167 protein-coding genes, 6 tRNA genes and 3 pseudogenes (1 of these 176 cut by a window edge) are annotated in these 230,686 nt (G+C 38.3%); 100 read left to right on the top strand and 76 right to left on the bottom strand.

Going from position 1 to position 230,686, the window contains the following annotated elements:
* Positions 1-1,092, top strand: the 3' portion of a protein-coding gene (locus H4J65_RS12055) for a ferric reductase-like transmembrane domain-containing protein (protein WP_182198348.1). Its footprint begins 249 nt before the window's first position; the window shows 1,092 of its 1,341 coding nt (coding positions 250-1,341); the start codon falls outside the window, past its left edge; it ends in the stop codon at positions 1,090-1,092.
* A gap of 552 nt (positions 1,093-1,644) precedes the next feature.
* Positions 1,645-2,058, top strand: a complete 414-nt coding sequence (locus H4J65_RS12050; RefSeq protein ID WP_182198347.1) for a cupin domain-containing protein — start codon at positions 1,645-1,647, stop codon at positions 2,056-2,058.
* Between the two features lie 216 nt (positions 2,059-2,274).
* Here H4J65_RS12050 and H4J65_RS12045 read toward each other — a convergent pair whose 3' ends face one another.
* The gene (locus H4J65_RS12045) at positions 2,275-3,150 is read right to left on the bottom strand and encodes a sulfite exporter TauE/SafE family protein (protein ID WP_182198346.1); all 876 of its coding nucleotides are present in this window, start codon (positions 3,148-3,150) and stop codon (positions 2,275-2,277) included.
* Between the two features lie 501 nt (positions 3,151-3,651).
* Positions 3,652-5,346: a gamma-glutamyltransferase gene (gene ggt, locus H4J65_RS12040; protein ID WP_259367603.1), complete on the bottom strand. Its 1,695-nt coding sequence runs from the start codon at positions 5,344-5,346 to the stop codon at positions 3,652-3,654.
* Positions 5,347-5,593: 247 nt separating this feature from the next.
* Here ggt and H4J65_RS12035 point away from each other — a divergent pair, with 247 nt between their 5' ends.
* The 7 genes from H4J65_RS12035 to H4J65_RS12005 all read left to right on the top strand — a co-directional run bounded on the left by H4J65_RS12035 (position 5,594) and on the right by H4J65_RS12005 (position 17,890).
* Positions 5,594-6,457: a S9 family peptidase gene (locus H4J65_RS12035; protein ID WP_182198345.1), complete on the top strand. Its 864-nt coding sequence runs from the start codon at positions 5,594-5,596 to the stop codon at positions 6,455-6,457.
* Positions 6,458-7,294: 837 nt separating this feature from the next.
* Entirely contained in the window at positions 7,295-7,774 is a 480-nt protein-coding gene (locus tag H4J65_RS12030) for a hypothetical protein (RefSeq protein WP_182185111.1), read from the top strand.
* Positions 7,775-7,894: 120 nt separating this feature from the next.
* Positions 7,895-12,265 carry a M36 family metallopeptidase gene (locus H4J65_RS12025; RefSeq protein ID WP_182198344.1) on the top strand — a complete coding sequence of 1,457 codons (4,371 nt, stop codon included), beginning with the start codon at positions 7,895-7,897 and terminating at the stop codon, positions 12,263-12,265.
* A gap of 127 nt (positions 12,266-12,392) precedes the next feature.
* Positions 12,393-12,527 (top strand): transposase, encoded by a 135-nt coding sequence (locus H4J65_RS12020; protein ID WP_310649935.1) that lies wholly within the window; start codon positions 12,393-12,395, stop codon positions 12,525-12,527.
* Positions 12,528-13,107: 580 nt separating this feature from the next.
* Positions 13,108-15,672, top strand: a complete 2,565-nt coding sequence (locus H4J65_RS12015) for a TonB-dependent siderophore receptor (protein ID WP_182198342.1) — start codon at positions 13,108-13,110, stop codon at positions 15,670-15,672.
* Between the two features lie 303 nt (positions 15,673-15,975).
* Positions 15,976-17,202, top strand: coding sequence for an FAD-dependent monooxygenase (locus tag H4J65_RS12010; RefSeq protein ID WP_182198341.1), 1,227 nt, complete (start codon positions 15,976-15,978; stop codon positions 17,200-17,202).
* A 217-nt stretch (positions 17,203-17,419) separates the two neighbouring features.
* Positions 17,420-17,890, top strand: coding sequence for a DUF1499 domain-containing protein (locus H4J65_RS12005; protein WP_182198340.1), 471 nt, complete (start codon positions 17,420-17,422; stop codon positions 17,888-17,890).
* 112 nt (positions 17,891-18,002) lie between these two features.
* On the opposite strand, the gene H4J65_RS12000 is transcribed toward H4J65_RS12005, so the two are convergent.
* The gene (locus H4J65_RS12000) at positions 18,003-18,545 is read right to left on the bottom strand and encodes a TrmH family RNA methyltransferase (protein ID WP_182198339.1); all 543 of its coding nucleotides are present in this window, start codon (positions 18,543-18,545) and stop codon (positions 18,003-18,005) included.
* 344 nt (positions 18,546-18,889) lie between these two features.
* Between H4J65_RS12000 and H4J65_RS11995 the strand changes: the two genes are divergently transcribed.
* The 11 genes from H4J65_RS11995 to H4J65_RS11945 all read left to right on the top strand — a co-directional run bounded on the left by H4J65_RS11995 (position 18,890) and on the right by H4J65_RS11945 (position 33,720).
* Positions 18,890-19,426, top strand: coding sequence for a hypothetical protein (locus H4J65_RS11995; protein WP_182198338.1), 537 nt, complete (start codon positions 18,890-18,892; stop codon positions 19,424-19,426).
* Positions 19,427-20,020: 594 nt separating this feature from the next.
* A complete protein-coding gene (locus H4J65_RS11990; RefSeq protein WP_182198337.1) occupies positions 20,021-21,148 on the top strand; it encodes an aminotransferase class V-fold PLP-dependent enzyme in 1,128 nt (375 codons plus the stop codon).
* A 971-nt stretch (positions 21,149-22,119) separates the two neighbouring features.
* Positions 22,120-22,833 (top strand): hypothetical protein, encoded by a 714-nt coding sequence (locus tag H4J65_RS11985; protein ID WP_182198336.1) that lies wholly within the window; start codon positions 22,120-22,122, stop codon positions 22,831-22,833.
* Positions 22,834-22,906: 73 nt separating this feature from the next.
* On the top strand, positions 22,907-26,074 hold the full coding sequence (locus tag H4J65_RS11980; RefSeq protein WP_182198335.1) for a PAS domain S-box protein: 3,168 nt from the start codon (positions 22,907-22,909) through the stop codon (positions 26,072-26,074).
* An 18-nt stretch (positions 26,075-26,092) separates the two neighbouring features.
* Entirely contained in the window at positions 26,093-26,464 is a 372-nt protein-coding gene (locus H4J65_RS11975; RefSeq protein WP_182198334.1) for a response regulator transcription factor, read from the top strand.
* Positions 26,465-26,501: 37 nt separating this feature from the next.
* Positions 26,502-27,395 carry an HD-GYP domain-containing protein gene (locus H4J65_RS11970; protein WP_182198333.1) on the top strand — a complete coding sequence of 298 codons (894 nt, stop codon included), beginning with the start codon at positions 26,502-26,504 and terminating at the stop codon, positions 27,393-27,395.
* Between the two features lie 273 nt (positions 27,396-27,668).
* The gene (locus tag H4J65_RS11965; protein ID WP_182138096.1) at positions 27,669-28,268 is read left to right on the top strand and encodes a response regulator; all 600 of its coding nucleotides are present in this window, start codon (positions 27,669-27,671) and stop codon (positions 28,266-28,268) included.
* Positions 28,269-28,273: 5 nt separating this feature from the next.
* A complete protein-coding gene (locus tag H4J65_RS11960) occupies positions 28,274-29,395 on the top strand; it encodes a sensor histidine kinase KdpD (protein WP_182198332.1) in 1,122 nt (373 codons plus the stop codon).
* Positions 29,396-29,458: 63 nt separating this feature from the next.
* A complete protein-coding gene (locus tag H4J65_RS11955; protein WP_182185122.1) occupies positions 29,459-30,268 on the top strand; it encodes a phosphate/phosphite/phosphonate ABC transporter substrate-binding protein in 810 nt (269 codons plus the stop codon).
* A gap of 15 nt (positions 30,269-30,283) precedes the next feature.
* A complete protein-coding gene (locus H4J65_RS11950; protein ID WP_182198331.1) occupies positions 30,284-32,383 on the top strand; it encodes an ATP-binding protein in 2,100 nt (699 codons plus the stop codon).
* Positions 32,383-33,720, top strand: a complete 1,338-nt coding sequence (locus H4J65_RS11945; protein ID WP_220465137.1) for an OprO/OprP family phosphate-selective porin — start codon at positions 32,383-32,385, stop codon at positions 33,718-33,720. Before H4J65_RS11950 ends, H4J65_RS11945 begins: the two co-directional genes overlap by 1 nt.
* 106 nt (positions 33,721-33,826) lie before the next feature.
* Here H4J65_RS11945 and H4J65_RS11940 read toward each other — a convergent pair whose 3' ends face one another.
* Positions 33,827-35,110: a lytic murein transglycosylase gene (locus H4J65_RS11940; RefSeq protein ID WP_182198329.1), complete on the bottom strand. Its 1,284-nt coding sequence runs from the start codon at positions 35,108-35,110 to the stop codon at positions 33,827-33,829.
* 431 nt (positions 35,111-35,541) lie between these two features.
* Between H4J65_RS11940 and H4J65_RS11935 the strand changes: the two genes are divergently transcribed.
* A complete protein-coding gene (locus H4J65_RS11935; RefSeq protein ID WP_182198328.1) occupies positions 35,542-36,324 on the top strand; it encodes a phytanoyl-CoA dioxygenase family protein in 783 nt (260 codons plus the stop codon).
* A 246-nt stretch (positions 36,325-36,570) separates the two neighbouring features.
* Complete coding sequence (locus H4J65_RS11930) at positions 36,571-37,440, top strand: MYG1 family protein (RefSeq protein WP_182198327.1); 870 nt, start codon at positions 36,571-36,573, stop codon at positions 37,438-37,440.
* 89 nt (positions 37,441-37,529) lie between these two features.
* Here the strand turns inward: H4J65_RS11930 and H4J65_RS11925 are convergent, their stop codons facing one another.
* From H4J65_RS11925 to dnaK, 8 genes are all read right to left on the bottom strand, one after another.
* Positions 37,530-38,855 (bottom strand): aspartate aminotransferase family protein, encoded by a 1,326-nt coding sequence (locus tag H4J65_RS11925; protein WP_182198326.1) that lies wholly within the window; start codon positions 38,853-38,855, stop codon positions 37,530-37,532.
* 400 nt (positions 38,856-39,255) lie between these two features.
* Positions 39,256-39,960: a TorF family putative porin gene (locus H4J65_RS11920; RefSeq protein ID WP_182198390.1), complete on the bottom strand. Its 705-nt coding sequence runs from the start codon at positions 39,958-39,960 to the stop codon at positions 39,256-39,258.
* A gap of 19 nt (positions 39,961-39,979) precedes the next feature.
* The gene (locus H4J65_RS11915; RefSeq protein ID WP_182198325.1) at positions 39,980-41,197 is read right to left on the bottom strand and encodes a BCCT family transporter; all 1,218 of its coding nucleotides are present in this window, start codon (positions 41,195-41,197) and stop codon (positions 39,980-39,982) included.
* A gap of 185 nt (positions 41,198-41,382) precedes the next feature.
* Positions 41,383-43,068 (bottom strand): choline dehydrogenase, encoded by a 1,686-nt coding sequence (gene betA / locus H4J65_RS11910; RefSeq protein WP_182138106.1) that lies wholly within the window; start codon positions 43,066-43,068, stop codon positions 41,383-41,385.
* Positions 43,069-43,148: 80 nt separating this feature from the next.
* A complete protein-coding gene (gene betB, locus H4J65_RS11905; RefSeq protein ID WP_182138107.1) occupies positions 43,149-44,612 on the bottom strand; it encodes a betaine-aldehyde dehydrogenase in 1,464 nt (487 codons plus the stop codon).
* Positions 44,603-45,208, bottom strand: a complete 606-nt coding sequence (gene betI, locus H4J65_RS11900; RefSeq protein WP_182138108.1) for a transcriptional regulator BetI — start codon at positions 45,206-45,208, stop codon at positions 44,603-44,605. The genes betB and betI overlap by 10 nt, the downstream gene beginning before the upstream one ends.
* Before the next feature lie 640 nt (positions 45,209-45,848).
* Positions 45,849-47,237, bottom strand: a complete 1,389-nt coding sequence (locus H4J65_RS11895; RefSeq protein ID WP_259367602.1) for an ATP-binding cassette domain-containing protein — start codon at positions 47,235-47,237, stop codon at positions 45,849-45,851.
* A 475-nt stretch (positions 47,238-47,712) separates the two neighbouring features.
* The gene (gene dnaK, locus H4J65_RS11890; protein WP_182198324.1) at positions 47,713-49,605 is read right to left on the bottom strand and encodes a molecular chaperone DnaK; all 1,893 of its coding nucleotides are present in this window, start codon (positions 49,603-49,605) and stop codon (positions 47,713-47,715) included.
* Between the two features lie 367 nt (positions 49,606-49,972).
* On the opposite strand from dnaK, the gene H4J65_RS11885 reads away from it, so the two are divergent.
* The 4 genes from H4J65_RS11885 to H4J65_RS11870 all read left to right on the top strand — a co-directional run bounded on the left by H4J65_RS11885 (position 49,973) and on the right by H4J65_RS11870 (position 56,286).
* Positions 49,973-50,737 carry a Crp/Fnr family transcriptional regulator gene (locus H4J65_RS11885; RefSeq protein WP_182138110.1) on the top strand — a complete coding sequence of 255 codons (765 nt, stop codon included), beginning with the start codon at positions 49,973-49,975 and terminating at the stop codon, positions 50,735-50,737.
* A gap of 452 nt (positions 50,738-51,189) precedes the next feature.
* Positions 51,190-53,904, top strand: a complete 2,715-nt coding sequence (locus H4J65_RS11880) for a bifunctional diguanylate cyclase/phosphodiesterase (protein ID WP_259367601.1) — start codon at positions 51,190-51,192, stop codon at positions 53,902-53,904.
* Positions 53,905-54,701: 797 nt separating this feature from the next.
* A complete protein-coding gene (locus tag H4J65_RS11875; RefSeq protein WP_182198323.1) occupies positions 54,702-55,811 on the top strand; it encodes a M23 family metallopeptidase in 1,110 nt (369 codons plus the stop codon).
* Positions 55,801-56,286 carry a polymer-forming cytoskeletal protein gene (locus H4J65_RS11870; RefSeq protein WP_182198322.1) on the top strand — a complete coding sequence of 162 codons (486 nt, stop codon included), beginning with the start codon at positions 55,801-55,803 and terminating at the stop codon, positions 56,284-56,286. Before H4J65_RS11875 ends, H4J65_RS11870 begins: the two co-directional genes overlap by 11 nt.
* Before the next feature lie 562 nt (positions 56,287-56,848).
* Here the strand turns inward: H4J65_RS11870 and H4J65_RS11865 are convergent.
* From H4J65_RS11865 to H4J65_RS11855, 3 genes are all read right to left on the bottom strand, one after another.
* Positions 56,849-57,799, bottom strand: coding sequence for a DnaJ C-terminal domain-containing protein (locus H4J65_RS11865; protein ID WP_182198321.1), 951 nt, complete (start codon positions 57,797-57,799; stop codon positions 56,849-56,851).
* 400 nt (positions 57,800-58,199) lie between these two features.
* Positions 58,200-58,670, bottom strand: a complete 471-nt coding sequence (locus H4J65_RS11860; RefSeq protein WP_182198320.1) for a hypothetical protein — start codon at positions 58,668-58,670, stop codon at positions 58,200-58,202.
* A complete protein-coding gene (locus H4J65_RS11855) occupies positions 58,670-59,872 on the bottom strand; it encodes a PepSY domain-containing protein (protein WP_182198319.1) in 1,203 nt (400 codons plus the stop codon). The genes H4J65_RS11860 and H4J65_RS11855 overlap by 1 nt, the downstream gene beginning before the upstream one ends.
* 209 nt (positions 59,873-60,081) lie before the next feature.
* Here H4J65_RS11855 and H4J65_RS11850 point away from each other — a divergent pair, with 209 nt between their 5' ends.
* The 4 genes from H4J65_RS11850 (at position 60,082) to H4J65_RS11835 (ending at position 65,988) form a co-directional block, all read left to right on the top strand.
* Complete coding sequence (locus H4J65_RS11850) at positions 60,082-62,181, top strand: TonB-dependent siderophore receptor (protein ID WP_182198318.1); 2,100 nt, start codon at positions 60,082-60,084, stop codon at positions 62,179-62,181.
* 609 nt (positions 62,182-62,790) lie between these two features.
* On the top strand, positions 62,791-64,395 hold the full coding sequence (locus H4J65_RS11845) for an ABC-F family ATPase (protein WP_182136248.1): 1,605 nt from the start codon (positions 62,791-62,793) through the stop codon (positions 64,393-64,395).
* A gap of 390 nt (positions 64,396-64,785) precedes the next feature.
* Positions 64,786-65,469: a 2OG-Fe(II) oxygenase gene (locus H4J65_RS11840; protein WP_182198387.1), complete on the top strand. Its 684-nt coding sequence runs from the start codon at positions 64,786-64,788 to the stop codon at positions 65,467-65,469.
* Positions 65,470-65,514: 45 nt separating this feature from the next.
* Positions 65,515-65,988 (top strand): hypothetical protein, encoded by a 474-nt coding sequence (locus H4J65_RS11835; protein WP_182198317.1) that lies wholly within the window; start codon positions 65,515-65,517, stop codon positions 65,986-65,988.
* 235 nt (positions 65,989-66,223) lie between these two features.
* On the opposite strand, the gene H4J65_RS11830 is transcribed toward H4J65_RS11835, so the two are convergent.
* Together H4J65_RS11830 and H4J65_RS11825 are read right to left on the bottom strand one after the other, a co-directional pair.
* Positions 66,224-67,210, bottom strand: coding sequence for an MDR family oxidoreductase (locus tag H4J65_RS11830; protein ID WP_182136251.1), 987 nt, complete (start codon positions 67,208-67,210; stop codon positions 66,224-66,226).
* Positions 67,211-67,253: 43 nt separating this feature from the next.
* Positions 67,254-67,886, bottom strand: coding sequence for a TetR family transcriptional regulator C-terminal domain-containing protein (locus H4J65_RS11825; RefSeq protein ID WP_182185139.1), 633 nt, complete (start codon positions 67,884-67,886; stop codon positions 67,254-67,256).
* Positions 67,887-68,320: 434 nt separating this feature from the next.
* On the opposite strand from H4J65_RS11825, the gene H4J65_RS11820 reads away from it, so the two are divergent.
* Entirely contained in the window at positions 68,321-70,507 is a 2,187-nt protein-coding gene (locus H4J65_RS11820; protein WP_182198316.1) for an OsmC domain/YcaO domain-containing protein, read from the top strand.
* Positions 70,508-70,828: 321 nt separating this feature from the next.
* On the opposite strand, the gene H4J65_RS11815 is transcribed toward H4J65_RS11820, so the two are convergent.
* Together H4J65_RS11815 and H4J65_RS11810 are read right to left on the bottom strand one after the other, a co-directional pair.
* Positions 70,829-73,705, bottom strand: a complete 2,877-nt coding sequence (locus H4J65_RS11815) for an EAL domain-containing protein (RefSeq protein WP_182198315.1) — start codon at positions 73,703-73,705, stop codon at positions 70,829-70,831.
* 802 nt (positions 73,706-74,507) lie between these two features.
* Complete coding sequence (locus tag H4J65_RS11810; protein ID WP_182198314.1) at positions 74,508-75,788, bottom strand: diguanylate cyclase; 1,281 nt, start codon at positions 75,786-75,788, stop codon at positions 74,508-74,510.
* 566 nt (positions 75,789-76,354) lie between these two features.
* On the opposite strand from H4J65_RS11810, the gene H4J65_RS11805 reads away from it, so the two are divergent.
* On the top strand, positions 76,355-77,176 hold the full coding sequence (locus tag H4J65_RS11805) for a zinc-dependent peptidase (protein WP_182198313.1): 822 nt from the start codon (positions 76,355-76,357) through the stop codon (positions 77,174-77,176).
* Between the two features lie 100 nt (positions 77,177-77,276).
* On the opposite strand, the gene katG is transcribed toward H4J65_RS11805, so the two are convergent.
* The gene (gene katG / locus H4J65_RS11800; RefSeq protein WP_182198312.1) at positions 77,277-79,499 is read right to left on the bottom strand and encodes a catalase/peroxidase HPI; all 2,223 of its coding nucleotides are present in this window, start codon (positions 79,497-79,499) and stop codon (positions 77,277-77,279) included.
* Between the two features lie 299 nt (positions 79,500-79,798).
* Here katG and H4J65_RS11795 point away from each other — a divergent pair, with 299 nt between their 5' ends.
* Complete coding sequence (locus H4J65_RS11795; protein ID WP_182198311.1) at positions 79,799-80,698, top strand: hydrogen peroxide-inducible genes activator; 900 nt, start codon at positions 79,799-79,801, stop codon at positions 80,696-80,698.
* Positions 80,699-80,891: 193 nt separating this feature from the next.
* The gene (locus tag H4J65_RS11790) at positions 80,892-81,041 is read left to right on the top strand and encodes a hypothetical protein (RefSeq protein ID WP_182198310.1); all 150 of its coding nucleotides are present in this window, start codon (positions 80,892-80,894) and stop codon (positions 81,039-81,041) included.
* A gap of 209 nt (positions 81,042-81,250) precedes the next feature.
* Here the strand turns inward: H4J65_RS11790 and H4J65_RS11785 are convergent, their stop codons facing one another.
* A complete protein-coding gene (locus tag H4J65_RS11785) occupies positions 81,251-81,583 on the bottom strand; it encodes a GIY-YIG nuclease family protein (RefSeq protein WP_182198309.1) in 333 nt (110 codons plus the stop codon).
* 304 nt (positions 81,584-81,887) lie between these two features.
* Between H4J65_RS11785 and H4J65_RS11780 the strand changes: the two genes are divergently transcribed.
* Both H4J65_RS11780 and H4J65_RS11775 read left to right on the top strand, forming a co-directional pair.
* Entirely contained in the window at positions 81,888-83,087 is a 1,200-nt protein-coding gene (locus tag H4J65_RS11780) for a DEAD/DEAH box helicase (protein WP_182136262.1), read from the top strand.
* A 215-nt stretch (positions 83,088-83,302) separates the two neighbouring features.
* On the top strand, positions 83,303-83,560 hold the full coding sequence (locus H4J65_RS11775) for a DUF2999 family protein (RefSeq protein ID WP_182136263.1): 258 nt from the start codon (positions 83,303-83,305) through the stop codon (positions 83,558-83,560).
* A gap of 208 nt (positions 83,561-83,768) precedes the next feature.
* Here the strand turns inward: H4J65_RS11775 and H4J65_RS11770 are convergent, their stop codons facing one another.
* Together H4J65_RS11770 and H4J65_RS11765 are read right to left on the bottom strand one after the other, a co-directional pair.
* Positions 83,769-84,431 (bottom strand): peptidylprolyl isomerase, encoded by a 663-nt coding sequence (locus H4J65_RS11770; RefSeq protein ID WP_182198308.1) that lies wholly within the window; start codon positions 84,429-84,431, stop codon positions 83,769-83,771.
* Between the two features lie 119 nt (positions 84,432-84,550).
* The gene (locus tag H4J65_RS11765; RefSeq protein ID WP_182198307.1) at positions 84,551-85,564 is read right to left on the bottom strand and encodes a hypothetical protein; all 1,014 of its coding nucleotides are present in this window, start codon (positions 85,562-85,564) and stop codon (positions 84,551-84,553) included.
* 389 nt (positions 85,565-85,953) lie between these two features.
* Here H4J65_RS11765 and H4J65_RS11760 point away from each other — a divergent pair, with 389 nt between their 5' ends.
* The 3 genes from H4J65_RS11760 to H4J65_RS11750 all read left to right on the top strand — a co-directional run bounded on the left by H4J65_RS11760 (position 85,954) and on the right by H4J65_RS11750 (position 88,430).
* Complete coding sequence (locus H4J65_RS11760) at positions 85,954-86,778, top strand: hypothetical protein (protein ID WP_182198306.1); 825 nt, start codon at positions 85,954-85,956, stop codon at positions 86,776-86,778.
* Positions 86,779-87,056: 278 nt separating this feature from the next.
* The gene (locus H4J65_RS11755) at positions 87,057-87,539 is read left to right on the top strand and encodes an RDD family protein (protein WP_182198305.1); all 483 of its coding nucleotides are present in this window, start codon (positions 87,057-87,059) and stop codon (positions 87,537-87,539) included.
* A gap of 63 nt (positions 87,540-87,602) precedes the next feature.
* Positions 87,603-88,430 (top strand): SDR family oxidoreductase, encoded by an 828-nt coding sequence (locus H4J65_RS11750; RefSeq protein ID WP_182198304.1) that lies wholly within the window; start codon positions 87,603-87,605, stop codon positions 88,428-88,430.
* Positions 88,431-88,671: 241 nt separating this feature from the next.
* On the opposite strand, the gene H4J65_RS11745 is transcribed toward H4J65_RS11750, so the two are convergent.
* The 3 genes from H4J65_RS11745 to H4J65_RS11735 form a co-directional block, all read right to left on the bottom strand.
* Positions 88,672-90,951 (bottom strand): FdhF/YdeP family oxidoreductase, encoded by a 2,280-nt coding sequence (locus tag H4J65_RS11745; protein WP_182198303.1) that lies wholly within the window; start codon positions 90,949-90,951, stop codon positions 88,672-88,674.
* Between the two features lie 290 nt (positions 90,952-91,241).
* Positions 91,242-92,081, bottom strand: coding sequence for a substrate-binding periplasmic protein (locus H4J65_RS11740; RefSeq protein ID WP_404851951.1), 840 nt, complete (start codon positions 92,079-92,081; stop codon positions 91,242-91,244).
* 46 nt (positions 92,082-92,127) lie between these two features.
* Positions 92,128-93,408, bottom strand: coding sequence for a GGDEF domain-containing protein (locus H4J65_RS11735; protein ID WP_182198301.1), 1,281 nt, complete (start codon positions 93,406-93,408; stop codon positions 92,128-92,130).
* Positions 93,409-94,032: 624 nt separating this feature from the next.
* Between H4J65_RS11735 and H4J65_RS11730 the strand changes: the two genes are divergently transcribed.
* Complete coding sequence (locus H4J65_RS11730) at positions 94,033-95,553, top strand: MFS transporter (RefSeq protein WP_182198300.1); 1,521 nt, start codon at positions 94,033-94,035, stop codon at positions 95,551-95,553.
* An 842-nt stretch (positions 95,554-96,395) separates the two neighbouring features.
* On the opposite strand, the gene H4J65_RS11725 is transcribed toward H4J65_RS11730, so the two are convergent.
* A complete protein-coding gene (locus tag H4J65_RS11725; RefSeq protein ID WP_182198299.1) occupies positions 96,396-97,037 on the bottom strand; it encodes a hypothetical protein in 642 nt (213 codons plus the stop codon).
* A 31-nt stretch (positions 97,038-97,068) separates the two neighbouring features.
* Positions 97,069-97,662, bottom strand: coding sequence for a hypothetical protein (locus H4J65_RS11720; protein WP_182198298.1), 594 nt, complete (start codon positions 97,660-97,662; stop codon positions 97,069-97,071).
* A 1,487-nt stretch (positions 97,663-99,149) separates the two neighbouring features.
* Here H4J65_RS11720 and H4J65_RS11715 point away from each other — a divergent pair.
* Positions 99,150-101,144: a methyl-accepting chemotaxis protein gene (locus H4J65_RS11715; RefSeq protein WP_259367600.1), complete on the top strand. Its 1,995-nt coding sequence runs from the start codon at positions 99,150-99,152 to the stop codon at positions 101,142-101,144.
* Positions 101,145-101,286: 142 nt separating this feature from the next.
* Here the strand turns inward: H4J65_RS11715 and H4J65_RS18305 are convergent, their stop codons facing one another.
* On the bottom strand, positions 101,287-101,820 hold the full coding sequence (locus H4J65_RS18305) for a VF530 family protein (protein ID WP_182198296.1): 534 nt from the start codon (positions 101,818-101,820) through the stop codon (positions 101,287-101,289).
* Positions 101,821-102,108: 288 nt separating this feature from the next.
* Here H4J65_RS18305 and H4J65_RS11705 point away from each other — a divergent pair, with 288 nt between their 5' ends.
* Entirely contained in the window at positions 102,109-102,672 is a 564-nt protein-coding gene (locus H4J65_RS11705) for a DUF2780 domain-containing protein (protein ID WP_182198295.1), read from the top strand.
* Positions 102,673-102,846: 174 nt separating this feature from the next.
* Here the strand turns inward: H4J65_RS11705 and H4J65_RS11700 are convergent, their stop codons facing one another.
* Positions 102,847-103,041 (bottom strand): helix-turn-helix transcriptional regulator, encoded by a 195-nt coding sequence (locus H4J65_RS11700; RefSeq protein ID WP_182136275.1) that lies wholly within the window; start codon positions 103,039-103,041, stop codon positions 102,847-102,849.
* Complete coding sequence (locus H4J65_RS11695; protein ID WP_182198294.1) at positions 103,038-103,472, bottom strand: hypothetical protein; 435 nt, start codon at positions 103,470-103,472, stop codon at positions 103,038-103,040. The genes H4J65_RS11700 and H4J65_RS11695 overlap by 4 nt, the downstream gene beginning before the upstream one ends.
* Before the next feature lie 392 nt (positions 103,473-103,864).
* On the opposite strand from H4J65_RS11695, the gene H4J65_RS11690 reads away from it, so the two are divergent.
* Complete coding sequence (locus H4J65_RS11690) at positions 103,865-105,463, top strand: FGGY-family carbohydrate kinase (protein ID WP_182198293.1); 1,599 nt, start codon at positions 103,865-103,867, stop codon at positions 105,461-105,463.
* Between the two features lie 109 nt (positions 105,464-105,572).
* Here H4J65_RS11690 and H4J65_RS11685 read toward each other — a convergent pair whose 3' ends face one another.
* Entirely contained in the window at positions 105,573-105,941 is a 369-nt protein-coding gene (locus tag H4J65_RS11685) for a VOC family protein (RefSeq protein WP_182198292.1), read from the bottom strand.
* Between the two features lie 442 nt (positions 105,942-106,383).
* Between H4J65_RS11685 and sbcD the strand changes: the two genes are divergently transcribed.
* The 5 genes from sbcD (at position 106,384) to H4J65_RS11660 (ending at position 115,140) form a co-directional block, all read left to right on the top strand.
* Entirely contained in the window at positions 106,384-107,784 is a 1,401-nt protein-coding gene (gene sbcD, locus H4J65_RS11680) for an exonuclease subunit SbcD (protein ID WP_182198291.1), read from the top strand.
* The gene (locus H4J65_RS11675; RefSeq protein WP_182198290.1) at positions 107,784-111,758 is read left to right on the top strand and encodes an AAA family ATPase; all 3,975 of its coding nucleotides are present in this window, start codon (positions 107,784-107,786) and stop codon (positions 111,756-111,758) included. The genes sbcD and H4J65_RS11675 overlap by 1 nt, the downstream gene beginning before the upstream one ends.
* An 87-nt stretch (positions 111,759-111,845) precedes the next feature.
* A complete protein-coding gene (locus tag H4J65_RS11670; RefSeq protein WP_182198289.1) occupies positions 111,846-113,312 on the top strand; it encodes an NAD(P)/FAD-dependent oxidoreductase in 1,467 nt (488 codons plus the stop codon).
* A 174-nt stretch (positions 113,313-113,486) separates the two neighbouring features.
* Positions 113,487-114,497: an alpha/beta hydrolase gene (locus H4J65_RS11665; RefSeq protein ID WP_182198288.1), complete on the top strand. Its 1,011-nt coding sequence runs from the start codon at positions 113,487-113,489 to the stop codon at positions 114,495-114,497.
* A gap of 475 nt (positions 114,498-114,972) precedes the next feature.
* Entirely contained in the window at positions 114,973-115,140 is a 168-nt protein-coding gene (locus H4J65_RS11660) for a hypothetical protein (RefSeq protein WP_182136282.1), read from the top strand.
* A gap of 13 nt (positions 115,141-115,153) precedes the next feature.
* Here H4J65_RS11660 and H4J65_RS11655 read toward each other — a convergent pair whose 3' ends face one another.
* Together H4J65_RS11655 and H4J65_RS11650 are read right to left on the bottom strand one after the other, a co-directional pair.
* Positions 115,154-115,918, bottom strand: a complete 765-nt coding sequence (locus H4J65_RS11655; protein ID WP_182198287.1) for an MBL fold metallo-hydrolase — start codon at positions 115,916-115,918, stop codon at positions 115,154-115,156.
* A gap of 417 nt (positions 115,919-116,335) precedes the next feature.
* The gene (locus tag H4J65_RS11650) at positions 116,336-117,298 is read right to left on the bottom strand and encodes a sensor domain-containing diguanylate cyclase (RefSeq protein ID WP_182198286.1); all 963 of its coding nucleotides are present in this window, start codon (positions 117,296-117,298) and stop codon (positions 116,336-116,338) included.
* A gap of 762 nt (positions 117,299-118,060) precedes the next feature.
* Between H4J65_RS11650 and H4J65_RS11645 the strand changes: the two genes are divergently transcribed.
* Together H4J65_RS11645 and H4J65_RS11640 are read left to right on the top strand one after the other, a co-directional pair.
* Positions 118,061-118,555, top strand: coding sequence for a peptidylprolyl isomerase (locus H4J65_RS11645; protein WP_182136285.1), 495 nt, complete (start codon positions 118,061-118,063; stop codon positions 118,553-118,555).
* A 518-nt stretch (positions 118,556-119,073) separates the two neighbouring features.
* A complete protein-coding gene (locus tag H4J65_RS11640; RefSeq protein ID WP_182198285.1) occupies positions 119,074-120,378 on the top strand; it encodes an amidohydrolase family protein in 1,305 nt (434 codons plus the stop codon).
* Positions 120,379-120,442: 64 nt separating this feature from the next.
* Here H4J65_RS11640 and H4J65_RS11635 read toward each other — a convergent pair whose 3' ends face one another.
* The 5 genes from H4J65_RS11635 to metG all read right to left on the bottom strand — a co-directional run bounded on the left by H4J65_RS11635 (position 120,443) and on the right by metG (position 127,200).
* Positions 120,443-121,351 (bottom strand): DMT family transporter, encoded by a 909-nt coding sequence (locus H4J65_RS11635; protein WP_259367599.1) that lies wholly within the window; start codon positions 121,349-121,351, stop codon positions 120,443-120,445.
* A gap of 133 nt (positions 121,352-121,484) precedes the next feature.
* The gene (gene tsaA / locus H4J65_RS11630; RefSeq protein ID WP_182198284.1) at positions 121,485-122,237 is read right to left on the bottom strand and encodes a tRNA (N6-threonylcarbamoyladenosine(37)-N6)-methyltransferase TrmO; all 753 of its coding nucleotides are present in this window, start codon (positions 122,235-122,237) and stop codon (positions 121,485-121,487) included.
* On the bottom strand, positions 122,234-122,662 hold the full coding sequence (gene rcsF / locus H4J65_RS11625; protein WP_182198283.1) for an Rcs stress response system protein RcsF: 429 nt from the start codon (positions 122,660-122,662) through the stop codon (positions 122,234-122,236). The genes tsaA and rcsF overlap by 4 nt, the downstream gene beginning before the upstream one ends.
* A gap of 58 nt (positions 122,663-122,720) precedes the next feature.
* A complete protein-coding gene (locus H4J65_RS11620; protein ID WP_182198282.1) occupies positions 122,721-124,844 on the bottom strand; it encodes a cation:dicarboxylate symporter family transporter in 2,124 nt (707 codons plus the stop codon).
* 235 nt (positions 124,845-125,079) lie between these two features.
* The gene (gene metG / locus H4J65_RS11615; RefSeq protein ID WP_182136290.1) at positions 125,080-127,200 is read right to left on the bottom strand and encodes a methionine--tRNA ligase; all 2,121 of its coding nucleotides are present in this window, start codon (positions 127,198-127,200) and stop codon (positions 125,080-125,082) included.
* A 120-nt stretch (positions 127,201-127,320) separates the two neighbouring features.
* Here metG and apbC point away from each other — a divergent pair, with 120 nt between their 5' ends.
* Positions 127,321-128,412, top strand: a complete 1,092-nt coding sequence (gene apbC, locus H4J65_RS11610; RefSeq protein ID WP_182198281.1) for an iron-sulfur cluster carrier protein ApbC — start codon at positions 127,321-127,323, stop codon at positions 128,410-128,412.
* A 139-nt stretch (positions 128,413-128,551) separates the two neighbouring features.
* Positions 128,552-129,145, top strand: a complete 594-nt coding sequence (gene dcd / locus H4J65_RS11605; protein ID WP_182136292.1) for a dCTP deaminase — start codon at positions 128,552-128,554, stop codon at positions 129,143-129,145.
* Positions 129,146-129,289: 144 nt separating this feature from the next.
* Here the strand turns inward: dcd and yvcK are convergent, their stop codons facing one another.
* Entirely contained in the window at positions 129,290-130,219 is a 930-nt protein-coding gene (gene yvcK / locus H4J65_RS11600; RefSeq protein WP_182185174.1) for a uridine diphosphate-N-acetylglucosamine-binding protein YvcK, read from the bottom strand.
* A 398-nt stretch (positions 130,220-130,617) separates the two neighbouring features.
* Here yvcK and H4J65_RS11595 point away from each other — a divergent pair.
* The 5 genes from H4J65_RS11595 to H4J65_RS11575 all read left to right on the top strand — a co-directional run bounded on the left by H4J65_RS11595 (position 130,618) and on the right by H4J65_RS11575 (position 131,502).
* Positions 130,618-130,693: transfer RNA gene (locus H4J65_RS11595), tRNA-Ala, on the top strand.
* Between the two features lie 130 nt (positions 130,694-130,823).
* A tRNA-Glu gene (locus H4J65_RS11590) sits at positions 130,824-130,899 on the top strand.
* Between the two features lie 146 nt (positions 130,900-131,045).
* Positions 131,046-131,121 (top strand) — tRNA-Glu (locus H4J65_RS11585).
* 137 nt (positions 131,122-131,258) lie between these two features.
* Positions 131,259-131,334 (top strand) — tRNA-Glu (locus tag H4J65_RS11580).
* Between the two features lie 92 nt (positions 131,335-131,426).
* Positions 131,427-131,502: transfer RNA gene (locus tag H4J65_RS11575), tRNA-Glu, on the top strand.
* 699 nt (positions 131,503-132,201) lie between these two features.
* On the opposite strand, the gene H4J65_RS11570 is transcribed toward H4J65_RS11575, so the two are convergent.
* The gene (locus tag H4J65_RS11570) at positions 132,202-133,782 is read right to left on the bottom strand and encodes a cation:proton antiporter family protein (RefSeq protein ID WP_182136294.1); all 1,581 of its coding nucleotides are present in this window, start codon (positions 133,780-133,782) and stop codon (positions 132,202-132,204) included.
* Between the two features lie 6 nt (positions 133,783-133,788).
* Complete coding sequence (locus tag H4J65_RS11565) at positions 133,789-134,463, bottom strand: arylesterase (protein ID WP_182185175.1); 675 nt, start codon at positions 134,461-134,463, stop codon at positions 133,789-133,791.
* On the opposite strand from H4J65_RS11565, the gene H4J65_RS11560 reads away from it, so the two are divergent.
* The 3 genes from H4J65_RS11560 to H4J65_RS11550 all read left to right on the top strand — a co-directional run bounded on the left by H4J65_RS11560 (position 134,462) and on the right by H4J65_RS11550 (position 138,999).
* Complete coding sequence (locus tag H4J65_RS11560; RefSeq protein ID WP_182198280.1) at positions 134,462-135,259, top strand: ABC transporter ATP-binding protein; 798 nt, start codon at positions 134,462-134,464, stop codon at positions 135,257-135,259. The genes H4J65_RS11565 and H4J65_RS11560 overlap by 2 nt on opposite strands.
* A 2-nt stretch (positions 135,260-135,261) precedes the next feature.
* On the top strand, positions 135,262-137,844 hold the full coding sequence (locus H4J65_RS11555) for an ABC transporter permease (RefSeq protein WP_259367598.1): 2,583 nt from the start codon (positions 135,262-135,264) through the stop codon (positions 137,842-137,844).
* 111 nt (positions 137,845-137,955) lie between these two features.
* Positions 137,956-138,999 (top strand): AI-2E family transporter, encoded by a 1,044-nt coding sequence (locus tag H4J65_RS11550; RefSeq protein WP_182198279.1) that lies wholly within the window; start codon positions 137,956-137,958, stop codon positions 138,997-138,999.
* A 306-nt stretch (positions 139,000-139,305) separates the two neighbouring features.
* Here H4J65_RS11550 and H4J65_RS11545 read toward each other — a convergent pair whose 3' ends face one another.
* Positions 139,306-139,782 (bottom strand): DUF2947 family protein, encoded by a 477-nt coding sequence (locus H4J65_RS11545; RefSeq protein ID WP_182198278.1) that lies wholly within the window; start codon positions 139,780-139,782, stop codon positions 139,306-139,308.
* A 718-nt stretch (positions 139,783-140,500) separates the two neighbouring features.
* Here H4J65_RS11545 and H4J65_RS11540 point away from each other — a divergent pair.
* Complete coding sequence (locus H4J65_RS11540; RefSeq protein WP_220465136.1) at positions 140,501-142,399, top strand: methyl-accepting chemotaxis protein; 1,899 nt, start codon at positions 140,501-140,503, stop codon at positions 142,397-142,399.
* Between the two features lie 206 nt (positions 142,400-142,605).
* Here H4J65_RS11540 and H4J65_RS11535 read toward each other — a convergent pair whose 3' ends face one another.
* The 3 genes from H4J65_RS11535 to H4J65_RS11525 all read right to left on the bottom strand — a co-directional run bounded on the left by H4J65_RS11535 (position 142,606) and on the right by H4J65_RS11525 (position 147,211).
* Complete coding sequence (locus H4J65_RS11535) at positions 142,606-143,844, bottom strand: leucine-rich repeat-containing protein kinase family protein (RefSeq protein WP_182198277.1); 1,239 nt, start codon at positions 143,842-143,844, stop codon at positions 142,606-142,608.
* A gap of 731 nt (positions 143,845-144,575) precedes the next feature.
* A complete protein-coding gene (locus H4J65_RS11530; protein WP_182198276.1) occupies positions 144,576-145,277 on the bottom strand; it encodes a PEP-CTERM sorting domain-containing protein in 702 nt (233 codons plus the stop codon).
* Positions 145,278-145,336: 59 nt separating this feature from the next.
* The gene (locus H4J65_RS11525) at positions 145,337-147,211 is read right to left on the bottom strand and encodes an IgGFc-binding protein (RefSeq protein WP_182198275.1); all 1,875 of its coding nucleotides are present in this window, start codon (positions 147,209-147,211) and stop codon (positions 145,337-145,339) included.
* Positions 147,212-149,293: 2,082 nt separating this feature from the next.
* On the opposite strand from H4J65_RS11525, the gene H4J65_RS11520 reads away from it, so the two are divergent.
* Positions 149,294-149,473 carry a hypothetical protein gene (locus H4J65_RS11520; protein ID WP_182198274.1) on the top strand — a complete coding sequence of 60 codons (180 nt, stop codon included), beginning with the start codon at positions 149,294-149,296 and terminating at the stop codon, positions 149,471-149,473.
* 558 nt (positions 149,474-150,031) lie between these two features.
* Here the strand turns inward: H4J65_RS11520 and H4J65_RS11515 are convergent.
* From H4J65_RS11515 to H4J65_RS11495, 5 genes are all read right to left on the bottom strand, one after another.
* Complete coding sequence (locus H4J65_RS11515; RefSeq protein ID WP_404851950.1) at positions 150,032-150,247, bottom strand: hypothetical protein; 216 nt, start codon at positions 150,245-150,247, stop codon at positions 150,032-150,034.
* Positions 150,248-150,318: 71 nt separating this feature from the next.
* The gene (locus H4J65_RS11510; protein WP_182198272.1) at positions 150,319-151,905 is read right to left on the bottom strand and encodes an amidohydrolase family protein; all 1,587 of its coding nucleotides are present in this window, start codon (positions 151,903-151,905) and stop codon (positions 150,319-150,321) included.
* Positions 151,906-151,913: 8 nt separating this feature from the next.
* Complete coding sequence (locus H4J65_RS11505; RefSeq protein WP_182198271.1) at positions 151,914-153,095, bottom strand: M14 family metallopeptidase; 1,182 nt, start codon at positions 153,093-153,095, stop codon at positions 151,914-151,916.
* A 95-nt stretch (positions 153,096-153,190) separates the two neighbouring features.
* The gene (locus tag H4J65_RS11500; protein WP_182198270.1) at positions 153,191-156,049 is read right to left on the bottom strand and encodes a TonB-dependent receptor domain-containing protein; all 2,859 of its coding nucleotides are present in this window, start codon (positions 156,047-156,049) and stop codon (positions 153,191-153,193) included.
* Between the two features lie 173 nt (positions 156,050-156,222).
* Positions 156,223-161,004 carry an NAD-glutamate dehydrogenase domain-containing protein gene (locus H4J65_RS11495; protein ID WP_182198269.1) on the bottom strand — a complete coding sequence of 1,594 codons (4,782 nt, stop codon included), beginning with the start codon at positions 161,002-161,004 and terminating at the stop codon, positions 156,223-156,225.
* Positions 161,005-161,354: 350 nt separating this feature from the next.
* On the opposite strand from H4J65_RS11495, the gene H4J65_RS11490 reads away from it, so the two are divergent.
* The 3 genes from H4J65_RS11490 (at position 161,355) to H4J65_RS11480 (ending at position 164,991) form a co-directional block, all read left to right on the top strand.
* On the top strand, positions 161,355-162,632 hold the full coding sequence (locus H4J65_RS11490) for a diaminopimelate decarboxylase (RefSeq protein WP_182198268.1): 1,278 nt from the start codon (positions 161,355-161,357) through the stop codon (positions 162,630-162,632).
* 23 nt (positions 162,633-162,655) lie between these two features.
* The gene (gltS, locus tag H4J65_RS11485) at positions 162,656-163,867 is read left to right on the top strand and encodes a sodium/glutamate symporter (RefSeq protein WP_182198267.1); all 1,212 of its coding nucleotides are present in this window, start codon (positions 162,656-162,658) and stop codon (positions 163,865-163,867) included.
* Between the two features lie 221 nt (positions 163,868-164,088).
* Positions 164,089-164,991, top strand: coding sequence for a LysR family transcriptional regulator (locus tag H4J65_RS11480; RefSeq protein ID WP_182198266.1), 903 nt, complete (start codon positions 164,089-164,091; stop codon positions 164,989-164,991).
* Between the two features lie 31 nt (positions 164,992-165,022).
* On the opposite strand, the gene H4J65_RS11475 is transcribed toward H4J65_RS11480, so the two are convergent.
* On the bottom strand, positions 165,023-167,089 hold the full coding sequence (locus tag H4J65_RS11475) for a CapA family protein (RefSeq protein ID WP_182198265.1): 2,067 nt from the start codon (positions 167,087-167,089) through the stop codon (positions 165,023-165,025).
* Positions 167,090-167,562: 473 nt separating this feature from the next.
* Entirely contained in the window at positions 167,563-168,483 is a 921-nt protein-coding gene (locus H4J65_RS11470; RefSeq protein WP_182198264.1) for a LysR family transcriptional regulator, read from the bottom strand.
* Positions 168,484-168,583: 100 nt separating this feature from the next.
* Between H4J65_RS11470 and H4J65_RS11465 the strand changes: the two genes are divergently transcribed.
* The 4 genes and pseudogenes from H4J65_RS11465 to H4J65_RS11455 all read left to right on the top strand — a co-directional run.
* Positions 168,584-170,041 (top strand): NAD-dependent succinate-semialdehyde dehydrogenase, encoded by a 1,458-nt coding sequence (locus H4J65_RS11465; protein ID WP_182198263.1) that lies wholly within the window; start codon positions 168,584-168,586, stop codon positions 170,039-170,041.
* Positions 170,042-170,146: 105 nt separating this feature from the next.
* Positions 170,147-171,424, top strand: coding sequence for a 4-aminobutyrate--2-oxoglutarate transaminase (gene gabT, locus H4J65_RS11460; RefSeq protein WP_182198262.1), 1,278 nt, complete (start codon positions 170,147-170,149; stop codon positions 171,422-171,424).
* A 223-nt stretch (positions 171,425-171,647) separates the two neighbouring features.
* A pseudogene (locus H4J65_RS18300) lies at positions 171,648-171,795 on the top strand (transposase); the annotation flags it as partial.
* 12 nt (positions 171,796-171,807) lie between these two features.
* Positions 171,808-172,132, top strand: a pseudogene (locus tag H4J65_RS11455) (IS3 family transposase); the annotation flags it as partial.
* A 28-nt stretch (positions 172,133-172,160) separates the two neighbouring features.
* Here H4J65_RS11455 and H4J65_RS11450 read toward each other — a convergent pair.
* From H4J65_RS11450 to H4J65_RS11440, 3 genes and pseudogenes are all read right to left on the bottom strand, one after another.
* A pseudogene (locus tag H4J65_RS11450) lies at positions 172,161-172,463 on the bottom strand (IS4 family transposase); the annotation flags it as partial.
* Between the two features lie 411 nt (positions 172,464-172,874).
* Positions 172,875-173,474, bottom strand: a complete 600-nt coding sequence (locus H4J65_RS11445) for a hypothetical protein (protein ID WP_182198261.1) — start codon at positions 173,472-173,474, stop codon at positions 172,875-172,877.
* An 878-nt stretch (positions 173,475-174,352) separates the two neighbouring features.
* A complete protein-coding gene (locus H4J65_RS11440) occupies positions 174,353-174,619 on the bottom strand; it encodes a transposase (RefSeq protein WP_310649936.1) in 267 nt (88 codons plus the stop codon).
* Between the two features lie 167 nt (positions 174,620-174,786).
* Here H4J65_RS11440 and H4J65_RS11435 point away from each other — a divergent pair, with 167 nt between their 5' ends.
* The 9 genes from H4J65_RS11435 (at position 174,787) to drt3b (ending at position 183,478) form a co-directional block, all read left to right on the top strand.
* The gene (locus H4J65_RS11435; RefSeq protein WP_182198260.1) at positions 174,787-175,491 is read left to right on the top strand and encodes a hypothetical protein; all 705 of its coding nucleotides are present in this window, start codon (positions 174,787-174,789) and stop codon (positions 175,489-175,491) included.
* 219 nt (positions 175,492-175,710) lie between these two features.
* A complete protein-coding gene (locus tag H4J65_RS11430) occupies positions 175,711-175,917 on the top strand; it encodes an AlpA family transcriptional regulator (RefSeq protein ID WP_182198259.1) in 207 nt (68 codons plus the stop codon).
* A gap of 89 nt (positions 175,918-176,006) precedes the next feature.
* Positions 176,007-176,438, top strand: a complete 432-nt coding sequence (locus H4J65_RS11425) for a helix-turn-helix domain-containing protein (protein WP_182198258.1) — start codon at positions 176,007-176,009, stop codon at positions 176,436-176,438.
* A gap of 48 nt (positions 176,439-176,486) precedes the next feature.
* Positions 176,487-177,578 (top strand): site-specific integrase, encoded by a 1,092-nt coding sequence (locus H4J65_RS11420; RefSeq protein ID WP_182198257.1) that lies wholly within the window; start codon positions 176,487-176,489, stop codon positions 177,576-177,578.
* A gap of 163 nt (positions 177,579-177,741) precedes the next feature.
* A complete protein-coding gene (locus H4J65_RS11415; protein ID WP_182198256.1) occupies positions 177,742-178,290 on the top strand; it encodes a recombinase family protein in 549 nt (182 codons plus the stop codon).
* Between the two features lie 298 nt (positions 178,291-178,588).
* Positions 178,589-179,047 carry a hypothetical protein gene (locus H4J65_RS11410; RefSeq protein WP_182198255.1) on the top strand — a complete coding sequence of 153 codons (459 nt, stop codon included), beginning with the start codon at positions 178,589-178,591 and terminating at the stop codon, positions 179,045-179,047.
* A gap of 533 nt (positions 179,048-179,580) precedes the next feature.
* A complete protein-coding gene (locus H4J65_RS11405) occupies positions 179,581-180,219 on the top strand; it encodes a hypothetical protein (RefSeq protein WP_182198254.1) in 639 nt (212 codons plus the stop codon).
* Positions 180,220-180,244: 25 nt separating this feature from the next.
* The gene (gene drt3a, locus H4J65_RS11400) at positions 180,245-181,480 is read left to right on the top strand and encodes an antiviral reverse transcriptase Drt3a (RefSeq protein WP_182198253.1); all 1,236 of its coding nucleotides are present in this window, start codon (positions 180,245-180,247) and stop codon (positions 181,478-181,480) included.
* Positions 181,481-183,478 carry an antiviral reverse transcriptase Drt3b gene (gene drt3b / locus H4J65_RS11395; RefSeq protein WP_182198252.1) on the top strand — a complete coding sequence of 666 codons (1,998 nt, stop codon included), beginning with the start codon at positions 181,481-181,483 and terminating at the stop codon, positions 183,476-183,478. It begins immediately after the preceding gene.
* A 1,486-nt stretch (positions 183,479-184,964) separates the two neighbouring features.
* Here drt3b and H4J65_RS11390 read toward each other — a convergent pair.
* From H4J65_RS11390 to H4J65_RS11375, 4 genes are all read right to left on the bottom strand, one after another.
* Entirely contained in the window at positions 184,965-185,498 is a 534-nt protein-coding gene (locus tag H4J65_RS11390) for an IS6 family transposase (protein ID WP_182198251.1), read from the bottom strand.
* Positions 185,499-186,091: 593 nt separating this feature from the next.
* The gene (locus H4J65_RS11385; RefSeq protein ID WP_182198250.1) at positions 186,092-187,333 is read right to left on the bottom strand and encodes an integrase domain-containing protein; all 1,242 of its coding nucleotides are present in this window, start codon (positions 187,331-187,333) and stop codon (positions 186,092-186,094) included.
* A gap of 164 nt (positions 187,334-187,497) precedes the next feature.
* Positions 187,498-187,574, bottom strand: a tRNA-Val gene (locus H4J65_RS11380).
* Between the two features lie 224 nt (positions 187,575-187,798).
* Positions 187,799-189,133 (bottom strand): MATE family efflux transporter, encoded by a 1,335-nt coding sequence (locus H4J65_RS11375; protein ID WP_259367597.1) that lies wholly within the window; start codon positions 189,131-189,133, stop codon positions 187,799-187,801.
* Between the two features lie 107 nt (positions 189,134-189,240).
* On the opposite strand from H4J65_RS11375, the gene H4J65_RS11370 reads away from it, so the two are divergent.
* On the top strand, positions 189,241-189,873 hold the full coding sequence (locus H4J65_RS11370) for a riboflavin synthase subunit alpha (RefSeq protein WP_182198248.1): 633 nt from the start codon (positions 189,241-189,243) through the stop codon (positions 189,871-189,873).
* 199 nt (positions 189,874-190,072) lie between these two features.
* On the opposite strand, the gene H4J65_RS11365 is transcribed toward H4J65_RS11370, so the two are convergent.
* A complete protein-coding gene (locus H4J65_RS11365) occupies positions 190,073-190,279 on the bottom strand; it encodes a CPXCG motif-containing cysteine-rich protein (protein ID WP_182136304.1) in 207 nt (68 codons plus the stop codon).
* 190 nt (positions 190,280-190,469) lie between these two features.
* Positions 190,470-190,802 (bottom strand): ferredoxin FdxA, encoded by a 333-nt coding sequence (gene fdxA, locus H4J65_RS11360; protein WP_182198247.1) that lies wholly within the window; start codon positions 190,800-190,802, stop codon positions 190,470-190,472.
* Between the two features lie 183 nt (positions 190,803-190,985).
* On the opposite strand from fdxA, the gene H4J65_RS11355 reads away from it, so the two are divergent.
* The gene (locus H4J65_RS11355; RefSeq protein WP_182198246.1) at positions 190,986-192,632 is read left to right on the top strand and encodes an NAD(P)/FAD-dependent oxidoreductase; all 1,647 of its coding nucleotides are present in this window, start codon (positions 190,986-190,988) and stop codon (positions 192,630-192,632) included.
* A gap of 152 nt (positions 192,633-192,784) precedes the next feature.
* Here the strand turns inward: H4J65_RS11355 and H4J65_RS11350 are convergent, their stop codons facing one another.
* Entirely contained in the window at positions 192,785-193,489 is a 705-nt protein-coding gene (locus H4J65_RS11350) for an START domain-containing protein (protein ID WP_182198245.1), read from the bottom strand.
* A 70-nt stretch (positions 193,490-193,559) separates the two neighbouring features.
* Positions 193,560-195,491 carry a bifunctional diguanylate cyclase/phosphodiesterase gene (locus tag H4J65_RS11345; protein WP_182198244.1) on the bottom strand — a complete coding sequence of 644 codons (1,932 nt, stop codon included), beginning with the start codon at positions 195,489-195,491 and terminating at the stop codon, positions 193,560-193,562.
* A 529-nt stretch (positions 195,492-196,020) separates the two neighbouring features.
* Here H4J65_RS11345 and thrS point away from each other — a divergent pair.
* From thrS to H4J65_RS11295, 10 genes are all read left to right on the top strand, one after another.
* On the top strand, positions 196,021-197,931 hold the full coding sequence (gene thrS / locus H4J65_RS11340) for a threonine--tRNA ligase (protein ID WP_182198243.1): 1,911 nt from the start codon (positions 196,021-196,023) through the stop codon (positions 197,929-197,931).
* Between the two features lie 89 nt (positions 197,932-198,020).
* Positions 198,021-198,575, top strand: a complete 555-nt coding sequence (infC, locus tag H4J65_RS11335) for a translation initiation factor IF-3 (RefSeq protein WP_182185186.1) — start codon at positions 198,021-198,023, stop codon at positions 198,573-198,575.
* Between the two features lie 179 nt (positions 198,576-198,754).
* Positions 198,755-198,949 (top strand): 50S ribosomal protein L35, encoded by a 195-nt coding sequence (gene rpmI, locus H4J65_RS11330; RefSeq protein ID WP_146878580.1) that lies wholly within the window; start codon positions 198,755-198,757, stop codon positions 198,947-198,949.
* A 15-nt stretch (positions 198,950-198,964) separates the two neighbouring features.
* The gene (rplT, locus tag H4J65_RS11325; RefSeq protein WP_146878581.1) at positions 198,965-199,321 is read left to right on the top strand and encodes a 50S ribosomal protein L20; all 357 of its coding nucleotides are present in this window, start codon (positions 198,965-198,967) and stop codon (positions 199,319-199,321) included.
* Positions 199,322-199,699: 378 nt separating this feature from the next.
* Positions 199,700-200,803 (top strand): phosphoribosylaminoimidazolesuccinocarboxamide synthase, encoded by a 1,104-nt coding sequence (locus H4J65_RS11320; RefSeq protein WP_182198242.1) that lies wholly within the window; start codon positions 199,700-199,702, stop codon positions 200,801-200,803.
* A gap of 597 nt (positions 200,804-201,400) precedes the next feature.
* Complete coding sequence (glnK, locus tag H4J65_RS11315) at positions 201,401-201,739, top strand: P-II family nitrogen regulator (protein ID WP_182136312.1); 339 nt, start codon at positions 201,401-201,403, stop codon at positions 201,737-201,739.
* A 78-nt stretch (positions 201,740-201,817) separates the two neighbouring features.
* Entirely contained in the window at positions 201,818-203,110 is a 1,293-nt protein-coding gene (locus tag H4J65_RS11310; RefSeq protein ID WP_182198241.1) for an ammonium transporter, read from the top strand.
* A gap of 313 nt (positions 203,111-203,423) precedes the next feature.
* Positions 203,424-204,404, top strand: a complete 981-nt coding sequence (pheS, locus tag H4J65_RS11305) for a phenylalanine--tRNA ligase subunit alpha (protein ID WP_182198240.1) — start codon at positions 203,424-203,426, stop codon at positions 204,402-204,404.
* Between the two features lie 12 nt (positions 204,405-204,416).
* Positions 204,417-206,828 carry a phenylalanine--tRNA ligase subunit beta gene (gene pheT / locus H4J65_RS11300; protein ID WP_182198239.1) on the top strand — a complete coding sequence of 804 codons (2,412 nt, stop codon included), beginning with the start codon at positions 204,417-204,419 and terminating at the stop codon, positions 206,826-206,828.
* Positions 206,829-206,831: 3 nt separating this feature from the next.
* Positions 206,832-207,125 carry an integration host factor subunit alpha gene (locus H4J65_RS11295; RefSeq protein WP_182136316.1) on the top strand — a complete coding sequence of 98 codons (294 nt, stop codon included), beginning with the start codon at positions 206,832-206,834 and terminating at the stop codon, positions 207,123-207,125.
* A 108-nt stretch (positions 207,126-207,233) separates the two neighbouring features.
* Here the strand turns inward: H4J65_RS11295 and H4J65_RS11290 are convergent, their stop codons facing one another.
* Positions 207,234-207,752, bottom strand: a complete 519-nt coding sequence (locus tag H4J65_RS11290) for a DUF2937 family protein (RefSeq protein ID WP_182136317.1) — start codon at positions 207,750-207,752, stop codon at positions 207,234-207,236.
* Between the two features lie 184 nt (positions 207,753-207,936).
* Here H4J65_RS11290 and H4J65_RS11285 point away from each other — a divergent pair, with 184 nt between their 5' ends.
* The 4 genes from H4J65_RS11285 to H4J65_RS11270 all read left to right on the top strand — a co-directional run bounded on the left by H4J65_RS11285 (position 207,937) and on the right by H4J65_RS11270 (position 212,306).
* Positions 207,937-209,724 (top strand): ABC transporter ATP-binding protein/permease, encoded by a 1,788-nt coding sequence (locus H4J65_RS11285; protein WP_182198238.1) that lies wholly within the window; start codon positions 207,937-207,939, stop codon positions 209,722-209,724.
* A gap of 100 nt (positions 209,725-209,824) precedes the next feature.
* Positions 209,825-210,373 (top strand): DUF1415 domain-containing protein, encoded by a 549-nt coding sequence (locus H4J65_RS11280; RefSeq protein ID WP_182198237.1) that lies wholly within the window; start codon positions 209,825-209,827, stop codon positions 210,371-210,373.
* Positions 210,374-210,608: 235 nt separating this feature from the next.
* Positions 210,609-211,397, top strand: a complete 789-nt coding sequence (locus H4J65_RS11275) for a hypothetical protein (RefSeq protein ID WP_182136320.1) — start codon at positions 210,609-210,611, stop codon at positions 211,395-211,397.
* Positions 211,398-211,454: 57 nt separating this feature from the next.
* The gene (locus H4J65_RS11270) at positions 211,455-212,306 is read left to right on the top strand and encodes a glucosaminidase domain-containing protein (protein ID WP_259363281.1); all 852 of its coding nucleotides are present in this window, start codon (positions 211,455-211,457) and stop codon (positions 212,304-212,306) included.
* Between the two features lie 348 nt (positions 212,307-212,654).
* Here the strand turns inward: H4J65_RS11270 and uspE are convergent, their stop codons facing one another.
* From uspE to ccoN, 10 genes are all read right to left on the bottom strand, one after another.
* Entirely contained in the window at positions 212,655-213,587 is a 933-nt protein-coding gene (gene uspE / locus H4J65_RS11265) for a universal stress protein UspE (protein WP_182198236.1), read from the bottom strand.
* 173 nt (positions 213,588-213,760) lie between these two features.
* Complete coding sequence (gene fnr, locus H4J65_RS11260; protein ID WP_182136322.1) at positions 213,761-214,480, bottom strand: fumarate/nitrate reduction transcriptional regulator Fnr; 720 nt, start codon at positions 214,478-214,480, stop codon at positions 213,761-213,763.
* A gap of 80 nt (positions 214,481-214,560) precedes the next feature.
* Positions 214,561-215,223, bottom strand: coding sequence for a sulfite exporter TauE/SafE family protein (locus H4J65_RS11255; protein WP_182198235.1), 663 nt, complete (start codon positions 215,221-215,223; stop codon positions 214,561-214,563).
* A 3-nt stretch (positions 215,224-215,226) separates the two neighbouring features.
* Complete coding sequence (gene ccoS, locus H4J65_RS11250; RefSeq protein WP_182198234.1) at positions 215,227-215,472, bottom strand: cbb3-type cytochrome oxidase assembly protein CcoS; 246 nt, start codon at positions 215,470-215,472, stop codon at positions 215,227-215,229.
* Positions 215,469-217,859, bottom strand: a complete 2,391-nt coding sequence (locus H4J65_RS11245; RefSeq protein WP_182198233.1) for a heavy metal translocating P-type ATPase — start codon at positions 217,857-217,859, stop codon at positions 215,469-215,471. Before H4J65_RS11245 ends, ccoS begins: the two co-directional genes overlap by 4 nt.
* A gap of 13 nt (positions 217,860-217,872) precedes the next feature.
* A complete protein-coding gene (locus H4J65_RS11240; RefSeq protein ID WP_182198232.1) occupies positions 217,873-218,373 on the bottom strand; it encodes a FixH family protein in 501 nt (166 codons plus the stop codon).
* A gap of 175 nt (positions 218,374-218,548) precedes the next feature.
* A complete protein-coding gene (gene ccoP / locus H4J65_RS11235) occupies positions 218,549-219,532 on the bottom strand; it encodes a cytochrome-c oxidase, cbb3-type subunit III (protein WP_182136327.1) in 984 nt (327 codons plus the stop codon).
* Positions 219,525-219,731 (bottom strand): cbb3-type cytochrome c oxidase subunit 3, encoded by a 207-nt coding sequence (locus H4J65_RS11230; RefSeq protein WP_220461033.1) that lies wholly within the window; start codon positions 219,729-219,731, stop codon positions 219,525-219,527. Before H4J65_RS11230 ends, ccoP begins: the two co-directional genes overlap by 8 nt.
* Positions 219,728-220,372: a cytochrome-c oxidase, cbb3-type subunit II gene (ccoO, locus tag H4J65_RS11225; RefSeq protein ID WP_182136328.1), complete on the bottom strand. Its 645-nt coding sequence runs from the start codon at positions 220,370-220,372 to the stop codon at positions 219,728-219,730. Before ccoO ends, H4J65_RS11230 begins: the two co-directional genes overlap by 4 nt.
* Positions 220,373-220,382: 10 nt before the next feature.
* Positions 220,383-221,804 (bottom strand): cytochrome-c oxidase, cbb3-type subunit I, encoded by a 1,422-nt coding sequence (ccoN, locus tag H4J65_RS11220; RefSeq protein WP_182136329.1) that lies wholly within the window; start codon positions 221,802-221,804, stop codon positions 220,383-220,385.
* A 703-nt stretch (positions 221,805-222,507) separates the two neighbouring features.
* On the opposite strand from ccoN, the gene H4J65_RS11215 reads away from it, so the two are divergent.
* Positions 222,508-223,107, top strand: a complete 600-nt coding sequence (locus tag H4J65_RS11215) for a hypothetical protein (protein ID WP_182198231.1) — start codon at positions 222,508-222,510, stop codon at positions 223,105-223,107.
* A gap of 221 nt (positions 223,108-223,328) precedes the next feature.
* Here the strand turns inward: H4J65_RS11215 and H4J65_RS11210 are convergent, their stop codons facing one another.
* Positions 223,329-223,949, bottom strand: coding sequence for a LysE family translocator (locus H4J65_RS11210; protein WP_182136331.1), 621 nt, complete (start codon positions 223,947-223,949; stop codon positions 223,329-223,331).
* A gap of 169 nt (positions 223,950-224,118) precedes the next feature.
* On the opposite strand from H4J65_RS11210, the gene H4J65_RS11205 reads away from it, so the two are divergent.
* The 5 genes from H4J65_RS11205 (at position 224,119) to H4J65_RS11185 (ending at position 229,310) form a co-directional block, all read left to right on the top strand.
* Positions 224,119-224,607, top strand: coding sequence for a TlpA disulfide reductase family protein (locus tag H4J65_RS11205; protein WP_182185198.1), 489 nt, complete (start codon positions 224,119-224,121; stop codon positions 224,605-224,607).
* Positions 224,608-224,618: 11 nt separating this feature from the next.
* The gene (locus H4J65_RS11200; RefSeq protein ID WP_259367596.1) at positions 224,619-224,888 is read left to right on the top strand and encodes a DUF4266 domain-containing protein; all 270 of its coding nucleotides are present in this window, start codon (positions 224,619-224,621) and stop codon (positions 224,886-224,888) included.
* Positions 224,879-226,252, top strand: coding sequence for a DUF3570 domain-containing protein (locus H4J65_RS11195; RefSeq protein ID WP_182198230.1), 1,374 nt, complete (start codon positions 224,879-224,881; stop codon positions 226,250-226,252). The genes H4J65_RS11200 and H4J65_RS11195 overlap by 10 nt, the downstream gene beginning before the upstream one ends.
* 74 nt (positions 226,253-226,326) lie before the next feature.
* Entirely contained in the window at positions 226,327-227,229 is a 903-nt protein-coding gene (locus tag H4J65_RS11190) for an FAD:protein FMN transferase (protein ID WP_259367595.1), read from the top strand.
* 494 nt (positions 227,230-227,723) lie between these two features.
* On the top strand, positions 227,724-229,310 hold the full coding sequence (locus H4J65_RS11185) for a M28 family metallopeptidase (RefSeq protein WP_182185235.1): 1,587 nt from the start codon (positions 227,724-227,726) through the stop codon (positions 229,308-229,310).
* The last annotated feature ends 1,376 nt before the right edge of the window (positions 229,311-230,686 follow it).

The raw sequence follows: 230,686 nt of genomic DNA, 5'->3' as shown, positions 1-230,686 counted from the left end.
ACAGGGCTTATCTTTTCAGTTTTACATTATCTATGGGCAATGGTGCCCAAATGGTTAGTTGGCTGGGGGTTAATGGCTAAGCCTGCTCGTCATAGATCAAATGAAGAAATGAACACCCAATTACTTTTCTTTAAAGAACAACATGGTCTTGCTGAATCAATAGGTGAATGGGCCTTTTATGCCCTGATATTATTTATTGTTTTAGCCTTGGTTAAATGGTTTCCGTATCGATACTTTTTCAAAACTCATCGGTTTATCGCTGTTATTTATCTATTTTTAGTTTTTCACTCGATCATACTTATGAAAGTTGATTATTGGGATGAGGCCATCGCTTGGTTGACGGTATTATTAATGATTGCTGGAAGTGTTGCGGCATTTCTATCCTTGTCACGAAAAATTGGCGTTTCTCGACGTTCTGTGGGCAACATCGAAAATATAAACTATCACAGTGACAATCGAGTATTGGGTCTGAGTATTGATTTAGAAAATAGTTGGAGTGGGCATCAGGCCGGACAATTTGCCTTTGTTACCTTTGATAAAGCAGAAGGGCCTCATCCTTTTACTATATCATCAGCATGGAAGAACGACGCTCGGATTGAATTTCTTATCAAAGGCCTAGGTGACTATACAAAAACGCTACCGAGTATTTTAAAAGTAGGAGACAAGGTTGAAATTGAAGGGCCTTATGGGCAGTTTGATTTTAGTAACGGTAAACCTAGGCAAATTTGGGTTGCAGGAGGGATAGGTATTACGCCATTTATCGCCCGTATTGAGGCTTTAGCTGCAAAAAAAACTGATAAACAAACTAGTAAATGTATAGATTTGTTTTATTGCACCAACGAACCTGATGAATCTTTCATTAACGCACTCAAAAATTCTTCAGAGGTGGCAGGTGTAAAACTTCATGTTTTAGTCGCTAATAAATACGGACTATTAAAAACAGACCAAATATGCGACCAAGTACCTGATTGGCAAGATTCAACTATTTGGTTTTGTGGACCAAATGAGTTTGGCAAAACATTGCGTGAAGGCTTCTTAAATAAAGGGTTTACAAACGATGACTTTCATCAAGAGTTATTTGATATGAGATAGTGACAATTTCACTATACGTTTTTTACTAAACGTTAATAGATGCTGAATCAAATTAGTTAAAATAAATTCAAAACGCTACAAACAAGGCGTGGGTTTTGAAGAGCGCTCGATTCAAGGATAAAATTGAGCAGCAAACGGGTAGGCGTTCATCACCTAACCAATTATAAATGGGCTCCGAGTCATTGATAACGACTAATAGTAAACTAGGTTTCACGTCAATCTAAGTTAACTTAACTTAGATTGATTAGTGAATAATATGGCAAGACTCCGCGTTTAGAAAATAATTAACTATGCGCCATTGATACTGTAAAACATGCTTTAGTTGCTGCTAACGCTTGGTCCTCACTTTACCTAAACTGGTTTGAAAATAGTAAAAAATATGGATGTATTATTGATACAAAAAATTAAACAAGGACAAAAAATAGTTGATTATTACTCCTTCGTAGCTTATTTTAACCAACTATTTTTAGGCGTCTATGCGCCAGTGTTGTCGAGCTTCAATCTGTTAAGTGAAGCTAATAAGTTTGTCTGCAATTAAATAAAGGAAAAATAATGAAGAATTTATTTGGGATACTCTGTTTATTTCTAGTGTTATCAACAATAGTCTTCGCTGAAGATACAAATAAAGTTATAGTTGAAACATTAACGAAAACGAGCCTTAGTTGGGACGGTAGTGAATTATCTGCTTATCCTGAGGGGAAACCTGAGGTGACCATTTTACGCATCACAATACCTCAAGGTGCAGAGTTACCAATGCATAAACATCTGGTAATAAACGCAGGGATCTTACTGAAAGGTGAATTAACGGTAATTACTAAAGAAAATAAAACGCTACACTTAAAAGCAGGCTCCTCGATTGTAGAGGTGGTGGATAAATGGCATTACGGTAAAAATGAAGGTGAAATACCAGCTGAAATAATCGTCTTTTATGCAGGCGTAGCAGGGACACCAATAACAATAAAGTAGTCGTTTTGGTATGTGTATCAATGGGTCAGAATTATTGATACATAATTAATAGTAAACTAGTTTTAACGTTAACTTAACTTAGAGGGATTAGTGAATAATATGGCAGATTCCTCGTTTAGAAAATCATTAACTCTGACCCATTGATATGCATTGATAGCGATATCTAACATACTTGAACCGGGGGAGGTTCGGTACTATTTTTAGCTAGTTTAAAAGCTATAGTTCCAGACCAACGAGGCCAATAACAACTAGCCAAAAAGCGAAGAAAAGCTTGAGCTTGGTCGCTGACAAATGTGTGACTAGTGTTTTAGCTAAAATACCGCCGATTATCGCGCCAGGGCCGGCAAATAAGACCACTTGCCAATACACCTGAAAATTAACCACAGTATAATGCCAAATACCTGTCCAGACAGTGATTGCTGAAACAATAACCGCAGCAGAGACCGCCAAGCTAATATCAAAGCGGCGAAGAATTAAATATACCGCCAGTAATTCACCCACGCCCACAGACAACCACGCCGTGATGGCGCCACCACTTAAACCAATAACTGACAAGGCTAACCAGTCAAACCATTGAATTTGGCTACGTTCGCGTTTGGGCTTAATAGCATAAACCGTTAAAATAATAGCGCAGCCTAATATTAATGAAAACCAGCTGAAGCTATGATGTAAAGATGAGGGAGATGCAATGCCAAAACCTTGAACGGCTCCAATGCCGACTATGGCGGCAATACTGGTGATCACAATAATACGTTTAAAACCTTGCCATAAACGCAGATCCGTTTTTTCAGTTTGATAGTGATGCCACCATGTTATCGCGCCCGCGGTCATCCCAAAACACTGGATAGCAAAGCTAGTAGCCACTGATTGAGTATCAGTAAAGCCTAGTTCTTTGAACATGGGAATAAAAACGACACCACCACCGGCGCCCGTTGCGTTGGCAAAAATAGCGCCTATTATTCCTAATAAACTGAATAAGGCGTAATCCATTAATTCAGTTATTTTAGCAGGCGCGAGATAAAGCCAAAGCAACCAGGCGCCAAAAAATAAGCAGATAAATTTTGCATTTGATAAGCGAATAGGATTATTCATCTAGATGACCGTTGGCGAATTAAAGTCATTAAATATCACCAGCGATAAAAGTGATGGCTGGTGTGGATAAACAGCGATTAGAGGCATGACTTTTTCCTAATATATGAGCTTTGTCTGAGATGAATTTAGTGGGACAATAAAAGGGTGTAGTCATAATGCTCACTGAAAACTGAAAACTGAAAACGCTAGTGTAGCCATTCACTATGGCTGATGGTAGGTATTTTACATAAATTAGTCACTAAAGTTATTTCACCCAATACTCTTGTTTATCAATGAGACTATCTATCCATTATCAATGGGGTCAGAGTCATTGATAATGGATAGATAGTGAATTATGTTTAACGCTGGCTTAATTAAAATAGATTAGTAAATAATAGGGTAAGACTGACCTGATTAAGTCATTAACTCCCCCCCTAATTAAGCTACTTTTTAACTAAATAACTTCAATTCAAATTAGTTAGGGCTTTTATACCCTAACTAGAATGATGCTTTTTATATGGATTATTTTATATCAATGACCTTTGAAACACCTCGATCGCGAGAATCTGAAGCTGGAATGAGTTGTTCTCCATCCTTCCAGATAACTTGAATATCGCCATACTCCCAGCTGTGGGGTTCAACTCGATAACCTCGTTCGGTTAATGCCTTAATCGTACTTTGAGATAGCGGAAGAGAAGGGCTCTGGGTGATTAGATCGGGTGGTAATAATTGGTGGTGGAAACGGCTTGCGCTAGCGGCTTGAAGGGGGGTCATTTTGAAATCTATGATATTAACAATGGCCTGAAATACCGATGTGAAAATGGTCGAGCCGCCAGGTGTGCCGATCACCATCACTGCTTTATCGTTTTGCAAAAGTATAGTTGGCGACATAGAAGATAACATGCGCTTGCCCGGTTGTATTTCATTAGCGGTATTTCCTACAACACCAAATACATTGGCTACACCAGGTTTAACACTAAAGTCGTCCATTTCGTTGTTTAATAAAAAACCTGCACCTTCAACAACCACGCCAGAGCCGTATGCCCAGTTAATAGTATAGGTATTTGAAACGGCGTTGCCATCAGCATCAACAATCGAGTAATGGGTAGTATTTGGTGACTCAAGGCCAGGGTTAACGGAAGCTAAACTCGATATCTCATGTGGTTTTACTTCCAACGCACGCCGTTTGATATACGCATCACTAATTAACTCAGTCATATCAATATCAACAAATGCAGGATCGCCAAGGTATTCAGCGCGATCAGCAAATACTCTCTTTTCCATTTCTGCTACTAAATGAACATACTGAGCGGAATTGTGGCTAACACCTTTAAATTCGTCGTTTAGATAGTCTTTCATTTTCAACAATTGGATTACGCCAAACCCACCTGAACTCGGTGGTGGAGATGACAGTATTTGATAGTCGCGCCAATTCGCTTTTAATGGCTCTCTCCAGACCGCTTTATATTCAGCAAGATCTTGGGCACTGATGATGCCACCGCTTTTCTGCATTTGCTTAACAATTAATTTCGCGGTTTCGCCGTGATAAAACTCTTTGCGGCCATTTTTTGCGATCCGTTTTAAGGTTGCTGCAAGTTCTGGTTGTTTAAATTTTTTACCTTGTTCAACACCGCCAAAATAGGTCTTAAAATTAGTCAGTCCATTAAAACGTTGGTAATTATTTTGAATATCATCGACGAGTATTTTTGCTGGAATAAACCCTTCTTCAGCAAGTTTAATCGCGGGTTCTACTAATTTACTCCATGGCAGTTTGCCAAAGCGTTGATGAGCTTCCCAAAAGCCTGCGACTGTGCCGGGTACGCCAGGCGCTTTAGCACCAATTAAACTCAAGTTTTGAATAACGGCTTTTTCGTCATTAAGATACATATCCCGATGGGCAGTTAAGGGCGCGGTTTCTCGGTAGTCTAAAAATAATGCTTTGCCGTCTATGTAGATCAGCATGAATCCACCACCGCCTATATTTCCTGCATCAATATAGGTGACAGCTAATGCAAAACCCGTTGCAATAGCGGCGTCGACAGCATTGCCGCCAGCGAGAAGGATGTCTTCAGCTACTTGAGCCGCATATTTATCTGGGATCGCCACTGCCGCTTGAGAAACCTTTGGGTTAATTTCACTGGTAGCATTTGCATAGTGAGAGAATGTTGAAAAAAATAAAATAAAAACAAAAGTATAAAAACGAGCGCGACTCATCATGGGTAATTCCTTGGTTGGTTACTATTTGAATAATACTAATCAATAGGGTTAAAGTCATTGATAATCTTAAATAGTTATTTTCTTCGCGATAAACTAGTGCTTTATTGATAGATTGAGAATAGACCCTATTGATACTGGATAAAAATCAATTTTTTGTGCAAAGGCTATAGTTAGATATAGTCAAACATATCTTTACTGTGTCATATTTGGTGTTTTACTATTTGAAATTCTGCTAATGGAAATTGCCATGAGTTATCGTTATGTTTTAGTCAGTCTACTGTTGAGTGTTTCTTTTTGTGTTCACGCTAAGCCTGAACAGGTCCAAGTAGAGGTTTATCCAAAGAACTCTGCTGAAGTTACCCTGTTATCTGATGGCAAACGTTTGCCCGCTATTTATTACGGCGCGCAGGGTAAAGGGCCTCACCCTACCATTATATTATTACATGGATATCCTGGCAATGAGAAAAATTTGGATGTCGCACAAGGCATGCGAGACGCTGGGTGGAATGTAATATTTTTCCATTATAGAGGAGCTTGGGGAGCAGAGGGTGATTTTTCATTTACTGGCTCGGAGCAAGATGTAACGGCGGTAACGAAATTCTTTCAACAACCCAAAAATGCTGAAAAGTTTAAAATAAATCCTAATAAAATATCCTATATTGGGCACAGCATGGGAGGACACATGGCGGTTGCAGGCCTATTTGATAATCCTGAAGTCGCTTGTGGTGTTGTGTACGACGGAGCAAATATTGGCGTTACATTTAAAAGTGACGATGAAAAAGTTAAAAATATGTGGGCTGCGTATGCAGATTCGTTGTTTATGCTACGTGGGTGGTCTGGGGAGGTTGCCACTAGAGAGTTAGCCGAGAGGGGAGAGCAATTAGACTTAATCACCAGAGCTCATGAAATTGGCATTCGTCCCATACTCTTTATTCCCGCAGACAGTGACGTTATCCCTATTGCAGAGATAAATGCTCTAGCTAACGCCATGCGAAAAGTTAAAGGTAGTAATGTCAATTATAGGTTGATCAAAGACGATCACAGTTTTAATAATAACCGCTCAAAACTTCTTAAAGTAACAGAAGAGTTTTTAAATTCAAACTGTCGATAAATAAGTACTAATGTAAGTATCAATGGGGTCAGAGTCATTGATACTTGGCTACTAGTGAACTCGATTTAACGCTAACTTAGTTCACATGGATTAGTGAATAATATGGCAGACTTCCGCGTTTAAATTTACCTAATATTCCACCACTGTTGTTCAATGCGGCAATAATCGTCACTTATGCTTTTTTGCCGAACAGGACTATAAAGCCTACCTTGATAAACTAAATTCTTATGCTTAAAAATTTCAGGTCACAGTACATACTTATGTGTTAATGACGAATCATGTACATTTATTCCTTACCCCCGCGACTGAAAAAGGTGTCAGTTAATTGATGCAATCATTGGGTTGTTACTATGTGCGCGATATTAATTAGTCTTATTGCCGAACAGGAATTTTGTGCGAAGGGCTAATATGGTTTTAGCGGCCAGTGTCTATTTATGGTCAGGTTTTCAGCATAATGCATTAGGAAAAGCGAGTCGGCTAATCACTCCTCATTATTGTTATAAAAATTGTTATCAAATGTTAGGAATAAATAGTGAGTTGAGACAACAGGCTTATTATGCGTTATTTCACCAGCAGATATCGCCAAAAATTTTGCTTGAAATACAAGAAGCAACAAATAAAGCTTGGGTGCTAGATAGTGAACGGTTTAAAGCTTAAATAGCACAACAAACAGGTAAAAGAGCAAGTCCCTTAACTAGGGGGGCTGATAAAAATCATTTATATATCATGGAAGTAAATAAATAGTTAATGAAAGTTATTAACTCTGATCCTATTGATAGAGGATAGTGAAATACTTGTATTTTTATCTGTATAGAATTAAAGTAAATCAAAAAGATCATGAAAAATTTACTTCATACTAGTTTATTTACGATTCTATTATACGGGTTAGTTTGTCTTTTCGCATATCCGCAATTTGTGATTAGTGCTGAGACAACGCACAATCAGAAAATTAATCAAGAAAATAAAGCCTCATTTGATCTGACTAGTGTCAATGCTAGTACTAATCTGGTTAAAAAATTAGCTCACGAAAAATCAAGCCAACTAGCTGATTCTTTTATCAAGTCTCGCCAGCATTATAATAATGACATTGATTTGAATCATACTACTACCTCTGACCCATTAAATTATCAACGTGCAGTTTTTAAGCAAAACTTCTCGGCTGTTCTAAGTCATTTTGAAAGCAAAGTATTTTTCGCTCTAGCCGAATTTCGGATGAATGTGGAAATGGCTAGTGCCGTATTTTTTGAAAATACAAATTTTCGTTGGGCAAATTTTCAGAGCGGGTTAAATTTATCTCTTAGTCGTTTTAAGGAATAGGCCGATTTCTACATTAGTATATATGAATTTTTGAGTATTGGACGTTTACGCGTTCACATTAGTAAATCCTTAGCTCTTGCTAAAAATAACTGTTTTTTATAAAAATACTGGAGATATACCATGAATAATAATATAAAAAGAACACTCGTGGCTACAGCTGTTTCAGTTGCCCTTACAAGCTCAGCATTTGCTGCCACAGAGATACAACACAACAGAAAGACACTACCCAGGTTTGACTACAATCTCAGTAAGTCATCACCAGCCAACGCACAGGTCAAAGACTCAAGAGGTGCAGGTTTAAGAAGTACCGCTTCTCTTTCAAGCCACAAGATAAAAACCCAAAGCCAAAAGGTGCGTTCAAAAACTGCTTACTTTGATGATACGCTGGGAGTTTCAACCTTTAGTTGGGCTAAGAACAACGACCGCTCGCCTGTTTCTGTGCTGCCCTACAGTAAAGAATACCGTAAGCTTGCCATTAGCAAATCGGCAGGTCATTTTGCCTCCGTTAATGCATTAAAACATGGCGCTACGGCCAAATCACTCGAACAAGCAGAATTGAAATCAGTCCATGACATCGGTCGTGGTGCAGTTATCGTTAAGTACCAACAACGTGTAAATGGCATTGAAGTCCTTGACCGCCAGCTAAATGTGGTGCTCAACCAACAAATGCAGTTGGTTGCCACTTCAGGTTACTTCTCAAAGAACAAAGAATCTAAACATTCACTTAGCAGCCAGTTTAGCGTTTCTGCCTCTGATGCCATCAGTAAAGCCTTTACCGATATGGGTGGGGATGCCATCATTTTAACCAAAGCGAGAGAACAAGCCGAATTTACCCGTTTTACTGCTACGGGCAGTGAAAAATTTTCATTTAGTGAGGAGCCGCGCAGTAAGAAAATTTATTATTCCGCCGGCGACAGATTCATCCCAGCCTACTACATCGAACTATTGGGATCAGCTCTCGACTCATCTGAGTTAGTTGGTTATACCTACATCATATCTGCTGAAGACGGCATTCTTTTACGCCGTAACAGCATGGTTCACAGTGAAGTCTTGCCATTTACCTATAAAGTCTTTGCTGAAGACACTGCACCTTACCGTCCATATGATTACCCAACAGGTGACAAGTCTCCTCATCCTACTGGCATATTCGATTCACCCATCGATGAAACTCAAGCGACCATGAATTACGTCAACATCACCAACGCCGGACTGTCAACCAATGATCCATGGTTAGCTGATGATGCCACCAGCACTTCGGGCAATAACGTCGAAGCTTATGCCGATATCATTGCACCTAACGGTTACCAAGCACCAGACATCGATGCTGACGGCAACCCCACTCCAGGTGACTTGATTGCGGCAACCACCAGTGCCAATATATTTGACTATCCTTATAATATGAACGATGCCGTTGATAACGAAAACAACATGAACGCTGCCATTGTTAACTTATTCTATGTCAACAACTACATGCATGACTTGTATTATGATCATGGTTTTGATGAAGCTTCTGGTAATGCGCAGGTAGATAACTACGGCCGTGGTGGCTTGGACGGAGATCCCATCAAGGCCGAGGCACAAGACTACAGTGGTTTGAACAATGCCAATATGTCGACGCCACTGGATGGTTCATCACCGCAAATGCAAATGTATTTGTTTAAATACCAGCCAAGTAATGACACCACCATGACGATTGCCGGTATTGACAATCTCACTTACCAACTGAGCAACAGCTTAGGCGCGCAAGAATTCGCTGAATTTAGCGCCGATATTGTACGTATGACCCATGGCGTTGATGAAGCCAATGACGGCTGTGAAAGTGCAAACAATGGCGCAGAGGTTGCCGGTAAAATTGCCATGGTTGACCGTGGCGGATGTGCGTTTAAGAGAAAAGCGACCAAGGCTCAGGATGCCGGGGCAGTTGCTGTAATCGTTGTCAATAACAATGTAGACGGTCCGGATGAAGTGATTGATATGGGTGGTACTAAGTCTTCCATCACTATTCCTGCGGTTATGGTTTCTTATAACTCAGGCTTAGATATTGACGCATTATTGCTTGAAGGTTCGGTTCAAGCGACCCTTAGCTCGGTTGCATCAGAGGCGATTTACCGTGACGGCACCATGGATAACCCAATCATCGAGCATGAATGGGGTCACTATATATCCAATCGTTTGATCAGCGGTTTGCACAGCAATGAACAAGGGGGTGCCATGGGCGAGGGTTGGGGTGACTTTATTGCCTTAATGACTATGGTTCGTGAAGAAGATAATTGGCTCAGCGGTAACGATATGTGGCAAGGTATTTATCATACGGGTGCGTATGCATTGAATACTGGTTCATTCTACCATCCCTATTATTTCGGTATTCGTCGTCTGCCCTATACCACCGACATGAACTACAATGCATTGACCTTTAAACACATTAGTGATGGTGTAGCATTGCCGACACATCATCAGGTTAGCGGTGGTGGTGCCGCTATGGCTGGGCTTTTTAACGCAGAAGTTCACGCTGCCGGTGAAATTTGGGCCAACACATTATTTGAAGCCTATGTTGCCTTGCTAAACCGCAAAACGCATAGCTTTGACCAGGCCCAAAGTCGCATGATGGATTACATTGTAGCTGGTATGAAAATTACCCCGTCAGCCCCAACATTCACAGAAGCCCGTGATGCTATTTTAGCCGTTGCCATTGCCAATGACCCTGAAGATTATCAAGTAATGCGCGATGCCTTTACTAAACGTGGTATGGGGGCAAATGCAGTATCACCAGCCCGTTATGATACTGGGTGGCAAGAGGACGGTTTTACCGGCGTTGTTGAAGATTTTATTTCAATACGTAAAGAAGTAGCCTTTTCAGCGGTTGAGACTAATAATAATTACAACGGTATCAATGGTTCATTTTGTGATGCTGATAGTACTTTGGATGTTGGCGAAACAGCGTCTATTACCGTTAGTGCTCAAAACCTCAGTACCTCTGGCATTAGTGGCTTAAGAGCGCAACTGAGTTCAGATGCTGACGTAACATTTAGTAATAATGGCGTGATTGACTTTTCCGATATGGCCCAGTGGAATGACATTGTATCAACCATGGCTGAAGTTAAGCTTAATTCTGCTGCTTTAAATGAAAGCGTTGCCATTACCGTTGAATTTATCTCTGACGATCAAACCATAAGCGTACCTGATCCTCAAGTGATCACGTTTGAGGTTAATCGTGACTTCGTCAAAGATGAGGCTAAATTGGTTGAACGCTTTGAACATATTTATGCCACGTATAATGACTGGACTATCAACAAGGTAGGACCTGAAGATTCAGGCATAGCCGACTGGTTAAATGACTGGGTTGTGGTACCACCAACGATATGGGATTACGGCACGGGCAATTATATGTGGGGACCAAACGGTGACGTAGCGACTGACGTAACCCTTACTACACCAGTGATCAACGTAGCAGCCAGTGGCGATTTTGCGATGAATTTCGAACATTATTACGAGTTCGAAGCCGATTCGTGGGATGGTGGTGTAGTAGAAATCAGCGTAGACGGTGGCGATTGGACCGATGTGGTTGATGCCGGTGGTGTTTTCGATATTGGTTATAATGGTCAAGTTCTTGAGTATAATCCGTACCTGCCAAACCGTAACGCTTTTGTTGAATATCTTACAACAGACTATGCGCCTGAAGCTATTCGCTTTGCTGATGGTCTGTTGAACGGCAAGGATGTACAGTTACGCTTCAGAATTGGTACAGACGGTGCCGTTGGCGGATGGGGTTGGAACATCGACAATGTTACATTCACCAGTGCAACTAATACCATATTTTCGGTCATGGTTGCCGACACCGCAACTTGTGTTAACCGTAACCCGATAGTGACTGTTACTGACCAGATGGTTGACGAAATTACCGACGGTAGCCAGTCTAGGGTAACGTTATCAGCGAGTACTTTAGATCACGATACTGATGAGCTAACCTACAGTTGGACACAAACCTCTGGACCTAATGTAAATTTAAGCGATGCAACAGCTGCTGAATTGACATTTCTTGTTCCTGTCATTGGCACAGATACTGACTTTGGTTTTGAGGTAGTGGTGAACGATGGCACTGTTAACATCAATGCCCACACTATTGTTCATGTTGCAGATGTCAATGTAGCGCCTGTTGTTAGTGGCGGTAAAAGCATTACGCTTGAAGAGACCGAAGCAACTACGCTGGTAGTTTCAGCCACTGACGCAGACGGCGATGACATCAGCTACAACTGGCAAGTTAATGGTGCGGCAGTCTCAAGCAGCACTAATTCTTACCTTTATCATGCGCCACCGGTTGATGCTGATACCACAGCAGTAGTAACGGTCTCGGCAACTGATGGCGATGCTACCAGTGAGGTGGAAACATTCGACATTACGATAAAAAATAAATCAAGTGGCGGTAGTTTAGGTTTGTTATCGTTATTACTTGTTCCTTTCGCCTTTTTCCGTCGTCGGAAGTTTAATAAATAAAGGCACATTATAAGAGCAGCCTGGATGGTTGCTCTTATAGCTGAATATTATTCTATCAATGGGGTCAGAGACATGGTTACTTGAGTCATTGATTATTTATGAAAATCATTAACTCTGATCCCATTGATTGTTGCAGTTCAAAGCGCATGCTTATGTGTTAATGACGAATCATGTACATTTATTACTTACCCCCGCGACTGAAAAAGGTGTCAGTCAATTGATGCAATCATTGGGTTGTTACTATGTGCACTATATTAATTAGTCTTATTGCCGAACAGGAATTTTGTGGGAAGGGCGCTATAAATCTACACTCGTAGATAGTGAACACTATTTTTTAGTGGTGAGCCGATATATTGAATTAAAGCCAGTAAGGGCTAATATGGTTTTAGCGGCCAGTGTCTATTTATGGTCAGGTTATCAGCATAATGCATTAGGAAAAGCGAGTCGGCTAATCACTCCTCATTATTGTTATCAAAATTGTTATCAAATGTTAGGAATAAATAGTGAGTTAAGACAACCGGCTTATTATGCGTTATTTCATTAGCAGATATCGCCAAAAATTTTGCTTGAAATACAAGAAGCAACAAATAAAGCTTGGGTGCTTGGTAGTGAACGATTTAAAGCTAAAATAGCAAGTCCCTTAATTAGGGGAGGTGATAAAAAATCATTTATATATCATGGAAGTAAATAAATAATTAATGAAAGTCATTAACGCTGACCCCATTGATATTGTTAACTCTGACCCCATTGATATTGATAGATGGATACACAAGTCGATAACATAAAAGCAACTGATTGATAATAGAACGAAATGGAGAGTTAATTACTATGGGAATAATACAATGATACAGATTAAAAATATTAAATCACAGCTAAGCTTAATTACATCAGCTATCGCTTTATCTGGTTTATCAGCAATGGCATTTACCCCGAGTGCTTTGGCAGAAGAGGCTAAGGTGGATGAAAACATAGAAACAATTAGTGTTGTTGGCTCAAGACGATTAGGGCGGAGTGTTGAAGATAGCCCTGTCCCCATCGACATTATAGACGCTGATGCAATTATGAATACGGGGCTTACTGAAACCAATCAAATTTTAGGAACATTACTCCCCAGCTTTAACTTTCCTCAACCTTCAATTACCGATGGTACCGACCATGTTCGACCTGCACAATTAAGAGGCTTGGCACCGGATCACACCTTAGTATTAATTAATGGTAAGCGTCGACACAGTAGTGCTTTATTAAATCTAAATGGTTCTTCTGGACGAGGTTCATCAGCTGTCGATATGAACGCCATTCCTGCTAATGCCATTGAGCGAATTGAAGTATTACGTGATGGCGCTGCGGCTCAATATGGTTCAGATGCCATTGCTGGCGTCATTAATATTGTCCTTAAAAGTGCTAATAGTGGCGGCTCAGCATCGGTAACCTATGGTGCTAATGTCTCTACAATGGATGGAGTGCCCACTTTAAAGTCAGTGGGTGTTGGTGATGATGGTGACTTAGCGTTTGTTGAGGGTGGGGATCGCAAAGTCACTGATGGTCAAACATTAACATTAAGAGTTAACTCAGGTTTTGCGCTGGGTGAAGATGGTTTCGTCAATGTATCAGCAGAGCTTCGTAATCGCCATGCGGCCAATCGCGCTGATTATGACCAACGAGAAAATTACGCACGACTTGATGACGGTAGTCTAGACCCACGCGAATTAACAACGAATAGATATAATCATACCTACGGGAATGGCGAGGTGGACGACATCGCACTGTTTGTTAATAGTGGCTACTACCTTAACGAAAATGCTGAACTTTATGCCTTTGGCTCTTATAGCGGCCGAGAAGGTGAGGGAGGTGGGTTTTATCGCCGAGCACAAGACAGTCGTAATATACAAAGTATTTACCCCAATGGTTTTTTACCGGTCATTACGTCAGATATTGCTGATTATTCTTTAGCTGCAGGAGTACGCGGTTATATCAATGATTATAATTATGATCTATCAGCAGTTTACGGCAAAGATGAGTTTCAATTTGGCGTCACTAATAGCTTAAATACCTCATTTGGTCCGTCGAGCCAGACTGAATTTGATGCCGGTACATTAACTTATGATCAACTGACATTAAATGCAGATTTTAGCAAAGAAGTCGATGTTGATATGTTTGACAGTAGCCTCAATGTTGCTTTTGGTTTTGAATATAGAAACGAGGGCTATCAAATTGAAGCCGGTGAAACGGCATCTTACGAACGTGGTACTTTTGGTAGTGGCGGTGCGGTAACTGATCCGATAAATGGTCCATTTGGCTCTGCGGGCTCACAAGTTTTCCCTGGATTTACACCCGCATCAGCAGGCGACAATAGCCGTCATAATGTCAGTGCCTATATTGATCTAGAAGCTGATATTACTGAAATATGGAATTTAACAGTAGCGACACGTTATGAAGATTATTCTGATTTTGGCTCTACGGTAAGTGGTAAAGTTGCTAATAGGATCTCATTAACTGATGAGTTTGCACTGCGCTTTTCGGCTTCAACAGGTTTTAGAGCCCCTTCATTACAGCAACAACATTTCACCTCTATTTCCACTGTTTTCGTTGATGCTGTACCAACAGAAACAGGTACATTTTCACCAAACAGTAATGTGGCTAAGGCACTAGGTTCTCCGGGCTTAGACGCTGAAGATGCCATGAGTATTGGCGGCGGCTTTACTTGGACACCATTGGCTGAATTTAGCTTGTCGGTAGATTATTACCGCATTGATATTGACAATCGCATTGTCTTATCAAACAATTTATCAGGCCCTGAAGTAGAGACCTTGTTAGCAGGTAGTGGTGCCAACCGCGCACGATTTTTCTTAAATGCTATCGATAGTACTACTAAAGGTGTTGATGTAGTTGCAACCTATTCTATGGATATGGCAGAGATGGGCAATTTATTACTTAATGCCGGTTTTAACTACAATAAAAATGAAGTAACTCATGTTATCGATCCACCAACGGTATTACAAAATGCAGGATTTGATCAGGATAATTTATTTTCTGGTAATGAATTGCGTCGATTTGAAGTTGGCTCACCAAAAAGTAAATTGAACCTTAGTGCGACCTGGAATAAAGATAGTTGGTATGCCACGTTAAGAACGACACGTTATGGTGAAACACAAGACCCATCTGACAACCCTGCTCGCAATGAAGTGTTACCTGAAAAGTGGGTGACTGATCTCGATGTGAGTTACGCGCTAACCGAAAGTGTTAAGTTTACTTTAGGGGCGAATAATATTTTTGATGTTTACCCTGATACAACGCGCGAGTTGGTTGAAGATGTAACCACCTTTTCTCGATTGTTCTCTTACTCTGGCTTTTCGCCTTTCGGTTTTACCGGACGATATGTTTATGGAAAAATTAGTGTAACTTTTTAGCCATAATCTAAAAGCTTGAGTGGTATTCGCTGCTCAAGCTTTTTCTTTACATTGATATAATTAACAAGTATTAATGCAATAAGCGTCTGAGGGAGGTTGACGAATTTAGAGGCATATTTTTAGCTTGTTAATTAACGAATTCAATTTATTCTTCATTACTTCCCAATGCTTTTTGATAACCTTACCGACTTACCTCAACTATTAACGGGGTTAGCTATCAATGGAGTCATTGATGTTGTTGATTTTTTCATTGTATTGGACCCCACTGAGGGGTAGACGAGTCTAGATCCTAGGATAATTATTTTGAGTAAAAAAATTGTTATTGCTGGTGCTGGTATTGGTGGTTTGTGCGCCGCGTTAGCATTGGCTAAAAACAAATTTGAGGTGACTGTTTACGAACGAAACCCTCAACTGGGCGAAGTAGGCGCTGGCATACAACTTAGCCCTAACGCCATGCATGTATTACAAACACTTGGTATAGCAGACGAAGTTAAAGCCAAGGCTTTTAGTCCAGATGCAGCAGTGATGCGTCATTATAAAACGGGCAAACCATTCTTTACTGTGCCTTTGGGGGATAACGCCACACAAAAATATGGCGCCGATTACCTGCATATTCACCGTGCTGATTTACATACGGCGCTGTATAATGCCTGTATCAATATGAAGGTAACTATTCACTTAGGTAAAACTATTCAAAGTTACCAGCAAACCCAACAAAATCTAACCATTCAATTTGACAACAATGACAGTATCCAAGCTGACTTGTTAATCGGTGCAGATGGTATCAAGTCAAATATCCAAGCATGTATGTTAGGCAAAAAACCAGCTGAATTTACTGGACAAGTCGCTTGGCGTGGTGTGGTCGAAGCAAGTAAACTCCCGAAAGGATTAATTAAACCCAATGCCAACCTATGGGTAGGACCGGGCAAACATTTCGTTAGCTATTATCTTCGTGGCGGAGACTTAATCAATTTTATTGCCGTGCAAGAACGTAAAAATTGGCAAAAAGAATCGTGGAATGAGCCCGGTGATATCAATGAATTACGCGAGACTTTTAGTGATTGGCATCCTGAGGTAAGCAAATTATTAAACGCAACAGAGCAGTGTTTTTTATGGGCTTTATTCGACAGAAAACCCCTTGAACTATGGTCAGATCTAAAGGTCACACTTTTAGGTGATGCATGCCATCCCATGTTGCCATTTTTAGCTCAAGGTGCAGCGATGGCCATTGAGGATAGTTATGCCTTGGCATATTGTTTATCTCGTGATAGCAATATTGAAAACGCGTTGCAAAGCTATCAAAATATACGTTTACCGCGCACCCGTAATATTCAACTGAATGCGCGTAAAAATGCCGCCTTGTATCATATGAGTTCGCCAATAGAACAGGCCAAATTAGCACTGGTTTCAGGACTATCCCGTATTGGCCTCAGCGATAGAATCGCAGCGAACAAGCTCGATTCCATCTATGCCTATAATATCGTTGAGCAGTTATCAATGGGGCCAGTATCAATGGGATTAGAGTCATAGGTAACTGATAGACGTTTTAGAAAATCAATGTCGTTAGAGTGCTACAATAAATAATAAAGCCGAGTAAGTTAATCGGCTCGAACGTTCCAAAAAAGAGAGTTATGCTTTAAGTCGCATATTTGTCATAAGCTTTTTAATATTAACTGGCGCGCTTAACGTTATTATTATTTTATATAAGTTTATTTATATAAGTTTATTAATTTAAGGGATTCGCACAATGAATAAACTCACTCAAGTTGTTTTCACAAGTTTTATATTGTTAACGGGTTGTGCCGGAAAAGCACCAAACCTAGGTATTGAGAATGGGCAATTAACCCAATGTCCAGATACACCTAATTGTGTTAGTAGCTTTTCAAATAATGAAAAGCACTATATCAAGCCCATTATGATTAAAGGCAAGAGGTTAGAAATCAAAAACGATATTGTGAACATTGTTAATGAATTAAAAAATTCAAAGGTCACAGTGACCGAAAATAGCTATGTTAGGGCTGAGTTTACCTCTAAAGTTTTTGGCTTTGTTGATGATGTAGAATTTTATTTCCCAGAAACAAAGTCTAAAGATACCAGCATACATATTCGCTCTGGCTCTAGAGTGGGTTATTCAGACTTTAACGTTAATCGAGAACGAGTTGAAAAGATTCGGCTTAAATTTGAGGTGCTTAATGTTAATGGATCTGAGTCAATGTAATATCAATGAGGGCAGAATATCAATGGGGTCAGCGTCATAGATTCAGACTCCCATTGATTGCAACATTTTTCAGTATTTGGCTCTCAATAGCATGCTTTTACAGCAGCTAGCCTTATTGTTTTTTTCTTATTTGATTAGCACATTCGGCTAAAACAATCGCGCCAGCGGTTGAAACATTGAGTGAGTTACCCATACCAAACATGGGAATGTGTATTTGTTGATGACTTAATTTTAATGCGGCTTCACTTACGCCTTTACGTTCATTACCTAAAACTAATACGCACTTAGCAGGGTAAGTCACATCAGTATAATCAACTGACTCATGGCATAGCTCAACACTGTAAACTGAATAACCCTCATCCAATAACGTTTGTAAACTTGAGCTGGTATTATCACTATATTCAACACAAACCCATTTAGCTTCATTTCTAGAGGCTTTTTTCATCTTTTTATCTGAAATAGTGAGCGCGCCACAAACAATAACCTTGTCGATAGCAAAAGCATCAGCCAAGCGAATAAAAGCACCGATGTTGTAGCTATTAGTGACATTGTCTAATACCACGATCAAAGGGATTTTTGGCTTGGTTAAGTATTCATCTCGAGTTGGCTTGCTTATTCTAAGGTCTTCTTTGCTAAGTTGTATTTTTGAATGCATTATTTCTACTCTGATTACTTACTATGACGACTTACTATGATTAAGTGCTGATGCTTTTTCCCCCCTACGGCCCCTGTTTCTGAGCATATAGCTGAGCCGAGGATTGTGCGACTTTATCTAGCGAAGATCAAATTAATGTTGATAAGCCATTAAGCCAATTTACATCCACGAGTAAAAGAAAATTAATCAGACATTCATTGTTAATTGAAAAATTCCCACGCCTCTACTAGGATTTATTCACCAGTCAAAGTAAAAGGATTTTCTTCGTTAATTATTATTTCCAACTTTTAGACCCCTACTCCCCAAAAGGGCTCCAACATAAATAACAAATGGATATTATTATTATGAAAAAATTATTAGTCAGTGTAGCGCTATTATCTATGTCTATTTTTTCTGCCTTAGCAGAGGAAAAAACTAATGATACAGTGACATACGATGTCAAACGTGGTTTTGCAGAAACATTTTCTGTCTCTCAGTTCGAGCAGTTAGGTAAGTTTCGAGTGGTGTTAAAACCCATTAGAGGATCAGATTTTGGCCGTGATAAATTTGTTTTAAAAGGTATTAGTAAAGGACTTTTGAATGCTGATTTTACCATAAATCATACTTTTGTTAACAAAGAGCGCACAGGTGTCTTATATACAGCAAATGACACGATTACTATGGTTTATACGGGTGATCCAACTTGTGAAAACGGCGCCGGTAACATACCTTTTGAGGTTGAAGAAACATTACATATTGTCGCGGGCACAGGCATTTATGCGGGTGTTGAACCCGGTGGTTTTATTGTGTTGAAGGGAGTAATAAACAACTGCCCATCTCTAGCTAAATTTGGTCAAAATAATTTTGAGGTAGTAGGTGGCTCTGTAACCATCACTCAGTAAGCTTTAAAAGCTTGATTATACAAAGGGGAATGCTCAGCATTTGAAGTGCATAATGACTAAGCAGCCCTTGCTAACTCTATGTTCAGCCATTAATTTGGCTGACTTAGGTTATTTAATTTTTTTGCCAAATGTTGAGCTTTGCTATCGAGGTTACTATTATTAGTGGCAGTATCAATCTGGTCAGTATCAATTGGGGCAGAGTTTTTGATAGGCTTTTAATCATTAGCTGTCCCGTCCTGAAATACATTTAACATTTAGAACCTTATTAATAAAAGCATCCAACAGACTCATCAGTAAACGCAGACAAGGTGATTATACTTTAGCTTTTAAATTAACTTTCAAATTAGCGGCTAATTTGAAAGTTAACATTTTCATTGGCGGGCATTTACTTATAGCTACGGTTTTTATTTCATCCTAATAGTTAACAATTTTATCCACTTAACGCTTTGTAGTCATGCTGTTGCTATAAAACTTAGCCGGGTGTCTAGTTATTTCCTCGTTGTTTCTCTAACACCAACTTTCTGTAAAATGCATTGATAGCTAGCGCAATATACGGCAATATCATGCTATAAATAATTACTAAGAGAGCCTGATATGCCTGGATTGTTACCCAATATTGACCCTGATGGATTATTAGAATATTCCGTTGTTTACACCGATCGCTCCTTGAACCATATGTCTGGTTCATTCCAGCAGGTCATGCAAGATATTTCTGCCGATTTAAAATCCGTTTACCACGCCCATAGCGCTATTGTCGTTCCCGGTAGTGGCACTTTTGGTATGGAAGCCGTTGCTCGTCAATTTGCGCGTAACAAAAAAGTCTTGGTCGTTCGTAATGGTTGGTTCAGTTATCGCTGGAGCCAAATTTTTGAAATGGGCGATATCCCTAGCAGTGAAACCGTATTAAAAGCGCAACAAATCCGTGATGACGCCCAAGCGCCATTTGCTCCGCCACCTATAGCCGACGTAGTGGCCACTATTTTAGCTGAATCACCTGATGTCGTGTTTGCACCGCATGTAGAAACCTCTGCCGGTATCATGTTACCTGATGACTATATTCAAGCGATGGCAAAAGCCGTGCACCAAGTAGGTGGTATTATGGTGCTTGATTGTATTGCGTCAGGCACTATCTGGGTAGACATGCAAGCAACCGGTGTTGACGTCTTGATTAGTGCGCCACAAAAAGGCTGGAGTGCCTCACCCTGCTGTGGTTTAGTGATGCTCAGCGAACTGGCGCGCCAACAGATAGAGTCAACCACCAGTGATAGTTTTGCTTGTGATCTCAAAAAATGGTTACAAATCATGGAAACTTATGAAAATGGGGGGCATGCCTATCACGCGACTATGCCAACGGATAGCTTGACGCGTTTTAGAGATATTATGCAAGAAACCAAAAGCTATGGTTTTGACAAAGTATGTCAAGAACAACTTGATTTAGGTCAACGTGTTCGCGCATTGCTTACCCAACATGGCATTAACAGTGTTGCCGCTGAAGGCTTTACCGCACCGGGTGTGATTGTAAGCTTTACCAGTGATGATGAATTTCAAAACGGTAAGAAATTTGCCGCTGTTGGTTTACAGATTGCCGCTGGCGTGCCATTACAAGTAGGTGAGCGTGCTGACTTTAAAACTTTCCGTATTGGCTTGTTTGGTTTAGAAAAACTGCATAATATTGACCGGACTGTTGCGCAACTAGAACAAGCGTTGACACGTCTCTTGTAGACGTATTTTGTCGTATGAACTTCGGGCGCTTGTCATGTATTTATCCATGATATTGATGGCAAGCCGTCCAGCATTTTGGTATTAACCTTGAGCGAAATTAGTCAGAAAAATCAACTTAATTCAATTTGATTTACTTAGATATTCATAGTAAATATTAGCCACAAGCAAACCAGTATAGCGTTTAAATATCAGTTCAAACCTTTGCTCACCTTAGCAAGCTGCTTTATGCCCATTGATCATCTAGGCTTGTTCTTAAACCTTGAGCTGTAAGTGATGACGAAACGTAAGCTATTGCAAAAAATGTTCAGCTTAACGATTTGAGTTTAGTGATATCAGGTAAGGCCACTACGCTCAATCGTCAATATTTGAGTGATTCTTTCGGTAAAATAATAAATCTCACTATTATATGATATGCCTAATTTATCCACGATTTATTTCCCAAACGCCGTTTAGTTAGGCTTTTTATTGAGTAATAACCGCACAATTTTTTTGAGCCATCTGTGAACTTATGCCTAGCTTTATTTTTTAATGTTTCTTAGCTGAGGTTTCTTCGTTAATCAGCTGTTAAATCTTGATTGATTGTGCTTACTGTTAATATATAGAGTTGACTGCTGTATTTATTTAGCGTAATTTTGACTTAGACGGAAAAGTCAGAACATACGGAAAAATCGGAATAACCATAAAAGTCGGAACAATCGTAAAATTCAGAGCCACTATTAATCTCCTTAAATGACGGAGTTGAAACTAAAATACTGCCAATTAATCCAGGTTAGTCGTTTACAACATGCACGACACCATCGTGGTCAGGATCAGATTTATTGAAAAATTGTTATACATCAATGATCACCGTCGCTTTAATTGAGACGATATTGAAGTTTTTAGGCTGAATTTAATCATGGGTATTTCCTCTTGAATTCAGGCAATTTTTTACTAAAATATAAAGATGATGAGGACCATTTACCTTGGGAAATATGGATAAACAGCATAATCAAAACAAAGTGAATGAAAAAAAAGCCAGTGAATTAGTCCTCGCTAACAAAGTACTGGCCTTGCAAAATAAAGAGAAAGATAAGCGTATTGATGAATTAGTGTTAGCTAATCAAGAAAAAGATAAGCTTGTCGATGAATTAGTGCTAGCGAATCAAGAGAAAGATAAGCGCGCCAATGAATTAGTGCGAGCTAATCAAGAAAAAGATAAGCGCGCCAATGAATTAGTACGAGCTAATCAAGAAAAAGATAAGCGCGCCAATGAATTAGTACGAGCTAATCAAGAAAAAGATAAGCGCGCCAATGAATTAGTGCTGGCTAATCAAGAGAAAGATAAGCGCGCCGATGAATTAGTACGAGCTAATCAAGAGAAAGATAAGCGCGCCGATGAATTAGTGCTAGCTAATCAAGAGAAAGATAAGCGCGCTAATGAATTAGTACTAGCTAATCAAGAAAAAGATAAGCGCGCTAATGAATTAGTACGAGCTAATCAAGAAAAAGATAAGCGCGCCAATGAATTAGTACTTGCTAATCAAGAGAAAGATAAGCGCGCCGATGAATTAGTGCTAGCTAATCAAGAGAAAGATAAGCGTGCCAATGAATTAGTGTTAGCTAATCAAGAGAAAGATAAGCGCGCCAATGAATTAATTTTAGTCAATGAAGAGCTTGATTTTTTACGGGGACTTTTTAAAAAATAGCACTGTTGTATTTAGAGTTTAAATTTACCTTCTCATTTAATTGATTGTTTACTAAAAATAACTAGGACTATTTATGTTTAAAGATAATGATCAAAAACATAATCGACACGAAGCGAAAGAAAAAAAAGCCAATGAATTAGTCCTCGCTAACAAAGAACTAGCCTTTCAAAATGAAGAGAAAGATAAACGGGCCGAAGAGTTAATTCTTGCCAACCAAGAGAAAGAAAAACGCGCAGAAGAGTTAACGCTTGCCAACACAGAACTGGCCTTTCAAAATGAAGAGAAAGACAGATGGGCCGAAGAGTTAATTTTAGCTAACCAAGAAAAAGACAAGCGGGCCGAAGAATTAATTCTTGCCAATCAAGAGAAAGATAAGCGCGCTGAAGAGTTAATTTTAGCTAACCAAGAAAAAGACAAGCGGGCCGAAGAATTAATTTTTGCCAACCAAGAGAAAGAAAAGCGCGCAGAGGAATTAACGCTGGCTAACACAGAGCTGGCCTTTCAAAATGAAGAGAAAGACAGGTGGGCTGAAGAATTAATTTTAGCTAACCAAGAGAAAGACAAGCGTGCTGAAGAGTTAATTTTTGCTAACCAAGAGAAAGATAAACGAGCTGAAGAGCTGATTTTTGCCAATAAAGAGAAAGACAAGCGTGCCGAAGAGCTGCTTCTAGCCAATCAAGAGAAAGACAAGCGGGCTGAAGAGCTGCTTCTAGCCAATCAAGAGAAAGATAAGCGGGCCGATGAATTAACGCTTGCCAACCAAGAGAAAGAAAAACGAGCAAATGAATTAGTGCTTGCCAACACAGAACTGGCCTTTCAAAATCAAGAAAAAGAAAAACGTTCAGATGAATTAATCCTCGCCAACGCAGAGCTAGCTTTTCAAAATAAAGAGAAAGACAAGCGGGCCGAGGAGCTGATTCTTGCTAAAGAAGAAAAAGAAAAACGTGCTGATGAATTAGTCCTCGCCAACAAAGAGCTAGCCTTTCAAAATGAAGAGAAAGACAAGCGGGCTGAAGAGCTGATTCTCGCTAAAGAAGAAAAAGAACAACGTGCTGATGAATTAGTCCTCGCCAACAAAGAGCTAGCCTTTCAAAATGAAGAGAAAGACAAGCGGGCCGAAGAGCTTATTCTTGCCAAAGAAGAAAAAGAACAACGCGCCGATGAATTAATTATCGCCAACAAAGAGCTAGCCTTTCAAAATGAAGAGAAAGACAAGCGGGCCGAAGAGCTCATTCTTGCCAAAGAAGAAAAAGAACAACGCGCCGATGAATTAATTCTCGCCAACGCAGAGCTGGCCTTTCAAAATGAAGAGAAAGACAAGCGGGCTGAAGAGCTCATTCTTGCCAAAGAAGAAAAAGAACAACGCGCCGATGAATTAATTCTCGCCAACGCAGAGCTGGCCTTTCAAAATGAAGAGAAAGACAAGCGGGCTGAAGAACTCATTCTTGCCAACACAGAATTAGCCTTTCAAAATGAAGAGAAAGACAAACGGGCTGCAGAGTTAATTGTTGCCAACCAAGAGAAAGAAAAACGCGCCAATGAATTAGTCCTCGCTAATCAAGAACTAGCCTTTCAAAACGAAGAAGAAGATAAGCGTGCAGATGAGTTAGTTATTGCCAATGAAGAGAAAGATAAACGGGCCGAGGAGTTAATTCTTGCTAACGAAGAAAAAGAAAAGCGAGCCAATGAATTAGTCCTTGTTCACGAAGAGAAAGATAAGTGGGAACACGAGTTAATTCTGGCTAACAAAGAACTCGCCTTTCAAATAAAGCTAGACGGTTATCGTTCTGAAAGGGAACGTGTAGCTCAGGAATTAACCATATTTATGGATACCGCCAATGCCCCTATTTTTGGTGTTGATGCTCAAGGTAATGTCAACCAATGGAATCAAAAGTCAGCGGCTATTACTGGCTACCAAGCCGATGAAGTACTAGGTAAAAACCTAGTAAAAGAATTGATCACAAAAGATTATCGTGAGTCAGTAAACCAAGTATTACAAAAAGCCTTAAAAGGCGTGGAAACCTCTAATTTCGAGTTGCCACTTTATACAAAAGAGAACAATCCAGTCTTGGTGCTACTCAATGCCACTACCCGACGTAATGCGAATGGCGAAGCTGTGGGTGTCGTTGGGGTAGGCCAAGATATTACCGAGCTTGATAGTTATCGTTCTGAAATGGAAAAAAAAGTAAAAGAGCGTACGCGTGAATTAGATACCATATTAACGTTAAGTCCAGATGGCTTTGTTTTAGAAAATGCCAACAATAATATTGTTTATATTAACCCCGCCTTATTAAACATGACCGGGTTTACAGAAGATAAGTTTATTGGTAAAAGTGCTAAAATTTTTAGTGACGCAATGGCAAGTTTATATAATTCAGAACTAATGGAATATACCAATATTATTGGCAACGAAGATTGTGAACATACCATTTATCTATCACGTCCGACCGTACGCATTATTAACTGTAAGCAAAGAACAATGCATGGCTTGACGGGTGAAAAAGAAGGCCAAGTCCTTTATTTCAGGGACGTAACCCATGAAACAGAAGTTGATAAGATGAAAAGTGATTTTTTATCAACAGCGGCTCATGAACTACGCACACCACTGGCCAGTATCTATGGGTTTTCTGAATTATTAATGAATCGTGATTATGATAAAAAAATGTCACATGAAATTTTTGAAACTATTCACCGTCAGTCATTAAATCTAAAGAAGCTATTAGATGAACTACTTGATTTATCACGTATAGAGGCAAGAGCGGGAAAAGATTTTTATATGGATAATCATTCGCTTAAAGAACTTGTAGAGCAGTCATGTCTGGAAGCGGAAGGTGCCTTTAAGGGCCGTAAAGTGGAGGTTAAGTCAACAGGACGTTGGCCGGTAATTTCTTGCGATATTGATAAAATGCGTCAGGTATTTAATAACTTGTTAAGTAACAGCTTTAAATATTCTCCTGAAAATGAAAAAGTACGATTAAAAACCAGCGAAAGAGAAAAAAATGGCATTAGGCAGTTTGGTGTTAGCATTATCGATAACGGTATAGGCATGACACCTAAACAACTTTCTCGTATTGGAGAGCGGTTTTATCGAGCAGACGACTCGGGTGCAACACCAGGTACTGGTTTAGGTGTGTCATTGGTTAAAGAAATTGTCTCGATTCATACCGGAGAGGTTGAATTTTCTAGTGATAACGAAAAAGGAATGGTGGTAACTGTGTGGTTACCCATGGTTAAAAATTAATAGCTTGAGGAATGAACGATGAGTCAAAAAAGAATTTTAATTGTTGACGATCAAGGTGAATTAAGAAAATTAGTCCGAATGACACTTGATTTTGGTGATTATGAATTACATGAAGCAGAAGATGGCCATCGTGCATTGGCATTAGCCAAAGTGATCCAACCCGACTTAGTTATTCTAGACGTAATGATGCCTGGTGAAGTTGATGGTTATCAGGTCTGTGAACAACTAAAACAAGACAGTAGTGTAAAAATTCCATATGTGATGTTGTTAACAGCGCGAGGGCAAAAGTCTGACCTAGAAGAAGGAGAACGTGTTGGGGCAGACAGCTACCTTGTTAAACCCTTTAGTCCATTGGAATTAATACAAAAAGTTAATAGTGCATTAACTTAACTATAAATATATCTACTAGAGAATAGAGAATAATCAAATGTCAGTTAATCATTTTATTGGTAATGAAATGGATTCGCTTGTTAAAAAACTTGCTGCAACGCCAACAGACATAAATCTTGTCTGGGACGTCGTTAAAGTTATGGAGACAGAAAAAGAAGACTTACAAGCTCAGCTTTTTTGTTATGCACAAGACATTCAAAAACTACTTGCTGAGCGCGATATAGCGGCATTGAATGAAAATGAAAAAAATGCTGCCTATAAACAATTAGAGCGATTTAATCATGATTTTATGATTTTGATGGCGCAAAAAGAAAAATCATATCAAGCGCTTGAATCATCTCATCTTGATACTATAAGACGTTTAGCGACAGCGGCAGAATTTAAAGATGACGATACCGGCGCGCACATCCTTAGAATGAGCCGTTTTTCTTCCATAATTGCGCGTGCTTATGGTCAAGACGAAAAATACTGTAATCTACTTGAGCAAGCCAGTCCTATGCACGATATAGGAAAAATAGGTATACCTGATGATGTTTTGAAAAAACCGGGTAAATTAACTGAAGCAGAATGGGTATTAATGCGTAAGCACCCCGAGTATGGCGCTAATATTTTAAGTGGTTCAGACGTTCCTGTTTTACAAATGGCGGAAGAAGTCGCATTAGCACATCATGAGAAATTTGACGGTAGCGGATACCCCTCAAATTTACAGGGTGAGCAAATTCCTTTAAGTGCCCGCATTGTTGCTTTGGCAGACTTTTTTGATGCCCTCACCATGGATAGATGCTATCGCCCGGCATTCTCTGATGAAAAAGCACTTACTATGGTGAAAGAAAACAGCGGCACGCATTTTGATCCCAAGGTTGTTCAAGCTTTTTTCTCTGTCAGTAATGACATTATTAATGAACGCGATAGAATTAATAAGGAAAATTAAGCTTTGTTTGCGGCTGTAAGCGTTTTTATACTTGGCTGTTTTTTGCCTATAAAGTAGGTCTCCTCACCAACGAAACTGTTATAAATTAACAGTTTTATCTCAGCGATAGATAACACAAAAAAACCTGATAGCAGCTAAGTCTTAGCAGCACAGTCTTCGGCTGTTTTAACCATAGGTTACTCTACAGAGTTGATTGTTGTCAGTGCTTAGTATACATTTGGTGTATGCGGAAAATGCGGAAAATTCAGAACAAACAGAAAGGAGCAAGATTGAATGCATCAAGTCACTGATTTAAAAGTGAAACACTGTACCTCAAAACAAGCAGCTAGTTTGTTAGAGGTAACAACACGAACGATTCAGCTTTGGTCAGACTCAGGGATATTAAAGGCTTGGAAGACAGTAGGTGGACACAGGCGCTTTAATCTAGAGGATATTGAAGCGCTTAAGGCTGAACTTAAGCAAGAGACTAACCCTGCTGTCGAGCACAAGTTAGTACGTGTTTTAGTTATAGAAGATGAGCCTGATTTAATTATGTTGTATAAAATGACTATTGAAGGTTGGAATTTACCTATTATTTTACAAACGGCTAGCGATGGTTTTCAGGGCTTAATACACATAGGTGCATGGAAGCCTGATATTGTTATTACCGATATTCAAATGCCAAATGTAAATGGTATTCATATGTTAAAAAGCCTGGCCAAAATGGAAGAATTTAACGACATGGTGGTTATGGCGGTATCAGGATTATCAAAAGCAGAGATTACTCAAAAAGGTGGCTTACCGGCAGGGATACCTATTTTCACTAAACCCATTCCATTTGATGAAATTGAAAAAATCATTAATCAGCAATGTAAAACACTGTTAAGTAGTTAATCACTATGAATAAATTATTTGTTAAACTTTTATCCCAACTTAGCGATGGCATTGTGATGTTTGATATAACAGGTAAGGTATTTTTTAGTAATTTAAAAAAATTAGGTTTTGAAGGCGTTGTGGTTGGCAATAAAATAGCCGATAACCGTGTTATGGAAGCCGTAGCTGAAATGCACACGAGTGAACTAGAGCAAGTAAAAGACATAAAGTTAAAAGACATAAAGTTAAAAGACATAAAGTTAAATGGCATTGAGCAGGTTGAAAACAACAACCATACGCTTATCTTTCATGAAGAAAATATGTTTTGTCTATATATTAGAAAGGAGCTTGAAAGAGTAAAGTATCAGGGACTACAAGATAATATGTTTAAACTGATTAATCATGAATTACGTACCCCTATGCAAGCCTTTACAGAGGGAGCATTTTTTCTTTCTGAGCGACTTAACACAGACGAAATCAAGGAAAAAAATCTTGATGCTCTGATTGAACTAACCATTAACAGTGCTAAAGAAGTAACAAGCAAAATGGAAAAGCTGCTTGAGTTGTCCGAAACTTATGGTGATGACCCCATGCGTAACAAAGAACGTATAAGCCTAGTTGAAGTGACTCGTAGCGCCATTAACTCACTTAGCGAAATGAGCGCCAGTAAAGGTATTGTTATTAGACTCAAGCAAAAAGGCGAGATTATTGGCAATTTATACGGTAGTTTTGGCTGGCTAAAACGTGCGATTACAGAATGTGTGCAAAACAGTATTGAACATAGCCATAAGGGCAGTGAAATTCATTTGCAGCTTAAGCAAAGTAGTCATTTTGCCCATATAACTATTCGTGATTTTGGACGAGGAATTTCACCAAAAGTAAAAAATACATTATTTGAACCCTTCATTGGTGGCGGTGATAAAGAGGGTTCTAGCAATCAAGGTCTAGGTATTGGGTTAAGTTTAGCTAAAACCATTATTAAAAATCATGGCGGCAATATAAAAAATGTCAATCTAAAAAATGCCGTACAATTTCATATTGAATTGCCGACCGGTGGTGAAAAATCGTCGACTAATGATTTGGATATACGCCAATCACAACTATATGCCCGCGATATGGCTTTACTGATGAACAGAGACAAGTCATAAATTTCAAGCGTTATGCCACTATCCTAAAAGATGCTCATCCTTTAAAAATAAAGGGTTTTTGATATGAAACAGATCATAATATTATTAACAATCGTTTTTGCTACCCCTATGGCCCAAGCGGAAAAAGTATTAAGCTTAGGCGTAGTACCGCAACAATCTGCGTCGAGTTTGGCTAAAGTATGGGTGCCATTGGCAATGTTTTTGTCGAAAAAAACAGGTGAAAATATTCGTTTTGCCACCGCACCTACTATTCCAGAATTTGAAAAGCGCGTAGCGGCGGGCAGGTATGACATTGTTTACTTAAATCCATATCACTATACGCTATTCAGCAAATCTATAGGTTTGCGAGCGATTGCAAGACAAAAAGATAAGCGTATTCAAGGCATTATTGTTGTAGCGAGTGACAGTGAAATATCAAATCTAGCTATGTTAGAGAAGGCAGAAATTGCCTTTCCTGCTCCTGCTGCATTCGCCGCAACTGTGCTGCCACAAGCCAACTTAACCCTACGTAATATAGCTTTCACACCAAGGTATGTGTCTTCTCATGACTCTGTCTATGCCGGTGTTGCTAAAGGTTTATTTGTGGCTGGTGGCGGTATTGTTCGCACCTTATCTACTTTGCCTAAAGCGCTGTCAAATAAGTTAAAGATAATATGGCGTTCAGAGGGCTATACGCCACATGCCTTCGCTGTAAGCTCAACAATAAGTCCTGAAGCTGCAGTCAAGATTCAAAACGCTTTAGTGTCGTTAAATGAGCAAGAAGAAGGCAAAAAAATTCTTAGCAAGTTAGGTTTTAATACCGGTATTGTGAAAAGTACTGATAGTGATTGGGATGATGTTAGGGCACTTAACATCAAGATAATAAAACAATAAAAGAAACTCATACCCATGTTTAAATTATCATTCAAAATAAAAACCATTATTGGTATCGCACTTATCGAAACTTTTTTTCTATTGATATTGGTGTTAGAAAGTCGATCAATTTTATATGAAACCATTGAATTTGACATCAAAGAACGTGCACACAACATTTCTACATTATTAGCGACAGCATCAGTAGATGCCGTTGTTTCTGAAGATATTGCCACACTTGAGTCAATTGTAGAGTCAGCAATGATAACCTCGAATATTCTTTATATTAAGATACGAGGTTTAGATGGAGTATTAGCAGAGCGAGGTGAGCAAGATTTTTTAGATCGTAAATTTAAGGCCGATAACTCTATCGCTGAAAGTGAAATAGACCAAAGTTTTGATACCTTTTCAGAGATATTTGTTGAAGGTTATCGATTTGGCCGTGTGGAAGTTGGACTTTCTTTAGCAGAGCAGAAGGCCATAATTAAAGCCGCAACACATAGCTTAACCACCATAGCGCTAATAGAACTAATGTTTGTAGGGCTATTTTCATTACTGCTTGGCATAACACTGACCAAACGCCTTATATTATTGCAGGAGGCGGCGGTCAAGATGTCTCAAGGTGAAACGGGTTTGCAAATTCCTCTTGCAGGTAATGATGAGCTAACAGATGCATCGCGGGCTTTTAATTTGATGTCGACTAAAATTTCAGCAGTCACTCAGACGTTGAAATCAGATAATGCTCGCATGGATGCCATCATGAATACCGCAACAGATGCTATTTTCATGATCAGTTTAGACGGTGTAGTTCACTCTATGAATAGAGCGACTTATGTTCTTTTTGGTGTTCAAGAACAAGATATTATTGGCCAGAGTATGTTCGATTTTATTCCTGAACTACATTTATTTGACATAGAATCTTCCACAGTTAGGCATGTACAGCGTATTAATGGCGTTACCTCTAAGGGGAAAAAAATCCCCCTAGAAATTCATTCAAGTGGCATGGAGTTCAATAATCAACACTATATTGTGGGTGTAATACGGGATCTAACGACTATAAATCAGCTCAAAGTTGAATTAGAAGCGGTATTTAACTTAAGTCCCAATGGTTTTTTAATTCTTGCTAAAGATCTGTCTATTTCATATGTGAATCCAGCGTTCTACGCCATGTTTTCGTTAGTAACAGACTGTTTAAATGATCATGACTGGGAATGTTTTAAGGGGGTAATCGCTAAATCAATGGATCATGAACAGCATAAAAATATGAAATTGTTAGACGAGTTATACACTGAAAATATTTTGTATTTAAAATTACCGGTAGAAAAAATATTACGTGTCTCTCGACAAAAAATAGACAAAACTGATGTCGACTCTTCAGATATATTATTTTTTGTTGATATTACGCATGAAAGCATCGTAGATAAAATGAAAAGTGAGTTTTTAACGTCAGCGGCACACGAACTTCGCACTCCTTTAGCCAGTGTCATGGGTTTTAGTGAACTGTTAACCCTTTGCGATTATGGCCCAGAAAAAACCAAAGAAATGGCCGGAAGTATCAATAAACAATCAAAGCGTCTCAAACAGATAGTGGATGACTTAATCGATGTTGCCAGTATAGAAAATAAAACGCTGGGTATGCTTGATATGGTTCAAGACACCTTAAAAATAACGCTAACTGAACTCTGTGACGAATTTTCTGGCAGTGATAACTTTCATACTATCGACTTACAGCAACCAAAATACTGGCCTCTTATTGAATTTGACTCATCTAAAATACGTCAGATTATCTCTAACATATTGAATAATTCATACCGATATTCTCCAAACAACTCGGTAGTGAAAGTTTACACCACAATGAAAGTAACAGAAGAAACATCAGAATTTGGGGTGATAATTGAAGATAACGGCATAGGAATGACAGCAGAACAATTATCCCATGTAGGTGAACGGTTCTACAGAGCTGATACCTCTGGAAATATACCGGGCACAGGATTGGGCATAAGCTTAGTTAAAGACCTTATAAATATGCACAACGGACGATTTGAAATAACAAGTACCATTGGACAAGGCACAATTGTAACGCTTTGGCTGCCTAATATAATCATGAATCACGCCAAGCTAGATAAGGTCTTATGATGAAACTAAATATATTAATACTTATCAGCCTGTTGCTCCTGTTAACTGGGCCAGCGGCTCAGGCCAGTTCAGAAATTGAAACACTGATAGATATGCTGCATCAAAATGGGACTATCAGTGATGCGCAGTACGCTCGCTTACAAGCTGAGTTAGGAGAGCGTAAGGTAAAAAATAACCAACAAGTCGTAAGCCTAAACAAACAAGGGGTACAAGCGAAAAAATCGTCTGATGTTGAGGTGTCAGTAAAGGGGGCTGTAAGCGTTAAAACACCTGATGGTGCTTTTACAACAAAAATTGGTGCCCGTGTTATGGCCGATGCCGCCGCTTATAAAAATGACAATAACACCATGGGTGATGGTACTAAAATCAGGCGGGCTCGTATGTCATTACAAGGAAAGATGTATCATGACTGGGCTTATAAGTTTGAATATGACTTTGCGACGGGTGAAATTAAAGGTATTGCTGATGCATTTGTTGAATATCAAGGCCTAGATGCAATGTCAGTCAGAGTCGGTAATATGAAAGACCCCTTCAGTCTACAATTTCAAATGAATGCAAACTATAACTTATTTATGGAGCGCTCACTAACCAACGGTCTTAACACTGGGCGTCATATAGGAGCTATGGTATTTACCAATAGAAAAAATTGGACAGCATCCGCTGGATTATTTGGAGAAGCCGTACAAACAGTAGGCAAAGAAAAGGACGAAGGCTGGGGATTGGGTAGCCGAGTTACCTATGCGCCGATTAATAGTAAAGGTTCCTTGTTACATTTGGCAGTATCAGCAAATTATCGTGATGCAGGCGAGGTGGCTATATTGCGTTTTAAGCAACAGCCTGAAAGTAACGTGTCGGGTATTAATATCGTCGATACTGGCAATATAGCCAAGGTAGATTTTCATTCAAAATATGGCTTGGAAGTTGCGATGGTATCAGGGCCACTCTCTGTTCAATCAGAATATGTCACTGCATCGGTTAGCCGCTATAGTGCTCCCAGTTTGGCTTTTAATAGTTGGTATATTCAAACCGGCTATCTATTAACCGGTGAATCACGTCAATATAGACAAGGTAAGTTTGGCAAGATAACACCTAACTTTAGTGTGGGTAATGGTGGTGTAGGTGCTTGGGAACTTGGCTTACGTTACAGTACTATTAATTTAAATGACCAAAATATTATGGGTGGTGAAGCCAAGAGTTTAACTTTAGGTGTTAATTGGTTTGCCACTTCGACCATCAGATTTTCAGCTAACTATATTAATGTTTTACAGGTAAATGGCGGTCCTCTTGAATCTGTTCATCCTGATATAATTCAGCTGAGAAGCCAATGGGCATTTTAATCGAATTTTAATCGAATTTTACTGCTTAATATAAGTTTGGCTAGTGCTTGCGATATATAAAGGCAATCGCAAGCCTTATTTTTCTGCTGTGTGTTTATGACACGAATTAACTCTCTTGATTAATACTTGGCGTTACTAGCTCAGTTTTACTGATCACTAACTCAATGGTTGAAAAAAGCTCTTGATTTGGATATCCATCAGCAATCAGTTGATGTTGTAGTTGAAATGAGCGAATGGCATCTCTACTTTTAGGCCCCCAAATACCATCGGGTTTACCTGTGTTAAATCCCAAACTATTGAGTTGGCTTTGGAGGTTTTTCATTTGGACAACACTAAAAGGTGTTATCTGAGTTTGCGCTTTGTTAAAAAATTCGATGCCTTTAGCGCCAACTAATTTATTAGCTAATATGCCAACGGATAACGCATAACTTTTTGAAAGATTCCAGGTCATAATGACATTGAAATTAGGGTAGAGTAAAAATGCCGGCCCTTTATGGCCTGAGGGTAGATAAAGCTCAGCCTGAATATTATAATCGGGTAAGGCTTGCTGGTTGGTTTGTTGAACACCTAACTGCTGAAAATAATTCAGCGGGTAATATTGATCAAAAGCGACTTTATCAAAGGCAAAGTTTTTCGGTAATCTAACTTCTCTGCCCCAACGCTCTTTTGACTGCCAACCTATTTTATTTAAGTAATTAGCCGCTGTGGTTAAAGCGTCAACCTCACTTTGCCAAACATCTACTTTTCCATCGTTGTCAGCATCAACCGCATATTTTAACAATGCGGTCGGCATAAACTGCATATGACCCATAGCACCAGCCCAAGAGCCTTTTAGCTGCTCAACAGAGACCTGCTTACGCTCTATTAAGGTAAATAAATTTAATAATTCTAGGGTGAAAAATTCACTACGGCGTTGATCACAAGCTAAGGTTGCCAAGGCATTCAATACCGACATTTTACCCTTGTGCTTGCCAAAAACAGTTTCTAAGCCCCAAAAAGACACTAAATATTGGCGGGGAATACCGTATTCTTTTTCTAACTTATCAAATAACGCTTTGTTATTTTGTAACTTTTCTTTACCGACACGAAGATGGTAAGCACTAACTCTTGCCTTAATATATTGCTCAAAGGTTTGCGTAAACTCAGGTTGTTTTTTATCTAACGCAATAACGCGCTGAATAGGGGAGATATTATCAATAACCGTTTCAGTTATATAAGTAGAAAATCCTGCGGTTTCAGCGCGTTGCGCTAAATTCACTTTACACTGGAGAAAATTTTCATCGGCAATCGTCGCATTGGCCAGCATAGGGAGAAATAGACAGATGATGATTAATTTTTGATAACTAAAAAAATTAACACTTTGTTTAACAAAAGGGTTTGATGAGTTCATGAATGAAGCTTCCTTAGCTCAAAGTAAAGTTGAAAACGAAACTGAAAAATATAATAGCATCGTTAGATTGAAAAAATAAAAATAAAAGTAAAGAAATTCACTTGAGCATCCTGGTGAGTCCAAATAACTAGGCTAAAATAAATGCCGTTTAACGGCATTTATTAGTCGCGGCACTCTGACCTCAAACAATAAAATAAAGCTTAAATGGGCAAGGTAAGTGAGTTGAAAAGGGTGTTTTATATTATTGACAGAATAGGGCATTAATTTAATAGAATTGGTATAATTTCACCCTGAGTAATTTCTCCCTGTATAAGGCTAGTAATGTTAGCCACAAATTATCTGATATAGCCGGACTATAGCCTGACTGTAGCCTTGTGGTATATCAAGCTGGGAATACAGTTCTAATCCTAATCTAAAGGCAATGTCAGTTCATGGTAGAAAATAGGAATCAATTGCAGCGCAATTATGACCAGCAAGGTTATTTTGTTATTAGAAATTATTTCACGGTGGCTGAAATTGCAGAGCTTAGAGCCGTGGTATTAAAGTTTCATCAGTTATGGCAACAAGACAATGCAAAATTTTATCAGGAGGAGGCTTTCAACTCTTCGTTAATTACGGGCAGTGAGTATTTAGCCTTTGATGATAGGGTGCAGCTGTTTAATTTTATCAGTTCAAAAAAAATCATGGATGTTGTCGAGGCGATTGTCGCGAATAATCCTGCCTTTATGAATACGCAATTATTTTTTAATCCAGTTAACCCCAAACAAAAAGATTTTTGGCATCGAGACTGTCAATATGATCATGATGTTGCAGGGCAAAAGCTTGCTATAGAGCAGACACAAGTATTACATCTTCGTGTGCCATTATTTGATGAACTTGGCATGGAACTCGTGCCGGGTACTCATAAGCGCTGGGATAATGATGAAGAATTTAATGTCCGCCAAGAAGAAAAAGGCAGCCTTAGTAGTGACGACCTTGCTAGTGGTGAAAAAATTAAGCTAGCGGCGGGTGATTTGTTAGTTTTTTCAGCTGATATGATCCACCGTGGTTTATACGGATTAGAGCGATTAGCGTTAGATATTTTAGTGTTTGATTCAGCAGGCGATTTTGCAGATTATGTTGATGACGATTGTTTGCCTGATAGCTTAATGTTAGATAAAATTGACGATCCCAGGTTATTTATTAATACCCTTAACTTAAAGTCGAACAGCTAATATTTTAAAAATACCCTTAGCTGTGCAGTGCTAATTCAGTGCGAGTTCAGTAGGCACTTAAAGTTAGAGCTTGACGCATGACTTTTGATTTACTCGCTGTTATGCACTACTAATGGCGTGAAAGTTAGCTGTTGTTATCAGTGGTATTCAGATAGAATTCGGCCCTTACTTTTTAGCGACTGGCAAAAAAGTAAGCGTTAACGCTCAGCAACTTCCTATTTCTTCTAAAACGGCATGAAACAAACAATGAATGATAAAACAATAGTAACTCATAACGGTAATTTTCATGCGGATGATGTTTTCAGTATCGCTGCACTTAAAAGCATTCTTCCTGCTTTTACTCTTATACGCACACGAGATTTAGCCGTTATCGCCAAGGCTGATATTGTGATTGATGTAGGTGGTGAATATAATCCAGATGCAGGCCGCTTTGATCATCATCAACGTGGCGGCGCAGGTGAGCGTGAAAATGGTATTCCTTATTCTTCATTTGGTTTAATTTGGCAAAAGTATGGTCTAGAAATATGCCACGGTGATGCAGATGTTGCTAAGTCGCTTGATACCGGTTTGGTATCAACCATCGACGCTATTGATTGTGGTCATGTTCAAGGGGTTTCAACCGGTATTAGCCTGAGCCAAACTATTTCAATGTTTAACCCAACGTGGCAAGAAGATAGTCATTTTGATCTTTGTTTTGATGAAGCGGTAGAGTTTGCCTCGCGAGTTTTAGCCCGTTTTATTGCTTCTGCAAGCGGTGGCATTAATGCTAAATCAATTGTGGCGAAAGCTGTTGAGAACGCAGCAGACCCAAGGGTTATCGTATTAGAAAAATACACGCCTTGGAAAACAACTGTTCACACGCTATCTAAAGAAGCCTTGTATGTGATTTATCCGTCGGGCTCTGGCCCCTTTAGAATTCAAACAGTGCCGGTTGAACTAGGCTCATTTGAAGATCGCAAGCCATTGCCTAAAGCCTGGGCCGGTTTAGCGGATCAAGCACTACAAGACGTCAGCGGTATTGATGACGCTATGTTTTGTCATAATGGTTTATTTATTGCCGGTGCACAATCGTTTGAAAGTGTGATGAAAATGGCCGCTATAGCACTAGCAGAATAAGCCTAGCACTTGTTAAGATAAAGTTTTAGAATGTTAAATTAACTGTATTTAAGGTAAATAAATTAGCTTAAATACAGTTAAACAACGATTTACTGCGCGTTAATAGCGGCTTGCATAGATTGCTCTGCTACTTGTTCTAACCAAGCAAAGTCTATTGTTTGGTGAGCTTCACAAATAAACCAAGGTTCGCGTGAATCAGGTTCTAGCATCACACCATTGTCGATTAAATTAAGCGCGAATTGGGTATATAAATCGCTGTTAGTTTTTTTCCAGTCACGATAGTTTTGCGGTACTTTGGCGCCAAAGTGCACACCAAACATAGCATTTGGGCCGGCAAAACAATGTTCAATATCAAACTTGCTAAAAACACGAGAAAGTAAGGTTTGAATTTTTTGCCCTACATGGTCAATAGTTTCAAGCGCATCGGTTTCTTTGAGTATTGTTAATGTTGCTTTCGCCGCACTTAATGCCACCATGTTAGCGGTATAAGTTCCGCCATGAGTTACGCCATTTTTGTCAAAAGAAATAGCGCCCATTACCTCGGCTTTGCCACCAAAAGCAGCGACAGGATAGCCATTGCCCATGGCTTTAGCGTAAGTGGTGATATCGGCGTGGATATTATATAAGGCTTGAACGCCACCTTTAGCGACACGAAAACCAGTTTTTACTTCGTCCATAATCAGTAAAGCGCCGTTGGCGTCACAGATGTCACGTAGTTTTTGCATGTACCCTTGCGTTGATGCAATAGAGCCACAATTGCCCATAATAGGTTCAATTAAAATGGCGGCTATATCATCGCCATGTTCGGCAAACACAGCGTCAAGGGCATTAAAATCGTTTAGCGGCACACTCACTTGATGTTCACGGGTGCTTTGTGGAATACCGGCGCCAAAAGGAATGATTTCAGGCGAGTTTATATCGTCTGCATCCCAGTTATCCACGTCAGATTTCCACATCACTTCATCATGTAGGCCATGAAAACCGCCTTCAACCACAACAATCTTATTGCGCTGGGTATAACCCCTAGCAGTGCGCACAGCACCAATAACCGCTTCAGTACCTGAATTGGCAAAACGCATTTTGTCGATGTTAGGACAAAGTGATTTCACTAACTCAACCACGTCAGAGTCAAGCCCGGTAGAAAAGCCAGAAATAGTACCCACATCAGTAATGGCACTAATAACAGCGTTATCAACACGTTCATCACGATAGCCTAAAATAATAGGGCCGTAGGCTAAACGAAAATCAACAAAGGTTTGCTCGTCGCAATCGGTTACTGTGCAGCCTTTCATGCTACTCAAAAATACGGTATTTTCTTCTCCCCAATAACGGTAGCTATCGGCAACACCTAACGGCATATTGGTGTGGGCTCTTTTGAGCATTTGGGTACTATTGGGTTTGTTTTTTTTGGTCATAAGAGGTTCCAATCAAACTGATTTATTTCAATATTTGGACTATAAATTTAATGCTCGAGATAATACAGGGATAGTGCCAAGTCAGGAAGCGCTAGTTACACTTTTTCGAGACATAAGACTGAAGGTTACTTATTCTTAGCCAAAGTCTTAGCCAAAGTTTACAGCGCAAGTGTTCAGTGAAAATTTCAGCTAAATTTATTACTGCACTTTAAGCCGTTAACCAATTAGTCGTTAACCAAAGCGGCGCTTTAGTATGAACAGCAAAATAAGTGCATAAAAAAAGCCCTTACCTATTACAGGTAAGGGCTTTTTAATTAGCGAACAGCTATTATAAAATTAATCTTTGTTCGCTAAAATGATCAACCTAAGGTGATCAAGCTCAGTTTTGTAAACTTAGCTACTATAAACCGAAAGTACGAGATACAGATAAAACAATGCGTGAATCTGCACTATCAAGATCCATATTGGTATCTTCAAGTGCTAGGTTAAAATCAAAGCCTTCATAACTAGTCATATATTCAACACGAGCATGATTGTACGCGTCATTACCATTCCATGACCATTCATTAACATCGCTTGATGTTGAACGATCGAAACTGGCTCTAATATTATGACCTGGTGCTACTTCAAAGGTATGAGCAATCATAGTGATATAATGCCCAGCATCAAGACCAAAATAGTCCCAGCTGTACCAAAAGTTTAATTCGGTATTACCTACTGATGAAGTGTAGTTAAACTTGGCATAAGCCTCTGGATAATTATAAGTATCTGAAGCAGAATCACCGTGGTAGGTATAGTAAGCAATACCCGCATCAAGGCCTGTTTTTTCGTCAAGTTGAAAGTAATTTCCTACGTAAACATCTAATTCAGCATTAGTGTCGTCAGCGCTGCCAAAATCTACGTTTGATGCCCAAGCGCCAGTATAAAAACCGTCAGCGCCTGCGTAATCTAAACTTGCTTGTAACGCAGGATCATTGCCTGTTTGGCTAACACCGTTAAAGGTATAGTCAGAGGTTAAATTAACGGTTGTTGATACATCAGCTAATGCCGCTGAAGAAGTGGCTAGTAAAAAACTTGTTGCTAAGGCAATAATACTTTTATTCATTATTTGTATACTCATTTAATTAGGTTACTTGTTCTAGTTTGGTAAAGTCGATTTTATTTTCTTCTGGTGAACTCTCTATTGCCGCTACTTCGTTAAATTTTCTTAACAGAATATAACCAAAGCAAGTGAAGAATAGTCCGATAACTACAGCGCCAACCCATTGGATTTGCAAGAAATCTAATTTGAATAGCAAGGTCAGTAAACTCAAGGCAATAATATTACCAAAGAAGTATTTAACTCTACCTATACGCGCTACGCCTATCTTCAAATTGTCTGTGTATAAACGGATCAATGAATCGAGAGAGTTAATGACAAAAGTAATACCGACAAATGCCATGGCAAGATTATAGAAACCAGTAGTTTCTATGCCGTTCATGCTGTAGTAATACAAGACGCTAAACCATATTGCGATCGGAATAGACGGAAAGATCAACATCGCCAGTAGTACTTGATAAGTGCGTAAACCACTGACAAAACGGGCGGTAAATTGGCCAATCATAATACTCCATGCAAACCACCAATAAAGGTAGAACTCATGATAAGCATTCATTGGCAGCACAAATTCGTGGATGCTTCCAAAGTAGCCGCCCAACATGGCAAAGGTATTGGCAAATTCGCCAATGCTTGAGTTTTCACCAAAAAATGCGCCACCCCACATTACTGCAATCAACGCGATAAAAAGCCAAGTGGTAGACAGGCTCAAAATGCGCACATAACGTATGTTGGTACTTGAATACACCGCAAAGGCGATCACCAGTAATACAATTAAGTAAAAAATGCCAACCACAGACTCACCATCACCAAGTTCTGGCATATACCAAGGTAAGTTAGACAGTAATAAATAAGCAGTAAAGGCACAGGTGCCGATAATCACAACGTTATTAATGAATTTAACCAGCGGAATTTCAAAAAATTTTACGCGCGGCTCAATAACACAAAAGTAAAAACAGGTGAGAAAGTAAAAGCTCCAAATAAGAAAGGCCCAAAAACCAAACTCAATAGCTAAAGGATTGGTGAAACCATATTCAGGACTGGTGGCTAAATCGGCGTAGCCCGCAAACTCAGTTAATGGGAACATAATAAGTCCCACATCGAGTCCTGAGGTAAATAAAATGGCAATAAAGGTGAAAGTTTTAACGGGCGTTACACCAACACAGCGAATATTGCCCCATCGATATAATATAAATGCGATTGCGGAAAAGGTAAATAACATTCCGGCTGATAACCATGTGGTCATGATAGTGTCCTTATGATGTTTTTAATCAATATTAAGATAATTAACTCCTATTTTTTTCTTATAGTTATAGTGTTCAATATCAAGCTTTTAGGTTTGAAAAATTAATTATTTTTGCCATGTTATACACCTAGGTATATAACATGGCGATGATAATTAATTTTGCTTAGAACACTGATGATTACACTTTAGTTGGTGGTGCGTTTTGCTACAGTTGAACGTTGTTGCTCTTGCCAGTTACCCGCTATGGTAACTGCGGCGTTAGATGGCGCTAACAGTGCTCGAGAGCGAATCATATCGGCGGCACGTTCAGCAACCATAATGGTGGGTGAATTAAGGTTGCCATTAGGAATTGTTGGGAATATTGACGAATCAACTACTCTCAGTCCTTCAATCCCATGTACGCGCGTTTGTGGGTCAACCACAGCCATTGCATCTGTACCCATTTTGCATGAGCAAGAAGGGTGGTAGGCACTTTCAACCGACTGGCGTACAAAACTGTCAATTTCTTCATCTGTTTGCACATGAAGGCCAGGCTGAATTTCTTCGCCACGATAGTTATCAAGCGCTTGCTGGTTGATAATTTCACGGGTTAGGCGGACACAGGCACGAAATCCTTCACGGTCTGCTTCGTGTTCAAGGTAATTAAAACGAATTTCTGGATGTACCTTAGGATCGTTTGATATCGCCTTGATTTGTCCACGACTTTTAGGCTTATTATGGCCAACATGGACTTGAAATCCGTGACCTGCAAAAGCTTCTTTACCGTCATAACGCATGGCTGCGGGTAAAAAATGATATTGTAAGTCGGGCCATTCAACACTGGCTTTAGAGCGAATAAAACCACAAGACTCAAAATGGTTGGTTGAACCTAAGCCTTTTTTACTTAATATCCAGCGCGTACCGATCAGCAGTTTACTCCACCAATCTAACTTGCCATTAAGGGTAATCGGCTGTTTGCACTTAAATTGAAAATAAAACTCTAGGTGATCTTGCAAGTTTTCGCCAACACCCGGTAAATCGTGTTTTACTTCAATATTAGCAGCTTCAAGCGCGGCTTTAGGGCCGATACCCGACAGTTGTAAAATATGCGGTGAGCCAATAGAGCCAGCCGATAAAATAACTTCTTTATGCGCTGAAATATCAACCACTTTACCTTTGTGCTCGTACCTAACACCAACAGCTTTTTTACCCTCAAGTAGCACTTTATGTACTAGTGCATGGGTAATAACCGTTAAGTTGTTACGCACCATTGCTGGTCGTAAATAAGCGTTTGCCGTTGATGCACGCACGCCGTTTTTAACCGTCATGTGCATCGGGCCAAAACCCTCTTGTTGACCGGCATTATAATCTTGAGTTTCAAAATATCCGGCTTCTACTCCCGCATCAATAAAAGCTCTGTAGAGCGGGTTTTTCATTTCATTGCCGTTGTTTACGCCCAGTGGGCCATCTTTAGCACGATATTCATTGGCACTAAATGCCCAGTCTTCTGACTTTTTAAAGTAAGGTAAACAATGAGCGTAATCCCACTCTTGTGCGCCATGTTGTTGCCATTCATCAAAATCTTTGGCGTGTCCACGTACATAAACCATGCCGTTGATTGAAGACGAACCGCCTAAAACTTTACCTCTAGGGCAATGCATACGTCGATCATCAAGAAACGGCTCTGGCTGGCTTTCAAATTGCCAAGCGTATTTTTTTGAATTCATCGGAATAGACAATGCGGTGGGCATCTGAATAAAAATACTTTTATCGCTGCCGCCGGTCTCAATGAGCAAGACATTGTTATCACTGTCTTCACTGAGACGATTTGCTAAGACACAGCCAGCAGAACCTGCACCTACAATAATGTAATCAAATTTTTCGCTTTTCATTTTAAACCTTTTTAATAATTTACTGCATGAAGACCTTTTTACGATTTAACTATCGAACAATATTTGCGTTGTTCTGTGCGTTAAAAAGGACTATCGAGTGGCTGTAATCCGATATACACCGCTTTAATTTGGGTGAAATAATTCAGCGTAGAAAGGCCATTTTCTCGACCAACACCTGAACTTTTGTAACCACCAACAGGCATCTGCGCAGGTGAGGCGCCAAAGCTGTTTACCCAACAAATACCGGCTTCTATTTGATGAACAACGCGATGTGCACGCGTAATATCTTGGGTAAATACGCCCGCGGCTAAGCCAAATTCTGTGGCATTGGCTCGGCGGATCACTTCGTCTTCATCGGTAAAGGTTAATACGCTCATAACAGGGCCAAAAATTTCTTCACGGCAAATAGTCATCTCGTCGGTACAATCACCAAAAATAGTCGGTGCAACAAAGTAGCCATCAGGTGCATTATCTGGCTTAAGTGATGTGCCACCATGCACAAGTGTTGCTCCTTCTTTAATACCAATATCGATGTACTCTTGTACTAATTTCATATGTTTAGCTGAAATTAGGGCACCAAAGTTAGTCTCAGGGTCCATTGGGTCGCCAACAACAATATTCTTTTTAGTACGTTCGAGTAGCTTTGCTATAAAAACTGGATACAGTGATTCTTGTACGAATACGCGCGTGCCGTTTGTGCACACTTCGCCTTGGGTATAAAAATTACCTAACATAGCAGCAGAAACAGCATTGTCGATGTCAGCATCATCAAAAATGATCAGAGGTGATTTACCCCCTAACTCCATAGTGACATCTTTTAGTGTACTCGCCGCAGCGGCCATTACTTTTTTGCCTGTACCGACTTCACCAGTAAAAGAAACTTTAGCAATCTCTGGATGATGGGTTAACCAAGCGCCTACTTCTCCAGCGCCTTGAACCACGTTAAATACGCCGTTGGGTAATCCTGCTTCGGTAAATATTTCTGCCAGCTTTAATGCGCCCAATGGGGTTTCTTCAGAAGGTTTAAAAATCATCACATTACCGCAAGCTAATGCAGGCGCTGCTTTCCAGCAAGCAATTTGTAATGGGTAGTTCCAAGCACCAATACCGGCGCAAATACCTAATGGTTCACGGCGTGTATAGTAAAAGTCACCATCAACAGCTTGTTGGGTTCCTTCTATGCCAGGCGCTAGCCCCGCAAAAAATTCGATAGAGTCAGCACCGGACAATACATCAACTTCTGATGCTTCTTGCCATGGCTTGCCAGTATCAAGTACTTCAATTTTGGCTAATTCGTCATTACGCTCGTGTAACAAGGCTACGGCTTTCAGTAAAATTCGGCTACGTTGCGTAGCACTCATGGCAGACCAAGTCGCAAAACCAAGTTTCGCACTGGCTATCGCTTTTTCTTTAACCTGTTCGTCGGCAACTTCAACTTGATAAATAACTTTGCCCGTTGCAGGGTTAATCACATCAAATGTTTCACCACTGGCATTATCTATATAAGTACCATCGACATAATTTTTATAACGTATTACTGACAAGTAATATCTCCATATTGGTTAATTTGTTCGTTTATAAAGTTTTTACATAATTGTTCAGCTTGGATAAATTCTGCATCAGGCCTCGGGCTTAATGCACAGCGCAGCCACAAGCCATCAATCATTGCAGCGGTTTTCATCGCCGCTATTTTTGCTACATCGTCTGCTAGTAATTGACGATATGAAAACAGCAGATTGCTATATAAGCGCTTACTATTGATATGTTGTAATCTTTTCAGCTTTGGCTCATGCATTGACTCGGTCCAAAAGCTCAGCCACGTTTTTATGGTGGAAGTAGAGCGTTGAAATGAGGTGAAGTTGGCCTCTACAACCATTTTAAGTCGCTCGGTTGCTTCAAGTTGTTGCCTAGGAATGCGCTCAAGCAAGGCTAACCTTAACTGTTCTAAAAGGTGCATTATAGTGGCTTCAATCAGGCCCTGTTTGCCACCAAAATAATGACTAATAATGCCCGAAGATAGGCCGGCAATACGACTAATAGTAATGATGGTTGTATTTTGTAAACCATACTCGCCAATCGATTCTATCGTGGCATTAATGAGTTGTTGTTTACGCAATGGTTTCATTCCAACTTTAGGCATAAGCTTCTTTGTTTTTTATTGATTGAACGTTCAATTAATATCTATACTAACGGTTTTTGATGAAGTTATCAAACTTGCTTGCAATAATAAAAATAGCGGCAGGTACCGAAACGTGTGGTTTCTGTTGTTTTTACTGCGCTATAGGTGAGTAATGGCCGCTATAAAATATATGGCATAAGTACCCTTAAAGCTTAGGGGTCTAATGATAATTTTTTAATGAATTGACCTAGATGTTGTTACTTTTACTTAAGGGGGTTTGGACTATGTAATAGCAAGTTGATTAATTATTGGCTCATTTTTAAGGGGTAAAATGAAAAAATACGACCTTATATAATTTATAAGATGCATAACTACAGACTACATTTTATTTCTCGTATTTAGCCATTTTTCCAGACAAAAAAGTAGCACACTTAATCAAATTGGTATTACTAGAACTGGCCGGGGTAAATTTTCCTGCGCTTTTGATGCTAGCGGGAGAAAAGTAGCCTTGAATAAAGTGATGAGTACATTTGTGTCTCAACAAGTTAAAAGCCAAAATAAAAGTAAAAGTAAAAGTAAAAGTAAAAGTCGTCACGCTATTCTATCTACACGTTGCTTTTTGGGCCTTATAAAAGTTATAAAAGTTATAAAGCCCAGGCATTTAGAGTTTAATGTGTTGTGTAAAGGTGTCGAGCAATTCGTCTTTTCTATGCGTGACAAAGAGTAGGGTGGAGTTACTCTCTTTCATGATCATTTTAATGATTTTCAATATACGATGGCGATTAAACTCATCTAAACCTTGTGTTATTTCATCAAGGATCAATAACAAGGGCGCCTTAATCAGCGCTCTAACAATAAGGGCTAATCTTTGTTCACCAAAACTTAACTCGTTAAATAATATTTTTTCTTTATTATTTAAGCCAACCTTTTTTAACCATTGCTGAGCGTATGTTGTTTGAAATTTTTCAGGCTGTTGATACAAGCCGATAGAATCAAAAAATCCTGACAGTACCACTGTAAGCAGATTTGAGTTTACTCGATATTGACGATGTAATTCAGGCGTGACTATACCCATATCTTTTTTGAGTTGCCAAATGCTTTCTCCACTACCTCGTTGATGGCCAAATAGGGTTAAATCATTACTGTAGCATTGTGTACAATCGCCAGTTATTAAGTGTAATAACGTTGATTTACCGCTACCATTTGGACCAGTAATTAAGGTATGTTGTTGTGGTTTAACGGTTAAATTTAGCCCCTGAAAAACGGTTTTACTTTGATAGCGCACAGTGCCATTAACTAATTTGATTAAATAATCATGCGGATATAACGCCGTGCTATAAAACTGTTCGGGCAGGGTTATTGTCTCATCATCATTTTTAAAAAAATCATCGAGCTTAGCTTGTGTATCAGCGCAATGTTGAGCGCCAATAACACTAAAGTCACCCTGTTTAATTATGGCTAATTGCTCACACCATTTGGGAATGTCGCTACGATTTCCTAATAAAAGAATGACGGTTATATCACTATTTTGGATAATGGTTTTAAACAATATCGATAAGGTTTCGCTACTTTCTTGATCTAAACTGTCAAAAGGGTCTTCACAAACAATCAGTTTTTTTTCATCTAACAGCGCTGAAAGTAAAAGCAGTTTACGCCCTTCACCTGAGCTTAATTGTCGGTAACCTGAGGTTAATAAGTGCGCTAAGCCTACTCGTTTGATCAATGGATGGTTTAGTTTATCTTGAGGTAAAAAATCTTGCACAAGTGTGCCAATATCTTGCTGATCTTTAAAGTCGCTGGTATCTATTTTTAACTCGTGTTCATAAATCTTTTGTTGTTGCTCAAAAGAAATAATAGCGATTTCATTTGGCGCAGGTAACAAGATTACCTCGACAGAATGTGGTGTTAATTCCCCCGATAATAATTGAGCAAGCTGTTGTTTACCTGAGTCATTAGTGCCCATTACACACCAAGTTTTAGATTGTCCAATAGGCCAACTCTCGATCATTAATTTTGTATGACAGTAACTTTTAATATCAAATTTATTCAAGATAACCAACTTTTTTAAAACACTATGCGCTATTATTTTCTACCACTTTGCGCTTTGCAAGCCTAATAATCGATATTGTTTTATTTCAGAGGTTAATTCCCTTCACGTAACTTCACTCGACACAGACCTTGATGCCGTGTGAATTCTCATCGAGAGACAAAAAGAAAAAAATCATCATCATGGCATGAAACTGACTTATAGCGGTTTTATTAATAAAAGGCTCTGCTTTATATACAGGTAAAATATGTACATACACAAGCCAGTAGTTGCTTGTTTTAGCAGGTGTAATGCTCAGAAAATTAATCAGCTTAGTCATCTGTTTTATCGGCAAAAGTATCGGTAATAGAATCGGCAATATAATAGGTAATATAATAGGTAATAAAAAACCCCTAATAATAAATATCAGGGGTTTGTTTTTAGACTTTAGCTAGTCAGTGAATTAACCTCTAGCTAATAATGAATGAGACTTTAGCGATTAACCGTTGCTAACATCTTCAAAGTCAGCATCAATAACATCGTCGCTTTTAGCTTCATCGTTGGCTGCTTCACCTTGATGTTGTGCTTCTTGGGCCTTTTCAGCTTGCATAATTTTACTGTAGGCCTCTTGCAAGGTCTTTTGTCGCATTTCAATCGCGGCTTTGTCATCACCATTAACCGCCATTTTTAGTTGCTCAATTAAAGTTTTAAGCTCAGTTTGCTGATCATCACTCAAACTTGCCATTGATGTTTGCACCGTATGAATTAATTGATCCGCTTGGTTACGTTGCTCAACTAACTCACGCTTTTGCTTATCTTCAGTGGCGTGACTCAGTGCATCGTTTACCATGCGATTAACTTCGTCTTCTGTTAAGCCACTTGAAGCGGTAATTTTAATGCTTTGCTCCTTACCGGTTGCTTTGTCTTTTGCGGTGACATTTAAAATACCGTCCGCATCAATATCAAAGGTAACTTCAACTTGCACTGAACCGCGTGGGCCAGGCTTAATATCAGTTAAGTTAAATTGACCTAACGATTTATTGTCTGTCGCCATTTCACGTTGGCCCTGTAACACATGTACCGTTACGGCGGCTTGATTATCTTCTGCCGTTGAAAAGGTTTCAGAAGCCCGTGTCGGTATGGTGGTATTTTTCTCAATAAGCTTGGTCATTACCCCGCCTAAGGTTTCAATACCCAGTGACAATGGCGTCACATCAAGTAACAACACATCGCCCACTGTGCCTGACAACACACCCGCTTGTATGGCAGCACCCATGGCAACGGCTTCATCTGGATTAACATCTTTACGTGGCTCTTTACCAAAAAAGTCTTTAACTGCTGCTTGAACTTTTGGCATGCGTGACTGACCACCAACCAAAATGACTTGGCTAATATCCGCTTTGCTTAAACCCGCATCCTTCAATGCTTGTGTACATGGCGCTATGGTGCTTTTTACTAAGTCATCAACTAATGACTCTAGTTTAGCCCGAGTCACTTGTATTTTTAAGTGTTTAGGGCCGCTAGCATCAGCGGTAACGTAAGGTAAATTTATGTCAGTTTGTAAGGCTGACGACAATTCTATTTTTGCTTTTTCCGCCGCTTCTTTAATACGCTGTAACGCTAAAGGGTCTTGTTTAATATCAATACCGCTTTCTTTTTTAAACTCATCAGCAAGGTAATTGATTAAGCGTAAATCAAAATCTTCGCCGCCTAGAAAGGTATCGCCATTAGTGGCTAATACTTCAAATTGTTTTTCACCGTCAACATTAGATATTTCAATAATAGAGACATCAAAAGTACCACCACCTAAATCGTAAACCGCCACTTTTTGGTCAGCTTTACTATTTTTGTCTACACCGTAAGCTAATGCGGCTGCTGTAGGTTCGTTAATAATCCGCTTAACATTAAGCCCTGCAATTTTACCTGCGTCTTTAGTTGCTTGGCGTTGTGAATCATTAAAGTAGGCCGGTACAGTAATAACCGCATCGGTGACTGTTTCACCTAAATAAGCTTCAGCATCTTTTTTCAATTTACGTAAAATTTGTGCTGACACTTCCTGTGGCGATAAGGCTTTACCATTTACTTCAACCCAAGCATCACCGTTACTTGCTTTTATAATTTTATAAGGCGCTAATTTAATATCTTTTTGCACCTCTTTATCATCAAACTTACGACCAATTAAGCGCTTAATTGCAAATAATGTATTGCTTGAGTTTGTCACCGCTTGTCTTTTTGCGGGTTGGCCGGCTAATGTTTCATTGTTGGCATAAGCCACAATGGATGGTGTGGTGCGGCTACCTTCTGCATTTTCAATAATTTTTGCCACGCCGCCTTCCATAACCGCGACACATGAGTTTGTTGTACCTAAATCAATACCGATAGTCTTAGACATAATAATCACCTATTCTTTTTAAAAGCACTTAATAAAAAAGGTCTGATGCTTTATGGCTATGACCAATAAGCAGTTTGACCGTATAAACAACCTTGAATAAATCCCATAACTCTAAGAGATTAACGCAAGGTGTTTGGTTAGTGGCGCTATATTACGCAAGCTCATAAAATGCTTCTGTCACAAATATGACAGTAGCGATGATTTTGTATTTTTTATTCTTTTACTTTTTTTAAAGATAAAAATCAGCAAATTAACCCGATAAATAGCGAAAATAAAATGTTTGCCAAGCAATATTAGCTTTTGCTATATAGCGATAACTCGTTAGAATAAAAACACTTGCTATTGCAACCACTAAAGCTATTTATTTATGTATAAAAATGTCACTCATTTACCGCAAAAAGCCAGTCCGGTACTCGTCAGGCAAGCTAATATTTTTGCCGACTTACCGATAAAGTTAATTGAAGACTTTCAACAAGAATTTCAGCTTGATGAATGGCGCAAAGGTGATTATTTTAATTCCGACTTATTAACCCAGCGCTTTTTTGTGGTGATTGATGGCAGTTTAGAAATTAAACAAAGTAACCCTGAAACCGGCCGAGAAGCTACGTTAGATATGCTGTATGCCGGTGATTGCTTTGATTTAATGGTGTTATTAGATGACCAACCGCATGACGTTATTGTTTCACCCTTAACCACAGTAAAATTACTGTCAGTAAAACTGGCAACAATGCGACATTGGCTGTGGACTTATCCTGAATTTAACCAACAGTTTATGCCTTATTTAGCGAAAAAAATGCGTGAAAAAGAGCAGCAAACTAGTAGCCTAGTTTTACACGATGTTACTACGCGTTTAAGCCGTATTATTTTAGAGCACATTAATAAAATTAAATTTTATACCGGCGCTAAAACAGAAGAACATCAGCATCATTTAGTAAATGGCTTAAACGATGAAACCTTGGCGCGAATGACGGGCTCAGTCAGGCAAGTAATCAATAAACAATTACAGCACTGGAAAAAAGCCGGCACCATTGATAAAAAACGTAATCAACTGATTGTTAAAGATTTAGAAGCATTAGAAAAGGCGGCTAAATACAGCCAAGATTTAACTAATGCGCCGTCTATTAAACGCTAATCGCGATAACAGCTAATGACTTAACCAAGCCATTATCACTTTGATATGGAACGGGAGGTTTTTTATTGGTTATTGTTATGACTTTTTCCTATGCTAAGTCTAGGCTAATTTTTAGTACATTGAAGCGGGTGATCTTTATTAAGGTGAACGTTCTTGGTAACACTAAAGAAATAACTAGATGGATAACTAGATAGATAACTAAAAGAATAACTAGATGGATAATAATGGTTATTTTGAATAGACATGCAAGGAGATATTGGTTTATTCTCAATTAACCTAAAGTAGACGCATAGAAAAAAAGTGGCATTAGGCTAGACTCAGAATGATGGAATTCTGCACAAAACCTTCAAGTTTTTCATAAAAAACTGCAGGCCGCGATCCTAAAATCAATATTTACTTCAATGGTTACACAAGCTGTAGCACATGTTTTTTTGATAATAAGGAGTTAAAAAATGTTTGGTTGGATAAAAAATAAAGATAAGCGCGCGGATGAGTTAATTCTTGCCAATAAAGAAAAAGATAAGCGCGCGGATGCGTTAGTCCTTGCCAACAAAGAGAAAGATAATCGCGCCGATGAGTTAGTCCTTGCCAATCAAGAGAAAGATAAGCGCGCCGATGAATTAATTTCTGCCAACCAAGAGAAAGATAATCGCGCGGATGAGTTAATTCTTGCCAATCAAGAGAAAGATAAGCGCGCGGATGAGTTAATTCTTGCCAATCAAGAGAAAGATAAGCGCGCCGATGAGTTAGTCCTTGCCAATCAAGAGAAAGATAAGCGCGCCGATGAGTTAGTTCTTGCCAATCAAGAGAAAGATAAGCGTGCCGATGAGTTAGTTCTTGCCAATAAAGAACTTGCCTTCCAAAACCAAGAGAAAGATAAACGCGCCGATGAGTTAGCTATTGCTAATCAAGAGAAAGATAAGCGCGCCGATGAGTTAGCTATTGCTAATCAAGAAAAAGATAAGCGCGCCGATGAGTTAATCCTTGCCAATAAAGAACTTGCCTTCCAAAACCAAGAGAAAGATAGTCGCGCGGATGAGTTAGTCCTTGCGAACCAAGAGAAAGATAAACGCGCCGATGAGTTAGCTATTGCTAATCAAGAGAAAGATAAGCGCGCCGATGAGTTAGCTATTGCTAATCAAGAGAAAGATAAGCGCGCCGATGAGTTAATCCTTGCCAATAAAGAACTTGCCTTCCAAAACCAAGAGAAAGATAAGCGCGCCAATGAGTTAGCTATTGCTAATCAAGAGAAAGATAAGCGAGCCGATGAGTTAGCTATTGCTAATCAAGAGAAAGATAAGCGAGCCAATGAGTTAGTGCTTGCCAACCAAGAACTTGCTTTTCAAAATAAGGAAAAAGACAAGCGAGCAAATGAGTTAATGTTTGCCAATAAAGAGAAAGATAAGCGCGCGGATGAGTTAACTCTTGCTAATAAAGAGAAAGACAAGCTAGCCGATGAGTTAGCTATTACCGCCAGTGTATTCAGCCATGCCCGCGAAGGTATCTCCATCACAGATTCAACAGGCACTATCATTGATGTCAATGCTACTTTCACGACGATAACGGGTTATAGCCGTGAAGAAGCCATTGGACAGAACTTACGTATTTTTAAATCCGGACGACAATCACCAGAGTTCTACGCCGATATATGGCAAACCGTATTGAATGATGGCTTTTGGTCTGGTGATATATGGAGCTGTCGTAAAAATGGTGAAGTTTATCCCGAAATGCTCAACATTAGTTCGGTCAAAGATATTGCTGGCCACATAAGTAACTATGTTACCTTATTTACAGATATCACCTCGATGAAAGAATACCAGAGTCAATTAGAGCATATTGCCCATTACGATGTACTTACGCACCTACCCAACCGAAAGCTACTTGCCGACCGATTATCTCAAGCTATGTTGCAGTGCGACCGTCATCAGCTGTCACTCGCTGTCGCATTTCTAGATTTAGACGGTTTTAAAGCCGTTAACGACACTCATGGACATGATGTAGGTGATCAACTATTGACCGCACTCTCACTTCGTATGAAAGAGGTGTTGCGAGAATGTGATACCTTAGCGCGTATTGGCGGTGATGAATTTGTCGCGGTATTAGCGGATCTAGCCAGAGATGAAGATTGTAAACCGGTATTAGATCGTTTGTTATTAGTAACGTCTGAGCCTGTTTTAATTGGTAAGTTAGTCTTAAATATATCAGCTAGTATTGGCGTCAGCTTTTACCCTAAAGATGGTGTCGATGCCGACCAGCTCATGCGCTGTGCTGATCAAGCTATGTACGTGGCTAAAGAATTAGGTAAAAATTGTTATCACTTACTCGATATGGCTCAAGATGAGGCGGTGAAAGTGCAAAAAGAAAGCCTAGAGGCGATTCAAAGTGCATTAAAGAATCATCAATTTTTGCTCTACTATCAGCCTAAGGTAAATATGAAAACAGGCGAAGTAATAGGGGTTGAGGCGCTTATGCGCTGGCAACATCCGACCAGAGGGCTATTAAAACCCGATGAGTTTTTGCCTACCATGGAAAATAACGCCCTGAGTATTGAGTTTGGCGAATGGGTTATTGATACCGCACTAACACAAATTAGCCAGTGGCAAAAAACAGGGCTTAATCTCCCTATCAGCACAAGCGTAAACATTGTAGCAGCACAATTACGCCAACCTGACTTTACCCAGAGGCTAAAGGCACTGTTAGCAGCCCACCCCGATGTTGAACCAGGCTATTTAGAGTTAGAGATACTGGAAAAAAATGCTTTAGATGATGTTCATCACGTATCAACAATCATGCAAGCCTGTATGGCCTTGGGCGTAAAATTTGCCTTAGATGATTTTGGCACCGGCTATTCGTCCCTCACTTACCTTAAACGATTACCAGCCAAGGTCATTAATATAGACCCGAGCTTTGTGCGAAACATGTTGCACGATGCCGATGACTTCGCCATTGTTGAAGCCGTGATAGCCTTAGCTAAACCATTCAAACGCAGCGTGATTGCAAAAGGTGTCGAAACGATTGAACAAGGCATGGCACTATTACAATTGGGCTGTGAATTAGCACAAGGTAATAGTATTGCCAAACCTATGCTAACCCGTGATGTTCCAGAATGGGTAGCTAATTGGAAGCCGGATGCAAGTTGGAACCCTGATGCGAATTGGAAGATATAAATAGCCATTTACTTGTTATTATCACGGTCCTCTTTAACCACTGATGCTAATTTTTTATTTTACTGTTGATGAAGACAAGCACTATGACTTGTTGTAGGTAGTTCTGTTGAATTATGAACTGAAATTATCGTTCAATATTTCACACTCAAACATGATTTAACTATTTGTTATACAGAATGATTTTTATTATTTGTGAGTGTATCTCTTCGGTTTATAAAGCACTTTTTTATTTGTAAGAAACAGTTTTAATTTACTGATACACTGCAAGCAGTGAATATTTTTGATTAACTAAGTCGCTAGGATTAAGCCTTAAGTGTAAAAGAATACAGCAGGGTGATAACCCTAAGGTGAAAAAATCTTGATACTGAAGAGAAAAAGCGGTTTAATCATGTAACTTTTATAGTTATACATGTAACTAAGTGTGTGGTTAAATGTATAACTAAACACGTATAACTGAACAAATGTTTGACCTAGCGATCATATTGGTTAGTAGAGTTAACAAAGATAGTTAATAGTTTACAGGTAAGCAGGGACTAGACGCTTCGAAAACGCCTCGCGATATATCATTTTTCGACATGCCAATAATTAAAAGGAATTATTATAGCGTTTAGGCGCAGCTGAGGATAAATAATTTTTTGACAACTGTTGTGTTAGTAATGTGGTAAAATTTTTTTTGCTGCTGTTATCAATACCTTAGTAATTATCTCGCTTTTTTTGAGTTTTACTATTTCAGTTAGCAAAAAATATAACGAGCACTGAGAAAAATTATAAAAACTACAAATCGAATCTATCAATACTTGTTTCCAAAGCGACAGTTAATTGTTCGTCAAAATGGTGAAATAAAATACATTAAAGCCTCGTCTAAAGTGCAGCTTAGCCTTGTTATATTGATGGCTTTAACCTTTACTTGGCTGTCGTTTAGTAGCTTAAAATATTTTTCACTGAACGATCAAGTGTCACAAAGCCAAAATCAATTGTACCAGTCACAAGCATCTCTGGACCAGTTAGTGTTGAAATATCAAGACAAACAAAGCCAGTTGCAGCAGCAGTTATTACAAGTACAAGAGCAACAAGAATTACTGCAAAATGTATTGGACTCACTACCTGCAGCCATAGCGGATCCCAAGCATGAAACTATTGGGCAAACTAGTGATGCAACTCCTGCTGATATTGACCTTAGCGCAGAAACAACAAGTAAAACTGATGATCCCATATGGTCGGTTATGCAGCAAAGCCAGACTGATCTTGCCCAACTGAAGCAAAAGCAGCAATTTAGTTATCACCAATTAGAACAACAAATAAACAAACGCAAGCAAGTACTTGAGCAAGCAATGACACTGGCGGGCGTGTCTAGTGCATCTGTGCTTAAGCAATGGTCAGCTCCTGCTTTGGGGCAGGGCGGTCCACTCAACCAAGTGCTAGCCGAAGAACTTGATATTGACAATAAAAACTTGATAGAGAAATTACTTAGTTTAACCGAGCTAGAAGCGGCACTGAGTAATATACCGGTAATTTTTCCGGCAAAAGATTATTATATTTCCAGTCTTTTTGGTATTCGCAAAGACCCGATGCTTAAACACCCAGCAATGCATAAAGGCATTGATATGGCAGGTTGGATAAAAACTGAAATATTTGCTTCGGCTGATGGCACTGTGCGTCGGGCAGGAAGAAACGGTAGTTATGGCCGTTTTATCGAAATTGATCACCACAATGGTTTTATGACACGCTTTGGTCATCTACATAAAATAAAAGTAAAGAAAGGGCAAAAAGTCAGCAAGGATGATGTTATAGGTTTAATGGGCAGTAGTGGGCGCAGTACCAGCACCCATTTGCATTATGAAGTTCTTTTTAATAACAAACAGATCAACCCTCTTTCACTCATTAAGGCTTTGAAAAATGTTCTCTAAAAACAAAGGTAAAGACGTAGCAGTAGAAAATAAACTCAGTAAAAGTAGTAATAAAACCCCCTCGATTATTAGCCCTGACGTTAATATTGTCGGTAACGTATCTAGCGAAGGAGTGATCCAACTTGACGGTAGAATCGAGGGCGAGATACATGTTAGGCATTTAACGGTTGGTATTCATGGCCTAGTTGAAGGCGCTATTTTTGCTGAAGAAGCCATTATTAAGGGTAGTGTTACCGGATCTATCAAGGCGCAAAAGGTGATACTAGAGAAAACGGCAGAAGTGCGCGGTAATATTCAACATGAAGTTATCAGTATAGAGGCTGGCGCTGTCATCGAAGGTAACATCAATCATATAAGCGAAAATGTAACTGAGCTAGCCACGGCCAAAAAAAGCGCAAAACCGAGTGAAAAACTTAATACAGAAAAACTTAGTACAGATAAACCCAGTGCAGAAAAAATGGTACAAGAAAAATAAAGTTCTCCTCAATCTCAGTCATAATTTGAGGAGCTGATTCGTTGAAAAGTACTGCCTCAGGTTTGAATGCTTGTTAATAACACATTGAATTAATTAAATAACATAAAAAATACCCTGCAATTCTGATGTTGATTATTTTAGAGCCGATTAATAAAGTTAAGCCTTATATCAGCGCTACAGTAGAACAACATCAGTATGCTTTAGTCAGCAGCATAGTCAGCAGCATAGTCAATTTTTTAAATAATAAGACAATGAAATTTTCGCGTGGATCAGGGGCTTTCTCAGACAAGTAATAAATCAACAATGATAGTGCGGGGCAAAGCTAACACTATTGATAACAAGCTACTCAACTAATATTTACCAATTTAAACGCATTAGCAAAAGCCAAAAAATATAGTTATATTTTATCGAATGTACCATCTCTTCCACCCTCAGGGTTTATCTGATTAGACCCTGTAACACAATCTGTTACAGGGTCGAGCAATTTGACTCATTAAGTGTTGTACTTTTTCATGAGGAAAAATGAATCAATATAAGTCATAAAATGTAGTCAGTAGGTTGGTTAAGCATCCACTTTTTGTTTAACATTCTCATTGTCATTCGCTAGTGCTTTTAAAGATTGATAAAGCGTTTCTTCTTCTGCTGACAAGCTTTTTGGAAAAACAATTTTTAGCTTCACAAAAAAGTCTCCGGCAATTTTACTGGGTAAGCCACGGCCTTTTAAGCGCATTTTACTACCGCTACTGATCAGTTTAGGTAAGGTTAAATCAATAGGTCCACTCGGTGTAGGCACTTTCACTTTTTCACCTAAAGCGGCCTGCCATGGGCTAATAGTAAGTTCAGTGGTTATATCAGCGCCTTCAACCACATATAAAGGGTTTGGGTTAAAGCCTATTTCAAGATACAAATCACCATTTCTTGCACCGCCAGCACCTGTTTGACCTTGCTTTTGCAAACGAATTTTTTGACCCGGTTTAATGCCTTTTGGAATGCTAACTTTTAAGGTCCGATCTTTATTTTTCATCCTTCCATGTTGATCAACAACTTGATCTTGTAGTGTGAAGTTGCGGGTTGCGCCAGTGTAAGCATCTTGCAAATCAATCAATATTTTTGCATTGCTATCTTGCCCTTGCATAGATTGACGACCACGCGAGCCATGTTGCCCCCCACCAAAGCCGCCACCAAATAATGATTCAAAAAAGTCGCTAAAATCACCTTGTTCGCCAGTATTACCACGGCCTTGATGATATTGATCTTGCCAACTAGGTGGTGGTGTAAAGCCTGATTGGCCAGCCTTCCAATTACTGCCCAGTTCATTATACGCGGCGCGTTTTTCTTTATCGCGTAATACTTCATAAGCTTCATTGATGTCTTTAAAACGAGTCTCAGCATTTTTTTCTTTACTGACATCAGGATGAAACTTGCGTGCTAATTTGCGATATGATGTTTTAATTTCGTCTTGGGACGCGGTTTTATCAACGCCCATAATTTTATAATAATCTTTATAATTCACACTGACCTCCTGCATATATGGCATTTGCAGATAATTTTGTAAGTTAGCTTTGGTAAATAATTTTAGTAGATAAAGTCGCTGAGTATCAATCCAAAGTTAAAATAACCCAGGATTAATTTTAGCTAAGCCAATTTTATGGCGTGATTATAATAACAAATGAAATGTACGAATGTCAGTAATATGACACTGCTAGCAAATATATAAGCAGTACGCTGCATTGTTTCGTACTGCTTTTAAGCGAGAACTTTTAGTCATGATTATTAGAGCTGATTTTTTGCTAAGAACTTATCTCACGTTATAAGTTCTTATGACATTTCAACCAACTAAAAAATCAATGAATAAAGCAATAGCCTAGCTGAGTAAGAAAGCTAGGCGCATATAATCATTAATTTTATTGTCTTTATTTAGGTAGGATCTCTTTAGGTAAGTCCCAGCTCATCACCATCTGCTTACCATGCCAGCTTTGTATTGTTAACCACAATTTATGCGCGGGTTTAATCATAGCAGGAGCAATAGCATGTACTTCTAGCCCATGTTGACTGCCATGCAATATGCCTTCATCACCTGCTTGTAGCATGGTGAGTGGCAAAGACTCTTTACCTATATTTAAATAAGCTTGACGTATGTCTGCAATATTACCTTGGCTAAAAGTCAGCATAAAATCTTTAGTGTAATGGCCATCGTGAAGATAAGGTGGTTCGAGATCATAGGGTGTGGGTATGATTTCAAACGTGGCCATTTTTTGTGCAGCCCAAGGGTTAGGGAACTCAGGAGATAGCGACTGATAGAAAAAATATACCGGTAGAATTAATACTAACGCACTTATTTTATATTTATGACGTTGCCACAGTGAATTATTTACTTGTGCCATTATTGTATGTCCTGTTGGATGAATGTTGTTTTTTGTTTTTCGTTATCACTTGGTTGGTTTGATATATTATTGCTTGTGATCACCTGCTTGCTGCGGGCCGCTTTTACTGTACGGCTGCCCCACATTAAAAATCCAGTTATAGACATACCAGTTAATAGCAGGCCAAAAATGAACCAAATAAGCTTGGTCCAAATGCCGCCAATCGTGCCGTAATGAAGCGGATTAGCGATATGAGATAGGGTTTGCAATGTGGTCATTTTTTCTGGTGACCTTTCACTTGCCAGTTTACCCGTCCAAGGATTAACCACTACACCATAAGACAATTGATCATAAAAAATAAAGTCGCCTGCGCCATAAAGTTTGTAGGTGTCACGATTATGCTCTGGCAACATAACATAGGTGCTTTTAAAATTAGGAAATTTTTGCTTAGCAACGACTAATGCATCGGCTAGGTTAAACGGTGCTATTGGTGTTTTGGTACTATCTAGCGGTATCTGTTCTATGGCGACTATGGGCGTATGTGGTTCAATCGAAATGTCGTTATGCCACATAATAGCTTGAACTAAATACCATAAGCCGGTGACACTCATTAAGATCAAAAACCAAATAGACCAAACTCCCGCTAAACGATGTAAATCGGCTAACAGTGTTTTTTTACCTTGTTTGATACGAATTTTGGGTTGCGTAAATGCTCGCCAAAAATTTTTATAAACCACCAAGCCGGTTATTAATGCCCCCAACATAACGATTGCCATAGCACAGACTAGGTAGTAGCCAATACTATAATTATGATGCCATGGAAATAATAACCAACCATGTAAAGAACGCATAAAGTTTACGAAAGTAAACCCTTGATTTACCTCTTGTATCTCACCAGTGTACTGGTTGACATAGGCAATGGCATAAGGTTTGTCACTGTCGGTAAAAGTGACCGCATTTATTAGATACGATTCAAAGCTTAGTACCGAACTTACTTTTGCACTTGGGTAGGCTTTTTGAACAATTGACACTAATTCAGGTGCTGTTTTATGGGTAAGGTTTTGCGGGTTACTCGCTCGAGATGAAGGGTTAGTGAGCCAAGTTAATTCATGACTAATGACCGAAATTGTTCCAGTTAGGCAGACAAAGCAAAATATTATCCATATAGGCAATGAAAACCATCCGTGAAGCTGAAACCAAAAACGGTTACTAATTTTTGCCATGTTTTTTCCAAATTAATCCTGTACATAAGTGGGCATTATAGTAATGCCAAGCTATACAGAGATCAAGATATTAATAAAAACTATTATCATTCACTTAATTAAATGGTAATGATTTTCATTTGTATTTAAATTTGTTTAAATGTACAATAAATTCAGTTTTTTTTCATAAAATATTTTTTCATAAAATACATAAACACATAAGGGTAAACATGAAACTTAAAGGTTATTTTGTACTTTCTCCGTTGATTTTGGCGATGGGTTTTCAAGCGCATGCACAACAAGCATTACCACTTGCAGTGAACGAAGCGATTAAGACCGAGCAAATAGAAAGAATAATGATTGTTGGTGTTCGCCAAGACCGTGTTAGTCAAGGCGCAACAGGTTTGACCATGGAGATAAATGAAACGCCACAATCGATCAGTATTGTTAGCGCCGAACAAATCAAAAATTATGCTGCAAATAACCTTAATGATGCACTTAAGCTAGCGCCAGGTATCGGTGTTGAAGAGTGGGAAACTAATCGTTCAAATTATACTTCTCGTGGTTTCGAAATTAAAAGCACCCAAATAGATGGTGTGGGTTTACCCAATAACTGGGGCATTGTTACAGGTGCAATGGAAGCATATGGCTATGAAAAAGTTGAAGTTATTCGTGGTGCAAACGGTTTACTAACAGGGGTAGGTAATTCTTCTGGTACGATAAATTATGTTCGTAAACGTCCAACCAATGAAAATGAAGGTGAAGTGGGTTTATCGTTAGGCTCATTTAACAAGCAACGCCTCAATGCAGATTATTCAGCATTATTAACAGAAAGTGGCAGCTGGGCTGGACGCGTAGTGGTGGCTGTTGAAGAGAGTGATTCACATCTTGACGCATTAAGTAATGATCGCAGTTATATTTACGGGGTGGTTGACGGACAACTTACCGATAACTCGACTATTACCGCGGGCTTCTCATATCAAGATGCTAATACAGATAGCAATATGTGGGGTGGTTTAGTTTTTAATTATACCGATGGTAGCCAAGCAGAATGGGATGAAAGTGCGACCACCACTCAGGAGTGGGCGATGTGGGATACTATTAGCACATCAGGCTTTATTGAATATGCCTACATTTTTGATAATGACTGGGAGCTAAACCTTACTTACAACACTCAAAAATTTGAAGATAAAAGTAAACTTTTTTATGTTTACGGCAGCATTGATAAAGAAACAAAGCTAGGTTTAGTTGGCTGGCCGGGAAAATTCGAAAGTGAGTTTTCTTCAGATATTATCGACTTAACAACGATAGGAAAATATAGCTTATTTAATCGAGATCATGAAGTAACTTTTGGGCTAAGTAGAGCCAAAAGCAATCAAATGAACTATGAGTATGATTATGCCACTACCTCAGCCGCGGGACCAACGCCGAGTTTTCCTTATGCACAAGATGCCATACCAGAGCCAGTATGGCGTGATAAAGCAAAATATTCTGACATTGATGTAACATTGACGCGTTTTTTTGGTTCAACCAAATTTAATATCTCTGAAAGTTTATTTGTCATTGCAGGGTTTAATTCGATTAAATATATCCGTGAAGGGATAAATAGTGGTAATGATATCGATAATAGTGAAAGTGAAATCAGCCCTTATGCGGGTATAACTTACGCCATTACCGATGATGTTAATGCTTACGTCAGCTACTCAGACATTTATCAACCACAAGAACAATATGATTTACAAGGCGAGTTTATAGATCCTACTAAAGGGGTGAATTACGAAGCGGGTTTAAAAACACAATGGTTTGATCATAACCTACTTGCCACTTTTGCCGTATTTAGCGCAGAACAAGAAGACTTAGCCACTTATGCCGGCACAAACCCTGAAACAGCACAATTTTATTATAAAGGCACGAATGTAAAATCAAAAGGTTTTGAAGTAGAAATTGTTGGCCAGATTACGGAACAGCTTAATGTTTTACTAGCTTATACTGCATTAAGCTTGGAAGATTTTTCCGGCGAAGATGCTAACGAATGGGCCCCTCGACAGACCATTAACTTCTCGATTGATTATACCTTGCCACAAATGTCTGAGTTCACCTTTGGCGTTGGCGGTAAGTGGCAATCTGAGACACTCAATACTACTTATGCTGTTGAGCAAGATGCCTATTTATTGCTTAATACATTTGCTCGTTGGGAGGCATCAGAGCAACTTACTGTTCAGGCCAATATCAATAATATTACCGATGAAAAATATATCAACAGCTTGCTTAACGTAGGTTATTACGGCGCACCTGTTAATGCCACCCTAGGCGTAACTTACCTTTTCTAACCGTGATTTAACTTATAGCTATTAAGCCTTTTTAAAGGCTTAATAGCTTTTCGGTACTTACCTAGCAATTAATCGTTATTGTATAAGCTTAAACCTACGCTTTGATTAGTATGCCTAAACCATCAACCAATTTTTTAACTTCAACTTTAGCCTTAACTTCAACTTCAAGCTTAACTTTAATTTTGTGCGGTGTAATAAATATTCTGTTGGTTGAAGTGAAAACGACCAACTATTGCTTAAGGACTTTGTCGTTATTTATCAGCGTAAATTTATAACAGTCAAAGGCAGATATTAAGCTACTTATCTGGCAGATGTTTTATGTTGTTAACTTTTACCATACTAAGATCACACTAATGATCACACTAAGCCAATCGCTATAAAACTAAAGGATCACGCATTGTTTATAAAATAATCACTTAAAAGTGAGATTTCGATGGGGGTCTGAGCATTAATCCTGTATAATGCGCGGCTTTATTATGGTGGCTAAGCATTGGTCTATTGATACATCTAGCTTGGTTATCCAAAATTACAGTATTAACTATCACTTTAAAACCATCTGTTAGCACTTACTAGTTAATGAGTTTAGTTAACGGAAAATAGGAATATCTTTTGATCACTACATCGAACATTACAATGCAATTTGGCGCAGAGCCGTTATTTGAAAACATTTCGGCTAAATTTGGCAACGGTCACCGCTACGGTTTGATCGGCGCAAATGGCTGTGGCAAGTCTACATTTATGAAGATACTTAGTGGCGACTTAGTGCCAAGCTCAGGTAACGTATCGGTAAGTACAGGTAATAAAGTCAGTACCTTGGGCCAAGATCAGTTTGCTTTTGAAAAGCACAATGTTATCGATACTGTGATCATGGGTGATATGCCGTTATGGAAAGTTAAGCAAGAAAGAGATGCTATTTACGCACAAACTGAGATGAGCGAAGACGATGGTATGCGTGTTGGTGACTTAGAAAGCCAATTTGCAGAAATGGATGGCTACACGGCAGAAAGTCGCGCCGGTGAAATCTTATTAGAAGCCGGTATTGATGAGTCTTTTCATTACGGTTCAATGCAGCAAGTTGCGCCAGGTTGGAAGTTACGTGTGCTACTTGCACAAGCCTTATTTGCTAATCCAGACATTTTATTACTTGATGAGCCGACCAACAACTTGGATATTCATACCATCAGTTGGTTAGAAGGTGAGTTGAACAAGCGTAAATGCACCATGATTATTATTTCGCATGATAGACATTTTCTTAACTCTGTTTGTACGCATATGGCTGATATTGACTATGGCGAACTTCGTGTCTATCCAGGTAACTACGAGTTTTATTTGGCACAATCTGGCTTATTACGTGAACAGTTATTAGCGGGTAATGATAAGAAAGTAGCTGAAATCGCTGAACTACAAGACTTTGTTAACCGTTTTGGTGCTAATGCTTCAAAAGCGAAACAAGCCAGTTCTCGTGCTAAGAAAATGGACAAAATTAAACTGGATGATGTTAAATCATCAAGTCGTATTACGCCTAAGATTGCTTTTGCTCCAGGTAAAAAAATGCACCGTCAAGCCTTAGAGCTTGAAAACTTAAGTCACGGTTTTGATGGTGACTTATTATTTGAAAAAGGTGACTTATTATTAGAAGCAGGCGCTAAGTTAGCTATTATTGGTGAAAACGGCGCAGGTAAAACTACTTTATTACGCTGTCTAATGAACGAGTTAGAGCACGTTGAAGGTGTAGTTAAGTGGTCTGAAAATGCATCAGTGGGTTATTGCCCGCAAGACAGTGGTTCATTTTTCGATAATGACCTAACGCTAATGGAATGGATGTCACAATGGCGTAGACCTTGTCACAACGATTTAAGTGTTCGTGGCATGCTAGGTCGTATGCTATTTACTGACGACGATGCCAATAAAAAAGCCCGTAACTGTTCAGGTGGTGAAAAGAACCGCTTGTTATTTGGTATGTTAATGATGGCTGATATCAATGTATTGATCATGGATGAGCCGACGAACCACATGGATATTGAAGCGATTGATGCCCTAAACAATGCTTTGAAAGACTTTGAAGGTACCTTGATTTTTGTCAGCCATGACCGTGAGTTTGTTTCAAGCTTAGCGACTCGTATTATTGACATTAAAGATAAAAAGTTAGTTGATTTTCAAGGCTCATTAGATGAATACCTTGATAGCCAAGTTCAAGTGAAAAAAATCGCTTAATGATAAAAACTTAGCGAGTGTAAGTTAAAATACTTGTATTAACCGCTAGTTGAATAGAGCAAGGTACCGCGAATGTACCTTGCTGCTTAGTTTAAATACCGGTCAATTAATCAATAAATTTTTCTTAGCGCGCGGTCAGCGTTATTATTGCTACTCGTTAAATTTACATTAGCTCAGCAAGTGCCAGTTACTTTTTCAAAAGTACCTTAACAAGTTCTTAAAAACCACCTCAACAAGTTATCTAGCAACTTAACGTTATTGCCTATCTCATTTGTTTAATTGTCTTGTTACCATGAAAGCCTACGCTAATGCGAACGCATAGTGTTATTATGAGGCATATTTCATTTTATTAGATAACAGCATAATGTTAGCTTGCCCTCCTACGGCAGAATGTCGTTGAGCTTAGTTCAATCAAGTCTGCTCGATGATGACTTGTCACTGTTTGAATCAATTGCGAATAATCTTGTTGATAAAGGTTACAGTATCAGCCTTGATGCTTTACCTAAAAATTTAACCAGCTTGCTATTGCAACAGATCAACGAATTAGCGGATGAAAATTTTAAACGCGCGGGTATTGGCCGAGCTAAAGATCATGTTATTAATGATGCTATTCGCACAGATGAAATTTGTTGGATAACGGGTAATACCGAAGCTAGTGGTGCTTGGATTAAATGGGCAGGGTCACTGCAAAATTATTTAAACAAGTATTTATTTTTAGGCTTATTTTCTTTTGAAAGTCATTTTTCCCATTACGGTAAAGGCGACTTTTACAAGCAGCACAAAGATGCTTTTAAAGGCGAAGGTAATCGAGTGCTATCTGTTGTGGTATATCTTAATCAAGATTGGTCGCTTGAAGATGGCGGTGAATTGATCATTTACCCTGAGCAAGACCTTGACTCGGGTATTATTGCTGGTAATAAAATAACGGTAATACCCAATGCTGGCACTATTGTGGTGTTTTTAAGTGAAGAGTTTCCTCATGAAGTGTTACCTGCTTTACGCGATCGTTATGCTATTGCAGGATGGTTTAGATTAAATACCAGTATCGCTAATAATATTGATCCGCCAAGATAATGTAAAAAATAAAGTCATGTAATATAAGGTTACGGGGAATTGTAATTGCCAAAATTGAAGAAAAAGCTACATATAATCAGTGAACTAAGTGACATTAACCAAGAGTTATTGCCTTTGAAGGCATTAGCCGATAGAGAACTAGCTTCTATTTATGGTTTAACTGGCATGGTGTACACACCACATATCGATGTTTATATGCAGGTGAGCATAAAAAAAGCGGAGATATTATCTTGCTTGAAAAACCAGCAACTATTACCGGTATCAGAGGTCGAACTTATTACTGCCGAGTTAGACCTTTTGCATAAAAGAGCCAGAAGCAATGCGGTTTTTGAATATCAAGGCAAGCAATATAAGCGCCGATTTTCGCCACTAAAACTCAGTAAATCAGGTAAGAATGTTCAAAGGTGGGCAAAATTTTGGCTACTAGAATTACCTAACGGCAAAGTGGATCCAAACTGGGAGCGGCAAGTACGAGAAATTTGGCCAAGCTACTTTCTTATTAGAACTATTAATATGTAGTCTAGTGTCGTTTAGCTGAGTCAAGGGACGTTAAGCTCAAGTTAAACTAAGCCTAAGTTGGTCTAAACCTAAGTTAAACTAAACTCAAGTCGGTCTAAGTAAAGTGACTAAACATCAGGCTAATAATTAATACTGCTTGGTGATTAGTGATTAGTGACAATTTTTCAAAAAAATGATTAAACATTTTTGAATGAAATGCGCTAGAGATGATGATCCATCTCTAGCGCTTAGTCATTTAAGCGTTTACATCAACAACCACCCGACCGGTAACTTCACCATCAAGTAACTTGTTGGCCACAGCAATAGCGTCATGTAAGCCAACTGTGGTTGATATTTGTGATATTTTATCAGCCAACTGCGTTTGCTCAAGTCGATGCCAGGCGTCTAATCTGTCTTGCTCTGGGCGCATAACACTGTCGATACCGAGTAAAGATACGCCTCTTAAGATAAAAGGTGCTACCGTTGATGGAAAATCCATACCTTGTGCTAAACCACAGGCGGCGACACAACCACCGTAGTTGATGCTGGCACAAACATTAGCCAGTGTTGTACTGCCAACAGAATCAATAGCTGCAGCCCAACGCTCTTTCATTAGTGGCTTACCTGGGGCAGATAACTCTGTACGGTCAATAATTTCATCCGCACCTAACTCTTTTAAATACGCCGCTTGTTTATCACTTCCTGTTGATGCGGTTACTGTATAGCCAAGTTCTGCTAAAATGCGAATGGCAAAACTGCCAACGCCACCGGTTGCGCCAGTCACTAAAATATTGCCACTTTTTGGGGTAATACCTTGTTTTTCTAACGCGATGACACATAGCATTGCCGTGTAACCTGCTGTACCTATTGCCATGGCATTATATGGCGTTATGCCTTTAGGTAATGGAATGAGAAACTCACTATTAATACGGGCTTTTTGCGATAAACCGCCCAAGTACTTTTCACCGACGCCATAGCCATTAAGTAGCACATGATCGCCCACGTTAAATTTGTCATTATCACATTGCTCAACAACACCCACTAAATCTATACCGGGTATCATAGGGAAACGTCTTATTACTGGGGCTTTGCCTGAAATAGCTAAGGCATCTTTGTAATTAATTGTGCTGTAAAGCACCTTAATGAGCACATCGCCATCAGTTAGGTCTGCTTCACTAAGTGCTTTAATGTCGGCGTGGTAGCCTTGGCTATCATCTTTATTGATCACTAAACTGTTAAACATTGCCTGCTCCAAAATAGACCACTGGTCTCTAAATAGTTAAAAATTACTTTGCAATTAACTGCAAAAATACATCGATAAAAGTATCGATGGGCGTTAAGTTTTTTGTTAATTTACTTTTAGCGATAGAGCCTTCCCATCCCATCCAAAAAAAACTCGCTAAAGCTGTGCAATCAAGTGACGCTGGAATGGTATTTTCTTGTTGTGCTAATTGTAGACAACAGGTCATTTTTTGTTGCCAAACTTCAAAAGTATCTAATAGTTGCAGCCGGTGACTTTCTGGTAACAGACCAACTTCTTGTTCGAGATTGCCAATTAAACAACCGCGTTTAAAATTATATCTTGTCATGCCTTCTTTAGCGTCATTAGCAAAATTTACAATACGCATTAGCGGTTTATTGGTTTCATTGAGCAGGTGTAAATCTAATTTTTTAGCAAAATAGTGACTATATTCTTCAATAACCGCTATACCAAAAGCTTCCTTACTTGCAAAGTAATGATAAAAAGAACCTTTGGGTATCGACACTTTCTTTAAGATTTGATCTATACCAGAAGAGGCAAAGCCAAATTCAGTAAAATATTCAACGCCACTTTGCACTAGCGCTTGTTTTGTTTGGCTGCTATCGCGACCTGATTTAGCTGGCCTACCACGTTTAGGTGTTGTGTTGTTTTTGTTCATAGCACTATATTAGACCGATCGTCTAATTAAATGCAAGGTTAATTTAGAAAGTGAAATTTTCATAGCGATAGTGCGTTACGATATTTTTCTATGTTGACGCTAAAATGTTCATTAAAAGCTTTTTAATGGGCTTTTTTGTCGAAAGCAATGGTAGCTAATTTACAGAGTAACAGCGGTTAAATACCTTACTTATGATCAGGGCTGTGTCATGATAGGCAAGTTATTAACTTGGCAGTAATGCTAGCTTGGCTTGCTTACTGTTTTAGTGGCGTTATTCAGCGGTTAAAGTAGCTAATTTGGCACTTTATGCAATTAACCCAAGACTATTTGGGCAAAAAAAACGATAATTCACTTCATTAAGAACAATATACTCTTTGGCAACATTTCAAGCTGAAATCTTGGCTATACAGCAATCAATTGTGGGACCCCATTCAATGGAAATTAAAGTTAACTTTCTCGATAACCTAAAAGTAGAAGCTAAGTTTGATGACTTTAGCGTCGTCGCGGATCAACCTATTCGCTATAAAGGTGATGGCGCTGCGCCAGGACCATTTGATTACTTCTTAGCTTCTTCCGCTATGTGTGCGGCTTATTTTGTTAGGGTGTATTGTAACTCTCGCGATATTCCAACCGAAAATATTCGTCTGTCACAAAATAATATTGTCGACCCTGAAGATCGCTATAAGCAAATATTCAAAATTCAGGTTGAACTCCCTGAAAGTATTTCTGAAAAACATCGCTTAGGCATTATTCGTTCAATTGATCGTTGTACGGTTAAAAAAGTAGTACAAACGGGGCCAGAATTTGTTGTGGAACTCGTTGACAGCCTTGAGGACGACGCGCAGGCCATGTTAATGGGGCATTCGGCAGAACAAGCCAGTACCTTTATTTTAGGTAAAGACTTACCCCTTGAAGAAACTATAACCAACATGACCGCGATATTGGCCGGTCTTGGCATGAAGATAGAAATTGCCTCATGGCGCAATATTGTGCCTAATGTTTGGTCACTGCATATTCGTGATGCGGCATCGCCGATGTGTTTTACCAATGGTAAAGGCGCAACGAAAGAAAGCGCACTTTGTTCAGCCTTGGGTGAGTTTATTGAGCGCCTTAATTGTAACTTCTTTTATAACGATCAGTATTTGGGTCAAGACATTGCCAATAGTGACTTTGTACATTATCCCAGTGAAAAGTGGTTTAAATTAAATGAAAGTGATGATTTACCTAGCGGTATTTTAGATGATTACTGTCTTGATATTTATAATCCCGACGACGAACTACGTGGCTCAAATCTCATTGATACCAATTCAGGCAACCTTGAACGTGGTATTTGTGCGATTCCTTATGTACGTCAATCAGATGGCGAAACGGTATATTTCCCATCAAATTTGATTGAGAACTTATTCTTAAGTAATGGCATGAGCGCGGGTAATAACTTAGCGGAAGCGCAAGTGCAGTGTTTGTCTGAAATTTTTGAACGGGCAGTAAAAAGACAAATAATAGAACAAGAAATTGTTTTACCTGATGTGCCTAAAAGCGTGCTTGAACAGTATCCGAGTATTCTTGCGGGTATCGACGCACTTGAAGCTCAAGGCTTTCCAGTGGTGATTAAAGACGCCTCGTTAGGTGGTCAATTTCCTGTAATGTGTGTGACTTTAATGAACCCAAAAACCGGTGGCGTATTTGCTTCTTTTGGTGCGCATCCAAGTTTTGAAGTAGCGTTAGAGCGCAGCTTAACTGAGTTATTGCAAGGTCGTAGTTTTGAAGGGTTAAATGATGTGCCAAGGCCAACTTTTAATAGTCTTGCGGTATCTGAGCCAGAAAACTTTGTCGAACACTTTATTGATTCAACCGGCGTCATTTCGTGGCGTTTCTTTAGTGATAAACATGACTATGAATTTTGTGAATGGGATTTTTCTGGCACCAGTGAGGAAGAAAACACTCGTTTGTTTTCTATTTTACAAGACTTAGGTAAAGAAGCTTATGTTGCGGTATTCGATCAACTCGGCGCTACGGCATGTCGTATTTTAGTCCCTGATTATTCAGAAATTTATCCAGTAGAAGACTTGGTTTGGGATAATACCAATAAAGCCCTGAGTTACCGCGAAGATATTCTTAATATTCATCGCCTAGATGACGACGCGCTAGAAAGTTTAGTCACACGTTTAGAAGATAGCCAGCTAGATAATTATATCGATATTAGAACCTTAATTGGTATTGAATTTGATGAAAATACGGTTTGGGGTCAGTTAACAATTTTAGAACTTAAGATACTGATTTATTTGGCTTTAGGCGCATTGGAAGACGCGCAGGAGTTGGTTGAAGCGTTTTTACAGTTTAATGACAATACGGTTGAACGTGGCTTGTTTTATCAAGCGATGCAGGCTGTACTTGAGATTACCTTAGACGAAGACATGGAACTTGAAAATTTTATTGGCAACCTCAATAGAATGTTTGGTGAAAATACCATGAATAATGTCATCGATTCAGCGATGGGCGAAGTGAAGTTTTTTGGACTGACTAAAACCGGTATGAACTTAGACGGATTAGACAAGCATTTGAGATTAATCGACAGCTATAAAAAACTGCATCAAGCACGAAAAGAACAAGCAGCAAGCTAATAACCCTAGCCAATATTTGCTAGTTTTTTAGCGAATTGTTTTGCTTGATTTTATAAAATTTAAAAGCCAATACCTAACGATAGGTATTGGCTTTTTTATTAGCGACTCGTTATACCAAGTTAATTAATTACCTGCTCATTTTTAATGGTTAAATTGAAAAGCGACGGCGTTATAAAATGTCAGTAATTTCAACTCTGTGTTTTAACAAAATGATAGGAAATTCGCTTTTATAAAAGAGGAGGGTAATACTAATAAGCAGTAATCTCTTTATAGGCGAACGGATAATTACTAGCTGTAAAAGTAATTGTTAAATTATATTATTTAGGACAGCCAAGCGCTATTGGGCTTCCAAGTGTCTAGCCATGTTAGCACCTCACTGGCAGGCATAGGCCTTGCAATGCCATAACCTTGTGCTAATTCACAGCCTAGCTCTAATAACGCAGTGCCATGCTCAACAGTTTCTACCCCTTCAGCTATTACTTCAATTCGAAAGGCTTTCGCTAAACTGACAACAGCTAAAACAATGGCTAAGTCATCCGCGTCAGTAAGCATGTCTCGTATAAAAGTTTGGTCTATTTTAATGACGCTGGCGGGAAGGCGCCTAAGGTAAGTTAGCGAGGAATACCCAGTACCAAAATCATCTAGCGAAAATTTCACACCAAGGCTAATGCAAGCATTCATGGTCGCTATAATATAGTTGATATCATTTAGCGCACTGGTTTCTAATACTTCTAATTCCAATAGATGGGGTGATACATCAGGATGAGCGGCTAATAATGTGGCCAAGCGTTCGACAAAATTAGTTTGCTGGAGCTGATGAGCACTGATGTTGACACTAATAGGGAATTTAACTCCGATACTTTGCCATTGGCTTATTTGGCTCAGCGCCGTATCGATAACCCATTCGCCTATATCGAGACTAATCGTGTGATTTTCTATAATAGGTAAAAAGTCTAATGGAGGCACTAAACCGCGTACAGGGTGTTGCCAGCGAATTAGCGCTTCTACGCCCACCATGGCACCCGTAGACATATTCACTTTCGGTTGATAGTACAAGACAAACTCACGTTTAGTAAGTGCCGCCCTGATATTAGCAAGGCTTTCTTGTTGACGGTTAACCACATCATAGTCTGCGCTATCAAATAAGTGATAACAATTTTTACCTGATTGTTTTGCCACATACATGGCTTGGTCAGCATTACGCATGAGTATGCCTGAATCAGCACCATCTTTAGGATAAAAAGTAACACCTATGCTAGCGGATACATTTAATACCAGATCGCCGATTGTCACTGGATCTGATGCAGCCAACAATAATCGCTCTAACACCTGATTACAATCGTCTGATTTGGCTAAATCAGTTAATACCAAGACAAATTCATCGCCACCAATACGAGAAAGCGTATCTCCCTCACGTATCGCTTTTTTCATGCGAAGTGAGATAGCAATTAATAGGTCATCACCAACATGATGACCATGGATATCATTGATGGCTTTAAAGCCGTCTAGATTAAGAAAGGTGACAGCGAGTAACTTATCATACTGAGAGCTTTTTAATATGGCTTGGTTTAGGCGGTCAGCGAGTAATGTGCGATTGGGTAAATTGGTTAAGTTGTCAAAATGAGCCATCCGCTCTAGTTGACTTTGATGGCTTTTGTTCAACTGAGTAATGTCAGAATAGAGTGCAACATAATGGCTGATTTCGCTAGCCGTATTGGTTACAGCACTTAGGGTCAGGTTTTCTGGGTACATTTCACCATTTTTACGACGATTCCAGATGGTACCAATCCAATAGCCTTTAGTGTTAACCGCCTGCCACATCAAAGTATAGAACTCAGGTGATTCTTTGTCTGATTGGAAGAAGTGTATATTTTGACCAACCGCCTCTTGGCGCGAGTAACCGGTGACTTCGGTGAAGGTGTCGTTGACTTTGATTATGTCAGCGCTCGCATTAGTGATGATGATACCTTCACGGGTGTGAGAAAATACAATAGCGGCAAGGGCTAGTTCAGCGGCTCGTTTATCTTTCTCTTGGTTTTGAAAGGCAAGTTCTTTATTAGCAAGGATGAGTTTGGCCTCGGCTTTCTTTCGCTGGCTGATGTCTCTAATAATCGAATTAAATTCAACGCCATCTGTCAATGTAATAACAGAACTAGTCAGTTCTATGGGAATATTATGCCCGTCTTGATGTAAGGCTTCGATCTCAATAATGTTACCTAAACTAGCGCCTTCACCAGTAACAAGAAAACGCTTTAAGGCTTGTCTATGAGAATCACGAAATTGTACCGGGAGGATCAATTTTGCTAGTTCTTGGCCTAAAGCATCATTACTCGTCCAACCAAAGATATGTTGTGCTCGAGAACTCCAGCCAATAATATCTCCAGTGCCATTCATCTGAATTATCGCATCTATTGATGTATCCATCATGGCATGGAGACGAATGGCATCTTCGTTCACTGTATTAATTATCTGTTTGTATCTAAGTAAATGTGGAATGAGAATAGCGAGGAGCAAGAGTACCAATACCACCACAGTAACAATTAAGGCTAATGTAATTGGAGAGACGCCATCAATGACTTTATTTGTAGTTAATGGCATAAATTGCACGGCTGTCATCGCAGTGTAATGCATACCAGAGGAGGCAAAGCCCATAACTATTGCACTAAATAGCTGTTTTTTATTTATAAATTCAGATTGGTTTTGATTAATAGCCGCATACTGTATTTTTAGTGCCACTATTGCCAAGATTACCGCAATTAAGGTGGAAAAATAAACTACAGTATTATCATGAACCATTACTGCGTTTAATCTCATAGCGGCCATGCCTATATAATGCATGAGGCCGATACCTGAACCTAATAACAAACCACCGATTAATAACCGATAATGGCTAAAGGTTTCTAGTGTCATTAGCCACATCACCGCACTAAAAGCAAAAATGACCGGGACAATAGATAAAATAGTTATTGGGATATCATAAGTAACGGGTATTGGAAATTTTAACGCTAACATACCAATAAAATGCATCGCCCAAATACCAATGCCCATAACCAAAGCACCGCATAAATTCCATGCGATTTTTTTATTTTTTGAACTAGCGGAACGATATCGTTCAACCATACTAAAAGCACTGAATGATGCCACTGTAGCAATTAAGATGGATAAAACGACTAATTTAAGATCATATGTGGTGCTCAATGATTTAACTATTATATCGCTATAATCATGATTCATTTTTATTAAACCTCAAGCACTTAGGGAGTTTTTTATTATTTTTTTCAATATAGCATAAGCGAGAGTCAATTTGGTACTCTTACTTATATTACTTATGCTGGCATTATTTATGATGTGAAAACGAACTATTTGTAGTCAACTTATATACTGAAATATCCGTATGAATTTACAGCTAGGCGATGCATTGGTTGCCGTATTTAGGATGCTCAAATTATCCTTTGACTCGCACTTTTTATTTTCATCATTTGAAGCAAGAACTTTGAAATACTCATTTAGTAAAGCTGTAACTAAGGCCCTATGGTTATCATCTTGTTATGAAGTTAACTAATAATTTTGATACAGAGATGTGAGTGGGTTGAAGGCAAATAACTCGCTTTAAGTTAAATTTTTTCGATGGATATTTGCAGCTATATAATTATCAGTAATCACACCCATATGGTAATTTTTATTGATGAAACCGTTGCGCGACTTGATCAAAAAAATGATTCAATATTAGCTTAAATTAATTGAATGCACAGGGCGTTGTATTCGATGGGACAAGGCTGGTTACATTAATATGAAACAACTCATACTATTAATGAAACTTGATATTAGCTTTGAAAGTTATCATATATAAGTCATTGCGTTATTATATGCTTTTAGGTTATTTATCTCACAATACGGCAGTTGTTAAATAAAGGAAAAATTAATTTTCCTCATGACATACTCGCAACGAAAAATTCCCCTGCGGGCAGCCCTATACCGAAGAATGAAAGTACTGGCATTTTTATAAGTACATCACCTTATTTCGACTATAGTTTTTTGCTTGATACAAGGCTTTGTCAGCGCGAGAAAACATAGTGTCAAATGACTCATCGTCAGATAGAAAGCTTGAAACACCAATACTGACGGAAAGCTTTATCTCGCCTGGCCAGTCACCAACAATTTTCAAATTACTTTGCTCTGTTCTTATACGTTCTGCTAGTTTCATGCCCGCTGCTGCAGATGTTTCAGGTAAAAGAATAGAGAACTCCTCACCACCAATACGGGCTAAAATATCGATTTTTCTTAGATTAGTTTTAAGTTGCTGGGCGACCGCGATTAATACTTGATCGCCAGCTGGATGACCAAATTTATCATTTATACTTTTAAAGTGGTCAATATCAATGGTCATGACTGTTAGAGATAATGAGTAGCGTTTTGCGCGGTGATATTCTTGCTCCGCTTGCTCTGTAAGGTAACGACGATTATATAAATTAGTTAATGGGTCAGTATTAGCCAGTTTTTTAAACTCTTCTTTTAGTTTATATAATTCGGTTACGTCACTGGAGAAGCCAATTAATGCAGGTAGCCTATCTGGCTGATTAAAGGGGATTTTAGTGCTGATGTAATGAAAGGTATCACCATCTTCGTGATGAGTAGTTTCTTCTATTACTTGTTTTTTATTTGTTTCAAAAACCTGCTTGTCTGACTGGTAAAAGTGTTCGGCAATTTCTTTGGGTAAAATCTCAGTATCTTTTTTACCCATGATGTTCTCTGCCTTATCACCAAATAATTCAGCAACACGACTATTTACGTATAAAAAAGTACGTTCGCAATCTTTTACATAAATATGAGCATCGATATTATTTAACATGGTATCAAGTAAATAACTTTGGTTACTGACTTGCTCTTGTAACTTTTTTTCCACGGTGATGTCAGTAGAGATCCCACTCATTCCATCGACACTACCGTCACTTCTATAAAGTGGCTTTTTGACTACTTTATAAATACGAGTTTCATTTTTAGCTTTAATGAAGTTTTTTTCTTCACTTTCTACTCTAATGGCTTTGTTCATCACTAAATCATCATTTATTTTTAATTGTTTAGAAATGACTAAATCGTAAAAATGACTATCATCAAAGCCAATAACATCAGCCAATTTTTTTTCAAATAAGTCTAAAAGGGCTTGGTTTGCATAAGTGTATTTTCCTGACAGATCTTTGGCATAAATAAAGGAATCTATACTGTCTAATACTTCATTCTTGATGTTATCAAACGTGGATATTGTATTATTTTCTTTATTCAAGTTGTCTCCGTAAGGTAAAAGTAAAATTTAAAATTTAAAACTTATCAGATAGCTATGCTAGTTTAATTTAAATACGATCACAACTAACCAGTGGGTATCCATCGTTCGATTATACTCAGGGACTTAATCGGCATAGGGATAATTTATTGTCGAATTGAGTGGGCCTACAATGAAATTATCTAGTATCAGATCTCGTATCAAAATATTTTTTTGGTAGAGAGATTAATCATATATTGAAACGAAAAAATTAATATAAACTTATGATTAATAATGTGTAATGTGAAGTACACCCATTAGTCGCAGGAGGTCGTCATAGGTTGATAGTCATAGTCATTAGTTTTTACTAAATTTCAGACAAAAAAAAGCGTTTACCTAAAAAAGTAAACGCATTATAAAAACATAAAACACTCAGGGAAGTAAGTCTCTCATAGGGTAAGAGTGGTTGTTTACAGGTAAGTTCAAATTTTCTTTAAATTAATTAATTTATTTTTATTATGAAAAAAATAATTTGATATTTGTATAACTTGTCCGCACTTAATAATAAAGCTTATTTCGTATGATTTATTATGTACTCTTACTTTTTACCTGTGTTCATTGCTTTATTATTGATGGCTTATTTGGCTGGAAAGCCTTATTGGTTGGTATATAAACGTCGATTGATAAAAGCTAAACCTTTTAAGAAACAATGGCGAAAAATAATTCAGCAAAGAATGCCGTACTTTAGACAAATGCCAGCAGATTTGCAGTTGCAATTAAAACAACATATTCAGGTGTTTTTGGCAGAAAAAGAATTTGTCGGTTGTAACGGGGTAGTGATTACCGATGAAATAAAAATTACTATAGCAGCACAAGCATGCTTGTTATTACTCAATCGAAAAACTAATTATTATCCTAAGTTGCAGTCAATATTAGTCTACCCAAGTGCTTTTGTGAAACAGCAGCAAACGCGAAATGGTGACGGTGTACAGTTTACCCAAAAAATGGTCTTGGCTGGCGAGTCTTGGGATTTTGGTAAAGTGGTATTGTCGTGGCAAGATACCTTAGTAGGCGCAAAAATTCCTGATGATGGTCATAATGTTGTCATCCATGAGTTTGCTCACCAACTTGATCAAGAAAATGGCAGAGCCAATGGTGCCCCTATATTAGCGGCAGGACAAAGTTATCAGAGTTGGTCAGAAATTTTTTCATTACACTTTGAAATTTTAAAAAAACAAGCAAATACAGGTGCACCATCACTGTTTGATTATTATGGTGCAACAAATCCTGCAGAATTTTTCGCTGTTGCCAGCGAAGTTTTTTTTGAGCAATCTAAGTCATTTAGCCAACAGCATCCTAAGCTTTATCAGCAACTCACTCAGTATTATAAAGTTGATCCGCTGTACTGGTAATACGGAAGGTTAAAGAAAAAAGCGAGTATTACCCTTGGGTAATACTCGCTAGAATATCTTGACTAGTTTACATTAGTCTTATAGTAAGCTTACTTTAGGCCTATTTTAGGTCGAAGCGATCAAGCTGCATGACCTTAACCCAAGCATTGACAAAGTCAGTAACAAACTTATTCTCAGCATCGTCAGACGCATAAACTTCTGCAATAGCGCGTAATTCAGAGCTAGAGCCAAAGATTAAATCAACAGGCGTTGCTTGCCATTTTAGTTCATCTGATAGGCGATCATAACCTTGATATACCCCAGCTTGATTGTTGTCTTTGCGCCATGTGGTTGACATATCAAGTAAGTTGACAAAGAAGTCATTCGTTAATAAGCCAGGTGTTTTGGTTAGTACACCTAAATCTGAGCCATCAAAATTGGCATTAAGTACGCGCATACCACCGACTAATACGGTCATTTCGGGTACATTTAAGCTCAGTAAATTTGCTTTGTCGACCAGCATGGCGGTTGGCGACATATAACTTTCTTCATCGTAATAATTACGGAATCCGTCAGCATTGGGTTTTAAATAATTAAATGACTTCACATCAGTTTGGGCTTGAGTAGTATCAGTACGACCGGCATTAAAAGGCACGACAATAGTATGTCCTGCTGCTTTTGCTGCTTGTTCAATCGCCGCTGCACCACCTAAAACAATTAAGTCAGCCAACGAGACTTTGCTGCTTGGCGAACGCTGATTAAAGTCACTTTGAATTGATTTAAGTTTAGCTAACACTTTACTTAATTCAGCCGGGTTGTTTACTGGCCAATTCTTCTGTGGCTCAAGTTGAATTCGTGCTCCGTTAGCACCGCCACGCATATCAGTAACACGATGACTGGCCGCTGACGCCCATGCTGTTCTTACTAATGTTGAGGTGGTTAGGCCCGAATCAAGTAGTTGTTGTTTTAATTCGCTGATCTCAGCGGCTGACACTAAAGGATGTTCAACGGCAGGGATCGGGTCTTGCCATGATAATATTTCACTCGGTATTTCTGAGCCAACATATCTAGCACGTGGTCCCATATCACGGTGGGTTAGTTTAAACCAAGCTCTGGCAAAAGCTTTATCGAAATCTTTTGGATTAGCTCTAAAGCGCTCAACAATTTTAAGAAATTCTGGATCTTTTTTCAATGCTAAATCAGTGGTGAACATAATGGGTGCATTACGTTTATTAGCAATGTGTGCATCAGGCACTAAATTAGCGGCGGCTGGATCGCTAGGGGTCCACTGAATGGCACCCGCTGGGCTGGTGGTTTTTACCCAGGTAAAATTCATTAAGTTATCTAAGTAGTTAGAAGACCATTTTGTTGGTGTAACTGTCCAAGCACCTTCTAAACCGCTGCCTGTTGCATCAGCGCCAACACCGGTACCACATTTATTTTTCCAGCCTAAACCTTGCTCTTCGATAGCGGCGGCTGCAGGTTCTGCACCAACACACTTGTCAGGTTTTTTCGCGCCGTGAGCTTTACCTAGGGTATGACCACCAGCACTTAGCGCGACTATTTCTTCATCATTCATCGCCATACGACCAAACGACATTCTAATATCGTTGGCTGCTAATAGCGGGTCTGGGTTGCCATGTGGCCCAACAGGATTAACATAAATTAAGCCCATTTCTACTGCGGCAAGTGGGCCTTTTAATTTACCTTTACTGTCACGTCGCTTGTCATCAAGCATGATGGTTTCTGGACCCCAGTAAACTAAATCAGGCTCCCAATCGTCACTTCTGCCACCGGCAAAACCAAAGGTTTTAAAGCCCATTGATTCTAATGCCACATTGCCAGAAAGCACCATTAAGTCAGCCCATGAAACTTTACGGCCATATTTTTGTTTTACTGGCCATAATAAGCGTCGAGCTTTATCTAAGTTGACATTATCAGGCCAACTATTTAAGGGGTCAAAACGTTGTTGTCCACCTGAAGCTCCGCCTCGACCATCATGTACACGATAAACGCCGGCGCTGTGCCATGCCATTCTGATCATCAATGGACCATAATGCCCCCAATCTGCAGGCCACCAAGTTTTTGAGTCAGTTAATGTTGTTTCAATATCTTGTTTTAATTTGTTTATATCTACAGTGGCAAATTCTTTAGCATAATTAAATTCCTCGCCATAAGGATTCGATTCAGCACCGTGTTGACGTAGAGGGCTTAAATTTAGCTGCTCTGGCCACCAAAATTGGTTGGTTTTAGCCGCTTCAGCACTTAGGGCTGAAGTGGATAAGGTTATTGTTGTAAGTGCCACTGAAATAGCAGCAGCTAATGATAATGTTTTTTTAAGCATTTTTAGTTCCTCTGTATTTTCTGACTGTTGATTTTTTTGTGTAAATCAATGTTTTTTGAGTATAGAACTGAATAGTTGCTTTTGATAATTGATTGATTGGAAGATAGTGTTCTGTTTTTTGAATGTGATATTTTACTACTTTAACTTATTGATTTTTAATTGTTTATTGTTATCATTGTTCGTTAAGATAAAAATTAAGTTTAACAAGGTGATAAAAAACTGATTAAACTAGGCTTTATGTTCAATAATAACTATTAACTTTACCCTAGCGCTCTGACAGGCAACTAGCATGGAAAACTATGATCTCATTAAAACAATTACATTATGCACTTGCCGTTGAAAAAACCTTACATTTTAAAAAGGCAGCAGATGCTTGCAATGTTTCACAATCAGCATTAAGTACCGCCATTATTGAACTTGAAAAACAATTAGGTACCAGCATTTTTGAGCGCAACAATAAGCAAGTGTTAATTACCAGTTATGGCCAACTCATTTTAAATAAAGCCAGAACGGTTAAGCTTGAAATTGATGAACTTTTACAAATTTCCCAATCGAATAACCAGCCATTTATGCATCCGATGACCCTAGGTGTTATTCCAACGATTGGACCTTACCTGCTGCCGAAAGTATTACCCGAGGTTAGGCGACAATATCCGAACTTTAAATTGAAAATAATTGAAGAGCAATCGCAAGTATTGGTCGATATGGTCAGGCGAGGTGATATTGACGCTGCTGTGCTAGCGCTGCCATTTCCTATAGATGGTTTAATGAGCTTTGATTTTTGGCAAGAAGACTTTTATTGGGTCAGCCATAAAGATGAATGCCCGAGTCAGCTAAAAGAAATTACCAGTGCAGAATTAGAAATTGACAAACTTATGCTATTAAAAGATGGTCACTGTTTAAAAGATCACGCATTAGCGGCTTGCAGTATGAAAGGTGACAAACAACAGTCTGACTTTGATTCAGCGAGTTTGCATACCTTAATTCAAATGGTAGCGGGTAAGTTGGGCACAACTTTAGTGCCACAAATGGCGTTAGATCAGTTGATTTACAACGAGTCAGAAATTAGAGCAATACATTTAAATGAACCTGGCCCACATCGCACTATTGCACTGATTATTCGTCCTAACTATGTCAGGACTAACGAGCTAACCATGTTAAGGGATATATTTAATCAAGAGTTAACTGCAAAGTGCTAATGAGGCTTTAATCTTCAAGTGCTACCCAAGCCAGTTAGCTTCGCTGTTTATCTGTTTTTTAGAATTACTTTATTGATTTTATCAAATTTACTGGATTGTATAAGCCGGTAATAATGAACACATAACGCTCTACTTCAAGCTTACATTTGCATTTTGAAGTAGAACTGGTAACTAACTAATTAAAAGGAAATAAATGATGAAAAATATAATTAAAAATATTCAAGCCTTATTGAATTCAGCTCATCAGGATAACGTTGAGCTAAATCAGCAGCAAATTGAATGTAACTACACTAATAATTATTATGGTGATCAGCAATGCCAAGCGATGAAAGTTGAGCAATAAACTATGCAGGTCTGTATTTATAGTGGCTATTCTCTAGGGCATTAATGATCTGGATTCAATGCTCAGCTAAATTAAACTAAGCTAAGCTAAGCTAAGCTAAGTTAAGTTAAGTTAAGTTAATGTTAATAGTGTTAGCTTAGCGGGTAAGGGTTTTTAAACGCTCTTAGAGAGTATGAGATTAGGGTTAATTATTGCGGTATGTTGGGAATTTAATCAGCATTACATACTGGGATTCTTAAGACCACACGCTTTAAAATACCGGCTGCAACGTCAGCAGGTACTTGATAAAAGTCGTTAACGTAGGCCTTTGCATTTAAGTATTGTCGAATCTGTTTTTTGACTTTACATGGGTTTTTACATTGTAGTGAAAAGACCACCGTATAGTCGCCGAGCGTTTTTGCCGATAATGTTATGGCGTACTCAATGGGATCTGTAGGAGTACAGCCAATTCTGACGACATCACTAAAAAATGAATGTGTCATCACGTAAACATTGCCGTAAGCAACTGCATCGCTGCTCGTGTGTTGTTCGGTAATTTCCATTACATCAATAACCTAAGTTAACAATCCATATCACTGTTTTAATAAAGCCTATTACAAACCACAGTTACAAGCCACAGTATATGGCAATAAATAAGTAATTATAGCCATAATTTTCCTACAAACAATATTCATCGCCATTTGCTTGTGCAAATTTAGTGCTGAAATTGCATTTTTAAGTAAAATGGCTATATAGCTTAGCGCGTAAAAAATGACATTAAATGAAAGTGAATGTTATAATCGCGGCCAATTTTGAGTGGGCTTGTTGTTAGCCTTCATGCTAGCTATAAAGCTAAAGAGATTTTTAATGCCATTTTCCCAACTTGGGTTGTCAAACCCGATAGTCAATGCGATAGCTGATTTAAATTATCGTCAACCCACTGATATTCAAAAGCAGGCCATACCGGTTATTTTATCGGGTAAAGATGTTATTGCCGCAGCGCAAACAGGGACCGGTAAAACCGCTAGTTTTGTTTTACCTTTACTAGAAAAACTCAGTGCTGCTGATAAAGATGAAGCGCGTAATCTTCGTGGCAAACGCATTCGGGTGTTAATAGTAACGCCAACGCGTGAGCTAGCTGTTCAGGTTGAAGCCAATATTGCTCAATATGGTAAATATTTAAATATAAGCTCTATGGCGATGTATGGTGGCACAGAAATAGAGCCGCAGAAACAACGTTTGATTTGGGGCATTGATATTTTGGTAGCTACCCCAGGCCGATTACTTGATATGGCGCATCAGCGGGCGGTGTATTTTGATCAACTTGAAGCTTTTGTGCTTGATGAAGCCGATAGAATGTTGGATATGGGTTTTATTGATGACATTAATAAAATTATTGAGCGTTTGCCAGAACAACGTCAAAATTTATTATTCTCAGCCACTATTTCTGACGATGTTAGAGCACTAGCAAAAAGAACACTTTATCATGCCAGTGAAATTTCGATCGCTAAAAATAGCGCCTCAAAACCTAAAATATCCCAATGGCTGGTCACGGTAGATAAAACCAATAAGTCAGCCTTATTAAGCTATTTAATTAAACAGCAGCAATGGCAGCAAGCACTAATTTTTATTGAAACCAAGCACGGCGCAGCAAAACTGGTTAGTCAATTAGAAAAACGTGGTATTAAAGCTGAGTCTATTCACAGTGGTCGAACTCAAGCCATACGAGAACAAATTCTCAATGACTTTAAAGCCGGTAAAATAGAGTTTTTAGTTGCCACCGCTATTGCCGCGCGCGGTATCGATATTGGCGAACTGGCTCGAGTGGTTAATTACGACTTACCTGATAAAGTAGACGATTATACTCACCGTATTGGCCGTACAGGTCGTGCGGGTAAAAATGGCGAAGCGGTATCTTTTGTTGCTAAAGATAACTTTAGAAACCTTTGCGCCATTGAAAGTGACTTAGGACATGTTATTGAACGCAGAGAGTTTGATGAATTTCCCGTTAAAAAAGTAGTGCCCGTGTCTATTTTAAATTACGTTCCAAAAAATAAGCGCAGCTGAATCAGAGTTGAATCAGAGCTGAATCAGAGTTAAATCAGAGCTAAATCAGAGCTAAGTAAAGCGTTTAATCAAAAAATAGCACTAATTTCAATGGCCAATAATGACTTTTTACATTAAATGCAGCGATGATATAATAAGCCACTGCTCGCAGTTGAACTTAGTGAAAAACAACCCTTAATAAGTAATCATAAACAAGTCAGAAAATAGGAAACTTAATGAACCCAATTATTGCAATTTTAAAAGAACATGATGTAAGCGACGAGCAAATTAAAGCGGTATTTCAAGCGCTAACAGAAAACCCAATAATGGCCATGGCGACAGTACAACAATTGGGTATTCCACAAGAAAAGTTACAAGCCTTGATGATGATGCTAATGCAAAATCCTGGACTGATTGAAGAAGCGGTAAATGAGCTAGGGTTAGATTTTTCGAAAGTTGAAGCAGCCAAAGCGACTTTAACTAAAGAAAACTAGTTATAGCAGCAAGATTAGTCATATGATTAATCTTGCTAACAATAGGCTGATAGTGACTGCAGCCTATTGTAAAATATAGCATTAAGTTATCGCGTTAAGTAATAGTGGCAAATTATAGCGATAAATGACTAGTAAGCTTTGTGCTATTTCCCTATAAATTATCCCTATAAATTTTCGCTATCAGTTACGCCTAGTTTGTATGAATAATTTACTCAACCCGAATTGTTGCTTTAATAATTTTCACTGTTTTTTCTGTTCGACCAGAGCGACTACCTAAGCTTTCAATGGCCGGCAGTGTTGTCTCTAAGCCCTCAACCACCTCACCAAAAATGGTATGTTTACCATCTAACCAAGGTGTGGCGGCAAAAGTAATAAAAAACTGACTGCCGTCAGTATTTGGTCCAGAGTTTGCCATGCTCAGTAATCCCGGCTTATCGTGACTTAATGTGCCGCTAAATTCCCCCGCGTATTTATAACCTGGGTTGCCGCTACCATTACCTAATGGGTCGCCACCTTGCGCCATAAAGTTATTGATCACACGATGAAAAACCAAATCATCGTAAAAGCCAAGTTTTGTTAAGTAAATTGTACTTGTTGCATGCATTGGTGTGGTCTCTGGGAATAACTTAACCACCAATTTTCCTTCAGTAGTGTCTAACTCCCAAAAATATTGTGCTTCTGGGTCAAACCTTACCATTTCAGGTTTTTCTAGTGTGGTTTTCCAATCACTTTGAGTTTTATCTATTTTTTGCTTTTCAAGATAAGCATTAACCGATTTTACGGCGGGATCTGAGTTAAAACAACCAGACAATGCTATTAATAATAATGAGATTAAGCTGGTTTTTAACAATGAAAAATGAGTTTTTAGCATGTAACTGCTTCCTTTATATATTGGCTAATATGAGTTTATATCAGGCAATTTGTAACATCAGACGATAGATTAGTTAATTATTCACGGTTGAGCAATTGTAATTTTATGATTTTAATCGCTTATTTAGGCAATAACGCCACGTCAGTAAAAATAGCTTTTCGTTGCAAACTTAATTTAGCACGGTTATTTAATTTGATATCACCATTAATGACTTCGACGCCTAATGAACTTAATAGTGTTAAATAATCAGGAATAGCGTAACTGGCTGAAAACTCGGTTAATAACGCGCTAAAAATTTTACTTTCGCTTAATTCATCTAGTTTTTGTGTTATGTCTGTCGCGCTCAGGTATTGGTTAAAGCAGCAAGCTTGGAGTGCTTTTAAGGCTAAATCTAATGAATAAGGTTTAGCCTCGTTTTTTGATAACGCTCTTAAGGCAATATCAGCTTTCAGCCAATAAAGCGCACCACTCCAGTAAATGCGCATATAGTTATGATTTTGACTGATGTGATCACTGACATAAGCTAATTTTTGGTGCGCATAGTTTTGCTGTTTATTACCGCGTTCAAAGCCTTCATAAAGTTTTTTCCACATAGTTTGTTCGTCAAACATGCCCATTCTGGCTTGGGTAATATTTTGATAATAACTGGCTAATCCTTCAGAAAACCATCTAGCGTCAGCGGCGTCATAAGGGATCAGTAAATGACTAAATTCGTGATAAATGGTCCAATCAGCTTTTAAAGCGTCGAGACTAGTATTGAGGTTAACCACTAGAGTAACGGTGGGTGGTGACGAGCGATTTACTTCTCCCCAAGGCACGGCACTAGTACCTTGGTTGCTGGCTTCAATAACCGTCAGAAAATTCTCAACCGGTAATGCACCATAAACTAGTCTCAAAGCCTGATTGGCATGAATAACCCAATCGGTAAGTAGCGGTTTTTTATGCTCTGGAATATTGTTGGCAAATTTTATCTTAGGTAATGTTACCCTGTTATGAGTGTTTGGCTTTATAGCTGCTGGCGGCGTTAAAACCATAGCGCTAGCGTTATTAATAAAACAGCCACTAAGAACTATGGCTGCAAAAGCAAGGTTTAAAAATAAGTGGCAAGGCTTAGCTGTGATTTGATTCCCCATGTTATTAATTATCCTCTGAGCTCGAGCTATTTAATGGCTATCTCATTGCTAGTGTAATTTACTAGCGCATTTTGAGCTGATATTTCTGGTTATTGTCCAACAGCTAATTTTAGTTAATGCGAGTTATGATCTAGCTATGAAAATTAAAATAAGCCTGCTTATTTGCTTGGATCATGGCGTTATATTTATCGCCTGTAGCTTGGCATTTATAAGATTAATTTCCAGTAATAAAGCTAAGTTACACTATAGCCTGTGGGAATATATCGTGATAAAAATAAATAATTTTTGTAAATTTATATTACCCTGTAGTATGACTTATAGCGCTAAAAACCAGCGACTAACTATTAAGTAATACTATTAATTTACACTATTTAGCTAAAGGATTAATGATGAAAAAATTCACTTCATTTTATACTGTTTTATTTTTACTGAGCACAATATTTAGCCCATTTAGTTCGGCTAAAGTCAGCAGTGACGCTGACGTTAGCCAATATATGGCGCTGTCTGGCATTAACGTTGCGCTTAATAGTATTCCTGCGCAAATGAGTGCGATGAACCAACAAATGCAAATGACAGCTAAAGATCCTGAACAAGCGCAAAAGGTCATGAATTTGTTATTAAATGCTTGGCGATTAGACGATGTTAAGCAAGTGGTTTTTGAGCATATAAAAGACAATTTTTCTGCAGACGAAATGCAAAAGTTACTGACTTGGCTTAATGGCGACTTAGCACGAAGAATAAAAATGGCTGAAGCAAAAGCTTCGATGCCAAGTTTTAACCAAGATTTGATGAATTATATGGCGATATTGCAAACAACGCCGCCAACGACAGAACGCATTAACGTAGTGAGAAATTTTGTTGAAACGACCAACTTAGTCGAACATTCGCTAAACATTGTTACGGCAGTGGCCAAAGGTACCATTGAAGGTTTGATGGTCGCAAACCCGGGCCAAGGTATTAATGAAGTACAAATTCAAACACAACTAACACAAATGGAAGCTATGATGAGGCCGGGGTTAGAGCAGCAAATGATCATGGTTTCTTATTTTATTTATCAGTCATTAACCGAGCAAGAAATCGCACAATACACGCAATTTTATCAACAACCCTTAGGTCAAAAAGAGTTAACTGTAATGTATGAAGGTATAGGCCAAGCGTTAAATTATTGGTCTACTATCGCATTTGAAGATATTGCTGCAGAATTTATCGAATAAATCACTTTTATATCATTGTTTTAGCTTAAAGGCGAAAGTGTCACTTTCGCCTTTTTTACACGTATATTGGCAGGCCATAATACCTAGTCAGTGAATAAAAAAATACCAAGTATTCAGCTGCATAGCTAGACAGTTAGATAGTGTCAGAAGAAGCGTCAAAGTATAACTATCATAGCTAGAACGGCATTTAGCGACAACTTGACGAGCTAACGCCACTTAAAATGCAAACGGTGCTAATTGCACACAGGTATGAGACTTTAAATACTATGGGAAATAAAATGATCAAGCATAAAGTGAGCGAGAGAGAAATAACCGACAGCGAAATAACAGAGACTGACCAAAGGGTTCAGTATGTCGGTTTTTGGCTAAGATTTGGCGCAAGCGTTATTGACTCAATCATACTCATCATGTTCACTTACCCTTTTTTGTTTTTAATTTATGGTGGTCAGTATTTCGATTCAGCTGAGTCGGTTCAAGGTTTTTCGGATGTTATTATTACTTATGCCTTTCCAATTATTGCGACTATTTTATTCTGGATTTATAAGTCAGCTACGCCGGGTAAAATTTTGCTACAAGCAAAAATTGTCGATGAAAAAACGGGTGATAAACCGACAGTTAAACAGTCTATCATCCGATATCTTGCTTACTACGTTTCCTTGATCCCATTAGGTTTAGGCTTTTTCTGGATTGCTTGGGATGACAAAAAACAGGGTTGGGATGACAAAATAGCGGGTACGATTGTTATTCGTTGTCATCAGTAATTTTAAAGGCTAGCGTAATCAAGTAAGCTGCTGCTATCTACACTTCAAATATTAGGTTCTTTTATGTCAACTAAGTCTATTTTAATTACGGGTTGCTCAAGCGGCATTGGCTTACACGCAGCGCTAACACTTTCAGCGCGCGGTTATCAGGTATTTGCTACCGCGCGAAAAGCGCAAGACGTTACCGAACTGCAAGCAAAAGGGCTAAGCGCTTATCAGTTAGATCTCACCGAGCCTGAAAGTATTAGCCAAACCCTTGCCCAAGTACTTGAAATAACTGGTGGACGCTTGGACTATTTATTTAATAACGGCGCCTATGGTCAGCCAGGCGCATTGGAAGACCTGCCTACCGCAGCATTAAGAGCACAATTTGAAACCAATGTTTTTGGCTGGCATGAACTTACCAAGCAAATAATTCCAGTGATGAAGCGCCAAGGCCATGGGCGTATTATTCAATGTAGTTCAGTATTAGGTTTTGTTTCTATGGCTTATCGGGGGGCTTACAATGCCTCAAAGTATGCTATTGAAGGCTTAACAGACACCTTAAGATTAGAATTAAAAAGTGCTAATATTGCGGTGATTTTACTAGAGCCAGGACCTATTAATACAGAGTTTAGAGCCAATGCGTTGGCGGCTATTCAAGCCCATATCGATATCGAGGCCAGCGATCACAAAGTGCAATATCAACAGCAAATTTCGCGCTTAAGCAGTGAAAAATCAAATGCGCCTTTCACCTTAGAGCCATTAGATGTTACTCAGGCTTTGATTCATGCCTTAGAAAGTAAACGACCTAAATTACGTTATAGAATCACAATGCCAACGAAAATTTTTGCCTTGTTGAAGCGCTTATTGCCAGCACGTTGGTTAGATTATTTACTCGCAAAAGGGTGATTGGTTAGCTTGTGCTAGATTTATATTTTAGATTTAGATTTAGATTTTAAAGTTTTAATTTTTATATCCTGACTAACAGCCATACAAAATAGGGTTATTATTTAAAGATAGCTCAGTTATATCCTGAGTTGAATTAGCGCTTGAATAGGTAGATATGTGGATATGCCTTTATTATTTGAAGCTAAAGAAAAAATAGGCGAGGTGTGGCTATTAGCACACGCTCGCAAAGACATTTTAAACGCTAAATTTTCTCAATAGAAACGGCGATTGATTTAGAAGTAGGTGTGCCACAATGATCCGCGGTGCTTTCTAACGGCACTAGTGGATTAGTTTCTGGATAATATGCCGCCACACAGCCGGCTGGAATAATATATTGAACGACTTTAAAGTCAGTGACCGTACGTACTATATTGTCATTTGATACTGTGGTTATTTTTACTTTGTCACCATTTTTTAATTGCTGTTTCACCATATCGTCTGCATTAACGAAAATCACCCGGCGTTCACCATATATGCCGCGATAACGATCGTCCATACCATAAATGGAGGTATTGTATTGGTCGTGTGAACGCAGTGTTTGTAAGGTTAAAATAGGCTTGTCAGTAAAGGCTTCGGCAACTTCATGAGCTAATTTTTCAGGTAGTTGGGTATCGGAAAAAGTGGCTTTTTCTGCACTTGTTTTCCATTGGCGCTGCGCGGCTTCATTCTCTAAATGAAAGCCTCTACCTACTTTAATACGCTGATTATAATCATGAAAGCCTGGCAACACTTTACTAATGTCTGCTCTAATTAAGCCGTAGTCGTTCATTAAACTTGTCCAGTCAACAACGCTATCGCCCACTGCAGCCATTGCCATTGAAGCTACAATGGCGGTTTCTGAACGTAAATGTTCGGAGGCAGGTTCATTTTGCCCCGTTGAGCTATGTACCATGCTCATGGAGTCTTCTACGGTAATACATTGTTCGCCACTTTTCTGGCGGTCAATTTCAGTGCGGCCCAAACAGGGAAGAATTAACGCCTGTTTACCGGTAATAACATGGCTGCGATTGAGCTTAGTGCTAATTTGCACCGTTAAATCACATTGCCTTAATGCCTGATAAGTTCTTGTGGTATCTGGTGTTGCGGCGGCAAAGTTACCGCCTAAAGCAATAAACACTTTTGCTTTACCCGCCAGCATAGTATGTAACGAATCAACCGTATTTAGCCCATGTTCGCGTGGGGTTTTAAAAGCATAATGCTTATCTAAAGCGTCAAGAAATTCCATTGGTGGCTGTTCGTTAATGCCAACCGTGCGATTGCCTTGGACATTAGAATGACCACGCACAGGGCAAGCGCCAGCGCCGGGCTTACCCATATTGCCTCTAAGCAAGAGCACATTAATAAGCTCTTGAATGGTTTTTACCGAGTGTTTATGTTGGGTGATGCCCATGGCCCAAGTAAAAATAACCTTTTTCTTACTGGCATAAATATCAGTAATTTGCTCAATGTCTTGTCGACTCAGTCCAGATTGGCTGACTATTTTTTCCCATGACGTTGCCTCAACACTGCGTTGATATGTGGCAAAATTATGACAATGTTCAGCAATAAAAGCGCTATCTAGTACGGTTTCGTCTTGTTTAAAGCGTTCGAGTAATGATTTAGCAACACCACGTAAAATGGCCATATCGCCACTTAATCGCGGCGTGAAGTAATATTGACTAATATTAGTGCCGGTGAAAAGGATCATTTCTTTTGGGCTTTGTGGATCTAAAAATTGCTGTAAGCCACGTTCTTGCAAGTTATTAATACTAACAACAGTAGCACCTCGCTTACTTGCTTTTCTTAAAGTGCTTAGCATGCGTGGGTGGTTAGTACCGGGGTTTTGGCCAAAAACGAAGATAGCATCAGCTTGATCAAAGTCTGCCATTGTTACTGTGCCTTTGCTAGTGCCTATGCTGCTAGTCATAGCGATGCCAGAAGCTTCATGACACATATTGGAACAGTCAGGAAAGTTATTAGTCCCTAATACTCGACCAAATAACTGATACATATAAGCCGCTTCATTGCTGGCTCGGCCCGATGTATATAACAGTGCCTCATCTGGTGAGGGCAACTGCTGTAATTGGTCAGCGATAACTTTAAAGGCATCATCCCAACTTATAGCTTGGTAGTGATCACTTTTACCATCAAAAAACATCGGTTGAGTTAAGCGACCACTTTTTTCTAGGGAATGATCATCCCATTGTTGTAGCTCGGTGATTGAATGTTGTTTAAAAAACTCAGGACTCACTCTTTTACTGGTCGCCTCCCATGCAATAGCTTTTACACCATTTTCACAAAAATCTACTTTACCTGCGGTGTCAGAATCTCCCCACGCACAGCCTGGACAGTCAAAGCCACCGGGTTGATTAGCACGTAATAAGGCCTTTACGTTTTTGGCGGCGTCTTCACTTTGGATCAAATGTTTAGCCGAGCTTTTAAGTGCTCCCCAGCCACCAGCCGGTGGTGAGTATGCAGGCGATGTTTTTGTAGGTTTTGACATGTAAATTACCTCTTAAGGGAAGGTTTCAACTGACCATGATAAAAATAAAACGGGGTTAGCCTCGTTTTCTATGTTGAATGGACCACTAACTGTTGGCTTGTGTGAGTGTTACTCATGCATCTAATGATGTACGAGTGGCTTTAGCAATAAGTTCATACTGTTAAGGCCTAGCTAATAAGGCCCAGTTAATAAGGCCAGCGATAAATAGAAATGGCCAGTTTTTTAGTAAAAAAATATTATACCTGTTATTTTATTAGCTGTAATATCTTAGCTGCTGCTGTCTCGAGCGTTTATAATGTTACCTTATACTTTTTGAACAACATGGCTTCTTTATCGCCTTTTATTGACAAACGCCCCTCATTCCAAATTTTTATCAGTTCCTGTCTTCTTTTAGTCGGCATTTTTTTTGAGAAAATGGGTATTTCAAGTAATTTTTTCTCTAAGCCGGGGCGCACAATTTTAAGCTTATCATGTAAGTTTAGCTTATTTAACATATGCTGAAGAACAAGTTCGTTATCGGCATATAAGTCGACTCTGTTTTCGCTCATCATGAGAAATATTCGTTTAACTACATCATTATTACCCGCAACCACTTCAATTAAGTTCGAGTTCTTTGGCTCGTCGATATAATTTTGATATGAGACACTCATTGAGCTGTAATCCCAACCTGGCCCTGTTGCGATGCGTTTGCCTTTAATTGACTCAATACCATTATAGCGCCACGGATCATCTCGCCTGACGACAAAGGCGGTTAGGTATGAAAATGTTGCTTGGTTGGCATAGACGAAATTTTTTTCTGCTTGCTTTGAAAATAAATATTCTGGCAACATATCACAAAGACCCTCTGCCACCATATCTAAACCTCTTGCTAATGGCACTTCATAATATTCTATTTTATAATTTTTTGAGCTGTATATTTGCGCTAACATATCGATAACAACACCACGCTCATTAGACGCTTCTGATGGGAATATCGTCATTGGAGCCCATTGGTCGTAGCAAACCTTTAATGTTTTAGCATGACTTAAATTGCTTATACTAGTTCCAGTAAAAAAGAGTATTATAAATAGTAGGCAAGAGACCTTTTTACCCTTTAACGCTTTATATTTCGATACGCTATTTTTTAAAATATTAGTATTTGATATATCACCATTTGAGAGATTATTGTTTGAGAGATTACCTTTCGACATAATTACGTCCTTTCCCTTTGGCGCCATAAAGTTTCACATCAGCGCGTTTAAATAGATCAACAATTAAATGCTCTGTTGGCTCAGACGAGACAACACCAAGACTGACCGTGTAGATGATGCGCTTACCATCAATTTTTAAGCTTGAATTGGCAATGGTCTCTCTTATTTTATCAGCAAGTTTAAAGGCGTCATCAATATCAATATCAGCGAGGTATATTGCAAATTCTTCTCCGCCAACTCTGCCAATCAAGTCAGACTTTCTCAAAAAAGTTTGAATGGTCTGGGTAAAGTGGATGAGCACTTTGTCACCAATAACATGTCCATAGGTATCGTTGATTCTTTTAAAGTGATCTAGATCCATTAAAATAAAAGATGTGGGTGATTTTTTGCGCTGGCAAAGCACCAGTAAATGCTGTGCAGTATCAAAGAAACTGCCTCGATTTAATGTGTCGGTTAAAGAATCTCTTGTCGCCAGTACTTCGAGCTTTTCATTCAAGGCTTGTAATGCTTGGGTACGCTTAGCAACAGCCCGCTCTAAACTATTTCGCTTAGCTTGTTCGTCTTCTAGCAATATTTCCCGATCCCGTGCCATAGCAGAGAGCATGTTATTCATATGTACTTGAAGCTGAATGAGCTCGTTGTTTTCAATGTGAGAAAGATTAATCCGTTTAGTGATGGTTTCGCTCAATTGCACCTCATTCACTTGCGACATCAACTCTTTCAAAGGGCTGGCCAAATAACGATCAAAGGCCCAAATAAATAACCAAAATAAAATAGATAACTTGATGATTTCTGTAATTATAATCAAGGAAAATCCGAACAGAACTCGATCTAAAACAACTTCTGACGACGAATAAAGGGTAAGTGTTCCAAGGAATATTTTATGCTCATTCAGTTGCCAATTTAAGTCTGATTTGATGTCGAAAATTGATAAGGGTGTTAAGTCCCTGGTGTAGGACCTTTGAGAAATCATCGGCTGGTCATACTTGTCTAAAATGTCGACACCTTCAATAATCGGTATTTTGAGCAGTCCGGCAACGAGTGCCTCTAGCTGATTTTGGTTGTATTGCCATAAGCTAGTAGAGATTGGGCGGAGCACTGATTCTTCCAGCTGTTTTAATTCACTTACTATAGAATCCTGTGTTTTAACATATTCAGTTAAAAACTCCATGCTGGTGATCAGACAGGTTACGGCCAAATAGATGGAAAAAATAACCCGCATCATTTTTTGGGATAGATTGTTTGGACGAAGAAAATTTGCAAACATTAAAGTGACTTTTCCTTGCTTACTTCAAATTAAGGCTTATTCTAAATTACTTCTGGGTTTAATGGAATAGACTCAGCTTTTCAGCCAGTTAACAGACAGAAGAAGCAGCTAGAATACCAAGTTTTATTAATTAGCTACTCTACTTTGTACTCAACACTATCACTATGCTCGTACATTATGATGTTCATTTTTATGATGAGTGAGAATATAAAAGCTTAATTATCATTAGATAATCGGCCTGCTAGCAACTGATAGCTGTCGTTTAGATCATTTTCAAGCACGAATGATTTTAATCCTGCATTTAAGCCTAAATTTAAACCTGCATTTAATTATCCACTGAGTTGCTGCAAAAATACTATATATTGCTGTTATTTACATTGGCTGATTTTTAAAAAAAGTGAGATATTTTGCTGCACGATTTCTTAATAGAACTGTTACAATTACGCTTGGCTTAGCAGGAAAATAAAGACTAGCTGACGTTGTTGCTTATACTGAGGTTCTGCAATAAATATGCTAGTTTTTGATAAGCTCAACTCAATGAATAAGCTGGCATATGGTCAGTTTTTTTCACATAAAATCGGCAATAATTACTTTTATTTTTAAACGTAATATCAAGGAATATTTGTGCGCCAAACGTTTATATCACTTTTCTCTCTATTTTTAAGTTGTTTTATCTTATTGTTAGGCATTGGCCTAATTAATGTTTTATTGCCGGTAAGAATGAATTTAGACGGATTGAGCACTGAATCAATCGGTATTGTTTTATCGTTATATTATGTTGGTTTGTTAATAGGCGCGCTTTACAGCACAAGTTTAATCAAAAGAGCAGGGCATATTCGAATGTTTGCTGGCTGCGTGTCATTAGGCGCGGTGAGTATATTAATTTGTAGTCTCTACTCAGAAGCTATGCTTTGGGGCGCCATGCGGATAGTAATGGGGTTTTGTATCGCTTGCGCGTTCACGGCAATGGAGAGCTGGCTTAGTGATAGTTCAAGTAAAGAAACCCGGGGTCAAATATTAGCCATCTACAATGCTGTTGTACTGGCGGGGCTTTTTGGCGGGCAATTTTTTATCAATGTGGCCAACCCTCAAGACAATATGCTTTTTGTTATTGCCGGCATATTAATGTGTATAGCGATTATTCCTGTTGTACTGAGTCGCCATTTCGGGCCAGTGGTTGAAGAATTTAGTTCAATGTCTCTGCGCTTGTTATATAAACGCTCGCCACTCGGCGTGGTCAGTTGTTTTATCTCCGGCATACTTTATTCCGCTGTTTTTAGTTTATTACCTGTGTTTGCAAAAGCCTTTGATATTACCGGTTTTCAGCTCTCGCTTTATATGGGGGCGGCTATATTTGGCGCCTTTATTTTACAGTTCCCCGTTGGTTTTTTATCCGATCGTTTCGATCGGCGTACCGTCTTGTTGGTGCTGTTGCTCATCTCTGCCAGTGCGGGGATTGCGGTGACTATATTAGCGCCATTAGGGATCACATGGGCGGTATTTTTAGCGACGGCGATTACCTGTGGCATTATTGCTTGTACTTATCCATTAAGTATTACCGAAGCACTGGATAAGTTACGCCAAAGTGAGATAGTTGCCGCCATGTCGTCAATGATTTTAGCTTTTGCCTTAGGTGGGGTTTTAGGGCCTTATTCTGCGTCACTTGTGATGGATAAATTTGGTGGCGATGCATTATTTTATTTTTTAGCTTTTATTCAGTTATTGTTAGCATGTTTTGTGGTCTTTCGAATGACGGTGCGCCAGGCATTACCGATAGAAGAACAAGAGCAGTTTGTCATGCAAGGGTCGGTAATATCTTCTGCTGTTGAACTTGATCCTCGTACCGAGTATCACGAATCGCAATACCGTCCTTGTGCTGAAGTAGAAACAACACTGATGGTGGCAGAAAACGATCCAGCACTTGCGGTGGCATTGTCTTTAGCCGTAGCAAAAGTCAATGCTGAGCGCGGTATAGAAGTGGCCGAAGCACTGGCAATACTACCTAATATCAATGTGTTAAATCTGTTTCAAGCGATGAGTGATATTTTACCTGAGCATATAGCCGAGTTAACTTTAGCTTTAGTGACGGTTAAGCCCGAGCTTGGTAGTGAAATTGCGAAATTAACACCCTCTACTGAGTCGTAAAATCATGCCAAGATAGTCAATGGCTAGCTAAAAGAGCACAGATAAAAATAATATACACTGGCTATATCATTAATATAAACAAGCGAAAGTTTGTAGCAAAGCTGTAATTTTTATTGCAGTTATAACTAAGGGCTATCCACTTAGCCCGACCAACCACTACATGTTGTGGCTCCTTTCTTTTGTCACTTAGGTCTTGTTGGTGCGCAAAGAAGAAGTAAGAGTTTAAAATTTCGAGTGTTTGTCAAGGTCAACTGAGCACCAGTTAGTTGACCTAAGACATGCGACAGTAGAATTGAAAATCATTAGGAAAGCGGACGTTCCAAAAATCGATTTTGATATTAATTTCATGATCAAAAAAGCAAAATAAAGTCATAGAGGGAGAATAATCTCTATGACTTGTGCAAGCTCATAGCTGCCGTTGATGTTTCGCCTCTTAACGCTAACTAATGCCACTTTGCTGACCTTAGCATTTTTAGAGTTTTGACAAAAAATTTTGTATGTTTTGATCTACAGCGGACATGGCTTAACAACAATACTGTATTAGCCGTCTCCTGATAGCGGACGTTCACCATAGATGAAGATATGAGTTATTTGATAATAACTTTTTGCCAATAACCTGTTAAGCCTAAATGCGAAAAATGCCACCAAAGCGGTCGTTCACATCTGAAATATAAACGATCACTTCGTGCGCATTGTTGACGTTAGCCGTTCATATTCTTAAGGTCAACTGAACAGCTAAAAACGGACATATCAGCAACAACCCAAATCTATTTGGTTGGCTAGTTTTGTTGAATCATCACACTCAATCATTTATTCCAATACGTTGGTTAGGTTGCTTTCAATTATTTATTATCTCTCGTACAAGCAAAATTAACTAAATCAGTTTTACTGGAACCTTCAACCAAGGATACCCAGTCTGGGTCTGAGTATTGGTCGTCTATTAAGTTATCCCAATGATGCTCGGTATAACCTAAAACACGATATTTCATGTTTTCGCAATTTATTTCAGTTTTAGTATAAGCATCTACATTTACACCAACCCTTTGATGTATAGTTAAAAGTGTATTTCTTAGTTTCTCTATATAAACTAAAAAGTATTTGCCATTATCATAATTACTACTCGGTATGTACTCATGAATCTTATTAATTTCATATTTTGATTTTGGGGCTTCTGCTCTATCCTTGGAGGTAAACTTCATAAACACCCACTCTGATTTTTTCTTATTTTCATCCTTATACCAATTAATTCTAGCCCATTCTCCTTGCAGTTCCTTAATATCAATCTGTTGTCTAAATATTTTTTTATCAATGATTTTAGAGTTTTTATTTGGCAACTCTCTTACATTTAGTGTTTTAACGTTTACAAAATGAACCCCTAAATTAGCGTCACCTTTTAAGAATATTGTTTTATTTTCAGGAAAAGGTTTTTTATCACTACAGGCAAATAAAGTGGTTATAGATAATAATACTAAAAAAATTTTCATAATCATTCCTTGTTAACTTCCAATATTGTAATTAAGCTAATACATGATATTTGTATGTACTATCCATTTTTGAAATATCCCCCAAACCTCTTGCAGAATAAACTTCAAAAAATGCATTTATAACTTGAACAGGCAATTTTACTTGTTGTGATATGTCGTTAGCTTCAAGCCAAAGTCCATTAGCTGAGTTATCTAATATGGCTACTAAATTATTCATTTCATGATTTTTGTTATTTAATGCCGCCGAATAAATAATAAAATAGGGATTCCCCATAATAATGTCTGGGTATGACGAACCAGCAGCACCATCAAATTCAATATAGTTTTCTGCATTTAACATAGTCAAAGGACGTCTGTATTTGTCAAAAACTCGATCCGTCAATGTAACATCCGTACTTTTTCTATCTTCTAAAGCTATATATAAAACAGCTGCGACTGAAGGTACATCACTATGGATACAGCTAATGGGATCTTCTAACTGGCGAAGTCTATTCTCTATACTATTCGAATTAATACCTGCTTTTATTTCATTTAAGGTTTGAAGTACTCCTAGTATCCCATCTCCAGTACAAAAGGAAACACCAATCCGCTGTAGTGATAGCACCCAATCTAATTTAACACTCATAATTTACTCTATATTCCTTGTTAATATTTAATGTCATTATTTTCAACCATCGGGCTTATTTCTCTTCGCCATGAGTCATAGGACTTATGTGTGTCTAATTTGATATCAAGCTTTTCAAGCAAGAACAAAACTACTGATATTTGAATAATATTTTTGGTTGGAAATATTCAATACTCCTTGTAATTACTTAAATACTGTATATTTTTTACGTCAACTTTGGTATCAAAACTGCCCATTAGCTGAGTTAAGTTTGGTTCACAAAAAACGACTGTTTTGTGGCATAAGTGATCGTACAGAGACAACATTTCAATGGCAGCAATGAGCTTGCAGCGGTCATAGATAATGTTCTCATTCAATAACTGTATTTTGCTTTTTTGATCATGAAATTAATCTCAAACCGATTTTTAGAATCGTCCGCTTACATAATGGTTTTCAATTCTGCTGTCGAATGTCTTAGGTCAACTAACGGGTGTACAGTTGACCTCGACCAAAACAAACAATTTTAAAATTTTTATTCCGCTTTGCGCACAAAGTTAGCATTAATAATTTGATGATGAACGACCGCTTTGGTGGCTTAGTTCGCATTCAGACTTAACGGGGTATTGATAAAAGTTATCATCAAGAAACAGATTTTTTCATCTATGGTGAACGTCAGCTATCGGGAAACTTTTAGCGTAATGTGGTTGTTCACCCATGTCCGCTGTAGATCAAAACATACAAAAATTTTTAGTATAAATTCTCAAATGCTAATGTCTTCAATGTGGCCAGCCGGTGTGAAAACTATTTCGAACTTGCGTAATTGGATAATATCAACGTAAAAAGGCTCCATAGATTAAATTCTGTAGTACGTTTGAGGTAAAACCACCTGTTAATTTACGTAGCGTCGCATAAAAAATTTACCCTGAGAGTTTTCACACAGCCTGTGGCATAAGTGATCGAAGAGGTTAAATATAGTAAACACAACATGTAGTGGTTGGTTGGGCTAAGTGGATAGCCCTTTTATAACCACAGTTGTTATAGCCATAATTTGTAGTGCCCACACGGGCTAGTTTGTATATCAAGGTGCAAAAATAGCGCGAAATTTTGCTCCACTCTAATAGCGTTAACCTTGAAAAATCGAGCTTAATTTATGAGTGAACATTGTCAAGGTTTGCCGCATAACCATCACTCAGTTGAAAGTATGTTGACTGAATTAGGTTTAATGCCAGATAGTGGAGTTCAGCTTTTTAAAGCGCTAGATTAGTGTATGCTTTAACTTAGTCTTTAATTATTAAGATAAAAATTGCTAAAAAATAAATTTTAGATGCATAATCAATCATAATGTTTTAGTCTTAACTGGTTTGACCACTATTTGCATTTGGTTTTAGCGATTTATAATCGACTATCAATCTAAGTGGTTACCCCTTGATTACCCGAGTATAAAAAAATCACTAACGCTAGAGGTATATATGTACAACCTACCATTAACAATAAAACAAAAAATAATAATGGGGTTTAGCACAATAGGAATTTTATTAGTTGCAGGAAGCCTTTTTTTTTATAATTCATTAACACAAATCAGCAAGGCCAACAGTAATGTTGAGTTATTAGCTGTTCCGGTACAAAAGCAAAGCAGTGCCTTACAAATCAAATTACTTAATATGATAAAAGTAGGTGCTTCAGGTTTCACCCAACAAGATAGCGTTAACTTGCTTAAAAGTGAGCAAGCATACGCGAATTTAAATCAAGAGTTTCAATCTGCTGTTAAGGTCTTACGCAGTAAAGTCACAGACCAACCTAAAATGCTGCAAGCTTTAAAGCAGGCCGAGAATCATTATCAAGACTACGTTAACCAAAGCGAAACATTCTATTTAGCGAAAAAAAATGTCGCCTCAGCTAATGAAGATTTTGTGATTAACTTGCAATTATTTCTTGAAAGTCGTCATCAAGCCAGTAATAAAATGCTTGATCTTGAATTACTTGAACTCCCTGATAATGCTCAATTGCTAGTAGAAATTATTGGCACTGGTGCGCGCATAGACGATATGTTGTTTACGCTAAAAGGCACCATGTCAGGTTTACAGCAAATTTCTGAGCTCGATATTTTGGCTCAACATAAAGAGGACGTAAGTTTTTTAACGGCCAACGTCTCTAATAACTACAACTTTATGCTACAACTATTTGACGGTATTGACGATCAGTCTTTACTTGAAGAGTTTGCCATTGAATTTGCTATTATAAATAACCTATTGGTTGAACCAGGTACATTATATCAAGATAAAAAACAGGCGCTTGAAGATAACATTAATGCAAATAACAGCTATAACCTGTCAGTAGAAAGCTTTAACGCGACCTACCAGCAATTAACCTTATTGTTATCGCTTGCTGAAGCACGCTTTGATGAATTGCAGCTAACCACAAAAGCAAAAGTTGCCACAGGGGAAAACCTAGCAATATATATGGCGCTTATCTTTGTTGTTTTAGCGACTTTTATTGCCGTGGTGACTACTCGTGCGATGTTAGGCCCTTTAACTACGGCCAATAAATCATTAGCCTTGATTGCAAAGGGAGATTTAACGCAAAGATTAACCATTAAGAACCAAGATGAGTTTGGTGATTTATTCAACAATATCAATAAGCTTAGTGATGATTTAACCTCATTGTTGAAAAATATTAGTCAAAATGCTTATTCATTAGATGAATCAGCGAAAGTGACCAGTGAGCAAAGTCACCGCATCGCCCAATCTACATCAGCACAAATTACCCGAGTGAATGAGGCCAAACAAATTGCTGAAAAAATGTTTATCAGTTCATCAAATGTTACTGACCAAGCAAATTTAACCGCCAACAACGTTTCAGAAGCTTCAAAACACAGTGTTGAAGTACACAATATTGCTGACGATAACAGCAAGCGTATTGATTTATTGTCAACCAGTTTAAGTGACTCAGTTGCCGTCATGGCACGTTTAAGCAAGCACAGCGATAGCATTGGAGGTATTTTAGATACCATAGGTAGTATTGCTGACCAAACCAATTTACTGGCATTAAATGCAGCAATTGAAGCAGCAAGGGCAGGTGAGCACGGTCGAGGTTTTGCGGTTGTAGCAGATGAGGTCAGATCATTAGCGTCTCGTACACAGGCATCAACAGCTGAGATTCAACAAATGATTAATGCCCTGCAAAAAGAAACAAAAACAGCGGAAATCGCTATTTTTCAAGGGCAAAGTCAGGCGACTGAATGTGCTTCGAAAAGCCAAGAGTTAAGCCATGGCATCAAACAAATTGACACCGCACTGCATACCATTGATGAAATGAGTAAAAGCATTAGCATTGCGTCGAATGAACAACTTGGTTTTAGTCAAGATATTGAAGTAACTATGACTGCAGCGGCCGAAGCAGCAACACATAATGCGGCAGAGTCACAAGATTTATCGAATCGAAGCGATGATGTAAATAAATTGGCAGGTTCGTTAACTGATTCAGTAGCACGATTTAAGCTTTAAGGCTTAGATCTTAAGGCTTAGATCTTAAGGCCTAGGTTTTAAGGCTTGGATTTTAAGTTAGGCAAGATAAAAAACAAGACAAAAAAGCCCTAAATAGCGCAAGTTATTTAGGGCTCTTTTTTAAGCGATAAAAATATGATGACTATCTAGGTGCATCAGAATAAGGGTCAAATGGTTTGTTCTCATTTGAACTTTTATTTGAACGACTTTCGCCGCGGTTATGACTTGATTTATCATTAACACTAGGGCGACTGCTTTCGCGCTTATGCTCAGGTTTATAAGCTTTTTTATCTTCAGGTTTACTACGATGAGTCTCTTTAAAACTATCTTTGCTTAGCGGTATAATTGCTTCACCCCGAACCAATACTTTTGGTTTTTTAGCTTTGATATGTAACGGAATAACCCGTTGGCGCGGTGGCGTTTCGAATTCATCTTCACCGGCTTCTGGTAAGTTTTTATAATCATAGAGATAAAAACGTTCAAGCTTCTCTCTTGCCCACTCAGTTTTACGCAAAAACTTTAAGCTTGAAGCTATGCTTGGATTACTTTTGAAGCAATTAATTCGCGTGTACTCAGCCAAAATATCAAAGCCATAGTGGCTGACTAATTCGTTTAGTAGCGTGTCTAATTTTAATCCATGTAAAGGATTGTGTAATTGTTCGTTTTCTTGACTCATATTTTGACTTATTTTTATCCTACTTAACGCCATTATATACCCAAATCACCTCAAGATGCTTGTTTCAGTGGGAATTAAAAATGATTTAGGCAGAGCTTTTAGTTCCCGGCAAAAGTTAAGTACTTACATCTTAAACTTGACGGTGGCTTTGCAGCCAAACGTTATTGTTATCAGTTATTATTTTAGCTGTTATGACATTGTAATCTTAAAGCGGTACATGCAATTCTGCTTTATGTTGTATAATTATATTAACGCCTTATTAACTTCTTCATAAAATGGATATCTGACATGAAAAAACTAATCGTACTTTTAACTATTTCAGCGTTAAGTAGCTCGGCTATCGCACAAGAAACAAGCTGGTTTGAAAGCTTAAAAAATCTTGTTGGATTAGGTGATACACCTGAGCAAAGTGTAGTGTCAAAGACTCCCGCTAAGCAAGGCACTGATGGATTGGTTGCTATGTTAACTAGCTCATTAAATGTTGATGCAGACCAAGCCGCTGGTGGTATGGGCGCTATTTTTAATTATGTTAAAGACAATGTCTCAACTGAGCAATTTAGCCAATTGGCTAACTCAATACCGGGTGTTGAAGGGCTGGTTAGTCAAATGCCTGATATTAGCAAACTTAACTCAGGTGCTAGCGATGGCTTAGGTGGATTACTTGAGCAAGCATCACAATACAGTGATTCGTTAAAATCGATTAATAATGTTAAAAAACAATTTGAAGCTTTAGGGTTAAAGCCTGAAATGATCAGTAATTTTATTGCTACTGCGCAAAGCTACTTGGACACAGAACAAGGGCAACAAGCAAAAAAAATACTCACTGACGGTTTAGGTAAATTGTTAGGCTGATTGACATTTTTTTAGGTAGCCAAAGACTTGTTTTTTATGATGCGTAAGCGGTTTATTCAGCCAATAAATTTCTGCTTGAGCTGAAAATAATAATTATTCGCGTCTTGCGACTTGATCTTATGTCCTAGCGCTACTGTGAAACTGCAATATGTAATATTCAATTTCACAGTAGCACTAGCCTTCATCTTGAAAAATTTCTTCAATGCTCAGTTTAAATAACCTGGCGGCTTTAAAAGCCAGTGGTAAACTGGGATCAAACTTACCTTTTTCTATGGCATTAACTGTTTGGCGAGACACCTCTAATGCCTCTGCAAGTTGTGCTTGTGTCCAGTCTCTTTCGGCGCGCAGTACTTTCAGTTTATTTTTCATTGGTATTTTCTATTGCCAATAAAAATGGCAGTTATGTGGGTCAATCCCATAAAAATCACCAAATGAGCAATGTCAGCGTGGAAAGTTATCAGGTCTAATACATCCAAATTTGAATAGGTTAAGCCAACCACTAAACTAAGTCCTAAGGTAATGCCCATTGCATTGAGTTGAATACGTTGTTGCATTTCATCTAAAGCTTTTATATGCGCTATATTAGCCAACACCATTTTTAAACCTAAGGCTAAATTTAGCAAAACAGCTATCACAGTTAAGCTGATGTTTAAGTCCCATATAAATCGTGGACCAAAATTAGTCAGTGCCATGCTTAATACCCAAACAGTGCTCCAAAAGCCGAGTTTTGCCGTACTGTTTTTATTTTTCTGCTGCCAAGATTTTTCTTTACTGATTATTTCATTATTTTTGTCTGTCATTATGCTTACTCCTGTGTCGTCAGTGCTTTACTAAAAGTTAAGTTTACTTTACTTTTAAAGTGTAGGTGGCGATGCATTTTATGTCAAGTGTGATTTACTTTTAGTCTTGTATGTTTGACTTTTATTAGTCAGAGGTTTATGTTTTTGCTTGACGGTGTTAGCAAAAATTGGCTTAGTGACAATTTTTAGCAATAATATTTGGCAACAATATTTAGCAACAAATACAGACCTAGCAAAATCTAGGTGCACTATTCCCGCAGGTTAACCTGCTGTGTTTGCCTTATTCATCGTGATGTTATTAAAATAACAATAAAAAAGTAGTCGATATTTAACCTTAGGGCAAAATTCTTATAATTTCCTGAAGCTTTAAATTATATTGGTATAAGTGACATATGACTGAAAGTAGCGCAACAAAAAGCACAAAAAACCCGACAAGTGATTTAATTTTAAGTATCGACAATGGCACGCAAAGTGTTCGTGCCTTGTTATTTGATCTACAGGGCAATCTAGTGGCTAAAAGCCGTATTGAACTGCAAGCCTATTTTTCTAAAAATCCGGGGTGGGCTGAGCAAGAGGCTGATTATTTTTGGCAAATGTTAGGGCAGTGTTGTCAGAAACTTTGGCAGCAAAGTGAGGTGATTGAAAACGGCTATCGCAAGAGAGTGATCGCCGTTACTGTCACCACACAGCGTGGCACCGTGATTAACTTGGACAAAAATGGCCAAGCCTTACGACCGGCTATGCTGTGGCTTGATCAACGCTTATGCCAAAAAAATAAGCTTATGCCTTGGTATTGGCGCGTCGGATTTATCCTGATAGGTCAAAGTAAAGTGGTTGATTATTTTCGTCGTAAATCACAAGCCAATTGGCTTGAGCAACATCAGCCTGAAGTTTGGCAAGATACCGATAAATTTTTATTATTGTCAGGTTTTTTAAGCTACAAATTAACCGGTCAATTTAAAGACTCGGTTGGCAGTATTGTGGGTTATTTGCCCTTTAATTATAAAAAACAAAACTGGGCACACCCGTGGGACTGGAAATGGCATGCTTTACCCGTGAAACGCTCAATGTTACCGAGTTTAGTCAAACCGGGTGAAGTGCTGGGTGAAATTACCCCTGATGCCGCCGCTCATACCGGATTAAAAGTAGGCACCTTATTGATCGCTTCAGCGTCTGATAAAGCCTGTGAAGTATTAGGTTCGGGTTGTATTAACCCAGACACCGCCAGTTTGAGCTATGGCACGACAGCAACCATTAATACCAACAACATTAAATATGTTGAACCTCAAGCTTTTATCCCGCCTTATCCTTCAGCCCTTCCTGATAATTTTAATAGCGAAGTGATGATCTATCGTGGCTTTTGGATGGTGAATTGGTTTAAGCAAGAACTTGGTCAAAATGAAATAGATAAAGCGCAAACTTTAGGGGTCAGCGCGGAAAGTTTATTTGATCAATTAGTCGCAAAAGTACCGCCAGGGTCGATGGGGTTAATGTTACAACCTTATTGGTCGCCAGGGCTAAAAAACCTTGAAGCTAAAGGCGCTATTATTGGTTTTGGTGATGTGCATACTCGTGCCCATATCTATCGTTCAATTTTAGAAGGCTTAGCTTACGCACTCAGAGAAGGGCAAGAAAACTTAGAAAAACGTCAAAAATGTAAAATAACCAAGTTAGTGGTTTCAGGCGGAGGCTCGCAGTCAGATGCCGCATTACAACTTACCGCTGATATTTTTAATTTACCTGCGCACCGGCCACATACTTTTGAAACTTCAGGTTTAGGCGCTGCCATTAATGTTGCCGTAGGTCTGGGGTATTTTGAAAACTACCAACAAGCGACTAGTGCTATGACCCGACTCGAGCAAACGTTTTTACCCAACCAAGCCAATGTAAAACTGTATAATAAATTATATCAGCAAGTTTATCGAAAAATGTATCGGCAATTAAAACCGATTTATCAAAATATTAAAAAAATAACCGGTTATCCTGAGTAAGAAAAATAAGCCTTATAAGTATTGAGCATATCGGGCTTTTCTTTAGCCATAAAAATAATTAAGTTATGGTATTCAAGCTAATAACCTGACTACAGTTTGTGCTTGAAACTTACTGCGTATTGCTATGCAGCGCAATACGATTACCTTCTGAGTCATGAATAATAGCGCGAAAACCATGTCCGCCAATAGATATCTTTTCTTCAACCAGCCGGCCACCATGCATTTCTGATTGCTTAATCGCGTCGTCAAGTCGGCCATTAACATTAAAATAAATTAGTGGCCCAGAGGTAAATATTTGTTCAGGCGCTGAGGGTACTAAGCAACCTGAAACATTGGTTTGAGCATGCGGTAATATACCAATAGTAAAATGCTCAAAAGCTTCTTTTTTTACCTCACCGTTAAGTAGCGCACTATAAAATTCAATAGCGCGGGGTAAATCTATAACCGGAATATCAACCCAAACAATCTGATTCTCCATGACATTTTCCTTTATTATTTATGGTCTTCATATCGAACAAGGACGACCTTGACGTTGGTATAAGTATAGTTGAGTAATTTAATTAGCCACATCGAGAAAGTGTTCATTTAATTATCGTACTTTTTACAGGGAGGAAAGGAATAAGTAGAGCAGCAGAACAGCTGATATTTTACTTCTCCTGAGGTCCTCATTCTTTTCTCCCTGTGAGTTGTTTTTATTATTTTTACAAGGAGGAAGGCATGAGAAAGGAATGAGTAGAGCAGCATTTAAGAGCAGCAGAGCAGCTGATATTCTACTTCTCCTGAAGTCCTCATTCCTTTCTCCCTGTGAATTATTTTATTATGGTACTTTTTAAAGGTTTTTTTACTGGCTAGTAGCAAGCACGGTAGAGAGTCGGTAGAATAATTGCTTTGGTTTTTATGACTTTGGCGTGCACTATATTATGCGAATTATTCACACTTCTGACTGGCACTTAGGCCAACATTTTTATGGCAAAAGTCGTGCACCTGAACATCAGCAATTCTTAAATTGGTTAATTGAACAATCAAAAAGCCAGCAGATTGACGCCATTATTGTCGCCGGTGATATTTTTGATACCGGCACACCACCAAGTTATGCCCGTGAAATGTATTTTGATTTTATCGCTAAGTTGCATCAAACACATTGCCAATTAGTAGTGCTGGCGGGTAATCATGACTCAGTTGCCATGCTCACAGAGTCGCAAAAAATATTGCAGCAACTGTCAACACGAGTTATTTCTGCCGTGAGCGATAATATGGCCGAGCAAGTATTTGTGCTAAACAGCCTTAAAACTGAGCAGCAAGCGGTGATTTGTGCTATTCCATTTATTCGGCCGCGCGATATTGTTAAAAGCTACGCTGGGCAATCGGCCAATCAAAAGCAACGTTCACTGCAGCAAGCTATTACTGAGCATTATCAAGTCTTATTTGAACAAGCGCAGGGCTTGTCGCAGCTTAATCAAGCTGATGGTACTCGCTTACCTATTATTGCCACCGGGCATTTAACCACCATTGGCGCATCAACCAGTGAGTCTGTGCGTGATATTTATATTGGCACCTTAGAAGCATTTCCCGCCAGTGAATTTCCGGCGGCTGACTACATAGCTTTAGGCCATATCCATCGACCACAAAAAGTAACCAAGAGTGAGCATATTCGTTATAGCGGCTCACCCATCGCATTAAGTTTTGACGAAGCTAATACCCAAAAAAGTATTGTTATTGCAGAATTTAACAATGGCGAGCTTAGCAATACAGAGTTATGTAACCTGCCATGCTTTCAACCTTTAGCTATGGTAAAAACCCATTTAGAAACACTGTCTGAAGACATTACTCGTGTTGTTGAGTCGAAAAACATTGAATTGAAAAATGAAGACTCAAGCATTGCAGAATCACCAAGTGCAGAATCATCAAGTGTAGAAGCAAAAATCACCCATGATGAAAGACCAGGCCAAGAAAAAATCTGGCTCGATATCGAAATTGAAAGTGCAGAATACTTACAAGATTTAAGCGTGCGCATTGAGCAAATAGTCAAAGCATTGCCCGTTGAAGTGTTATTAGTCAGGCGCAGCAAAAAATCCCGCCAACAAATGCCCAGTCATGAGAAGAAAGTCACCTTAAGTGAATTAAGTGTTCAAGAAGTATTTGACGCGCGCATGGCGCTAGAACCTTGGGATAGTGACGAGCAGCAGCAACGTAAAACGCGCTTAAATAGTTTATACCTTACTATTGCAGAACAAACGCAACTGGCTAACTCAAGCAAGCAATCGCTTTCAGAGCACAGCGAAGCACATAGTAGCTCGACCAGCAAAACGGAGCAAAAATAATGAAAATATTATCGCTACGCTTTGAAAATATCAATTCTTTAAAGGGTCATTGGAAAATTGACTTTACTCAGTCACCCTTTGACACCAGTGCGCTTTTTGCCATTATCGGCCCCACCGGTGCAGGAAAAACCACCATACTCGATGCCATGTGTTTGGCGTTATATCACCAAACACCGCGACTTACTATTTCAGATAAGCAAAACCAGTTAATGACCCGCCATACCGCGAGTTGTTTAGCTGAGGTTGAATTTGAAGTTAAAGGGCAAGCCTATAGAGCCTTTTGGAGTCAACGCCGAGCCAAAAACAGTGTCGAAGGTAATCTACAAAAACCGACTGCCGAGTTGGCAAAGTTAATCACTACAGGTGAACTTAATGGCGAAAGTGACAGTGATATAGCTACGGGTGAAGCCGAAGTTATTGCCACTAAAGTCTCTGATATTCGAACAGAAATAGCGCGATTAACCGGTTTGGATTTTTCTCGTTTTAGAAAGTCTATGATGCTGTCGCAAGGGGAGTTTGCTGCCTTTTTAAATGCCCCCGCCAATGAGCGCGCTGATTTATTAGAAGAGCTAACGGGTAGTGAAATTTATGGTGATATTTCAAAAGCGGTATTTGAACAACATAAAGAGGCCAGTAACGAGTTAAAGTTATTGCAGGCTAAAAGCACGGGTATGCAATTATTAAGCGCCGAGCAACAACAGCAAATTAACGCTGAGCTGAACAAGGTAACTTTGCAGCAGCAACCTTTTGAAGCACAAATAGCTCATTGGCAGCAAATTCGCAGTTGGTTAATAAATGTTCAGCAAGCCAATAAACAAAAATTACTTGCTGAGCAACAACAAGCATCAGCAGAGCAAAAACAGCATCACCATGCTACAGAGTTACAAGCGTTAGCTTTGTCAGGGCCGGCTGAAAATTTACGCGCTGATTACCAACAGCACAATTATGTTAATCAACAGCTTGTTGAGCTTAATGAACAAGCTAGCTTGCTTGAGGTAGATGTTAAAGACAGTAAAAGCCATGTTGAAGATGCTGAGCAATCACTAACAGATTTTTTGTTATGCCATGAAAAACTGCTTGCTGAGCAAGATAAAACTGAGCAATTAATTGTTGAACAAGTGCTACCGCTGGATAGCAAAATTAGTCAACTGAGCGAGCAAAAAATTCAACAAAGTGCACGAGCAAGTGCCGCCAACGAAGCGCTAACGCAAGCAACAGAGCAAAGCACACAGTTAACAGCACAACAGCAATTGCAGCGAGATAAAATTAGCCAAGCGCAAGGCATTATTGAGCAACAAGGGCATTTGGCGACATTGCCTGAGCACTTGCCGTTATGGCGCAATATATTGGCTCAAATGGTTAATGAGAAACAGTTTAGTTTTGAGCTCATCACACAAGATAAAAACTGGCAAACACAAGCTAACTTATTGACGAATGAACTGACTAAAGAGCAAGAGCAATTAGTTGAACTTGAAGCTGAATGTAAACAACAGCAAGCAACCCTTAGTACGAAAGAGCAGGATATAACCCAGCTATTACAGCAAGTTCAGTGTCAAAATGAGCAAGCACTTAGTCAGCAGTTGCATGGCATGCAAGCCACTATTAATGAGCAAGCACAAGCGCTACTTAATGCCCAACGCTACCAGACCCTAAGCGCTGAATTGCATGATATTGATAAAACACTTAACACAGATAATCAACAATTAACCCGCTTAGCTGAGCAGTTAACGCCTTTGCGTGAACATTATAAACAGCAAAAAACGGCCTTGATTGACGTGCAGTTAATCGTAGATCAACAAAGAACTATTATGTCGCTTAGTGCCCATAGAGCAAACTTGCATGCCGATGAAGCATGCCCGTTATGTGGCTCAGAGCAACACCCGGCCATTGCTGATTATCAAGCGCTAAGTGATGATAATTCAGAGGAGAGTGAACATCAGCAGCGCTTAAAACAACTCACTAATGACTTAGAACAACTTGAACTGCAGGGTAAAAACTTATCTTCAGAGCAAGAGCGCTTAAAAGAAAGGTTTAATTTAGTTACTGAAAATAAAGCAATAAAACAACAAGAACAGCAGCATTTAACCCAGCAGTGGTTAGCGCAGCGTGAGTTATTAAACATGGCTGTTGAACTATCAGCATTTGAGCAAATAACAGCCGACATGCAAACACGGCGACAAAACTTTGAGCAGTTAAATAATGCTAATAACCAACTGCAGCAATTAAAACAAGGGCAGCAACAGCAAGCTGAATTAGTTTCAAGGCTAGAAAAACAGTTAGTCAACTTAGTGAACTTGAGCCAAAATAAAACGGTGCAGTTAAATCAACTGCACCAACAAATCGTGCAAAATAAGCAAAACCTTATCGATAAACTTACACAAATAACGCAAGAGTGGCAAAAGTTAACTGTGTTTATGCAAAGGTGTCAGTTAGTTATGCCAGCATGCTTTGCTGTTTTTAATCAAGCAAATGCAGACACTGAGAGTGATACAAATATTGTCGATGTTAACGCATCCAACAATATTATTACGCCTGACAATTTTGTTGATCTGGTGTCATTACAACAAGCTTGGATAAATGAACTTGAGCAACAAAGTCATGCTTATCAAACCGCCTTGTCTGCCGTGGCGACAGACCATGAACAACTGCAACAAGTACAACAACAACTGGCGGTAATGCACAGTAAAATTGAACAACTGAGTGTGTCTAAGCAAAGCATAACAGCGGAGTTAAGTTTGCTAGAAAAACAGCATAATGACGCTAAAGTGCAGCGCGAAAGCTTATTTCCCGCGCAAGATGTTCAACAAATACGCCAACAATTAAAACAACAGCAACAAGGGCAAGAACAGCTACTTGTTAAGTGGCAAAATGGGGTTAATGAGCAGAAAAATCGCCAACAAAATGTTGCGGGTAAGCTCAATGGCAATGTTGAAGCGATCAAGCGTTTAATGCCACAACAGCAAGTGGCCACGCAAACTTGGCAAAGGCAATTAGCGGCTAGTGACTTTGACACCGAAGACGACTTTAAAGCGGCATTGTTAACCCAAGAACAACGCAACACTTTAAAAGCACTAGCGTTAACTATTGAGCAACAAAGTCAACAAGCCAAGGCACAACTACAACAAGTGCAACAACAATTATCACAACTTGGCGAAGATAAAAAATACTTGCAAGCGCAAACTAAGCAGCTGGTTAGCGCTATTGAAATGGGTGAAAATTCAGCCTGCAATAATGAGTTACTGCTAAAAGATTTAATCTTCAGTGCAAACGTAGCAATAGACGATGACTTAGCGGTTGCTGAGTTTGATAATAAAGCCATTATTTGCTCTAACACCTTAAAACAATTACAAATACGCCAAGGACAATTAAGCCAACAAATCAGCCAAGACCAACAACAGCGTCATGAACAGCAAACATTACTCGATGAAATGCTTAAGCAACAAAATGAACTTGACGACCTTGCTCACCTGAACGGTTTGATTGGCGCGGCTGATGGTGCTAAATTTAGACGTTTCGCCCAAGGCTTAACCCTTTCTCATTTGGTTTATTTAGCCAATCAGCAGCTTAATCGCTTGCATGGTCGCTACCAATTACAACGTCAGCAATCAGACAACTTAGCATTAGAAGTGCTTGATACTTGGCAAGCAGATAGTGTGCGTGACACTAAAACTTTATCGGGCGGCGAAAGCTTTTTAGTCAGTTTAGCGTTAGCACTGGCTTTATCAGATTTGGTGAGCGCAAAAACGAGCATTGATTCACTATTTCTCGATGAAGGTTTTGGTACCTTGGATAATGACACCTTAGAAATAGCCCTATCTGCGCTTGATTCATTAAACGCCAGTGGCAAAATGATCGGCGTTATAAGCCATGTTGATGCCTTAAAAAAACGCATTGACGTGCAAATAGAAGTGAAGAAACAAAGCGGCCTGGGTGTGAGTGAATTAGCGGATTGTTATCGCTATCTTGGTGGTTAAAACGGTATTGTTATTAAAGCCAAAGTAGTACTATCTATCAAGCAGAAATAACAATAACCATAAGCATAACAATTACTGAGATGCCCCATGAGCCAAGTAAAACGAAATCCGTCGGTTGTCATCGTTGGCGCAGGTATGACCGGCATCTTAATGACCATTAAGCTGCGCCAAGCCGGTATTACTGACATTATTGTTTTAGAAAAAAAAGACGCTGTGGGCGGCACATGGCGCGAAAACACCTATCCGGGTGCCGCTTGCGATGTACCGGCTCATATGTACACCTATTCATTTGAAGCCAATCCAAATTGGAGCCGATTTTTTGCCCGTGGACCAGAAATAAAGCAATATTTTGAGCACGTGGCTGACAAGTATGATGTGAAACGCGACATACGCTTTAACGAAGAAGTTACTGACGCAAAATATAATGCAGGTAAATGGACGATTAAAAGCAGTAAAGATAAGAGCTATATTGCTGATTTTATTGTTTGTGCGACCGGTATCCTGCATCATCCTAAATTTCCAGACATCCCCGGCATAGACGACTTCAAAGGTGCTAAGTTTCATACCGCTCAGTGGGATCACCAGGTCAATATATCTGAGGCAACTCGTGTTGGCGTTATCGGTACTGGCTCAACCGCCGCTCAGGCCATCCCAGAGCTGATTAAAGCCGGCGCTAAAGTTTCTGTTTTTCAGCGCACACCACAATGGTTAATGCATTTGCCCGACTTTAAGTTTTCAATCACCATGCGAAAACTCATGACTCGTTATCCCGTGATTACAAAAATGCATCGAAATGCAGGGAAATTCTTCTTAGAGCATATTTTTACCAAAGCGGTAACCGGGCACTTTATACAAAAACATTTACTGAATTTTTTATGTCATGCTAACTTAACCTTAAGTATAAAAGATAAAGCCTTACGAGATAAATTACGACCTAATTATCAAGTAGGCTGCAAGCGCGTAATTATCAACACAACATTTTATAAAGCTATTCAACAGCCTAATGCTGAATTAGTGACTGATGGCATTGAGCGAATTACTGCAACAGGCATTATCACTAAAGACGGTAAACACCATGATGTAGACGTTTTGGTGTTTTCGACTGGCTTTAATGCCTTTAATTTTATGCGGCCAATGAATCTTATCGGGCGTAACAATTTACATATCGACACCGCTTGGCAGCATAAAATAAAAGCATACCGGTCAATGATGTTAGCCAACTATCCTAACTTTTTTTTAATGCTAGGGCCAAACACACCCATAGGTAACTTTTCTGTTATTGCCATGAGTGAAGTTCAAAGCGATTACGTGATTAAAGTAATCAATAAATGGCGTAAAAATGAATTTGACGAGTTTGAAGCTAAGCAAGAGGCCATTGACGATTTTAATGCTTATGTAAAAGAAGGATTAAAAGGCACAAGTTGGGTAGGTGGCTGCCAAAGTTGGTATTTAGATCCCGATGGCGACCCCATTTTATGGCCATATACTTGGCAGCGATGGGTTGATGAAATGCAAGAGCCGCAGATGGAGCATATTGATACCAGATCGTTTTAATCAATAAACCACCGGCCGTTCCATGACTAAAAATAGCGATTATATTAACAGAGCGGTTTATTGCGCTAGCGAGTTAAGCCTTTATCTGGCTAGATAAATGGCTTAATAATAAAGTGTTAAGCCATTAAAGTTTGTGGTTAACTTGGCTAACCCATCATAAAAAGGCGCTTTACCATGCACGATAGCAACCCGCAATTTATACCATCGAAAAGCCCACAACTACAGAGTAAGCAATTAGAAAAAAAACAATTAATGGCGGCTAAACTGCTGTCATTCATGCCGGCCCTGCATAAGCTAGCGCCAAAAATATTCAGAGTTGTATTTTCATTGTTAGATCGGCTACTTGGTCTTAAAAAAATTGCAATGTATCAAGTTGTTGATTTAAATATCCCGGTTAGTACCCATAATAGCGGCAACACCAGCATAAAAATTCGTCGCTATTATCCAACAAGCAAAAAGCTTAAAAAAACCTTAGTATATTTTCATGGTGGTGGCTGCGTTATTGGTAGCATTAATAGCCATGATCGATTTTGCCGATATTTAGCCAAGTATGGCAAGATGAATATTATTTCTGTAAATTACCGATTATCGCCAGAATATAAATTTCCCACCCCTATTTGCGATGCCATTGATGCGTGGAATTATATTAATGACCATACTGAAGCACTTAATATTAATCCCAAATACCTAGGTGTTGGCGGCGATAGCGCAGGCGGATATCTTGCCTGCATAATCGGATTGCATTCGCTGCAAACACAGCTACCAGTGCAGGTTAAAGTAAAACCAACATTTCAGTTTTTAATATACCCGATAGTAGATATGCAAGGTTTGAGCGGCTCTTACCAAAAATTTAATAAAGATTTAATGTTAACCCGCGATTTGATGGATTACTTTATCAGTCATTATGTCAATACCCCAGATGAAGTGACTTTGGCATTAGTTAGCCCACTGCAAACAAAAAATATTAGCGAGTCACCAGAAAGTTATATATTAACTCTAGGATATGATCCGCTCAGGGATGACGGTATTGCTTATGCAGAACGACTAAACGCTGCAGGTATAAAAACCTATCACGAACATTATGATGACTGCATGCATGGTTTTATTTCCGTCACTAAGTTAAGTACTCGCGCCATGAAAGCCACGCATAACTTGGCGATGGCATTAAACAAATTTAATGACTGACTGTCGGTTTAGTGGGCTAGAGTTATTGAGCGCTAAGCGACTTTTGTTATGAAGGGCTATCTAGTGTCTGGGTGTTATCTGTTCAAGTATCTGTTCAAGTAGCCGCTTAAGTTATTACCTTAAGCGATCCTCTTAAGGTCTTTCCCAGTTGTGCGGGGTAAACTAGGGCACGATAAATAGTAATCATAAAAGTAATAATAAAAAGTTAAAATAAAGCTTTACTTTACTAATTGTTAAAGATATATTCTTTACGTTAATTATTCACATCTAGTCTATTTAACCGATTGTTTATAAAATCGCGTTTTGCCTTTCCCTTTCACAGTTAGTCATCACTTAATTTATTAAGCTTAAATTATTGTCTGATTTTTCGAGTTTTTTATCGCAAAAAGTAGTTATTTTTTCAAATAAAAAAGTTCCACGATACAATAATATAGCTTTTGTTCATGCGTTTAAACGCACTTTAAAAGAGTTTATTATGTCTTATACATACCAAGGTACGATCTATTCGATCGCCTCACCCGTTAGATCAATTTCTGTTAACAAAAATAATGTGGCAGTGACCGATAAAAACGGTACAAAACTGATTTCATTTACCAACGTAAACGAGTCAAAATCATTTTTAGCTTGGATTTACCAAAGCTAGAAAGTCAAACCTACTAACCAGAGTTATCCTTACCTAGTAACACCCGTTTGAGTTTTGTTTTTACTGAACGCCAATGCGTAACAGGTTGAGTTGGCGCTAGCGCTATCAACTGTTGCCATTGCTGTTCAGTTAATTGAACTTTTGCGCCATGCGCTAAAAGTATAGATTCAACTTTCAAGGCTTTAATTTTTATCAGAGATTTATGATAGCGATTAGGGTAAAAAACTGGGTAGGGTGGAATAAATTTGCCCCTGACTTTAACCATTAAATCAGCAACATAAATTTGATCACTTATTTGATGATGCAAAGATATATCTCGGTCAGTATGACCTTGGGTAAAGTGCACTTGCCAGTCTTCAAACCCAGGTAAAACTGCCTGATCAATAAGATAATAATCCGGTGTCAGCGAGCTTGAATAATAGATAAACTTTTTAGCTTTTTTCTGGCGACCCGCAACCCACAAAGTTAATAACATATCGGTTAAGTGCATTAACTTACCGTCAACGCCTGAATACCATTGCCCTGGCACATTCGCTGCCGCTATTTTACAAGCATATTTTTTACGTAATAGCTTTGCCGCTCCTGCGTGATCTGGGTGCATATGCGTCACGACAATTAAGGCAATATCCGACATCGAACGTTTAAGTTCGTTAATGATAAAGTCTTCTAAAATATCAACATCAGCTCGACAGCAACCATCAAGCAATAGCAGTTTATCTGGGTACTCGGCGAGATAAATATTTTGAATATAACCATTTAAGCAGTGTAATTTGAGCATAAAAGTGACTATGGTGACTTAGTTGTTATTAAACTACCTTGTTATTGATGAAGTATCAACAGGTTAGACCAGATAGTGAGTCGTTGCTTTATTTACTGCATTACTGGTATTTAATCGTTTAGTCATCTTAATGGCTGCTGCCTAATCCTTTATATTAGGCTCCATTATACTCACCTAAGCACAAAAAATAGCTAAACAGTCGATATGAAATTCTGATTTTTATTGGGGTATAGAGAGAGTAGACACCATAGCTGTGCTATGCAAAAAGCTCTGAGTTGGTAAGCTGAGTCATAATCATTCATGTAAAAAAAGTGGTTTTTTGGTGTTTAAAGTTAGCCCTTGAAGGGCTAACTTAGGTATAAAAATGACGTTTTATTCATTTTTTTTGAATTTTCTGACTGTATTATAGCTTTAGAGCTATCTAACTTTACTTTTTTTGTGCTCATACATGGCTGCATCGGCATCTTGGATCATTTCTTCTATCGATCTATCTGTGTCATGCTGAAAATCTCTTACACCTGCACTGTACTCAATTTTGTAGGGTTTGTTTAAGGTCTCATTGGCTTCATCAATAGCGATAGCAAATCGCTCTAACGCTAGATCAGCCTTGGCTTTGTCAGAGTCACTCAGCATAGCAATAAACTCATCCCCACCTAAGCGTCCGATCAAATCACAGTCACGGAATGAACTCAGCATTATCTGTGCAAAGGTGACTAATACAAAATCGCCTTCATGGTGACCGTATTCATCATTAATACTCTTAAATTTATTGAGATCAAAGAATATAAATGACATGGGTATTTGATTACGTCGACATACTTTTAAACTATGGTCGACCATAGTCAAAAATCCCCGTCGGTTAGAAATCATGGTTAAATCATCTAACGTGGCGAGTTGAATAGATTTAATTTCTTGCTCAATCATAGCGCCCAGATCTTGAAGTAACTGCTGATCTTCTTCGTCAAGGTTTTTAGGTTTAGTATCAATAATACACAAAGTACCGATATTAATGCCTTGCCTAAGCTTTAAAGGATAACCGGCATAGAAACGAATGTTTGGCGCTCCAGTAACAAGAGGGTTGTCAAAAAATCGTTCATCTTTAGCAGTATCTGGAACGATAAATAATCCATCTTGATTAATAGCATGTCCACAAAATGAGATGTCACGAGGCGTTTCTGAAGCGTCAAGTCCTTGGCTAGACTTAAACCACTGACGGTCTTCATCAACTATACTGACCAGTGATATGGATACGCCAAACATGCGCTTAGCCATGCGAGTCACACGATCAAATCGCTCTTCGTGTGAAGTATCAAGGATCTTTAACGTTCTCAGCGCATGTAATCGCTCGGCTTCATTTTTAGGGAATTGAGGCTTAATCATAGAGATCCAGTTAATTTAAACATTTACTCTCTGAACTATATCAGTAAATCAACACAATTTCTTTCAAAAAAAGAGCGAGTTATAAGTCTGAAATTATTTTTGGAGCGTTTATTTTGTTACATGACATCATTATTAACATAAGCTATACCAACTCATAACAAGCCTTATACTTTATTTTTGGATGACTATAGATCCGTTTAAGCATTTATCAGTTTACAATTATCAGATTAACTTGATAAATGCAGAAATCTAACCAACAAGGCTGCCAGAAAAAATAACTAAAAAACCTTTTTTTGTGGACCACAGCCTCAATTATTGTCGTGATCACTTCAAACTATCTTGTCATTTTTGATACCTTGCTGCTTAATTTTAGCATCATTTTATTGTGCGAATACCGCTTTGGTAGGATGCTGAATATGTGTCGTATGTGCTGGTGTTTTTATTTTAACTATCAGTAAACCTGAAACTTTTAGCGAAAAAATGAAGGGTTTTTTCATTTATCATGACACTAGAGACCCAATATGGCATTAATTTATCCCCATTTAGTTACCCTTCTACCATCGGTTTAACCTAATGATAAAATGTGAGTGGTAATCTCACTTCAATGCAGAAAATATAGCCATTGAAATAATTTTCGCTCAGTGCTCAATTCATTCATTCAATTGGTATGACTATTTTGTTAAACTCTTTGGCAAAACTCATGCACAATTTTTTGCCATTTTATGATGGCAGTTTAATGTTAAATACTTGTTTGGAAATAAAATGAAAATTACTGATAAAAGCGTTGTTCAGTTTCACTACATACTTAAAGATGAAACGGGTGTAGAAATAGAAAACTCATATGCTAATGAGCCACTAGCTTACCTACACGGTTACAAAAATATGTTAGTCGGCGTAGAAAACGCTTTAACAGGCAAAGAAACGGGTGATAAATTTTCAGTAACCTTACAGCCAGAAGACGCTTATGGTGAGCGTAAAGAAGACGCTATTCAACGTGTGCCGGTAAAACATATGCAAGGTTTAGCCTCGCCAAGTGCCAAATGGAAAGCGGGCATGACAGCAGTAGTTAACACTGACGATGGTCAACGCCAAGTGACTGTTGTTAAAGCGGGTAAATTTATGGTTACCGTTGATATTAATCCGCCACTAGCGGGTAAAGTACTGACCTTTGATTTAGACGTTACTGACGTACGTGAAGCAACGGCTGAAGAAGTTGAGCATGGTCACGCCCATGGCGCTGGCGGTCATCAGCACTAAGCGATGTAATTAACAAAATATCTTCAAAAAGCCGACGTTAAGTCGGCTTTTTTATGCTCAGGACGAGCGGTATGCTGCAATCACATGGATGTGAAAGAGCAGCGATGCTCAGGACGAGCGGTATGCTGCGATCACATGGATGTGAAAGAGCAGCGATGCCCAGGACGAACGGTATGCTGCGATCACATGGATGTGAAAGAGCAGCGATGTTCAGGACGAGCGGTATGCTGCGATCACATGGATGTGAAAGAGCAGCGATGCTCAGGACGAGCGGTATGCTGAGATCACATGGATGTTCCTAGCCATTCATGGCTCCACGGAATCAGTACATCTCGCACATCCCTATGCGTCTATGTCAAAGAGCAGCGAGCTTTCCCTTTAGCTGTTATTGAACTGAATAAACTTTCCGTTTATCGAATTCATATTATATTTTTTTGCCATACTGTTAAGGTAAGTTATCCATTTAGTGCAATTTGTATAATACCTTCAGGTCATCAAATAACAATAAGGTCCAGAATATGTTTACATTAAAATCATCATTAACCACCCTAGCGTTACTCGTGAGTACCACCTTGTCTCAGTCAGCATTGGCGCAAACGACCGTTATTCATGCGGGCGAATTATTAGTTACTGCCAACAAGGCGCCGCTTAAGCAACAAACCTTAGTGATAAGTGATGGTAAAGTCACTGAGCTTAAATCTGGCTTTGTTGATATAAGTCGTTTTGCCAAAGACGCAAAATTAATTGATTTATCATCGAGTTTTGTCATGGCTGGCCTGATGGATATGCATGTGCATTTACAAGGTGAACTTGGCCCTAATAACGACAGTGATATAGTTAACTTATCTAATGCAGATATATTAATGAAAAGTGCCTATTTTGCTCATAAAACCTTAATGGCTGGCTTTACCACCGTACGTGATTTAGGCAGCAGTGCTGAACAAATTTATGCGCTGCGCGATGGTGTCAAGCGTGGTTGGATAGCAGGGCCAACCATTATTGCTGCTGGGAGCAGTGTCGCGGTGACTGGCGGGCACGGCGATGTTGATGGCATGGCGCCTGATTTGATGGCGCTACATACCGCAAAAACTATTTGTGATGGCCCTTATGATTGTCGACGAGCGACTCGTCATGCTATTAAGTTTGGTGCTGATGTGATTAAGATTACTTCTACCGGTGGTGTTTTATCCGATACTGATACCGGCACGGGTCAGCAAATGGCTGATGATGAATTAAAAGAAGTGGTTGATACGGCGCACTCGCTTGGGCGTAAAGTGGCGAGTCATGCACATGCCGCTGCTGGTATTAATGCGGCATTACGTGCCGGCGTTGACAGTATTGAACACGGCAGTTATGCCGACAAAGAAAGCATTAAACTCTTTAAACAAGGTGGTGCTTATTTAGTCCCGACATTGATGGCGGGAGATACCGTAGTTAATATGGCGAAAACCACTGACTTTATGTCGCCAGCGATTCGCGTTAAAGCTATTCGTGTGGGTGGTGACATGATTGAAAACTTCAAACGTTCATATAAAGCGGGTGTGAAAATAGCTTACGGTACAGACAGCGGCGTTTCAAAACACGGTTATAATGCCCAAGAAGCACAATTAATGTTTGCCGCGGGTATGACTCCACAAGATATTTTAGTTTCTGCGACCGTTAATGGCGCCGACTTAATTGGCAAATCAGAAACTTTAGGTACATTAGACGTGGGTAAAGTGGCCGATATTATTGCTATGCATGCTAGCCCTTTAAACGATATTAATGAACTACTCGATGTCGATTTTGTGATGAAAGCAGGTAAGGTAGTTAAACAAAAGTAATCTCAATAGCGTTTAGATTGACGTAGTGATGAAAAAGGCTGTGTTAAACAGCCTTTTTATTGCCTTATTTTCTTCGCAGAACCCCAGTAGTTAATGCAACTCCAAGCAAAATAATACCGCCGCCGAACAGCATCATTAAGCTGATGGTTTCACCTAAAAATAATGCTCCCCATAGAATACCAAAGGCAGGAATTAAATAGGTTACTGATATCGCTTTTGCGGGACCAAGTTGTGCGATAAGTCGAAAGAATAAAATATAGGCAACGCCAGTACAGATAACACCAATCAAAAGCACTGACCACAGGGCATTTGAGCTCGGTAATGTTTCAGGAATAAAAAATAAACTCAAGGGTAATAACATTGCGGTAGCGGCAATTTGGCTACCAGTAGCTAAGGCCAACGGTTTTATTGTGCTGAGATTTTTTTTAGTATAATTAGCGGAAATACCATAACAAAGTGGGGCTAACATAGCCGCTAACGTTGGCAATAAGGCATTATTTTCGACTGATTTATCTGTAAATTCAATGTCGAAATGTAAATTATCTGACACTAATAAATACACCCCAATAAAGCCAATAACTAAGCCAAACATGGCACTTAGGCTTAACTTATCTTTTAACCATATGTAGGCGACTATAGCGCTAAACATGGGTGCTGTTGCGTTTAATACTGATGCTGTCCCCGCTGTTAGCGTTAAGGTGGCAAAACTAAATAGAGTAAAGGGTATTGCGGTATTTAACGCCCCAACTACAAAGATATCTCGCCAACGTCCTTTCAGTGCTTTAGTTTCTTTAAATAAAACTAAGCAGATGATCAAGAAGATAGCCGCTATGCCCGCACGTAATGTGGCAAAAACTATCGGGCCAAATTCTGGCGAACCGACCCGCATAAACATAAATGACGCGCCCCAAATAGCGGCTAATAATAGCAGTTCAATGCTGGCTTTATGATGTAGGGTACTTAGTGTCTTCAACGACTATCCTTAGATAAAAAGTTATAACTGAGTTTTATTGAGTTTTGCATAGTTTTTTAATGAATAGTTGCTTAATGAATAGTCGCGATAATCGGACAGCTATTGTAAATTAAGCGAGTTAATCGCATTGAGGTTATTTAATGCTTTTTGTCATACTGATGATTTTTTCGATCGCGATAACATTCAATGTTGCTATGGTTGTCATCTGCCAATTAATATTAAAATCATACAAGGTCATACCGTAAATTCTGTCGTCTGTGCTATTTTTTTTATAGGCAGGGCGAGGGTCTTGGCTTAATACTTGTTCGATAAGACTTTGCAGTCTTGGGTAGTGGCCGATGTTGTCGGCTAAGGTAAGGCGTGCTGCGTTGGAAAATACCACGTCAATATTACTGCTGGGTTGTTCTTGTGCATAGCCGCCATGAGCATTTTCGACAATATCTGCATAAGGAACGTAAGGTTTTATATCAACTATCGGGGTGCCATCAAGCAAGTCTAATTCACTAATATGCAAAATAACCTGAGAGCCTTGTTGCCCAGATAAACGTTGTTCAATGCGGTCAAGTTTAACAACAGACATACCTATAGGGTTAGGTCTAAACGTTGAGCGAGTCGCTAATACGCCAAGTTTTTTATTGCCACCTAAACGTGGCGGGCGTACCAAAGGCTTCCAGCCTTGGGCCTGCGTACCATGAAAAATAAACAATAACCAAATATGACTAAATTGCTCTAAGCCTCTTACTAATTCAGCATTATTGGCCGAACCCGTTAGGCGCAACTGCCCTTGAGCCGCGGTAACAATACCGGGCTGTCGAGGGATGGCAAATTTTTCTTTATAGGGTGAGTCGATAGTCCCAATAATATTTAAATTAACGCTATCAGTCATTTTTTATCTTGCTCAACCTTATAGGCACGGCCATAGCAAACAGTAGAAGCAACGCAATATTTTGCGGCTTTATCTGTTTCGATCATCACACACTGGCTAAAAATGATGGCATTTGCCTCAAGTTTATAGGCTTGGCGTCGTGCTTCTGTGCGGGCATCAATTTCATTTGGCACCGCATGATAAGCTTTTTCTTGGCAGGACTCGCCTTCAACTAAACCGAGAAACTTATAGTGACCGGTAAACTCTTTTTCACTTGTCACTATTTTTACTGTGGTCGGGGAAAAATAATTTTTGAAATTTTCCCGGTCTAAGTTTGTTGATATGTCATTTATTTTTGCACAACCTGCAGTTAACAATACAAGCAGTACTGTGATACTAGTGGTGTATTTAACTAACTTTGGTGCTGTTTTATGTTTTTTAAGCATTTTTTAAAACCCGTATTTATTTATGTTGACGTTGATGTTGATGTCAAAGCTGAACATCTTATTTCACTAAACTCATATCGCCTTTAATCCAATAATTGAACAGTTTATCAATAGTTTTATTTTGCTGTTTCATTGAGATCCAATTACGCATAAATAGTTCAAAGCTGTGATCATTTTTATTAATCGGGAAGGCCATGTAAAGTGGCGCTAACTCAGGTTTAGGGACTACCACAGTATAGCTTGGCTTGAGCAGGGTCCAAGCCGACGATGCTGCCGCGCCAAAAAGCATGGCATCAATATGGGAAAATTCGGGCTTAAAGAATAACCGCGGTGTTGATATTTCCCAAGCTTTGCCATGCGTGAATGTTTTAGCAATGGCTTTTTCATAATAAAAGTTTTCAGGAATACCCAAAATGAGATCATCTCGCTGGAGAATATTATCCCAGTGGGTAAATTCCGCACGCCTTTTGTCTTTAACGATAATAGCCAGACTTTGCTCGCTGTAAGGCATGGTTAAAGTAAACCTCATCATGTTATCTGGAATAACCGGCACACCTGTGGTGATGTCTAGATAACCTGAGCTTAATAATGATTCTGCCTGATGGCGAAATACCTTAACAAACTCAAGGCTAACATTTAAATCAATGGCGAGCTGGTTCATTATTTCAATATCAAAGCCAACCAGTTTGCCGTTATTGTTATGAAATGAATAAGGCAAATCGTCGCGAAAATAACCCACGCGGATAAAACCACGTTGTTTTATGCGAGTAAGCACCCCAGCAAAGGGCTGAATAATATCGTTACTTTCCTGGACATCATCTAAATATATGCTGTGAACGCTTTCCATGAGAAAGTCACGTTTTATAAATTTCGCATAGCCTTCGTACTGATAACTAATTGAGCTAAAAGCAAACTTTAAGCTGATGAAGGCAAAAACAGATAAGAGGGGAATAATGGCTAAATTTCTAATTAAGGCTTTTTTCTTGATGCGAAAAGCCTTGGCCATACTTGTTGCAACCAGTAAAGGTAGGCAGCTGGCAAAAATTACTGAAAGTAGTGCCGATAAACGACCGACAACTAAGTTTTCAGAAACAATAAAGAAATCAAACATTGAATGAGAAACGTTAAATAACTCTAAAAGATTTTGCATGGCCAAAGTACTAGTGCCAAACAATTGCGGAATACCCATCACCACTAACTTCACATAATCTTCAAAGCTAATGTAAGCACCAGAGAACCATGCGGCAAACAAAACAAATAGCAGCGACAATAGTTTACCGCCAACCGGTAAACTATAACTAATAGGTACGATGACATCAGAGACTTTATCCACATTGTCAATATTAGGATACTGTGAGGCGATTAACTGTTTGGTTTTTTCCACAATGATCGGTATAACAACAAAAAAACTGCCGGTGGCGAATGCCGTGATCATAGCTTCTCTTGATGCTTTTAAAATGGCACGATAACCAAAAGGGGTAATAGTGGCGAGCAGGGCAGGAAACACCACAAAACACAGCAAAAGTGCTAACACTAAGGCACTAGCAACATAGATCATTAAGCCATCGAGTTGCGAAGCATCAAGCGTTGCTGCGGCGCGCCAACCAATACAAAAAACACCAACAGGGGCAAAACGCATTACTAGGTTGCTAATATTACTGACCGACTGTTTTAAGTTGCCTAGCACGGCGAGGGTTTGGCGTTTATTTTTAATTGGCATTAAGCCAACACCAATAAAAACACTAAAAAACACCACCGAAGGGATCACCGCATTAGCGAAGGCATTAAAAGGATTAGACGGAATAAAGAGTTCAACAAGATTAAGTTCTTGACTCACTTTTATCGTATTAGCGCTATAAAATTCAGCACTTTGCCAATTAGGAAATGATAATGGCGCCATTAAAATAAAGCATAACATCAGTGCGATTAGCAATATGACCAGTATTACGCTGCTTTTAAGCGCAGACTTAGCTTTGCTAGCAGACAAACCGCCAATACCGACCATAAGTGACAAGGCAATATAAGGCAGCGCTGTCATTTGCAATAGCATAACAAAGGCATCAGCAAGATGGCTTACCATGGCATATAAGGTTACGCCAAAGCTACCTATGATGAGCCCTATCACCATGGCAAATATAATTTGGCTAGATAAAGATATTTTACTGAGCTTAACTGTTGTCATATTGGCTGATAATTATGTTGCTGCATGATTAATTTGCAGAGTTAAAGGGAGTTACTGGCGCCACATCAAGCTATAGATTTACCCTTACAAACTAAGCGCTGAAACTGCATATTGAGGTGGAACGGGTATGCGATACAAGATATTAAAAAGGCAAACCCTTGTCTATGTTCAAGGTTTGCCTTCATTAGTGGTGTTAATTTAATGGCGATTAACGCCTAAAGTAGTGGTTTACTGACTACTTAACGCGCATGCCTGCTTGTGCGCCATCATCTGGATTAAGTATCCACAAGTCTTCACCACCCGGGCCCGCGGCTAACACCATGCCTTCTGACATGCCAAAACGCATTTTACGTGGCGCTAAATTAGCCACCATCACGGTGAGCTTGCCAATTAAATCTTCAGGTTGATAGGCAGATTTTATCCCGGCAAACACTTGGCGTGTTTCACCACCTTCTTGGTTATCTAAAGATAACGTCAAACGCAGTAATTTATCGGCTTTTTCAACGTGTTCAGCATTAACGATTTTTACAATACGTAAGTCTATTTTCGCGAAATCATCAAACTGAATTTCAGGCGAAATAGGATCATCTATTAATGGCTCACCGGTGAGTGTTTTCTCAGGCGCTGATTTTTTCTTTTCTGCTTTTTTATCTTTTTTCGGTTCAGCTGCTTCAGTTGTTACGGCTAAATTGTCTTTTGACGCATCAGTCATCGCATTAACTTTATCCATATCAACACGTTGTAATAACGCTTTGAACTTATTGATTTTATGGTTAGTTAATAGCGTTTTATGGCCTGCCCAAATAAGTTCGTCATTTAAGAATGTGGCGGTACTGTCAGCTAAAATGGGTAGTACTGGCTTTAAGTAAATCATCAAGATACGGAACATATTAATGCCAAGCGAACAAATGTCTTGCACTTCTTGTTGTTTAGTTTCGTCTTTAACTAACTGCCATGGTTCTTTAATAGCGATGTATTCATTAACTTTATCAGCCAGTGCCATGATTTCACGCATACCACGAGCAAAATCTCGTGACTCGTAATGTGAAGCAATACTATCACCTGCGGCCATGACTTCGTCAGCTAAGGCGGGGTTATCAATATTTTCTGACAGCATGCCGTCAAAGCGTTTAGTAATAAAGCTGGCACAACGTGACGCGATATTAACCACTTTACCAACTAAATCTGAATTGACTCTTTGGGCAAAATCTTCAAGGTTTAAATCTAAATCATCAATACGGTGCGTCAGTTTTGCGGCGTAGTAATAACGTAGATATTCAGGGTTTAAATGGTCTAAATAAGTGCGACCTTTGATAAAGGTACCTTTCGATTTAGACATTTTTGCACCGTTAACGGTAACAAAACCATGAGCATAAACCGAGGTTGGTTTTCTGTAGCCGGCGCCTTCAAGCATGGCTGGCCAGAACAAACTATGAAAATAAATAATGTCTTTACCGATAAAGTGATAAAGCTCAGCTTCTGAGTCCAATTGCCAAAAAGCATCAAAGTCGATACCGGTTCTATCACAAAGATTTTTAAAACTGCCCATATAGCCAATGGGGGCGTCTAACCAAACGTAGAAATATTTACCCGGTGCGTTGGGAATTTCAAAGCCAAAGTAGGGCGCATCACGACTGATATCCCACTGTTTCAAGCCTTGTTCAAACCATTCAGCTAACTTATTGGCCATTTCTTCTTGTAGTGCGCCACTGCGAGTCCATGCTTGTAACATGTCGCCAAAAGCCGGCAGGTCAAAGAAATAATGCTCTGAGTCACGTAATACCGGTGTTGCGCCAGAAACTACTGAACGTGGGTTTAACACTTCCATAGGGGAATAAGTTTCACCACAGTTATCACAACTGTCACCGTTTTGATCTTCACTTTTACATTTAGGGCAAGTGCCTTTAACAAAACGATCAGGTAAGAACATGCCTTTTTCTGGATCATATAGCTGTGAAATAACACGCGTTTTTATATGACCATTAGCATGTAAACGGTTATAAATTTCTTCAGCAAAGGCCTTATTTTCATCGGTATGCGTAGAGTGATAATTATCATAGCTGATATGAAAATCTGCAAAATCCGCCATATGTTCTTCACGAACACCCGCGATTAACTCTTCAGGTGTGATACCAAGCTCTTGTGATTTTAACATGATAGGCGTGCCGTGAGCATCGTCAGCACAAACAAAGTAAGTTTCATGACCACGCATACGCTGGAAACGAACCCAAATATCAGTTTGAATATGTTCTAATAAATGGCCTAAATGAATAGAACCATTGGCATAAGGGAGGGCACAAGTAACTAAAATTTTACGCTTCTCTGCAGATTGCACAGATGACTTTGATAACGACATATAAAGTTTACATATTATTGGTGGTAATTATGCAGGGAATGGTACAGAATTTGTGGTTACTTTTCATTAAGAATTATCACCTTTATGTTATAAAGGCTAGATAAAAAGTGCGTTTTAACTATGTTATCAAATTTCTTTTCTAAAAATGTAGTCAGTGTTGAAAGCCAAAAGGCTATTAATGTTTTTCTTGATGCCTACCGCTCCGATATTTTCCCTCAAGGCCCCCTTATTATTGCTCAGGCTGTCACTATGGTGATGGCTAAAAAAACTATCCTGATCAAAATGTCACTGCCGTTCCCATGTGACGGTGAACTACATGATATTGCAGAACAATTGACAGAACTAGTGCAGCAACCGGTTAATTTTGATGTTGAATACCATGTTGAGCCGGTTAGAGAACACAGCATTAAAGGTATAAAAAATATCATTGCGGTTGCTTCTGGCAAAGGCGGTGTGGGTAAATCAACCACCGCGGTTAATTTAGCTTATGGGTTAATTGCCGAAGGATGTAACGTCGGTATTTTAGATGCAGACATTTACGGTCCCTCGGTACCTACCATGTTGGGTTTAAAGGGCGCAAAGCCCAGTTCAAATGATGGTAAATTGATCACGCCACTTGAGGCAAATGGGTTAAGTGCTATGTCAATCGGCTTTTTAGTGGATGATGCCAAGGCTACCGTGTGGCGAGGCCCAATGGCGAGTCGAGCTTTTTCGCAATTACTCAATGAAACTGACTGGCCTGATTTGGATTATCTGATTGTTGATATGCCTCCGGGCACGGGTGACATTCAATTAACTTTAGCGCAGCAAGTACCAGTAGCAGGCGCTGTGGTGATCACTACGCCGCAAGATATTGCCTTAGCTGATGCCATTAAAGGTATGGCGATGTTTGAGCAAGTAAAGCTGCCTGTACTCGGTATTATTGAAAACATGAGTTATCACCAGTGTGAAAACTGTGGTCATCAGTCGCACTTATTTGGTGATGGCGGCGGCAAGCGCATCGCTAATGAGGCAAAAACACAATTACTCGGACAACTCCCCCTCGACATTCGTATTCGACAAGACGCTGATAACGGTAGTTGTGCAATAAATGAAAATAGCACTGGAGAAGTAGCGCTGCTGTATCGTAGTATAGCGCGCAAAGTTGCTGCGCAATTATACTATCAACTCGATATGCGCAGCCCAACAACCGCGAAAGTGCTCGTTGAATAAAGTAAAAGCAAGATCATTTTAAGATACAAAAAGAATACAACGTTCTTTTTGTCGACATAATACCAATTAAAATTGTTCTCGCTACGCGCTGAATTGATTAACTTAATGGGTATAACAACTGAGTTTAAGAAGAATAATCATGAGATTAAGTGACAAAGATATAGAAGAAAGCCTTCGCAAAGGACAGATCGGGATTTCGCCAGCGCCAGATAGCAGTATGATTTCTGGGGTCAGTGTTGATATTCGCTTAGGCAATGAATTTCGCGTCTTTCAAGATCACACGGCGCCTTATATCGACTTAAGCGGCCCAAAAGACGAAATGCAAAAAGCGATGAATGCGGTAATGAGCGAGGAAATTTATATTCCAGACGGCGAAGCTTTTTTTCTGCATCCGGGAGAGTTAGCATTGGCGGTTACTTATGAGTCAGTAACCTTACCAGACAATATCGTTGGCTGGTTAGATGGTCGTTCATCATTGGCACGTTTAGGCCTTATGGTGCATGTTACCGCTCATCGAATTGATCCCGGTTGGTCAGGTCAAATAGTGTTGGAGTTTTATAACAGCGGCAAATTACCTTTGGCATTGCGCCCAAAAATGAAAATTGCAGCGCTTAACTTTGAAACCATGTCGTCAAGTGCCGAACGTCCTTATAACAAACGTGAGGATGCAAAATATAAAGATCAAATTGGCGCTGTTGCCAGCCGCATTAGTCAAGATGAGAGTCATAATTAGCAAAAAATTTAAAACTTTAAAACATTAATGCTAACAAAAAGCCAACGAGATAATCGTTGGCTTTTTGGTTTTAATTATTCGCATTTAATCTTTTAAAATTTTATTTCGACTTACGCTAACGGCTGAACTGTGGAAAAATAATCGTTAGCTCGCATTAACTAGGGATTTCTGCATTGTTTCAGCGCGGTTACTTGCTTTTGAAATACAAAAATTTAATGCCGAAATTAACTTATCACGGCTATGAAAGTGACTAACGGTGTCACTACTGAGTTCATGATGATAAACATCTATACGTGTCGATGTGATGCTAGCATCGTGACATATCGCACTATCAATTGGCAGACAACCGACGTTTTCTTCAATCCAAGCTAATTTTTCATCTAATGACAACGCAGCAGCAGGGCTATTTTCAGCGACGATATTATCAATGAACACGCGATGAGCATTGGTTTGGTTTAATGCATTACTAATATCACGCACGAGTAACGGTGGTATAACACTGGTCAAAAAACTGCCAGGTCCTAAAATAACCAAATCGGCATTTAATATGGCCTCTACACAAGTGGGCAAGGTTTTAACTAACGGCGCTAACATTAAACTTTTTGGCATCTCTGACATATTATCAACTGATACTTCACCGATACGACAGCGGCCTTTTGAATAAAAGGCCATTAAATCTGTTGGGGTTTCAGACATAGGCAATACGGGGGTTTTAACTCTTAATAACCGTCGAACAAGTTTAATAGAATCAAGCGGGCGTGAGTGTATTTCTCCTAGACCATAAAGAATTAAGTTACCGAGGTTATGGCCACCGAGTTCATCATTACCGTTGAAGCGAAAATCGAACAATTGGCTGCCGACCGATTTTTCATCAACTAGCTGAGTAAGACAATTGCGTAAGTCGCCCCAAGCGATTGAGCTACTGCGTTTTCTTAAACGGCCAGTAGAGCCACCATTATCTGTGGTGGTAACGATACCGGTGAGTTGATTTCCTAAAAAGGACAGGGTAGAAAGTACACGCCCTAAACCGTGGCCACCGCCAATCGCAACAACATTGAGTTCTTTTAGCTGCATATAACTATTATTTTTTTTAATTGATGATTAACAATAACGCTTTATTTACTATAAATAAAGCAACTCGCTATAGTTTATAACGCTTTTAGCGAGATAACCCCCTATTTACAGCTTGTTTTTAGCAGAAATTATCAGTAACAACAACGCTGTTATTTCAACACCCGTGAATTATATAAAATATCGGGCTTTTAAATAGTTGATAAGACAAAATTTAGTCAACTTGTATTATAAATAATCAGTTAGATAAAATCTTTTAAAAAAATGACCTAATATCTAAAATAAGGGTTGACAGTATCTTGGTCGCTGCTTAGAATGCGCCTCGCTTTCAACGAGTAACTTGATTACTTATTGAGAGAAGAATTAGGGTAAGTATTAGGCCACTTATTTTATTTCGATGTGGGGCTATAGCTCAGCTGGGAGAGCGCTTCGCTGGCAGTGAAGAGGTCTGCGGTTCGATCCCGCATAGCTCCACCAATAATATTATTATTCATTTGTGCTGATAACGTAAATGAAAAATAGTTAAAAAGATAAAGTAGTTGGATATACCGCGAGGTTGTCGGACTACAGAAGCAAAATATTTTATATTTTGTTTTATCGTTTTAGTGTCCTTATCGTCTAGAGGCCTAGGACACCGCCCTTTCACGGCGGTAACAGGGGTTCGAATCCCCTTAGGGATGCCACTTCTTCGGAAGACTTCTACGGAAGTAAAAAAGAAAATGAGTTGTGTTTTACTACACAAACAAGAAATATATAATCTAAATCATAAGTTCACTAGGCTAGAGCTTTTTACGATTTTATTATACTAAGTGTTTCGAGTTTACAATGTGTCCTTATCGTCTAGAGGCCTAGGACACCGCCCTTTCACGGCGGTAACAGGGGTTCGAATCCCCTTAGGGATGCCACTCATTTTTAGTTAGACAAGTTTATTGGTAAGTGTTTTTTTGACACATACTATAGAATATGTAGGGTTACTATAAGTTCACTAGGCTAGAGCTTTATACAGTAACATTATATTTAAGTGTTCTATTGGTATTTATGTGTCCCTATCGTCTAGAGGCCTAGGACACCGCCCTTTCACGGCGGTAACAGGGGTTCGAATCCCCTTAGGGATGCCACCATTAACTTAGATTGGTAAATGTATTTATAATATTTAACAATCAACTACAAAACATGAAATCGTTATCGAACGGTTATCATAATTTTTAGTGTCCTTATCGTCTAGAGGCCTAGGACACCGCCCTTTCACGGCGGTAACAGGGGTTCGAATCCCCTTAGGGATGCCACTTATTATTTTACTTTTAGTCAAAATAAACAGTGTTTAAAAGTGAAGTAAAAAAACCGACTTATGTCGGTTTTTTTATGCCTAAAATTTATCAACTATCCAATATCCAATATAAAGTCGCTGGTGCTCACATTATGAGGTTAAATTTCCAGTGTTTATTCTCATTGACCCACTTGGTAGGAATGCAGCAGATCTAAATATTTTTAAGCCTCTACATATTCCTTTGTCATTCATTCCTCCCCTTAAAACATAATTAAATAATTCACAGGGAGAAAAGAAGGAGAACAGCAGGAAAAATAAAATATCAGCTGATCTGTTGCGCTTAAATTTTTTACGACTCTACTCGTTCCTTTCTCATTCACTCCTCCCTGTAAAAAATAATAAAATAATTTAGGGCAGGGAAAAAAGAAGAAGGGCTGCAGGAGAAGTAGAAACGTTATTGGGATTGATTGCACATGTTTATGGTTGCCGACTAAACATAAGTACCTGCGCTGACGTTAAAGGCTTTAGCAATGCCGTGGAGCCATGTTCTTACAAGCATCTGAGTGATTAGAGTAAAATGTAGTAGGAGTTACCGAGGTGACTATGAACGGGGACGTAAGGAGCAATACACTCTTTGAATAATTAACCTTATTGAGTTTTAATCAACAAGGTTAATTATTGGGTAGGCGACCCAAGGGGTTAATTCCTTATAGCTCGCCTATTGAGTTCGATTCCGCTTGTTAATTAAACTCAAGCTTTCTTCAGCAAAACCTACACCAGCCTCGTTATAAAAGTTAAACACTTTGTCTACGCCAAAGCTTTCAAGGGTGATCAGTTCATCATCATAACGCGCAATAGCGGCGATCTTACCCTGATAATTAGTGCGCCTTATTTGCGCGGTTATATTTTTAATGTCTTGCACAGAAGGAAGTGCTAAAAGTGTTAGTTCAATCTTACTCAGATCAATTTTTTCCCAAAAGTCAGCATCTTCAGCATCACCCAGATAGGTGTGAATACCGTTTTCATTTAACCATTTTACTTTGTCTTTATCTGTGTCTAAGCCCCAAACTTGATCGTCTATCTGAGCACTCAAGGCTCTATAAGCGCCGATACCAACACGGCCCATGCCAATAATCGCAATGGGTGCTTCGCAAGGCTGAACAAAATCATCTTCGACTAAAGGCTTTTTACTTTCAAAGCGCTTAAATTTTTCTTTATTATTGGCAAAGTAATCATGGGCAAAGTTATAAAGTACATTAGTAATAATAAAGGATAATGCCACCGCTAATGACAATATCACTAGCCACTCGGAAGATAGCCAGCCTGCTTCAGTGCTAAGTGCGGCAATAATAAGACCAAATTCACTATAATTACTTAACGCTAACGCCGATAAAAATGCGGTTCTACCACGGAGGTTAAGTTTGACTAAAATAAAGAAAAACAGCAGAAATTTAACGGGTAGTAACAAGGTTAATACTGACGCTATAGCAAGCATCTCTAGTGTGGGCAGGGCAGTAAAGCCAATCGATAAGAAAAAACCAATCAAGAATAAATCTTTAAAACTCAGTAATGACTTATTTATTTCACTGGCTTTACTATGAGAAGCTAAATACATACCCGCTAAAAGCGCACCTAAGTCGCCCTTGATTTGAACTAATTCAAATAACTCATAAGCACCGAAAGCGATAAAAAAGCCCATTAATGGAATAAGTTCGCCATGGCCTGCCTTACTAATGACTTTGTTAATATAGGGTTTTAATGGTATTAAAAGCAGTAACAAGCCCGCCCAAGGGCTAGGTAGTTCACCGGTGGCGACGACAAGAAATATCACCGCAATGACGTCTTGCATCACCAATATGCCAATCGCCAGTTTCCCATGGCGGGCGCGCATTTCACCGTGCTCTTGCATAAGTTTAACAACGCATACCGTACTACTAAAGCTTAATGAAAATACGATTAGTGCTGATGTAGTGAGACTTAAGCCACTAACAAAAGGAAGAGTAATAAGGGCGATGGTTTTTAACAGTACGAGTCCAATCAATAACCATAAAACACTGTGGCTTAAGCTGCCAAGCCAAACTTCTGGCTTGAGTAAGTCTTTTATATTGAGTTTCAGGCCAATGGTAAATAGCATCAAGGTGATGCCAATATCAGCTAATACATTGACCATGCCATCGGCTTCATAGCCTAAAAATAGTAAGATAAATCCGGCCGCTAAATAGCCGATTGAGGGTGGTAGAGCCACTAATTTGGTTAATAAACCACAAATAAAAGCAAAACCGATCCAAATAAATTCCATGTTAAATTAAGGCTCCAGTGTCATTATTTCATTAAGTTGCTGTTCAACATAGTCAGCGATTATTGGCTGTGCTTGCGCGTTAGGGTGAATACCGTCTGCTTGCATAAGTGCTTTATCGGTGGCAACGACTTCCATAAAAAAGGGCAGTAAGGTGATATTGCTAGCATTGGCGACATCTTCAAAAACTTGCTCAAACATTTCATTGTATCTTGGGCCATAATTTGGCGTTATTTTTATCTTAATCATTGAAACTTTTATGTTTTTATCTTGCGCTAACTTGACCATTTGTAACAAATTATTTTTAATGATTTTAGGTGAATAACCACGTAAACCATCATTTCCGCCTAATTCAATCAGCAACAAGTCAATTTTTTCATTCGCCAAAATGCCTGCTAGCCGAGATAAACCACCACTCGTCGTTTCACCACTAACACTGGCATTTATTATTGTGTAAGCTTGTTTTTGTTCGGTAAGTTTTTGATTAAGTAAGTGCACCCAGCCTTGTGTGGGTTTCATCCCATAACTTGCACTGATACTATCACCTAATAGTAAAATATTGCGGGTTGGTGTGATACTAATGCTGTTATCAAGCGTATTGACCTGTTTGTTTTGTGCAGCAGTATTTGCTGTAGAGATAAAAAATAAGCTAATAAATAATATAAAAAGTGGATAATTTTTCATGCATGTAAATTCCGAGAGTATTCTAAGCGTTAAAGACCTAACTAAATCAGTGCAAGTTGAAGATAAAACGCTAGTTTTGCTTCAACCACTTAATTTAACTGTCGCTGCGGGCGAATCAATTGCCATTGTCGGTTCGTCTGGCTCAGGTAAAACGACATTATTATCGATTTTAGCGGGTTTAGATTTACCAAGTTCCGGACAAGTGTATCTTAAAAACCAGCCTTTACACCAGTTTAATGAAGAGCAGCGCAGCCAAGTTCGTGCGCAGCATGTGGGATTTATTTTTCAACAATTTTTATTAATTAACAGCTTAACTGCGCTTGAAAATGTGATGTTGCCAGCCGAGTTAGCCAATATGCCCGATGCGCAAGCGCGTGGTGAAGCTTTACTGGCGCAAGTAGGTTTGGCTGACAGAATGGAACATTACCCTTCTCAGCTCTCTGGCGGTGAACAACAGCGGGTAGCTATTGCGCGGGCATTTATTGCTAAGCCAGATATTTTATTCGCTGATGAACCCACGGGCAATCTAGACAGCAAGACGGGTCAACATATTATTGATTTAATATTCGATTTGAATGTTAAAGAGGGTACCACCTTAGTCTTGGTGACCCACGATGCTAAATTAGCGGCAAGGTGCCAGCGCCAAGTTGAAATGGACAGCGGTGCTTTGACTGAACCTTTGACTGAAGCCACATTAGCAAACACAGATGAAAACCATGCTAAAAATCAGGCTGATAGTCAACCCACAAGGCATGATGATCTTGCAAGCAAAACTTCAGTTTCACAAGTAGGTTAACCATGAGTATTGTTAAAGAAAAAGCATCAAGCATGTGGTTTACTCAATCACTACGTTTATTACATCATGAGCTTCGCCGTGGTGAACTGACCATTATATTTATCGCTATTGCGCTTGCCGTTGCGACGGTATTTTCATTGACCGGATTTTCTGGCCAAATTAAGCATGCCATAGTGGCCAATAGCACCAATACCATAGGCGCCGATCGTGTCCTGCGCATGTCGTCAGAAGTTGACACTAGCATAATAGAAAAAAGTCAGACATTAGCACTAGAATATGCCCGAAAAATTGAAACTGAGTCGATGGCGTTTGCGGGCGACAATATGTTACTCAGTGAACTCGATGCGGTATCTGATACTTACCCTTTGCGCGGTGAACTTAGAATTAAAACCTCGCTAACGCAAATCGCGAGTGTTGTTGCCAATGCCCCTAAACTAGGCACAGTTTGGGTTGAGCCCAGCGTGTTAAGTCGCTTGAATGTTAAGATTGGCGAGGTGATTGAGATAGGTGTTGCGCCACTCATTATTGCCGGTATTGTTACTGATATTCCTGATCGTTCATACCGCGCCTTTATTGCCGGGCCAACGGTTATTTTAAATATTGCTGATATGCCCAAAACCGAGCTTATTCAGCCAGGCAGTCGTATTACCTATAAGTACTTATTTGCCGGTGAAACCGATGCTATTGAAAGCTTTGAAAAATGGATTAAACCACAAATCAATGAATCACAACGTTGGTATGATGCAAAAGCCGCACAAAATCGTTTATCAAGAATATTAGACACCGCGGAGAAGTTTCTTTCGCTAGCAAGTATGTTAGGCATTGTATTAGCGGCTGTTGCGGTGGCGGTGGCCAGTCGTCGTTATGGTCAACGTCATCAGCCTAACGTGTCAATATTTAAAGCCCTAGGTGCGTCAATTTCGCATGTTAGAAAACTTTATTGTCTGCATTGGACCTTATTGAGTTGTTTAAGTATCGCAGCAGGATTAGTGGTGGGTTATGGTTTGCTGCTACTGGGTGCTAATGCCATTGCGAGTTATTTATCATTAGCTGATGCACCGCTGACTTTTGTGCCGTTTTTAACGGCGATATTTACTGGTTTATTATGTGCCATTGCTTTTGCTATTCATCCGATTATGACCTTAGTAAAAAGCTCACCCTTAAATGTTATTCGCGGTTTTAGCCAAGAAAAAGTCGCGCGCTTTGGCTGGCATCAGTTACCGCCTTTATTAGCGTTATTTTTATTACTGTTTATTTTCAGTCAAGACTTAGTGATGAGCGCTGCGTTGTTATTCGGTGGTGTGGTTGTCTCTTTTATCTTGTTGTTGTTTGGCCGTGGCTTAATGAGCGCAGGCCGCAGTGTCGGTACTAAAGCGGGAAAGTCTTGGCATTTGGCCTTAGCGAACTTAAAACGCCGAGCTAGTGAAAACAGCGTGCAACTGGTCAGTTTTACTATCGCTATAATGTTGTTGTTATTGATCACAGTAATGAAAAGCTCAATATTATCAGAATGGGAGCAACAGTTTCCTGATGATACGCCCAATCATTACCTGATCAATATCACTCAAGATCAAATTCAGCCTTTAAAAACCTTTGTTGAAGAAAATAATATTGCCAATCAAGGTTTCTATCATGTTTACCGTGGTCGTTTATCAGCGATAAACGGTGTAAAGACCGTCGATAAAGATGATGATGACAGTCAAGTGCAAAACGCTGAAAAAACTGATGGCACAGAAAAACAACAAACTAAGAAAACCAAGCAGAAAAATACTCGGCAAGGTATGGGCCGCGAACTCGGTTTAACCTGGCGTACTGAGTTACCTGATGAAAATGAAATTATTGCGGGACAGTGGTGGCCCGTTGGCGACGAAACGCCTCAAGTGTCAATTGAAAGCAATATAGCAGAACGTTTGGCGGTTAAATTAGGTGATGAGCTAACCTTCACACTCGGCTCAGATGAGTTTACCGTGCCTGTGACTAGCATTCGTCAAGTAAATTGGCAAAGTCGGCAGTTAAACTTCATTATGGTTTTTAACCAAAGTGTACTTGAGAAATTTCCGACGACATCAATTTCAGCTTGGTCAATATCAGATGAGAACCGAGACTTGGTTTATCGCTTTTTGGCTAACTTTCCTACTATTACGGTAATGGACTTTGCTGCCATTATGGCGCAGCTTAATGGTATTATTGAGCAAGTGACGGTGGCGATTCAACTGATCCTCATTTTAGTGGTACTTGCCGGTAGCTTAGTGTTAATAGCGCAAGTACAAGCCAGCATGGAAGAAAGAGAGCGCGAACTAGCGATATTGAGAACATTGGGCGCTAAAGGCAGCTTACTGCGTAATAGCGTGTTATATGAGTTCGTAGCACTAGGGGCTATTGCCGGACTCATGGCAAGTGTTGGTATGGAAATAGCCGTTTATATTTTGCAAAGCCAAGTATTTAATATGTCAGGCAGTTTTCACTTTCAATATTGGTTAGTGGGTATTGGCGCGGGCGCATTCTTTGTGGGCTTAATTGGTATGCTCAGTTGTTGGCGTTTACTTAAATTGTCGAGCGTTACCTTAATCCGACGAACCATGTAACTTTCTCGCTTTATAAAAACTATATCGCTTTTAATACTGGCGGGTATGCTATGAAATCGCGTATAGTTTTAAGAGCTTATACTACATTAGATAACCAACTGGGTTTAAAAAATGGTTTTACAAGGCAAGTCCGAAGGCGCGGTGAAATTTTTATTGGTTACCGCGGCATTATTTGTTGTGCTAGCGGGGATAAAAACCGCGGCGACATTATTAGTACCATTTTTATTATCAGCGTTTATTGCCATTATTTGTAACCCATTAGTGGTGATGGCGGCGCGCTATAAAATTCCGAAACCGATAGCGGTTATCTTTGTTATTGGTATCTTTGTTTCTATTGCGCTTTCACTGGCGGGGCTTGTGGGTAACTCGTTAAATGAGTTGTCACAACTTATTCCGGTTTATCGCGCGCAACTTCAAGAACAGTTTGTATGGTTAACCCAACAACTTGATGACTACAATATTAAAATATCGTCAGAATTACTGATTGAATACTTTGACCCCGCAGCAGCAATGGGTTTAGCCGCTAACATGCTCAGTGGTTTGGGCAGCGTTATGGCTAATTTATTTTTAATCATAATTACGGTTATTTTTATGTTGTTTGAAGCGTCATCTGTACCGCGTAAATTACATTTAGCGCTTGACGATCCGCAAGCTCGCTTAAAGCAAATTGACCGATTTTTATCCTCAGTAAATAATTATATTGCCATTAAAACCTTGGTGAGTATTGCCACCGGCATTTGTGTTTCATCAATGCTGTGGGTGTTTGGTTTAGACTTTTTCTTACTGTGGGGAGTATTGGCCTTTTTATTGAACTATATTCCCAATATTGGCTCCATTATCGCCGCCGTACCGGCAATGTCGTTAGCTGTTCTGCAATTAGGGCCAGCGGCAGCAGGTTTTATTGGCTTAGGCTATTTAACCATAAACACAGTAATGGGCAATGTGGTTGAACCGCGTTATTTGGGCCGTGGCCTTGGGCTATCAACCCTAGTGGTATTTATTTCATTAATATTTTGGGGCTGGTTGCTAGGCACAGTGGGCATGTTGTTGTCAGTACCTTTGACCATGATCATTAAAATAGCTTTAGAAAACTCCGCAGAAGGTAGTTGGTTTGCGGTGTTATTATCGGGTGAAGAAGCGTTGGAAGAGACTTAATCAAGCAAAAGGTGGCGATAAGCTACCTTTTCTAATTTATAGCACTTTAAAAACTTAAAGCTAAATCCTAACTTATTGGTTCATAACCTTCTAAACTTAAGGGGTTTTAGCTTACTATGTGATTATTAAGCGGCTCTGTAGCTAATTATTAGTCCATTATTAGTCAATTAATAACAGCCATACAAAACAGATGACAATTGATGGCGAATATTAAAAATCAGCAAGATAAAAATCACAGCCCCAAGTTATCGGCAATGCTTTAGCAAGTGGTAATAGCATTGAAGGGGCCAAGTGCTCATGTTTAAATTAACTGGGTTTTTGACCAATCTTAAAATAACCGGTTGAAAGAAATTGCACCGTTTCATTGCGCTTTTTACCAATTAAGATTGCCCCGTCATCCATAAACAGAAAATTTTTCCAGCAACGTTGAAATACTGCCCAAGTGGTTTCAATAACATTATCTCGCGAACTGCAATAATAAACCACGGTATTATTATCCCATTTTAGGTGCGCTAAAATGATCTCGGGTAATAAACATGCTTCACTATCCCAAATGCTTTCCCATTTACCATTATCAAGCCATGACGCGGCACTTTCTGGCCAATCACCTTTTTTAAAAAAGTCTGGGTGATCAACTTGTTTACTGATAGCGCCATCCCAGAGTACTTTGGCACGAGTACTGATCATAGGTTTAATTTTTGCTTTGTCGCTATCGCTAATGGGTAAGCTTTTATGCTTAAAGATCCAAGCGTTTTTTAATTCGTCAATTGAGGTGTAATTCATAAAGGTTATATTTGTAACTTTAATTTTGGTATAACAAGTACCGCTAGTATCTCATTAATTTGCTTAAAATTGCAGGTTATAAAATGAAAAAATACAGTTAAAGTTACTGATTAGAGCAATTCGCTGGCTTTGTATTAGTTCACATTGGCCTAACGTTTTAGCTGCACTCCCCAGTACGCTTAAATTTATCATGGCTGTTTATTTAACAATATAAGTTTCTTTTCAGCATAAGTTTGACCTTAAGTACCCGTTGTTGCAAAATGCGCTGGTTGGCCTCTTAAATTCCACTCAAAATAAAAACAGCTGAACTCTTCGTATACTTAAGTATAAGTTTTTTCTATTAAATTAGCTGTTTTTTGTTTTATGGTCGTTCAAAAACATTAACAAAGATCGATAGGGCGTATTGCATTAAACTTAACTTTAACTGAAATAAAAAAGTATCAGTCTTAAAAGAAGCAGAAATTTTTTATAGTTTTAAGAATCCTGTAGCTACAGGAGCTTATCAGGACTTTCCTGATATTGGCATAGGTGAAGGCATGCCAGCCATTATTAAGCTTTAAAAGCTAATAAATAAAGAGGTTAAAAGCGAAGTATTTATATAACGAAAGTCCTCACCAGAGACTAAGTCCTGATTAAAAACGCCTTACTCATATGCATTTAGTAAGGCTAACCCATAGAAATTTAAAACTTTAAATATTTACAAAGAGAGAACATCATTATGCAACTTGGATTCAAAAACCTGCTACTTATTACGATCACAATATTAGTTGGCTTGTCTGTATCTTTAACAAGTTACTTTTCCTATGTTAAAGAAGAAAAAGCACTGACCGCTATCATTATTAAACAAAACAGTGAGTTTGTGAGACAACAATCTATGCTTATTGAAAGCAAATTGAATGAAAAAGTATTAGGTTTGGCTAGGATTGCGAAATTATATGATGATCAACGAGAAGAAGGCAGCAAAGAAGACTTTATTAAATTAACCAACACGATAGCTTTTGCCATGAATCTTAATAGTTCGGCTATTGGATTTGAAAGCGGTGTTGGTTATTGGAATCAAGCTAGCGAAATTTGGCCTGAGAATATATTCGCAGGTGATGTTAGAACTGAGTCTTATTACAAACTAGCTCGAAAAAATTCAGGTACAGCAACAAGTGAACCTTATTTTGATTCAATAGACTATTGGGTCAGCATCGTTCATCGCATAAAAAATGGCATGATTTCTGTTGATATGAAATTAGATTTTTTGAATGAGTTGGTTGAAGACTCTTCGAAAATCCCAGGGGCTGTAGCATTAATTTTGAATCATGATACAACCGTTTTAGCCTCGACGAATAAAGCGGTAGAAACCAAAAAGCTAGCCACTAATTACCCTTGGTTTAAAGAGGTGGCGTTAAGCACTGTTAGCCAGAAAAGCAGCAGACAAACTTATCAATTAGCTGGGGTGGATAAATTACTTTTTTCGCACCGAATTCAAGTGGCGGATAAAAATTGGTATTATACGCTGAGTCTAGATAAAGAAACTGCATATGCCAGTCTGTTTGATGCGAAAAAAAGCGCTATTATCAGTACGCTTGTTGCAACAATAATAAGTGTTGTGTTGGTTTTCATTGTATTGCAAATTATTTACCGTCCTATACTGGTATTAAAAGAAACAATCACAGCACTCTCTCAAGGTAATGGCGATTTAACACAGCGTCTCAAGGTAAACTCAAGTGATGATTTAGGTCAAATTTCTGATGGGGTTAACCGTTTTATCGAGAGCTTACAGTCGATGATGATAGAAATAAAAGCTGCAACCACCGCCTTAAATGGCAACCTCTATAAGTTGAAAGACCAATCAAAGCATAATACAAAGATATTAAATGGCCATATTCAAGAAACAGAGCAAGTTGTAACGGCGATTGAAGAAATGAATGCCACAGCAGGCGCTATGGCAAGTGATATTGCTAATGTTGCTTTACTTACTGAGAACGCCAACAACGCTGGTCGTGAGTCTATGAAAACGGTAAACCAAGCTCAAGATACTATTTCTGAGTTGGTTTTAGACATTGATAACTCGGTAGAAAGTGTTAGTGAGATGAGTAAGAAAACCGATGGAATTAATTCCATTTTGAGTGTTATTGGCGGCATTGCTGATCAAACTAACTTATTGGCACTTAATGCCGCTATTGAAGCCGCTCGCGCTGGTGAACAAGGTCGTGGTTTTGCCGTGGTTGCAGATGAAGTACGTAATCTTGCGAGCCGTACAAAGGCAAGTACTGACGAAATTGAAAGTGCACTTGCCAGCTTATTACAAGGTAATCAAACGGTTGTTGAATCAATGATTGTGACGAAAGACCGTTGTCAAATAGCAGCGACGGGTACGAGTGAAGTGTCAATAAGCTTGAATGAAATGACAAATACTGTGTCGGAGATTAATAATTTAAGTACACAAGTTGCCACTGCTGCTGAAGAGCAAAGTAGCGTTACACATGAGGTCAGTAAAAACATGACAGCCATTAACGAAATTGTTGGTGAGTTAGATAAAAATGGTAAGCAAGTGGTTAATGAGATCAATAGTGTTGATGAAATTAATCAACAGTTAACCGGTATAATAAGTCGATTTAAAATTTAATTGGCCCTGTAACGCATTTTGTGTAACTGCCAGGTTTAAATAACATTTTTCAAACAGTCTTCGAATTCAATTTTAAATCGATTCAAGGCCGTTTTAACATTTCTTATCGGCATCGTTGGCCCTTTAACAGATTCTGTTACAGGGCCCTAAATATATTGATTCTTGCATCTTGTTGAGCTTTATCGTTTGTTAAATTTAAAGCAATATTAATGAATTTTCTGCTGGATAATATTAAATTGTGGGCTGTTTTGTTCTTGTTTATGACAAATACTTAATAAATCTTCAATCAAACAAGAAAGTGCACGACGTTCAATTTGCTGGATTAATGCTTGCTGCTCGCCAGTGAGCATGTGGTACATAGTCGCAGCGCCAAAGTCGCCAAAAATAATATTAGCGTTTTCATCAAACAAGGTATTATGCGCGTATAAATCACCATGACATACTCGATTTGCATGTAAATGTTCAAACACGTCTTCCATTTGCAACACTATTTTATCAATTTGACTAACACTTAAGGTAAAGCCTGCTGGAAAAGTATCACGGGTACAGCTTTTAAAGCTTGGCGGTAAACCCAGATTTTTAAAATTAGCCGGTATTAAGTTCATGATTAAGGCTAAATAGTCTTCCTCATTAACTTGTGCTAAAGAACGGACAAGGTTTTGATGATCGCCGACTTTTAAACATGCCTGTAACTCGTCTTCTGGGTAGCCATCACTTGTTACTTTGCCTTTAAAAACTTTCACCGCAACATTGTCTGGAAATGCTGATGGATTATCAGTCCAAGTTGCACTGGAAATAACGCCTGAAGCACCTTGTCCCAGTACCTTTTGTAAGGTGAAACTTGTTGAGGGCAGTGATGGAACTGAGGCAATATTGAGGTTAGCAAGGCTAAAAGGATTGCCGGCAAAGGCAAGCCATGCAAGTTTAGGTAATCTCAGCAATTGCTCGGGACATTCAGTTAAATTGTTCGCTGATATACGCACTAACTCAAGGTTATTTGACTGCGCTAGTGTTAACGGTAGTTTGGTTAACCTATTGCCTGCTAACGCCAATTTTTGTAGTTTTGGCCGTTCGCCCAAAGCGTCAGGCAAAGTTTCAAGGCAGTTGTCGGTCAAGATTAACCAACGTAAATTCTCCGGTAAGGAGTTAGCAGGCACCTGTTTAATTTGATTTGATTTAAAGCCAACCATTTCTAGGTTTTCACAGCGCCCAAGCACTTCAGGTAATACTTGGAAGCGATTGTTTGAAGCAAAAATTATTTGAAGTTTTGTTAGCTTAACTATCGCCTTGGGTAGCGAAGTTAATTGATTGTCAGATAAATCTAGAATTTCTAAGCTATCTGCTAATGACAGAATTTCTAATGGGAATGAGCTTAAGTTTTCAGATAACTTTAAACGCTTAATACCCCTGAGTTTGCCAGATTTTAACTGAGATAGCGTATGCATTTATTAATCCATTGTTAGTGTTATTTTTAGTAAATGAAAATTTAGGACGCCACCAAAGTGATATGACATCGCTAAGATATAAAAAAACCCGAGAAGCATATTTAAAGGCTTTTCAGGTTTATCGAGGGGTAATCAACCTAAGATGTTTTTTGTTACCAGAGTTAAGCCAGTGACACCTTGTATCTTGTACAAAGGTATTTACCACAACCTAGTCCCTGTTTTCATTAATTCTAGGTTAACCTAGAATTACATATAATGGATGATTTTAAAGGAAACCCTTCTCTTTATCAATATCAATGGGAAGTATCATAGCGGCTATAAAGCAAATAAAATCAGATAATTGTAACGCAGCGATTAGCATTTAAAGCACTAGACCTATTTGTAAACCTAAGCTTAAAAATAGATGTAGAGTCATTTGTTATTAAAAATGACTAGAAGATAAAGCTCAGTTTAAAAAAGTAAGATAATATTAAGTTTACAGTTTTTGAGATAGCTATAGGAAAGGGGGCTTAATGATGACAGTTCACTGCGCGCTAGCGAACATGACATAGGCGATTTAGAAAAATCATGAGTTAAATTTTTTGCTGATACCACTTTAGATTAACTTACATCAACTATAAAAGCTGACAGATAGCGATAGGTTATTAATTAATAAAAAAGGACCTTAATATATGATTAAGATCCTTTTTATGTTTAACTTTTTAATCCTTAATGGCTCAGTGGTATACTCATTATTTACTTTTTCGTCTTAAAGTAAGCGACACTAAAGCAAGAGAAAACAGTATTAATGTGCTGGGCTCAGGAACAACAGACACTTGCGAAAAGCGCTGTTCAAAGCTTTGCAATGAGGCAAATTCACCAAAGTCTATCGCTTCAAGTAGAATGTTTTTTGTTACCCAAATTTCATCAGTTGGGGAAAAATTTGCTGAATCAAATAATTTCTCATTTTGTTGACCAAATATATCACTTCTTTCTACATTTTTTGTACCTATTTCATTACCTCTATTAGGGTCTGAATAAATTTTTTCTTCAATAAATATACTTGTCAGCGAGGTAGGATTAATTAATGCTGAATCCGTTAAATATAACGAGTTATCTTTGATCTTAAATATCGGGTCAAGTACTGAGACTCTAAAGCTAAACATAAAATCTAAGAAAGTATAAGAGTCATTCCCTTCAAGAGTAAAGGCATCATTTAAAATTTCAAAATGTAGTCCTGAACCAGGGTTTAGTCCACCATCAGCTAAACTGGTGACATCTATATCATCAGTGTTGACCGAAAATGGATTAGATGAAATGTCTTGTATTAATTCCCATTGGTCAAACAACTTATCGCCTACAACAATAGAACCACCATTAAATAATGTGCTGATAGGCGTAGCACAAACATTTACTGAAAATAGCAAACTAGCTATTAATAATATTTTTCTCATAAATTTCTTCCTTTAATTTAATATAAGTTAATATAATTTATTTTTAAATTTATTGTGAATTACGGAATAGGATTAATCGCACATCGAGCCAAAGTACAAAGAGGAATACAAACCTTGGTGTCTGATGGCGTTATCATGCCATCTAAGTTTGCATCTCTTGGATCATTGGGTAAGGCAATTTGACCACGGGCAATACTAATTGCTCTTAAATCTAAGCGGTCAATATCTCCATCGGCATCAGTATCACAAATCAAAGGTCCACCTATAGTGACTTCAAAATTTACGCTACAGGTATTGCCAGCGCCATCAGTTCCAGTAATTGTTGCACTTCCTGACTGCCCTGGATCAATTAAATCTATGGTGAAATTGACTTGCCCATCACCTGGGATAAAGGGATCAATGCTTGAGATGGCATTAACACCATTAATCATTTCAACAAAGAAAACACCGGTATCATTATCAATAACATTATTGCCGTTGGAATCTTCTCCGGGGTCAAGAATACCATTTCCATTGACATCCTCTGTTGGTTTGTTATCGGTAACTGAACCCGTTCCTGCATTGTTGTTGATATCAAGCGAGCAAACAGGAAGGAATGCATCTCCTATTTGATTGATAAACTGAAATAATGCACCTCCAGGATAGATATAAGAGTCAAAGTTGTTATATCCTTCAACGGTAACACCATGAGGGTTTACCGATGCAGTGTTATGTGTACCTTGACTTAAAGCCAAAACCACGGCTGATAATGTCCCCCCTGGTATAGGTGAATAATCCCCAGCAGGAACTGGCACGCCATCTAAAGTCAAAAAACCAACATCAGTATTATCAGCAATAATAGTTAAAAAATTCTCTGCAAATTGCGCAGCTCCAACAGTGGAGAAGGTATAATTATTTTGATATTGTTCTGATGGTATAATATTGGTCATTGCTGGATCACCCGAGGTTGCCCCTGGCGCATTTTGCCCTGTCATAAATTGAGTAACAAAAATAGGCTTATCTGCAGCAAAAAACTGATTCCCCGTAATAGCTGCTGTTTCAAAGAACTCACCTGCATTGATAACAGTAGTGGGCACACCATTTATCGTCATGCTGGTATTATTTTCTGAAGCAAGGATGCGATAAATGGTTCCTCCAAGTCGATTAGGAAGTCCAGCAGCAGATGCTGTTAAGCCCCAACTAACCAAAGGCTGTGCAATTTCAAAGACATGATCACATGCACCGGTCCCAAGTGGAATATTAGTACAGGTATTACCATTAATTAACCCTACTGGTCTATCGGCAACAACTCTAGTTCCGGTTAAACTGCCGGCAGTACCTGATGTTAAAGACTGTCCATGATAGCCTTCACCACGATTTAGATTTATAACAAATGGCACTCCGGCCAGATGACCAGACATATTGTTAGTGGGTGTGATAGTCACTTCAGTATTATCAAAGGCAGCATAAACAGTAAACAGACCAGAAAATAGTGCATTATAATCTGAAACCAAATACTCTACATTCATGGTGTCAACGGGTAATGCCAAACCGGCATCAGACGTTGCTGAGGCTCTATTTACTTGATAAACAACAAACTCCTCATCCGCAGTTGCCCTTATCAAGTTTGATGTTACCGCATTAACCGTCCAACTTGTCGCTGCTTGTGTTGGCAAAGATAAGATGGTTACAGTGCCAGGTATTATCGAAACAGTTTGAATAAACGTAGGTGTGTTCATTGGATATACTACGGTAACATCAGTAGCTACATCACCGGTTAGGTGTAATTCAATTATTGGTGGTGATCCTAGTTGTGGCAAAAAAGCCATAACAAAATCTTTACCTTGATTGTCTAATTGAGCATTAGCATTGAAGGTCGATATTGTTAAAAAAATCAGCAGTAATGTCTTAACTGATATAATTAATGTATGGCCAAAGGTTTTAATATGATTCATAAGTAAGTCCTTTATATGATTTAAATTTACTACCTACTACCTACTACCTACTACCTAACAACAACCCCCACTCTGTGATCATTCACCGAGTTATAATAACCAACTATTTCGGCATTTATTTGATTCACTAGAGCAGCTAGTTTTAAAATAAATACCTATAGTTGGCCACTTTTCCTAAGTATAAAATAGATCGCCTAATTAATGAAATGGGTATGATTTTATAAACTTAATAATACAGTTGAATTTGTTAAACAAAATAACACGTTGTCTAACAAATCAATCTGTACATAAAATAAGCATTAATTATGCCGCTAATAATAATATCTAGTAATCAAATTGTTAGATTTTTTAAAGTGTTAAAGAACATATTTGTGTAAATTTTTTCGACACTATTGATACGGTTAAATAACAGGAATATTCATGAAGCTAGCATATACCTTAGTGTTAATGGTAGTAGTCAAAGTATAATTAGCAATATATTAAGAAAATATGAGGTTATTGAAGCTAAGTATATTAAATTGTCGCTAGTGGGTAATTAGTCAAAAAAATCAGGACAAATTTTCGCTTATTTTGTTAAATAAAGATGGTGAAACACCAAGAAGAATTACTCACTAAAAAATTTTAAATCTTACTTATAAAAAATAACAAATAAGAGTTTAAATTAAGCACTAAAATGCTATCTCACTTTGTACCCCTTTACGCCCTAGAAATATAAAATTCATCTCTGCTATATGATTGAAAAATTGACTGTCGCGGTATTTAATTTGCTCAATAGAAAAATTTAATTAAAAGAAAAATTAGCGTCTAAGTGATCTTTAGGTTATATAATTTCGCATTAAAAAAAAAAGACTGCTTTGCGGTGCATGAGAGAAGATTATTACTTTAAAAAGTTGTAGTTTCTGAGATGGAAATTTCTTTAGTTATGAAGAGAAAATCAAGAAGTGGTAGCGCGCTAGCAATCAGATAACATTTTCTTTATGGAACAAAAAAGGGATAACATTTCTGTTATCCCTTTTTATATAATATGGTGCCGCTACTGGACTCGATTACTCTTCTTAACTGCATGTTAAGTAATGATTTTGTGTATTGTTTTTTTATCAGTACTACTTGCGGTACTACTAAAAATTAAAGTCACTGTTTTTTTTGATGCATTTAAGGTGTTTTGTAATGTTTACAAAAAAATATTTTAGGCTGAAAAGTTAACATAAATATTAATTTTTTTCTCCTCGCTATAATATGACAGTCTAACCTGAGATCATTTTTGTATTTAGGAAATGGTCTTCAAAGTGCGCTTATCGGAATAAAAATGTTGAAATTATGAATGTTTTTCGAGGTCAACTGAGCACCAGTTAGTTGACCTAAGACATTCGACAGTAGAATAGAAAATCATTAGGTAAGCGGACATTCCAGAAATGGATTTTGATACTTGTTTCATGATCAAAAAAGCTAAATACAACTAGATAACGATAACAATCGCTATGTCTCCTGCAAGCTCATAACTGCCGGTGAAATACCATCTCGGAACGTTAATTTTTACCACATGTGAATATTTGACGTTTTTTTAGATAGCTTAGGTAAAGGCTGTCATTCGGATTTAACGGTTTATATCCATCTATATCTGACATTTCTTCTATCATTTTTTAAATTCCCAAAGATAACATTCGAATTATTCAAAATTCACTTAAATTTATAGTATTAAGTCTAAGGCGCTAACGTCCTTATTCTGCCATAGAAGTACTAATTTATATCAACTGTCTTAACGGAAATTTAATGTATCATTTAAGAATTTTTCTATATTGCGCACAAAGAAAATCATCTAATGATAAAAAATCCCTCAACTCATTCCCTGCCACACAGCGTGACTAATAATTTGGGGTCGATAGCGATAGCTAGAATAAATATTGCTATTTTTAATGCGTATATATCACATGTTCCTGAGTCTGCTCGTCAACTTGACAGTACTAAACCATCGTATAACCTAGCTTTATAGCACGGCAAAGTATTAGACATATTTTTTTTACTAAAAACGTTAGAAGATGAGTTTAATGAATTTTTGCAACAGTCCAATAAAAGGTTATCGCCATGAATAGGTTATCGCAACAAAATGCAGATATAGTTTTAACATCTGATTTATCTGTTATTGAAAGTGAATCAATAAAAGAGGTAATTAAAGAAAAATCTATAAAAGGTGAAGCACCTTTAATGCGGTATTTCGATTTAGCTGATGATTCATCAACTAGCTATGTCTTAGGTTATAACTAACTAATTTGACTTATTAGACTAGCGAAAATATTCATACATTCCCCATTTAAGTCTTAATTATATTCTATTGTGATCGGGTATTTTTATATACATTTTAAATATTGAATTAAATTGGCATATTATCGATTCAGTTTACATAAAACAGTTATCTAGCCAGTGAAATTGTCTTGGTTTTTGCCTTGATTAATTGATTGTAATGCTATTGTCTAATACGTATAAAGTCATTATTTTTAAACAAATGACAATGCTTTTTTCAAGCTCTGCTTTTCTTTGCATTAGGTGGGAGTGCTTTGATATAGCAATATAGTTCTTACTTACAATATTTGGTTGGTAAGGTGTTATGTACTTACCCCGCTAAACTAAGCTCTACTAATTTTGATAGAGTGCTTTCTTCATAGTGAATAAAAAAATCTGTTCGGCGATGCAAGACTAGCTTAATGTTTTGCAGTAAACTTTTTGTTTTTAATTTTATAATTTGGTTATCTTCATCAAATTATTGAATGACAATCAATATTTCATACAGATCTTTATCATTTTGATATTTATCTCTATTTTTAGTTAAAGAAAAAAGCGATAAGATAATGACTCATAACTAGGGCTAATATAAACCAATTCTTTTTCTCTTTCGTCGGAACGCTGTAAGCCAACAATAATATCTAACCTGTCTATCTCAATTTCCTTCAGCCGTCGAGCAAAGGGAATGCTAGCAATTGAAATAGGCATCGATAGCTTATCAGCAATATATTTTAAATACTTACTGTGTAAACCATCGATAAAACCCTCGGCTACAGCCGCTTTTATTTCTCCTTCATTTATTGCCTATTAAAAAAACGAAAAGGCTAAACTCATTGAACAAACTGGCCCGCTAAAACATCTTGATATTGCTCATGTGCAATCACTAATTGTCCGTTAACAATCACCTGTTCAACGCCAACAGAATATTTATTCCAGTGGCTAAAGTCAGCTTTAGCTGAATAGTTATCTGGATCAAAAACTATAATATCAGCGTGATAGTTCTCTTTTAAAGTACCGCGCTTTGAAAGCCCTAATAACTTGGCTGTTTGTGATGAACTTCGATTGATAAACTCAGCAAGAGAAAGTAATTTTTTATTAACAACATAAGTTTGATATTTTTTTGGAAAGCTTGCATATTTTCGTGGGTGGCCATTTGTGCCATCTGAAGAAGTAACTACCCAAGGCTGCACCATGAATTTTTCCACATCTTTAGGCGACATGTTAAATGATGCAACACGCACTTCTCCTTCTTGAATCATTTTTATTGCAGTATCAACCACAGATGAATTTTCAACTTCTGACACTTGTTTTAGATTTAAACCCACTAAGCTTTTATCTTTAAATTCGGTAATATATAAAGATTCAGGGCCACCACGACGACGAATGTTTTCAGTTATTTCACGGGTAAGTTGCTCTGCTAAATCTGCTTGATTCAACCTTTGATGAAAGGCTTGCTGAGAATCAGCCATTACCCACTTAGGCATGACTGCGCTGCGTAGTTTAGTGCCGGATGCTAACCATGGGTATTGATCTGCTGAAATTGAAATACCAGCTTTTTGCGCTTGCTCAATTTTAGCAATAGCCGCTTCACTTTGTCCCCAAACATCAACACCTAATGCTTTAATATGCGCTAAATGCAAATGTATACTAGCCTCTTTTGCGATATTAATAGCTTCATCTAAGGCGTTAATAAAACCTATATTAAAGGTACTTTCATCGCGCAGGTGAGTATCGTAAATGCCATTGTACTTGCTTGCAACTTTAGCAAGGGTAATAACTTCTTCTGTATTAGCATAACTGCCAGGTACATAGTAAAGACCGGTAGATAAACCAATTGCTCCTGCTTCCATTGCGCTAGTTAACAGCGTTGACATTTCATTAAGTTCTTGTGGGGTTGAGAAACGCTCTGCTCGACCCATTACTTGTTCTCTTAAACTGCCATGACCAACAAATAAAGCGACATTAGTGCCAATACCGTTCGCTTCAAGCTTGGTGGCAACTGCTTTTATATCTACAGGACCGCCACCATCGTTACCATTAACAACAGTTGTAACACCTTGAGTAAGGTAGTTTAAGTTATGATTTTTGTCTTTGCTTTTTAGTTCAGCAAGACTATGAGTGTGAGGGTCAATAAAACCTGGACTGACTATTTTACCCTTTGCATCTATAACTTTTATAGCTTGAGTCGATTTTTCACCACTTGGATAAAGCCCACAAATAACTTGTCCACAAATAGCAATATCCAATGCTTGACCTTGAGAGCTTTCACCTGTGTATACAGTGCCATTGGTAATTAATAGATCAGCAATAATAGCTGGTTTAGTTGTTTTTTTTTGCTCAATTTTTTGATCTGAGCATGATGCAATTACAAGCAGTCCAATAGCGGCAGTGATAAAATGGCTTTTAAATAATTTCATTAATAATCCTATTCTTTATTATGATCTATATCGGATAGCATATTAGTCATTAATAAGTTAGCTGAGTTATAAGCAATACGTTTTATCTCGCGGCGGTCGGTGTTATCACCCATTTCATACGTGATGGCATGAACACCAAATGTATCAGAAAAATATTGTTTTGATACACCTAAATCTGGGTTGTTCCCTGGCTTTATTTCCACAATAAATTTTGGCATTTGGCGATCAAGATCTCCTAACCAATGTTTAACAAAGTAAGGATCTTCTACACCATAATCTACGGGCATAGTATAAAAAATATCGTGCTTGGTTGAGTGAAAATCAATGGCAAACTTTATTTTGTGTCCTTGAGCGACTATTTGCTGTAAATAGTCATTTATTTGCTTCGTTTCGATCTGGCTAAATGTATTCCAATCACGATTTAAGTCTATGCCATTGGCATTGCTTCGCCAATTCCCTGCATATACACCATCAGGGTTGATATTTGGAATAACTAAAATATTGTATTTTTCTCGGAAGTGTCGACCTAATTCACCACTAGATAATAAAGTGTCAACAAAAGGAAATAACGCCAAGGCGCCTGTTATTTCTGGTGGATGTTGTCTACCCAAAATAACCAACCACTCTTTACTTTGCTCATTTCTACTTTCAATTTTATAAATAGGTCGACCTTGAGTAGATTTACCTAAAACACTGTGATTTATATTTGTTGATTGCTTCAGTTTATTTGCCCAATCAACATAATACTGATTATTAATAACTTCTTGTGCGGCAATAATTATGGGTTGTGTTGAAGCTGTTAGCTTCATCACTAGACGGTCGCCTTTTAATTTATATTTTTGCAGTTCCCATTTTTTACCATCGTGACTAATTTTAGGTGGATACCTATGTTCATCACCTCGAACTTTCATGGTAATAGTAATATCTGTACTTTGGTCTGCTTGTATTTTAAAGGCATACCATGGGCTTGAATTTATCGGAGTGTTCTCTGGTACTAGAGTAATCAAATAATCATTTGTCGCTACTAATGCGCATTCATCCATACGTCCAGTAGAAAAATCTGTGGTTAAGCGAACATGACCAGTATTACATGCTTGCGCGTTGTCACTTTGTTCTAGTTGGGTAAATGCACAAGACATCAGAAAAATACTTGAAAATAATAATGAGTAAGTAATTAATTTTTTTTTCATAATTTTATCTTTATATACTTGAGTAGAAATAAAATATGGCTCAATTATTGTTAATTAGCTGAGCCATATTGTAGCTTAGGAATAATTAATACTTATTAAAAGCTTTTACTTAGATTTAAATATAAGTAACGACCACGGTTTGAGTGGTAATCACCAGAATAACCATGCCAGTAGTTATCTGCCATTGGCGGTTCTTTATCAGCAAGATTTCGCACACCTAATCGTGCATATGTTCCATCAAGAGGACTACCTTCACCAAATTTATATGACGCATATACATTCACGGTTGTCATACTAGCAATCGGTAAAAATATCTTTTCGTCATCAACTGTTGCGTTTGTACTAGTATCAATAAATTCACTGACATAATTAACACTTATACCAGCCCCCCATTGATTAAGCTTCCAGTTAACTGATGATTTAGCTCGCCATTCAGGGTTGCCATCTTGTAAGATTAAATCACCTACACCCGCAACTTCTACATCGGCAAGGTTTGGATATTTATCTAAGTTTTTCTGTGCTTCAAGTACCACTGCAGAGAGGCTATCAACGGATGTTTCATATTTAGTTAAATATGCTGCATTAACGTTAAATTCAAAATTACCAAAAGATGTTTCAAAATCATAGACTATGCCAAAATCAATACCTGACAACTCTTGGCTTGCCGCATTTATATATCGGTTATTGACTTGGCTAGCCACTAATTCACCATCACGAATAACATTAGAGTTACCAGCACCTCCGTCTTGGCGTATCACATAGTCGTGTGCAAGAACAGTCTCATAAGGAGCAAGAAAAACAAGATTTTCTTGGTCAATATTCCAGTAATCAATAGTAAGCGTTAAATGATCAGTCGGTTCAATAACAAGTCCAAAAGATGTATTAACACTGTCTTCTGGCTCAAGTTCTGAATTACCTTGGCGGTTATCGATAACCGCATAACTCTCATCAAGCACAGGGTCATATTTAGAAGAACGACGCGGCATGCTAGCAGCTTCAGAGCTTTGCTGTAGGCCAGGTACTTTAAAACCACCCGCATACGATGCTCTTAAGCTTAACCAATCAGTAGGCTTGTAAAATAAAGCAACTTTAGGTTTGAGTGCGTCACCCCCATCAGAAAAATTTTCATAGCGTGCTGCCAGTTGAACTTCAGCATACTGATCACCATTGTCAAGTAATGGCACTATAAGCTCGGCATAAGCAGAACCCACATTACGGCTAGCACTAGAATCTGTTGTTGCGCTACTACCATATAATGAGCTTTCATTAACAACACCGGAAGCATCAGTAAAAGGTAAGCTGCCATCTACATATTTAGAACGGTCACTGTCGTAAGTTTCACGGCGAAACTCAACACCTAAAGCAAGACCAGCATCACCCGCAGGCACAGAGAAAATGTTGCTATTACTGGCTTTAAAATCAATCGACGCCAAGCTAGTTTTTGAATCAGTATGCGCTTGAATTAAGAATTGTTCGCTAATTGATGTCGGAACTAATGGTCTATTGCCAATAGTATTTGGATTGTTAATGTCGCCACCACCAAACACGTTGTAAGCTGTGCTTTCATCTGTACTGTTTACCGCTGCTTCAAATGCATTTACATTAATACGCGTGCTGCGATCGTTAGTTTCGGCTTCACTATAAAATGCAGCACTTTCCCAGTCCCAGTTACCTGAGTAACCTTTAAAACCGGCTAGTACACGAAAGCTACTATCATCTACAGTAACCGTTCTTGGCCCAATATCAGTAGGACGAAATCTACGTAAAGTTACTTCTTCGCCAAATGGGTTATAAAAGGCATCTGCCGCTATATTAAAGCGATGTTTACTACCATTATGGTTTTGCTCTGATTGATTAGTCAATTGTGCTTGGTAATAAATACCTTCCGCAAAAAATTTTACATCATCATTCACTTCATGAGTAAAATGAGTGTAAAAGTTTATTCTTTCTGCATCTGAAGATAAAGGCCGTGTAGTGCCTCGATCAAAACGAATATCTCGACCTGAACTGCCCTTATCAACACAAACACCTTCAACAGTAAGTGCGGAATCTACACAACCTGACAGAGAATCAGGTTGTAGGTGAAATCTTCCTAGGCTATCACTGTTAAACTCACCCCAAGGCGTATCTGAACTTCGGTTATCTAATTGTGTATCACCAATAAACGCTTCAGGTAATCCTGGGTATTCACGTCTATCGTGACTTGCTGCATAAGGCCGTTCAGTTGCCATCATACCATTACGATTATAAATACTTAAAGACCCGACAAGGTTAGAAAGGCCGTTATTAAGCTCTACACCACCTAAGTAAGTAAAGGTTGTTTCATTTAATGGTGTACCTTGAGATCCACCATGCCTAAGACTGATTTTGTTACCCACATACTCACTATCAAGGGCATAGTTAACAACGCCAGCAATAGCATCTGAACCATAAACAGCAGCAGCACCATCACGCAACACTTCTAATGAACGTAGACCTGAAACAGGTAAAGTGTTTGAGTTAACAGTATTAACAGGTACTTTATTAGCGCCTGACTTAGATTGTGTACCAGGGTGATTTACCATGCGTCGGCCATTAAGTAATACCAAGGTATTACCCGCGCCTAAACCACGAAGATTGAATGAGCCAACATCACCACGAGCATCGTTAACGTTCGAAGAACCTGTCGTTTCACCAAAGTTAACAGAGCCCATTTGTGGGATAGAGCGAAGTAATTCATCGCCGGTCATTGCGGCAGAATTTTCTATATCAGCTGCAGTCATTGTTGTAACCGGTAATGCATTAATATCAGTAGCACGCTTAATGTTACTACCCAGAATAGAAATTCGTTCAATTTTTGCTTCGGCTTGAACTTCTTGAGCTTCTTCTGCGTGGAGCAATTGTGGCGATAAGGCCGCTAACAAACATAAACTAATATGTGTTAATTTATGTTTGGTAATAGATTTATTTTTCATGATATTCACCGTTGTAGTTTATAGTTATCTATAATTAATTAGGTATATTTTTACCTTTGCACTTCTCTCGTAATAACCATGAACGGAAACCATCATTTAAACAATTAACGCTTTATAGCAAAACTATAACCTTAGGTTATAGTTTGTTTTTCTCTAATAGAAAAACAAACTATCTAGGAGAGTAAAGCCCTTACTTGTCTGTTGGCAAAGTAAAGCTTGTCAATATAAACAACGCCTTCTACTTTTAAATCATCAATGACACGCTTGAGTCTATTTAGATCTGAACTTTTGCTGTTGGTCCACAGCTCAATTGCAACGTCAGGCTCTTCATTTTGATAACTTTTGACTATTTTAACAACCAGTTTTTCACGAAATTCCAGCAAATCGAGTAATAAAGAAAAGCGAGCTAACCTTGACCAATGATCACTCGTTTCAACCTTTTCGGTTTGCTCAATTAACCAAGTAAGACCGAGCAATTCACTAACTTTACAATAACAGGGTAATATACTTTCTACTGATAATTTAAGCTCAAATGCTGTTTTAACAATGTCACAAAAAACCACACTAGCGACTTTTAATTGGTGAATTTTATCCACTACACCCATGCCACATGTTTCTTTTTTTAATTGGTATAAAGACTGTTCTACAGGAGAAAAAGGTAACATTATCTTGTCATCATCAAGTTGTTGTAAAGTAGCAACTTCAGGGGAATATTGCTCTACTATGGTTGCAATGCTGTCAAGATGGTTGGCATTATTGATAAACCAAATGGCCATAAGTCGATAAAAACGTTGGACTTCAATCATCATGTTTATTTGTACTTGAGCACTTACCCTATTTGCCAGCGACTCTATTTCATTCCAAATATCATCGAGCAAAAAGACTTCTTTGGCGATAATAAATGCTTTTACTATTTCCGCAATGGTTGCTCCTGTTTGTTCTCGAACAGCATGAATACCACCGCGATTGAAAATTTCATTAGCAACACTGGTGGCAATTATTTGCTGCGCTAACGGATGTTGTACAATATATTCAGGGTATTGCTGTGCTAAAATTTCTGGAAATGCCAATAATAAATATTTTTCAAAATAGGGATCTGCTATTAGCGTTTTTTGTTTCAATAATGCGTTATGAACATCCATTTTAGAATAGGCCATTAGTACCGCAAGTTCAGGTCGTGTAAGGCCACGTTTAGCTATATTACGTGCTTGTAGTTCATCATCATCAGGCAGATACTCTAAAGTTCTATTTAGCTGTACACTTTTGACTAAATAATGGGTTAAACGAGTAAAGCTATCAAAATAAAACTGACTATTGGCTTCATCAATACTTAAGGCTTGCGCTTGGTAATAATTATTACGCAATACCATAGTACCTACTGCAGATGTCATGTTTTCTAGTAAGGTATCACGCTTATCCTGAGTAAGTGATTTTTGAGTAACTAAACTGTTTAATAATATTTTAATGTTAACTTCATTATCAGAACAATTAACCCCAGCAGAGTTATCAATGGCATCGGTATTAATTTTCCCGCCGGCTTTTGAAAATTCAATACGGGCTAATTGAGTACAACCCAGGTTGCCTCCCTCGCCAATCACTTTACATTGCAATTCATTGCCATTAATTCGTAATACATCATTGGCTTTATCACCCACTTCTGTATTTATTTCATTACTTGCTTTTACATAAGTTCCTATACCACCAAACCATAACAAATCAGCTTGAGATTTTAAAATGTAGCGGATCAATTCATCTGGTGATAAGTTATCAATGCTCACATTGATATTTAATAATGCTTTTACTTCATTTGATAGAGGGATATATTTCAAGGTTCGGCTATATACGCCGCCGCCAGAAGAAATTAAATCATCTTTATAATCTAACCAAGATGAACGAGGGAGATTGTACAATCTTTCTCGTTCCTCATAACTTAAGGAGGCGTTGGGGGTAGGGTCAATAAAAATATCGCGGTGATCAAAGGCTGCAACAAGTTTGATTAATTTTGAAGATAACATACCATTACCAAAGACATCGCCTGACATATCACCAATACCAATGACATTGAATTCATCATTTTGGACATCAACATTCATTTCTCTAAAATGTCTTTGTACAGAAACCCAAGCTCCTTTTGCAGTAATCCCCATCTTCTTATGGTCATATCCAACACTGCCACCTGAGGCAAAAGCATCACCTAACCAAAAGCCATACGCTTTAGATAAGTCGTTGGCGATATCTGAAAATGTAGCAGTACCCTTATCTGCTGCGACAACAAGATAACTATCATCGCCATCAAAACACACTACATCTATCGGTTTTACAATACCTTCAGCGGTATTATTATCGGTTAAGTCTAATAATCCGGAGATAAATATTTTATAACAGGCAATGGCTTCATTGGTAATATCCTCTCGGGTACCATTAACGGGTAGGCACTTAGGTACAAAACCACCTTTCGCGCCTTGTGGTACTATCACTACATTTTTAACTTGTTGCGTTTTCACCAAACCAAGGATTTCAGTTCTAAAATCTTCACTACGATCAGACCAACGTAAGCCGCCACGAGAGACTAAGCCAAAGCGCAAATGAACACCTTCTACTTTGGGTGCATAAACAAACGTTTCTACGTAAGGTCTTGGTTGAGGTGCATCTTTAATTTCACCACTGCGAATTTTAAATGAACAGTAACCCTTTATTTTATTTGTTGGTGAAAACTGGTAAAAGTTTGTTCTGACCGTCGCTGAAATTGCGGCAATAAAATTACGAAGAATACGGTCATGGTCAATTTTTTCAACCTTGTTTAGACTTTGTGATAGGCGATCTTTTATGTCATTAGCAAGCGTATTTCGCTGCTCTATTGAATTGCTATTTAAAGCGAAACGCGCTTCAAAAAGACGGATTAAATAATTAACAATGTCAGGATGGTTAATTAACGCTTGTTGAAAGTACTCTTCACTATAACCTAAGCCAAGTTGTCGTAAATATTTACCATATGAGCGAATAATAACAATTTGTCTAATATTTATATTTGCGGATAAAAGTAACTTGTTATAGCCATCATTTTCAATATCTCCCGCCCAAACTTGTGACAATGCTTCTTCAATATTTGTTTTAAAATCGACAATGTCAACATGACTATTGGCAGAGTATTCAAGCGTATAGCTATAAATATTATTGACCGAGCTATTTAGATTGTTAGCTTGAACTTTAAAACTAAATTCATCTAAAGGTTTAAAATCAAAATGTTCTAAAATTGGGATTGAATCACTCAAGGTAATACTTTGATCAAAAGTAAAAACATTAAGCTTTAACCTATTTTCATCATTTTTATTTAGTCGATAAATTTGAAACTGGTATTGGTTGCCTTGGTTAAGTTTTTCTAAGCAATCTATAGCTTCTATTGCTTCATTTACTGAAAATTGCTCTTGATAACTTTTTGAAAAAGCATTGTTATATTTTTTATCAATATCTGTACTTTTCTCTAAAGGCCAATATTGGTTAATCAACGTCGTTAAATTTTCATTCCAACTTTGAGTTTTTACTTCTATTTTAGAAATAAGCTCTAATATTGCTATTGAGCTAGTTGAGCATTTATCTTTTTCAACAATAAAATGCCACTGTGCTAGATAATCATCATTTAGCATTGAATGACGAGATAATATTTTACCGTTAAAAGTAGAAACTAATTCATTTTCAATGTCATCACGTAAGTCTGTGCAAAAAGCTTCTTTCGATACAAACACCAATACAGAAACTTGTTGATTAAATTCGTTTTCTCTAATAAATATGCCTGACTTGCTCTTCGCATTGAGGTTGTAAATTCCTTTTGCTAACACTAAAAGTTGATCAACACTACTTTCGTATAATTCTCTTTTAGGTAAAGATGCTAGAATATTAGTGAATTTACGGTAATTATGGCTATCAACTTTCAATGATAATCGCTGTAAAACTTCGTCTAGTTTAAATTTTAAATAGGGGATTTTATTCGGACTTAATTTATTTGCAACTTGTGTAAATAAACCAATAAATCGATGAACAGCAATAACGTTTCCTTGGGCAGAAAATTCTTTGACGTTGATTTGATCATAATAGTCATGTCGATGAATTGTAGATTTTAAATTAGATTTTGAAACTAATAAGGGTGAATCATCAGTAATAAATGTGGTTAGCTCTTGATTAATAATTTTTAATTCGCTATAGCCCAATGTGAGCTGACGGTCACTTTTATTTAATATACCTAAGCTTCTTTTATCTGGTCTATTTCCACTTGTCTCATCGATTGGAAAAATGTAATGCCCTAAAAAAACAAAGTTATCTTGGCCAAGCCATTGCATAAAACTATTAAGAACATCGTTTTTATTTATTTGGTTATTGGCACACATCACTAACTCAATTTGACTTAGCATGCCTAACCAATCACTAGTCACCGCAGAAATATCAGATAACAGTTGTTGAATTTTATCGACAAGTGATGCTTTAGCGCTATTATTAAGCTGATCCATTAATTCAATATACAGAATTGATTCATTATAGGCTTGTACATTACTCTGGATATGAGTTGTGGAAGATAAGGCTTGGCTACTTACTATATTTTCTATTACGGGGTGAAGAAAGACACTTGTTTTATAGCCAAGCGAATCAATCAATTCAAAGATAGAGTCAACAAGAAATGCTTTATCCTTGGTGATAATGTGTAAGACAGTACCATGCCCTGAAATTCCCTGTTGTGATAAACTATCAATGATAACTTTGTCGGTATTGCCTTCATGATTAGAAAAATTTTTCCACATAGGTAATGCTATTTGGTAACGCTGTGGCAATGTTAAAGCCTGAATATCGTTATTTAACGAACAGTCAAATAATTGTTGAGAAAACAGGACGAAATCTTGGCTGTCTGCTTCATTGTAATTTGCATTAATGTATTGAGTTAGTTTTGAATCGGTAGTCGAAATCACGATAAATTACCTTAGTTTAATTAAATAAGGCTTACAGGAATAGGGCCTTATTGTGCTGTTTTCATTGCTATTGCAAATATAATTAAACTCTAGCTAGCCGCGCTTTTTCTAGCAAATTCATTTGTTTTTATAAGGTATAACCTTACGTTGTACTTTCAGCGACACACATATATATACGCTGTAGGAACATTACACAATTCAAACACCACATAACCCTAGGTTATATAACACACAAGATTAACTAATATCGTTATTTGCAAGGCTACTTTATCTTAAAGGTATTCAATGAATATAGACCTTAATGTCATAACGACATTTTTCCTGTAATCAAATAAAATAAGATACCTATAATGAGCAGAAAACAAGAAATAATTAACAGTGCTATCAGAGCAAACATAATTGATGAAAATCTAATAGCTATAGGGGTCATGGATTTAAATGGGCTAGAAAAAACCGTTAATGATGCTTATGCTGCATTTCCTCAAAATTTTTTCCATACCTTCGCAGTAAAAGCCAACGCTTTAGTTAACGTATTAAAGCCGCTGCGTGAATATGGCATGGGAGCTGAAGTTGCGAGCCCTGGTGAATTAATGATTGCCCGTGCAGCAGGTTTTAGTACTAAAGATATAATCTTTGATTCTCCTGCTAAAACCATGGTTGATCTGCATACCTGTATTAAGCATAACATTTCACTTAATATTGATAACTTGCAAGAGCTAGAACGCATTGATCACCTAATAAAAGAATTTCCAAAAACTCAATCAGTGATTGGTTTTCGTGTTAACCCTCAAATTGGTAGTGGTCAAATAGCCTCCACCAGTACAGCAACGGCAACCTCTAAATTCGGTTTTGCTTTGACTGACGGTAATAATCGTCAACAACTCATTAATATCTATAAAGAACGTCCGTGGTTAAATAGTATTCATACTCACACTGGATCACAAGGTTGTGAATTAGAACTTATGGCAGGTGGTGTTAAGGTTATTACTGATTTAGCAGAAGAAATTAATGCATTGGTTGGCCATCAACAAGTCGTTCGCTTAGATATAGGCGGGGGTTTACCGGTAAACTTTGCTTCAGATGAAGTAACGCCAAGCTTTCAAGAGTACGCTGATATTTTAAAAGCGACAGTGCCATTAATTTTTACGGATAAATACCAAGTAAAAACAGAATTTGGTCGCGCTATCGTAGCCAAAAACGGGGTGATTATTACTCGGGTTGAATACACCAAAAATTCGGGTGATCGTCATATAGCAATCACCCATGCGGGCGCTCAAATACTCACCAGAACGGTTTTTTTGCCTAAGTCATGGCCTCTTCGAGTCACAGGTTATTTGCCAACTGGCGAGGAGCGAACAGCTAATAATACTGAGTTAGTTGCTACCGATGTTGCGGGACCTTGCTGCTTTGCTGGTGATTTGATCTGCGTCAATCAAGCATTACCTAAATTAGTTGCAAATGATTATGTGATGGTTCACGACACTGGCGGGTATTATTTTAGTAATCACTTTGATTACAATAGCTTACCAAGAATTGGCGTTTATAGTGTTTATGGGAAGGACGATGCGTTACAAATAGAATGTATTCGCCAAGCTGACACTATAGAAGATGTATTAAACAAAATGTAAAAATAAGCATTGAGTATTAAGTCATGAATATCGAAATAGATTTAATTGAAACATTAGTGATAGCACTATTGATCCTTTTTACAGGATACTTTTTCAATAGTAAAATAGCCTTCTTAAAAAATAATAATATCCCTGAACCTGTGGTTGGTGGTATAGCTTTTTCACTGTTTGCCGCTTTAGTTCACAGTATGTTCGATATTAATTTTCAGTTTGATATGAGTTTTAAAAATCCATTGATGACGATGTTTTTTACCACCGTAGGTTTAGGTGCTAGCTATTCTTTATTACTTAAAGGTGGCCCTAAAGTTGTGCTTTTTTTAGGTGTAGCTACCATGTACTTACTAGTACAAAATGCTTTAGGGATTTCTTTGGCGATGGCCACTGGCATGGATCCATTAATGGGGCTTATTGGTGGCTCAGTCGCATTATCAGGTGGGCATGGTAACGGCGCAACGTATGCTGATTTATTTATTGCCGAATATAATATGCCGTCAAGTGTCTTTGAATTAGCCATGGCTGCCGCGACCTTAGGGTTAGTGCTAGGTGGCTTAGTCGGTGGACCAGTAAGCAAACGATTAATTAAGCGTTATGACTTAAAGGCTGACGAATACCATGAAGAACTTGACGATACTATTACCTTTAACCCAGAAGATCATGACTTAGTAACGCCCAAAAAAATGTTGGAAACTCTGTTTGTTATTTTATTATGCATTGTAATAGGCCACTTTTTCTATCTGCATTTAAAGTCACTAGATGTCGTATTACCTGCTTTTTTAATGCCTTTATTGTTCGGCGTTTTAGCCACTAACTTATGTGACTGGTCTAAGCGATATTCTATTAGCAGAGCTTGTATAGATTTATGGGGCACTATGTCGCTTTCTATTTTTCTTGCTATGGCACTAATGTCGTTAAAGGTGTGGGAGTTGGCAAATTTAGCGGGGCCAATGGTTATTATTATATTTATTCAAACAGCTATGTTAATGATATTTGCTTACTTTATTACCTTTAGGGTCATGGGTAAAAATTATAATGCTGCAATTATCGCTGGTGGCCATTGTGGTTTCGGTTTAGGAGCAACGCCGACAGCGGTTGCTAATATGGAATCACTAGTAGCACGTCATGGTCCTTCTCCACAAGCGTTTTTAGTTGTTCCCTTAGTGGGCGCGTTTTTCATCGATATTACTAATGCCTTGGTAATACAACTCTATTTGAGTTTACCCTTTATTGGGAATTAATTACCAAGCGATGCCCATAAATCAAAAAATGGTTAACTGATAAAGTTAACCATTTTTGACTGACACCATTAACTTTGTAACCATAATAATTAAAAGAGCGAATAAATTTCTTTCGTTACACTAAGCTATAACCTAAAGTTATAGGTAAAGCTCAAATACAAAAGAGTTAACCACATAACTTACTGCTATGTTAATCATAAGGCTTTTATAGGGATAACCATATGCGCTTAAGACATATTGAAATTTTTCATGCTATTTATACTACTGGCTCAATTACTAATGCAGCTAAAATATTGCATGTTTCACAACCCTCAGTGAGCAAGGTCTTATCACATGCTGAAATGCAATTAGGCTTTAATTTATTTGAACGGGTGAAGGGGCGTTTAATACCAACAGATGAAGCTAAAATGTTATTTGGTGAAGTAGATAAAATTTATCAGCAAATGCGCTCAATTAAAAATACCGCTGAAAATATTAAAAAGTCTGAATATGGTCATATAAACATAGGGCTTACGCCAGCATTAGGTTTTGATGCCATTCCAAATGCTATTGCAAAATACCATCAAAAATATCAAAAAGTTAATTTCAATGTACAAACGATGCATAACGATGGGGTAATGCAAGCGTTATTAGAGCACAAATGTGATTTAGCTATCTTGTTTTCACCCAACGCAATGTCTGGTGTGACATCTATTGAGTTTGCCCAATCTGAGCTAGTCATTGTCTACCCAAAGGAAATTTTTCCTCATTGCCCAGATAAACTCACATTAAGTCAACTACAAGATTTTGAGTATATAGATATTAGTGAAAGTGGCCCGTTAGGTGATTTGCTATGGACACGTATGATGAAAGATAATGTAAAACTTGAATCGCTAATAAAGGTTCAAACCTACTTTGTTGCTGCAAGGTTAGTGGCTCAAGGCGCAGGCATTTGCATCGTGGATAAATTTACTGCACAGGGAAATTTGTCTGACAATATTGCAATGGCGTCTTTTGATCCACCTTTAAATTTCAGTGTTAATGCCTTGCATTTAGAAAACCGAAATTTATCTAAAGTTACTGAAGAATTTATTCCGTTTTTGCATAATGAAATATCGAAAAATAAAAAACTCATTAAAGAGTAGCGGATCTTTAATGAGTTTTTAAATGTAATGGTTAATATTTCAAAACTATAGTTTTGTTGGTGTGATTATTTAAACCAATATAAGCAGGTTGCCGGCTTTTAATACTAAAGAAATTAATTTTAGGGTTTGAGCTAAAAGCACTTTGCCACTCTATTAATGCAAAATCATCAATATCGACTTGTCCTTTGTTACCGTTGAGTAATTCAAATTCAACCAGTACCCGATAGCTTTTATAGCCAATTCTTGGTGAATTAAAATCTACTTCCATATTTTGCCATTCACCGTTACCTGTAATTTCAACAGAATTAATTAAATGCTTTTTACTGTTTTTGAACGCATCAAATAGTTTTTGTCGTTTTTTTCTTCCTTGCCAATAATAATTAACTTTGACGGTATTAGTGGTTTTAAATTTAGCTTTAATGGTCATTTGGCTACTTGGCGTGTATACACGTTTGAAGCTTTGCATACCAAACGTAGCGGTTTGTTCATTCTGTAATGACAAAGCAAGGCTTTTATGACCACTTGCTCCATATAGATTCAATGATGTCAATTGACGGTCATATAACCAACCACGTTCAGGACCGTCAAAATAATCAAAACTTTCAAAATCACTGCCATTAATTAAATTTGTTCCTAAACGATATTTTAATTGAGTTTCAGGCAATAATATTTGGCGTAATTGTGCCTGCCATGGTGTGTTATACAAGCTGATTATTTTTTCATCCTTGTTTATTGATAACGCAACTTGCTCAGTTTTATTCCTTGGTGCTTTATTTTCAACGGTAATAATCCCATGACCACCTGATTGGCTAATATAAGTATTTCGAGTTTTAGATAGTTCAGTTAATCGCTTCATCACGGTATATCGGTTCATACCTGTTGCAGGCGTTGGCTTATAACCTTTCACATATAAAGGTACAATTTCAGCACGATGGAACTTACCCTGATCTAACCACACATAAAGTATAAAGCTGTGTTGAGTTGCACTGAAGTTTTGGTCAAAAATAAAATTACCCATAGAATAAGCGATTAATTTACCGTCATATAGTTCTAGTCCTTGGGTAACATGAGGATGGTGAGCAATAGCAAGCGCTGCGCCGTTATCTAAAGCAGTCTTTAACCTTTGCTCAGTAACACCTGTAGGGTTATTGGCATATTCTTGACTGCCATGATATTGCACTATGGTTGTTCTATTTTGATTTACTTCTTGTTTAACCGAATGAGCAATATTATCCATAGAGCCAAACGCTGCACCGCCATGTTGATGATTTGCCGTTTGTGATGGTTCTTTACTGCCTTCCCAACCTACATAGGCTAGCATTGAAAAGTCAGTATTATTTATTGTTTCTTGGTGTGCTTTTAGGGCGTCTTTTTCACTAAAACCAGCACCTGAAAAATCAAGAGTGCTATTTTCTAAAAAAGCAATAGTCGATTTAAGTCCTGAATCCATATAATCGTAAGTATGATTATTTCCCAATGAAACATAATCAATACCTGCCCATGATAATGCATCGAGTATTTCGGGTTGAGAATAAAAAGTAACCGATTTAGGTGCACGCTCGCCAGGTAATGAACTAGCTATTTGAGTTTCTAAATTGACCGCAGCGTAGTCAGCTATGCTCATATAGGGCTTTATATATTTAACAATAGCTTTACTATCCGGCAGTTTACTTTCTAGATTTAGTAGCACCTCGTCGCCAAAATAGGGTTTATAAAAACGACGTCCCATCATGCTATCACCACCAAAAGCGAGCATTACCCGAGAGTCTTTTTTCGCAACGAGCGTTATATCAGTTATTTCTCCATAGTCTTGATTATTTGTGTTTAGTTCGAAATGACTAAACGTTTGAACGCTGTTGAAATAGTTTTTTTTAGTAAGATTAATTTGATATAAATCATTAACCTGTACCTCAATATTAAATCGCCCCGTTTTATCAGAGAGCACCTGCTGCTCACCAACTTTAACGTGAACCCTTGCTATCGGATTATTATTTTCAGCTAAAATTCGACCCTTTATTGTAAATATTTCACTAGCATTAACATTTACAACGAAGCAGCAATGAAGAAACCAGAGAGCTACTAACACGATACGAGACATATACTTTCCAAATAGGGAATAAATTTAATATTAGTATATAGGGATCAGCTTAACATTCTCATTCAATTTGTTCGAAAGTATATAACCTCAGTGTATGTATTAACGCCCTTAATAATATTAACTGGCGCGGGAAAAAGGCATAGGGCTAATTATCAATGTTCGAAACAACATGAAAAAAGTAGACTTTCTCTTTGGGATAAAGCGATGTTCCACAAGCGATTTATGATTGAAACCATCAATGACCATCTAAAAATATTGCGTATATTAAACATTCTAGACACCGCAGTATCAATGGTTGTATGATAAATATGCTGTCAGAATTAATTGCGTATTGTTTGCAGAAAAACAAACCCACATTAAATATGATAGCGCGGGAGGTTAAGCTGATACAAAGTACAGGATTAGTCGTCGCTTAACCCTATCTTATGTTCCTTAATCAAACTCAGCTCATAAGGTCTAAAGCGCAAGGTGATTTAAATAAATATCTGATTAAATTTTTCTTTAGCTAACGCCACTTTCTTTACTTCTCTTGGCGATTTTTTTGTCACTAAAGACAAGTTAAATTGGTAAGTTAACGTACTTGGTTGAATAATTCTGATTTCACCTTGATTAAGCTCCTTCTGAATATAACTTCTTGGCATATAACCTAAATAACGACCGGATAAAATCATCGATTTTCGCGTATCAAATTGATAAGCTTTTGCTGCTAAATTAAGCTTTTTTAGTTGTTCTCGACCGAAAGAGTCAATATCAATCCCTGGATGAACGGCCGGGACTTCTGCTAACATTGCTGCGGTTATTTCACTATCAACTATATTATAGAATTGATGCGTTTTGCCACAACACAAATACACTGGCTCTTGAAACAGTGATGAATAACCCAGGACATCAATTTCTTGATATTGTGGGAAAAGACCCACATGGGCTTTATCATTTAAGAGCTGTTTTTCAATATTAGATATCGAGTCACCATCAAGTACAAGGTGTAAATCCGGGGCACTGTCGTGTATTAACGCGATCACCTGAGCAAGCTTTCGTTCGGTGGTATTATCTAACTTATCGGCGCACAGAATAACCAGCTCGCCACTAAGCTCTTTCCCTAACGTACCAACCAACAAAGAAAAATCATTGAGTGAATCAAATAAATCGATCACGCCTCGATACACCGCTTGTCCATCTTCAGTTAATGAAAAACCGCCTCGCCCCCGTAAACATAACTTAAGTTTCATGCGTGTTTCAAGATTTGACATATGCACGCTAATAGTCGATCGGGTTACCCCTAAGGCTTTTTCTGCCGCTGAAAAGCCGCCATGCTCGACCACTGAAATAAAAATACGTAATAAGCGTAAATCATATTCAGTAATAGGTTTGGGAATAATTGAAAATCCACTCAATGTTTTACCACCATAAAACTAAAGGTTTAATGTTTAGTATTTAACCCGAGTTAACTTTACTATTCAATAGCATTATTCATTTTTTGCATTGGAGAAAATCATGCAAGGCATCCAAGACCCTAAATTAATTAAGCACTTTTCCTATATCAATGGTAGTTGGCACAGCAGCGAAACTGAGTTTGACGTCACTAATCCTGCTACGGGTGATGTTATTGCCAAGGTCAGTAATGCGGGCATTGCTGAAACCGAACTCGCGGTCAAATCAGCAAAAGCAGCATTAGCTATGTGGTCAGAAAAATCAGCGAATGAACGTGCTCACTTATTGCGAAACTGGTTTAATTTAATGATGCAACACCAAGATGATTTAGGGCGAATTTTAACCCTTGAGCAAGGAAAACCCCTTGCTGAAGCGAAAGGCGAAATTGCATATGGCGCGGCATTTATTGAATGGTTTGCTGAAGAAGGTAAGCGAGTTTACGGAGACACCATTCCTGGGCCATCAGCAGATAAGCGCATTATTGTTATTAAGCAGCCCGTTGGCGTTGTTGCTTCTATTACCCCTTGGAACTTTCCGAATGCGATGATTGCTCGAAAGGCAGCGGCAGCACTTGCTGCAGGTTGTACTTTTGTTGTGCGTCCGGCCGCCCAAACACCATTGTCAGCCTTAGCTATGGCTGAGCTCGCTGAGCGTGCTGGTATTCCAGCGGGAGTATTTAATGTGGTTACCGGTGATGATGCACACGGTATGGGTGAGGTATTAACCCAACATCCAGATGTCGCTAAGTTCACGTTTACAGGCTCTACGGCTGTGGGGAAATTATTAATAGCGCAGTGTGCCAGTACAGTGAAAAAAGTGTCGATGGAGTTAGGGGGCAATGCGCCTTTTATTGTTTTTGATGATGCTGATATCGATGCCGCCGTACAAGGCGCTGTCGCCTCTAAATATCGTAATGCAGGGCAAACGTGTGTTTGTACCAATCGCATTTTTGTTCAGCAAGGGGTAATTAAAGAATTTACTGAAAAATTGACGGCTAGTGTTGCTGCGCTCAATATTGGTAATGGCTTAACTGATGGCATAAATATTGGGCCTATGATCTCAAAGTCTGCCGCAGATGGTGTCAATAAACTGGTGACAGAGTCGGTTGCTGCAGGAGCGAAAATAATCTTAGGTGGCAATATTGATCAAGCAGGTGAGAACTTTTACCAGCCAACCATAATGACCAATGTGACCAATGATATGCCAATCGCAGCAAATGAAATATTTGGTCCAGTATCTCCCATTATTTGCTTTACCTATGAAGCCGAGGTAATCGCGATGGCAAATGATAGTCCTTATGGCTTGGCATCTTACTTTTATGCTCGTGATATTGGCCGTATTTGGCGAGTCGCAGAAGGGCTTGAATATGGCATGGTAGGAATTAATGAAGGCATTATTTCAAATGCCGCGGCGCCTTTTGGCGGAATGAAACAGTCAGGAAATGGTCGTGAAGGGTCGAAATACGGTTTAGATGACTACTTAGAAATTAAATATCTCTGCATGGGGGGATTAGATAAGTAATAGCTAACCACGTTATTTGCGCTTTAAATCGACTTAATTGTCAGGAGTGCAGTAAAAAAATCATTATTTATTAATGCAAAAGAAAAATAAATTAGGCGTAACATTATGAACAATGCAGAATTACAAGCAAGAAAAGTAAAAGCCATCGCCCGTGGTCAAGGTAACACGTATCCAGTTTATGTAGAGCATGCGCTAAACTCAGAAATATGGGATGTGGAAGGTAAAAGATACATTGATTTTGGTACAGGTATTGCTGTGTGTAATACCGGCCATAGTCATCCTAAGGTAGTAGCGGCAGTGAAAGCGCAGCTTGATAAATTTAGCCATACTTGTGTCATGGTCAACCCTTATGAAGTGGCGGTTGAGCTGGCAGAAAAATTAATAGCGATTGCGCCGGGGAATTCAGAAAAAAAAGCAATTTTTGTTTCAACAGGCGCTGAAGCCGTTGAGAATTGTGTGAAAATAGCGCGTGCTCATACCGGGCGTCGTGGTGTTATTGCCTTTAATGGTGGCTTTCATGGCAGAACAAACTTAACCATGGCCTTAACAGGGAAAATCACCCCCTATAAAAACTTATTTGGCCCTTTCCCTGGCGATATTTTTCATGCGCCGTTCCCCATTAATTGTCATGGCATTAGTGTAGAAGAATCCCTCAAGACATTGAAAAATTTATTTAAAGTAGATATTGCCCCTACAGATGTAGCCGCGATAATTGTTGAACCTATTCAGGGAGAAGGAGGCTTCTATCAGGCGCCTGCAGAATTTTTACAAGCGTTACGTAAAATGTGCGATGAGCATGGAATTGTTTTAATTGCCGATGAAATTCAAACAGGTTTTGGTCGTACCGGTAAAATGTTCAACTTTGAATATTCAGAGGTTGAAGCTGACTTAATGACCATGGCTAAAGGCATTGCCGGTGGCTTTCCTATTGCAGCAGTAGTGGGTAAAAGTCATATTATGGATGCGCCATTACCTGGTGGTTTAGGTGGCACCTATGGGGGTTCTCCTGTTGCATGTGCTGCGGCGTTAGCAGTGCTTGAGGTGATTGAAGAGGAAAATCTGATCGAGCGTTCAAATCAAATAGGATCAATATTTAACGAACGCTTAAGCCTGTTAAAAAAGCAGTATCCACTGCTTATTTTAGAGGTGAGGAATCAAGGGGCAATGATTGCTATGGAACTTATGATTGATGGTGATGCTGAGCAACCTAATACACAATTAACGCAAGCAATAATTGCTAACGCGGCCAAATACGGTTTAGTGTTATTAGCCTGTGGATTTTACGGCAATGTTATTCGTTTTTTACCTGCCTTAACCATCAGTGATGAATTGGCAACAGAAGGATTAAATGACTTTACGCGCTTGTTTACTGAGCTAGTTTAGTGAACTGGTTTTCTGAGTGCGTTTAGCGAATTATTGAGTTGGAATTTATCGCACATTGCAAAAAAAATGCTTGTGGTTCAAAATGCTAGCTAATAACACGCTTTCAAACGGATTGTGATCTTCCCCCGCTTTAACGGACACCAAAATCTAACTAAAGATGAGGTGTTCTATGCCCCAGTACAATAATCTAAGATGAACTTGGCAGTATTCAAATGAGTTCAAAATTAACGCGGCTCAACTCAGTTTTACTGTTGGCGTTACCATAAAATCCGTTGCTGAAAAACTCGACATACACCCATTTATGTTGTCACAATGGAGAAAAGAGTATCGTGAAGAGATCATTGTGGTGGATAAATATAAAAAGTAGTGGGTCAAAAAAAACCAAAAAAGTGGCAACAGTTTCTTGCAGAGGAACATCAAGCCGATATAGATTCATCGAAAAAATCAGAACGACATAAAAGTTGTAAAGTTACTGGCTTTTTTTGATGTATTTAAAAGTGGCGATTACGATTGGTGTGAACGTCAACTGTGTTCCTGTGCGATAGGAGATATGGAGCTTAAATCAAAAATCTAACACATATTCACAGAAATAAAAGACGCTATGGTAGTCCTCACATATTTAAGACCTTACAAAAGCAAGGATACAACATCGGTAAGAAACGTGTTGAACGGTTGTATCGTGCGCTTGGGCTGATTGCTAGATTGATGTGACTTCTGTGCCGCGTATTTGTTGCTACCATTTGCTTAACGCCACATCGACCAATGATTTCATCAACAGGCTAAATTCAGGTTTACTCAGCTGATTGTGAAACGGTTTATATTGAACATCAGTTTCCGTCAACGTCACAAAATATCGGTGTAAATCTGTCACGGTGCTTACCGATTTATCACCTAGTGCCGTTATTAACGACATGACTAATTCGAAGGGTTTTATTATGCGTTTACGGCTACAAAAACGGCTTGTTTTACCTATTTCGTTAATATTAAAATCGTTAAGCACTTTCGTTATTTTGTTTAACTCAGTATTATGTTTATTCATGCTCTGCTTTTGGGATAGATAGTGGTTTGGCGATTACTATCAGATCAAATTCAGAGCATGAATTCAATTGTTTTATTCCTTAAGATCCAACCTATGAATAGCTATTAGTTAACGTCAACACTGCGCACAAAGTTAGCATTAATAATTTTATTATGAACGACCGCTGTGGTGGCTTAGTTATCACTCAGACTTAACGAAGGATTGGCAAAAAATTATCAGCAAGGTACAGATGTTCTTATCTGTATCAAACGTCTGCTATCAGCTCTAGATCAAAACATACAAAACTTTTCAGTATAAATTCTAAAATGCTAAGGTTGGCTTTGTGGCAAAAGTGAGCGTTAGGTGATTATACCTTCCCAATGTCGACCATCTATTCCCTAGCAACTTATTCTATCGGATTCACTAATTGCTTTAGGCACTAACGTTAATCGTCCGTTGTATTGATGCTAGACTAACACTGACATCTTTTTCAATCTCTCGAGATGTTAAGCCCTCACCATGTAACTTCATTATCTGTAAATGAATAACCTCGGTAATAACATTAGGAAGGCCAAAAGCAGCGGCATAACCATTTTTACGTTCTTTCTTTTTAGCGATGAAAGGTTTATTTATTGGTAGTATTGCTTTTCTTTTCTTATGGTCTACTGGAGTCGTTGGTATAATTTCTTCGACTATTGGTGCTGTTTTCTTATGTTCAATCAATAGCGGTATCGCTTTACTCAGTGCTTTTTCTACAGCACGAGTAATTATACCTTCGAGTTCATCAGGTGTTAAATTAATAGAGTTTTTTTTTGATGATTTCGCTGCGACACCTTGTGACTTTTTAGCTATTATTTTCTGCGACACCTTAGATAACGGACCGAAAACACGTATTAATTCAGTAGTGTCAATTTGTGGTTTACCTAATGTATCTCTTGCCATTGTTAGCTTGCCGTCAGCTATGTATCGCTGAATTGTTCTTCGTGACTTATTTACTAGTAATGCGCTATCAGTAATATTTTGAATAGCCATACAACACCTTTTTATTGTTATTACACTGCGACATATTAGAGGGTTTTATGAGAGGATAGTCAATAATGAACAAAATAAAATTAATACTATTTTTTGGATTCGTGCTACGAATCAATCACACTATATTACTTTAAAATACTATTTATACTTCTAGATACCCAACACCCGTTTTCGTCAACAATTATAGTTTTAAAGTAGCAAACTGAAGCGTAATTGGGAGGCACTGATTATAGATATTTCACATCAATTGAATTAGATGAAAGCTAGCGATGGAACGCCTTGAAAAAGCAGAAATATTATTGGTAGCTATAGAAAAATAAAACCACAAATACGAACGGTATAAACTTTTAATTCAGTGGTTTAAGGGACACGTCAAAAAGATGTGATAGGCATGTTTTACATGTTCGATAGCCCCCTGTGTCACCCATTAGAAAACTCTTGTCAAGGGCAAAGCAATATTCCTTGATCTTTTAATCAATTATTTTAGCCCGTAGGCTTTATCAATTTGTTTGCTGTTATGCACCTAAAAATCTCTTAGTGTAGTGTCAATTAATATGCACCAGTCACCCATATGAATTAAGGCCTTTGTCGTTAGTTATTAAATAGATAACGACAGCCCTTGGCAGTTTTTGCCTCAGAAATCATTTAGTGCCGTACTTTGTCCATGCCGTTAATGATGTTAGCTTGTTAGCTAATCACTTTGACAGAATACTGGTTTACACCTTCGGCGTATCCAGACATTAAGGGCTCAAAGCACAGGCATATCAACCTCGAACAAAAAGTTTTAAAAGGGTCAAGAGGATGTTTAATCAGAATTATGGTTGTACCAACACAGGATAAAAACTCAACCTCTTGATTTGAAGCTAAAGATTATGTCATCATTTTGAATATCCAAATGCTTTATTAACATCAAACTCAACTTGATCTCTCATTACGTAATAGCAGGCTCTCGCTAATTTATGAGCAACTGTCTTTCTTGCAATGACGATAGATTTTTTAGCCAGTTTACGTTGATAGTATCGCTTAACAGTATCGTTAAAACGGATCGCAAAATGAGCAGCCTCTATAAAAGCCCAAGCTAAATATTTATTGCCATTTTTTGTATTTGTTTTACTTTTCTTTTTACCGTTACTGTATCTGCCGATAGCGGAATGGAAAAATTCCAGTTAGAAATTAAAACTCGTCTAACTAGCCTTGAATATATTAGACATTAAAATACTTTATAAAACTTCTTAGTATTGTTTCGGAATATTTTACTTAACCCTTATGATAGGTTTTTATTTATGAAAATCTATCATATTAAGGTTTACTTATGAGCGGAAAATATTCATCAAAACAATTTATGAAAGTAGTTTCAAATGTATTTTTAAATAAATATTTTGAACACGAAAATATTGATTTAGATGTAGACTCTGATCCTCTTCGCGAGCATGACACCGACCTTTTAATTAACGCTATTCTATTGTTAAAAGATATAGCTCGTAGCAATATTGAATCAGACTTTCAGCAAATTCATTCTTTAGCCACGAGAGCGGGAATTAAAGCTTTAACCGCTGTGGCGAAAAAGCATGACAATATTGATTTTAATGAAAAAATACGATCAATCAATGGAATACATAACCAAGCAATGTGGGCTTTTATAAATAATCGTGAATATTGGCAAGATGCATCCATATTATTTGAAGCAAGTAGTATTCAATCATCCACATCCCCAAAGGATGAGCCATTAACTATTATTATTAAATTAACTCAATTACCTGGTGATGAGTTGATGTATTTCGATTTAGACCTGATAAAAAGTAAATCTGAAGGGAAAAGCTCTGTTCCTAATACGTGTAAGGTTGAACAGCGAAAAGAGAACACATTAAAAACATATAGAGCCATTCAGAAAGCCGCTATTAACCTTAAAAAACAACACCCGAGTAAATCCAAATCATGGATTGCACAAAGCATAGCTAAGATGCCAGTAGCACAAGGGAAAAGTTCAGAAACAATTAGAAAAAACATTAATATTTAAATAATGTTGGGCGGAACCTTTCCGCCCAACATATCAATGTAGCTACTTGATCTATAACACATTTTAATCCCTCGCATAAAAACACACTAACACATCAAATACAAAAACTCTTAATAATCAGTTATTTACAGAATTGTTGGTGTTGTTTTTTAGGTTTTTATCGCCCAAATCGCCCATCTAACCTTGTCTCTTTCCCATAAACGATTAAGAGAATTTAACATGGCTTATAAAGTAAATCGCCTACCAGCGGTTAAAGATAAAACAGGTTTATCAAGAAGTAGTATTTATTTACGCATGAGTAAAGGGGAATTTCCCCAAAGCATATCTTTAGGTGATAGAGCAGTTGGTTGGCTTGAAGCCGATATAGAGAAATGGCTGGAAGATAAAATAGCGGCAAGTAGAAAGGCAGGGGGCAACCATGAATAAAGATAAGTTGTTTTTACTTGAAATTTTATTATATATACGATGCGTGCAGTTATCACTTTATATTTCATTTCTTATCCTTTGGGGGATTTATGGCTAAGCGATATAACCCCAATAAGTGCAAAATCAACCGAAATTACTCTATTAGCGAAATAGCTTTATTGTATGACGTGCATAAAAATACGGTTAAAACTTGGCTAAGAAGAGGGCTTAAACGAATTGATAATCAACGACCATACATAATTTTAGGTCGCGACTTAAAACAGTTCATTAAAGATCTTAGAGGCATTAATAAGCGCCCTTGTGAGTTAGGTGAAATTTATTGTATGAGGTGCAGAACACCAAGAAAACCAGAGCAAGGAACAACAACTTTTGATACCGAAACAACAAGGTATGGACGCATAAAAGCAAGTTGTAATGTGTGTAATTCAGCAATGAATAGATACTTTAGATTATCTGATTTAGAAGTATTACAGCGACATTTTGCGGTGATCTTACCGTTGCAACAAAAACGAATAGGTTAGTTGTTTAATAGCCCCGTAAACAGTTCTTTAAATAGTTAAGGTATCAGCATGACAAATCACAATATAAATAATGAAAGAATTAAGCGTAAATATTTTACTTTTATGAAAGAGGCAAAGCGGCATAGTGAGGCATCAATAGACTGTATTGCTAAAGCTATAAGTCGCTTTGAAACATACAATAAATTTAAACCTTTTAACGATTTTCACTTTAATCAAGCGGTCGGTTTTAAAAATAAATTACTTACTCAAAAGAGTCTTAAAACAGGTGAGAATTTGAGTAAGTCGACAATTAATGGAACATGTAACCACTTAAAAGTTTTCTTTCAATGGCTGGCGCAACAATCAGGATACAAATCTCGGTTTAATTATACCGATGCTGACTATTTTAATTTGTCAGAAAAAGACACTCGCATTGCAGGTGCGAAACGTAAAAAACCAGTAGCAACTTTAGAACAAATAACTCATGTGCTAAATGGCATGGCTAGCAATACCGATATTGAGAAACGGAATAGGGCATTAATGGCATTTACTTTATTAACAGGGGCAAGAGATAGCGCTATAGCATCATTGAGAATTAAGCATGTCGACTTAACTACTGGCTCAGTATTTCAAGATGCTAGGGAGGTAAAAACCAAGTTTAGCAAAACCTTTACCACTTACTTTTTTCCTGTTGGTGAATTGCCAATACAAATATTAACTGAGTGGATGGAGCATTTAAAAACAGAATTACTATTTAGCCATGACGATCCGCTATTTCCCAAAACGAAAGTAGCTAACACTAAAGATAAAAAGTTTAGTGCCTGTGGCGTATTAAAAGAGCACTGGGCTACAGCGAATCCAATACGTGAAGTATTTAAGCGTGCGTTTGAAAAAGCAGGTATACAATACTTTAACCCCCATAGTTTTAGAGATACCTTAGTTAGGATAGGTGAGCAATTATGCCAAAGCCCTGAAGAGTTTAAAGCTTGGAGTCAAAACCTAGGGCATGCTGGCGTATTAACAACCCTGTATAGCTATGGTGATGTGCCTGATTATCGTCAAGCTGAGTTGATTAAAAAACTTAATCAACCTCGCAAAGATCAGGGGACAGATATTGAAGCGCTTATTGAAGCTAAAATTATGAAAATGATGGGTAAATAATACTGTTCTAGAATAATCATTATCGAACGTACATTTTAAGCATAGTCAAAATGTACGTTCATACTTAATTGCTATTGTGTTCATTTTAAGTTGATTTATATTAAGTGTACGTATATTGTTGTGACATCTAAGACTTAAAGTGAACACTTTTTAAGGAATACATATGAGTGGTAAACAAATCGGGTATATTCGTGTTTCGACAATTGAACAAAACACCGAACGACAATTAAATGAAATCCCACTAGATGAAACGTTCACCGATAAGTGTAGCGGTAAAGATACAAACCGACCTGCTCTGAAGGAACTTATAAAATTTGTAAGAAAGGACGATACTGTCCATGTGCATGACATAAGTCGAATGGCTCGTAATACCGAAAATCTTCTTACACTTGTTAAAGAGTTAACTGATAAAGGCGTAAAGCTTATATTTCACAAAGAATCACTAACGTTCACTGGTGAAGATAACCCAATGCAGCAACTAATGCTGACAATGTTAGGTGGTATCTATCAGTTTGAGCGTTCTATGATGCTTGAACGTCAACGTGAAGGTATAGCGATAGCCAAGCTGAAAGGGAAATATAAAGGTAAACCTGTCAATATTGAATTAAATGAAAATATCTGCGCACTTGCAAAATTAGGCACTAATAAATCTCAAATAGCTAAACAGCTCAACTGTTCTCGCACAACAGTTTATAAGGCTATTTCTAACTAGTACGTAATAGTCTAAAGGCTAGGAAATGAGCTGTTCGGAAGCCACACTCAAACCTCCGTTTATTGTTGAAATAATAAAAGCTATGAAGGTTGTCACATAGCGGAAACTTAATTTATTAAAAATATTTGTAAGAACAAATACACTGCAATAATTTTAAAAACCTTGCCTTTTTTATATTCAGCTTCGCTATTATTAGTCTCTTGCCATCTTTTAATAAAAATTAAATCAACTCTTTTCATAGAAAAACTATCGATATAAATGTATACTATTCAATTAGTTAATTTATAAGGAAGTTTAAGTGGAAGTGGAAAATACAAACAAAAAAAATATTGAAACAACAGATTCTTGGTCATGGGGAGAAATCTTTCCACTTTTGATTAAACCAAGGCCAGAAGGTACACCGCCAGCGGGTGAAAAAGAAAAGAAAGCGATCGCGGTAAGTCGAGGGGTAATTCTTTCAGGTTTTATGCTGTGGATGGCTTCAACTTGGCTTCCGTCTGGTTTGCCGTCTTGTGGGTCGGAAGAAAGCTCTAATTTAGTTGAGGAAATAGTTAACGGCTTGCCAATAGTACAAAGGGCTGGTGCGAAATTTGTTGACCTTAAGGCGATTGATGAATTGGGCTTTAATGATAAATCTGAAATTAGATCTTGTTCTGCTACGCTAATCACTACCGCAGGTGAAAATAAGCTCCAATACTCTGTGGAGTGGAAAAACAAAGATGAAAGCAAATATTATATAAATGTAAGGATTTTGTAGTATATTCCATTGGGTTAGGATAAGGAGCCGAAAATTCTGGCTCTTTTAAATGGCCTTTATTTAACCTTAGATTTACTTCCATACCCTACATAAATAAAACCCAACTTCCGATTATTACTTATTCTGCCACCGATAATTACTTGTGCATATTTACATCAATAAATTAGACTTAATTTATCTTTAAAACGTTTGGTGATTGTTATATATGGCGCTTTATCAAATCACAAAGCCAACAATCATCGTATACTTCTTGTTTGAAGTTATCATGGGTGGCATTGTAAATTACAGCAATGAAAATACCTTGCGTTAGTTGCGGAAGTAAAAACACTAAAGTTGCTAAAAAGAAAGATGTATATACGCTTCATTGTTGTGATTGTGAGCAAAATATCGCATTTATTAAATGATGATTAAATTTATGTGTGATGCTTATTTTATTTTCCTATAACTCAACCTTACTTGAAAATACCATTGCTAAAGGTACTGGTTGTAGTTTAAGGTTTTAAATTAATTGATGTTTTAAAAGGGGTTTTTACTTGATTGACAAGGCTAAGTTGGGTTTTTGGGAATTATTTACTTATTTTTTGATTGGTTTATTGATTTCTGTATTCGTTACAGTGTATGCGATTCAATTTGATTATGTTTCATGGGCTAAGTTGGTAAAGTTGATTAAAGACAGTGGTGCTGTAGGTGTTGTTTTTCTTCCTATATTGTTTTTGGTGTTAGGGCTTATATTTGAGCCTTTTAGTAATTATTCCCTTACTTTAATTGAAAAAATACCTTTTTTAAAGCGAAGAGAATCTAGAGGTATCACAGCTCTTGAGCCTTTCCTTACTAAGTATATTTCTGACAAATTATTAAATATACAAAGGTTTAGATACTGTAAAGCTGTAGTAGAGCAAAACTTTCCTAATTCTAATGTGTCTGTGTTTTTAGCTAGGTTTGGATTTTATCGTAGCTTAGGAGTCCTAATGTTGGTTCTTTTCCCTATTACGCTCACTCTGATAGATATTACGCTTTGTTCAGCTTTAACATCATCAATTTATCTATTATTGAGCCTTATATTTATTAAAAGGGCTCAATCATTTAAAGGTCACATGGAGTATGAAGTTTTCTTTAATTTTATTGCCTATAGAGAAAATTTAATTTTTAAGGGTGAAAGCTCTAAAAGTTAATCATATCTAACAAGGAGAAGTTGTAGTGCTAAACCAGAGTATTAATGAAAAAAATTTAAAATTATTAAAAGGTAGGACTTTTCAAAAATTTCTAAAGGGTAATGATAGTGAATCTGCTTTTACTAAAGTATTAGATGATTTGAATAATAAGCTTTCCGATAGTGCTTATGCTTTTGATGATTTTGTCCCTAAAATGGTTAACGGCAAGCCTGGATATGATTGCGCAAATCCAGAGGATGAACTAGTTCTAAAAAAACTGAATGATAATATTAAGCGGTTATTTAAAGTTAAAACTTCAGATCGGCATGCAATAGTTAAGCAAACAATCTCCTTGCTTCAAGACTCACAACCAATTTCAATAATTAGACTGGATATTAAACATTTTTATGAAAATATTGATCGGAATAAAATAATATCTTTCGTAAATAATGAGTGGCTTCTTTCCCATCAAAATAGAATGATTCTTAAATCGTTTAATGAATCAAGTCAAATCACTTCAACACCAGGCTTACCTCGTGGTTTATCTATAAGCTCAACTCTTTCGGAACTAGGTTTGAGGAAGTTTGATTCTAAGGTCAGGAAAATAAAAGACGTTTATTTTTATGGTCGATTTGTAGATGATATGGTTATATTTTGCACTAAAAACCCAGGTGAAATTATCGATGAAATATCGGACTTATTAACAGATCTCGATTTAAACCTTGAGTTCAATGACAAGACTTTTATTTTCAACGCTGAAGCCGATAATAAAAAGACGGAGTTTATTGATTACTTAGGGTATAAAATTAAATTTGAGACATCACCCGAGCAAACTAAACCAAGAGAACTCACCGTTCAGATTAGTGATAAAAAAATTCATAAAATCAAGGATAGGCTTCATAAGTCATTTCGCTCTTACCTTAGGACTAGAACATTTGATTTATTGTTAGCTAGACTGAAGTTTTTAACTGGAAATCAATATATTATCGGAGATATAGATAGGACCAAGTTAAAGTCTGGTATTTATTACAACTACCCTTTGTTGACAACAAACTTTCAGCTTAAGCAGTTAGATACATTCTATCAAAAATTAATTATCAGTAAGGCACCTCATATAGAAAAATCAATGTCGATGATTAAAAAACACAATTCCACTGGCGGTGTTAAAAAGAACTCAAGGCTTCAGCAAATTCAAAGAATGTCTTTTTCGTTCGGATTTGAGCAAAAGATAATGAACTCTTTTGATAGAAAAATTAGTCGAAAAATAAAGGGATGTTGGTAAATGGCTAAAATAAAAATAGATAAACATGATTATTTAAGGGTGATGCTTACAGAAACCTTACCTTACGAGGTTCCTATCACGTTCCTTAACGAGGGCTTTTACTTTTATTTGAAGGAGCTTGATAAAAATAAGAGGAGTGGCTGTAAATCAGTTCAACCGATAAACCAATTTGTATCGTCTTTCTTTAACTACGACGATTATACAAAACCTTATAATTATCGAATAAACAAGAATTCCACTAGTAAACGATTGTTGTCGGTGCCACACCCTACAATCCAGCGCAAGATGACTGATTTTTATAAAGAATATGATTCATTGATAACGGAGTTGTGCAGTAAGAGTCCAATATCCTTAAGGGCACCTTTCAGGGTTGCTGGTCGTTTTTATGAAAAAGAATTGGTTAATTACGATGATAAGGGCAACGTCGGTCGTGTTGAGGAAATAGAAACGGAGACGGATGCTTTCGAAAAAACATCTGTTTATGCTAGCTCTTATTTTACATATCGAAAATACAATTTTTTATACAAATATTATGATTCATACGAATCGCATAGAATAGAGAAGAAATTTGAACACTTAACCCGATTCGATATTTCAAAGTGTTTTCATAATATATATATCCCCACATTATCTTGGGCAGTAAAAACAAAAGCATTTTCAAAAAAGCATAAAGGTGCATATTCGTTTGAAGGTAAATTTCAGAAGATCATGCAAAATGCAAATGATTTGGAGTCAAGTGGAATCATCGTCGGGCCTGAGTTTTCTAGAATATTTGCAGAAATAATTTTACAAGACATCGATTTAAATATAATTAACAGAATAAAAAATGAGCTGGATTTACACTTCGGTAGTGATTATACAATTCGTAGATATGTTGATGATTATTTTTTATATACACCTAACACAACTATACCCAACAAGGTATTAGTGCTGGTTAAAGATGAGCTTGAAAAATACAAACTGTACATTAATGAATCAAAAACAGAGTTCTTAAGTGTGCCCTTTATTACTGGGCTAACCATTGCAAAAATGGATTGTAGCTTGTTAGTTAGGGAGTTATTCAAGGGTTTTAATAAAGAGTCCGATGAGCTTGGCTCAGAAGAATTGCATATTAAACTGAATAACCCAGGTAGAGAGTCAAACCGGTTTATTAAAAACTTAAAGAGAGTGGTTAAGGATAATGATGTTAGTTATGAGAGCCTTTCGGGGTATACATTAGCTGAGATTCGTCGTCGATTATTCAAGCTTTTAGAGGATGAACGAGTAGTAAAATCAATTTTTGAGGGGGACTCTACAACAATTCAAAAAGTAATGCTTTTGGTGATTGAAATATCTTTCTTTGTTTACAGTATGGATATTAGAGTTCGAACTACTTATATAATTACTCAGTTAATAGTTCGCTTAAACGATATTACAAAAAATAAAACGGCAGAGTTTAAAGATGAAATAAGAAAGAAAATTTATGATGAATCGAACCTGTTACTTTCAAAGATGTTAATGAAAGATAAAGCAAATAGTATTGAAACACTTAACTTACTTATTGGTATAAGAACGAATATTGACGATTACCCTATTAATAATGCCAAACTTTTAGATTTATTTAATCTAGAGAAAACTAGTGATGATGCAATTAAGTTTATCAAAAGTCACAATGAAATTGGTTACTTTCAGGCAATGGTTTTGTCTGGTTTTATAAGAAAATCTCAGCCTATTGTTACGAAGTTTTTAGAAGACTATATTTTTAATATCCTGAATTCCGCAGAAGATGTTCAGCATAATACTGAGTTAACTTGTATGTTCTTTGATTCAATTAGTTGCCCTTATTTCTCTCAGGAATTTAAAATTAAACTTATATCAATATTTTCATCAATTATTCCTGAAGAGCTTGAAGTTGAGAGTGTTCTTATCTTTTTAAGCACAAGAGAGTGGTTTTTTACCTGGAAAGATAATAACTTAGCCCAAGTGTTAATGAAAAAAGAATTGCGTAGCCCTTATTAAGTATTTACACTTAGAGTGTTGGGACGTTCTGTATTGTAAGTTGTTTTTTTAAAGCTTCTTTCACTGCTGCCAGGCGCAGCTCACACGCTAGGATATAGAATTACCAACAACTCATTTAATAAAAGAGAGCATTTATGCTCTCTTTTTGCATTATAAAAGATATGATTTGGCTTTACGAACAGCCATTCTAAGGGCATGTCTTGTGGGTTTTATATTGTAAAGCCAAGCTAACTCATTGAAAAAATAGTTCGTCATTATTGGTGTGGTACAGGTTATAAATAGGGAAATAAAGAATGAATACAGAAAGTACTCACAATAGTCAAAGCAATCCAACTCAAGAAGATAATAACGTAATTTCAAGGATAAAAAATCTAGACCTTATTTGGCTCTTGCAGCCCTACTAACTATTGGGATAGCTTTGTATCCATTATGCATAGACTATAAAAGCGGTAAGTGGGATGGAAAATTAGATGTTAAAATAGACGCCAACCTTAATGAACTTGACCCGACATATATATTTTATTCCCTGCCAGAAGATGCATTATTAAACGTCAACTAACTTGTACGATCAAACATTTAACAAGTAAGAATCATTATTTGTGCGTCCGGTTATTGAAATTAGTACACAAAGTAATCGTTAATCATATTTGGTCGCTATTGGTGGTTATGGTGTTGATATGTTCCTCTTGAAATACACGATTAAAGCTAGCTGATTGGCTCTTTTTTGAGTTGTAAGCTATTTCCCCTACCCTTGCTTGCTTTTCTAAATTGGACTGCTTAGAACCAACTATAGGCACTATTGATATTTTAAAATTGAAATTAAAAATATTTATGATTTATTTTTGGAGCGCGAGCGACACTTTATAGATAATAAGATAGTGTTTAGATAAATAGATAATACAGATAGCGTACATTATTTGAACAGCAACAAACCCTTTGTTTATATGGCCTACAGGTTGATTCGGCCTTTCTTGTGACTATGCGAACGTACGCCTTTTACTATGCGAACGTACGCTTTTAACTATGCGAACGTACGCATTGGACTATGTGAACGTACGCTTTTTGCTATGCGAACGTACGCATTAAAAGCCCTAAAAAATCCTTAAAACACAGCTTATACACGGTTAATAACAGCTTGCCCACAGTTTATTCACAAAAGCTATTGATAAGGCTGTTGATGATCGGGATTATTGCTGATTAATTGGTTTTTATGGGGTTATTGGCACGTAACACCAAGTAAAGGATATTTTCATGATAGAACTAGCTTTAAAGCGAACTGTTTGGTGCGTAAAAGCGATAACTGGCCCTTTTGTCGTGAGTTGTCTATGTTTTACTGTTGAGGCGCTTAAATTGACTCATAGGTGATGATACAAATTCTTGGTTAACTACTACAAATTATTTGTATTAATGATACATATTTTTGGGGTTCTGTCGCAAACTCAAATTCCGCAGCCTAAATTGAAGGTGTCGCTCTACTCAGAGACAACTATGCTGCAAGCGAATAAAATTGCTCCCATACTGCTTTATATTCTGAGTCAATCATCTGTCCTTGCTTAAGCATCGAGCAAAGCTCAACACCCGCTAATGTCGCTTCTGCTCTAGCCCAAGACTTCCATCCTAAACATTGGTGCATTTTACCTTTCACTTTTCGATGACTCTGCTCGACAATAAATGCTCTTGCAGCGGGCTCATCACGTGTTTCACTCAAATAAAAATCAACAATAGCGCCATGTTTATCAACCGCTCGATAATAGTAAATCCATTTCCCTTTAATTTTGATATAGGTCTCATTCATTAGCCACGAATCTGTCACTTTACGTTTTCTTGTTCTAAAATTGGCTTCAAGTGGTGGGCTATACTTGATCACCCAACGATTTAAGGTGGAGTGGTCAAAATGAATATTTCGCTCAGCAAATATTTCTTCTATTTCACGATAACTTAGCTTGTAGGCCAAGTAGTATCGAAGGGACTGCAGAATAATTTCTTTTGGATAATGTCGGCCTGAAAAATTGAGGGTCATAATAATAAGAAGTGATCAATAATCGTTAGATCATAAACTATTTCCTCTATTTGCGAAAGAACCGATCCGAGGCATACAGTATTGAAGACAATGCCAGATCTGTTGAAGTGTTCAATCAAAAGCCGCTGTTAAACCCAATCTACCCGGTCGCTCAAACCGGCCATTCGACAGTAACTTGTGCTTACTCTGTAGTAGAGATTGCAAGTTATGCTGTTAAACAAATTACACAAAGTAAAAGCACCGTTCGATTGACTGTTATGTAGACATTTGAAGTTATATTGGGGGCGAAAGCCTTATATTTAATACTCTACTTTATGTGGAACTTAGGTAATTTTAATGTCCACTTTCCCAGCTATGCCTCATAAAATAAAGCTAGTTATGGCTATTGGCACTTTAAAAGCTAAACTAAATTTGTAGGAAAAAATCCAGTTTTTCTGAATGTGATCAAGCAAAGGGCTTAATGCAGGGTATTTAAAATCAGCCTTATTTTATTTTATTTTATTTTATTTTAAATCAATGGCCTGTATTGGTGTGGGCGGCATGATGTATGTCGCCCAATGTCAAAAGACTACAAAACTTTAAGTATTCATAAATTAAACTACTTTTAAATGCTTAAGGTTATCTTCAAAACTAGTTTTTCCACTTGCTGCTGTTTCAATGTGTTGTGACCACCAGCACATTAATATGCGCCTACGTTCAAGGTATTCAGCTCGATTATAAGCACGGCGTACTTCATTTTTATCGACATGGGCAAGGGCGGCTTCTATAACATCAGGATCATGACCTTGTTCATTTAGTGTTGTACTGGCTAAAGCGCGTAAGCCATGGGCCACTAACTTGTTTTTATAACCCATACGACCTAATGCTTTATTTGCTGATTCAACATTACAGTGTTTATTGTGATCAATGTAAGAAGGGAATAGGTACTTTCTATCACCGCTCAGTGGTTTTAATCGTGTTAATATTTCAATGGTTTTTGGTGTTAAAGGGACTTTATGTTCTAGCCTCATTTTCATTCGTTCGGCAGGTATTGTCCAAAGCTGATTTTCAAAATCAATTTCAGACCATTGTGCTTTCGCGCTTTCACTAGGGCGAGTCATTGTATGTAATTGCCACTCTAGTAAACATCGTGTGACTAATTTTATGCTGGCGTAACTTATGTCACTCATTAGCTTACCAAGTTCGTTTGGTCTAATAGTTGCCATATTAGTTACTTTAGGTGCTTGAAAGGCGCTACGGATGCCGGTTAAAGGGTTATGGTGAAGTATTCCAACATTAACAGCATGATCCATCACATTGTTTAAATGACCGATTATTTTACCTGTAGTTTCTAAGTTACCTTTTGCCGCTAATGGTTTTAATGCATCAATAGCTTCAGGCGCTAATATCTTATCAATGGGTCTATGACCAAGCTTAGGGAATACGTGGTTTTCAAACTTTCGCCATAGGCTTCTAGCGGTAACTTCAGCAACGGTCGTTTTTTTGATGGCAAACCAGTCAGTCGCTACAGTCTTGAAAGTATTGCTGGCGGAAAGTAATTGTTCTCGATGTTTATCATCTTTATATTCTTTAGGATCTATATTCTGTGCAATAAGTTCGCGAGCATGATCACGCTTTTTTCTAGCATTGGCTAATGATACTTCTGGGTATGAGCCAAAACCGATACTTGTACGTGCTTTTGTATGGGGCTTGTAGTAATCGAAGATCCAAGTTTTAAAGCCGTTAGGTTTAACTCTTAATAATAAACCGCCGCCATCACTAAGCTTATAAAGCTTATCTTTTGGTTTGGCTTGTTTTACTTCTGTATTGGTTAACGGGTTTGTTAATTTGGCCATTTGGAGTACCGCTACTTATTGGATTTATCTGGTACTCCCAAAAGTACTCCTAAAAAGTGAGGATGTCACGGAACGTTATGATATAGCTTAAGGTATAAAAAAACCCGCAACAGCCTATTTATATGCTATTTCGGGTCTTTTTGGGTTCTTAATAAACCCTAATATGGTGCTCGCTACTGGACTCGAACCAGTGACACCTTGCATGTCATGCAAGTACTCTAACCAACTGAGCTAAGCGAGCGTTACTTCTAAGTAAAATTGTTGAGTGACTCAACGAGGCGCTATGTTAGCGATCTGTTTTAGCAAGTGCAAGCAGTTTTATCTAAAATATGATGCGATTGCTGTTTAATTCAGCACTGGGTATTGTGCTTGCTTATTTAAGCAACAAATAGCTCAATAAAAGTTACACGCTATTTTAAATAGTCTAAAAGCAAGGCGTTAGAGTACCAAGCTAAAAACACTCGATTAACTTTCCAAGGCTGCGTGTTGATCAAAGCGCTTTTGCACTATTTTTAAGCGCCAAGCCAACAACACGGCCGCTACTGTTAAGCCAGAAATAAAGCCTATCCAAAATCCATAAGGACCTGATGCTGGTGCTACCCAATCGGTTAAGCCCAGTATTGAACCAAAAGACAAACCGACAACCCAGTAGGAAAAGAAGGTGATATACAAAATCGACTGTGTGTCTTTATAGCCACGAAGTGCACCCGCTGAAATAACTTGTATGGCATCGGAAAACTGAAATAAAGCCGCTAAAAACATTAAGCCAGCGGCAAGTTCAAGTACTTCGGTATCTGTGGTGTAGATGGTGGCAATTTGTGTGCTGAACAATAAGGTAATGGCTGCGGTTACTACCGCAATAACCAGTCCTAAAATAACCGAATACCGGCAGAGTTCCTTGGCTTTTTCAAAGTTTTTATTGCCCACTTCAAAACCCACTTTTATCGTCACTGCCATCGCTAAACTTAATGGCACCATAAAAACCAAACCAGAAAAGTTAATGGCAATTTGGTGGCTGGCAACAACATTAGCGCCAAAGGGTATAAGTATTATGGCTACCGCGGCAAATAAGCTTACTTCAAAAAGTAATGAAAATGCTATCGGTGTGCCTAAAGCTAATATGATTTTAATTTCTGACCATTGTGGCCAATAGAATTTGCTAAACAATGGCGCGTGTTTTAGATGTTTTGAAAAATAAGCATAGGCAAGCATGCCAATAAACATCACCCAGTAAACAATGGCTGTGGCAATACCACAACCCGCACCACCGAGTGCAGGCATACCAAACTCACCATAAATAAAAATATAGTTGGCGGGTATGTTAATTAACAAACCTAATATGCTAATGATCATGGTTGGGCGAGTAAAAGATAAACCTTCTGAATAATTACGTAAGACCAAATACAGACAATAGCCTGGGCCGCCCCAAACAATGTAACCTAAATAGTCAAACATTAAATGTTTCAGTTTAGGCTCCATCGAAATAGAGTCGATTAACATAGGAGTGGCAATGTAGTAGAGAATAATGATGATTATCGAGAAAAAAACCGCTATCCAAGCGGTTTGATAACTGGCTTTTGCCACTTGGTCAAACTGTTTGGCCCCCGATAATTGCGAAACAATACTGGCCAGTGCCATCACAAGACCTGATATGGCTAAAATTAAGGGCAACCAGACACTGCTAGCTACGGCAACGGCGGCCATATCAGTGGCACTAACACGACCCGCCATAACAGTATCGGCAAAACCCATTAAATTTTGGATCAATTGGGCGATTAAAATGGGATAGGCCAATTTCATTAAATTTTTACTATTGGAAAAAAAACGATTTATGTTCATCAAAGCGATTATATCATTAGGTTATTCTTGCTAAGATAGCAAAAAGTAGAATATTTGTTGGATGATATATGTTTACCGGTATAGTGCAATCACAAGCTGAAGTAATTGCGATAATGCGTAAAAATAATGCGATAAGATTAAAAGTTGCGTTAGAGACCCCGCTGATAGCTAATCTTGAAATTGGTGCGAGTGTGGCGATAAATGGTGTTTGTTTGACCGCTGTTGAGTTTGGCCATTTAAGTGATGATAGTAGCTTTAGTAGCTTTATAAGTTTTGATGTTATTGATGAAACGTTACGAGTGTCTAACCTTGCTGATATTAAACTGGGTACACAAGTTAATGTTGAGCGTTCGTTAAAAATTGGCGATGAAATCGGTGGTCATATGCTCAGTGGCCATGTTCATACGCAAGCTGTTTTAGCTAATCGTATCGATAGTCAGGACAACTGCACGTTAAGTTTTACCATAGCGCCTGAATATCAAAAGTATATATTTTCCAAAGGTTTTATCAGTATTAATGGTATTAGTTTAACGCTAGGCGCTGAAGTAGGAGAGTTATTTTCAGTCTATCTGATACCCGAAACTTTAGCGCGTACCAATTTACAGAATGCGGTGATTGGCGATAAAGTGAATATTGAACTTGATCAACAAACTATGACGATTGTTGAAACAATTGAACGTATGAAACTAAGTAGGAATTAGTTTTAACGCAAGCATTTGTTATACGCGCATGTGACTTGCTAGTACTCACCTCTGGCTAGTACGCACCTAAAGTGCAGTTAACGGTTGGCGGGTCAGTACCTAGTAATGTCACTTGCTTGTTAGGTATTTATTTAACAGGATAATAGTGAGTTTAACTCACTATTATCCTAACAAAACTAAGGTTTAACAAAACTAAGGTTTAAAAAAACTGTTCATTATCACTACCCACTCCTAATAGAATTTTTTGATGATACTCGTCAATATGTAAATTCAAGTGCATTTCCATGCAACAAGCGGGGCATTCATCATAATAATCTTGATCACCTGCACTAGTGTCTAAGGCCAAATGTATAGGGTGGCCGCAATGTGGGCATTCAATACGTTGTTCTTTAATCTTATGGGGCATGACGGCTCCTAGATTTGAAGCTTGAAGGATTGTACGTTTTAGTATGAACATTTTTAGCTAAAGCGCGAGTTATTCAGGCTAAATATCGCCCAACATACTTGCCACCGCAGGGCGAAACACTGTTTGGGTAAAGCCCTTAGTTAGTGAAGGTAAAGCGCGTGGTAAACTGTTGGCAATGTTATGCGCGAAATTAATCAACTTCAGTGATTAGATGATTAATTTTATTGGGTACACCATCCCATTGCTCTGCATCAACAGGTGCAGGAATAATTTCGGTGATCACTGGCCATATTTTTGCCAGTTCAGCGTTGAGCTCAATAAAGTCTTTTTGATCTTCTGGCACATCATTTTCTTGATAAATCGCGCCAACAGGACATTCAACAGGGCACAAGTCGCAATCAATACATGAGTCAGGATTAATAACTAAAAAATTGGGTCCTTGATGAAAGGCATCAACAGGACAAACTGCAACACAATCAGTGTATTTACATTGAATACAATTATCAGTAACTACAAACGCCATTTTATTCCGCTTATTTTATCTTATTGAGCTATCAAATCGACTAGCATTACTACTATGAAAGGCCAGATCATACCTAGCTTATAAACAAATTCAATTATTGTTTTAGCTTTGTATTTGGTATCGCTAGTACTATCAGGTAAAATAGCGCCAATTTTTACCCTAGTCTCGCTTTGGATACACGATATGTTGCGTTTAACTAACGTCAAATTACCACTAAATCATCAACCGGAAGAATTAGAGCAAGTTATTCTTGCAACATTAAAAATCACCGCTGAGCAGCTTACCAGTTTTTCAATCTTTAAACGTGGTTACGATGCACGTAAAAAGAGTAAGATCATTTTGATGTATACCTTAGATGTAGAAACAACAAAAAATGAACAGCTTATCGCTGAGAATATCAATGATCAAAACATTAAAGTTAGCCCTGATACAAGTTATAAGTTTGTTGGTCAAGCACCCGAACATTTAACCGAGCGGCCAGTGGTTATTGGTATGGGGCCTTGTGGTTTATTCGCGGGCTTACTCTTAGCACAGATGGGCTTTAAACCCATTATTTTAGAGCGCGGTAAAGAAGTACGCCAGCGTACTAAAGACACTTTTGGCTTTTGGCGGAAAAAAATTCTTAATACTGAGTCCAATGTGCAATTTGGTGAAGGTGGTGCGGGTACATTTTCTGACGGCAAACTCTGGAGCCAAGTTAAAGACCCAAAGCATTATAGTCGCAAAGTATTACATGAGTTTGTTGATGCCGGCGCGCCAAGTGAAATTCTATACGTTAGTAAGCCACATATAGGTACCTTTAAATTGGTCACCATGGTAGAACAAATGCGGGCAGAAATTCACCGTCTTGGCGGCGAAGTACGTTTTGAACAACGTGTAGACGATATTCATTTTGCCGAAACGCAAGATGACAACGACAATAGGCAAGTGACCGGTTTAACTTTATCGACAGGCGAGGTAATAAACACTAAACACATTGCTTTGGCTATTGGCCATAGCGCACGTGATACTTTTACTATGTTGCATGAAAAAGGTGTCTTTATAAAAGCTAAACCCTTTTCTGTTGGCTTTAGAATTGAGCATGAACAATCAGTTATTGACGATGCTCGTTTTGGCGAAAATGCCGGCAACCCTATTTTAGGTGCGGCTGATTACAAACTTGTTCATCATTGTAAGAATGGCCGTTCAGTTTATAGTTTTTGTATGTGCCCTGGTGGCACAGTAGTTGCCGCTGCGTCAGAACCAGGGCGTTTAGTTACCAATGGCATGAGCCAATATTCACGCCATGAACGTAATGCTAATAGTGCTATTGTCGTCGGTATTACACCAGAAGATTATGACGAAAATGGTAGCAAGGACAACGTACTTGCGGGCATTGAGTTTCAGCGTCGCTTAGAAGAAGCGGCCTTTAAACTGGGTGGCGAAAACTATGATGCCCCTGTACAGCTAGTGGGTGATTTTCTTGCTGGACGAAAAAGTGGCGAGCATGGTGTGGTAGCGCCATCTTATAAGCCTGGTGTTAAATTCTGCGATTTAAGTGAAATTTTACCTGACTACGCTATCGAGGCTATTCGTGAAGCATTACCGGCATTTGAACGAAAAATTAAAGGTTTCTCGATGGCTGATGCAACATTAACCGCTGTTGAAACACGGACTTCGTCGCCGATTAGTATAACCCGTGATAAAGACAGCTATGAGAGTTTAAATACCAAAGGGCTATATCCGGCGGGTGAAGGTGCCGGTTATGCGGGTGGTATTTTGTCTGCGGGTATCGATGGTATTAAAGTCGCTGAAGCCATGGCGCTTTCGATGCTGAAGCATTATCAATAAAATGTTAACTGCGATTGCTTAACTCATCAAAGTGAATAACCTAGCTTGATGAGTTAGTTAAGCCTTTAGTTAGGCATTAAGTTAAAGCTAAAGCCTCGGCTTATATTTCATGCTAGCGTTTGAGTTGTACAGAGTTCACAAGCGCTTTACGATTACTGCATTTCTTTAATATCATCGTTAACTTGTTGTTGCCACTTACTTTGAGGTAATTGGCTTTGAATATTGTGTAGTGTGGTCCAAATGCCATTCAGTGTCATGGGTTTGGTTAGCCAGAGTGGAATATTACCTTTAGGGTCAACCATAAACTGGTAAGTTATTGCTATGCGGTCAGCGGACATTGGCACTATTGTCCAATGGGCGCTAAGTACGTGCATACGTATCACATCTTGGTTTTTTTCTATGGCATTACTAGCGTCTTTAACCGCAATCTCAATCGATAAATCCTCGTTTTGCCAATAACGAGAGTGGGCCACTATTTCACGTGCTGAAATTGGCCATAAGCCTTTAAATCGAGTAATAAATACACTTTCGTTTTTTGAACTTTGGCTAATGCATTTAGCGGACTCTACATTGTCTAGCCAATGTGGAACCTGCTTAAAATCTTCAATAAAATAGATAAAGCCCGTTAAAGTTGAATTAACCTTAGCCTGTGCCTTAATTTCAATGACATCGTCATATTGACTAGCACGATAAAAAACACTTAATTCACTATTTTGCTTCCAAATGTTCCATGACGATAAATCATTTGCTTGAACATTATTGCTTAACAGCAGCAGGGAAATTAGTAGACAGTCACTTAAGCGCCTTAAATAAGTAACTGAGAAAAATATAACGCTGAGATTAAAAGCTTGAGGCAACTAACTATTCCCTATCATAACGTATTGCTGGTATAAACTGTGTTTGTGCAATAACGTAATTAAGAAAACACTAGTTCATCGGTTTAATTATTTTTGATTGATTGGGTTGCCATACACCGGCACCGTTGTGCGCAAGATGATTCATGCCTTGATTTAATACTTTATTGCCAACAATAGTTGAATTTTCAGGATGACTAATTAAAAATCCTTGGATATATTTAACCCCTAAAGACTTTAATAATTCTAGCTGTATACTATTCTCTATCCCTTCAGCGACTACTTTTAAATCAAGTTGATAGGCCATGTCGATGATTGATTTTAGTATTTTCTTATACTTAATACTACTAGTGGCTTCATTAATAAACATTTTATCAATTTTTAAAATATCGACAGGTAATGTTGCCAATATTGCTAATGAGCTAAAACCTGTACCAAAATCATCAATAGCAATAAAAACACCTTCTTGGCGAAGTTGCTCTAATTCTGTGATAATTTCATCTGATATATCAAGGAAGCAAGACTCGGTAATTTCAAGCATTAATGACGAAGGTGGTAGTCCGGTTTTTACCAGTGTATCCATAACCCACTGATAAATTGGACGATGCTTAAGTTGAATAACAGAAACATTAACAGAAATTTTGGTTTTTTTCATGCCGGCGTTATACCAAGCAAACATCTGACGACAGGCTTCATTTAATATCCAATCACCTAGTGGCAATATTTGATTAGACTCTTCTGCGATCGGTATAAACTCTGTCGGTGAAATAACACCTTCCACTGGGTGCTGCCATCGAACAAGTGCTTCAAAATAACTGATGACACAACCTTCAACATGAATAATAGGTTGGAAGGTTAAAAAGAAGCTGTGGTTAGATAAGGCTTGTCTCATCTCTTCCAATAAATAATGATAGCGCCTTAATTGGCTACCCATTTCAGGAGAGTAAATTCTATAAACGCCACGTCCATCTTTTTTAGCACGATACATTGCCACATCAGCTAATTGTACTAATGTATTAGGTTTGCTGGCACTTTCAGGGTACATAGCAATACCTATGCTAGCACTAATTTTAATCGTTTTATTACCTAAAGTGAATTCACGTTCTAGTTCTGATAAGACAAATTTTGCAATATTAATAGCACACTCTGAATTTTCTATATCAAAAAGAAAAATAGTAAACTCATCACCACCAAGTCTAGCTAAGTTTTTTTCGATACAGTTACTTGATTGGCTGAAATTTAGTTTATTACTGCGAACAAGTGAGTTTAGTCGCTCAGCAACTTGGATCAGTACTTCATCACCGAATGAATGGCCAAACGAGTCATTAACTTGTTTGAAGCCATCAAGGTCAATAAATAATAGCCCACTTTTTATTTCTTTACTCTGTGTTAACTGCTCTTCAATATGTTGCAGGAAAGTGTGGCGATTAGTTAACTTTGTTAATGCGTCACAAAAGGCACCTTGCTCAGTATCTGTTTTATATTGCTTTGCATATCGTGCTATATCTTTTAACGCATAGTTTAGATTAGCTAATACAGAATATTCTGGTTTGTATGAATGCTTTTCACCAAAGGTATGTGCTATGCCATCAGTAATAGCACAAATATCTTTTAATTTACTTTTTTGATAATTCAAAATTAAAAAGCCAGCGATAAAACCAATCACAAGTAGCGCTAGGGAAGGATAAAACACGGCTAATGCAATGTTAAATAAAATGAAATTTAATGGTGTTACTAACCAGTTATCATTCTTTTTTACTACTTTAATAACCAGCTTCTGCTCATTATCTCTAGCTAAGTTATCAATCAGTAAAATATGACTTAAATAGCCATCAACATCAGTTAATTGTTGTTGAGGTAATTCATAAGCAATATCAGGTTGGCTGTGATGAAAAGACGCTACTTTTTGAGATAAAATTGAAACAAAAAATATATAAACAATAGTGAAAAATAATATAGTCAAAAGCGTGGTTGTTTGCCAATATTTAGCGGTAGATTTATTCATACTTTAATATTCCGTCATCAGGAAGCCGCTACAATTAGTCATATTGCTTCTACAATACTACTGACTAATATTAACATTAGGTTACATTTTACTTTTGTTTTTTTACATGTAATCAACATGTTTATACATACGAGTAACTTAATTGGGTCGCCATCATATCCACACTTGTTTATTTTATCAAGCCGTTACGGGCTTTCAACTATAATATTATGGATGGGTAGCGTGGGGCCTAATAGGAAACGTTATACTAACTAGTGTAACTAATGCATACAATATAAATAACATATTAATAATAAAACTGAGTAACATAAATTTACTTTTTATGCCCAATGATAGCGTCAACGCTGTACTTAAAATTTATTTTCGGTTACCCTACGGCGAAATTTTATTGCGGGTTGTTAACACTTAAGTAGCGAAATACTCAAACGTTAATGGCTAAAAAGACAATATTAACCAATTAATTTAATTGCCAAAATAATTTAATTCAAGTGACACTTCGTATGTGCCACCACTGAACAAAGGAAAATACATGCCTGTTATTACGCTTCCCGATGGTAGTCAACGCACTTTTGAACAAGCTGTCTCTGTTATGGCTGTTGCCTTAGATATCGGTCCTGGTTTAGCAAAAGCCACCATCGCTGGTCGCATTAATGGTGAGTTGGTCGATGCTTGTGAATTAATTAAAGAAGATGCAGCGTTACAACTTATCACCAGTAAAGATGCGGAAGGTCTTGAGATCATTCGTCACTCGTGTGCGCATTTATTAGGCCATGCTATTAAGCAGCTATATCCAAATGTGAAAATGGCGATTGGCCCAACGATTGAGAATGGCTTTTATTACGATATTGACCTTGAAGAATCAATTAGTGAAGACGACTTAGCCAAAATTGAAAAACGTATGACAGAACTTGCTCGTACGGGATATGAAGTTGTTAAGAAAACAGGCACGTGGCAAGACGCTTACGATGCGTTTACTGAACGTGGTGAAACTTACAAATTACAAATTCTTGATGAAAACATCGAGAAAACAAATACGCCTGCTTTATATTACCATCAAGAATACATTGATATGTGTCGTGGCCCTCACGTACCTAGTATGCGTCATTGCCATCAGTTCAAGCTGATGAAAGTAGCTGGCGCTTATTGGCGTGGCAATTCAGACAACAAAATGTTGCAACGTATTTACGGCACAGCATGGGCGGACAAAAAACAATTAAAAGCCTATATCGTTCGTTTAGCAGAAGCTGAAAAGCGCGATCACCGTAAAATTGGTAAAACCTTAGATCTTTTCCATTGGCAAGAAGAAGCGCCAGGTATGGTGTTCTGGCATAACGATGGTTGGACAATTTATACTGAGTTAGAGAAATTTATTCGTGAAAAATTACATGAATATGATTACGACGAAGTTAAAGCGCCAATGATGATGGACCGAAGTCTTTGGGAAAAATCAGGTCATTGGGATAAATATGCTGATGGCATGTTCACCACTGAATCTGAAAAGCGTGAATACGCGATAAAACCAATGAATTGTCCGGGTCATGTACAGATATTCAATCAAGGTTTAAAGTCTTACCGCGATTTACCCTTACGTATTGCTGAGTTTGGCTGTTGTCATCGTAATGAGCCATCAGGTTCTTTACATGGCTTAATGCGTGTTCGTGGCTTTACGCAAGATGACGCCCATATTTTTTGTATGGAATCGCAAGTTCAAGCTGAAGTGAAAAAATGTATTGAAATGGTTTACGACGTATATGGTTCATTTGGTTTTGAAGATGTCGTGGTTAAATTATCCACTCGTCCAGAAAATCGTATCGGTAGTGATGAAATTTGGGATAAAGCTGAAGCCGGTCTTGCGCAAGCATTAACCGACAGCAACATCAAATTTGAGTATTTACCGGGTGAAGGAGCATTTTATGGTCCTAAGATTGAATTTACTTTAATGGACTGTTTAGGTCGTGCTTGGCAATGTGGTACAGTGCAACTCGATTTTGCTTTACCAGAGCGTTTAGGCGCAACTTATGTTGGTGAAGACAACGAAAGATATATTCCTGTCATGATTCACCGAGCTATTTTAGGTTCACTTGAACGTTTTATCGGAATTTTAATTGAAGAGTTCACGGGGAAATTTCCAACGTGGTTATCTCCAATTCATGCAACTGTGATGAATATTACGGGCAAACAAGACGAATATTGTGAAAAAGTTGTAAAAAAACTAAAAGAAAGTGGATTTAGAGTAAAACTAGACTTGAGAAATGAGAAGATAGGCTTTAAAATCCGCGAGCATACTTTAAAGCGTGTTCCGTATTTGTTAGTCGTCGGTGATAAAGAAATGGAAACTGGCGAAATTGCAGTACGAACGCGAAGTGGTGAAGATTTAGGAACAATGTCGGTTGACGACTTTATTGCTAAATTATCTGATGAAGTGAAAACTCGTCGCTAAACACTTTGTAAAATGAACACGTATATTATTATTTTATCCAAGTAAGCTAATACTAGCGCTTACTTGGTAACAACGTTCTTTGGAGGAACATGGCTATTAAAGGTGGACAACGTGGCGGGCAAAAAGAGCCGGCTCATCGTTTAAATGAGTTAATCACAGGTATTCTAGGCAATGAAGTTCGTTTAATTAAATATGACGGCGAACCAGGTGGCATAGTTTCATTCGATGAAGCTATGGACCAAGCGGAGGACGCAGGTGTAGATCTTGTAGAAATCAGCCCAACAGCAAAACCTCCTGTTTGTCGAGTTATGGATTACGGTAAGTTTATCTATGAGAAGGCTAAAGAGCAGAAAGAGCAACGTAAAAACCAGAAACAAATACAGGTTAAGGAAATTAAATTCCGACCTGGTACAGATGAAGGCGATTATCAGGTAAAGCTACGCAACCTGAAACGCTTTTTAGAAGGCGGCGACAAGGTCAAGGTAACATTACGTTTCCGTGGCCGTGAAATGGCCCACCAAGAGCTTGGTCTTGAAATTTTAACTCGTGTTAAAAACGATTTAGAAGAATTGACCGTAGTTGAGTTTTTCCCTCGTAGAGCGGAAGGGCGTCAAATGGTGATGGTTCTAGCCCCTAAAAAATAGATAATACCCGGTTTGCAAGTAGCTCAATGTTTTTCGAAATATTGAGCTCACCGCTATTATCTTTAAGCTGGTAAACAAGGCCTACAAGTAGAGTTCGACATCTTAGCTTAACCGCTAAGCACTGATGAGTTCTCGCCTAGTTTACTTTATATTTGGCATAACAATGCGGAGTTATTAACATGCCTAAAATGAAAACCAATAAAGGTGCTGCAAAGCGCTTTAAACAGACAGCCACAGGCTATAAATTTAAACAAGCCGGTCTTCGTCATATTTTGACTAAACGCCGTACTAAAGTTAAACGTCATCTTCGTGCGAAATGCATGATTTCGGCAGCTGACATTAAGTCAGTTAAAAAACTTTTACGTCACGGTTAATAGGAGAGATAGAAAATGGCAAGAGTAAAACGTGGTGTACAAGCGCGTGCACGTCACAAGAAGGTTCTAAAGCAAGCTAAAGGTTACTACGGTGCTCGTAGTCGCGTTTATCGTGTTGCTTACCAAGCTGTAACTAAAGCTGGCCAATACGCATACCGTGACCGTCGTCAACGTAAGCGTCAATTCCGTCAACTTTGGATTGCTCGTATTAACGCAGCAGCTCGTCAAAATGGTTTATCTTACAGCCGTTTCATTAATGGTCTTAAAAAGGCTTCTATTGAAATCGATCGTAAGATCCTAGCTGACATTGCAGTATACGACAAAGCAGCTTTCACATTCTTAGTTGAAAAAGCGCAAGCTTCTTTAGTATAGTTTGAGATATTAGCTTTGAGAAAAGGACGCCCTAGGCGTCCTTTTCTTTTTTCAATCCTTAAAAAATTGACTAAAAAGTCAAGAAAGTTAAGAAAGTTGAATCGTTAATTAAGCAAGTTGATTACAATATCAAACTGAGCAATAAACTAGCCTAATGGGTATAATATCAATCTCACTAATTATCTGATCATTTTTACTGGTTAAAACAACCAACTACTGTGTTATTTATTTAATAATTAGAACAACTAGTTATTAAAATAAATGCCTTATATTTGGTCATTTTCCCTGCGTATAAAGTAGACCACCTAATTAATGAAATGGGTATAAGTTTGTTTAATTAAAAGTTCATGTTCAATTATAGGAAGTAAAGGTCTTATTATGAGTCTTGCTGATCAAATTTTAGCGGTAAATAATGATTTACCTATTCGCACTGATGTGGCCGTTCATAGCGGTAAAGTTCGTTCTGTTTATTGGTTAACTGAAATAGATAGTCGTCGCTTAATTCAAGAAAAAAATTATGATGTGGCACAAGATACCCCATTAGCGATTATGGTGATCAGTGATCGTATCTCAGCCTTTGATTGTATTTGGCGCGGCGAAGGTGGTATGAAAGGTGTTCCTGGTAAAGGCGCAGCATTAAATGCCATTTCTAATCATTGGTTTAAGTTATTTAAAGAACAAGGCTTAGCTGATAGCCACATTCTTGACATACCGCACCCGTTTGTTTGGATTGTGCAAAAAGCTAAACCTGTAATGATTGAAGCTATATGTCGACAATATATTACCGGTTCAATGTGGCGATCGTATGCTAAAGGCGAGCGTGAATTCTGTGGTATAGAACTAACCGACGGCCTTGAAAAAGACAGTAAGTTGCCGCAATTGCTACAAACACCATCAACTAAAGGTGTTTTACAAGGCATACCTGGTGTGCCTGCAGTAGATGATGTCAATGTAACTCGACAAAATATTGAAGATAATTTCGCCGACTTTAACTTTAAGTCAGTAGGTGATATCGCTCTGTATGAAAAGTTATTAACCGAAGGTTTTGATGTTATTTCAGCCGCGTTAGCAAAACTTGATCAAATATTTGTCGATACCAAATTTGAGTTTGGCTATGTTAAAGACCGTAACGGCCATGACAAGCTTATTTATATGGATGAAGTAGGCACACCTGATTCATCACGTATTTGGGACGGTGAGCAGTATCGCGCTGGTAAAATTGTGGAAAACTCTAAAGAGGGCTTTCGTCAATTATTACTTAAGCACTTCCCAGACCCTGATATTCTTCTAAACAAAGACCGCATGACTGAACGTGAAGCACTTGCCCGTGACAATGAGTTACCCGCAGAGGTATTAATGGCAGTTTCAGCAACCTATATCGCGATTGCTGAAAAAATAACCAATAAAAAAATAGTGTTATCGACCAATCCTAAACAAGAAATTATCGATATTTTACGTAATGAATATCAACTAATTGATTAACGTTTAGCTTTAGCTTTACATAGCCTCGCAATAGCGGGGCTTTTTTATGCTCAGGACGAGCGGTATGCTGCGATCACATGGATGTGAAAAAGCAGCGATGCTCAGGACGAGCGGTATGCTGCGATCACATGGATGTGAAAGAGCAGCGATGCTCAGGACGAACGATATGCTGCGATCACATTAGTGTTCCTAGCCATCTTGGCAAGGGCTCAGGTATTAGGCTAATCACTTAACTTCTTTTAAAAGCATAGCTTCATAGCATCAGCACATTGATGTGCAAAATAGCGATGGTTAGTAGTTATATTTTTCGCCTTTGCCAATGTCAAGGTGAAACCGTTCGTCTTTAAATTACATTTAATCCGCCACATATATTTAATTGTTCGTTTTTGATGCAAAGATAAGTGCTTGCACCAAAATTGCTCCTTTACCTTTCTTTATTGCACTGTTCTGGTGCGCTTTAATTTTCATTACCTTGCTTATATAGTCTAATCTTATGTATTTAAAGTGTTTTTTATTTTGGGTACAAATGGTGCTTAGTATTGTTGAAATAATAAGATTCAAACTCAAATTGACCGTGAATGCACTAAAGGTGAGCGAATGAAATTAGTAACAGCAATTATTAAACCCTTCAAAATGGATGATGTCCGTGAAGCGTTAAGTGAAATTGGTATCGACGGCATGACCGTTACAGAAGTGAAGGGTTTTGGCCGTCAAAAAGGCCATACCGAACTTTATCGTGGCGCAGAATATTCAGTCGATTTCCTCCCTAAAATAAAATTTGAAATTGCGGTTAAGGATGACTTTGTTGAACGGGTTGTTGACACTATTGTTAGCTCTGCTCAAACGGGAAAAATAGGAGACGGCAAAATATTTGTCACCAACATTGAGAACATCACCCGTATTCGTACCGGTGAAGTAGATGATGACGCTATTTAATCAAGCTTTATCGAGCAATAAAAATAAAATTGGCTGTTCAGTATAAAGCCTAAAAAGATTTAAATAGTGGATGTAAAAATGAATAAAATAATTATCACACTTTTCGCTTTAACTTTTTCTCTACCAAGTTTTGCTCAAGAAGCAAGCCTTAATGGTGCCAATACCGCGTGGATATTAACAGCCACAGCACTGGTATTATTGATGACCTTACCGGGCCTAGCTTTGTTTTATGGCGGCCTAGTGCGTCGAAAAAATATTCTGTCAATTTTGATGCAATGTTTTGCCATTGCTGGCGTTTCATCCATTTTATGGTTTATTGTCGGTTACAGTTTAGCCTTTGGCGAAGGTAATGCATGGATTGGCGACTTTAGTAAAGTGCTGATGGTTGGCATGACCAAAGAAACCCTTGCCGGGGATATTCCTGAAAGCCTATTTATGCTGTTTCAAATGACCTTTGCAGTGATCACACCAGCGCTAATTATTGGTGCTTACGCAGAAAGAATGAAGTTTTCTGCGGTATTGCTGTTTTCAGGGTTATGGTTGTTAGTGGTTTATGCACCGGTTACTCATTGGGTTTGGGGTGGTGGCTGGCTTGCACAAATGGGCGTTTACGATTTTGCCGGTGGTATTGTTGTTCATATTACTGCTGGTGTTGCCGCACTTGTGGCCGCGTTAGTGTTAGGGCCTCGTCACGGTTTTCCAAAAACGCCGATGTTGCCGCATAACCTAACAATGACAGTGACAGGCGCCGGTATGTTGTGGGTTGGTTGGTTTGGTTTTAATGGTGGTAGTGCGCTAGCTGCCAATGGTGATGCATCAATGGCCATGTTAGTCACGCATTTATCTGCTTCAGCTGGGGCGCTTACTTGGGCGGCTATCGAGTGGAAAAAGTTTGGTAAAGCCAGTGTACTTGGCGCCGTAACCGGTATGGTTGCAGGCTTAGGTACGATTACACCCGCATCAGGTTTTGTTGGACCAGGCGGTGCATTAATTATTGGTGTTTCAGCGGGTATTGTTTGCTTTTATTCTACGGTTTACATTAAACATAAACTGAAAATTGATGACTCTTTAGATGTATTTCCTGTGCATGGTATTGGCGGTATTTTAGGTACGTTACTTGCAGGTATCTTTGCCTCAACTGAGCTAGGAGCCTTTAGTGGCTTTGGTTACGCTGAAGGTATTAGTACCATGATAGGACAGGTAACCGTGCAGTTGATTGGTATTGGTGCGACTATTATTTATACTGCGATTGTCTCTTACCTATTATTTAAACTAGTGGCGTTAATGACCAAGGGATTACGTGTGTCGAAAGAGCAAGAAATCACCGGGTTAGATATAACTGAACATGACGAAGTGGGTTATAATCTTTAAGCACTCATTATTTAATCTCTCATAGGAAAAGGCTGTAACAAGCCTTTTCCTAATATCCCCACCGAGTTTATCTTTAATTCCAAACGCCATTATGGTTAAAATCAGTAACTTTTATAAAAGTAAAAGTTAAATAGCACTTTTTTCTTGAAAAACGTAGATTTACCCTACTTTATCGACGATTTATTGTGTAAAATTATCTATCATTTTATTAATCCAAAAAGTCTAGCTAAAGGCCAATATTAGGCCGATGTTAATGCCCTATATTTTTATACTAAAAAACTATCGGCGCTTTAAACACGCTTTAGAGGAACTCATGAATTTAGACGATATTATATTGCAGGCAGAACAAGCCATTGCTGCGGCGACTGATCCTGTAGAACTTGACCAAGTTCGCGTTAACTTCTTAGGAAAGAAAGGTTTGTTCACTGAACAAATGAAAGGCCTAAGTAAGTTGTCAAAAGAAGAGAAGCCCAAAGCGGGTCAAGTGATTAACATCGCTAAACAGCAAGTCCAAAAGTTGTTAACTGAACGTGGTGAATTACTACGTGCACAAGTTATTAAGCAACAACTTGCTGCGGAATCTATTGACGTAACCTTGCCAGGTCGTGGTGATGAGTTAGGCGGCTTACACCCAGTTACTCGCACAATCGAACGTATTGAGAGTTTTTTTGGTGATTTAGGCTTTTCAGTAAAGCAAGGACCTGAGGTTGAAGACGACTTTCATAACTTCGATGCCTTAAATATCCCTGAGCATCATCCTGCTCGCCAAGACCACGATACTTTCTACTTTAATCCTAAGTTAGTGCTGCGTACTCAGACCTCTGGCGTGCAAATTCGCACCATGGAAAAAGAACAACCGCCATTGCGAATTATCTCACCCGGTAAAGTTTATCGTAATGATTATGACCAAACCCATACACCTATGTTTCATCAAGTAGAAGGGTTAATGGTTGATAAAGATGTTAGTTTTACGCATTTAAAAGGTGTTTTACATGACTTTTTACATCACTTTTTTGAAGAAGAAGTAGAAATTCGCTTCCGCCCGTCATATTTCCCCTTTACTGAGCCTTCTGCAGAAGTCGATATCATGGGTAAAAATGGCAAATGGCTAGAAGTATTAGGCTGTGGCATGGTGCATCCCAATGTACTGCGCAGTGTTGGCATTGATCCTGAAGTTTATACCGGTTTTGCCTTTGGTATGGGGGTTGAACGTTTAACCATGTTACGTTACGGCGTAAATGACTTACGTTCATTCTTTGAAAATGATCTTCGCTTCTTAAAACAGTTCAAGTAGGAAAGCCATATAATGAAATTTAGTGAATCTTGGTTACGTGAGTGGGTAAATCCTGCTATATCTTCAGATGAATTAGCACATCAAATTACCATGGCTGGCCTTGAAGTTGACGCCGTCGAGCCTGTTGCCGGTGAGTTTAGTGGTGTGTTGATTGGTGAAGTGGTTGAATGTGGCCCGCATCCTGATGCTGATAAACTGCAAGTAACAAAAATTAATTTGGGACCTGATTACAATGATGGCGAGCTCGCTGATATTGTTTGTGGTGCTAAAAACTGTCGTTTAGGCTTAAAAGTTGCCGTTGCCACCGTTGGCGCTGTTTTACCGGGTAACTTTAAAATTAAAAAAGCCAAACTGCGTGGCGTAGCATCAAACGGTATGCTGTGTAGTGAGTCAGAAATAGGTTTATCTGAAAGTGCTGACGGCATCATGGAGCTAGCAAGTGATGCACCGATCGGTATGTGCGTGCGCGAATACCTTGATCTTAACGATGTAACCATAGATGTTGACTTAACCGCGAACCGTGGTGATTGTCTTGGCTTAAAAGGTCTTGCACGCGAAGTAGGCGTATTAAATAGCTTAAGCGTTACTGAGCCAAACATTACAGCCGTTAAGTCAACCATTGACGATACCGTTGCAATTACTTTATCAGCTGAAAAAGCTTGTCCGCGCTATTTAGGGCGAGTCATTAAAAATATTAACATTCAGGCCCAAACGCCTTTATGGATGGTGGAAAAACTTCGTCGTTGTGGCACACGTGCAATTGACCCTGTGGTTGATGTAACTAACTACGTCTTACTAGAGCAAGGCCATCCGATGCATGCTTTTGACTTATCAGCAATTGAGGGTGGTATAAATGTACGCTACGCCAATGACGGCGAGAAGTTAACCCTGTTAGATGGTAATGAAGTTAGCCTATCACCACAAACACTCGTCATTGCAGATCAAGAAAAAGCACTCGCTATGGCGGGTATTTTTGGTGGTTTAGCTTCAGGTGTTACGAGTGAATCAACAGACATTTTTCTAGAAAGTGCCTTCTTTGCCCCTTTAGCTATTTTAGGTAAAGCCCGTCAATATGGTTTACATACTGACGCGTCACATCGTTATGAACGTGGTATTGACCCTGAACTACAACGCGATGCTATGGAACGTGCGACCAAGCTTTTACTTGATATTGTTGGTGGTGAAGCAGGTCCAATCGTTGAAGCGGCATCACAAGAACATATTCCTGCCGAGCGAACAGTAATACTTCGTCGGACAAAACTTGATAGTCGTATTGGTCATCACATTGATGATACCAAGGTTAGCGAAATATTAACGCGCCTAGGCTTTACTGTCGCAGAAAAGGGTACAGAGCAAGATAAAGTTTGGACGGTTGTTGTACCGGCATATCGTTTTGATATCAGCATTGAAGTTGACCTAATTGAAGAAGTAGCCCGCATTTTTGGTTACAACAATATTCCTAATGTTTCGCCAAAAGCCACCTTAGCAATGCGCGAGCAAAAAGAAGCTAAGTTACCTTTAAGCAAATTACGTCATGTTTTAGTTAACCGTGGTTACCAAGAAGCGATTACTTATAGTTTTGTTGATCCAAAGGTACAAGCGCAGCTTCATCCTAGTCAGGCCACCATGACCTTACCACATCCTATTTCATCTGAAATGTCAGAAATGCGGGTGAGTTTATGGACAGGATTATTGCAATCAGTTGTCTATAATCAAAATCGTCAACAACACCGTGTGCGTTTATTTGAAACAGGTTTACGTTTTATTCCTGATGAAAGTGTTGAAAATGGTGTGCGCCAAGAGAATATGATTGCCGGTGTGCTGAGCGGTCAACGCAGCGAAGAACATTGGGATATTGAAAAAGCAGCAACAGATTTTTACGATATTAAATCTGACGTTGAAGCGTTACTTGGCTTAACAAGCAACGAAAGTGCATTTGTGTTTTCAAAGGCTGAAGTAGACGCTTTACACCCAGGACAAACTGCCGCTATTCACAAAGATGGTGTGCTGGTTGGACATGTTGGAGCCTTACATCCTGAATTAGAAAGGAAATTAGGCCTTAACGGTCGGACATTAGTTTTTGAACTTTTATTGTCTGAAATTTGTACACAGAATATACCGCAATCGCGCGACATATCTCGCTTTCCGGCCAATAGGCGCGATATTTCTGTAGTGATTGAAGAGCAAGTTAGTGCAAATAAAGTACTACAACTTATTGAAAAGGTTGGCGGAAATTATTTAGTTGATCTAAACTTGTTCGATGTATACCGAGGTAATGGTATTGACTCTGGTTTTAAGAGCTTAGCAATAGCAATGATATTGCAAGACAATAATAAAACCTTAGAAGAAAAGGATATCACTGACGTGGTTAACCGTGTGGTTGACACCTTGAAAATTGAACTAAATGCATCTCTGAGGGATTGAATAATGGCGCTAACAAAAGCAGAAGTAGCAGAACATTTATTTGAAAAAGTTGGGCTGAGTAAGCGCGACGCAAAAGATATGGTTGAAGTGTTTTTCGAAGAAGTTCGTGAAACACTCGAAGCAGGCGAACAAGTGAAATTGTCTGGTTTTGGGAACTTTGACCTTAGAGTGAAAAGTGAACGTCCTGGACGTAACCCTAAAACGGGTGAAGATATTCCAATTTTAGCACGTAAAGTGGTGACGTTCCGCCCAGGTCAAAAACTTAAAAGTCGTGTTGAAAACGGTAACGGCGAATAAGTTAGCAAGTCAGCTTTGCATTAGTATCGTATAAAATGTTGTATAAAAAAGGTTGCTTTGGCAGCCTTTTTTATTGTGAAAAAAATAGCAATTCTTTTAAATAGGGCTTTAAATAAGCGTATTTTTCTTGGTTTTAAAAGTACGTTTAATAGTGAGTAGCATTAACTCTTTCAATAATAATGCACCAATCGCCAGCGTTGCACCGGTAGCAATAGCATTTAACTCAAGTGGAATAGCCATGGAAAAATGCTCAGCAGTACCACGAGCAATTTCTTGATCTAAATGCCAGATGAACTGATAAACGCTCTGGAGATAATCTGCTTGGGTAATTTGCGTTAAATGACTTGCTAGATATTCAACACGAACTGACAACCGCTCAATGAGCTCACCTGTGCTGATAATAGACGCTTCAGTATTGTCTTTGTAACGTGTGATCATGGTGATTAAACTGCCATCAAAGTGTTGCTGAGCGATGTTTTCAAATTGGTTTAATTGCGCGCTAGCTTCAGCTAATTGGCCAGCGAGTCGCTGTTGATATTGCTGCATAAACTCAGGCAGTTGCACGCCTAATATAAAAGTAAGCGTGAAAAAACAACGATCAATAACATTGTTAATTAAGGCAAACATAATGGCTAGTTACCCTGTTAGTAGAATAGCCTCACGTTAGCACAACTACTGACAAAGTTCATCGGCAATAAAATGTTAATTCAAACGTCAGGTTTTTCAGATATTCGTACAGAATCGATGTTAATATACTGACCATCAAAACAGTTGCTTTTGACTGAAATTCAATTGGAAATTACTAGCGATTATGCGCAGATCCTCTCATCAACCCGATCATGAAGTCACCACCTTTAATTGGCGTGTTGTTAAACTTTTACTACCTTATTTATTTGAATTTAAAGCACGTATATTTTTAGCCTTAGCCTGCTTAGTGCTAACAAAAGTTGCCAGTGTTTATTTGCCTTTTATTCTTAAAGATATTGTTGATATTTTAGATAACCAAGAAGAAAATCGGGTTTATTTAGTCCCCTTTGCGCTAGTGGGTGCTTATGGATTGGTCAGACTAACTACGGTTATATTTGCAGAAATTCGCGATACTTTATTCGGCCGAGTTACTGAGCGGGCGATCCGCAGAATTGGCTTAAAAGTTTTTCAGCACCTACATAAGTTAGATTTAGACTTTCATTTAAATCGCCAAACCGGTGGATTATCGCGTGATATTGACCGTGGTACCTCAGGTATTAATTTTTTAATGCGCTTTATGGTTTTTAATATTATCCCCACCTTAATTGAAATTATCATGGTGGTGGGTATTTTGTTCTTCAATTATGGCATTTGGTTTGCGCTAATTACCCTATCTTCTATTGTGTTCTATGTGGTGTATTCTGTTTATGCGACAGATTGGCGCACACGTTTTATACGCGAAGCCAACAAGGCAGACTCATCAAGTAACACCCGAGCTATCGACAGTTTACTTAATTATGAAACGGTAAAATACTTTACCAATGAAGATTTTGAAGCAAAAGCATACGACAGCCAATTAGCGACTTGGGAACAGGCGAAAATGAAGAATCGCTTATCTTTATTTGCCTTAAACGGTGGCCAAGCCCTCATTATCTCTTTTTCGATGACCGCTATGTTGGCATTAGCAGCATACGAAGTTACTTATGGAAAAATGACTTTAGGTGATTTTGTGCTGATCAACGCTTTCATGATGCAACTATTTATTCCGTTGAACTTTTTAGGCTTTGTTTATCGTGAAATTAGAGGCTCATTGGCCAACATTGAGCATATGTTTGACCTGATGCTAAAGAAACCGAAAGTAGAAGACAATGACGATGCGGACACTTTGGCCCTATCTGATGCAGAAATTAAATTTACAGATGTATCGTTTGCCTATGATATAAAAAGACCCATCATCAAAAATATATCATTTACTATCAAGTCAGGACAAAAAGTGGCGGTCGTTGGTGAAAGTGGATCAGGCAAATCTACCTTAGTTAAGTTACTGTTTAGGTTTTACGATTGTGACAGTGGCAAAATAACCATTGATGGGCAAAATATACGTCAAGTAACTCAGCACTCGCTGAGAAAAAATATTGGTATTGTGCCGCAAGATACCGTGTTATTTAACGATACACTTTTTGCCAATGTTAATTATGGTGCACCTGAAGCCAATGAAGAAATGGTTAATAAGGCTTTTAAGCTAGCACATTTATCTGACTTTGTTAGCAGATTACCTGATGGCGCAAAATCTATGGTAGGAGAGCGCGGCTTAAAACTCTCAGGCGGTGAAAAACAACGTGTTGCTATTGCCCGTACTATCTTGAAAAACCCTCGTATTTTGGTGTTTGACGAAGCAACTTCCTCACTTGATAGTCAATCAGAACAAGCAATACTCAGCGCCATTAAAGAAGTTGCCGAACATAGAACTAGTTTGGTGATCGCCCATCGACTATCCACGATAGTGGACGCGGATAATATTATTGTTATGCAACAAGGTGAGATTGTTGAGCAGGGTACACATCAAGGTTTATTGGTTAAAAAAGGCCATTACCACAAAATGTGGCAACTGCAACAAAGTGATAACAGCTAATAACCTAGCGGTTGCTGAGCACCAGTAATTGCAGGTTAGTAAGCCAATACCAGTAAGCCATTACCCATACGTAAATAAGTAGAATATTGAGTAAGTTGTTATGAGCACAAGAGATGAAGTTGACCAAACCAAACAATGGCTAGAGCAAGTAATTATTGGGCTAAATTTTTGTCCATTCGCAAAAAAAGAGTTTGTTAATCAAACTATTCATTATTTTACTAGCGATAAAGAACAGCTAAAGTCAGCGCTAGTTGAATTTTTATCGCAATGTCACTACTTACATGACAATCCTGAAATAGAAACGAGTTTATTAATCTATAATCAAGGTTTTAGAGACTTTAATCGCTTTTTAGACTTGGTTGATTATGCCAATGACATTATTGTTGATCATAGTTTTGAAGGCATATTCCAAGTGGCTACCTTTCACCCTGAATATTGCTTTGCTGACGCTGATTATGACGATGCGGGCAATTTCACCAATCGTTCTCCCTATCCCACCTTACATTTAATTCGTGAACACAGCATGGAAAAAGTGCTTAGTGTCTATAAAAACCCTGAGAGCATTCCAGATAATAATATCGCTTTAGCCAAGAAGAAAGGCGCTCACTATTTTAAAACCTTGTTGATGAATATCAAAAACATTTCTTAGCCTTTTATAAGGTTAAACACTGTTATCAGCAAGTCAGTTTCAAGGCATCAATATCGCCGGTAAGTTGGTATTTATGCCGTCAAGTTAACGGGTTTACCCTATAACCTTGGTAAACTGGATAGGCTGAATGTTAATAACTTTTCTCTGCTTATTCACAGGCAGTGGTGAATTACGATATACTGGTAGCAATTAAGACAAGCGTCACTGATACGCTTACTCATTAGGTAATATTTTTGTGGAAAAACTTCCGGTTGAAAACGTTGGTGGTAGTGTCGAAGAAGCTGTAAAAGGTGAATATAGCCTTGATGTAGCGACTATATTGAAAGAAGGCTGGCAAATAACCTTAAAATCGCGCATGGCGATTAATTTGGGACTGTTTACCTGTTTGATGATTGGCATGTTGGTTTCATTGTTAGTGAGCAGCCAGTTGGGTGGCATTGAAGTGGCTATTCAAGATCAAAGATCAGCGACTTTACTTAATATTATCGTTACTTTAGTGGTTTATCCTTTTATCGTTGGTGTTGAAATGATGGGTATTTTCCATTCAGTTGGCTTAAAAACCAGACCAAAATTGGTTTTTGGCTTTTTAAAGCGAGGCAGCTGGGTTGCTGTTAGTGCCTTATTAACCTCAACTTTGGTTACCATAGGTTTAACATTATTTTACTTGCCTGGCATATTTTTGGCAGTAGCCTTGTCACTCGCATTGCCTTTGGTGGTAGAAAAAAAAATGTCACCTATAAAAGCCATTTCAATAAGCATTCAAGCTACGCGTTTTCAATGGTTCAAAATTTTCGCTATTTATCTGATACTGGCTTTGGCTGTACTGATATCCGCTTTACCTGTTGTAATGTCCGGTGAATCTGAATTTAGCTTTATCGCTATCGCATTTTTCTTATTTTGTTTAGCTTACATAGTGCCGTTGTTTTATAACGTAAAGGGAATTTTATACCGAGAAATATTTGGTTTACAGATGGAAATAGCCGCTGATCAAACCAAGACCATAAATGACACCTTTTCGGCCTGATTTACCGTATGTTTTCAGTAAATGAGACTAAAAATAATGCTATAAGGAGCTATTAGCTTGACGATATTTAATAAGCAAAACCTTTTAGGTTTTATTTTTTTAGTTTTGCTGAGTGTGGGTTTAATCGCACCCTTTACCTTCTTACCTTTGCCTGAAAGTACGCCGACTGAAGAGCCAGTGCCGGTAGCACCGAAAGCGGTTAAGAAGGTCATTAAAATAGTTGAGCAACCGTTACACACGGTCACTTTACCCGACTTTGCTAAAATTCGTGATGTAAAAGAGAAGAAACGTCGTTTTTTTGCTTTTATTAAACCCGCAGTACAGGCTGAAAATAAAAAAATACTGATCTTGCGTGCTGAAGTGGCGCGCTTAATTGCGCAATTAAGCTTAGAACAGCCCTTTAGTGCGGAAGAACACACTTTAGTAAGCAGTTTGAGCAAAAAATATAAAGTCAGTGAAAAATTTTCTCTGTTAAGACAATTATATGAATTACAGCTTAAAATTGACATTATTCCATTAGCCCTTGTTTTAGTGCAAGCGGCCAATGAATCTGCTTGGGGAACCTCTCGTTTTGCTCGAATAGGCTTAAACTTTTTTGGTGTGTGGTGTTATAGGGAAGGTTGCGGCATGGTGCCAGGTAGCCGTAATACCGGCGCTAAGCATGAAGTCGCCGCTTATAGCTCTATTAGTTTAGGTGTCGCACGTTATTTGCACAATATTAATACTAACGGTGCCTATACGGTATTTAGATCGATTAGAGGCCAATTACGTGATCAAAACCAACCGCTAGCGCCAGAAATTCTTGCAACAGGATTAATGCGTTATTCTGAACGTGGCATAGATTATGTGTTGGAATTAACTGATATGATCCGCCATAATCGACATTACTTCGCGCTATATAATAAATAAGCGCTATGTAAATGTGCTATTCCTAATTTAGGTATAAAAATAGATTTATAAATAAATTCAAATATCATGTCGGTTAAAAAAATTTCGCTTGAATTGCTTTGAAAAAGTAGTACTTCCTCAGTTTTTTATCAGCAAAAGTAATACCTCTAACTTAATAATAGCCTTATTATTATGCTATCACAGGTAACCGTTTTACATTATTTACCTTAAGGACATTATCGTCATATACTTTTGGCTAAAGGCTGTTAAAACTTCAGCGCATAATCTAGTTTAAGTTATTAAACAAGAAAAGTTGAACTAGGCGTTTAATGACCCAATTCAACTTTATGCTAGTGATGTTAGCTGATATTAATCAACATCAAGTGGTGAAATGTAACCATCGGGTTTTAATGCTAATACATCACAATTAAGCCTATCAATAACATGCTCTGCGGTGTTACCAATTAGCGCTGCCGATAAACCGGTACGGCCAATAGTACCAAGAATGACTAATTCTGCATCTAATTCAGCCGCTATGCTTTGAATGATATCTTCCGGTAAACCCTCTTTAATATGGGTGTTTTCTGGCGCAATATTAAAGGCAGTTGCATGTGCTAACATCGCTTTTTGATGATATTTTAACATCGAGCGATTATAATCACTGGCATTAAACTCTGGGATTTCTATGGCGATATTTACTGGCGTTCCCGGGAATGAGTTAACTAGGTGTAAATTAGCTTTCATGACTTGGGTCAGCTGTTTAGCTTCTGCAGTGATTTTGTTATTAAGTGCTTTATGTTCTTCCTCTTCACTACCAATGTTTAACGCCGCAAGAATATTACCGTTATCAGGCCACAAATGCTCTTTCACGAGTAAAACAGGGCAAGGACATTTGCGCAGAATATGCCAATCGGTAGGCGTAAATATCACAGATTTGAATTTGTCGTGTTGATGAGTCCCTTTAATGACAATGTCATAACCATTATTGAGTACTTGAGCAATAATTTGCTCAAAGGGACGGTTATGCCATATAACCCGACAATCGATAGAAATTCCGCTTAAATCAAGATCAGCGAGTAAAGACTCTAGCCATTGAGTGCGATCATTAATAACTGATTGGCGCATGGCTTCACGCTCATCACTTGACAGCATGGTGGTCATTTCATAAGAAAAATCATAGATGGTCAAAAATGCGGTAATGCTAGCACCTGTTTTACGTGCTAATTCTATCGCTCGATTTACCGCTTTCTGCTCTTCTGTTGTTGGGTCAACAATCGCGAGTATTTTTTGATACTTTTCCATGGCTAATTCCTTTATCAATTGTCTACTAGTGTTATAACAATAGTCTACTTTGAGGCAATAATAGTTGTCTTAAATCAAATTATTATGCTATCGGTGATAAATAATATTTCACGCTAAGCATAGCGTGAAATACCTTAATAAGGCAATGTAGAAAAGCAGGTGTTAGCGTGACATTAAAGTGCGGCGCATGCGTTTAATTTGTCGAAACTTAAAATAGTAATGAGTTTACCATCAACGGCAATTAAACCATTTTTATGAAAGCGGTTAAGCAAACGGCTGATGGTTTCAACCGTTAAACCAATATAGTTACCAATATCACTGCGGGTCATAGATAAACGAAACTCAGATGGAGATAAACCACGGGCATGGTAACGAATACTTAAGGTACTGATAAATGTTGCTAGTCGTTGCTCGGCATTTTTACGATTAAGTAATGTTAGCATTTCTTGATCTTCACGGATCTCAGTACTCATCATACGTAAAATTTGTTTTTTTAATTTTGGCATGCTGTTCGATAAATTATCGAGCGTATTGTAAGGGATCTCACAAACCATTGAGGTTTCTAGCGCTTTAGCGAAACTTGGATGTTGAGCATTGGCAATAGCATCAAAGCCAAGCAAATCACCCGCTAAATGAAAACCAGTAATTTGTTCTTCACCGTGTTTACTAATGGTGTAGGTTTTAAATGTGCCCGAACGTATGGCGTAAAGCGCATGCATGGGTTGACCGTCGTTAAATATTTGCTCACCTTTATGGATCGGCAGCTTACGGTCGATAATATTATCTAACGTTTCTAACTCTTTATCATTGAGAGAAAAGGGTAAGCATAATTCACTAAGACTACAGTTTTGGCAGTGAATATGTTGATGAATAGTGCATGATTTATAACTCATAATATCCTTTAAAATTTTTCATGATGTACGCATGAATTTTTCCATGATTTTTTATATATATAATGTCCATATCAGGCACTTTATATATATAAAATAAGTATAGTATAGATGCCGTATGAAATCACTAAGCTGGCTGCTATCTTTCTAAATAGTGTATGACTCAATAATGATTTAATACTTATGGTGCCTAGTGATACTGAAAGTAAGGCAGGCAAGGTGCCTAGTCCAAAGAAAAACATGATCAAGGCACCATCAAGGGCATCGGCACTAGCCAATGCCCAAGTTAGTGTAGAATATACCAAGCCACAAGGTAACCAGCCCCATAGTGCGCCTAAAGCGAAAGCACTTTGTACGTTTTTAATGGGAATAAATTTTTTAGTCTGTGGTGCTATGTAGCGCCAAATATTTTTACCTAAATGTTCGACGCGGCTTAACCACATAAACCACTGGCCTAAATACAAACCTAATAAGATAAGAAAAACACCCGCAATAGTTTTTAACAACGAAACAGGTAATCCGATATTTTTGGTCGCCATTGAGCTAGTGAATGCGACAAGAGCGCCAATAAGACTATAAGAGGCGATACGACCCAAGTTATAGGCCAATATAATGGCGTATTTTTTATGACGAGAGGTATCAGAAATCGCCGTCGTCAGCATGGTGCTAATACCACCACACATCACTATACAATGGCCTGAGCCTAATAATCCGATGATAAATGCGGAGAAAAAATCAAGGCTCATAAACTATTTTTTGACCTTTGCGTCTGCTTGCTCTTGTGAGGTGTTTGTTTTGTCTATCTGTGTTGTTATTGGCGTAGCATTATTGCTTTGATGGATGCTTTTTTTATCATGATCATCTTCAAATAAAATGCTCATGCCTTGCTTTTCTAAATCATCAAATTGCTCAGTTTTTACCGCCCAAAAAAAGAGATAAATACCAATAGCGGTAAGTAAAATAGCAATGGGAATTAATACGTATATCACACTCATTTTTTTAATAACCTTAAAGAATTACTTACCACTAGTATTGAACTGGCCGACATGCCAATGACTGCCATATATGGCGCTATATAGCCCATAACCGCTAATGGCAATACAATGGCATTATAACTAAAAGCCCAAAGGTAATTTTGCTTTATAATTCGCGCAGTATTTAACGATACCTGTCGCAGTGTTTGCACACCTTTGAGTTTATTGTTCAGTAATATCACATCCGCACCGCTTTTAGCAATATCAGTACCACTGCCCATGGCAATGGACAAATGCGCCGCGCCCAATACTGGGGTATCGTTTACGCCATCACCTATCATAGCTACAGCATGCGAGGCTTGCTGTAGTTTAATCGCGTTGACTTTGTCTTGTGCAGACAAATCTGCTTGTACGCTATTAAGGTGCAGCTTTGCTTGTAATTTATCACAGCCTTGTTGATGATCACCCGATAACATGACAGTTTTAATGTTTTCATGATGTAAAAAATCAATTAATGCCTTGGCATCTTCACGCAGACCATCATGTAAATAAAATTCAGCAACTAAGTTATCATCTTGCATTAATACGCACTGCGCACTGTTGTCATTATGACTGAGCAGCCATGAGTTTTTACCAATTCTGTAATGCTGATTATTAACCTCACCAGAAATACCAGCACCTGGCGCAACCACCACTTGAGTTGCTGTTTGGCTAAAATCACGAAACTGGCTAAAGGCTTTTGCTAGGGGGTGAGCAGAGTGTGCCTCTAACGCCGCCGCAATAGCCAACACTTGTTGTTGCCCATATGGAGTGTTTTTATCTGCAAATGCGCCATAAGTTTTGACTGCTGTAATGGTAAATTCACCCGTCGTTAAGGTGCCGGTTTTATCAAAAGCCATCACCTCAATTTCAGGCATAGTTTCTAGCACATGTGCTGATTTAATCATGATCCCTTCACGGTTAAGGCGAGTGGTTGCACAAGTTAATGCCGTAGGTGTTGCTAATGACAGAGCACAGGGACAAGTTACCACTAAAACAGATAAGGTGATCCAAAATGCTTCTGCGGGTTGATGTTGAGACCAATATATTGCGGTAGCAATGGCAACAACTAGGATAAGAGCAACAAAATATTGGGCTATTTTATCGGACAATTGCGCCAATTTAGGTTTATGGCTTTGGGCACTTTCACTTAAGCGAATTAATTGGCTTAAAAATGATTCTTGGTTACTGTGGCTAACTTTTGCTGTTAAATTACCATCACCATTTATGGTACCGGCATAAAGATTATCTAGCGTTGTTTTATGCAATGGCAGTTGCTCACCAGAGAGCATGGCTTCATTGATTTGGCTAGTGCCGGTTATTATTTCGCAATCTGCGGGTATGGTTTCACCGGGCTTTATTAAAATAATATCATCGGCTTTTAAATGTGTTGCTGAGATAAAGCGTTCAATGCCCTGTTCAATTTTAGTGGCGGTCATCGGCATTAATTTTAATAAATTTGCCGAGATGTCAGCAGCGCGGCTGCGGGCCCTAAACTCTAGAAACTTACCAATCAGCAATAAAAAGGTAAACATGGAAACAGACTCGAAATACACTTCACCTTGTTGGGTAAATGTAGCCCAAACGCTAGCAAGAAAAGCCAGGCTAATCGCAATAGAGACAGGTACATCCATTGAAAGTTGTCGCGCTTTCAAGGCAAAAAAAGCACTTTTATAAAACGGAAAGGCGCCATAGCTAACAATGGGTAGGGTTAAGAAAAGGCTGGCCCAGCGCAAATACTGTATATTGTACTCAGCCATATCGGCAAAAGCACCAAAGTATAAACCAAACGCGATCATCATGACTTGCATCATTAAAATGCCTGAAATGCCTAAGCGTTTAATAAAGTTTTTTGCTTGTTTTTTATTGGCCTTTTCAGCTGTACTGGCTTTAAAGGGGAGAGCGTGATAACCAATTTTATCAATTAAACTCAGTATTTCACTGAGTTTTACTTGGTTTTCTTGCCACTGGACTGTTGCTCTTTGTGTCGTGGCGTTAACATTAATGTTATTAACGCCAGCGAGTTTTCTGATTTGCATTTCTATTAACCAAGCACATGCTGAACAACTTATACCTTCAATGGTTAATATAGTTTCTTTAAAACCATCATGATAATAAGCAAACTCGTTTTGTAAGCTTTCATCATCCAGAATTTTATTGCGTTGCAGTTGTTCAGGTATTAATACTTCGCCTTTTTGTGCTGGCGCACTGCGAAAACGGTAATAGTCAGTTAAATTGTTGTCAACAATCGTTTGTGCTACCGCTTGGCAACCTATGCAGCACATAGGTTGATTAATATTTTCAATACTCGTGGTTAAATTAATGCCATTGGGTACGGGCTCACCGCAATGAAAACAGTCTAGGTTCATTAAGCTTGGCTCATTAATTTGCTTGGGCTGTGTCCGGTGCTATCGCAATAAAATCGGATTGAGGTAGGGTGATCACAGCTTGAATTTTCCAGTGATTTTCAAACGGAGTGATGGTTACCTGCCATTTACCAGCCACATTTTTATCAGCTTCAAAAATATGGGTAAAGTTACCGTTGCCATCAGGTGTTAATACCAAAGAAAAATCTCTATCCGCTAGGGTTGGGTGATAAAAATTGACATTAAGTAAGGGAAATTCTTTTTCAATACCCGTTGGGCGAATAATAAGCTGATCGTCAACAAGTTTTAAACCAAAGCTCATCCCAAGCTTTTGCGCTTGTTTAATTTTACCCAATTCAAGGTTAATCGCTTTACCTTTTTTATAATAATCTCCAACGACCAGAGTGTCAGGATTAGTATTGGCAATAATGAAGGTGGCAATGCCGGCAACTACCGCGGTAAAAGGCAATATAAATACAAACCATGCCCAAGGTTCTCGGTACCAAGATGTTTTCATGAAAATTTCTTCTTTGCTGAGAGAATGAGTATTATACGACTATTCTTAAGTGCTAACTATTAAAAAGTGTTAACTATTAAAAAACGCTAATTTAGTGAACTTTACTCTTTTTTAAATAAAAAAGCCTTAGTACATTACAGTTCCAAGGCTTTGTATTTAATGATTATTTTAATTTTTACTCGTGCGATAAGCTATAAATATAGGCACTGATGACGTGAATTTTTTGTTCACCTAGGATTTTATCCCAAGCCGGCATTACGCCAGCACGACCATTAGCAATTGACATTTCAACAGCACGTGGCGAACCACCATATAACCAAATATTATCTGTTAAGTTAGGCGCACCTAATGCAATACCCATTGCATCACTACCTTTGCCTTCGCTACCGTGACAAGCCGCACACATGGCAAATTTAACTTTACCCGCTTCTGCTGCTTTGGTGTCAACTTCACGACCACTTAAACTCAAGACATAGGCGGTAACTTCTTTAACACCTTGTTCGCCGCCTAATGCTGCACTCCAAGCTATCATGCCATTTGCCTTACGACCATGGATAAGAGTCGCTTTGATCATTTCAGGTGAACCACCGTATAACCAATCTTTATCAGCTAGATTAGGAAAACCAGTAGCACCACGTGCATCAGAACCATGACACTGAGAACAGTTTTGTAAATACAAGCGTTGTCCGACTTTACGTGCAGAGGTTGCTTCATCATCATTAGCGGTTGCTAAGTCAATAATTTTACGCTCTGCATAGGCATCAAAAATAGGGCCATACTTTTCACCGGCAGCAGCAACTTCTCGGTCGTACTGTACTAACATGCCCGCTGCTTTCGCATTAGCAATACTTGCTTTAGATTCTGATAAATTTAAAATGCCTTGGTTAGAACTCTTCCAACCTAATAGGCCTTGAAAGTTACCTAAACCTGGATAAAGCAGTAAATAGCCAAAACCCCAGATAATGGTTAATAAGAAGAAAGTACTCCACCATTTCGGTAATGGGTTGTTCAATTCTTCAATACCGTCAAAGACATGACCCGTAGGCTCACCTTCTTCAACACCTGCAAAGTTCTTTAAACAATAGTTCAATAGTAGATAACAACCCACTAATGTACCCAAGGTAAGAACGGTAATCCAAATACTCCAGAAGCTAGACATTGTTATTAGTCTCCTGTTTGTTATTTTTGTCAGAGTGCTTTAATTCAGTTTCAGTATCTTCTTCAAAAATTGAATTTGCCGCTTCATCAAACGCTGATTTGCGTTTTTTTGAATACGACCAAACCACAATGACAATAAATAATGCCAATATTAATAGGGCAACTAGCCCTCTAAGCGTGCCGTAGTCTATAGTTATCATTTCAGCGCATGACCTAGAGATTGTAAATAGGCAATTAATGCCGTCATCTCTGTTTTACCTGCAACTGCATTTTTTGCATTAGCCAGTTCAGTTTCAGAGTAAAGCGGAATAGCATTACCTTGCTCGTCTTTATGGCTACGATTACGGGTTAAGAAATTAAATGTTGATAATTTCTTCTCCGTTAATTCGCCGTCAAGCTTAGTCTCAGCTAACCATTTAAACGAAGGCATATTTGACTCAGGTACAACTGAACGAGGGTCAAGTAAATGCGCAAGATGCCAATCGTCGCTGTAACGACCACCAACACGGGCTAAATCAGGGCCTGTTCGTTTAGAACCCCATAAAAATGGATGTTCCCATACACCTTCACCAGCAACAGAGTAGTGACCGTAACGCTCTGTTTCAGCACGAAAAGGGCGGATCATTTGGCTGTGACAAACATTGCAACCTTCGCGAATATAAATGTCACGACCTTCCATCTCTAAAGCGGTATAAGGTCTTAGGTTATCAACCGGTGTTGTGGTGGCTTTTTGAAAGAACAAAGGTGTAATTTCAACTAAACCACCAATGCTGATTGCAAGAATAGTAAAGATAGCAAACAGACCAACATTTTTTTCAAACTTTTCATGTTTATTTTTCATTGTCGGCTCCCTAGCTTATTTCAAGTGGCTTAAGACTATTGTCTTTAGCATAGACTGTTTTGTACATGTTATAAGCCATCAATAAGAAACCAATAACAACCAATACACCACCAACAAAACGCATAAAGTAGAAGGGTTTAGAGGCAACTAAACTTTCAACAAAGCTGTAAGTTAATGTTCCATCAGTATTAACAGCTCTCCACATTAACCCTTGCATGACACCCGAAATCCACATAGCGACTATGTACAAAACGATACCTGATGTGTGTAACCAGAAATGCACGTTTATCAACCTAGTGCTGTACATACGACCTTGATTAAATAACACAGGTATTAAGTGATACATAGCACCAATTGTCACCATAGCAACCCAGCCTAAAGCACCTGAATGTACATGACCTATAGTCCAATCTGTGTAATGAGATAATGCATTCACCGATTTAATCGCCATCATAGGGCCTTCAAAGGTAGACATACCGTAAAAGGATAATGAAACAATTAAGAAGCGCAAAATTGGGTCGTAGCGAAGTTTATGCCACGCACCAGAAAGCGTCATAATACCGTTAATCATACCACCCCAAGAAGGTAAGAATAATACGATTGACATCACCATACCTACTGACTGAGCCCAATCAGGTAGTGCAGTGTAATGTAAGTGATGAGGACCGGCCCAAATGTACAATGAAATTAATGCCCAAAAATGAACAATTGATAAACGGTAAGAATAAACCGGACGTTCAGCTTGTTTCGGTACGAAGTAATACATCATACCCAAGAAACCAGCCGTTAGTAAGAAGCCTACGGCATTGTGTCCATACCACCACTGCATCATGGCATCGATAGCGCCAGAATATATTGAGTAGGACTTAAACATCGACACCGGAATAACCATGCTATTTCCGATGTGTAAAACGGCTACAGTGAGAATGAAACCACCAAAAAACCAGTTTGCAACATAGATGTGAGATGTATTACGTTTGACTAAGGTGCCAAAAAACACAATGGCGTAACTGATCCAAACCACAGCAATTAAAATGTCAATCGGCCATTCTAATTCGGCATACTCCTTACTTGAAGTGTAACCCATAGGTAAAGTGATAATGGCAAGCACGATAACCGCTTGCCAGCCCCAAAAGGTAAAGGCGACTAATTTGCCACCAAACAAAACTGATTTACAGGTGCGCTGAACAACATAATATGAAGTAGCGAAGAGTGCACTGGTGCCAAAAGCAAAAATTACCACATTGGTATGCAGTGGACGAAGACGAGAATAGGTTAGCCAAGGTGTTTCAAAATTTAGTGCCGGCCAAATTAATTGCGCGGCAATAAGTACACCTAATGCAGTACCAAAGATCCCCCAAATAACTGTCATTACGGTGAATTGACGCACCACATTGAAGTTATATGCCGGATGTTCAAGCGTTGTTGTCATTTTTATTGTTCCGTTACTAAGTTAAATTTTGCAATTTTCTGTAAAAAATAAACTTTTTCATGAAAAATGCTGAGAAGCTACGTAATTTTACCTTTCGCCTATGCCATAAATCAACCGTAAATCTTGATTTAAATCAACAAAAAAATTCTGTTGCTGCAATATTGTTCAATAAGTTAATAAGCAAGTGCTGATTAATTTTTTTACTCGTTTTTTTATTAGAAAAAGAAGACCATTTAAAATGGGCTAATTTAGCGGAAAAAGTGAATCAAGCTATGGTTAATATTTGCACGATTAAATTAAAGATAAATGATGGCAACTCAATAATATTTGGCAAATACGTTGGCAAACATTATCGAGCTAACTACATGATACGCTTTTTAAACTATTTAACACTAGATACTGTGTTAAATTTAGGGAGTATCTCGCTGAACATTTTCTGTTTAAAACTAAAAAAATCACCAAGGCACTTTAATACCAAGGTACTTTAATAACAGGTCAGTCCATGTTGTTATTTTGCCGTGACCTGACTTTAATTACTAAGCATTACGAGGGTAATCTTGTGTAAGATCATAGCAAAAGCTAACTCTGCGTTTTTTGTTGAAAACCTGCTATAACGCATTAAATAAAAGCCAATAAAAAAGTGATAAATATCACCAAGGTTTGTGTATCATGAGCGACAAATATCTTTCTTTTATAGCATGTCATGAATATTTCCAAAAAATTAGCGCAAGACATTTTATTAACATTGTCAGCCATTCTATTAACCGCTTGTAGTCCCCAAGATAAGGTTAACCCAACAGTGGATGTTCAGAACTTGCGCACTGCACAGTGCATTGCTCAGCAAAGCCAATGTCAATTCGACTTAGCTGGAGGGCAAGTTCAAGTCCTATTTACTGTTGATAGAATAGTTGCTGAGCAGGCATTTAATATGGTGCTGAATTATCAAGGTACACCAGCACTGACCAGCGTTAGTGGTTATCTTGAAGGTGTTAACATGTATATGGGGAAAATACCTTTGTTTATTGAAGAGGATTTTCCAAACAATAGAATGAATAACAAAAAGTTAGATAATGTAAAACCAGATCAAATCAATATAACTCAGTTAAAGATAGAGAGTGAATTTGAGAGTACATTTGAGAGTACAATTGAGAGTGAAACAGCGAGTAAACAAGTATTTCAAGCCGAGGTACTCGTCGGCAGTTGTTCCGCCGAGGAGATGACATGGCGCATATGGTTAACCTTCACCACAGTTGAACAAAAAACCTATACAAAAATGTTAACTGTGGCAAGTTACCGAAGTTAAAAACATTACAATCATATGAGTTTTATTTAGTGGGTGATCTTGTTGCACGCAGATTTTGTTACAGGGTCAAATCACCGGTGGCAATAACTTAATAAAATTAGTCTATGGCACTAAAAATCATCATTAGCTAGTCATCCACTTTAAACATTTGCCAGTGCATTCATACCAGAATCATAAGCCTTGTACCACTGTTAAGTGCAAAAGCTTAGTTTAACTTACTATCAGCTAATTGCTAGCCAAATAGCCACTAATATCATTAAACTGCCTGATATTCTATTAAGCAGTTGTACATTGTTTCTTTGGGTTAATAGCTTACCAATAGTTTTTCCACCAGTGGCGTATAGGGTCATACAAACAAATTCTGATATTAATATTACCGCCACTAAAATGCTTAATTGTGGTGCCAATGGCAGGGTTTGGCTAATAAAAGGGGGTAATAGCGAAATCATAAATGCCCAACCTTTTGGATTGGCTATGGCAGTAAAAAATCCTTGTTGAAATAAGCTGCGCTTTTTAATGACTTGTTGGTGTTGATTTGAATTGGTCAAAAGTTTGCCTTTAGCTCGGCACATATTAATACCAACATATAATAAATATAATGCCCCAATTATTTTAAACGCTTGAAATAGTTCTGGGAACTTAGTCATTATTGTGGCAACACCTAATACAGAGGCAACAGCTACGGTAGCAACACCTAATAACTCCCCATACATCATCCATAATGTTTTTCTCACCCCGATGGTAATCCCTAAGCTCATGGCTAATGTCATACACATACCTGGCGTTAAGCTAACAATAAAAAATGTTGGGATAAATAAACTGAGCAGGGTGATATCAATCAAGGTGAAAATTTCCAGTAAAAAAGGATAAGTAAATATGTCAGCGATAATAACGTAACTTGGCTCATTAGAGAAAATTTATATCCAATGTTTTTATTAAACCTTAAGGATTTCTTAAGAAAAATCAAATAAGGTTAAGGCACTAAAACTAGACTAATGAATTTTACTGTTTATGCCAAAAATTTTACCAAAATTAATTAACACCTTTACTGTATTGGCGTTATTACTCTCCTTGTTGTTGGTTAAAAATACTCAAGCGATGTCGATACCCGAAACTAAGTTGCAGCAGACCTTAGCCGAACACCGAGGACAAGTTGTCTATCTTGATTTCTGGGCTTCTTGGTGCGGGCCATGTCGTAAGTCATTTCCTTGGATGAACGACATGCAGCAAAAATATCGTGATCAAGGCTTTGTCATCATTAGTGTCAATCTTGATGCCGATAAAACATTAGCAACAGAATTTTTGCTAGAAAACCCGGCAAACTTCTTAGTTATCTATGATCCCGAAGGTGACATCGCGCAACAATTTAATATTCAAGGCATGCCAAGTAGCTTATTAATTGACAAACAGGGTAACGTGCAGCAGGCACACACAGGGTTTTTTACTAAAAAAGTAAAGCTTTATGAAACGCAATTAATGGCGTTATTAGCCGTTAAATAGGGAGTAGATTGATGAAAATATTTGAAGTCCAAAAAAATTACTTTAATGCGGATTTACCTTCGCAAATAATTAAGTGTTCGTTATTGTCAGCGGCAATCTTTTTAGCCAGTGGCTGTTCATCATTAGGCGTACAGCCATGGGAGCGTGATTTATTAGCGAAAGAAGAGATGGCGTTAACCTCTTCAGCGATAGATTCTGCGCTTGATGATCATATCTATTTCAGCAAAGAAGCGTCAAGTGGTGGTAAAGGTTTTGGTGGCGGAGGTTGCGGATGCAATTAAATCACAAAAAGACGCCAATAAATATTAAGGCAGCACTGACTATTGCTACCTCGGCGTTGTTAGGCACATTACCTGTTATTGCCAATGCAGCAGACGACACAACGACGCCTGCAAAAGCACAGCAAGAATCTTCTTGGGATTTTGAGAGTGCATTTTTATATTATAGTGAAAGCGATCGCGTTTCAGCCGCCGAAGCGGTTACAAGCGCTCAAAAAACTTTTGAAAATGAAGAAGTGTTGAATCTAAAGTTAACCATAGATTCACTCACCGGTGCCTCAGCTACTGGCGCAGCGGCACAGCCGAATGTGCAAACATTTACCCGACCTTCAGGCAAGGGAAGTTATCAAACGCAAGCGGGTAAAATCCCGTTAGACGACACATTTAAAGATACTCGCGTACAGCTAAATGCCCAGTGGACTCAGCCATTAGCAGAAAACTATACCGGTAGTGCCGGTGTTCATATTTCAAAAGAATATGATTATTTATCACTAGGGGTTAATGGCAACCTTGCGTATGACTTTAATAACAAAAACTCAACATTTTCAGTAGGGTTAAGTTACTTTCAAGACACATTTGAACCAGAAGGGGGTATTCCATTAGCCTTCGCATCAATGCCTTCGGCTTATGACGATGACGACGAATATGGCAACGACGAAGAGGCTGAAGATGAGACAGTAAATAGCGTGGGTAAAACGGCTTTTAATGCTACGCGCAGAACAGACAGTGACGACAAAACTACGGCAGATATCATGTTTGGTTTTACACAAGTTATCAATCGTCGCATGATCACGCAGTTTAATTACTCTTATTCAAAAGTTGATGGTTATTTAAACGACCCTTTTAAAATGTTAAGTTTGGTCAATAGCGAAGGCATTGCGCAAGACTATCTTTATGAAAACCGTCCTGACAGTCGCGTTAAGCAAAGTGTATTTGCACAAACTAAATATCACTTTGAACAAAACGTTATTGATATCTCTTATCGTTATATGTGGGATGACTGGGCAATAGACTCTCATACTATTGATTCAAGGTTGAGAATACCTTTGTCTCGTAATAGTTATATCGAGCCTCACTTTAGATTTTATCAACAAAGTGCTGCTGACTTTTACCAACCATTTTTAGCACAATCGAATGCTATTCCAGAATTTGCGAGTGCAGATTATCGGATTGGAGAAATGAGCGCATACACCTTAGGGGTGAAGTACGGTATGAAGCTTAGCGACGGTAATGACTTGTCTTTTAGGTTAGAGTATTACCGACAAGACCCTAAAAACTCAGGCTATCAAGCACCGGGTGCGCTAGCAGAAGTTGACTTATATGAAAGTGTAGAGGCGATTATCGCCCAAGTTAGCTATTCATTTTAATTTCGCTTAACTTTGCTTAAACACGCAGGGACGCGTTGAAAAAAATAAAATGGCGGTAAAAAATTGGAGACCACTTGAAGAAAAAGCCGGTTAGACAGGTTGAAATAACAGCAACTGATGACGGCCATTGTCTGCGTTTTGATGCCATGGCCAGTCCTTGTGAAGTACTCGTGGCTAGCAAGGATAATAAGCTTGCATTGACCTTAGGTAAGCTTATTGCTGATGAAGTATGGCGCATTGAAGATAAATATTCACGTTATCAAGCCAGCAGCGTTTGTTCCGCTATAAATAATAGTGGCGGTCAGGCGTTAGCTATAGATCAAGAAACCTATTTGTTATTAAACTTTGCTGATACTTGTTATCAACTCAGCGATGGTGTTTTTGACATAACATCTGGGGTATTACGGCAAGTTTGGCAATTTGATGGTAGCGACAATATTCCTCATGATAGCGATGTACAAAAAAGCTTAGAAAACATCGGCTGGCATAAAATTGTTTTTGATGAACAGCAAATCATGATGCCAGAGCATATGGAAATCGACTTTGGCGGAATTGGTAAAGAATACGCAGTAGATAGAGCGATGATCATTGCCAACGAATTTACTCAATTGCCGCTACTGGTTAATTTAGGCGGAGATTTAGCCGCTAATAAACCCCGTAAAACCAATGTGCCATGGCAAGTAGGCATTGAACACCCAGGTTTTATTGAACGCAAGCCTATGGTGGTGAGTTTGTTAAAAGGTGCATTAGCCACTAGCGGTGACGCAAAGCGCTTTTTATTCAAAGATAACGTTCGTTATAGCCATATTTTAAATGCAAAAACCGGTTGGCCAGTTGTACAAGCGCCACGCTCTATTACGGTAGTTGCACCACAATGTATTCAAGCCGGAATATTAGCCACATTAGCCTTAATGCAGGGGCCGCAGGCGGAAGATTTTTTGACCGAGCAAGAAATTAAATTTTGGGCTATTCGTTAACTTCCCTATTAGTTAGTACCTATAGTGCGTAAATTCATTGCTCCTTGCCACTGTCTTTATCAAGCCAACAACATATCAAGTTAACCTTCCATAGCCGTGTTTGAAATAGCGGCGTTTAAGCCGCATTCACGCAGGTTAATACCTTGAGTTGGTAAATAACCACAACTTAAATAACTGCTGAACACCGGCTAAACACCCGCTAAATAAAGTTACCTTTCCTACATTCAATCAGCTAGTTAACGCGTTTGATATCATGGCTGAGTAACTGAAGCCTGTAGTTTTATTTTTAATGACTAAGGCAACAAGTACCTTGTATTAATTGGGTATTTCTAGCGTTTTGTGAGGAATACCGTTAGTCTGATAGGTGATTTAAATTCACCATTAATTTTATGACTTTTAAACTGTGGTGAATAAACTTTAGGAGAATTAAGTTGAGTTATATTCGTGAAAAACGTCAGCAAATACTGCTAGGTGCTGGCGCCTTATTACTGTCGATGAGTGCTTGTGCTCAGGATAATTTCATTGCAGCGTATCAATCGTTTGATATTAACGCGATAAAAGCTGATGTAAAAAAATTATCTTCAGATAAATTCGCTGGCCGTGAACCATCAACTGAAGGTGAAATATTAACCACCAATATGTTGATTTCGAGATTCAAAAAACTAGGTTTAACGCCTGGTAATGGCGACAGTTATCTTCAAGCTGTACCTATGAATAGTATAGTGAGTGAGCCAGTTGGCACCTTAACCATTGCCGATATAGCCTTTGATTTTCCTAAAAACTATGTGGCTAGCTCACGTCAAACACGTGAACAAATTAGCCTTGAAAACTCTGAGTTAGTTTTCGTTGGTTATGGCATCAACGCACCTGAGTATCAATGGAATGATTATAAAAATATTGATGTCAAAGGAAAGACGGTTGTTGTTTTAGTTAACGACCCAGGTTATGCCTCACAAGACCCCGCACTGTTTGATGGCAATACCATGACCTATTACGGGCGCTGGACTTATAAATATGAAGAAGCGGCCCGTCAAGGCGCTGCTGGCGCAATTATAGTGCATGAAACCAAGCCTGCTAGTTACGGTTGGAATGTGATCGAAAGCAGCTGGACTGGCGCGCAATACCATCTACCAGCCAAAGAAGTGAATGAAGCCGTTGTTGATGTTGAAATGTGGATCAGTACAGACAAAGCACACGAGTTAATGGCGAAAGCTGGTTTAGATTTTAATAGCTTAAAAGCCCAAGCATTGTCGAATGAATTTCAAGCGGTACCACTTAAACTAAAGGCTAACATCAAAGTTAACAATACTATTACAGCCTCAGTATCTAATAATGTTATCGCGACAATTCCAGGTCGCACTAGCCCTGATGAACATGTGATCTATATGGGACATTGGGATCACCTAGGCTCTACCGTTATTGACGGTAAAACCCTTTACTTTAATGGAGCACATGACAACGCAACAGGTACAGCAGGTTTAATGCATATTGCTAAAGCCTATAAAGCGTTAGACAAAGCCCCTGAACGCTCAGTAACCTTTATGGCGGCAACAGCTGAAGAGCAAGGGCGTTTAGGCTCACGTTATTTTGCCAACCACCCAACCATGCCATTAAATAAAGTCGTAGGTTTGATCAACATGGACAGTTTAGACATTTCAGGCTTGAAAACTGACTTAACTGTCGTCGGTTTTGGTAAGTCGGCACTTGAAGATTATTTAGCAAAAGCGGCTAAAAGCCAAGGCCGTATCCTAACCCCTGAGCAAACTCCTGAACGTGGCTACTATTATCGTTCAGACCACTTTAGTTTGGCAAAGAAAGGCGTACCGGCATTAAGTGCTGGTGGTGGCTCTACTTGGCTGAATGCCGAGCAAAAAGCCATTGGTGAGCAAGTGTCTGCTTTAGTCGCTAAGTGTTATCACCAAACCTGTGACGAATACAATGAGAATTGGGGCTGGCAGGGCATGATCGCAGAGCTGCAAGTCTTCTTTGAAACCGGCTATATGTTAAGCAACACCAAAGACTGGCCAAATTGGCGTGAAGGCAGTGAGTTTAAAGTCGCTCGCGATGCCATGATGAAATAAGTTATTAAGCTTAAAAGATCAATACAGGGGTTAAATGAAAATTTAGCCCTTTTTTATAGGCTAATTTATATAAACCCTCTTGAAATAAATCTTCTAAATATAAATCAAAAAAAAATTACAAAAAAATTACGGAGCGCTAAGCGCCAGATAAACACGCGTAAACTTTATCTGGGTTAATGTAGGGTGGACTTTAGTCCATCAAGTTAAATGAAATTTAACTGTGTTTGTTAAAAATGCCGAGCGAAAAAATAATATCCTGCTATAAGTGCAATTAACTCATCAGGTTAATCACTCGCTTAACGGTTGACGGACTAAAGTCCGACCTACAAAAAAATTACCAAAAATTGCCCAGTGCTAGATGAACAGCCGTAAACTTTATATGGGGTTAATGTAGGTTGGACTTTAGTCCATCAAGTTAAATGAAATTTAACTGCTTTTGGTATTAAGACTCATTAAGAAAAATAATACCGGCTGCTGATGTTTTTTGGCCTACAGCATTAATCACTCGCTTAACGGTTGACGGACTAAAGTCCGACCTACAAAAAAAAATTACAAAAAATTGCCTAGCGCTACATGAACACCCGTAAACTTTATATGGGGTTAATGTAGGGTGGACTTCAGTCCATCAGGTTAAATGAAATTTAACGGCTTTTGGTATTAAGACTAATTAAGAAAAACAATACCTGCTGCTGATGTTTTTTGGCCTATAGCATTAATCACTCGCTTAACGGTTGTCGGACTAAAGTCCGACCTACAAAAAAATTACCAAAAATTGCCCAGTGCTACATGAACACCGGTAAACTTTACATGGGGTTAATGTAGGATGGACTTTAGTCCATCAGGTTAAATGAAATTTAACTGCTTTTGGTATTAAGACTAATTAAGACTAATTAAGAAAAATAATACCGGCTGCTGATGTTTTTTGGCCGACAGCATTAATCACTCGCTTAACGGTTGTCAGACTAAAGTCCGACCTACAAAAAAAATTACCAAAAATTGACCAGTGCTAGATGAACAGCCGTAAACTTTACATGGGGTTAATGTAGGTTGGACTTTAGTCCATCAAGTTAAATGAAATTTAACTGCTTTTTGTATTAAGACCCATTAAGAAAAATAATACCGGCTGCTGATTTTTTTGGCCTATAGCATTAATCACTCGCTTAACGGTTGACGGACTAAAGTCCGACCTACAAAAAAATTACCAAAAATTGCCCAGTGCTAGATGAACAGCCGTAAACTTTATATGGGGTTAATGTAGATACCATCTCTCTATACCGATTTCAAACACTCATTTAAATTGCTTGAGATCGGTATTCGCTTTGGTGCTTTAACACCCCAAAACAAATCTGTACTAACTTTCTCATTGCAGCGCCAAG

Origin of the sequence: Colwellia sp. MB02u-9 (assembly GCF_014077085.1) — a bacterium.
In the GTDB taxonomy this organism is placed as follows: Bacteria; Pseudomonadota; Gammaproteobacteria; order Enterobacterales; family Alteromonadaceae; genus Cognaticolwellia.
This window is presented reverse-complemented; position numbering and strand designations above follow the sequence as displayed.

Coding starts and splice junctions, on each gene's coding strand:
- H4J65_RS11995 (WP_182198338.1), top strand. CDS start 18,890: ATGAAAAAATTATTAGTCAGTGTAGCGCTATTATCTATGTCTATTTTT.
- H4J65_RS11640 (WP_182198285.1), top strand. CDS start 119,074: ATGTTTACATTAAAATCATCATTAACCACCCTAGCGTTACTCGTGAGT.
- H4J65_RS11510 (WP_182198272.1), bottom strand. CDS start 151,905: ATGAAATTATTTAAAAGCCATTTTATCACTGCCGCTATTGGACTGCTT.
- H4J65_RS11720 (WP_182198298.1), bottom strand. CDS start 97,662: ATGAGTGTTAAATTAGATTGGGTGCTATCACTACAGCGGATTGGTGTT.
- H4J65_RS11935 (WP_182198328.1), top strand. CDS start 35,542: ATGGTAGAAAATAGGAATCAATTGCAGCGCAATTATGACCAGCAAGGT.
- H4J65_RS11370 (WP_182198248.1), top strand. CDS start 189,241: ATGTTTACCGGTATAGTGCAATCACAAGCTGAAGTAATTGCGATAATG.
- H4J65_RS11965 (WP_182138096.1), top strand. CDS start 27,669: ATGCATCAAGTCACTGATTTAAAAGTGAAACACTGTACCTCAAAACAA.
- H4J65_RS11925 (WP_182198326.1), bottom strand. CDS start 38,855: ATGACCAAAAAAAACAAACCCAATAGTACCCAAATGCTCAAAAGAGCC.
- H4J65_RS11555 (WP_259367598.1), top strand. CDS start 135,262: ATGAGTATTGTTAAAGAAAAAGCATCAAGCATGTGGTTTACTCAATCA.
- H4J65_RS11290 (WP_182136317.1), bottom strand. CDS start 207,752: ATGTTTGCCTTAATTAACAATGTTATTGATCGTTGTTTTTTCACGCTT.
- H4J65_RS11215 (WP_182198231.1), top strand. CDS start 222,508: ATGAATATTTCCAAAAAATTAGCGCAAGACATTTTATTAACATTGTCA.
- H4J65_RS11805 (WP_182198313.1), top strand. CDS start 76,355: ATGTACTCTTACTTTTTACCTGTGTTCATTGCTTTATTATTGATGGCT.
- H4J65_RS11195 (WP_182198230.1), top strand. CDS start 224,879: ATGCAATTAAATCACAAAAAGACGCCAATAAATATTAAGGCAGCACTG.
- H4J65_RS11760 (WP_182198306.1), top strand. CDS start 85,954: ATGAAAAAATTCACTTCATTTTATACTGTTTTATTTTTACTGAGCACA.
- ccoN (WP_182136329.1), bottom strand. CDS start 221,804: ATGACAACAACGCTTGAACATCCGGCATATAACTTCAATGTGGTGCGT.
- H4J65_RS11530 (WP_182198276.1), bottom strand. CDS start 145,277: ATGAGAAAAATATTATTAATAGCTAGTTTGCTATTTTCAGTAAATGTT.
- H4J65_RS11505 (WP_182198271.1), bottom strand. CDS start 153,095: ATGAAAAAAAAATTAATTACTTACTCATTATTATTTTCAAGTATTTTT.
- metG (WP_182136290.1), bottom strand. CDS start 127,200: ATGTCGTTATCAAAGTCATCTGTGCAATCTGCAGAGAAGCGTAAAATT.
- H4J65_RS11685 (WP_182198292.1), bottom strand. CDS start 105,941: ATGGAGAATCAGATTGTTTGGGTTGATATTCCGGTTATAGATTTACCC.
- H4J65_RS11490 (WP_182198268.1), top strand. CDS start 161,355: ATGAGCAGAAAACAAGAAATAATTAACAGTGCTATCAGAGCAAACATA.
- H4J65_RS12030 (WP_182185111.1), top strand. CDS start 7,295: ATGAAAAATTTACTTCATACTAGTTTATTTACGATTCTATTATACGGG.
- H4J65_RS11745 (WP_182198303.1), bottom strand. CDS start 90,951: ATGTCAAAACCTACAAAAACATCGCCTGCATACTCACCACCGGCTGGT.
- H4J65_RS11755 (WP_182198305.1), top strand. CDS start 87,057: ATGATCAAGCATAAAGTGAGCGAGAGAGAAATAACCGACAGCGAAATA.
- gltS (WP_182198267.1), top strand. CDS start 162,656: ATGAATATCGAAATAGATTTAATTGAAACATTAGTGATAGCACTATTG.
- H4J65_RS11655 (WP_182198287.1), bottom strand. CDS start 115,918: ATGCTCAAATTACACTGCTTAAATGGTTATATTCAAAATATTTATCTC.
- H4J65_RS12015 (WP_182198342.1), top strand. CDS start 13,108: ATGATACAGATTAAAAATATTAAATCACAGCTAAGCTTAATTACATCA.
- H4J65_RS12035 (WP_182198345.1), top strand. CDS start 5,594: ATGAGTTATCGTTATGTTTTAGTCAGTCTACTGTTGAGTGTTTCTTTT.
- H4J65_RS11425 (WP_182198258.1), top strand. CDS start 176,007: ATGGCTAAGCGATATAACCCCAATAAGTGCAAAATCAACCGAAATTAC.
- H4J65_RS11650 (WP_182198286.1), bottom strand. CDS start 117,298: ATGATTAAGCCTCAATTCCCTAAAAATGAAGCCGAGCGATTACATGCG.
- H4J65_RS11980 (WP_182198335.1), top strand. CDS start 22,907: ATGTTTAAAGATAATGATCAAAAACATAATCGACACGAAGCGAAAGAA.
- H4J65_RS11280 (WP_182198237.1), top strand. CDS start 209,825: ATGAGCACAAGAGATGAAGTTGACCAAACCAAACAATGGCTAGAGCAA.
- tsaA (WP_182198284.1), bottom strand. CDS start 122,237: ATGACTGATAGCGTTAATTTAAATATTATTGGGACTATCGACTCACCC.
- H4J65_RS11780 (WP_182136262.1), top strand. CDS start 81,888: ATGCCATTTTCCCAACTTGGGTTGTCAAACCCGATAGTCAATGCGATA.
- H4J65_RS11550 (WP_182198279.1), top strand. CDS start 137,956: ATGGTTTTACAAGGCAAGTCCGAAGGCGCGGTGAAATTTTTATTGGTT.
- H4J65_RS11480 (WP_182198266.1), top strand. CDS start 164,089: ATGCGCTTAAGACATATTGAAATTTTTCATGCTATTTATACTACTGGC.
- H4J65_RS11735 (WP_182198301.1), bottom strand. CDS start 93,408: ATGTTTGCAAATTTTCTTCGTCCAAACAATCTATCCCAAAAAATGATG.
- H4J65_RS11475 (WP_182198265.1), bottom strand. CDS start 167,089: ATGTCTCGTATCGTGTTAGTAGCTCTCTGGTTTCTTCATTGCTGCTTC.
- H4J65_RS11570 (WP_182136294.1), bottom strand. CDS start 133,782: ATGGAATTTATTTGGATCGGTTTTGCTTTTATTTGTGGTTTATTAACC.
- H4J65_RS11645 (WP_182136285.1), top strand. CDS start 118,061: ATGAAAATTACTGATAAAAGCGTTGTTCAGTTTCACTACATACTTAAA.
- H4J65_RS12005 (WP_182198340.1), top strand. CDS start 17,420: ATGAATAAACTCACTCAAGTTGTTTTCACAAGTTTTATATTGTTAACG.
- rcsF (WP_182198283.1), bottom strand. CDS start 122,662: ATGCTTAAAAAACATAAAACAGCACCAAAGTTAGTTAAATACACCACT.
- H4J65_RS11390 (WP_182198251.1), bottom strand. CDS start 185,498: ATGACCCTCAATTTTTCAGGCCGACATTATCCAAAAGAAATTATTCTG.
- sbcD (WP_182198291.1), top strand. CDS start 106,384: ATGCGAATTATTCACACTTCTGACTGGCACTTAGGCCAACATTTTTAT.
- H4J65_RS12000 (WP_182198339.1), bottom strand. CDS start 18,545: ATGCATTCAAAAATACAACTTAGCAAAGAAGACCTTAGAATAAGCAAG.
- H4J65_RS11355 (WP_182198246.1), top strand. CDS start 190,986: ATGTTGCGTTTAACTAACGTCAAATTACCACTAAATCATCAACCGGAA.
- H4J65_RS11920 (WP_182198390.1), bottom strand. CDS start 39,960: ATGAATAAAAGTATTATTGCCTTAGCAACAAGTTTTTTACTAGCCACT.
- H4J65_RS11430 (WP_182198259.1), top strand. CDS start 175,711: ATGGCTTATAAAGTAAATCGCCTACCAGCGGTTAAAGATAAAACAGGT.
- H4J65_RS11775 (WP_182136263.1), top strand. CDS start 83,303: ATGAACCCAATTATTGCAATTTTAAAAGAACATGATGTAAGCGACGAG.
- H4J65_RS11950 (WP_182198331.1), top strand. CDS start 30,284: ATGTTTAAATTATCATTCAAAATAAAAACCATTATTGGTATCGCACTT.
- H4J65_RS11665 (WP_182198288.1), top strand. CDS start 113,487: ATGCACGATAGCAACCCGCAATTTATACCATCGAAAAGCCCACAACTA.
- H4J65_RS11700 (WP_182136275.1), bottom strand. CDS start 103,041: ATGAAAAATAAACTGAAAGTACTGCGCGCCGAAAGAGACTGGACACAA.
- H4J65_RS11705 (WP_182198295.1), top strand. CDS start 102,109: ATGAAAAAACTAATCGTACTTTTAACTATTTCAGCGTTAAGTAGCTCG.
- H4J65_RS11795 (WP_182198311.1), top strand. CDS start 79,799: ATGATCTCATTAAAACAATTACATTATGCACTTGCCGTTGAAAAAACC.
- H4J65_RS11185 (WP_182185235.1), top strand. CDS start 227,724: ATGAGTGCTTGTGCTCAGGATAATTTCATTGCAGCGTATCAATCGTTT.
- H4J65_RS11415 (WP_182198256.1), top strand. CDS start 177,742: ATGAGTGGTAAACAAATCGGGTATATTCGTGTTTCGACAATTGAACAA.
- H4J65_RS11230 (WP_220461033.1), bottom strand. CDS start 219,731: ATGATAACTATAGACTACGGCACGCTTAGAGGGCTAGTTGCCCTATTA.
- H4J65_RS11790 (WP_182198310.1), top strand. CDS start 80,892: ATGATGAAAAATATAATTAAAAATATTCAAGCCTTATTGAATTCAGCT.
- H4J65_RS11545 (WP_182198278.1), bottom strand. CDS start 139,782: ATGAATTACACCTCAATTGACGAATTAAAAAACGCTTGGATCTTTAAG.
- ccoS (WP_182198234.1), bottom strand. CDS start 215,472: ATGAGTGTGATATACGTATTAATTCCCATTGCTATTTTACTTACCGCT.
- H4J65_RS11870 (WP_182198322.1), top strand. CDS start 55,801: ATGTTCTCTAAAAACAAAGGTAAAGACGTAGCAGTAGAAAATAAACTC.
- dnaK (WP_182198324.1), bottom strand. CDS start 49,605: ATGTCTAAGACTATCGGTATTGATTTAGGTACAACAAACTCATGTGTC.
- H4J65_RS11825 (WP_182185139.1), bottom strand. CDS start 67,886: ATGAACAAAAACAACACAACACCTAAACGTGGTAGGCCAGCTAAATCA.
- H4J65_RS11385 (WP_182198250.1), bottom strand. CDS start 187,333: ATGGCCAAATTAACAAACCCGTTAACCAATACAGAAGTAAAACAAGCC.
- pheT (WP_182198239.1), top strand. CDS start 204,417: ATGAAATTTAGTGAATCTTGGTTACGTGAGTGGGTAAATCCTGCTATA.
- H4J65_RS11675 (WP_182198290.1), top strand. CDS start 107,784: ATGAAAATATTATCGCTACGCTTTGAAAATATCAATTCTTTAAAGGGT.
- H4J65_RS11820 (WP_182198316.1), top strand. CDS start 68,321: ATGGAAATTAAAGTTAACTTTCTCGATAACCTAAAAGTAGAAGCTAAG.
- ccoP (WP_182136327.1), bottom strand. CDS start 219,532: ATGTCTAGCTTCTGGAGTATTTGGATTACCGTTCTTACCTTGGGTACA.
- H4J65_RS11240 (WP_182198232.1), bottom strand. CDS start 218,373: ATGAAAACATCTTGGTACCGAGAACCTTGGGCATGGTTTGTATTTATA.
- H4J65_RS11525 (WP_182198275.1), bottom strand. CDS start 147,211: ATGAATCATATTAAAACCTTTGGCCATACATTAATTATATCAGTTAAG.
- H4J65_RS11750 (WP_182198304.1), top strand. CDS start 87,603: ATGTCAACTAAGTCTATTTTAATTACGGGTTGCTCAAGCGGCATTGGC.
- fdxA (WP_182198247.1), bottom strand. CDS start 190,802: ATGGCGTTTGTAGTTACTGATAATTGTATTCAATGTAAATACACTGAT.
- H4J65_RS11245 (WP_182198233.1), bottom strand. CDS start 217,859: ATGAACCTAGACTGTTTTCATTGCGGTGAGCCCGTACCCAATGGCATT.
- H4J65_RS11420 (WP_182198257.1), top strand. CDS start 176,487: ATGACAAATCACAATATAAATAATGAAAGAATTAAGCGTAAATATTTT.
- H4J65_RS11255 (WP_182198235.1), bottom strand. CDS start 215,223: ATGAGCCTTGATTTTTTCTCCGCATTTATCATCGGATTATTAGGCTCA.
- gabT (WP_182198262.1), top strand. CDS start 170,147: ATGAACAATGCAGAATTACAAGCAAGAAAAGTAAAAGCCATCGCCCGT.
- yvcK (WP_182185174.1), bottom strand. CDS start 130,219: ATGCAGCTAAAAGAACTCAATGTTGTTGCGATTGGCGGTGGCCACGGT.
- H4J65_RS11785 (WP_182198309.1), bottom strand. CDS start 81,583: ATGGAAATTACCGAACAACACACGAGCAGCGATGCAGTTGCTTACGGC.
- H4J65_RS11840 (WP_182198387.1), top strand. CDS start 64,786: ATGTCGTTGAGCTTAGTTCAATCAAGTCTGCTCGATGATGACTTGTCA.
- H4J65_RS11975 (WP_182198334.1), top strand. CDS start 26,093: ATGAGTCAAAAAAGAATTTTAATTGTTGACGATCAAGGTGAATTAAGA.
- H4J65_RS11205 (WP_182185198.1), top strand. CDS start 224,119: ATGCCAAAAATTTTACCAAAATTAATTAACACCTTTACTGTATTGGCG.
- H4J65_RS11715 (WP_259367600.1), top strand. CDS start 99,150: ATGGGGTTTAGCACAATAGGAATTTTATTAGTTGCAGGAAGCCTTTTT.
- drt3b (WP_182198252.1), top strand. CDS start 181,481: ATGGCTAAAATAAAAATAGATAAACATGATTATTTAAGGGTGATGCTT.
- H4J65_RS11500 (WP_182198270.1), bottom strand. CDS start 156,049: ATGAAAAATAAATCTATTACCAAACATAAATTAACACATATTAGTTTA.
- H4J65_RS11765 (WP_182198307.1), bottom strand. CDS start 85,564: ATGGGGAATCAAATCACAGCTAAGCCTTGCCACTTATTTTTAAACCTT.
- H4J65_RS11365 (WP_182136304.1), bottom strand. CDS start 190,279: ATGCCCCATAAGATTAAAGAACAACGTATTGAATGCCCACATTGCGGC.
- H4J65_RS12045 (WP_182198346.1), bottom strand. CDS start 3,150: ATGAATAATCCTATTCGCTTATCAAATGCAAAATTTATCTGCTTATTT.
- H4J65_RS11690 (WP_182198293.1), top strand. CDS start 103,865: ATGACTGAAAGTAGCGCAACAAAAAGCACAAAAAACCCGACAAGTGAT.
- H4J65_RS11970 (WP_182198333.1), top strand. CDS start 26,502: ATGTCAGTTAATCATTTTATTGGTAATGAAATGGATTCGCTTGTTAAA.
- glnK (WP_182136312.1), top strand. CDS start 201,401: ATGAAATTAGTAACAGCAATTATTAAACCCTTCAAAATGGATGATGTC.
- H4J65_RS11945 (WP_220465137.1), top strand. CDS start 32,383: ATGAAACTAAATATATTAATACTTATCAGCCTGTTGCTCCTGTTAACT.
- pheS (WP_182198240.1), top strand. CDS start 203,424: ATGAATTTAGACGATATTATATTGCAGGCAGAACAAGCCATTGCTGCG.
- H4J65_RS11695 (WP_182198294.1), bottom strand. CDS start 103,472: ATGACAGACAAAAATAATGAAATAATCAGTAAAGAAAAATCTTGGCAG.
- H4J65_RS11465 (WP_182198263.1), top strand. CDS start 168,584: ATGCAAGGCATCCAAGACCCTAAATTAATTAAGCACTTTTCCTATATC.
- H4J65_RS11345 (WP_182198244.1), bottom strand. CDS start 195,491: ATGAATAAATCTACCGCTAAATATTGGCAAACAACCACGCTTTTGACT.
- H4J65_RS11445 (WP_182198261.1), bottom strand. CDS start 173,474: ATGGCTATTCAAAATATTACTGATAGCGCATTACTAGTAAATAAGTCA.
- fnr (WP_182136322.1), bottom strand. CDS start 214,480: ATGAGTTATAAATCATGCACTATTCATCAACATATTCACTGCCAAAAC.
- H4J65_RS12025 (WP_182198344.1), top strand. CDS start 7,895: ATGAATAATAATATAAAAAGAACACTCGTGGCTACAGCTGTTTCAGTT.
- H4J65_RS11930 (WP_182198327.1), top strand. CDS start 36,571: ATGAATGATAAAACAATAGTAACTCATAACGGTAATTTTCATGCGGAT.
- H4J65_RS11520 (WP_182198274.1), top strand. CDS start 149,294: ATGAATAGGTTATCGCAACAAAATGCAGATATAGTTTTAACATCTGAT.
- H4J65_RS11375 (WP_259367597.1), bottom strand. CDS start 189,133: ATGAAATTGGCCTATCCCATTTTAATCGCCCAATTGATCCAAAATTTA.
- H4J65_RS11310 (WP_182198241.1), top strand. CDS start 201,818: ATGAATAAAATAATTATCACACTTTTCGCTTTAACTTTTTCTCTACCA.
- dcd (WP_182136292.1), top strand. CDS start 128,552: ATGAGATTAAGTGACAAAGATATAGAAGAAAGCCTTCGCAAAGGACAG.
- apbC (WP_182198281.1), top strand. CDS start 127,321: ATGTTATCAAATTTCTTTTCTAAAAATGTAGTCAGTGTTGAAAGCCAA.
- H4J65_RS12050 (WP_182198347.1), top strand. CDS start 1,645: ATGAAGAATTTATTTGGGATACTCTGTTTATTTCTAGTGTTATCAACA.
- H4J65_RS11285 (WP_182198238.1), top strand. CDS start 207,937: ATGCGCAGATCCTCTCATCAACCCGATCATGAAGTCACCACCTTTAAT.
- H4J65_RS11830 (WP_182136251.1), bottom strand. CDS start 67,210: ATGTTTAACAGTTTAGTGATCAATAAAGATGATAGCCAAGGCTACCAC.
- H4J65_RS18305 (WP_182198296.1), bottom strand. CDS start 101,820: ATGAGTCAAGAAAACGAACAATTACACAATCCTTTACATGGATTAAAA.
- H4J65_RS11990 (WP_182198337.1), top strand. CDS start 20,021: ATGCCTGGATTGTTACCCAATATTGACCCTGATGGATTATTAGAATAT.
- katG (WP_182198312.1), bottom strand. CDS start 79,499: ATGCTTAAAAAAACATTATCATTAGCTGCTGCTATTTCAGTGGCACTT.
- ggt (WP_259367603.1), bottom strand. CDS start 5,346: ATGATGAGTCGCGCTCGTTTTTATACTTTTGTTTTTATTTTATTTTTT.
- thrS (WP_182198243.1), top strand. CDS start 196,021: ATGCCTGTTATTACGCTTCCCGATGGTAGTCAACGCACTTTTGAACAA.
- H4J65_RS11295 (WP_182136316.1), top strand. CDS start 206,832: ATGGCGCTAACAAAAGCAGAAGTAGCAGAACATTTATTTGAAAAAGTT.
- H4J65_RS11915 (WP_182198325.1), bottom strand. CDS start 41,197: ATGACCACATGGTTATCAGCCGGAATGTTATTTACCTTTTCCGCAATC.
- H4J65_RS11850 (WP_182198318.1), top strand. CDS start 60,082: ATGAAACTTAAAGGTTATTTTGTACTTTCTCCGTTGATTTTGGCGATG.
- uspE (WP_182198236.1), bottom strand. CDS start 213,587: ATGGAAAAGTATCAAAAAATACTCGCGATTGTTGACCCAACAACAGAA.
- betA (WP_182138106.1), bottom strand. CDS start 43,068: ATGAAAAGCGAAAAATTTGATTACATTATTGTAGGTGCAGGTTCTGCT.
- H4J65_RS11855 (WP_182198319.1), bottom strand. CDS start 59,872: ATGGCAAAAATTAGTAACCGTTTTTGGTTTCAGCTTCACGGATGGTTT.
- H4J65_RS11860 (WP_182198320.1), bottom strand. CDS start 58,670: ATGGCACAAGTAAATAATTCACTGTGGCAACGTCATAAATATAAAATA.
- H4J65_RS11985 (WP_182198336.1), top strand. CDS start 22,120: ATGGATAAACAGCATAATCAAAACAAAGTGAATGAAAAAAAAGCCAGT.
- H4J65_RS11540 (WP_220465136.1), top strand. CDS start 140,501: ATGCAACTTGGATTCAAAAACCTGCTACTTATTACGATCACAATATTA.
- H4J65_RS11955 (WP_182185122.1), top strand. CDS start 29,459: ATGAAACAGATCATAATATTATTAACAATCGTTTTTGCTACCCCTATG.
- betI (WP_182138108.1), bottom strand. CDS start 45,208: ATGCCTAAAGTTGGAATGAAACCATTGCGTAAACAACAACTCATTAAT.
- H4J65_RS11565 (WP_182185175.1), bottom strand. CDS start 134,463: ATGAAAAATTATCCACTTTTTATATTATTTATTAGCTTATTTTTTATC.
- H4J65_RS11320 (WP_182198242.1), top strand. CDS start 199,700: ATGAGTCTTGCTGATCAAATTTTAGCGGTAAATAATGATTTACCTATT.
- H4J65_RS11670 (WP_182198289.1), top strand. CDS start 111,846: ATGAGCCAAGTAAAACGAAATCCGTCGGTTGTCATCGTTGGCGCAGGT.
- rplT (WP_146878581.1), top strand. CDS start 198,965: ATGGCAAGAGTAAAACGTGGTGTACAAGCGCGTGCACGTCACAAGAAG.
- H4J65_RS11560 (WP_182198280.1), top strand. CDS start 134,462: ATGCATGTAAATTCCGAGAGTATTCTAAGCGTTAAAGACCTAACTAAA.
- H4J65_RS11960 (WP_182198332.1), top strand. CDS start 28,274: ATGAATAAATTATTTGTTAAACTTTTATCCCAACTTAGCGATGGCATT.
- rpmI (WP_146878580.1), top strand. CDS start 198,755: ATGCCTAAAATGAAAACCAATAAAGGTGCTGCAAAGCGCTTTAAACAG.
- H4J65_RS11880 (WP_259367601.1), top strand. CDS start 51,190: ATGTTTGGTTGGATAAAAAATAAAGATAAGCGCGCGGATGAGTTAATT.
- H4J65_RS11770 (WP_182198308.1), bottom strand. CDS start 84,431: ATGCTAAAAACTCATTTTTCATTGTTAAAAACCAGCTTAATCTCATTA.
- H4J65_RS11535 (WP_182198277.1), bottom strand. CDS start 143,844: ATGCATACGCTATCTCAGTTAAAATCTGGCAAACTCAGGGGTATTAAG.
- H4J65_RS11940 (WP_182198329.1), bottom strand. CDS start 35,110: ATGAACTCATCAAACCCTTTTGTTAAACAAAGTGTTAATTTTTTTAGT.
- H4J65_RS11885 (WP_182138110.1), top strand. CDS start 49,973: ATGTATAAAAATGTCACTCATTTACCGCAAAAAGCCAGTCCGGTACTC.
- H4J65_RS11725 (WP_182198299.1), bottom strand. CDS start 97,037: ATGAAAATTTTTTTAGTATTATTATCTATAACCACTTTATTTGCCTGT.
- H4J65_RS11435 (WP_182198260.1), top strand. CDS start 174,787: ATGAGCGGAAAATATTCATCAAAACAATTTATGAAAGTAGTTTCAAAT.
- H4J65_RS11620 (WP_182198282.1), bottom strand. CDS start 124,844: ATGACAACAGTTAAGCTCAGTAAAATATCTTTATCTAGCCAAATTATA.
- ccoO (WP_182136328.1), bottom strand. CDS start 220,372: ATGAAAAATAAACATGAAAAGTTTGAAAAAAATGTTGGTCTGTTTGCT.
- H4J65_RS11200 (WP_259367596.1), top strand. CDS start 224,619: ATGAAAATATTTGAAGTCCAAAAAAATTACTTTAATGCGGATTTACCT.
- infC (WP_182185186.1), top strand. CDS start 198,021: ATGGCTATTAAAGGTGGACAACGTGGCGGGCAAAAAGAGCCGGCTCAT.
- H4J65_RS11660 (WP_182136282.1), top strand. CDS start 114,973: ATGTCTTATACATACCAAGGTACGATCTATTCGATCGCCTCACCCGTT.